The sequence below is a fragment of the Polaribacter porphyrae genome (genome assembly GCF_002954685.1).
Classification (GTDB): domain Bacteria; phylum Bacteroidota; class Bacteroidia; order Flavobacteriales; family Flavobacteriaceae; genus Polaribacter; species Polaribacter porphyrae.
Genome location: NZ_MSCN01000001.1, coordinates 3,222,961 through 3,453,646, shown reverse-complemented (window position 1 = coordinate 3,453,646; position 230,686 = coordinate 3,222,961). Strand labels below are relative to the sequence as shown.

The 230,686-nt window shown below is 29.1% G+C and carries 196 protein-coding genes, 1 tRNA gene and 2 pseudogenes (1 of these 199 cut by a window edge); 82 read left to right on the top strand and 117 right to left on the bottom strand.

Translation table 11 applies throughout. The features are described 5' to 3' along the window. From clpX to tig, 3 genes are all read right to left on the bottom strand, one after another. On the bottom strand, positions 1 to 633 hold the 5' portion of the coding sequence (clpX, locus tag BTO18_RS15455) for an ATP-dependent Clp protease ATP-binding subunit ClpX (RefSeq protein WP_105017604.1). The gene continues 603 nt to the left of window position 1, outside the view; only the first 633 of its 1,236 coding nucleotides appear in the window; its start codon is at positions 631 to 633; its stop codon lies beyond the left edge, outside the window. Between the two features lie 96 nt (positions 634 to 729). After that, positions 730 to 1,389: an ATP-dependent Clp endopeptidase proteolytic subunit ClpP gene (clpP, locus tag BTO18_RS15450; protein WP_105017091.1), complete on the bottom strand. Its 660-nt coding sequence runs from the start codon at positions 1,387 to 1,389 to the stop codon at positions 730 to 732. 158 nt (positions 1,390 to 1,547) lie between these two features. Continuing rightward, a complete protein-coding gene (gene tig / locus BTO18_RS15445; RefSeq protein WP_105017090.1) occupies positions 1,548 to 2,870 on the bottom strand; it encodes a trigger factor in 1,323 nt (440 codons plus the stop codon). 201 nt (positions 2,871 to 3,071) lie between these two features. Between tig and pyrH the strand changes: the two genes are divergently transcribed. The 6 genes from pyrH to BTO18_RS15415 all read left to right on the top strand — a co-directional run bounded on the left by pyrH (position 3,072) and on the right by BTO18_RS15415 (position 10,497). After that, a complete protein-coding gene (gene pyrH, locus BTO18_RS15440) occupies positions 3,072 to 3,782 on the top strand; it encodes a UMP kinase (protein ID WP_105017089.1) in 711 nt (236 codons plus the stop codon). 20 nt (positions 3,783 to 3,802) lie between these two features. After that, a complete protein-coding gene (gene frr / locus BTO18_RS15435) occupies positions 3,803 to 4,357 on the top strand; it encodes a ribosome recycling factor (RefSeq protein WP_105017088.1) in 555 nt (184 codons plus the stop codon). Between the two features lie 86 nt (positions 4,358 to 4,443). Next, positions 4,444 to 6,819, top strand: coding sequence for an efflux RND transporter permease subunit (locus BTO18_RS15430; protein ID WP_105017087.1), 2,376 nt, complete (start codon positions 4,444 to 4,446; stop codon positions 6,817 to 6,819). 104 nt (positions 6,820 to 6,923) lie between these two features. Next, on the top strand, positions 6,924 to 8,357 hold the full coding sequence (gene asnS, locus BTO18_RS15425) for an asparagine--tRNA ligase (RefSeq protein ID WP_105017086.1): 1,434 nt from the start codon (positions 6,924 to 6,926) through the stop codon (positions 8,355 to 8,357). 83 nt (positions 8,358 to 8,440) lie between these two features. After that, positions 8,441 to 9,898: an RNA polymerase factor sigma-54 gene (gene rpoN, locus BTO18_RS15420; RefSeq protein ID WP_105017085.1), complete on the top strand. Its 1,458-nt coding sequence runs from the start codon at positions 8,441 to 8,443 to the stop codon at positions 9,896 to 9,898. Then, on the top strand, positions 9,898 to 10,497 hold the full coding sequence (locus BTO18_RS15415) for a hypothetical protein (protein WP_105017084.1): 600 nt from the start codon (positions 9,898 to 9,900) through the stop codon (positions 10,495 to 10,497). The genes rpoN and BTO18_RS15415 overlap by 1 nt, the downstream gene beginning before the upstream one ends. Here the strand turns inward: BTO18_RS15415 and BTO18_RS15410 are convergent. The 6 genes from BTO18_RS15410 to BTO18_RS15385 form a co-directional block, all read right to left on the bottom strand. After that, complete coding sequence (locus tag BTO18_RS15410; protein WP_105017083.1) at positions 10,492 to 11,163, bottom strand: porin family protein; 672 nt, start codon at positions 11,161 to 11,163, stop codon at positions 10,492 to 10,494. The genes BTO18_RS15415 and BTO18_RS15410 overlap by 6 nt on opposite strands. Positions 11,164 to 11,274: 111 nt before the next feature. Then, entirely contained in the window at positions 11,275 to 11,742 is a 468-nt protein-coding gene (locus BTO18_RS15405) for an ExbD/TolR family protein (protein ID WP_105017082.1), read from the bottom strand. Positions 11,743 to 11,767: 25 nt separating this feature from the next. Beyond that, a complete protein-coding gene (locus BTO18_RS15400; RefSeq protein WP_105017081.1) occupies positions 11,768 to 12,412 on the bottom strand; it encodes an ExbD/TolR family protein in 645 nt (214 codons plus the stop codon). A gap of 4 nt (positions 12,413 to 12,416) precedes the next feature. Continuing rightward, entirely contained in the window at positions 12,417 to 12,884 is a 468-nt protein-coding gene (locus tag BTO18_RS15395) for a hypothetical protein (protein WP_105017080.1), read from the bottom strand. 8 nt (positions 12,885 to 12,892) lie between these two features. Further along, a complete protein-coding gene (locus tag BTO18_RS15390; RefSeq protein ID WP_105017079.1) occupies positions 12,893 to 13,621 on the bottom strand; it encodes a MotA/TolQ/ExbB proton channel family protein in 729 nt (242 codons plus the stop codon). 226 nt (positions 13,622 to 13,847) lie between these two features. Next, positions 13,848 to 14,891: an asparaginase gene (locus BTO18_RS15385; RefSeq protein ID WP_105017078.1), complete on the bottom strand. Its 1,044-nt coding sequence runs from the start codon at positions 14,889 to 14,891 to the stop codon at positions 13,848 to 13,850. A gap of 144 nt (positions 14,892 to 15,035) precedes the next feature. Between BTO18_RS15385 and BTO18_RS15380 the strand changes: the two genes are divergently transcribed. From BTO18_RS15380 to BTO18_RS15350, 7 genes are all read left to right on the top strand, one after another. Further along, complete coding sequence (locus tag BTO18_RS15380; RefSeq protein ID WP_105017077.1) at positions 15,036 to 15,734, top strand: zinc metallopeptidase; 699 nt, start codon at positions 15,036 to 15,038, stop codon at positions 15,732 to 15,734. 50 nt (positions 15,735 to 15,784) lie between these two features. Further along, entirely contained in the window at positions 15,785 to 16,147 is a 363-nt protein-coding gene (locus BTO18_RS15375; RefSeq protein ID WP_105017076.1) for a DUF2237 family protein, read from the top strand. A gap of 3 nt (positions 16,148 to 16,150) precedes the next feature. Continuing rightward, a complete protein-coding gene (locus tag BTO18_RS15370) occupies positions 16,151 to 16,573 on the top strand; it encodes a hypothetical protein (protein ID WP_105017075.1) in 423 nt (140 codons plus the stop codon). A 358-nt stretch (positions 16,574 to 16,931) separates the two neighbouring features. Then, the gene (locus BTO18_RS15365) at positions 16,932 to 19,304 is read left to right on the top strand and encodes a TonB-dependent receptor (RefSeq protein WP_105017074.1); all 2,373 of its coding nucleotides are present in this window, start codon (positions 16,932 to 16,934) and stop codon (positions 19,302 to 19,304) included. A gap of 14 nt (positions 19,305 to 19,318) precedes the next feature. Then, entirely contained in the window at positions 19,319 to 20,326 is a 1,008-nt protein-coding gene (locus BTO18_RS15360) for a sensor histidine kinase (RefSeq protein WP_105017073.1), read from the top strand. Between the two features lies 1 nt (position 20,327). Then, on the top strand, positions 20,328 to 21,191 hold the full coding sequence (locus BTO18_RS15355; RefSeq protein WP_105017072.1) for an alpha/beta fold hydrolase: 864 nt from the start codon (positions 20,328 to 20,330) through the stop codon (positions 21,189 to 21,191). Beyond that, positions 21,188 to 21,952 (top strand): LytR/AlgR family response regulator transcription factor, encoded by a 765-nt coding sequence (locus tag BTO18_RS15350; RefSeq protein ID WP_105017071.1) that lies wholly within the window; start codon positions 21,188 to 21,190, stop codon positions 21,950 to 21,952. Before BTO18_RS15355 ends, BTO18_RS15350 begins: the two co-directional genes overlap by 4 nt. Positions 21,953 to 21,963: 11 nt before the next feature. On the opposite strand, the gene BTO18_RS15345 is transcribed toward BTO18_RS15350, so the two are convergent. From BTO18_RS15345 to BTO18_RS15315, 7 genes are all read right to left on the bottom strand, one after another. After that, on the bottom strand, positions 21,964 to 23,082 hold the full coding sequence (locus BTO18_RS15345) for an ATP-binding protein (RefSeq protein ID WP_105017070.1): 1,119 nt from the start codon (positions 23,080 to 23,082) through the stop codon (positions 21,964 to 21,966). 135 nt (positions 23,083 to 23,217) lie between these two features. Further along, a complete protein-coding gene (locus BTO18_RS15340) occupies positions 23,218 to 24,303 on the bottom strand; it encodes an FAD-dependent monooxygenase (RefSeq protein WP_146106963.1) in 1,086 nt (361 codons plus the stop codon). A 46-nt stretch (positions 24,304 to 24,349) separates the two neighbouring features. Further along, positions 24,350 to 24,529, bottom strand: coding sequence for a hypothetical protein (locus tag BTO18_RS15335; RefSeq protein ID WP_105017068.1), 180 nt, complete (start codon positions 24,527 to 24,529; stop codon positions 24,350 to 24,352). Between the two features lie 2 nt (positions 24,530 to 24,531). Then, a complete protein-coding gene (lepA, locus tag BTO18_RS15330; RefSeq protein ID WP_105017067.1) occupies positions 24,532 to 26,328 on the bottom strand; it encodes a translation elongation factor 4 in 1,797 nt (598 codons plus the stop codon). Between the two features lie 109 nt (positions 26,329 to 26,437). Next, positions 26,438 to 26,713 carry an EF-hand domain-containing protein gene (locus BTO18_RS15325; RefSeq protein ID WP_105017066.1) on the bottom strand — a complete coding sequence of 92 codons (276 nt, stop codon included), beginning with the start codon at positions 26,711 to 26,713 and terminating at the stop codon, positions 26,438 to 26,440. Between the two features lie 34 nt (positions 26,714 to 26,747). Then, positions 26,748 to 27,065, bottom strand: coding sequence for an EF-hand domain-containing protein (locus tag BTO18_RS15320; RefSeq protein ID WP_105017065.1), 318 nt, complete (start codon positions 27,063 to 27,065; stop codon positions 26,748 to 26,750). Between the two features lie 143 nt (positions 27,066 to 27,208). After that, positions 27,209 to 28,303, bottom strand: a complete 1,095-nt coding sequence (locus tag BTO18_RS15315; RefSeq protein ID WP_105017064.1) for a TolB family protein — start codon at positions 28,301 to 28,303, stop codon at positions 27,209 to 27,211. A 43-nt stretch (positions 28,304 to 28,346) separates the two neighbouring features. Here BTO18_RS15315 and BTO18_RS15310 point away from each other — a divergent pair, with 43 nt between their 5' ends. The 6 genes from BTO18_RS15310 to BTO18_RS18070 all read left to right on the top strand — a co-directional run bounded on the left by BTO18_RS15310 (position 28,347) and on the right by BTO18_RS18070 (position 35,964). After that, on the top strand, positions 28,347 to 29,570 hold the full coding sequence (locus BTO18_RS15310; RefSeq protein WP_105017063.1) for a M28 family peptidase: 1,224 nt from the start codon (positions 28,347 to 28,349) through the stop codon (positions 29,568 to 29,570). A 102-nt stretch (positions 29,571 to 29,672) separates the two neighbouring features. Further along, entirely contained in the window at positions 29,673 to 29,828 is a 156-nt protein-coding gene (locus BTO18_RS17735; RefSeq protein ID WP_170063294.1) for a hypothetical protein, read from the top strand. A 10-nt stretch (positions 29,829 to 29,838) separates the two neighbouring features. Beyond that, positions 29,839 to 31,587 (top strand): tetratricopeptide repeat-containing sensor histidine kinase, encoded by a 1,749-nt coding sequence (locus BTO18_RS15305; protein ID WP_211295615.1) that lies wholly within the window; start codon positions 29,839 to 29,841, stop codon positions 31,585 to 31,587. Continuing rightward, positions 31,580 to 32,272 carry a LytR/AlgR family response regulator transcription factor gene (locus tag BTO18_RS15300; protein WP_105017061.1) on the top strand — a complete coding sequence of 231 codons (693 nt, stop codon included), beginning with the start codon at positions 31,580 to 31,582 and terminating at the stop codon, positions 32,270 to 32,272. Before BTO18_RS15305 ends, BTO18_RS15300 begins: the two co-directional genes overlap by 8 nt. Positions 32,273 to 32,494: 222 nt before the next feature. Then, complete coding sequence (locus BTO18_RS15295; protein WP_105017060.1) at positions 32,495 to 35,494, top strand: ELWxxDGT repeat protein; 3,000 nt, start codon at positions 32,495 to 32,497, stop codon at positions 35,492 to 35,494. 248 nt (positions 35,495 to 35,742) lie between these two features. Further along, positions 35,743 to 35,964, top strand: a complete 222-nt coding sequence (locus tag BTO18_RS18070; protein WP_302849157.1) for a DUF4345 domain-containing protein — start codon at positions 35,743 to 35,745, stop codon at positions 35,962 to 35,964. Between the two features lie 53 nt (positions 35,965 to 36,017). Here BTO18_RS18070 and BTO18_RS15285 read toward each other — a convergent pair whose 3' ends face one another. After that, on the bottom strand, positions 36,018 to 36,452 hold the full coding sequence (locus BTO18_RS15285; RefSeq protein WP_105017059.1) for a hypothetical protein: 435 nt from the start codon (positions 36,450 to 36,452) through the stop codon (positions 36,018 to 36,020). 27 nt (positions 36,453 to 36,479) lie between these two features. After that, the gene (locus BTO18_RS15280) at positions 36,480 to 39,200 is read right to left on the bottom strand and encodes a T9SS type A sorting domain-containing protein (protein ID WP_105017058.1); all 2,721 of its coding nucleotides are present in this window, start codon (positions 39,198 to 39,200) and stop codon (positions 36,480 to 36,482) included. Positions 39,201 to 39,331: 131 nt separating this feature from the next. Between BTO18_RS15280 and dusB the strand changes: the two genes are divergently transcribed. After that, on the top strand, positions 39,332 to 40,333 hold the full coding sequence (gene dusB, locus BTO18_RS15275) for a tRNA dihydrouridine synthase DusB (protein ID WP_105017057.1): 1,002 nt from the start codon (positions 39,332 to 39,334) through the stop codon (positions 40,331 to 40,333). Here dusB and BTO18_RS15270 read toward each other — a convergent pair whose 3' ends face one another. From BTO18_RS15270 to BTO18_RS15230, 9 genes are all read right to left on the bottom strand, one after another. Next, complete coding sequence (locus BTO18_RS15270) at positions 40,334 to 41,539, bottom strand: ABC transporter permease (protein WP_105017056.1); 1,206 nt, start codon at positions 41,537 to 41,539, stop codon at positions 40,334 to 40,336. It lies immediately after the preceding gene. A gap of 15 nt (positions 41,540 to 41,554) precedes the next feature. Further along, the gene (rbfA, locus tag BTO18_RS15265) at positions 41,555 to 41,950 is read right to left on the bottom strand and encodes a 30S ribosome-binding factor RbfA (protein ID WP_105017055.1); all 396 of its coding nucleotides are present in this window, start codon (positions 41,948 to 41,950) and stop codon (positions 41,555 to 41,557) included. 298 nt (positions 41,951 to 42,248) lie between these two features. Next, a complete protein-coding gene (locus BTO18_RS15260) occupies positions 42,249 to 42,530 on the bottom strand; it encodes a FoF1 ATP synthase subunit delta/epsilon (RefSeq protein ID WP_105017054.1) in 282 nt (93 codons plus the stop codon). A gap of 40 nt (positions 42,531 to 42,570) precedes the next feature. Continuing rightward, positions 42,571 to 44,082, bottom strand: a complete 1,512-nt coding sequence (gene atpD / locus BTO18_RS15255) for a F0F1 ATP synthase subunit beta (protein WP_105017053.1) — start codon at positions 44,080 to 44,082, stop codon at positions 42,571 to 42,573. Between the two features lie 155 nt (positions 44,083 to 44,237). Further along, on the bottom strand, positions 44,238 to 45,590 hold the full coding sequence (locus tag BTO18_RS15250) for an OmpA family protein (protein WP_105017052.1): 1,353 nt from the start codon (positions 45,588 to 45,590) through the stop codon (positions 44,238 to 44,240). 115 nt (positions 45,591 to 45,705) lie between these two features. Then, a complete protein-coding gene (gene kbl / locus BTO18_RS15245; RefSeq protein WP_105017051.1) occupies positions 45,706 to 46,899 on the bottom strand; it encodes a glycine C-acetyltransferase in 1,194 nt (397 codons plus the stop codon). Positions 46,900 to 46,947: 48 nt separating this feature from the next. Continuing rightward, positions 46,948 to 50,076 (bottom strand): UvrD-helicase domain-containing protein, encoded by a 3,129-nt coding sequence (locus BTO18_RS15240; RefSeq protein WP_105017050.1) that lies wholly within the window; start codon positions 50,074 to 50,076, stop codon positions 46,948 to 46,950. 184 nt (positions 50,077 to 50,260) lie between these two features. After that, the gene (locus tag BTO18_RS15235; RefSeq protein ID WP_105017049.1) at positions 50,261 to 51,097 is read right to left on the bottom strand and encodes a ZIP family metal transporter; all 837 of its coding nucleotides are present in this window, start codon (positions 51,095 to 51,097) and stop codon (positions 50,261 to 50,263) included. Continuing rightward, positions 51,094 to 51,750, bottom strand: coding sequence for a metal-dependent transcriptional regulator (locus tag BTO18_RS15230; RefSeq protein WP_105017048.1), 657 nt, complete (start codon positions 51,748 to 51,750; stop codon positions 51,094 to 51,096). Before BTO18_RS15230 ends, BTO18_RS15235 begins: the two co-directional genes overlap by 4 nt. A 103-nt stretch (positions 51,751 to 51,853) precedes the next feature. On the opposite strand from BTO18_RS15230, the gene BTO18_RS15225 reads away from it, so the two are divergent. Together BTO18_RS15225 and BTO18_RS15220 are read left to right on the top strand one after the other, a co-directional pair. Next, complete coding sequence (locus tag BTO18_RS15225) at positions 51,854 to 54,214, top strand: TonB-dependent receptor (RefSeq protein ID WP_105017047.1); 2,361 nt, start codon at positions 51,854 to 51,856, stop codon at positions 54,212 to 54,214. A gap of 1 nt (position 54,215) precedes the next feature. Continuing rightward, complete coding sequence (locus BTO18_RS15220) at positions 54,216 to 54,692, top strand: thioredoxin family protein (protein WP_105017046.1); 477 nt, start codon at positions 54,216 to 54,218, stop codon at positions 54,690 to 54,692. On the opposite strand, the gene BTO18_RS15215 is transcribed toward BTO18_RS15220, so the two are convergent. Then, positions 54,689 to 55,237, bottom strand: a complete 549-nt coding sequence (locus BTO18_RS15215) for a hypothetical protein (RefSeq protein WP_146106962.1) — start codon at positions 55,235 to 55,237, stop codon at positions 54,689 to 54,691. The genes BTO18_RS15220 and BTO18_RS15215 overlap by 4 nt on opposite strands. Positions 55,238 to 55,371: 134 nt before the next feature. Between BTO18_RS15215 and mfd the strand changes: the two genes are divergently transcribed. Both mfd and BTO18_RS15205 read left to right on the top strand, forming a co-directional pair. Further along, positions 55,372 to 58,776: a transcription-repair coupling factor gene (mfd, locus tag BTO18_RS15210; RefSeq protein ID WP_105017044.1), complete on the top strand. Its 3,405-nt coding sequence runs from the start codon at positions 55,372 to 55,374 to the stop codon at positions 58,774 to 58,776. A gap of 97 nt (positions 58,777 to 58,873) precedes the next feature. After that, on the top strand, positions 58,874 to 59,731 hold the full coding sequence (locus tag BTO18_RS15205; RefSeq protein WP_105017043.1) for a DMT family transporter: 858 nt from the start codon (positions 58,874 to 58,876) through the stop codon (positions 59,729 to 59,731). Between the two features lie 288 nt (positions 59,732 to 60,019). Here BTO18_RS15205 and BTO18_RS15195 read toward each other — a convergent pair whose 3' ends face one another. After that, positions 60,020 to 61,027, bottom strand: a complete 1,008-nt coding sequence (locus tag BTO18_RS15195) for a RelA/SpoT domain-containing protein (protein WP_105017041.1) — start codon at positions 61,025 to 61,027, stop codon at positions 60,020 to 60,022. A 3-nt stretch (positions 61,028 to 61,030) separates the two neighbouring features. Beyond that, the gene (locus tag BTO18_RS15190) at positions 61,031 to 62,098 is read right to left on the bottom strand and encodes a hypothetical protein (protein WP_105017040.1); all 1,068 of its coding nucleotides are present in this window, start codon (positions 62,096 to 62,098) and stop codon (positions 61,031 to 61,033) included. A 109-nt stretch (positions 62,099 to 62,207) separates the two neighbouring features. Here BTO18_RS15190 and BTO18_RS15185 point away from each other — a divergent pair, with 109 nt between their 5' ends. After that, on the top strand, positions 62,208 to 62,924 hold the full coding sequence (locus tag BTO18_RS15185) for a DUF6503 family protein (protein WP_105017039.1): 717 nt from the start codon (positions 62,208 to 62,210) through the stop codon (positions 62,922 to 62,924). Here the strand turns inward: BTO18_RS15185 and dprA are convergent. From dprA to BTO18_RS15165, 4 genes are all read right to left on the bottom strand, one after another. Further along, positions 62,917 to 64,020 (bottom strand): DNA-processing protein DprA, encoded by a 1,104-nt coding sequence (dprA, locus tag BTO18_RS15180; protein ID WP_105017038.1) that lies wholly within the window; start codon positions 64,018 to 64,020, stop codon positions 62,917 to 62,919. The two genes, BTO18_RS15185 and dprA, sit on opposite strands and share 8 nt — an antisense overlap. 54 nt (positions 64,021 to 64,074) lie before the next feature. Continuing rightward, entirely contained in the window at positions 64,075 to 65,688 is a 1,614-nt protein-coding gene (locus tag BTO18_RS15175; protein WP_170063292.1) for a T9SS type A sorting domain-containing protein, read from the bottom strand. 128 nt (positions 65,689 to 65,816) lie between these two features. Next, on the bottom strand, positions 65,817 to 66,467 hold the full coding sequence (locus BTO18_RS15170; protein ID WP_105017036.1) for a response regulator: 651 nt from the start codon (positions 66,465 to 66,467) through the stop codon (positions 65,817 to 65,819). A 42-nt stretch (positions 66,468 to 66,509) separates the two neighbouring features. Next, positions 66,510 to 69,395 carry a ligand-binding sensor domain-containing protein gene (locus BTO18_RS15165; protein WP_211295614.1) on the bottom strand — a complete coding sequence of 962 codons (2,886 nt, stop codon included), beginning with the start codon at positions 69,393 to 69,395 and terminating at the stop codon, positions 66,510 to 66,512. Between the two features lie 133 nt (positions 69,396 to 69,528). Here BTO18_RS15165 and BTO18_RS15160 point away from each other — a divergent pair, with 133 nt between their 5' ends. From BTO18_RS15160 to BTO18_RS15140, 5 genes are all read left to right on the top strand, one after another. Continuing rightward, positions 69,529 to 70,434 (top strand): HU domain-containing protein, encoded by a 906-nt coding sequence (locus BTO18_RS15160; RefSeq protein WP_105017034.1) that lies wholly within the window; start codon positions 69,529 to 69,531, stop codon positions 70,432 to 70,434. Positions 70,435 to 70,476: 42 nt separating this feature from the next. Then, positions 70,477 to 70,989, top strand: a complete 513-nt coding sequence (locus tag BTO18_RS15155; protein ID WP_105017033.1) for an acyl-CoA thioesterase — start codon at positions 70,477 to 70,479, stop codon at positions 70,987 to 70,989. A 4-nt stretch (positions 70,990 to 70,993) separates the two neighbouring features. Beyond that, positions 70,994 to 71,494, top strand: coding sequence for a mechanosensitive ion channel domain-containing protein (locus BTO18_RS15150; RefSeq protein ID WP_105017032.1), 501 nt, complete (start codon positions 70,994 to 70,996; stop codon positions 71,492 to 71,494). A gap of 151 nt (positions 71,495 to 71,645) precedes the next feature. After that, a complete protein-coding gene (locus tag BTO18_RS15145) occupies positions 71,646 to 74,516 on the top strand; it encodes an Ig-like domain-containing protein (protein WP_105017031.1) in 2,871 nt (956 codons plus the stop codon). A gap of 126 nt (positions 74,517 to 74,642) precedes the next feature. Continuing rightward, on the top strand, positions 74,643 to 76,232 hold the full coding sequence (locus BTO18_RS15140; protein ID WP_105017030.1) for a phytoene desaturase family protein: 1,590 nt from the start codon (positions 74,643 to 74,645) through the stop codon (positions 76,230 to 76,232). Here the strand turns inward: BTO18_RS15140 and BTO18_RS15135 are convergent, their stop codons facing one another. From BTO18_RS15135 to BTO18_RS15120, 4 genes are read right to left on the bottom strand one after another with little or no spacing between them, the layout of a single operon-like run. Beyond that, a complete protein-coding gene (locus tag BTO18_RS15135) occupies positions 76,233 to 77,423 on the bottom strand; it encodes a murein hydrolase activator EnvC family protein (RefSeq protein ID WP_244905144.1) in 1,191 nt (396 codons plus the stop codon). It lies immediately after the preceding gene. 44 nt (positions 77,424 to 77,467) lie between these two features. Beyond that, entirely contained in the window at positions 77,468 to 78,238 is a 771-nt protein-coding gene (gene lolB1, locus BTO18_RS15130; protein ID WP_105017028.1) for a lipoprotein insertase outer membrane protein LolB1, read from the bottom strand. A 1-nt stretch (position 78,239) separates the two neighbouring features. Beyond that, on the bottom strand, positions 78,240 to 79,220 hold the full coding sequence (locus tag BTO18_RS15125; protein ID WP_105017027.1) for a tetratricopeptide repeat protein: 981 nt from the start codon (positions 79,218 to 79,220) through the stop codon (positions 78,240 to 78,242). Then, positions 79,220 to 80,236: a sugar phosphate nucleotidyltransferase gene (locus BTO18_RS15120; RefSeq protein WP_105017026.1), complete on the bottom strand. Its 1,017-nt coding sequence runs from the start codon at positions 80,234 to 80,236 to the stop codon at positions 79,220 to 79,222. Before BTO18_RS15120 ends, BTO18_RS15125 begins: the two co-directional genes overlap by 1 nt. Before the next feature lie 292 nt (positions 80,237 to 80,528). On the opposite strand from BTO18_RS15120, the gene BTO18_RS15115 reads away from it, so the two are divergent. Beyond that, the gene (locus tag BTO18_RS15115) at positions 80,529 to 82,394 is read left to right on the top strand and encodes an ABC-F family ATP-binding cassette domain-containing protein (protein ID WP_105017025.1); all 1,866 of its coding nucleotides are present in this window, start codon (positions 80,529 to 80,531) and stop codon (positions 82,392 to 82,394) included. Here the strand turns inward: BTO18_RS15115 and BTO18_RS15110 are convergent. Further along, on the bottom strand, positions 82,391 to 83,107 hold the full coding sequence (locus BTO18_RS15110; protein WP_105017024.1) for a 3'-5' exonuclease: 717 nt from the start codon (positions 83,105 to 83,107) through the stop codon (positions 82,391 to 82,393). The two genes, BTO18_RS15115 and BTO18_RS15110, sit on opposite strands and share 4 nt — an antisense overlap. A gap of 86 nt (positions 83,108 to 83,193) precedes the next feature. Then, positions 83,194 to 85,026, bottom strand: a complete 1,833-nt coding sequence (locus BTO18_RS15105; RefSeq protein WP_105017023.1) for a T9SS type A sorting domain-containing protein — start codon at positions 85,024 to 85,026, stop codon at positions 83,194 to 83,196. A 175-nt stretch (positions 85,027 to 85,201) separates the two neighbouring features. Here BTO18_RS15105 and BTO18_RS15100 point away from each other — a divergent pair, with 175 nt between their 5' ends. Next, complete coding sequence (locus BTO18_RS15100; protein ID WP_105017022.1) at positions 85,202 to 85,900, top strand: response regulator transcription factor; 699 nt, start codon at positions 85,202 to 85,204, stop codon at positions 85,898 to 85,900. 12 nt (positions 85,901 to 85,912) lie between these two features. Then, a complete protein-coding gene (locus BTO18_RS15095) occupies positions 85,913 to 86,953 on the top strand; it encodes a sensor histidine kinase (RefSeq protein WP_105017021.1) in 1,041 nt (346 codons plus the stop codon). Between the two features lies 1 nt (position 86,954). Here the strand turns inward: BTO18_RS15095 and purD are convergent, their stop codons facing one another. The 4 genes from purD to BTO18_RS17890 all read right to left on the bottom strand — a co-directional run bounded on the left by purD (position 86,955) and on the right by BTO18_RS17890 (position 91,630). Next, the gene (gene purD / locus BTO18_RS15090) at positions 86,955 to 88,229 is read right to left on the bottom strand and encodes a phosphoribosylamine--glycine ligase (protein WP_105017020.1); all 1,275 of its coding nucleotides are present in this window, start codon (positions 88,227 to 88,229) and stop codon (positions 86,955 to 86,957) included. Between the two features lie 79 nt (positions 88,230 to 88,308). Beyond that, positions 88,309 to 89,079 (bottom strand): glycosyltransferase, encoded by a 771-nt coding sequence (locus tag BTO18_RS15085; RefSeq protein WP_226789057.1) that lies wholly within the window; start codon positions 89,077 to 89,079, stop codon positions 88,309 to 88,311. A 2-nt stretch (positions 89,080 to 89,081) separates the two neighbouring features. Then, positions 89,082 to 90,377, bottom strand: a complete 1,296-nt coding sequence (locus BTO18_RS15080) for an exopolysaccharide biosynthesis polyprenyl glycosylphosphotransferase (RefSeq protein ID WP_226789064.1) — start codon at positions 90,375 to 90,377, stop codon at positions 89,082 to 89,084. A 53-nt stretch (positions 90,378 to 90,430) separates the two neighbouring features. Continuing rightward, on the bottom strand, positions 90,431 to 91,630 hold the full coding sequence (locus BTO18_RS17890; protein ID WP_105017017.1) for an O-antigen ligase family protein: 1,200 nt from the start codon (positions 91,628 to 91,630) through the stop codon (positions 90,431 to 90,433). Positions 91,631 to 91,727: 97 nt separating this feature from the next. On the opposite strand from BTO18_RS17890, the gene BTO18_RS15070 reads away from it, so the two are divergent. Further along, positions 91,728 to 94,628 (top strand): DUF6311 domain-containing protein, encoded by a 2,901-nt coding sequence (locus tag BTO18_RS15070; RefSeq protein ID WP_105017016.1) that lies wholly within the window; start codon positions 91,728 to 91,730, stop codon positions 94,626 to 94,628. Here BTO18_RS15070 and BTO18_RS15065 read toward each other — a convergent pair. The 15 genes from BTO18_RS15065 to rnpA form a co-directional block, all read right to left on the bottom strand. Further along, on the bottom strand, positions 94,625 to 95,752 hold the full coding sequence (locus tag BTO18_RS15065) for a DUF1972 domain-containing protein (protein WP_105017015.1): 1,128 nt from the start codon (positions 95,750 to 95,752) through the stop codon (positions 94,625 to 94,627). The two genes, BTO18_RS15070 and BTO18_RS15065, sit on opposite strands and share 4 nt — an antisense overlap. 8 nt (positions 95,753 to 95,760) lie before the next feature. Continuing rightward, positions 95,761 to 96,978: a hypothetical protein gene (locus tag BTO18_RS15060; RefSeq protein ID WP_146106961.1), complete on the bottom strand. Its 1,218-nt coding sequence runs from the start codon at positions 96,976 to 96,978 to the stop codon at positions 95,761 to 95,763. Positions 96,979 to 97,007: 29 nt separating this feature from the next. Continuing rightward, a complete protein-coding gene (locus BTO18_RS15055; protein ID WP_105017013.1) occupies positions 97,008 to 98,168 on the bottom strand; it encodes a glycosyltransferase family 4 protein in 1,161 nt (386 codons plus the stop codon). Between the two features lie 3 nt (positions 98,169 to 98,171). Then, positions 98,172 to 98,846 carry an acyltransferase gene (locus BTO18_RS15050; RefSeq protein ID WP_105017012.1) on the bottom strand — a complete coding sequence of 225 codons (675 nt, stop codon included), beginning with the start codon at positions 98,844 to 98,846 and terminating at the stop codon, positions 98,172 to 98,174. Positions 98,847 to 98,851: 5 nt separating this feature from the next. Beyond that, positions 98,852 to 99,622 carry a glycosyltransferase family 2 protein gene (locus tag BTO18_RS15045; RefSeq protein ID WP_146106960.1) on the bottom strand — a complete coding sequence of 257 codons (771 nt, stop codon included), beginning with the start codon at positions 99,620 to 99,622 and terminating at the stop codon, positions 98,852 to 98,854. Positions 99,623 to 99,644: 22 nt separating this feature from the next. Then, entirely contained in the window at positions 99,645 to 100,592 is a 948-nt protein-coding gene (locus BTO18_RS15040) for a class I SAM-dependent methyltransferase (protein ID WP_105017010.1), read from the bottom strand. Positions 100,593 to 100,703: 111 nt separating this feature from the next. Beyond that, positions 100,704 to 101,417: an FkbM family methyltransferase gene (locus BTO18_RS15035; RefSeq protein ID WP_105017009.1), complete on the bottom strand. Its 714-nt coding sequence runs from the start codon at positions 101,415 to 101,417 to the stop codon at positions 100,704 to 100,706. Next, positions 101,414 to 102,706 (bottom strand): oligosaccharide flippase family protein, encoded by a 1,293-nt coding sequence (locus BTO18_RS15030; RefSeq protein ID WP_170063290.1) that lies wholly within the window; start codon positions 102,704 to 102,706, stop codon positions 101,414 to 101,416. The genes BTO18_RS15035 and BTO18_RS15030 overlap by 4 nt, the downstream gene beginning before the upstream one ends. Before the next feature lie 50 nt (positions 102,707 to 102,756). Further along, on the bottom strand, positions 102,757 to 103,296 hold the full coding sequence (rfbC, locus tag BTO18_RS15025; RefSeq protein ID WP_105017007.1) for a dTDP-4-dehydrorhamnose 3,5-epimerase: 540 nt from the start codon (positions 103,294 to 103,296) through the stop codon (positions 102,757 to 102,759). After that, positions 103,293 to 104,150 (bottom strand): glucose-1-phosphate thymidylyltransferase RfbA, encoded by an 858-nt coding sequence (rfbA, locus tag BTO18_RS15020; RefSeq protein WP_105017603.1) that lies wholly within the window; start codon positions 104,148 to 104,150, stop codon positions 103,293 to 103,295. Before rfbA ends, rfbC begins: the two co-directional genes overlap by 4 nt. Then, the gene (gene rfbB / locus BTO18_RS15015) at positions 104,147 to 105,157 is read right to left on the bottom strand and encodes a dTDP-glucose 4,6-dehydratase (protein ID WP_105017006.1); all 1,011 of its coding nucleotides are present in this window, start codon (positions 105,155 to 105,157) and stop codon (positions 104,147 to 104,149) included. The genes rfbA and rfbB overlap by 4 nt, the downstream gene beginning before the upstream one ends. Before the next feature lie 5 nt (positions 105,158 to 105,162). Then, a complete protein-coding gene (locus BTO18_RS15010) occupies positions 105,163 to 106,203 on the bottom strand; it encodes a YveK family protein (protein ID WP_105017005.1) in 1,041 nt (346 codons plus the stop codon). Positions 106,204 to 106,232: 29 nt separating this feature from the next. Further along, on the bottom strand, positions 106,233 to 107,912 hold the full coding sequence (locus tag BTO18_RS15005) for a DUF6909 family protein (protein WP_105017004.1): 1,680 nt from the start codon (positions 107,910 to 107,912) through the stop codon (positions 106,233 to 106,235). Between the two features lie 27 nt (positions 107,913 to 107,939). After that, complete coding sequence (locus BTO18_RS15000) at positions 107,940 to 109,574, bottom strand: S41 family peptidase (protein WP_105017602.1); 1,635 nt, start codon at positions 109,572 to 109,574, stop codon at positions 107,940 to 107,942. A 3-nt stretch (positions 109,575 to 109,577) separates the two neighbouring features. Beyond that, a complete protein-coding gene (gene rnpA, locus BTO18_RS14995) occupies positions 109,578 to 109,952 on the bottom strand; it encodes a ribonuclease P protein component (protein ID WP_105017003.1) in 375 nt (124 codons plus the stop codon). Between the two features lie 309 nt (positions 109,953 to 110,261). Here rnpA and BTO18_RS14990 point away from each other — a divergent pair, with 309 nt between their 5' ends. Together BTO18_RS14990 and BTO18_RS14985 are read left to right on the top strand one after the other, a co-directional pair. Beyond that, positions 110,262 to 111,440: an acyl-CoA dehydrogenase family protein gene (locus BTO18_RS14990; RefSeq protein ID WP_105017002.1), complete on the top strand. Its 1,179-nt coding sequence runs from the start codon at positions 110,262 to 110,264 to the stop codon at positions 111,438 to 111,440. 1 nt (position 111,441) lies between these two features. Then, positions 111,442 to 112,161, top strand: a complete 720-nt coding sequence (locus tag BTO18_RS14985; protein WP_105017601.1) for an SGNH/GDSL hydrolase family protein — start codon at positions 111,442 to 111,444, stop codon at positions 112,159 to 112,161. 14 nt (positions 112,162 to 112,175) lie between these two features. Here BTO18_RS14985 and BTO18_RS14980 read toward each other — a convergent pair whose 3' ends face one another. From BTO18_RS14980 to BTO18_RS14955, 6 genes and pseudogenes are all read right to left on the bottom strand, one after another. Continuing rightward, complete coding sequence (locus BTO18_RS14980) at positions 112,176 to 113,051, bottom strand: DUF6252 domain-containing protein (protein WP_105017001.1); 876 nt, start codon at positions 113,049 to 113,051, stop codon at positions 112,176 to 112,178. Between the two features lie 310 nt (positions 113,052 to 113,361). After that, complete coding sequence (locus BTO18_RS14975) at positions 113,362 to 113,952, bottom strand: methyltransferase domain-containing protein (RefSeq protein WP_105017000.1); 591 nt, start codon at positions 113,950 to 113,952, stop codon at positions 113,362 to 113,364. Then, positions 113,945 to 114,238 (bottom strand): thioredoxin, encoded by a 294-nt coding sequence (gene trxA, locus BTO18_RS14970; protein ID WP_105016999.1) that lies wholly within the window; start codon positions 114,236 to 114,238, stop codon positions 113,945 to 113,947. The genes BTO18_RS14975 and trxA overlap by 8 nt, the downstream gene beginning before the upstream one ends. Positions 114,239 to 114,241: 3 nt before the next feature. Continuing rightward, on the bottom strand, positions 114,242 to 115,705 hold the full coding sequence (locus BTO18_RS14965) for a TolC family protein (protein ID WP_226789058.1): 1,464 nt from the start codon (positions 115,703 to 115,705) through the stop codon (positions 114,242 to 114,244). Further along, a pseudogene (locus tag BTO18_RS14960) lies at positions 115,695 to 118,891 on the bottom strand (efflux RND transporter permease subunit). The gene BTO18_RS14965 and the pseudogene BTO18_RS14960 overlap by 11 nt, the downstream one beginning before the upstream one ends. A gap of 1 nt (position 118,892) precedes the next feature. Next, positions 118,893 to 120,008 carry an efflux RND transporter periplasmic adaptor subunit gene (locus BTO18_RS14955; protein ID WP_105016998.1) on the bottom strand — a complete coding sequence of 372 codons (1,116 nt, stop codon included), beginning with the start codon at positions 120,006 to 120,008 and terminating at the stop codon, positions 118,893 to 118,895. A gap of 197 nt (positions 120,009 to 120,205) precedes the next feature. On the opposite strand from BTO18_RS14955, the gene BTO18_RS14950 reads away from it, so the two are divergent. The 4 genes from BTO18_RS14950 (at position 120,206) to BTO18_RS14935 (ending at position 123,491) form a co-directional block, all read left to right on the top strand. Beyond that, positions 120,206 to 121,390, top strand: a complete 1,185-nt coding sequence (locus tag BTO18_RS14950; protein ID WP_105016997.1) for a peptidogalycan biosysnthesis protein — start codon at positions 120,206 to 120,208, stop codon at positions 121,388 to 121,390. Next, the gene (locus tag BTO18_RS14945; protein ID WP_105016996.1) at positions 121,387 to 122,253 is read left to right on the top strand and encodes an acyl-CoA thioesterase; all 867 of its coding nucleotides are present in this window, start codon (positions 121,387 to 121,389) and stop codon (positions 122,251 to 122,253) included. Before BTO18_RS14950 ends, BTO18_RS14945 begins: the two co-directional genes overlap by 4 nt. A 78-nt stretch (positions 122,254 to 122,331) precedes the next feature. Beyond that, on the top strand, positions 122,332 to 122,679 hold the full coding sequence (locus tag BTO18_RS14940) for an SdpI family protein (RefSeq protein WP_211295613.1): 348 nt from the start codon (positions 122,332 to 122,334) through the stop codon (positions 122,677 to 122,679). Beyond that, the gene (locus BTO18_RS14935) at positions 122,679 to 123,491 is read left to right on the top strand and encodes a class I SAM-dependent methyltransferase (RefSeq protein ID WP_105016994.1); all 813 of its coding nucleotides are present in this window, start codon (positions 122,679 to 122,681) and stop codon (positions 123,489 to 123,491) included. The genes BTO18_RS14940 and BTO18_RS14935 overlap by 1 nt, the downstream gene beginning before the upstream one ends. Here the strand turns inward: BTO18_RS14935 and BTO18_RS14930 are convergent. From BTO18_RS14930 to porZ, 3 genes are read right to left on the bottom strand one after another with little or no spacing between them, the layout of a single operon-like run. Then, entirely contained in the window at positions 123,481 to 125,970 is a 2,490-nt protein-coding gene (locus BTO18_RS14930) for a TonB-dependent receptor (protein ID WP_226789059.1), read from the bottom strand. The genes BTO18_RS14935 and BTO18_RS14930 overlap by 11 nt on opposite strands. Further along, complete coding sequence (recO, locus tag BTO18_RS14925; RefSeq protein ID WP_105016993.1) at positions 125,970 to 126,692, bottom strand: DNA repair protein RecO; 723 nt, start codon at positions 126,690 to 126,692, stop codon at positions 125,970 to 125,972. The genes BTO18_RS14930 and recO overlap by 1 nt, the downstream gene beginning before the upstream one ends. Next, on the bottom strand, positions 126,692 to 129,028 hold the full coding sequence (gene porZ, locus BTO18_RS14920; RefSeq protein ID WP_105017598.1) for a type IX secretion system anionic LPS delivery protein PorZ: 2,337 nt from the start codon (positions 129,026 to 129,028) through the stop codon (positions 126,692 to 126,694). The genes recO and porZ overlap by 1 nt, the downstream gene beginning before the upstream one ends. A gap of 87 nt (positions 129,029 to 129,115) precedes the next feature. On the opposite strand from porZ, the gene BTO18_RS14915 reads away from it, so the two are divergent. Next, on the top strand, positions 129,116 to 129,586 hold the full coding sequence (locus tag BTO18_RS14915) for a CYTH domain-containing protein (protein ID WP_105016992.1): 471 nt from the start codon (positions 129,116 to 129,118) through the stop codon (positions 129,584 to 129,586). A 2-nt stretch (positions 129,587 to 129,588) separates the two neighbouring features. Here BTO18_RS14915 and trhA read toward each other — a convergent pair whose 3' ends face one another. Then, positions 129,589 to 130,227, bottom strand: coding sequence for a PAQR family membrane homeostasis protein TrhA (gene trhA / locus BTO18_RS14910; RefSeq protein ID WP_105016991.1), 639 nt, complete (start codon positions 130,225 to 130,227; stop codon positions 129,589 to 129,591). After that, positions 130,199 to 130,912: a lysophospholipid acyltransferase family protein gene (locus BTO18_RS14905; RefSeq protein WP_211295612.1), complete on the bottom strand. Its 714-nt coding sequence runs from the start codon at positions 130,910 to 130,912 to the stop codon at positions 130,199 to 130,201. The genes trhA and BTO18_RS14905 overlap by 29 nt, the downstream gene beginning before the upstream one ends. Before the next feature lie 197 nt (positions 130,913 to 131,109). Here BTO18_RS14905 and trpS point away from each other — a divergent pair, with 197 nt between their 5' ends. Then, the gene (gene trpS, locus BTO18_RS14900; RefSeq protein ID WP_105016989.1) at positions 131,110 to 132,078 is read left to right on the top strand and encodes a tryptophan--tRNA ligase; all 969 of its coding nucleotides are present in this window, start codon (positions 131,110 to 131,112) and stop codon (positions 132,076 to 132,078) included. Between the two features lie 55 nt (positions 132,079 to 132,133). Here the strand turns inward: trpS and BTO18_RS14895 are convergent, their stop codons facing one another. The 5 genes from BTO18_RS14895 to BTO18_RS14875 form a co-directional block, all read right to left on the bottom strand. After that, positions 132,134 to 132,631, bottom strand: a complete 498-nt coding sequence (locus tag BTO18_RS14895; RefSeq protein WP_105016988.1) for a DUF1761 domain-containing protein — start codon at positions 132,629 to 132,631, stop codon at positions 132,134 to 132,136. A gap of 110 nt (positions 132,632 to 132,741) precedes the next feature. Then, positions 132,742 to 133,410, bottom strand: a complete 669-nt coding sequence (locus BTO18_RS14890) for a LysE family translocator (RefSeq protein WP_105016987.1) — start codon at positions 133,408 to 133,410, stop codon at positions 132,742 to 132,744. Positions 133,411 to 133,431: 21 nt separating this feature from the next. Next, on the bottom strand, positions 133,432 to 134,475 hold the full coding sequence (locus BTO18_RS14885) for a 2Fe-2S iron-sulfur cluster-binding protein (protein ID WP_105016986.1): 1,044 nt from the start codon (positions 134,473 to 134,475) through the stop codon (positions 133,432 to 133,434). Between the two features lie 107 nt (positions 134,476 to 134,582). Beyond that, complete coding sequence (locus BTO18_RS14880; protein ID WP_105016985.1) at positions 134,583 to 135,440, bottom strand: hypothetical protein; 858 nt, start codon at positions 135,438 to 135,440, stop codon at positions 134,583 to 134,585. Positions 135,441 to 135,463: 23 nt separating this feature from the next. Then, entirely contained in the window at positions 135,464 to 136,453 is a 990-nt protein-coding gene (locus BTO18_RS14875) for an aspartate-semialdehyde dehydrogenase (protein ID WP_105016984.1), read from the bottom strand. A gap of 236 nt (positions 136,454 to 136,689) precedes the next feature. On the opposite strand from BTO18_RS14875, the gene trhO reads away from it, so the two are divergent. The 11 genes from trhO to BTO18_RS14820 all read left to right on the top strand — a co-directional run bounded on the left by trhO (position 136,690) and on the right by BTO18_RS14820 (position 147,563). Beyond that, positions 136,690 to 137,721 (top strand): oxygen-dependent tRNA uridine(34) hydroxylase TrhO, encoded by a 1,032-nt coding sequence (gene trhO / locus BTO18_RS14870; protein WP_105016983.1) that lies wholly within the window; start codon positions 136,690 to 136,692, stop codon positions 137,719 to 137,721. 315 nt (positions 137,722 to 138,036) lie between these two features. After that, positions 138,037 to 139,362 (top strand): PSP1 domain-containing protein, encoded by a 1,326-nt coding sequence (locus tag BTO18_RS14865; protein ID WP_105016982.1) that lies wholly within the window; start codon positions 138,037 to 138,039, stop codon positions 139,360 to 139,362. Next, complete coding sequence (locus tag BTO18_RS14860; RefSeq protein ID WP_105016981.1) at positions 139,337 to 139,837, top strand: gliding motility lipoprotein GldH; 501 nt, start codon at positions 139,337 to 139,339, stop codon at positions 139,835 to 139,837. The genes BTO18_RS14865 and BTO18_RS14860 overlap by 26 nt, the downstream gene beginning before the upstream one ends. Before the next feature lies 1 nt (position 139,838). After that, positions 139,839 to 142,109, top strand: coding sequence for a transglycosylase domain-containing protein (locus tag BTO18_RS14855; RefSeq protein WP_105016980.1), 2,271 nt, complete (start codon positions 139,839 to 139,841; stop codon positions 142,107 to 142,109). An 11-nt stretch (positions 142,110 to 142,120) separates the two neighbouring features. Next, positions 142,121 to 142,819 carry a CoA transferase subunit A gene (locus BTO18_RS14850; RefSeq protein ID WP_105016979.1) on the top strand — a complete coding sequence of 233 codons (699 nt, stop codon included), beginning with the start codon at positions 142,121 to 142,123 and terminating at the stop codon, positions 142,817 to 142,819. Positions 142,820 to 142,824: 5 nt separating this feature from the next. Continuing rightward, positions 142,825 to 143,481: a 3-oxoacid CoA-transferase subunit B gene (locus tag BTO18_RS14845; RefSeq protein WP_105016978.1), complete on the top strand. Its 657-nt coding sequence runs from the start codon at positions 142,825 to 142,827 to the stop codon at positions 143,479 to 143,481. Further along, entirely contained in the window at positions 143,482 to 143,709 is a 228-nt protein-coding gene (locus BTO18_RS14840) for a hypothetical protein (RefSeq protein ID WP_105016977.1), read from the top strand. Positions 143,710 to 144,059: 350 nt separating this feature from the next. Beyond that, on the top strand, positions 144,060 to 144,296 hold the full coding sequence (locus tag BTO18_RS14835; protein WP_105016976.1) for a hypothetical protein: 237 nt from the start codon (positions 144,060 to 144,062) through the stop codon (positions 144,294 to 144,296). Between the two features lie 59 nt (positions 144,297 to 144,355). Then, entirely contained in the window at positions 144,356 to 145,117 is a 762-nt protein-coding gene (locus BTO18_RS14830; protein WP_105016975.1) for an exodeoxyribonuclease III, read from the top strand. Between the two features lie 3 nt (positions 145,118 to 145,120). Continuing rightward, positions 145,121 to 146,455 (top strand): lytic transglycosylase domain-containing protein, encoded by a 1,335-nt coding sequence (locus BTO18_RS14825; RefSeq protein WP_105016974.1) that lies wholly within the window; start codon positions 145,121 to 145,123, stop codon positions 146,453 to 146,455. A gap of 124 nt (positions 146,456 to 146,579) precedes the next feature. Beyond that, positions 146,580 to 147,563: a DUF4837 family protein gene (locus tag BTO18_RS14820; protein WP_105016973.1), complete on the top strand. Its 984-nt coding sequence runs from the start codon at positions 146,580 to 146,582 to the stop codon at positions 147,561 to 147,563. A gap of 59 nt (positions 147,564 to 147,622) precedes the next feature. Here BTO18_RS14820 and BTO18_RS14815 read toward each other — a convergent pair whose 3' ends face one another. The 3 genes from BTO18_RS14815 to BTO18_RS14805 form a co-directional block, all read right to left on the bottom strand. Continuing rightward, entirely contained in the window at positions 147,623 to 149,473 is a 1,851-nt protein-coding gene (locus BTO18_RS14815; protein WP_105016972.1) for a M1 family metallopeptidase, read from the bottom strand. Between the two features lie 63 nt (positions 149,474 to 149,536). Further along, the gene (locus BTO18_RS14810; RefSeq protein WP_105016971.1) at positions 149,537 to 151,249 is read right to left on the bottom strand and encodes a S8 family peptidase; all 1,713 of its coding nucleotides are present in this window, start codon (positions 151,247 to 151,249) and stop codon (positions 149,537 to 149,539) included. A 12-nt stretch (positions 151,250 to 151,261) separates the two neighbouring features. Further along, positions 151,262 to 152,104 (bottom strand): MBL fold metallo-hydrolase, encoded by an 843-nt coding sequence (locus tag BTO18_RS14805; protein ID WP_105016970.1) that lies wholly within the window; start codon positions 152,102 to 152,104, stop codon positions 151,262 to 151,264. Positions 152,105 to 152,344: 240 nt separating this feature from the next. On the opposite strand from BTO18_RS14805, the gene BTO18_RS14800 reads away from it, so the two are divergent. The 11 genes and pseudogenes from BTO18_RS14800 (at position 152,345) to BTO18_RS17720 (ending at position 165,351) form a co-directional block, all read left to right on the top strand. Further along, complete coding sequence (locus tag BTO18_RS14800; protein WP_105016969.1) at positions 152,345 to 154,105, top strand: tetratricopeptide repeat-containing sensor histidine kinase; 1,761 nt, start codon at positions 152,345 to 152,347, stop codon at positions 154,103 to 154,105. A 4-nt stretch (positions 154,106 to 154,109) separates the two neighbouring features. Further along, positions 154,110 to 154,727, top strand: a complete 618-nt coding sequence (locus tag BTO18_RS14795) for a response regulator transcription factor (protein ID WP_105016968.1) — start codon at positions 154,110 to 154,112, stop codon at positions 154,725 to 154,727. An 81-nt stretch (positions 154,728 to 154,808) separates the two neighbouring features. Further along, positions 154,809 to 154,973 (top strand): hypothetical protein, encoded by a 165-nt coding sequence (locus tag BTO18_RS17725; protein ID WP_170063289.1) that lies wholly within the window; start codon positions 154,809 to 154,811, stop codon positions 154,971 to 154,973. Positions 154,974 to 155,024: 51 nt separating this feature from the next. Next, positions 155,025 to 155,543 carry a hypothetical protein gene (locus BTO18_RS14790; protein ID WP_105016967.1) on the top strand — a complete coding sequence of 173 codons (519 nt, stop codon included), beginning with the start codon at positions 155,025 to 155,027 and terminating at the stop codon, positions 155,541 to 155,543. A gap of 113 nt (positions 155,544 to 155,656) precedes the next feature. Then, positions 155,657 to 157,180, top strand: coding sequence for a hypothetical protein (locus BTO18_RS14785; protein WP_146106958.1), 1,524 nt, complete (start codon positions 155,657 to 155,659; stop codon positions 157,178 to 157,180). Between the two features lie 140 nt (positions 157,181 to 157,320). After that, entirely contained in the window at positions 157,321 to 157,680 is a 360-nt protein-coding gene (locus BTO18_RS14780; RefSeq protein ID WP_170063287.1) for a hypothetical protein, read from the top strand. 103 nt (positions 157,681 to 157,783) lie between these two features. Beyond that, positions 157,784 to 158,037 (top strand): annotated as a pseudogene (locus tag BTO18_RS18065) (IS982 family transposase); the annotation flags it as partial. A 482-nt stretch (positions 158,038 to 158,519) separates the two neighbouring features. After that, complete coding sequence (locus BTO18_RS14775; RefSeq protein WP_170063286.1) at positions 158,520 to 160,154, top strand: FG-GAP-like repeat-containing protein; 1,635 nt, start codon at positions 158,520 to 158,522, stop codon at positions 160,152 to 160,154. Positions 160,155 to 160,293: 139 nt separating this feature from the next. Beyond that, positions 160,294 to 162,069 (top strand): T9SS type A sorting domain-containing protein, encoded by a 1,776-nt coding sequence (locus BTO18_RS14770; protein ID WP_170063285.1) that lies wholly within the window; start codon positions 160,294 to 160,296, stop codon positions 162,067 to 162,069. Positions 162,070 to 162,243: 174 nt separating this feature from the next. Continuing rightward, on the top strand, positions 162,244 to 165,180 hold the full coding sequence (locus BTO18_RS14765; RefSeq protein ID WP_105016962.1) for a T9SS type A sorting domain-containing protein: 2,937 nt from the start codon (positions 162,244 to 162,246) through the stop codon (positions 165,178 to 165,180). A 15-nt stretch (positions 165,181 to 165,195) separates the two neighbouring features. After that, on the top strand, positions 165,196 to 165,351 hold the full coding sequence (locus BTO18_RS17720) for a hypothetical protein (RefSeq protein WP_170063284.1): 156 nt from the start codon (positions 165,196 to 165,198) through the stop codon (positions 165,349 to 165,351). A 345-nt stretch (positions 165,352 to 165,696) separates the two neighbouring features. On the opposite strand, the gene pbpC is transcribed toward BTO18_RS17720, so the two are convergent. Both pbpC and BTO18_RS14755 read right to left on the bottom strand, forming a co-directional pair. Then, positions 165,697 to 168,072, bottom strand: coding sequence for a penicillin-binding protein 1C (pbpC, locus tag BTO18_RS14760; protein WP_105016961.1), 2,376 nt, complete (start codon positions 168,070 to 168,072; stop codon positions 165,697 to 165,699). A gap of 121 nt (positions 168,073 to 168,193) precedes the next feature. Further along, positions 168,194 to 173,755, bottom strand: a complete 5,562-nt coding sequence (locus BTO18_RS14755; RefSeq protein WP_105016960.1) for an alpha-2-macroglobulin family protein — start codon at positions 173,753 to 173,755, stop codon at positions 168,194 to 168,196. A gap of 359 nt (positions 173,756 to 174,114) precedes the next feature. On the opposite strand from BTO18_RS14755, the gene BTO18_RS14750 reads away from it, so the two are divergent. Genes BTO18_RS14750 through BTO18_RS14735 form a run of 4 tightly spaced genes read left to right on the top strand, consistent with a single transcriptional unit; the run spans position 174,115 to position 177,134 of the window. Beyond that, the gene (locus tag BTO18_RS14750) at positions 174,115 to 175,029 is read left to right on the top strand and encodes a carboxypeptidase-like regulatory domain-containing protein (RefSeq protein WP_105016959.1); all 915 of its coding nucleotides are present in this window, start codon (positions 174,115 to 174,117) and stop codon (positions 175,027 to 175,029) included. Beyond that, a complete protein-coding gene (locus BTO18_RS14745) occupies positions 175,016 to 175,969 on the top strand; it encodes a TonB-dependent receptor domain-containing protein (protein ID WP_105016958.1) in 954 nt (317 codons plus the stop codon). Before BTO18_RS14750 ends, BTO18_RS14745 begins: the two co-directional genes overlap by 14 nt. Next, on the top strand, positions 175,941 to 176,432 hold the full coding sequence (locus BTO18_RS14740; RefSeq protein WP_146106956.1) for an outer membrane beta-barrel protein: 492 nt from the start codon (positions 175,941 to 175,943) through the stop codon (positions 176,430 to 176,432). The genes BTO18_RS14745 and BTO18_RS14740 overlap by 29 nt, the downstream gene beginning before the upstream one ends. A gap of 18 nt (positions 176,433 to 176,450) precedes the next feature. After that, the gene (locus BTO18_RS14735) at positions 176,451 to 177,134 is read left to right on the top strand and encodes a 3-keto-alpha-glucoside-1,2-lyase-like domain-containing protein (protein ID WP_105016956.1); all 684 of its coding nucleotides are present in this window, start codon (positions 176,451 to 176,453) and stop codon (positions 177,132 to 177,134) included. 144 nt (positions 177,135 to 177,278) lie between these two features. On the opposite strand, the gene BTO18_RS14730 is transcribed toward BTO18_RS14735, so the two are convergent. From BTO18_RS14730 to BTO18_RS14710, 5 genes are all read right to left on the bottom strand, one after another. Next, positions 177,279 to 177,349 (bottom strand) — tRNA-Cys (locus tag BTO18_RS14730). A 57-nt stretch (positions 177,350 to 177,406) separates the two neighbouring features. Further along, positions 177,407 to 177,763: a dihydroneopterin aldolase gene (gene folB / locus BTO18_RS14725; RefSeq protein WP_105016955.1), complete on the bottom strand. Its 357-nt coding sequence runs from the start codon at positions 177,761 to 177,763 to the stop codon at positions 177,407 to 177,409. Continuing rightward, the gene (locus tag BTO18_RS14720) at positions 177,764 to 178,192 is read right to left on the bottom strand and encodes a DUF2452 domain-containing protein (RefSeq protein WP_105016954.1); all 429 of its coding nucleotides are present in this window, start codon (positions 178,190 to 178,192) and stop codon (positions 177,764 to 177,766) included. Positions 178,193 to 178,226: 34 nt separating this feature from the next. Continuing rightward, complete coding sequence (locus tag BTO18_RS14715; protein ID WP_105016953.1) at positions 178,227 to 178,613, bottom strand: VOC family protein; 387 nt, start codon at positions 178,611 to 178,613, stop codon at positions 178,227 to 178,229. Positions 178,614 to 178,831: 218 nt separating this feature from the next. Continuing rightward, positions 178,832 to 179,047: a zinc ribbon domain-containing protein gene (locus BTO18_RS14710; protein ID WP_105016952.1), complete on the bottom strand. Its 216-nt coding sequence runs from the start codon at positions 179,045 to 179,047 to the stop codon at positions 178,832 to 178,834. Between the two features lie 110 nt (positions 179,048 to 179,157). Here BTO18_RS14710 and BTO18_RS14705 point away from each other — a divergent pair, with 110 nt between their 5' ends. Genes BTO18_RS14705 through BTO18_RS14695 form a run of 3 tightly spaced genes read left to right on the top strand, consistent with a single transcriptional unit; the run spans position 179,158 to position 181,444 of the window. Further along, a complete protein-coding gene (locus BTO18_RS14705; RefSeq protein WP_105016951.1) occupies positions 179,158 to 180,846 on the top strand; it encodes a glutamine--tRNA ligase/YqeY domain fusion protein in 1,689 nt (562 codons plus the stop codon). Between the two features lie 44 nt (positions 180,847 to 180,890). Further along, entirely contained in the window at positions 180,891 to 181,139 is a 249-nt protein-coding gene (locus BTO18_RS14700; RefSeq protein ID WP_105016950.1) for a hypothetical protein, read from the top strand. Further along, the gene (locus tag BTO18_RS14695; protein ID WP_105016949.1) at positions 181,136 to 181,444 is read left to right on the top strand and encodes a DUF6370 family protein; all 309 of its coding nucleotides are present in this window, start codon (positions 181,136 to 181,138) and stop codon (positions 181,442 to 181,444) included. Before BTO18_RS14700 ends, BTO18_RS14695 begins: the two co-directional genes overlap by 4 nt. A gap of 1 nt (position 181,445) precedes the next feature. Here the strand turns inward: BTO18_RS14695 and BTO18_RS14690 are convergent, their stop codons facing one another. Beyond that, positions 181,446 to 184,142, bottom strand: a complete 2,697-nt coding sequence (locus tag BTO18_RS14690) for a DUF5916 domain-containing protein (RefSeq protein ID WP_105016948.1) — start codon at positions 184,140 to 184,142, stop codon at positions 181,446 to 181,448. 235 nt (positions 184,143 to 184,377) lie between these two features. On the opposite strand from BTO18_RS14690, the gene rplM reads away from it, so the two are divergent. The 4 genes from rplM (at position 184,378) to tsf (ending at position 187,162) form a co-directional block, all read left to right on the top strand. Beyond that, the gene (rplM, locus tag BTO18_RS14685; protein WP_105016947.1) at positions 184,378 to 184,833 is read left to right on the top strand and encodes a 50S ribosomal protein L13; all 456 of its coding nucleotides are present in this window, start codon (positions 184,378 to 184,380) and stop codon (positions 184,831 to 184,833) included. Beyond that, a complete protein-coding gene (gene rpsI / locus BTO18_RS14680) occupies positions 184,834 to 185,220 on the top strand; it encodes a 30S ribosomal protein S9 (protein WP_105016946.1) in 387 nt (128 codons plus the stop codon). Positions 185,221 to 185,364: 144 nt separating this feature from the next. Next, positions 185,365 to 186,147 (top strand): 30S ribosomal protein S2, encoded by a 783-nt coding sequence (gene rpsB, locus BTO18_RS14675; RefSeq protein WP_105016945.1) that lies wholly within the window; start codon positions 185,365 to 185,367, stop codon positions 186,145 to 186,147. Positions 186,148 to 186,196: 49 nt separating this feature from the next. Continuing rightward, on the top strand, positions 186,197 to 187,162 hold the full coding sequence (tsf, locus tag BTO18_RS14670; protein ID WP_105016944.1) for a translation elongation factor Ts: 966 nt from the start codon (positions 186,197 to 186,199) through the stop codon (positions 187,160 to 187,162). A 64-nt stretch (positions 187,163 to 187,226) separates the two neighbouring features. On the opposite strand, the gene BTO18_RS14665 is transcribed toward tsf, so the two are convergent. The 14 genes from BTO18_RS14665 to BTO18_RS14600 form a co-directional block, all read right to left on the bottom strand. Continuing rightward, complete coding sequence (locus tag BTO18_RS14665; RefSeq protein ID WP_226789061.1) at positions 187,227 to 187,634, bottom strand: hypothetical protein; 408 nt, start codon at positions 187,632 to 187,634, stop codon at positions 187,227 to 187,229. A gap of 142 nt (positions 187,635 to 187,776) precedes the next feature. Then, positions 187,777 to 188,046, bottom strand: a complete 270-nt coding sequence (locus BTO18_RS14660; RefSeq protein WP_105016943.1) for a heavy-metal-associated domain-containing protein — start codon at positions 188,044 to 188,046, stop codon at positions 187,777 to 187,779. After that, positions 188,027 to 188,413, bottom strand: a complete 387-nt coding sequence (locus BTO18_RS14655) for a rhodanese-like domain-containing protein (protein WP_105016942.1) — start codon at positions 188,411 to 188,413, stop codon at positions 188,027 to 188,029. Before BTO18_RS14655 ends, BTO18_RS14660 begins: the two co-directional genes overlap by 20 nt. Before the next feature lies 1 nt (position 188,414). Next, positions 188,415 to 189,821 carry an MBL fold metallo-hydrolase gene (locus BTO18_RS14650; protein ID WP_105016941.1) on the bottom strand — a complete coding sequence of 469 codons (1,407 nt, stop codon included), beginning with the start codon at positions 189,819 to 189,821 and terminating at the stop codon, positions 188,415 to 188,417. Between the two features lie 72 nt (positions 189,822 to 189,893). Beyond that, positions 189,894 to 191,621, bottom strand: coding sequence for a SulP family inorganic anion transporter (locus BTO18_RS14645; RefSeq protein WP_105016940.1), 1,728 nt, complete (start codon positions 191,619 to 191,621; stop codon positions 189,894 to 189,896). Between the two features lie 62 nt (positions 191,622 to 191,683). Continuing rightward, a complete protein-coding gene (ruvB, locus tag BTO18_RS14640) occupies positions 191,684 to 192,706 on the bottom strand; it encodes a Holliday junction branch migration DNA helicase RuvB (protein ID WP_105016939.1) in 1,023 nt (340 codons plus the stop codon). Positions 192,707 to 192,802: 96 nt separating this feature from the next. After that, entirely contained in the window at positions 192,803 to 194,584 is a 1,782-nt protein-coding gene (locus BTO18_RS14635; RefSeq protein WP_105016938.1) for a cytochrome c oxidase subunit I, read from the bottom strand. 33 nt (positions 194,585 to 194,617) lie between these two features. Further along, positions 194,618 to 195,628 carry a cytochrome c oxidase subunit II gene (locus tag BTO18_RS14630; RefSeq protein WP_105016937.1) on the bottom strand — a complete coding sequence of 337 codons (1,011 nt, stop codon included), beginning with the start codon at positions 195,626 to 195,628 and terminating at the stop codon, positions 194,618 to 194,620. 34 nt (positions 195,629 to 195,662) lie between these two features. After that, the gene (locus BTO18_RS14625) at positions 195,663 to 197,069 is read right to left on the bottom strand and encodes a quinol:cytochrome C oxidoreductase (protein ID WP_105016936.1); all 1,407 of its coding nucleotides are present in this window, start codon (positions 197,067 to 197,069) and stop codon (positions 195,663 to 195,665) included. 25 nt (positions 197,070 to 197,094) lie between these two features. Beyond that, on the bottom strand, positions 197,095 to 197,646 hold the full coding sequence (locus BTO18_RS14620) for a c-type cytochrome (protein WP_211295611.1): 552 nt from the start codon (positions 197,644 to 197,646) through the stop codon (positions 197,095 to 197,097). A gap of 10 nt (positions 197,647 to 197,656) precedes the next feature. Further along, entirely contained in the window at positions 197,657 to 198,187 is a 531-nt protein-coding gene (locus BTO18_RS14615; protein WP_105016935.1) for a DUF3341 domain-containing protein, read from the bottom strand. 2 nt (positions 198,188 to 198,189) lie between these two features. Further along, the gene (nrfD, locus tag BTO18_RS14610) at positions 198,190 to 199,656 is read right to left on the bottom strand and encodes an NrfD/PsrC family molybdoenzyme membrane anchor subunit (protein WP_105016934.1); all 1,467 of its coding nucleotides are present in this window, start codon (positions 199,654 to 199,656) and stop codon (positions 198,190 to 198,192) included. Between the two features lie 20 nt (positions 199,657 to 199,676). After that, complete coding sequence (locus BTO18_RS14605; protein WP_105016933.1) at positions 199,677 to 202,748, bottom strand: TAT-variant-translocated molybdopterin oxidoreductase; 3,072 nt, start codon at positions 202,746 to 202,748, stop codon at positions 199,677 to 199,679. Between the two features lie 72 nt (positions 202,749 to 202,820). After that, positions 202,821 to 204,122 carry a c-type cytochrome gene (locus tag BTO18_RS14600; RefSeq protein ID WP_105016932.1) on the bottom strand — a complete coding sequence of 434 codons (1,302 nt, stop codon included), beginning with the start codon at positions 204,120 to 204,122 and terminating at the stop codon, positions 202,821 to 202,823. 195 nt (positions 204,123 to 204,317) lie between these two features. Here BTO18_RS14600 and BTO18_RS14595 point away from each other — a divergent pair, with 195 nt between their 5' ends. Then, the gene (locus BTO18_RS14595) at positions 204,318 to 204,686 is read left to right on the top strand and encodes an SPOR domain-containing protein (protein WP_105016931.1); all 369 of its coding nucleotides are present in this window, start codon (positions 204,318 to 204,320) and stop codon (positions 204,684 to 204,686) included. Between the two features lie 28 nt (positions 204,687 to 204,714). On the opposite strand, the gene BTO18_RS14590 is transcribed toward BTO18_RS14595, so the two are convergent. The 8 genes from BTO18_RS14590 to BTO18_RS14555 all read right to left on the bottom strand — a co-directional run bounded on the left by BTO18_RS14590 (position 204,715) and on the right by BTO18_RS14555 (position 216,170). After that, positions 204,715 to 206,307 carry an NADP-dependent glyceraldehyde-3-phosphate dehydrogenase gene (locus BTO18_RS14590; protein ID WP_105016930.1) on the bottom strand — a complete coding sequence of 531 codons (1,593 nt, stop codon included), beginning with the start codon at positions 206,305 to 206,307 and terminating at the stop codon, positions 204,715 to 204,717. 156 nt (positions 206,308 to 206,463) lie between these two features. Continuing rightward, complete coding sequence (gene ilvA / locus BTO18_RS14585; RefSeq protein WP_105016929.1) at positions 206,464 to 207,726, bottom strand: threonine ammonia-lyase IlvA; 1,263 nt, start codon at positions 207,724 to 207,726, stop codon at positions 206,464 to 206,466. A gap of 73 nt (positions 207,727 to 207,799) precedes the next feature. Then, positions 207,800 to 209,275: a ketol-acid reductoisomerase gene (gene ilvC, locus BTO18_RS14580; protein ID WP_105016928.1), complete on the bottom strand. Its 1,476-nt coding sequence runs from the start codon at positions 209,273 to 209,275 to the stop codon at positions 207,800 to 207,802. Between the two features lie 105 nt (positions 209,276 to 209,380). Continuing rightward, positions 209,381 to 209,914: an acetolactate synthase small subunit gene (gene ilvN, locus BTO18_RS14575; RefSeq protein WP_105016927.1), complete on the bottom strand. Its 534-nt coding sequence runs from the start codon at positions 209,912 to 209,914 to the stop codon at positions 209,381 to 209,383. A gap of 88 nt (positions 209,915 to 210,002) precedes the next feature. Further along, positions 210,003 to 211,736: a biosynthetic-type acetolactate synthase large subunit gene (gene ilvB / locus BTO18_RS14570; protein ID WP_105016926.1), complete on the bottom strand. Its 1,734-nt coding sequence runs from the start codon at positions 211,734 to 211,736 to the stop codon at positions 210,003 to 210,005. 95 nt (positions 211,737 to 211,831) lie between these two features. Next, positions 211,832 to 213,508: a dihydroxy-acid dehydratase gene (gene ilvD, locus BTO18_RS14565; RefSeq protein ID WP_105016925.1), complete on the bottom strand. Its 1,677-nt coding sequence runs from the start codon at positions 213,506 to 213,508 to the stop codon at positions 211,832 to 211,834. A 352-nt stretch (positions 213,509 to 213,860) separates the two neighbouring features. Further along, positions 213,861 to 214,982, bottom strand: coding sequence for a 3-isopropylmalate dehydrogenase (leuB, locus tag BTO18_RS14560; protein ID WP_105016924.1), 1,122 nt, complete (start codon positions 214,980 to 214,982; stop codon positions 213,861 to 213,863). A 12-nt stretch (positions 214,983 to 214,994) separates the two neighbouring features. Further along, entirely contained in the window at positions 214,995 to 216,170 is a 1,176-nt protein-coding gene (locus BTO18_RS14555; protein WP_105016923.1) for a 2-isopropylmalate synthase, read from the bottom strand. A gap of 129 nt (positions 216,171 to 216,299) precedes the next feature. Between BTO18_RS14555 and BTO18_RS14550 the strand changes: the two genes are divergently transcribed. The 4 genes from BTO18_RS14550 to thrC all read left to right on the top strand — a co-directional run bounded on the left by BTO18_RS14550 (position 216,300) and on the right by thrC (position 223,052). After that, positions 216,300 to 217,862, top strand: coding sequence for a hypothetical protein (locus tag BTO18_RS14550; protein ID WP_105016922.1), 1,563 nt, complete (start codon positions 216,300 to 216,302; stop codon positions 217,860 to 217,862). 290 nt (positions 217,863 to 218,152) lie between these two features. Then, positions 218,153 to 220,588, top strand: coding sequence for a bifunctional aspartate kinase/homoserine dehydrogenase I (thrA, locus tag BTO18_RS14545; protein ID WP_105016921.1), 2,436 nt, complete (start codon positions 218,153 to 218,155; stop codon positions 220,586 to 220,588). 182 nt (positions 220,589 to 220,770) lie between these two features. Then, on the top strand, positions 220,771 to 221,691 hold the full coding sequence (locus BTO18_RS14540; RefSeq protein ID WP_105016920.1) for a homoserine kinase: 921 nt from the start codon (positions 220,771 to 220,773) through the stop codon (positions 221,689 to 221,691). Between the two features lie 77 nt (positions 221,692 to 221,768). Then, positions 221,769 to 223,052 carry a threonine synthase gene (gene thrC, locus BTO18_RS14535; protein WP_105016919.1) on the top strand — a complete coding sequence of 428 codons (1,284 nt, stop codon included), beginning with the start codon at positions 221,769 to 221,771 and terminating at the stop codon, positions 223,050 to 223,052. A 1-nt stretch (position 223,053) separates the two neighbouring features. On the opposite strand, the gene BTO18_RS14530 is transcribed toward thrC, so the two are convergent. The 7 genes from BTO18_RS14530 to BTO18_RS14500 all read right to left on the bottom strand — a co-directional run bounded on the left by BTO18_RS14530 (position 223,054) and on the right by BTO18_RS14500 (position 229,041). Further along, positions 223,054 to 223,617 carry a hypothetical protein gene (locus tag BTO18_RS14530; RefSeq protein ID WP_226789062.1) on the bottom strand — a complete coding sequence of 188 codons (564 nt, stop codon included), beginning with the start codon at positions 223,615 to 223,617 and terminating at the stop codon, positions 223,054 to 223,056. Continuing rightward, positions 223,610 to 224,107, bottom strand: a complete 498-nt coding sequence (locus BTO18_RS14525) for a hypothetical protein (protein WP_105016918.1) — start codon at positions 224,105 to 224,107, stop codon at positions 223,610 to 223,612. The genes BTO18_RS14530 and BTO18_RS14525 overlap by 8 nt, the downstream gene beginning before the upstream one ends. A gap of 12 nt (positions 224,108 to 224,119) precedes the next feature. Further along, positions 224,120 to 224,911, bottom strand: coding sequence for a TIGR04255 family protein (locus tag BTO18_RS14520; RefSeq protein WP_105016917.1), 792 nt, complete (start codon positions 224,909 to 224,911; stop codon positions 224,120 to 224,122). An 82-nt stretch (positions 224,912 to 224,993) separates the two neighbouring features. Next, positions 224,994 to 225,656, bottom strand: a complete 663-nt coding sequence (gene pdeM / locus BTO18_RS14515; protein WP_105016916.1) for a ligase-associated DNA damage response endonuclease PdeM — start codon at positions 225,654 to 225,656, stop codon at positions 224,994 to 224,996. Next, positions 225,653 to 228,097 carry a ligase-associated DNA damage response DEXH box helicase gene (locus BTO18_RS14510; RefSeq protein WP_211295610.1) on the bottom strand — a complete coding sequence of 815 codons (2,445 nt, stop codon included), beginning with the start codon at positions 228,095 to 228,097 and terminating at the stop codon, positions 225,653 to 225,655. Before BTO18_RS14510 ends, pdeM begins: the two co-directional genes overlap by 4 nt. Positions 228,098 to 228,404: 307 nt before the next feature. Further along, on the bottom strand, positions 228,405 to 228,557 hold the full coding sequence (locus tag BTO18_RS14505) for a hypothetical protein (RefSeq protein WP_211295609.1): 153 nt from the start codon (positions 228,555 to 228,557) through the stop codon (positions 228,405 to 228,407). Next, positions 228,541 to 229,041, bottom strand: a complete 501-nt coding sequence (locus BTO18_RS14500; RefSeq protein WP_105016915.1) for an RHS repeat-associated core domain-containing protein — start codon at positions 229,039 to 229,041, stop codon at positions 228,541 to 228,543. The genes BTO18_RS14505 and BTO18_RS14500 overlap by 17 nt, the downstream gene beginning before the upstream one ends. A gap of 180 nt (positions 229,042 to 229,221) precedes the next feature. Between BTO18_RS14500 and BTO18_RS14495 the strand changes: the two genes are divergently transcribed. Continuing rightward, on the top strand, positions 229,222 to 229,467 hold the full coding sequence (locus BTO18_RS14495) for an addiction module protein (protein WP_105016914.1): 246 nt from the start codon (positions 229,222 to 229,224) through the stop codon (positions 229,465 to 229,467). Further along, entirely contained in the window at positions 229,457 to 229,750 is a 294-nt protein-coding gene (locus BTO18_RS14490) for a type II toxin-antitoxin system RelE/ParE family toxin (protein ID WP_105016913.1), read from the top strand. The genes BTO18_RS14495 and BTO18_RS14490 overlap by 11 nt, the downstream gene beginning before the upstream one ends. A gap of 17 nt (positions 229,751 to 229,767) precedes the next feature. On the opposite strand, the gene BTO18_RS14485 is transcribed toward BTO18_RS14490, so the two are convergent. Together BTO18_RS14485 and BTO18_RS14480 are read right to left on the bottom strand one after the other, a co-directional pair. Next, positions 229,768 to 230,004 (bottom strand): hypothetical protein, encoded by a 237-nt coding sequence (locus BTO18_RS14485; RefSeq protein ID WP_146106955.1) that lies wholly within the window; start codon positions 230,002 to 230,004, stop codon positions 229,768 to 229,770. Between the two features lie 173 nt (positions 230,005 to 230,177). Next, entirely contained in the window at positions 230,178 to 230,528 is a 351-nt protein-coding gene (locus BTO18_RS14480) for a cyclic-phosphate processing receiver domain-containing protein (RefSeq protein WP_105016911.1), read from the bottom strand. Positions 230,529 to 230,686 lie beyond the last annotated feature (158 nt).

The window sequence follows — 230,686 nt, the reverse complement described above, 5'->3', positions numbered from 1 at the left end:
TAGTAATTTTAATAATGCTTGTTGTACTCCTTCACCAGAAACATCTCTAGTTATTGAAGGGTTATCTCCTTTTCTAGCAATTTTATCAATTTCATCAATAAAAACAATACCTCGCTGTGCTTTTTCTACATCGTAATCCGCAGCTTGTAAAAGTCGGCTTAAAATACTTTCTACATCTTCACCTACATAACCTGCTTGTGTTAAAACTGTTGCATCAACAATAGAAAAAGGTACGTTTAGCATTTTAGCAATTGTTCTTGCTACTAATGTTTTACCTGTGCCAGTCTCACCAACTAAAACGATGTTTGATTTCTCTATCTCAACATCATCATCATTATCTTCTTGTAATAACCTTTTATAGTGATTGTAAACAGCAACAGCCATAGCACGTTTTGTTTCATTTTGACCGATAATATATTGGTCAAGGAAATTTTTAATTTCTAATGGTTTCTTTAGAATTAAATCTTTAGATAAGCTATTTGACTTTGCTTCAGAAATTTCTTCTTCTACAATACCATGTGCTTGTTCAATACATTTATCGCAAATATGAGCATCCATACCTGCAATAAGCAAATCTGTTTCTGCTTTTTTTCGTCCACAAAATGAACACTCTAAATTTTCTTCTTTCGACATTTTGTTTTTACTTAAAAACGTCATAACGAGTCTACGAAGTTATCTCTCATTTAAAAAAAAAGATTGCTTCACTCTGTTCGCAATGACAGAACTAATTTACTTTCTTGCTAAAACTTCATCAATCATCCCATATGCTTTGGCTTCATCTGCTCTCATCCAATAATCTCTATCAGAATCAGTTTTTATTTTATCAAAAGTTTGTCCAGAATGATTTGAAATAATTGTATATAATTCATCTCTTAATTTAATTGTTTCTTTTATTGTAATTTCCATATCCGAAACTTGTCCTTGAGTACCACTCATAGGTTGATGAATCATAATTCTTGAATGGGGTAAAGCTGAACGTTTTCCTTCTTTACCTGCACACATTAAAACAGCTCCCATAGATGCAGCCATACCTGTACAAATTGTTGCTACATCTGGTTTAATAAATTGCATTGTATCATATATACCTAAACCAGCATATACTCCACCTCCTGGAGAGTTGATATAAATAGAAATATCTTTATTCGCATCAACACTTTCTAAAAATAACAATTGTGCTTGTATAATATTAGCTACCTGATCATTAACTCCAGTACCTAAAAAAATAATTCTATCCATCATTAAACGTGAAAAAACATCCATTTGAGTGATATTCATTTGACGCTCTTCCATAATATATGGTGTTAAGCTATTTGCTAATTGTTGGTAATATGTGCTGCTTATTCCTTTATGTTTAGTAGCGTATTTTTCGAACTCTTTTCCAAAATCCATTATCTATATTCTTTTTAATTGAATTAATATGTAAAGATAAGAACTATTCTCTTAATATTATGTTAGTTTTTTTAAACGATAAAACCTGAATTTTTTCAATTCAGGTTTTATTTTATTTTGAGAAACTAAAACAAATTCAGTAGAATAAATAGGAGTTTTTATTTGTAAACTTCTTTTATAAAATCTTCGTAAGAAACTTCTTTTGTCTTAAATTTCATATTCTCTTTAAAGAAAGTCAACAATTTTTGACTAATTAATTGAGATTGTAGTTTTTGAGCTTCATCTTTGTTTTGTAAGATTCTACCAGCAATATCATCCAATTCTTTTTCTTCTGGATTCATATTACCAAATTGAGCCATCTGTGTTCTAATAAAACCTTTAGCATAATCTACCAATTCTTGATAATCAAGTTTGATATCATTATCCTTCATAATTTTACCTTCTATTAATTGGTAACGTAGACCTTTTTCGGATTTTTCATATTCAGCTGTAGCTTCTTCTGCAGTCAGTTCTTTTTCTCCTGCAGTCTGCAACCATTTTTCTAAAAATTCTTTTGGCAAATCGAATTTTGTGTTTTCAATTAAATGCTCTTGAATTGCGTTTAATAATTGTTGATCTGCTTGTTGTTGAAATTGTTTTTCTGCGTCTTCTTTAATCTTTTCTCTTAATTCAGTTACTGTAGAAACACTTCCATCAGCAAATAATTTATCGAATAATTCTTTATCTAAATCTGCAGGTTCTGTTTTGGTTATATCTTCAACTGTTAAGATTACTTTGATATCTAAATCGTGAATTTCATCGTGAGAAACACCTAGTATATTTTGTAATTTATGGTCATCTTCGAATAATTTCTTGGTTTCTAACTCGATTACATCACCAATTTTAGCACCTATAACTTTCTTTTCGTTTTTCTTTCCTTTTAAGTCGTTAACTAAAAAAGTAGCTTTTTTATTGATTTCTTTTTCTTCGTTTACAAAAGTACCAGTAACGTTAGAATGTTCTGTTGCTTCATCTAATGAACTCATTTTTCCATAACGAGTTTGGATATTTTTAACTTCTTCATCAATTAATTTATCTGTTGCAACAATATTGTATTGTTTTACTTTGTTTTTTGCAGTTAAATCAACATTAAATTCTGGAGCAATACCCAATTCAAATTCAAAAGAAAAAGTATCTGCATCCCAATTAAAGTCTTCTTGAATTCTTGGTAATGGGTTTCCTAGAATGTCTAATTTTTCTTCTGTGATAAATTTGTTTAAAGAATCTTGTAAAAGCTTATTTACTTCATCAATCATTACAGATTTACCATATTGCTTTTTAATCATTCCCATAGGTACATGACCTTTTCTAAATCCTGGAATGTTCGCTTTTTTTCTATAATCTGTTAAAACTTCTGTAACTTTTGGTTGGTAATCATCAGCAACTATATCAACCTTTACAACTGCATTTAATGCATCTACGTTTTCTTTTGTAATATTCATCTTTTCGTTTTAAAAAAATCGACTGCAAAATTAGTTATTTTAATTGTATCCTGCAATGTGTAAATAGTTCTATTTCAGTAATTTTATTTTAGTATTGAAATTTAAAATCAAAAGAAGTTTTTCTAAAATATGTAAACCGAAAAAAATGTTTAATTTTGTGCAACTTAAAATTTCTTAACGAAATTAATTTATCCAAATAAAATGCAATACAAAAGAATTCTTTTAAAATTGAGTGGAGAAGCTTTAATGGGCGAAAGACAATATGGTATAGACCCAAAACGTCTTTCTGAATATGCAAAAGAAATTAAAGAAGTTGTAGAAAAAGGTATAGAAGTGGCTATTGTTATTGGTGGAGGAAATATTTTTAGAGGTGTTGCTGGTGCTAGTAATGGCATGGATCGTGTACAAGGAGATCATATGGGTATGTTAGCTACTTGTATAAATGGACTTGCACTACAAAGTGCTTTAGAAGATGAAAACGTTCATACAAGATTACAAACTGCACTAGAAATTAAAGAAGTAGCAGAGCCATATATTAAAAGAAAAGCTATTAGACATTTAGAAAAAGGACGTGTTGTTATTTTTGGAGCTGGAACTGGTAACCCATATTTTACAACTGATACAGCAGCTGTTTTAAGAGCCATTGAAATTAGTGCTGATGCAATTTTAAAAGGGACAAGGGTTGATGGTGTTTATAATGAAGATCCAGAGAAAAACAAAAACGCAACTAAATTTGATACTATTTCTTTTAAAGATGTGATTAATAAAGGGTTAAAAGTGATGGATATGACTGCTTTTACCTTAAGTGAAGAAAATAAATTACCAATTATTATTTTTGATATGAATAAAACTGGAAATCTGATGAAATTAGTTTCTGGAGAAAAAATTGGTACCATTGTTGATGTTTTATAGAGATTAAATACAATAATAAAATGAACGAAGAAGTTGAATTTGTTTTAGATACTGCTAAAGAAGCAATGAATGGAGCTATTGCACATTTAGAAAAAGAGTTGAAAACCATTAGAGCTGGTAAAGCTACGCCTGCTATGTTAAGTACTGTAATGGTAGATTATTATGGTTCTCAAACTCCATTAGCACAAGTTGCCAATGTTAATACACCAGATGCAAGAACATTAAGCATACAACCTTGGGAAAAAAACATGCTTCAAGAAATAGAAAAAGCAATACAAATGGCAAACCTTGGTTTTAACCCAATGAATAATGGTGATGTCATTATGATCAATGTACCACCTTTAACAGAAGAACGTAGAAGAAATTTGGCAAAACAAGCAAAAGCTGAAGCTGAAGATGCTAAAGTTGGTGTTAGAAACGATAGAAAAGAAGCCAATAATGAACTTAAAAAGCTTGATATTTCTGAAGATATGCTTAAAATAGCTGAAGATGAAGTTCAAAAATTAACAGATAGTTTTACTAAATTAATAGATGATAAACTAGCTGTTAAAGAAAAAGAAATACTAACCATATAATTAAGTAATTGAAGAGATGTTTTTTAAACATCTCTTTTTTTATAACACTATTTCAAATTATGTACATTTGCAGAAATTTTCTCTAAATGAATTTCTGGACAAAAGTAGCTGGTCTTATTTTAAGAAATCGCTATCTAGTTTTATTAGGTATCGCAATAATAACTGGCTTGCTAGCTTCACAAATGAAGTATATGAAGTTTTCATATACAGAGGCTAATTTACTTCCAGAAAATCATGAAGCTAATTTAGAGTACAACAAATTTCTTGAAATTTTTGGTGAAGAAGGTAATCTTGTAATTCTAGGTATAAAAGATTCAACCGTATTTACTCCTGCAAAATTCAATGCTTGGAATAATCTTGTAAATCAATTTGATAATTTAGATGAAATAGATTTTACATTATCTATTGCTGATATTAAAAAGTTAAAAGCTGATAGAAAAAAAAGAAAGTTTATTCTAGAGCCTCTTTATGAAAAAGCACCAAGTACAACTAAAGAAGTTTCAAAAATAAAAGAGCAACTTTTTAACAAACTCCCCTTTTACGATAATTTATTATTCAATAAAGAAACTGGTACATTACAGACTGCCATTTATATCAAAAAAAGCATTATAAATACTCCTGTAAGAAGAGATTTTATATTTAATACTTTAATACCTATTATAGATAAGTTTGAAGCTGACACAAATTTAGATGTCCGTGTTTCTGGTATGCCTTATATTAGAACATTAAACGCACAAAACATTCAAGATGAAATTGGTCTATTCGTTTTAGGTGCTTTACTCATAACTGCTGTAATTTTCTTTTTCTTTTTTAGGTCTTTTAGAGCCACTTTTATTACATTATTAGTAGTGTTAATAGGTGTTGTTTGGGCTTTTGGTTTTATTGGTTGGTTTCGGTACGAAATTACAGTTTTATCAGCTTTAATTCCACCTTTAATTATCGTAATTGGTGTGCCCAATGCTGTATTTTTAATAAATAAATATCAACAAGAAATAAAAAAACATGGCCAACAAGCAAAGGCATTACAAAGGGTAATTTCTAAAATTGGTAATGCTACTTTAATGACCAACATTACAACTGCATCTGGTTTTGCAACCTTTGTTTTTGTAAAAAGTAATTTACTACGTGAGTTTGGAATTTTAGCATCAGTAAACATCATCAGTATTTTTATACTGGCTTTACTCATTATACCAATTATTTATAGTTTTATGCCATTACCCAAAAAGAAACATTTGAGTCATCTTGAAAAAAGATGGATTGAAAATGTAGTTGATTGGATGGAAAAAACTGTAAAAAACCAAAGAATAGCCATTTATTTTGCTACTGTAATTGTTATCGTTTTAGGAATAATTGGCGTTTATAAAATTAGAGTTTCTGGGAGTTTAATTGAAGATATGCCAAAGAGTAAGGCTTTCTACAAAGACATAAAATTTTTCGAAAATGAATTTGGAGGTATTATGCCTTTAGAGATTTTAATTGATACCAAAAAAGAGAAAGGAGTCATGAAATTATCTACTTTAAAAAAGATGGATAAGATTAATGAAACTATCGAAAATTTCCCAGAATTATCTAAATCAATCTCTGCTGTAAATCTTGTTAAATATTCTAAACAAGCATATTACAAAGGGAATCCTAAATATTATCAATTACCTACAAATCAAGAAAAAAGTTATATTTTCTCTTACACAAAAAATTCTAATAGTGATGCTGGTATGCTAAAAAGCATTGTTGATTCTACTGGACGTTATGCAAGAATAACAACTTTTATGAAAGATGTGGGTTCAGATAGGATGGATGAAATTCAAGAACAATTACAAAGAGTAATTGATAAGGAATTTCCATCAGACAGATATAATGTTTCAATTACTGGCAAAGCATTGGTTTTTATAAAAGGGACTAATTATTTAATTACAAATTTAGTTTTTTCATTATCATTAGCCATTGTTTTAATTGCCCTATTTATGGCTTGGATGTTTCGTTCTCCGCCCATGATTTTAATATCATTATTACCAAATATTCTTCCTTTATTAATTACAGCTGGGTTAATGGGTTTCTTTAACATCCCTATAAAACCATCAACAATATTAGTTTTTAGTATTGCTTTTGGTATTTCTGTTGATGATACCATCCATTTTTTAGCAAAGTATCGACAAGAACTTATTACTAACAAATGGAGAATTAAACCTTCTGTTTATGCTGCTTTACGAGAAACTGGGGTAAGTATGTTTTATACCTCTATTGTACTTTTCTTCGGTTTTTTAACATTTACATTATCTAGTTTTGGTGGTACAATAGCACTTGGTGGGTTAGTTTCAGTAACTTTACTTTTAGCAATGGTTTCTAATTTATTGTTGTTACCATCTTTACTACTTACTTTTGAGAAAAAGATTGCAAACAAAAAAGTTTTTAAAGAACCAAAGATTAAAATTATTCCGCCAAAAGAAATAAAAATCAAAGAATAAATTTAAATTTTTATTCAGAACCTAACATTGCTAATTTTATTGTAAAAAGGTATATTTACAATTCAGTAAATTTTTAAGGAAAATTCAATCAAACATAATAAAATATGATAGAGAAAAATGTTGCAGAAATTTTAAATTCTGATGCACTTTTACAAGAAGTACACCTAAAAGGTTGGGTTAGAACATTTAGAAGCAATAGATTTATTGCTTTAAATGATGGTTCTACAATAAAAAATATACAATGTGTCATTGATTTTGAAAACACAGATGAAAATATTCTGAAACGAATTACAACTGGTGCATCAATATCTGTAAAAGGTATAATTGTTGAAAGCCAAGGAAGAGGACAAACTGTTGAGGTACAGGTTTCTGAAATTGAAGTTTTAGGTGATTCTAATCCAGATGAATATCCTATTCAACCCAAAAAACACAGTTTCGAGTTTTTACGTGAAAATGCGCATTTAAGAATGAGAACCAATACGTTTAGTGCTGTAATGCGAGTGCGTTCTAAACTTTCTTTTGCTGTTCATAAATATTTTCAAGAAAATGGTTTTAACTATGTAAATACACCAATCATTACAGGTTCTGATGCAGAAGGTGCAGGAGAAATGTTTAGAGTTACTTCTTTTGAAGACAACAAAGCACCAGTAACTGAAGATGGAAAAATAGATTATTCTAAAGATTTTTTTGGTAAAGAAACTAATCTTACAGTTTCTGGTCAACTAGAAGCAGAAACCTTTGCTATGTCTTTAGGCAAAGCCTATACTTTTGGACCAACTTTTAGGGCAGAAAACTCAAATACTACTCGTCATTTAGCAGAGTTTTGGATGATAGAACCAGAAGTTGCTTTTATGAATTTAGATGGTAATATGGATTTGGCTGAAGATTTTATAAAATCTGTAATCAATGATATTTTAGAAACTTGTAAAGACGATTTAGCTTTTTTAGATCAACGTTTAACACAAGAAGAAAATAGTAAACCTCAAGCACAAAGAAGTGAAATGAGTTTGCTAGAAAAACTAAAGTTTGTAGTTGATAATAATTTTAAACGTGTTTCTTACACAGAAGCTATTGATATTTTAAGAAACTCAAAACCCAATAAAAAGAAGAAATTCCAATTTCCAATCAATGAATGGGGAGCAGATCTACAGTCAGAACACGAACGCTTTTTAGTCGAAAAACATTTTAAATGTCCTGTTATTTTGTTTGATTACCCTGCAAACATTAAAGCATTTTACATGCGTTTAAATGACGATGGAAAAACAGTAAGAGCAATGGATGTTCTTTTTCCAGGAATTGGAGAAATAGTTGGAGGTTCTCAAAGAGAAGAACGTTATGAGGTTCTAGTAGAAAAGATGAAAGCTCTTGATATTCCTGAAGAAGAATTATGGTGGTATTTAGATTTACGTAAATATGGAACAGCAGAACATTCTGGTTTTGGTCTTGGTTTTGAAAGATTAGTGCAATTTGTAACAGGAATGAGTAATATTAGAGATGTAATTCCTTTTCCAAGAACACCTCAAAACGCAGAGTTCTAAAAAAATCATAAAACTTATTTTACGAATCGTCATTCCTTTAAGAATGGCGATTTTATTTTAATCGATTTCTTATATTTGTTTATATGCTAAAGCAAAGTTTACAGTACAAATTACTTCAAAAATTATCTCCACAACAAATTCAGTTGATGAAGTTAATTCAATTACCTACACAGGCTTTTGAGGAGCGTTTAAAACAAGAAATTGAAGAAAACCCTGCATTAGACACTGGTAAAGAAGAGAATGATTCTTTTGATGAAGATTTATCTAATGAATATGATGATACTGGCACAGAGAAAATAGAGGCTGAAGATATTAACATTGATGAGTATTTAAGTGATGATGAAATACCATCTTATAAAACACAAGCCAATAACTATTCAGCAGATGATGACGAAAAAAATGTGCCTTATGCTGCAGGAACTAGTTTTCATCAATCTTTAAAAAATCAGTTAAATACATTTCGTCTTAACGAAGAAGAACGTGCTATTGCAGAGTTTTTGGTTGGTAGTATAGACGATAGTGGTTACATACGTAGAGAAATAATTGATTTAGTAGATGATTTAGCATTTACTGCTAATATTTTTACAACTGAAGAAAAGGTAGTTGAAATTTTAAAAAATTTTGTACATAGACTTGATCCAATTGGTGTTGGTGCAAGAGATTTAAAAGAATGTTTAATTATTCAACTTAAGAATAAAGAAAAAACAAAAGTTAGAAGTCTTGCAATAGAAATACTAGAAACAGCTTTTGATCATTTTGTTAAAAAACACTACAAAAAATTATTAGAAAAATTTTCAATTTCAGAAGATGAGTTGAAAGAAGTAAACTCTGAAATTGGAAAATTAAACCCAAAACCAGGAAGTTCTTACGCAGGTAATAATAAAATAGCCGAACAAATTGTACCAGACTTTACAATTAAAATTTTAGATGGTGAGTTAGATTTAACTTTAAATTCTAGAAATGCTCCTCAATTACATGTTTCTAGAGAGTACAATAATATGTTAAAAGGGTATCAAGAATCTAAAACGAAAAGTAAATCTCAAAAAGATGCCGTATTTTTTATTAAACAAAAATTGGATGCAGCAAAATGGTTTATAGATGCTATAAAGCAAAGGCAACAAACACTTTTAGTAACCATGAATTCGATAATGCATCATCAGTATGATTATTTTTTAACTGGTGATGAGCGCAAGTTAAAACCTATGATTTTAAAAGATATTGCAGATCAAATAAATATGGATGTTTCAACAGTTTCAAGAGTTGCAAATAGTAAATATGTATCTACACCTTATGGTACAAAATTAATTAAAGAATTTTTTTCTGAATCTATGAAGAACGATCAAGGTGAAGATGTTTCTACCAAAGAAATAAAGAAAATATTAGAGACAGTTATTGCTGAAGAAGATAAAAAGAAACCTTTAACTGATGAAAAATTATCGAAAATTTTAAAAGAAAAAGGCTACCCAATTGCAAGAAGAACTGTTGCAAAATATCGTGAACAGTTAGATTTACCTGTAGCTCGACTACGTAAAGAGATTTAGTGAATATTAATAAGTTTATATCTACAATACTTCATCCTATAGTTATACCTACAATAGGTGTTGTTTTGTATTTTCTAGTTATCCCAAACAGATTATTAAGCTACCAGAGATTAATGGTTTTGAGTTTAGTTTTTGTTGTTACCTATCTCATTCCATTATTAATTTTAATTATTTTTAAAAAAATAAAATTGATTAAAAGTTATCATCCAGAAACTATAAAAGAACGTAAAATCCCTTTATTATTAATGTTGGTTTTATTTATTTTATTAGGCAATACTTTAAATAACATTGCAAATTTAAGAGAATTAAGTTTTTTGTTTTTTGCTACCTCTTTGGCACTTTTAATTGTTTATATTTTATTCTACTTTAAAATAAAAAGTAGTATTCACTTACTATCTTTAGGTGTTGCTGCTGGTTTTTTTTTAATATTAAGCTCGATTTATACTAAATCTTTTTTGATAATTATTATCATTTTTTTTTTACTTTCTGGTATACTCGCAAGTTCTAGGTTAAATTTAAAAGCACATAAAGTTAACGAGATTTATATCGGCTTTTTTATAGGGATACTATCACCCTTTTGTATTTACTTCATTTTATAAGATATAGAAAATAAATCCAAACTTTAAAATACTTGTATTAATATCTTCTCCACTTATAGTAGCATTATTAAAAATAGGTCTTAAACTATAAAATACATTAATATTAAACTCATCATAACCAGCTGAAAGTGTTAAGCCGTATTGAAAGTTATTATAATTACTAATATTTTTATATTTAGCCACTGTACTATTCTCCTCTACTTTAAATGTATTTGAAAAGTTATATAAGAACTTTACACCTCCATAAATTCTCCAAAAACTATATTTTCTTGCAGTTGATGTTCTCCATCTTAATTCTATAGGGAACTCTAAATTGTGAGATTTAAAGACATTACTACTACTTGGAGAGGAACTAAAAATTGTATTTCCATTGATTTCTTCTACTTTTAATTTGTGGTTAAAAAAATCAAATCCATAACCTACACCTGTAGCAATAGATATATTACCTCTTTTATTTAAGATAATGTCTTTTATGAAACCAGTTGATAAACCATAAGAAAAACCACTTCTTGTAATTGGTTGTGGTTGATTTAAAAATTGAGCATAAGAAACTGAAAGATAGAGTTGATCATCTGCATACCTATCTCCAAGTTGTAAGGAATCTTTTTGAGCATTTACAGTAAAAGTGCTTACGAGTAATAAAAAGAATAAAATTGTGTTTCTCATTTATATTATTAACTCTTATAAAGATACATTATTTCAAAGAAAAGTATATTTTAAAAAATAAAAAAGGGTAATTCAAAAATTGAATTACCCTTTTTGTAAGATATTTGTAAATTAATTGTTCGACCCTTTTTGGGTAGAATAACTAACCTTTAAAGCGTTAACATCTCTTAACTTAAGTCTTATATCTGTAATTGTACCAACATTAGACTCTTTATCAGCTTTTATAGAAGTTGTCATAAAAGGATGTAAAGCTTCTGCTATTTTATCTCTTTTACTAAAAATAAAGTTAGGCACCTGATCTGCAGTAGCTATTTTATCATTCAATTGAATTTTGTTATAACCAACTCCATCTCTATTAGGATCTTTTGATTTACCTACATAAATAGTAGATACTAAACTTTTATCTTCTAACTTCTTAATTTCAGTTGCACTAGGCAATCTCGGATTTTCAATTCTCAAATCAGTTTCTCTCATAGTTGTTGTAACCATGAAGAAAAACAATAACATGAAAACGATATCTGGTAATGAAGCTGTATTTACAGCTGGCATCCCTTTTTTCTTCTTTCTAAATTTAGACATATCGTTAAATTTTAAAGATTAATTTTTAAGATGTTGGTTCTGCATCAGAAATAATTTGAGGATATGAAACCTTGATATCTTCAACCTTTCTCTTTAACTGATCAACAAGCGATTTAGTATCAGCACTTTTCTTTGCATCTTTATATTGCTTTTCAAGCTCTTCATAACTTACACCATAACGTTCTTTAGAAAGTCTATTTCTTAACTGTGTATAAGCTCTCAACAACTCGTTTTGCACTGCAATATATGTGCCATATTCTGTTCCTCTATCACTTTGGACAGAAATAATTGCTTTATTAGGATGATCTGAAGAAGATTCACTTCTTTCGCCTTTACAATAATCGCATTTAGTACCTGGAGTTCCATCTTCACCAGGTTTTCCTAAACCTCCTCCATTATCGATAAATTCTACAGCAGCATCTTTTAAATCTTTTATCTCCATAGCTTCGTCTTCCACTAGAAGTTCATTATTTCTATTGATGTTTACCTCAAATATATTTTTCTCTTTAATTACTGGTGGTACATAATCTGGTGGTGGCTTTTCTGATAACTTTTTAGAAACACCAGAATCTACATTCATAGTGGTAGTTACTAAAAAGAAAATTAATAACAGAAAAGCAATATCTGCCATTGAACCTGCATTAATTTCTGGATTTTCTCTTCTTGCCATAGTTTTATGATTTTACTAAACCTTTTACTAAATCCCAAACAAAGAATACACTTGCTATACCCCCTAAAATTACACTGTACCATATACCAGTACCTACCCACTTATTTGTGGCAGAACCTTCTTCTCCTCCAGGTAGTACTTTTAAACCGTTTGCATCGTAAACTGCTGCACTATCCGATAAGAAATAGGCAATGGCAAGAAATACTGCTAACACTAGTAAACCTCCAAGAGTTTTCTTTAAGTTTTCTGGGTTTCTAATTAAACTCCATAAAGACAAAGCTATAGTAGCTATCACACTAATGATAAACAACCAATAGGAAAAAGAAATTAAAGGACTTACAACCGTGTTCTGCAAGTTGTTTACATTTTCTTCAATATCAACTTTATCCTCCATTAAAACTCTTATGAAAAGGAAAGCGCCTACAAGAGCTATAACAGCTATAACGATGCTTAATATTTTGTTACTTTTCATATTTGTTTTTATTTTTTATATTTAACTAGTAAATCTATTAAAGAGATAGATGCGTCTTCCATGTTGTTTACAATACCATCTATTTTTGCAACTATGTAGTTGTAAAATATTTGTAGGATAATTGCAACAATAAGACCAAATACAGTTGTTAATAAGGCTACTTTAATACCATCTGCAACTACTGCTGGCGAAATATCATTTGCAACAGCAATGTCATTAAATGCTCCAATCATACCAATTACTGTACCCATGAAACCAAGCATTGGTGCCAGTGCAATAAATAAAGATACCCAAGATACATTTTTTTCTAATTGCCCCATTTGTACACCTCCATAAGCAACTACTGCTTTTTCAGCTTCTTCAACACCTTCATCTACTCTATCTAAACCTTGGTAAAAGATAGATGCAACTGGTCCTTTTGTATTTCTACAAACTTCTTTAGCAGCTTCTACACCACCTGAACTTAAAGCGTCATCTACATTAGCTAACAATTTTTTTGTATTGGTTGTAGCCATATTTAAGTAAATAATTCTTTCGATAGCAATAGCTAAACCTAAAATTAAAGCTACTAATACAATTCCCATAAATCCTGGTCCACCATCAATAAAGTTTTGCTTTAATATTTGGTGAAACGTTGGTTCTTCAGTTGTTTTTGCTGCCTCTTGTGCAAAAGTTGATTGAATAGCTCCAAAAAACATAAATCCTATTACAGATAAGACATTTACTACTTTTTTCATCTTTGTTATAAATTAATTTTAATAGTTAACGGGTTAAAGATATAAATTTTCAGCTCAAATAAAGAAAAACTAACTTACTTTCTATCATTTTGACAGTTTAGTTTGATTAATTTTCTTTTAAGCGAGTGCCAAGTAACAAAAAATGTTAGGCATAAAAAAATTTTTTTTTAGTGATTTCTTTTTTTTCAGATTAATTTGCTAATATTTTTAAATACTTTACAATTTCTTAACTTACATTTTCAGAAATCTCTCCTCTTAACGATTTTAAAAAGTATTTTTCAAATTCATTTCTAGATAAATTTTCATTCAGCAAATACATCATTTTTGCAATTGCAGATTCTGTAGTTATGTCTTTACCACCAACTACACCAATATGCTTTAAACCTAGACTTGTTTCATAATGCCCCTGAACAACACTTCCTCCTACACACTGTGTTACGTTTACAATTCTAATTCCTTTAAAAACTGCTTTTTCTAACAATTCTAAAAACCATTTTTCTGTAGGTGCATTACCTGCACCATAAGTTTCTAGAACAACTCCTTTTAAATTTTTTATCTCTAATATGTGTTTAACGATACTTTCTGTGATTCCTGGAAATAATTTTAAAACTATTATATCTGTAACTAAATCTTTTCTTATAACTAAATCTTGTACTTCCTTTTTAGGTTGATGTAAATAGTACTCATTAAAATACAAGTTTACTCCACTTTCTGCTAAAGGCGGATAATTCATTGAGGTAAAAGCCTCAAATTGCTCTGCGTTAATTTTAGTTGTTCTATTAGCTCTGTACAATTTATACTCAAAATATAAACAGACTTCGTTTATTATAGATTTTCCATTTTTTCTTTTTGATGCTATTTCTATTGATGTTATTAAATTTTCTTTAGCATCAGTTCTTAAATCACCTATTGGTAATTGTGAGCCAGTAAATATGATAGGTTTCTGCAAATTCTCTATCATAAAACTAATAGCAGAAGAAATGTAAGACATGGTATCTGAACCTGTTAAAACAACAAAACCATCAAAATCTAGGTAGTTATTTTCTATAATTTCAACAATTTGTTTATAGTAATTGGTATTCATGTTTGATGAATCTATAGGTTCATCAAAAGAAATACTACTAATTGTACAGTTTAACTGCTCGATTTCTGGAATATTTTTGATAATTTGACTAAAATCAAATGCTTTAAGTGCATTTGTTTTGTAATCTTTAACCATTCCAATTGTACCTCCTGTATAAACAATAAGTATGTTAGGTTGTGTTGTCATTATGGCATTAATTCTTAATAAACTATTAAAATACAGACTATAAATACGTCAAAACATTATTTTTAAAGCAAAAAAAAGTTTTGGAATACTTTATGTTGTAAATTTATCAAACAAAAATGATATAATTTTAAAATACTATAAATTATGATGGGTTTTTATATTTTAATTGGTGTAATTTCTTTAGTAAGTTGGCTAGTTAGCAATACCTTAAAAAGAAAATTTGATAAATATTCTAAAGTAGGTTTAAGAAATGGATTAAGTGGTGCAGAAATAGCACAAAAAATGTTAGCAGACTATGGTATTTATGATGTAAAGGTAATTTCTACTCCTGGTAGACTAACAGATCATTACAATCCGAAAGATAAAACTGTAAATTTAAGTGAAGCTGTTTACAATCAAAGAAATGCTGCTGCTGCTGCTGTTGCTGCTCATGAAGTTGGGCATGCTGTACAACATGCAACTGCTTACGATTGGTTAACCATGCGTTCTAAATTAGTTCCTATGGTTAGTATTTCATCAAAATTTTCTCAATGGTTGGTAATTGGTGGTTTGATTTTAGGTGCTGCTTCTGGAGCTTCTGGAATTGGATTTTATATTGCTGTGGCTGGTTTAGCTATGATGGCTCTAGCTACGCTATTTAGTTTTGTGACTTTACCTGTAGAATATGATGCTAGTAATAGAGCCTTAAGATGGTTAAAAAATAAAAACATGGTTTCTCAACAAGAATTAGCTGGCTCTACAGATGCCTTAAAATGGGCTGCAAGAACGTATTTAGTTGCTGCTTTAGGTTCTTTAGCTATGTTATTATATTGGGGAATGCAGGTTCTTGGTAGTAGAGATTAACTTGATTAAATTATAACTTAAAAGCTGTTTTTTTGTTAAAAAATCAATAAATGGAATTAAATGTTTACAATAAGCCTCTTATGGCTTGTTGTTATAAACCTATTACTGGCTTTTTTAGAGATGGTTTTTGCAGAACTACTAAAGATGATTTTGGTACTCATACAGTATGTGCAGTTGTAACCAAAGATTTTTTAGATTATTCAGCTAGTAGAGGAAATGATTTAATTACACCCATTCCACAATGGAATTTTCTCGGATTAAAACCCGGAGATAAATGGTGTTTGTGTATTTCTAGATGGTTAGAAGCAGAAAATGCTGGTAAAGCTCCAAAAGTAATATTAGAAGCTACCCATATTAAATCTTTACAATACACTTCTTTAGATATTTTAAAAAAATATGAATATCAAGATTAAATTATGGAAATCTATTTTCTGTATTTAAAACAATATTCTTTACTAATAGATGCTGGTTTAGTTGTATTAATTTGGATGGTACAATTAATTATTTACCCAAGTTTTCTCTATTATAAAAAAGAAAATCTAGTTATTTGGCACAACAAATATACCTCTAGAATCGCACTTATTGTAATACCTTTAATGCTATATCAACTGGTATTTTCTTTAATGCTAATTATTTATCAGTTTAGTCTTAAAAATAGTGTTTATACTTTTTTGGTTGTATTTCTTTGGATATATACTTTTACTGTATTTGTTCCTTTACATAATAAGATTTCAAACTCTAATTACACCGAAATTACGCTACAAAAACTAGTTTTTAACAACAGGGTTAGAACCTTTTTATGGTCTTTTTTATTAGTTTTTCGATTGCTGTTGATGTAGTACAACTATTTTACACTAACCATTTTGTTATATGCTAGATTTTTTAATAGATAATAAATAATTATTTATCAGAAATAACCCGTTTCAAAAGGTTTATTTTTTTTATGTATGCTTTTAATCCAATTTTGGATAATAAAACATAGTTATTCAATAATCAAACAAATAAAAACACAAGAATCGCCTATAAATCTAGTTTATAGGCGATTTTTTATTAATGTAAGGAAACTATTTAAGAATATTTTACGTCTTAACAACATAGAGAATAAATATCTCTTTATCGGAATTTTAACCCAATTCATCAGATTCTAATTTTTTAACGCCTAATAATCAACCAATTTTGAAGTGTAAAACAAAGACAATGAAAAAAACTATCACAACCTTACTTATTATTTTTAGTAGCTTATCCATTTTTTCTCAATACAAAATCACAGGGAAAATAATTGACGAACAAAAAGAATCACTACCATTCGCAAATATTATTGTATATAAAACTGGTGACGAACAAAACCCAAAAGGAGCAGTTACAGATGACAATGGCTTTTTTAGTGTTGAAAATCTTTCAACAGGAAAATACAAAATGGAAATTTCGATGTTAGGTTTTAAGACAGAAAAAATAGCAGAATTTCAATTAAATGAAAATAAAACTTTCAATATTACTCTAAAAGAAGAAAGCCAAACTTTAAATGAAGTTGTCATAAAAAGTAAACGTCCTGTAATTAGACAAACTGCAGAAAAACTGATTGTAGATTTAGAAAAATCGGAAATGATAAACACCAATTTACAAGATGTTATGCGTAAAATACCTGGAGTGTTAGTTACCAATAATGGAATTTCTATTGCTGGTAACAGAGGAGTTAGAATATTAATCAACAATAAAACTACAGAATATATGGATGTAGAAACATTATTGCGTGATTTCCCTGCAGATAATATTGCTAAAATTGAAGTTATAGAGCAACCAGGTGCAGAATATGAAGCATCTGGTTCTGGAGCTATCATTAATATCATTTTAAAGAAAAATGTTCGTTTAGGAACTCATGGTAGTGCAACTGCTTGGGTTGGAGAAGATGAAGGTTTTGAATATGGAACTAGTTTTTCTATTGCTAGCTATAAAAACAAATTAAATTGGCAAGCTAGAGTAAACCACTCTCAACCTACTTGGAGAGATGATTTGTTTTTAGTAAGAACTGTAGGTAATGAAACGTATGACCAAGTTACCAAAGAGCCTTATGACCCAGTTAACAATACAATTTCTGGAAACTTGGATTATTATATTAATGACAAACATTCTATTGGTGTATCTGGGCGTTTAAGCACTAGAAGTTCTGAAAGAATTGCCACTAGTAAAACAATTATTTCTGATGCTAACAATACAGAAACCTTATTTTCTGAAAATAGTTTTGATAGAGATAGAACTAATTATAACATCAATCCTTATTATGAATATAAAACAGATTCAGAAAGATTGTTGTTAGATTTTAATTATATCGATTTTACAAATGATAACACAAATACTTTATATGATGTTGCTGGTAGCACAATACCTTTTACTGACAGAAGATACATACAAGATGGAACTTATAACATAAAAACCTACAGATTAGATTACTCAAAAGAATTTACAGAGAATTTTAAATTAAGTGCAGGTTCGCGTTTTGCAGATGTCACTACAGATAATGATTTACAATCTTTTATAGATGATAATAATGGAGGTTTTGATCCAGTAGATACAGAGAGTAGTAGGTTTGTAATTGATGAAACTATTCTTGCGTTCTACACAAAAATAAATGCGACTTTTGGAAAATGGTCTTTCTCTGGAGGTTTACGTTATGAAGATAGCAATACAGATGGTACATCAACCTTTATGGAAAATGGTCAAACGAAAACTGTAGTACAACCACGTCCAATTCAAAAGTTATTCCCAAGTGCAAGTATTAGTAGAAAATTTAATGATATTTTAGGGGCAAGTTTATCTTACAGTTATAGAATACAAAGGCCTGGTTATAATAGTTTGAATGCTTTTCAGCAATTTTTAGATCCGTTTTCTGCAAGTGAAGGTAACCCAAGATTAGCACCATCTTTTACAAATAACTTTCAATTCAATTTGACTTATGAAGGACAACCGTTTTTCACTATTGGATATAGCAAAACAGACGATGTTATTTTTCAGTTAATAAAACAAGACAATACTACAGCTCAAATTCGTCAGCAAGAAGTAAATGTAGAAAATAATAGCAATTGGAATTTTAGATTATTTGCTCCTTTAAGCTTTATAAAAGGGTTAGATGGTTACACAGGTATAATTGTTACCAATACAGATTATCAATCTTCAACTTTTGGGGTAGATTTAAATCAGTGGAACACCTATTGGTTTATTCAAGCTAGTTACGAATTGCCTTGGGATATTAATTTTGAAATGAGTGGAAACTATGGAACAGGAGCTTTAGAAGGTCAAATAGAAGTAGATTGGTTGGCAGAATTAGACTTTTCTTTTGGTAAAAAGTTTTTAGATGATAAATTAAAAGTAAATCTTGGTTTTAATAAAATGTTAAACAGAGGTTTTGTTGGTAATATTGATTATGGAAATGGAACAGCTGCTGTTGAAAGCAATGGTTCTAGACAAAATATTCAGTTAAGATTATCTTATAGTTTTGGTTCTAAATTTGGTAAGAAAAAATCGAGCAGAAATCAAAACAGAGACGAAGAAAACAGAATTAACTCTAATAATTAATATCTTCGTCTGTAATGAACACAAAACTAAACAAATCTGACTGGATTATATTAGCCATTGTTTTTGGTACTAATATTTTACTAAATTCATATGATTATTATAGGGAAGGTAACAAAGTAATTGAATATATCGTAGATTTTCCGACATCAACAATTTTATCTATTTTCTTAATTTTAGTTTTAATTCGAAAAATTATTCCAGAATTTTTAGTAAAAAGAAAAAAGTATTTACCTTTTTTTATATCAAGCTTACTATTGTTAATTATAGTAGGAGCTTTAGATAATGCTATTGGGAGATTAAGTGCAGGAAAGTCTTTAAGCACAATTACTAAAATTATTCCTTTTCTAATTAGAGGTTTATATAATGCTGCTGATATGGTAGGATTACCATTGGGAATTTTATTAATTAAAAAGTTTTATGAAGGTCAGCAAGAATTAGTTTTTGTGCAAAAACAACAAAAAGAAAACGAATTAAAACTGTTAAGAAGTCAACTAGATCCACATTTTTTATTTAATAATTTAAATACTTTAGACAGTTTGATAGATAGTAATCCTATAAAAGCAAAAGAATATATTAACAGACTTTCTTTAATTTATCGATATTTAATTAGAACTAAAGATTCCGAAGTTATGGAGCTTTCAGAAGAATTAGAACTTGTTAAAAATTATATTTTTTTGATTAAAACCAGATTTGGAAACGATTATGAATTTACTATTAAAGAAAATATAAATATCTCTGAAAAATTTATTCCAACAGGAGCCTTGCAGAGCTTATTAGAAAATGTTGTAAAACACAATAAATCTGATGGGCAAAAGCCTATAAAAACTTCTATTCAAGTTAATGAAGGTTGGCTAATTATAACCAATAATAAATCAAAAATAAAGGCAAAACTAGAATCTTTTGGAACAGGTTTACAGAACTTGAAATCTAGATATCGATTACTTTCTGACGAACAGATTCAGGTTCATGATATGGAAAATAAATTTGAAGTATTTATTCCTATTATTGAATTAAGTAACTAATATGAATAGTATAAATGATACTAGTAAATTAATAAAGATTAATAATATTGCTATTAACTTAAAAAAGTTTGGAATTGGTAGCCCTGTAATTTTTATTCATGGTTTCCCAACCAATAGCTATACTTGGAGAAAAATCACCAAAGAAATTGCAAAAAATAACGCTTGTTATCTTTTAGATTTACCAGGTTTAGGCAATAGTGAAATGACAAAAAATGCTAAAGTTGATAGTAAATCACAAGCAAATTATGTCTTAGAATTTATAAAAAAAGAAAACATTAAAAAATGTGCTATAATTTCTCATAATTCTGGTGCAACTGTTGCAAGAATTATTGCTATTCAAAAACCAGAATTAGTAAATAAATTAATATTGATAAATACAGAAATTCCATATCATAGGCCACCTTGGATTCCTTTTTATCAAAAAATAGGATTAATTCCTTTGGCACAAATAATTATTAGAAAAGCATTGCAATATTCTTGGTTTGTAAAATCTTCAATGGCATTTAAAGAAGCGTACTCTGATAAAAGTATGTTTAAAAATTCAGAGAATTTAGATGTTTATATAAAACCAATTATTTCATCCAAAGAAAAAACTATAAATGCTTTTAAATATTTAAAAGGGATTGATTGGAAAGTGATTGATAGTTTTAAAGAAAATCATAAAAGAATAAAGGCAAAAACGCTTTTAATTTGGGGAGAAGATGACAAAACATTCCCCATAAAAAAAGCCAGAGAAATGGTGAATCAATTTAATAAAAATTGTAAAATAATTCCAATAAAAAATGCTTCTTTACTTCCTCACGAAGAAAAAAGCGAAAAAGTTTTATCATATATTATTCCATTTTTAAAAGAAAAAATAAAATGAATATACTAATTATAGAAGACGAAATACCAGCTTATCAAAAGTTAACAAAATGTTTAGATACTTTTTTTAATATAAAAATATCACAAGATTGGGCACGTTCTATTGTTGATGCTGAAAAGCTTTTGAAAGAAAACTCATACGATTTTATTTTGTCTGATATTCAATTATTAGATGGGTTGTCTTTTGATTTATTCAATAAAATTAAAATTGATGCTCCAATCATTTTCTGTTCTGCTCATGATGAGTATTTATTTCAAGCTTTTAACACAAACGGAATTGCTTATATCTTAAAACCTTATTCTCAAGATGAATTTAACAAAGCCATTTTAAAATATCAATCATTATTTAAAAAAGGAGATTATAATCCTTTAGATAATTCTACAATTAACGTTTTAAAAACAGCATTACAGCAAGAATACAATACTTATAAAAAACGGTTTGTAATTAAAAAGGCATCAGGTATTCAATTATTGAATGCAATAGATATTTCATTAATTACAGCTTCTGGTGATTTTTGCTTGGTAAATGATAAAGACGCAAAACGTCATACGATTTCTCAAAATTTAGGGTCTATTGTACAACAATTAAACCCAAAGAAATTTTTTAAAATCAACAGAAGTGAAATTGTAAATATCGATTTTATCGAAAAAATTGAAAGTCATTTTAAAAACAGATTACTCATTTCTATCAAAAATCATAAAGAAAAAGTAATGACAAGTTCTTCTACTACGTCTGATTTTAGGAAATGGCTGGAGAGTTGAAGAGTAGTATTTTACTTATATATAAAACTTCTAAAATTACCACTATCAACAATCTCAACTTTCACATTATATGTGTTTTCAAAAGTTTTAGGTATTTTCACTTTTTGTTTCCTGTTCCATTTAAATTCAAAAGCTTTTATGCTATCGTATAAAGTTTCTATATAATCTACTTCTTGTTGTCTTGTAGTTCGCCAAAAATAAGTTTTAGCAAAAGATTTGTTGTATAAATTTGTTTTTAAACGTTCAACAATTAAAAAATTTTCCCACAACATTCCTTTATCTTGTCTCATTGCCAAAGGTTTAAAATCTTTAATTACTGCATTTCTAATACCTAAATCATAAAAATATATTTTTTGATTTCTCTTAATTTCCGTTCTTAAGTTCTTACTAAAGCTTTGCAATCTAAAAATTACATAATTATTTTCTAAAATATCAATATATGTACTTACTGTGTTTTTATCAACCCCTAATAATCTAGAAAGTTCATTGAAACTAACTTCTTGCCCAATTTGATATGCCAAAGCTTGTACCAATTTTTCTAGAGTTTCTGGTTTCTTTATATTGTGAAAAGATAAAATATCTTTATATAAATAACTATCTGCTAAATTGGTTAACAACTCAACCTCATCACCTAAATTATTTATTATATCAGGATACATTCCATATAAAATACGTTGTTCTAATTGTTGTGTAGCTTTTACAAAAGTGATGTTATCTTCGAACTCTTTCCAGGAAATAGGTAGTAAATTAAACTGAAACTTTCTACCTGTTAAGGGTTCATTAGTTAAATTTTTAAGTTCAAATGCAGATGAGCCACTTACTAAAAGTTGTACTTCTTTAAACTGGTCTGTAATAATTTTTAATGTTAAGTCAATATTTGGTATTCTTTGAGCTTCATCTATAAACACAAATTTAAAATCGCCAATAATCGATCTTAACTGCTCTGTATTTGTATTTTCTAATAGCGTTCTTATAGTTAGGTCATCTCCATCTAAAAAAAGATATGTTTTATCCTCTAATATTTTTTTTATCAAAGTTGTTTTACCAACTTGTCTAGGACCAACTAAAACAATAGCTTTACCTTTGTGATACTTTTTTTCTATTTGACGATATAATTGTCTTTTAATCATTATTTAATTCAATTCACCAAATATACGTATATTTAGTGATTTAACTCACCAAATATACGTTTTTAAAGTGAATTAATTCACCAATACTACATTTTTAAACGATGGAATTCATCAGTATTAAACAAAAAATAATTATTAATACTCTCCAGAAAGTGTTTGAACATTTTTTTTATTAGCTCTTAATTTTAGCAATATCATACCAAAATCGGTTAAAAAATCATATTTAGAAAGTGCAAAGATTCGTTTTTGAGCAATTTTAGAACGTTCGTAGTTGGATAAAAAGCGTTTTTTCCAATCTTTTTCAAAATCTAAAAGCAAGTTTAAATCATTTTTATTTAAAGCATTTATTATAGCCTTACTTGCCATAATTGCAGCTTCAAAAATAAACTTATAACCCTCACCAACAATTGGGTTTACTTGTGACACACTATCACCAACACAAACTAAATTACCCTGTATAAATTTTTGTAAAACTGGTGTTATAGGTATGCTGCCACCCTCTACTAAATCATTATCTTTATTTACTAATTTTTTAATATTTGGTAATTCTAAAATTTGGTTCAATTTCTTTTTTAAACCTTTAATCATACTTGTGTCAAATGAACCAAAACCAATAATTGCCCTTTCATTTTTTAATGGAAAAATCCAACCATAACCACCTTTATAATCTTTACCAATCATTAAATGTGCTTCATTAGAATTTCCTAAATACTTCACATTATATTCTACACCAGTTGCTAGTTCAGTGACTTTAGGGCATAAGCCAATTTTTCTACTAATTACACCTGTTGTGCCAGAGGCATCTATAAAAATTTTTCCTTTATAAATAGTTCCTTTTTTATCTACAACTGAAGTGAAATTTGCATCTATATTTTGGTTGATTTCAGTAATTTGAACATCTAATTTTATATCAACAAAATTCGTGTCTATAGAAGCAATTAATTCTTCGTGAACTTTCTTCTTGTCTAAAATGTAAGCATCTATTTCTAGGTGATCTTTAAATGTTTTTGAATGTATAACTGCTGTATCAATTTTTTGAGCAACGCAATAATCCGTAAGTTGAAATTCTTCTAAATTTATGAAGCTACCAAGTGTATTAAAAGAAAAATTTAAAAGATTTTTTTTTCGATCTAAAATTAAGGTTTTCTTTTTACTATTACCAAGCTCTCTAGCAAGCATTAAACCTGCTGTACCACCACCAACAATAACTACGTCATACATTTTATAAATGAATTAGCTTTAGTTTTTAAAGAGTAAAAAAACTAAATTATTTATCAAGCTTTCTAAAAACTGGAAACAATTTTAAAACCATACTTGCTCCTAATGCAGCTACAATACCTAAAATAAAATCAAAAAAATCAGCATATTTAAATTGTTTATCCCATAACAAAGCTAAAAAAATGCTAGCTATAAAGATTATAATTCCTAAAATCTGACTTTTTTTCATACTTAATCATTCAACTTTAAAACAGCCATAAAAGCTTCTTGTGGAATTTCTACATTACCAACTTGACGCATTCTTTTCTTTCCTTTTTTCTGCTTTTCTAAAAGTTTACGCTTTCTAGAAATGTCACCTCCATAACATTTTGCAGTTACATCTTTACGCAATGCTTTTGTAGTTTCTCTGGCAATAATTTTTGCACCAATTGCAGCCTGAATAGGAATATCAAACTGTTGACGAGGAATTAAAGTTTTTAATTTCTCAACAATCTTTTTACCAATTGTATACGCATTATCTGCGTGTAACAATGCAGAAAGTGCATCTACAGAATCTCCATTTAATAAAATATCTACTTTTACTAGCTTTGATGCTCTCATACCTATTGGATGGTAATCGAAAGAAGCATACCCTTTAGAAACTGTTTTTAATCTGTCATAAAAATCGAAAACAATTTCTGCTAATGGCATTTCAAAAATTAACTCAACTCTTTGAGTAGTTAAATAGGTCTGATTTACAATTTGCCCACGTTTTTCAATACATAAACTCATTACTTGCCCAACAAAATCTGATTTTGTAACAATTGATGCTTTTATAAACGGCTCTTCTACTCTATTTAATTTTGAAGGATCAGGTAAATCTGTTGGATTGTTTACAATTAAAACATCATCTGGTTCTTTATTGGTAAAGGCGTGATAACTTACGTTGGGAACTGTAGTAATTACTGTCATATTAAACTCACGTTCTAAACGCTCTTGAATGATTTCCATGTGTAACATTCCTAAAAATCCACATCTAAAACCAAAACCTAAAGCAGCAGAACTTTCTGGTTGAAACACCAGAGAAGCATCATTTAATTGCAGTTTTTCCATAGAATAACGCAACTCTTCATAATCTTCTGTATCTACAGGATAAATACCTGCAAAAACCATCGGTTTTACATCTTCAAAACCATCTATAGTTTCTGTAGTTGGGTTGCTTGCATCTGTAATGGTATCTCCTACTTTTACTTCTTTTGCTGTTTTAATACCTGTAATTAAATAGCCAACATCACCTGTTTTTACAGATTTTTTTACAACTTGCTCTAACTTTAAAGTACCTACTTCATCAGCAAAATACTCATTATCTGTAGCCATAAATTTTATACGTTGCCCTTTATTGATTGATCCATTAATTACTCTAAAATACGTTTCAATTCCTCTGTAAGAATTGTAAACAGAGTCAAAAATTAAGGCTTGTAATGGTGCTTCAGGATCTCCTTCTGGAGCAGGAATTCTATCGATAATAGCTTCTAAAATATTATCAACACCAAAACCAGTTTTTCCACTTGCATGGATTACTTCTTCTGGATCACAACCTAATAAATCTACAATATCATCTGTAACTTCCTCTGGGTTAGCAGAAGGTAAATCTACTTTATTTAAAACAGGAATAATTTCTAAATCGTTTTCTAAAGCTAGGTATAAGTTAGAAATTGTTTGCGCTTGAATACTTTGTGCAGCATCAACAATCAATAATGCACCTTCACAAGCTGCAATAGACCTAGAAACTTCATAGGAGAAATCTACGTGACCTGGAGTATCAATTAAATTGAGAATATAGTCTTCTCCTTCATGAACATAATCCATTTGAATTGCATGCGATTTTATGGTAATTCCACGTTCACGCTCCAAATCCATATTATCTAATAACTGATTTTGTTTTTCACGTTCAGTTACAGATCCTGTATAATCTAACAATCTATCTGCTAATGTACTTTTACCATGATCTATATGTGCAATGATGCAAAAGTTTCTAATGTTCTTCATTCGTTAAATTTGATTTCTTCAATGTTGGCAAATATACGCGATTTAAATACCCCCTCAAATAAAAAAGTACCATGAGAAATCATTGATTCCTACTTATTTATTTAAGTTGTTAATAATCTCTATTTAATTCTGCAATAGCTACTTTAAACTCTTCGTAATTAATAGTTTTATCACCAGATTTATCATAGCCTTTTAGCATTTCATTAGCTACAATACCTCTAATTAAGCCACCAACTCCTGCTGCTTTTAATAAATCTTTAATTTCAGACTTGTTTAAAGCACCATCTTTATCTTCATCAAAATTTTGAAACGCTTCTTCTGGAGTTTCAAACTGTTTTGTGATTAAAGTATGAATATCTCTTAGTATATTTTCTTTTGCTCCCATAATTTTAATTCTAATTTACTCTAAAGATAAAAAATTACTTTTTAATTCCTGATTCTTTTATCGCTTCTTGAAACTCTATCCAACTTACAAAACCATCTTTATTGGCATCAAAACTTTGCATCATAAATTCGGCTACTAAACCTCTGATTAACGAACTTACTTTTGCTTCTTTTAACAACTTTTTAAAATCAGACTTGGTTAAGTTTCCGTCTTTGTCTTCATCAAAATAATCGAAAGCTTCTCTTGGTTCAGAGAATTTGCTTCGCATCAATTTTTCGATATTAATTAAGATTTTTTCTTTTGTCCAAGCCATTTTTTTGTTTACAATTAAGATTTCTGTATAGTTTGTCATGCTATAAGCGTCTCACACAAACCAAATAATACTTTTGAGACTCTTTCAGAGTGACAAACTGTATGGAAAAACCAAATTAATCTTGCCATTCTGCAATAAACAAGTTGGTATCTCTTTTTATTTATTTCAGCCTGTCAGTCCTTTTAGTCCTGCCATTCTGCAATAAATAAGTTGGTATCTCTACCACCTCCATTATTTCTATTAGATGAAAAGGCTAACTTTTTACCATCATTAGAAAAAACAGGAAAAGCATCAAACGTTTCTCCATGTGTTACTCTTTCTAAATTTTTACCATCAATGTCTATTAAATATAAGTTGAAAGGAAAACCTCTTTCTGCTTCAAAGTTTGAAGAAAATAAGATCTTTTTTCCTGAAGGATGAAAAAATGGACTCCAATTTGCATTGCCTAAATCTGTTAATTGGCGTAAATCAGAACCATCTGCATTACAGATATACAATTCCATTTCTGTTGGTTCTACCAAACCTTCTGCTAATAAATCTTTATATGCTTTTATAGCTTCTTTGGTTTTTGGTCTTGAAGATCTGAAGATAATTTTTGTTCCATCAGGAGAGAAAAAAGCACCTCCATCATAACCTAATTCATCCGTAATTTGTTTTACATCAGAGCCATCAATATTCATGGTGTACAATTCTAAATCCCCACTTCTTGTAGAAGTAAACACTATTTTATCACCTTTAGGTGAAACTGTTGGCTCTGCATCATAGCCTTTTTCATTGGTCAATTGTTTTACAATATTCCCTTCTAAATCTGCCATAAAAATATCGAAACTATCATAAACTGGCCAGATGTATTTTCCGTTTTTACGTAAGGGAACTTCAGGGCAATTCTCATCAACCAAATGCGTAGATGCGTAAATAATGTGTTTGTTATCTGGCAGAAAATAGGCACAAGTTGTACGTCCTTTTCCTGTAGAAATCATTGGAGGCATTTTATTTTTAAAGTTCTCATCAGCATTCATTAAAAACATCTGATCACAACCCACATTCCAGTTTTTATAGTTTGATTGAAATACCAATTGCTTGTCATCAAAACTCCAATATGCTTCTGCATTATCACCTCCAAATGTTACTTGACGTAAACTTTTAAAATGTTTTTCTTCTGGGTAAATCAAAGAATCTTTGACTATTTTTTCTGTGGGTTTTGTTTCAGTTTGTTTTTTATCAGTCTTACAAGAAACCATTAAGCATATCAATACAAGTAAAGAAAGAATTCTCATTTTCTTATTTATTAATTAACTTTGCAAAAATAATATTCTCGTAATGAAAAATAGCCTAATACTTATCTTTTTCGCATTTTTAGTTTCTTGTACATCAGAAAAAAATCAAGAAAATCGAATTAAAGAAGATGTAATTTTTTTAGCTTCTGATGAGATGGAAGGAAGGCAAACAGGAACTGAAGGCGAAAAAAAAGCTGCAGGTTATATTTCAAAAAGATTTGAAGAATTGGGTTTATTAAAAAAAGGAACTAATGGCTATTTGCAATCATTCTCTTTTAAACCTAAAACAAATCCGCACGAAGAAGTAAAATTTGATGTAAATGGAGATGGTACAATTACAGGAAATAATGTCATTGGATTTTTAGATAATAAAGCTGAAAACACCATTATTATTGGTGCTCATTATGATCATTTAGGTTTTGGTGGTGAGGGCTCTTTGTATAGAGATTCTATTAAAGCCATTCATAATGGTGCAGATGATAATGCTTCTGGAATTGCTGTTATGCTTAATCTTGCAGCCAAATTAAAAGGAAAAAACACAAATAACAATTACTTGTTTATGGGCTTTTCTGGAGAAGAAATGGGGCTTTTAGGTTCTAACTATTTTGTAAAAAATCCAACCATTAACACAAAAAAAGTATCCTACATGATTAATATGGATATGGTTGGACGTATGAAAAAAGATTCTTCGTTAGCAGTTTATGGTACTGGCACTTCACCTATCTTTAAACAAGTTTTAAAATCTCATAATGACAAGTTTAAATTGATTCAGCAAGAAAGTGGAGTTGGCCCAAGTGATCATACAAGTTTTTATTTGGCTGATATTCCTGTTTTACACTTTTTTACAGGACAACATGAAGATTATCATAAACCTGGGGATGATTCTGAAAAACTGAATTATGAAGGAATGTATTTAATTTCTGAATACATTTTTAATATTATTTCTGATTTAGATGATAATGGAAAACTTGCCTTTAGAAAAACCAAAAATGAAAGTGAAAATACACCTCGTTTTAAAGTCGGCTTAGGTGTAATTCCTGATTATTTATTTGATGGTAAAGGAATGCGAATTGATGGTGTTTCTGAAGACAAACCTGCTCAAAAGGCTGGACTAAAAAAAGGTGATATTGTTGTAAAGCTGGGTGACAGTTTAGTAACAAATATGATGAGTTATATGCGAGCATTATCTGTTTTTGAAAAAGGAGATGCTACTAATGTCACTGTAAAAAGAGGAGATAAAGAAGTAGAAGCTGTAATTAAATTTTAACAAATTACACATACTTTCTTACCAATTACACACCTCTGTTTTTAAAATAGATTCATAATTTATATTTTTATAGAGAAATATTAATCTATAAAATTATTTATGATGAAAAAAACAAAATTATTTTTTATTTTAATTATTCTATTTACTGTTATTGCTTTTAGTTCTTGCACAGCATTAGATGAAGAAGTAGAAATGATTGAAACTGCAGAAACTTATGCTGCTGAAAAGACAATGAGAAGAGGTGGAATTAATGATTAGATTTGAGATTATGAGATTCGATTTAAAAATATTTTTTTTATTGTTTTTTCTCTCTTTTCAAGTTCAAGGACAAAGAAAATTAGAAACTAAATATGATTCAGTAGCTGTTAATATTGCAAGAAAATCGTACTCTTTTATAGATAAACAAAGCGATAGCGCTTTGTATTATGCAAACAAAGGTATTGAGTATTCAAAGAAAAACAATTCTCATTTAGGACAACTTTTAAATATGGAAAATAAAGCAATTTTCTATGAAGTTGTAAAAAATGAATATGAATTAGCAGCAGAAATTTATTTTGAAGCCATAAAAATTGCTGAAGAGAAAGAAAAAGGTTATTTATCTACTTTATATAATAACTTAACTATCTTGTTTACAACTGCTAAAAATTATGACAAAGCAGAATTTTACGGAAAAAAAGCCGTAGAAACTAGCATCAAAAAACTGGGGTATATGCAAGAAGAATCTGCTTTAATTAATTTAGGCATTGCTCAAAGTCTTAAAAAAGAATATAACAAGGCAAATAAAAATTTTGATAAAGCTTTATCTCTTAAAAAAGTCCCTGCTTATGAAGCTAGTGATTACTATAAAAATGTAAAAAATGACATTTACTACAGAATAGCAAAAAATTACAAGGAACAAGAAAAATACAAAAAGGCACAAGAGCTTTTTATTAAAACAATAGCTTTAGATTCTTTGAAAGGACAAAGAACGTATAGTGAAAATTATATGCAATTGATAGAAAATTCTATTTTGATGAAAGATAGAAATGTAGTCGAAAAGTATCTGCCTTTACTAAATAAAAGTATAGAAAATGAACGAAGTTTAAATAATAAAAAAGAAGCCTTTAAAACTTTAGCTTTGGTTTATAATTTTTTAGGAGAAACCAAAAAAGCCTATGAATATCAAGAAAAATTACTAGCTACTAATGATTCTTTAAATGTTAGATTAGGTAAAAAACAAATCAATGAATTAGAAACTCAATACCAAACCAAAAAGAAAGAAGAGCAAATTATTGAAGAACAAAGTAAAAGAGAACTTTGGACTTATATATCCATTTTTGCTTTTATCGTTTTAATTTTTGTGGCAGTTTTATTGTACAAAAACAGCCAAAAAAGAAAACAATTAAATGCCAATAAAATAGAACTTGAAAAACTATTGAATCAACGTAATATGTTGTTAAGAGAAACACATCATCGTGTAAAAAATAGTTTTCAAATGGTGAGTAGTTTGTTGCAATTACAAGCTCAAGGAAGTGAAGCTGAAGTTGCTGTAACTGCTTTAGATAGTGCAGTTGAACGTGTAAATTCGATGATTGTATTGCATCAACAATTGTATGCAAAAGACAATTTTCTGGGTGTTGATTTACAAACTTATATCAAAGATTTGGTTACTGAAATTAATACTTCGTATGCTGACGAGAATATTAATTTTAACACCAATATTTCCTCCATAATTGTTGATATTGATACTGCTACTTCTCTTGGTCTGTTAGTGAATGAATTGGCAACAAACTCCATAAAGTATGCTTGGAAAAATGATGAAAGTGATAAAATAATTACCATTAAACTTGAAGAAAAAGAAAACGAAATTTACTTTACCATGTTTGATAATGGAGTAACTAAAAAAACAAAATCTACTCAACAAAACTATGGTAGTGAATTGATTGAAATACTAGTAGAACGTTTAGAAGCAACTCAAAAAACATTATCTAAAAACGACTTTGGATTACACATGATTTTTAATAAACATAATGGCTAAACATCGATTTTTAATTATTGAGGATGATCCTTTTATCTCTAGAACAATTAAAAACACATTAGAAAAAAATGATGTTACTGTAGTTGGTATTGCCAAAAATTTAGAAATTGCTTTACAACTTTTAAATGAAAAAAAACCAGATTTATGTTTGGTAGACATTCAACTAAAAGGTGCTTTTGATGGAATAGTATTTGCCAAAGAATTGGATAAAATTCAGTTACCTTATTTTTATTTAACCGCACAAACTGATCCCATAACTATTTCTGAAGTAAATAATACAAAACCTCTAGGCTATTTAGTTAAACCTTTTACAAGTGCAGGTTTATGGTCTAGTATTTCTGTAGTTTGGAATAAATATCTAGCAGAAAAAGAAAGTGTTTTAGCTATTAAATCTGATGGATATTTGTATAGAATTCCTGAAAAAGATATTCTATTTTTAGAAGCTTTTGACAATTATTGCTACATACACGTTGAACCTAAAAAAATATTAGTGCCCCATACTTTAAAAAAAGTACGAAAACAACTCAAAGGAAATCACTTTTTTGTGCCTCACAGAAGTTACTGCGTAAACACCAAAAAAATTACTAATATTGGTAAAAAAACCATTCACTTAAATTCAATTGAAATTTCGTTAAGTGAAGCAAGGAGACCTCAACTTTTAGAGGTTATAAAAAATATTGATTAGATTTTTTTAATATTAATTCAATTAGTAATATCACTCAATTTCACATTTAGTGTTTTTTATCTTTAAAAAACATAATCAATTGACATTATGACTATTAAATCAATTTTATATTTCATATTTCACTAAAAAAACATCCCATTTCACTAAAGATTTTATAATCTAAAACACCATCATTTCTAATTTTGATTACGAAAAAATTACTAATTAAAATTTATAGAAATCATGCAAACAAAAAATTACATAATTCTTTATTTTTCACTTATTTCATTAATCTCAATAGGTCAAGAAATTAAACTTGTAAAAGATATTAGTACTGGTTCAGAAAATACTGGTTTTGGTTACTTTAAAGAATATAACAATAAGCTTATTTTCTATGCAAATACTACAGAATTTGGTGCTGAATTATGGATTTCTGATGGAACTGCAGATGGCACTAAATTACTTAAAGATATAAACCCAGGTAACCAAGGTTCTATAAGTACCCATGCACCAAATTTTGTTGAATTTCAAAATAAACTTTTCTTTAGAGCTTATACAGAAACACATGGTTATGAACTATGGGTTACAGATGGCACAGAAAATGGTACAAAACTTTTTGAGGATATAAATCCTGGTGAAAATGGTTCTTTTCCAAATAATTTTATTTTTATAGACAATACTAAAATGTATTTTAATGCCACAACACAAAATCATGGAGAAGAACTTTGGAGAACGGATGGCACAAATGCAGGCACTACTTTGCTATTTGACAACTATGAAGGAACAGTAAATGGATCTCCAGGAAGTAGAATAGTATATGATGGCAAAATATTTTTTAACGTTTCTAATCCTACAGAAAATGGAGTTGTTACTTCTGGCAATGAGTTAAGAAAATTAGGGAATTTCTCTTTTGATTTAGTTAAAGATATTAATTCAGGATCAGGCTCTTCAAACCCAACAAATTTTTATGAGTTTAATGGTAAATTTTATTTTAATGCAGATGATGGTACAAAAGGTACAGAATTGTGGGTTAGCAATGGTACAGAAAATGGTACAAATCTTGTAAAAGATATTTTTACTGGAAGCAGTTCTTCTCCATCTAACTTCAAGGAATATAATGGTAATTTATATTTTACAGCAAGTAGCACTGGTATTGGAAGAGAAATTTGGAAAACAGATGGTTCTGAAAATGGAACTACATTACTTAAAGATGTTAATGAAAATGGAAGCTTTAGTGTGTTTTTAGCTGAAGGAGTTGAGTATAAAAATAGGTTGTATTTCTGGGGTTCTTATGGTGGTTCTGGTATACAGCTATGGAGAACAGATGGAACAGCAAATGGTACTAAAATTGTTAAAGTTATAAATACAAATGGTAACTCTACTAGTACAGCACAATTAAAAATTTATAACGATAAGTTATATTTTGTTGCAACAAACGATGGTATTAATAATAAATTATGGGAAAGTGATGGTACAGATATTGGTACAAAAATAGTAAATACTAATGATGATATTAATTTAAAAAATAATGCAGATGGTAGTGAAGATTTAATTATAGTTAACAATAAAATGTATTTCTATGGCTTTAATGATACCTATGGAAGAGAGTTGTATGTTTTCGATGCTTTTGCTGGAAAAACGTATGTGCCAGATAATAATTTTGAACAAGCTCTCATAGATTTAGGTAAAGATGATGTATTAGATAATTATGTGATTACAGATAACATTAATACTATTACTTTTTTGAATTTAGAAAATAAAAATATTTTTGATATTACTGGTGTAGAAGATTTTTCATCATTAGAAACTTTTAATGTAAGAAATAACAACTTATCTACACTAAATATTGCTCAAAATACAAATTTAAAAGTTTTATATTGCTCAAACAACAACCTTAATTCATTAGATATTTCTAACAATATAGAATTAACACAAATTGATTTTTCAGATAATAATTTAAATACTATAGATTTTAAATTTAATTCTAAATTAGAAAGTATTACTACAAGTAGAAATAATTTATCTGCTATAGACATTACAAAACAAAAAGAACTAGATTGGTTAATTATTAATGAAAATATTATTAGTGAAATCAACTTATCTTTTAACCCAAAACTAAGAATTCTTAATGCTAAAAATAATAGACTTAATTCTGTATCAATAATAAATAATACAGTTATAGAAAGTATTAATTTAGAAGATAATGGTTTAAATGGAATTAATATTTCAGGTTCAAGTAATATAAAAACACTAAAACTTACAAATAATAATTTAACTAGTTTAGATCTTACTTCAAATAATCTATTAGAAAATTTATTAGCAAAAAATAATATTTTAGAATGTATTCAAGTTTCTAAAGTAGATAATGCTAATACAATTTGGTCAAATAATGTAGATGCGAATGTAAATTTTAGCACAGATTGTTCAGAAATTTGGACACTTAATGTAGATCCAACTATACAAACAATTTTAATGAGTATTACTGGTTTAGATGCTAATAATGATGGAAATATAACAGTTGCAGAAGCTGTTGCCTTCACTGGAACTTTAGATTTAAGTAATAAAGGAATTACTCTTATTGACGGTTTGCAGGTATTTTCAAGCATTCATACTTTAGATTTATCAGGAAACTCTATTTCAGATTTTAGTCCTTTTACAGGGTTAGTTATTGAAGCTATTAGTAAAACTTCAGGTAAAACTAAAACATATGCAGCAAGAAGTATGAATTTAGAAAATTTAATTTTAAAAAATAATAGGTTTCAAACAATAAATTTAGATGGGTTATCTAATCTAAAAATACTAGATATTAGTAATAACCAAGATTTAATAACTGTAAGTTTTAAGAATGGAAATAATTCAGTAATAACAACATTTAATTCTTCAAATACACCTAACTTATCTTGTATTTTAGTTGATAATAAAGGAGCTAACTACCTTTCTACCTGGAATAAAGATGCTGCAAATAACTTTGTAGAGAGTAAAGAGCAATGCAGATCAGAAGTTTTATCAACAGAAGAATTGTTACAGAAAGATGTAACTATTTTTCCAAATCCGGTTACTAATTTCTTAACTATAGAGAGCACAAAAGAATTTGATTTTGTGGAAATTTACAATACAATTGGTAAAAGAATTGTAAAAACAAACCAAAAAACGATTGATTTCTCTAAATACACTTCTGGTATTTATATGATGAGAATTGTGACAGAAAATAAATTACTCACAAAAAAGATTATAAAGAACTAGTTGATTAAAAATTAGTAGTTTTTTTCCAAGTCTCTTGTATAATCCAAGGGGCTTTTTTGTATTTTTAGATGTATAGATATGTTATGAAAACTTCAAAACAAGAAATTAAATCAAAAATTCATTTAGTAATTTCTGTTCTTATAGCAGTTCCTGTTTCAATTATTTACGGGTTTAATCCTTATTACAATTTGATATTTCCACAGAAACAATAGATGAGCATAATTTTTTAAAAGCTGTAATGAGTTTATATATTAGGATTCGCTATACTTTGGATTCTAGGGATTTTCAAAAACCAATATTTAAGAACAGCTTTAATAAAAAATATGATATTTATGTTAGGTTTGGGTTTTGGTAGAGTTATCAGTTTCTTTTTTGATGGTACATCTACATTTGTATATCAATTTGGTACTTTCGTAGAACTCTTTTTAGGATTTTATGGTTGTTGGATTTTAACCAAAATAAAAAGCTAAAAATGATAATTTATCAATTCTAGCTTTTATAAATGTTCATAAGATATTGATATTTACATAGGTAAATCCATATTTTCATTTTTATTTAAAGTAATCTTCATAAACCTTTTTTGTTCATTTTCTATGTAACTAATTACTGCTTCATTACCTTTAAGTTCAAAAGGAATTTTTTCTAATTTATCCTCTTTTTTTATTGGTTCTGTATCATCCATATTAGATTTTTCTAAATTCTCATTATTCTTTACAAAGGCTTGATATTTGTTCTTTCCTTGAAACTTAATTTTTGAATACTTGTTTTTAAAATAAATGCCTTCTATAGTTATGTTAGTATTCTCTTTAAAAAATAAATATACACTATAACCTGCACCACCTCCTTTTATACCAGAAGCCCAATCTTGGTAATAAGCTTTTTCAATTTCAGGAGTTGGCCTTTTCTCTATTTTATAATTATTACTTGTGCTTTTACAAGAAAATAAAATTACGCACATTATACTTATTGTTAAGATTCTCAAAACTTAATTTTTTATGAATTTAATTGAACTTCTTTTAGATTCTTTTTCAATATTTAAAATATAAACTCCAGATTTTAAATCTATAACATCTAATTTAGAATCGTTTAGAGTACCTTTTCTTATGGTTTTCCCATTAATGTCAAAAATATTAAAGCTTGCATTATTTAAATTATATAAGTCACTATTTATTCTCAATTCATTTATAGTTGGATTGGGAAAGATTGATAAACCTAAAGCGTTATTAGGTTCACTATTTACAGATAATGTTTTCACTTCTGTTTCAAACATACCATTCCCATGTGTCCCAATTAATAATTTGTTGTCTGATGGTCTATAATCTAAATCACTAACAACTGGCAAACCAATCGTATTACCTCCTTCCAAAATCCAATCAGAACTTGTTGGATCTGTTGAACTATATAAACCTCTTGCTGTACCCACAAAATAAAGTATCTGCCCATCTATTTCAGTAACTACAGCTGATCTAATAGAGTGATTATTTAAATTTCTTTCAACCTGTGTCCAAGTTGGGTTAGCACTAGTTGCATTTGTAGTCAAAAAGATGTTATCAATTCCATAGTTAGCATAAGTTGCCAAAACAATATCGGGATTCGTTGGATGAATTGCTAAACCACTAGTAACAGTGAAATTTTGTTTTGGAAAACCTGGAGGAGAAATATCTTTAGCAAGTGTGAGAGTTATACTACCTGTTTTACTTATTGGATCATCTAATTTTAAAATTGTTCCAAGATCTCCACCAATCAAAAGGTAGCTTGTTGCTGCATTGTAAGCACCTCTCGTTGCAGAAATTCTTGTAATATCTTCATTATTAATTCCCATTGGTCCTAAATCATCCCAAGTTAGAGTGGTTACATTTTGTGCATCATTTGTTTTATAAAGTTTAGTTTTACCTGCATAATACAAATTTGTTGGATTATCAGGGTCTAAATAAAAATAGGTAACAAACTGGCTACTAGAACCATCTGGTTTAATACTTCTAAAAGTTGGTTTGTTTGTTCTAATACTTCCATTTTGGCTACCATAATAAAATTGAATAGCAGTATTATTTTCAACTCTTGTTAAAGCAACTGCAACTCCATCACCACCAAAATATCTTGACATTTCAGAATTATTAGGCAAACCGATATTAGTTCCTCCAAGATTTGTTCCATTATCTTGAGCACCTCCAAATACAATATTACTTCCTGTAAATTGATCTAGTGCAACATGATAAAATTGAAATGTTAAGTAATTATTATTTAAACTTATCCAAGAAACAGTAGGCTCTGAAATATTAGTTGTCTTATGAATACCACCATCTGTACCACTAAACAATTGATTAAAATTATGTGGATTAAATAGTAATTCATGAATGTCTGCATGATGCTCATCTGTTCCAATTGCTCCTGTATAAGATGCATAAGATAAGCTGGCGTAACCTCCTATTCTTGTAAATTCTGTATCTGATACTATATTAGCAATTCTATAAGCACCTGTACCTCCAATAACTACAAAATTTTCATTGTCTGGCTTTACAGAAACTACTAAATCGTAACCACCTTGAATTGAAAAAGGATCATTTCCTGCTAAATTTCCACCTGCTTCATCAGGTAATTTAGCTGAAAAATTTGTCCAAGTATTATTTACAAGATTATATTTCCATAAATCTGCTTCTTTTTCACCTTGTTCGTTATCTTTTCCATTTTGATACAAAGCATAAATAACATTATCATTAGAAGGTGCATTTGCTAAAACAATTCTACCTGTTGCATTCCAATCAACAGGGTCTCCATTTTTTGCAATTCTTGTCCAAGAACCATTACCTGTTGGAGATGTCCAAACACCTTCTTGTGTAGAAGCATTACCTTCAAAAGATGCAAAAACTCTTCCTTGACTGTTGATTACTACATCAGTCATTAATCTACCTCCTGAAGCATTCTGCAATTCTGTATGCAAAGTTGCACCATCATATCTATATATAGTTCTATAACCAGCAACCATTAAATCTCCATTTATTGGACTAACCTCTAGTGCCATGATATAGTCAATAGTATTAAAGCTTTCTTGTGGAGAATCGGTTGCAGAAATTTGGTTCCATGTAACTCCATTATCCGTAGACTTCCAAATACCTCTACCTCTGTATGCAGAACCTAAAGTGGCTGAATTACCTGTTCTTTCTCCTGTAGCATAATACCAAATATTTTGAAAACCTAGTCTTGGGTCTTGCACTAGAGCTGTAATATTATGAATATCATCATTAGGTGATACTTTTGTCCAAGACGATCCACCATCAGTAGTTCTGAATAATCCACTGCTTACTCCTCCTGATAAAATAGTATTACTTGTAACATCAGATAAGTCAACTCTTACAGCTCTTGTTCTTCCTCCAAAATTAGAGGGTCCTCTAGAAATATATGTTCTTGTTGTAGATTTAAATAATTCCTGATTTCTTTTTAATTCTTGAGCTTTCTGTAATTCTTGAGCCTTTTCTTCTATGGGTATTTCTCCTGTAAGTGGATTTCGTTGCATTTTTAACTCATGCTCTAATCTTTTTTGAGAGAATAGTGCTTTTTCGTCAGCTGATTTTCTTTTAGAGTCCATTTCAGAATCAAATTGAACTAGTTTTATTTTCTCAACAGTTGAATCTTTTTTTAAAAGAATTACTGTTGAAAATACTGCTACCATTAATATTATAATTAAGGTATAAGTAGATATTTTTTTCATGATATTGTTTTTTTCAAATATAGTAATAAATAATTCAAATATTTAAAGTCTGGGGTTTTGTAAAATATTTAATAAAAGTAGATTTAATCTAATCTTCTTAAAAACACTAAATTTGCAAAAACTATACGATTTTGGTAAAAATAGACAATATAGAACTTCCTGATTTCCCACTTTTATTAGCACCAATGGAAGATGTTTCAGACCCTCCTTTTAGGGCTTTATGTAAAGAAAATGGTGCTGATGTAGTTTATACAGAGTTCATTTCTTCAGAAGGTTTGATTCGTGATGCAGCAAAAAGTGTGATGAAATTAGACATTTACGAAAAAGAAAGACCAGTTGGGATTCAAATTTTTGGAGCCAATTTAGATTCGATGCTGAAATCAGTCGAAATTGTTGAGAAAACAAATCCAGATATTATTGATATTAACTTTGGCTGTCCTGTAAAAAAAGTAGTTTCTAAAGGAGCAGGTGCAGGTATTCTAAAAGACATTGATTTGATGGTTAAATTAACCAAAGAAATGGTTAATCATACAAAATTACCAGTTACTGTAAAAACACGTTTAGGTTGGGATCATGATTCTATAAAAATTGTAGAAGTCGCAGAGCGTTTACAAGATGTAGGTTGTAAAGCTATCTCTATTCATGGCAGAACTAGAGCTCAAATGTATAAAGGTAACGCAGATTGGAAACCAATTGCTGCTGTAAAAAACAACCCAAGAATGTATATTCCTGTTTTTGGAAATGGAGATGTAAACTCGCCAGAAAAAGCCATAGAAATGCGAGATAAATATGGTTTAGATGGTGCTATGATTGGTAGAGCCTCTATTGGTTATCCTTGGTTTTTTAATGAAGTAAAACACTTTTTTAAAACTGGTGAATATTTACCAAAACCCAATATTGCTGAACGTGTAGAAATGGCTAGAAGACATTTACAAATGGCTATTGATTGGAAAGGCGAACGTTTAGGAGTTGTAGAAACCAGAAGACATTATACCAATTATTTTAAAGGAATTCCGCATTTTAAAGAATATCGTTTACAGATGGTTACTCAAGATAATCCTGAATTGGTTTTTAAAGCCTTTAATGAGGTTGAGGAAAAATTTGGAAATGCTATTATTCCAGAAATTAGATAGTTAATCCTTTTCAATAAAATTTCTATTTATTCTACTGCTAGCAATTTTTGCTGCTAAATATCCCAAAACCAATATAGTAAAAATTACGATAGAAAGATTTTTAAGCTTAAACTCCACAGGATAAGGTAAGTTTTGAGTTATCATGAATAAACTAAATTGTTTTTGTAAAATTACTATAATTGTGGCTAAAACTAATCCTATTATCATCCCAAAAAGGGTTAACAAGAAACCTTGATACACAAATATTTTTTTAATCTCTTCTATTGTTGACCCTAAACTTAATAATGTTTTTAAGTTTTGTTTTTTATCAATTATCATCATTAATATAGTACCAATAACATTGAACAAAGCAATAATAATTACCAAAGTAAAAATAAGATAAATCACAAAATTCTCTGTATTCAAAACTTTATAATAAACTTCATTTAACTGTTCTCTAGTTTGTACTTTTATATCGTTTCCTAATTGTTCTTGTAGTAACGTTGCAGTTTTATCTGATGTAGATTGATTAACTAATTTAAGCTCTAAACCAGTAATTTGATTTTTGGTATAGTTTAATAACTTTTCAGCTAGTTCTAAATTTACAAATACAAACTTACTCTCAAACTCCTCTGTGCCAGTATACAAACCAACCGTTTGTACATCTGCTTTGTAAAATGCATTGTTGGCATTAATAAAACCAGTACCTGGTTTTGGCACCATGATTGACAAAGGTTCTATAAAGTTATTAATTCCAAGTGATAGTTTATTTGCAATAGTTCTTCCAACGACAGCAGTATTAATATAATTTTTATCAAGCCAATTTCCTTGAAATAACGATGAGTCTATTTGTATAATCTCTGAATAATTATCTTGTACACCTTTTATATAAGCTATTTCGTTTTTATCATTATACTCTAAAAAAACTCGTTCTTCTATAACTTTGGCAAATTCCTTTATTGATAAATCTTTTTTTAATATTGAATTAATATTATCAGTATAAATAAAAGATTTTCCTTTTTTTGAGATAATTTTAATATCTGGATCTGAAGCATCTAATAAGCTATAACTAAAAGTTCTCAAGCCAGAAAAACCAGATAAGATAATAAATAAAGCTGCTGCACCTACTATTACTCCAAATGAAGCAATAATGGTAATAATATTTATGGCATTATTACTAGTTTTTGAAAATAAATATCGTTTGGCTATGTATAATGGAAAACTCAAATAGAAATTTTGAATTTATAATTTTTTACGTCTTAGCAAAATATCAGGATTTTTAATTGGGTTCTCATCTTTACCTTCTAAAGATTTGTCAATTTCTTCTAAATAATCTAAAGTATCATCACCAAAAAACAACAGTTCTGGCATTCTACGCAATTGATTACGTGTTCTTTGTGCCATTTCATGGCGAACTAACGCAGTATTTGATTGTACTCCTTTAACAATACTATCTCTTTTTTCTGAAGGAAAAATACTTAAATACACTTTTGCAACACCTAAATCTGAAGTAACATGAACTTTAGAAACAGAGATGATTACTCCTTTCATACCATCTTGAGCTGCTTTTTGCAACACATCTACCAAATCTTTTTGCAATACACCTGCAATTTTTCTTTGCCTGTTTGTTTCTTCCATATCACAAATTTACGACATTTTTAAAGAGTTAAATTTTATTTTTTTATGTAAGTTTTTAAGTTCAATCAGATTATATTTGATAATTTTAATAATGGTTCTTATGAAGATAAAACATAGGATTTCCACTAAATTTAAAGAATTAGCTATAAATTATTCTCGAGAATTACTCATTTCTTTTATTTAGGAAAAGAAATAAATCTTTTAGGTAAAATTCCAGAAAAAACTAGATCAAATTTTTAGAAAACAAAAAACTCGAAACTAAATTAGCTTCGAGTTTTTATTTTGGTTAATGTGTATGCTAATCTGCTAAAATAATAGCTTTATTATCATTTAATTCAAGAGTACCTGAATTTATAAAAAATGATACTTTACCATCATTCATTTTTATAAATTTTTCTTCAAATTTTTTGTTAATTGAAAAATTTGAACCTTCTATTTTAATATCTCCTTCTTTTAAAATTGATACTACTGGAGCATGATTATTCAACATTTGAAATTCTCCATTGATTCCTGGTACTGATACTACATCTACTTCAGATGAAAACAATATGGCTTCAGGTGTTACAATTTCTAAAAACATTTTTTTTGTTTTATGCTTTAAGCTTATCGCTTTAAGCTGTTTATGCTTCTGCTAACATTTTTTCTCCAGCATCAATTGCGTCTTGAATTGATCCTCTTAAATTAAATGCAGCCTCAGGATACTTGTCTAATTCACCATCCATAATCATATTAAATCCTTTAATAGTATCTTTAATATCAACTAAAACACCTGGTATACCAGTAAATTGTTCAGCTACGTGGAAAGGTTGAGATAAGAAACGTTGTACACGTCTTGCTCTATGAACAACTAATTTATCTTCTTCAGATAATTCTTCCATACCTAAAATTGCAATAATATCTTGTAATTCTTTATAACGTTGTAAAATTTCTTTTACTTTCTGTGCACAATCATAGTGCTCATCACCTAAAATATCAGCAGTTAAAATTCTTGAAGTAGAATCTAAAGGATCTACTGCAGGATAAATACCTAATTCTGCAATTTTACGAGATAATACTGTTGTTGCATCTAAATGCGCAAATGTTGTTGCTGGTGCAGGATCTGTTAAATCATCTGCAGGTACATAAACCGCTTGCACTGATGTAATAGAACCTTTTTTAGTCGATGTAATACGTTCTTGCATTGCACCCATTTCTGTCGCTAATGTAGGTTGGTAACCTACTGCTGAAGGCATACGTCCTAAAAGTGCAGATACTTCAGAACCTGCTTGTGTAAATCTAAATATATTGTCTACAAAGAAAAGTACATCTTTTCCTTGTGCTTCTCCTGCTCCATCTCTAAAATATTCTGCTATTGTTAAACCAGATAAGGCAACTCTTGCACGTGCTCCAGGTGGTTCATTCATTTGTCCAAAAACAAAAGTTGCTTTTGAATCTCTCATTCCAGGTTTATCTACTTTAGATAAATCCCATCCTCCTTCTTCCATAGAATGCATGAAGTCATCACCATATTTGATAATTCCAGATTCTAACATTTCACGTAGTAAATCGTTTCCTTCACGAGTTCTTTCTCCTACTCCAGCAAACACAGATAAACCACCATGTCCTTTTGCAATGTTGTTAATTAACTCTTGAATTAAAACTGTTTTACCAACTCCTGCTCCTCCAAATAATCCGATTTTACCACCTTTTGCATAAGGCTCAATTAAATCGATTACTTTGATACCAGTAAATAGAACTTCTGTAGATACTGATAAATCTTCAAATTTTGGGGCTGATCTGTGTATTGGTAGACCTTCTTTACCTTCTTTGGCAAGATTTCCTAAACCATCAATAGCATCTCCTGTTACATTAAATAATCTACCATAAATATCTGAACCTATTGGCATCTGTATAGGATTACCAGTAGCTACAACTTCTGCTCCTCTCTGAAGACCGTCAGTAGCATCCATAGAGATTGTTCTTACAGTATCTTCACCAATATGCTGTTGTACTTCTAGAACTAAAATAGACCCATCAGCTTTTTTTATTTCTAACGAATCGTAAATTTTAGGAAGCTCGTTGTTTTCTGTGTTGAATTCAACATCGATAACCGGTCCAATTATTTGAGAAACTTTACCTGTTGTTGTAGACATTTTTTTTTAATTAAATTATTATTTTGAAATGTTTTCTTTTCAGGGTGCAAAGGTACTTTTTTTGTTAATATTAAAAAAATAAAAAGTATCTAAAAAAACAAAACTTTGTTCGGTTTGAACAAAGTTTTGTGAAATTTTATATGTTAAATGGTATTTTACATATCATTTAACTTGATAACAACTCTTCTATTTTGAGCTCTACCTTCTTCAGTATCATTATCAGCTATAGGATTATCTTCTCCATATCCTTTAGTTTCTAATTTACTAGCATCCATACCTTTCTTAACTAAATATTTTTTAGCAGATTCAGCTCTTCTCTTAGATAAATATTTATTGTATGTATCATTTCCTAGACTATCTGCATGCCCTTCTATTACAAAAGTCACATTGTCAACAGAACTAATTAAGTTATATATTTTATCTAATTTTGATGCTGCATCTGAAGTAATTACTGCACTATCTAAATTAAAGTTAATGTCTTTAGTTATTTCTGGTAAACTTTCTAATGGATTAACAACCACTGGACAACCTGAATTAGAAGCAGGTCCAACTTCATTTTTACAATTGTCATCTTTATCTAAAACTCCATCTCCATCAGTATCAGGCCATGGACATCCGTTATTAGCAGAAGGTCCTGAAGTTGAAGCACATTTATCATCTTTGTCTAAAACTCCATCTCCATCTGAATCTGGACAACCTTTGTTTGCTTTAGTTCCTTTTGCGTTAGCACACATGTCATCTTTATCAGCAACTCCATCTCCATCTGCATCTGGACAACCATTCATTGCAGCTAAACCAGCAGCATTAGGACAAGCGTCATCAGAATCTTTAATACCATCACCATCAGCATCTGGACAGCCATTAAACTCTACTAAACCAGCAACATCTGGACAAGCATCATCTTTATCATAAACACCATCACCATCAGTATCTTTACCTCCAAATCTTATAACAATACCTGCTGACGTTTGTATATGGTCTTGTATTTTATTTGAAAAACCATATTTAGAACCATGTTGGTAATTAAAACCTATATTTTCATTTACCCAGATATTAAAACCAAATCCAACACCTAACATACCTTCGTTCATAGAATCTGCAGAAACATAATCACCACCTAAATATACAAATGGATCAAACCAACCAGTATCTCCAATAAGGTTATTCAAATCATATTTTGCATTTAAACCTAATGAGTAATATAAAAAATCAGAATCACCATCACTAAATTTATGAGTAATTTTATTTATTGTACCTGAAAATTGTAATGAAAATCCTTTATCTAAATACTTCTCAGCAGTGATTCTGGATACTGATGGAAGAAAGTTCCAATCACTACTACCAATGTGATCCTCTAGCTTATCTGTAAAACTTGTATTATTCAAATAAAAGTCTACAACATTTACACCAAAGCCTATTGCCCATGGATTGTTTTCATCTTGTGCGTTGACGTTACTAACTGTTACTAACGTAAACAAAGCTATCACAGCTAATTTTAATCGTTTCATTATCAAATTTTTAAATTAAAAGTTCTTTATTATAATATGCAAAAGTAAGTTGTTAAAACTTATTCACAAAGACAAATCTATAAAAAAATAACAAAATAACAAGTTTTTATTAGTTCTAAATAACATTTAATCCTCTACCAACCTTAACAAATGCACTTATAGCTTTATCTAAATGTTCTTTTTTATGAGCTGCAGAAAGCTGTACTCTTATTCTGGCTTTTTCTTTTGGAACTACTGGAAAAAAGAATCCTATAACATAAATGCCTTCTTCAAGAAGTTTGTTTGCCATAATTTGAGAAAGCTTTGCATCATAAAGCATTACAGGGACTATGGCTGCATCTGCACCCACCAAATCAAAACCTGCTTTTTCCATTTCAGTTCTAAAATAATTTGTATTCCATTCCAATTGATCTCTTAAGGTTGTATCATCAGAAATTAAATCTAATACTTTTAAAGATGCACCAACTATTGCAGGTGCTAACGAATTTGAAAATAAATAAGGACGAGAACGTTGACGTAAAATTTCAATAATTTCTTTTTTACCTGTTGTGTAACCGCCCATTGCTCCACCAAGAGCTTTTCCTAAAGTTCCTGTTACAATATCTACTCTGTCCATTACATTTTTTAACTCTACTGTACCTCTACCTGTTTTACCTATAAAACCTGTGGCATGACATTCGTCTACCATAACCAAAGCATCATATTTATCTGCCAAATCACAAATCTCATCTAACTTGGCTACTATACCATCCATAGAGAAAACACCATCAGTAACAATAATCTTAAAACGATGATTTTGTTTGTTAGCTTCAATAAGCTGCTCTTCTAAAGATTGCATATCATTATTATTGTATCGATATCTAGCAGCTTTACACAAACGCACACCATCAATAATAGAAGCATGATTTAAACTATCTGAAATAATTGCATCATCTTTGGTTAACAAAGGTTCGAAAACTCCTCCATTTGCATCAAAACAGGCTGCATACAATATAGTGTCTTCAGTTTTGTAGAATTCAGCTATTTTTTGTTCTAATTGCTTGTGAATATCTTGTGTACCACAAATAAAACGCACAGAAGACATTCCAAAACCATGAGTATCCATAGCATCTTTTGCTGCTTGTATTACTTCTGGATGATTTGATAAGCCTAAATAATTGTTCGCACAAAAGTTAATTACTTCTTCTCCTGATGAGATTTTGATAACTGCATCTTGTGAAGATGTGATAATTCTCTCTGATTTATACAAACCATCGTCTTTTATAGATTGAAGTTCTTTTTTTAAAGTATCCTTAATTTTTCCGTACATTTTTTATTGATTTAAGAATTACAAAGTTACAAAGTTTCTTTTGTTTGATTAAACTTCAACAACCTCAACTTTATCATTTATATAAATTAGTAGTTTTTTATCAACTTCAAAATTCATGAACTTTAAAACACTTTCATATTTTGATAACTGTTGATAATGTTTCTGTAGCTGGCTTCCAGTTTTATAATCAATTATGGAAACTGTATCTGCATCAGTAAAAACCAATCTATCAGGTATACTAGTTTGATTATCAATCGCTACAATTTCTCTTTCATTAAATACTGTGACTTTCTCTGAAAAATAAGTTCTCAAATCTGGATGATTTACTACATCCTTTACCAATTTTAAGATAAAAGGCAACTGCTCATCATTCAACAAACCTTGATTATAAAACTGATTTATTACTTTATCTGCATCATTTTTTGTGATTATCTTTTCAAAAATTTCATGTAACAAATTACCATAATCAATAGCTTTTCCTTGCTCTGTATTCCATAATTGAGATGAGCTTGCTAACAAAACAATATTCTGCTCTTTCCAAGGGTTAGAAATAAACTGATTGTGAATTTCTACAGCTTTGTCTTTTTGTTCTGGTGTACTTGCTCTATTCTTATTCCCAATAGCGTATTGTAAAACATCATCTTTCCAAAGATTTTCTTTTTTTAAATAATTGATAAAAATCCCTGAATAAAAGTTTAAATTTTCTTCTCCTTTTTTAGAAACTTTATATTCTGTAATAATATGTAATTGCTCTACTGCTCTGGTTAAAGCAACATATAACAAATTAAAATTATCTAACTCTAATTCTTCTCTTTGCTGATTGTAGATCTGCAAACCCCGATTATTTACTATAGATAATTCTTTGTTGTAAGAAACTAACAGTTCTTTAAATCCATCAAAATTATTAGGCAGTTTATCTAGCCAAACTTTTGGATTAATTTGCCTGTAAATTTCCACATCACAAGGAAAAATAACTACAGGGAATTCTAATCCTTTGGATTTATGAATAGTCATGATTTGAACAGCATCTGCATTTTCTGGAGCTACAATACTTAATTTCTCTTTTTTTAACTCCCAAAAATCTAAAAAATCAGTAATATCAGTTCCCTTTCTTTGTTGCTCTAAAACTACATCCAAGAAAAATTGAACATAAGCATCTGAAGAGTTTACCAAATGAAAACCTCTGATAATATTTTCTACTTTTTCGTAAAATGGAGTTTCTTGAAAATTTGAAAGATTGAAATTAATTTGATTTTGATTTAATTCTGATATAATTTCTACAATTGATTTTTTTGCATATTTTCTTATAAATTGATGTTTTGTAGCTTCTATTTGTAAGTGTTGATGTAAAAAATACAAAACTTCAAAACGAATTTCATCATCATCAGGGTTTTGAAGTGATTTTAATAAATTAATAATAAAGTTGACTTTAACACTATTTTGAAGTAGTAGTGTTTCTGACGAAACGATAGCAATATCGTTTTCTGAAAGATAATTTGCAATTACTACACCGTCTTTTTTAGTTCTTGTTAACACACAAATCTCTCCCAATAAAAAATTATTTTTTAAAGTTAAAATTTGTTCTAATACTTTTTTTGGGTAGCGTAATTTTTTTTCTGCTACATCATTTTCATCTTCTAAAAATGATAGAGAAACATAACCTCCTTTTTTTGGGTTTTCTAACTGTTTATTACCATCAATAAATAACTTTTGATACGATTTATTTTGCAGAAAATTGGCAGTATGCTGAAAAAACGAATTATTAAAACCAATAACTTCTGAATAACTCCTAAAATTGGTTTCTAAATTCTTAATTTCCTTATCAATCAAAAAAGGGTTATTTAGTTCAGAACCCAAATAGATAAACTGCTCTGCTTTGCCTCCTCTCCATCTGTAAATAGCTTGTTTACCATCTCCAACTAATAATAACTTACTATTTTCTTGTGCTAATGCGTTGTCTATTAAAGGAATTAAATTTTGCCATTGCAGAACAGAGGTGTCTTGCATTTCGTCAATAAAATAATTTTGAAAACGTTGCCCAATTCGTTCATAAATGTAAGGTGCAGGTTGCTCTTTAATATTATCTGAAATCAGCTGATTAAACTCTGCATTCAGTTGAATATTATTATCCTCTTTTATAGCAATTAATTCCTGATTAATATTGTTTAAAACAGCTAGAGGTATAATGCTTTTTAAAGCAAGTTTATGCAATAAAAATTGACTGTAGAATTGTTTAACTTGTTGATAATGTTCAATAATTTGAGGCACAATACTTTCTATTGTTTGTGCTATTGCATCTGTGGTTGATTTTGTATAATATTGATGATTCTCAATCGCTTTTTCTATAGTTTCACTTCTAGAAATAAAGCTAAAATCAACTCCTTTATTTTGAACATCTACGAAAAATTTTGGAATAGTACTTCTATTAAAATCTGAAAATTCCAAATTATTATCATTTAGTAAACTTAAAAATGATGTCCCTGTTAATTTAATAGCTTCTTTTAAGTGCTGCTGATTTTTTATCAATTTTGATTTTAAACTTGTAAAATCATCAATTTGCTTATCAGCTAAATTTCTAAAATGTTTGACATCATCTTCATTTAATAATATTTTGGCAAACTCATTCAAATCTCTAGAAATATCCCAAGATTTATCATCATCAGTTTTATCTAATGAATAATCAATTAAAATATTAGTTAATTTTTCATCTGTTCCGATTTTTGAAATCAAAACATCTACAGCCTCATTTAATATTGAAATTGCATCCATTTCCACTTCAAAATTGAGTGATAAACCCAAATCATAAGCGAAATTTTTAATGATTTTATGCGTAAAACTATCAATAGTTGTAATTGAAAAAGCAGAATAATTTTGGAGAATTGCATCTAAAATCTTTTTGCTTCGCTCTTTTATTATTGGTTTATCTAAAGAAGTTTCTTCAAGAATTTTTGGATATATTTTTGTTTCTTTTCCATTAGCAAAAGATTCTAAATTATGCAACACTCGTTCTTTCATTTCACCAGCAGCTTTGTTGGTAAATGTAATTGCCAATACTTTTTGAAATGTGAAAATATCTTCGGAAACTAAAAGAACTTTTAAATACTCTTTTACAAGCGTAAAAGTTTTTCCACTACCAGCAGAAGCATTATAAACTTGAAAAGTAGAAGGTTGTTGCACAATTTATTTTTGAAAACGAATTGTACGAATTTAAGTATTTATTAGATTATTACACAGAATTTCGCAGAGAAAAAATACATAGACTTCAAGCATCTCAAGGAGTCACTTATACAAATTGTAAAGATTCACATAATATAAATACAATAGCACTTCTTCCCTTTGGGAAGATTAAGATGAGCTTTTTTTATCCAAGTCCAACATCCAAAGACATCATTACAATAAAGCCACCAATAAAACCAAGTGTAGCAATATCCGTGTATTTATCTCTTTGTGTTTCTGGAATTACTTCTTCTACTACTACAAAAATCATTGCTCCTGCTGCAAAAGCCAATGCATAAGGTAAAATTGGGGTAAAAAATGAAACTGCTAAAGCTCCTAAAACTGCAGCAACTGGCTCTACAATTGCAGATAATTGCCCATACCAAAAACTTTTAAATCTACTTACACCTTGTCTTCTTAGAGGCATTGCCACTGCAAAACCTTCTGGAAAATTCTGAATTCCAATTCCGATTGCCAAAGAAATTGCTGCAATAATCATTTCTGTTTGCTCAACCCCAACTAAAGTTGATGCTGCTCCAAATAAAACACCTACTGCTAATCCTTCAGGAATATTATGTAAGGTAATTGCCAAAACCAACAATGTTGTTTTATGCCATTGTGTTTTTACACCTTCTTTTTCACTTTCTTTAAAGTTGATGTGTAAATGCGGTAAAATTTTATCTAAACCAAAAAGAGACAATGCTCCCAAACCGAAACCAATTGCAGCAGGAAAGACTTTTACAAAACCTTCTCCAGGACTGTTATCTATTGCTGGCGCTAATAAACTCCAAAAACTTGCAGCCACCATAACTCCGCCTGTAAAACCCAACATTCCATCTAAAACTGCTCTGTTTGCTTTTTTAAAGAAAAAAACTAATCCAGCACCTGCTGCTGTTAATCCCCAAGTAAAAAGTGATGCATATAATGCTGCTTGAATTGGATGTTCTTTACCAAAAGCAACCAATTGATCGAATGTGCTCATATTTTTTTTATATATAAGTTGTTTGCAATTTTATTAGATATTGATAATTGCTTACCTTCAATTAGAATGGATAAGGAATCATCGAAATCTTCTTTTTCTAAAACTGTTATTTTATTTCCTAAAGTGATGCCTTTTTTGTCTAAAAACCTTAAAAATTCGGAAGAAGAATCATCAACACCAATACAAACTCCACTTTCATTTTTTGATAATGTTGATAGTAAACTTTTATCAATTGTTTTTAAATTCCCATTCTTGTCAGGAATTGGATCTCCATGTGGATCGTGTGTTGGGAAACCCAACAAAGCATCTAATTGATTGATTAATTTAGGCGATTTTATATGTTCTAACTGTTCTGCAACATCGTGAACTTCATCCCATGAAAAATTTAATTTTTCTACCAAAAAAACCTCCCATAATCTGTGTTTTCGCACAATGTTAGCAGCTGTTTTTTTACCTAAATCAGTTAATTTAACACCTTTATATTTTTTATAAACCACAACTTTTTTATCGGACAATTTTTTAATCATATCAGATACAGAAGAAGCTTTGGTTTCTAGCTGTTCTGCTATGGCATTTGTACTGATGCCTTTGTCAGAATCTAATTCTAGATGATAAATGGCTTTTAAATAGTTTTCTTCAGAAAGTGTAAACATAACTCACTTTTAGTTATGCAAATATATACTTTTTATTTAAATCAAAATAAATTTTTAGACAAGTCTAAAAATTAGATTATATTTGTCGAAAATTTAATTTAAAATGAAATTATTAAACACTATTGTTGCTATTTTATTTTTAGGAGTTATTTCTTCATTTGCTCAAGTTACTATTTCAGGAAAAATAACAAATAGCAAGAATGAATCGATTCCTTTTGCATTTGTTTATGTAAAAAACAGCAACAATGGGACTACTTCAGATAGTAATGGTTTTTATCAATTGGAAAACGTTTCTGGTGAAGTTACTATTGAAGTTAGTTTTCAAGGATACAGAAGAACAAACAAAAAAGTTACTATAAATTCAAAAAAAAACATCACCCTAAATTTTGTGTTATTAGAAGACCAATTGGGTTTAGAAGAAGTTGTAGTTACAGCCACTAGAAATCGCGTTGAAAAAAGAAAAGCACCTGTTGTGGTTTCTACTATAAAACCAAGATTGTTACAAGCTACGCAATCTATTTCTACGGCAGATGGTTTAAATTATGCTCCAGGAATACGTGTAGAAAATAATTGTCAGAATTGTGGTTTTACCCAAGTTCGATTGAATGGTTTAGGTGGAGGATACACGCAAGTTCTTTTAAATAGCAAACCTGTATTTACCTCTTTAATTGGTGTTTATGGTCTGGAACAAATTCCTACAAATATTATTGAACGGATTGAAGTGGTAAGAAGTGGTGGTTCTGCTTTGTATGGTTCTAGTGCCATTGCAGGAACTGTAAATGTAATTACCAAAGATCCTATTTTAAATACGTGGGAAATTGGTTCTAACTTGGCTTTAATTGATGGAAATACTGCTGATAGAACTTTAACTTTTAACAATTCTTTGGTTGCTGATGATTTAAATAGTGGCGTTTCCTTTTTTGGGAATTATAGAAATAGAGAAGCTTTTGACGCAAATGGAGATGGATTTACAGAACTTGTTGAGTTGAAAAATACAACTGTTGGTGCAAATGCCTTTGTAAAACCATCAGAAAAAAGTAAAATTTCTTTAAACTTGGCATCCATTCAAGAATACAGAAGAGGAGGTAATAAATTAGATTTAGCTCCTCAATTCACAGATATTACAGAAGAATTGAATCACGATACATTTATTGGAGGTCTAAATTATGAAATATATAGTAAAGATGATACTCAAAAGTTTCAAATCTACACTTCGCTTTCTCATACAGATAGAGATAGTTATTATGGTGGTTTAGGTGGTGGAAGAACGCGTCAAGACAGCATAACAGCCAACAACGCTTTTGGAACTACAAAAGATTTAGCTTGGGTAAATGGATTGCAGTTTACAAAATCTTTTAAAAATAATGATGTTTTAACTGTTGGTTCAGAATTGAATCACACAAATACTAGAGACGAAATTTTAGGATATAACAGATTAATAGACCAAACTGTAAATTCTTTTGGTTTATATGCCCAATATGAATGGAAACCGTCAGAAAAATTTACAGCTTTATTAGGTGCAAGATTTGATAATGTTGCTGTTGATGGAAATTACACAATTGGTGGTATTAATAGAAATGTAGATGTGAATCAGAATGCATTATCACCCAGATTAACAGTTTCTTATCAATTTACAAACGATTTAAAATTTAGAGGTGGTTATGCAAGAGGTTTTAGAGCTTCACAGGCTTTTAATGAAGATTTACACATTTCTAGTGTTGGTGGAGAACCTAGTTTTGTCATACTTTATGATAATTTAGAAACCGAATTTTCTAACGCTTTTACAGGTTCTTTCAACTATTCTAAAAATATTAATTTATTACAGTTAGATTTCTTGGTTGAAGGATTTTATACCACTTTAGAAAATCCGTTTACCATTGTAAGTACAGGAGCAGTTTTAGCTAATGGTTCAATTTTAGAAGAAGTCAGAAATGGTTCTGGAGCAAAAGTTTACGGAACTAATTTTGAATTCGGTGTTTCTCCTAGTCCGAAATTACAGTTTCAATTAGGAGGAACACTTCAAAAAACTGCTTATGATGATTCTCAAGTAATTTTTGAGGCTGATGGTTCTGTTGCTGGGGAAACTGATATTATTATTAATGAATTTGTTCGAAATCCTGATTTCTATGGATACTTCAATACAAGTTGGTTACCCAATAAAAAATTCAATTTAGATATTACTGGAACATATACAGGCAGTATGATTGTACCTTTAGTGGTGAGTGATTCAGGTTTTTTACAATTGAATGAAGTTGATGACTTTTTTGATATCAATCTAAAATTAGAATCACATTTCGATTTTAGTGAAAACTTTATGACTACTTTTTCTGTTGGCGTTAAAAATATCTTCAATAGTTATCAAAATGACTTTTCAATAGGACCAACCAGAGATTCAGATTATGTATATGGGCCAAATGCACCTAGAACATTTTTTATAGGTTTAAAATTTGGTAAATTACACTAAAATGAAAAATAGTTTTATCATTCTCTTTTTTATGTTGATGCTATTCTCATCAAAAGTAATTGCCCAAAATAATAGTATCAATTGGATAACTTTTGAACAATTAGAAGATTCGTTAAAAGTAAAACCCAAAAAAGTATTTATTTCTTTTTATGCTGATTGGTGCAGTTATTGTAAAAAAATGGATAAAGTAACTTTTAAAAATGATGAAGTAATCAGCATTTTAAATAAAGATTATTATGCTATTAAAATGAATGCTCAAACTAAAGATACCATAACTTTTGAAAAAAGAAAATATATAAATCAACAATTGGGAAAAAGTAGAAAACCTATACACCAAATTCCTCTACTATTGGCATCAAGAAAAGATATACCTTTTTCGTTACCAGCGAATTTAGTTTTGGATAAAAATTTTAAAATTATAGGAAGATATTTTGAGTACTTATCTTCTAAAGATTTGATTTATATTTTAGAAAATTAATGATTCATGTGCCATAATCTTCTATTCATATTTCTTGATTTAAAGCTATACACTATTCCAATTGTTGGGTATAAATGAGAAAACTGACTAGTATATCTTGGATCAGAATATTTATACATCACTTGTATATTTAAACCATAATTTGGAAAAATCCAAAATGTATTACCAGCCCCTAAATTTAGTGTTGTTGTTAATTTTGTACCTTTTATAAAACTACCACCGATTAAAATATAGGGTACAACATTATCAAAAGATTTACCAAAGTCGTATTTAGCAATCCCATCAAAAGTGGTATATTTTTGATTATCTAACAAGGTTGTTCCAATTGCTCCTTCAAAAGTAATATTACTAAACATATACCTCGAAAGTGTAAATCTTGGTATTTGATCAATATAAGCACCACCTAAATTTTTCCCATCTAAATCTGAATAAATTACAGAACCAATATGTGCTCCTAAAGTCCATTTACTATCTGGGTTTTGTGCACTCATTGAGTTAGAAAATATTACAAAAAATAAACTAAAAACTAAAAACTTTACTTTCATATTTGTTTTTTTGGGGGAACTTTCTAAATATAATAACTCATATTAATACAAATATATTGTATTAAAATAGAAAAGAAAACTCTTACTACTTTTTTATTATTTAAGATAGTACATTTGCACAAATTATTTTTACGTTGAGTACCCAGAACATTGTAAATCAATATCAAAAATCTGCGTTAATATCGCAGATAATTACACAACTTCAACAAGATAAAAACCATTTTCAAATATCGAATTTGGTTGGTTCTTCGTTGTCTTTTGTTATTTCTGAAACGTTTAAAAAAGCAGATAAACCGTATCTTTTAATTTTTAATGATAAAGAAGAAGCTGCTTATTATTTAAATGATTTAGAACAACTTTTAGGAGATAAAAATGTGCTATTTTATCCTGGTTCTTACAGAAGACCTTATCAAATTGAAGAAACGGATAATGCGAATGTTTTATTGCGTTCAGAAGTTTTAAATAGGATAAATTCCAGAAAGAAACCTGCAGTAATTGTAACCTATCCAACAGCTTTATTCGAAAAAGTGGTTACTAAAAAAGAACTCGAAAAAAACACACTAAAAGTTGCAGTTGGTGAAGATTTATCACTCGATTTTGTAAATGAAGTTCTCTTTGAATACAAATTTAAACGTGTTGATTTTGTTGCAGAACCTGGAGATTTTTCTGTTCGTGGAGGAATTATAGATGTTTTTTCTTTTTCTAATGATGAGCCTTACAGAATAGAATTTTTTGGTGATGAAATTGATAGCATAAGAACTTTTGATGTAGAAACACAACTGTCTAAAGAGAAACTAAAAAAAGTTTCTATAATGCCTAATGTAGAAAATAAAACTTTACAAGAAAATAGAGAAAGCTTCCTAAAGTACATTTCCTCTAAAACTGTTGTTTTTGTAAAAAATATCAACTTGCTTACTGGAAATCTAGATAAATTCTATAAAAAAGCAGAAGATGCTTTTGAAGATTTATCAAAAGAAATTAACCATTCTAAACCTTCAGAATTATTTTGTGATGGTGCTTTTATAAAAAAGCAGTTGCACGATTTTACTCTGGTTCAGTTAAGTCCTGCTAGGTTTTCAGAACCTAGTAGGTCTAATGAAAATACCCACAAGGTTTCTGAAACCTTGCAGGACAATGAGATGCTGAAACAAGTTCAGCATGACATTGAATTCAATGTCAATCCTCAACCCTCATTTAATAAGCAATTTAACTTATTAATTGACAACCTAGAAGAGTATCACAAAGCAGGTTTTACCAATTATATCTTTTGCGCAAACGATCAGCAAGCAAAACGTTTCCACGATATTTTTGATGATGCAGACAAAGAGGTTCATTATGAAACTATCGTTTTTCCTTTGTATCAAGGTTTTGTAGATATTGAGCAAAGACTAGTTTGTTATACAGATCATCAAATTTTTGAACGTTATCATAAATTCCGATTAAAAAATGGCTACGCAAAAAAGCAAGCTATTACACTTCAAGAATTAAATAAACTAGAAATTGGCGATTATGTAACACATATGGATCATGGAATTGGAAAATTTGGTGGTTTGCAAAAAATTGATGTTCAAGGTAAAAAACAGGAAGCGATTAAATTAGTTTATGGAGAACGTGATATTTTATATGTAAGCATTCACTCACTTCACAAGATTTCTAAATTTAATGGAAAGGATGGGAAAGCTCCTAAAATATACAAATTAGGCTCTGGAGCTTGGAAAAAAATTAAACAAAAAACCAAAGCTCGAGTTAAACATATTGCTTTTAACTTGATTAAATTGTATGCCAAACGTAAACTACAAAAAGGATTTGCTTTTGGTCCAGACACGCACATGCAACATGAACTTGAAGGTAGTTTTATGTATGAAGATACTCCAGATCAATTTACTGCAACACAAGCTGTAAAAACAGATATGGAAAAAGAACAACCAATGGACAGATTGGTTTGTGGCGATGTTGGTTTTGGTAAAACAGAAGTGGCTGTAAGAGCCGCCTTTAAAGCTGTAGATAATGGCAAACAAGTCGCAATTTTAGTACCTACCACTATTCTAGCTTTTCAGCATTATAAAACTTTTACAGAACGTTTAAAAGATTTTCCTGTTACCATTGATTATTTAAACAGATTTAGAACTGCAAAACAAAAAACTGCTGCGATTAATGGTGTAAATGATGGTTCTGTAGACATTATTATTGGTACACATCAATTAACAAACCAACGAATACAATTTAAAGATTTAGGGCTTTTAATAATTGATGAAGAACAAAAATTTGGGGTCGCTGTAAAAGACAAATTAAAAACCCTAAAAGAAAATGTTGACACTTTAACATTAACTGCTACTCCAATTCCAAGAACGTTACAGTTTAGTTTAATGGCTGCTAGAGATTTATCAGTAATCAAAACACCTCCACCAAACAGACATCCAATTGAGAGTAATGTAATTCGTTTTTCTGAAGAAACCATTCGTGATGCAATTTCTTACGAAGTTTCTAGAGGTGGACAAGTTTTCTTTATTCATAATAGAATTGAGAATATTAAAGAAGTTGCTGGTTTGTTGCAAAGATTGGTTCCATCAGCAAAAATAGGAATTGGTCATGGACAAATGGAAGGTAAAAAACTAGAACAAATAATGCTCGGTTTTATGAATGGCGATTTTGATGTTTTAGTTTCTACAACTATTGTAGAAAGTGGATTGGATGTGCCAAATGCAAACACAATCTTCATTAATAATGCGAATAATTTTGGTTTAAGTGATTTACACCAAATGCGAGGAAGAGTTGGAAGAAGTAACAAAAAAGCGTTTTGTTATTTTATAACGCCACCTTATCATATGATGACTGATGATGCCAGAAAACGATTAGAAGCATTGGTTTTATTTTCTGATTTAGGTAGTGGAATTAACATTGCCATGAAAGATTTAGAAATTCGTGGTGCTGGAGATTTATTAGGTGGTGAACAAAGTGGTTTTATCAATGATATTGGTTTTGATACCTATCAAAAAATATTACAAGAAGCTATTGAAGAGCTGAAAGAAAATGAGTTTAAAGATTTATATCCAACAGATAACTCCAAACCAAAAGATTTTGTAAAAGAAGTTACTATTGATACTGATTTTGAAATTTTATTTCCTGATGATTATATCAATTCAATTACAGAAAGATTGGCTTTATACAACAAACTAGGAACTTTAAAAACAGAAGAAGAACTCAAAATTTTTGAAACTGAAATTATTGACAGGTTTGGAGAATTCCCAACACAAGTAGAAGATTTACTAGATTCTGTTAGAATAAAATGGTTGGCAAAAGAATTAGGTTTAGAAAAAATTATTCTAAAACAAAAAAGAATGTTGGGTTATTTTGTTGCTGACCAACAAAGCAAATTTTATCAAACAGAAGCTTTTTCTAGAATGTTAAAATATGTACAGCAAAATGGAAAAAGTTGTGTAATGAAAGAGAAACAAACTAAAAATGGTTTACGTTTATTAACTACATTTATCAAAATTGATTCTGTAAAAACAGCTTTGAGTATTTTGCAGAAAATATAATTTAAAACGTCTTTGCGAGGCATTAAGCAATCTGTAAACTTTAAAATAAAAGATTGCTTCAATCGTTCCTCATTCGTAATGACAGTAAAAACAAACTATGCAAAATCAACACGCAAAAAATTTATCAGTATTACTTTTAGGAACACTTTTTATAAGTACATCTGGCGTTTTAGGAAAGTACATAGCAATGCCAGCAGAAGCTATAATTATATGTCGTGCTTTTTTAGCTTCAATTTTTATTTACATTTTCTGCAAGTTTAAAAAAGTAGACTTAAGCATAAAATCTAGAAAAGATAAAATTTCTTTCTTTTTAAGTGGTTTTTTAATGGGCGCACATTGGATTACTTATTTTATCGCATTAAAGTTAAGTAACGTAGCTTTAGGAATGTTGTCTTTATATACATTTCCTATAATAACTGTTTTTTTAGAACCTTTCTTTTCAAAGCAAAAAATAAGAACAATTCATGTTTTTTTAGCCATTTTAGTATTGGTTGGAGTTTATATTTTAGTGCCAGAATTCTCTTTAGAAAACAATGAATTACAAGGAATTCTTTTCGGAATTTTATCAGCTTTTTTCTATGCTGTGAGAAATTTATTGGTAAAAGAAGAAGTAAAAAAATATAATGGTAGTATGTTAATGTTCTATCAAATGGTTGTAATTACCATTTGTTTAATTCCTGTTTTATTTTTTAGCGATTTCACAAACTTTAAAAGCCAAATACCGCTTTTAGTTTTAGTTGCTTTATTAACAACTGCAATAGGACATACATTAATGGTAAATTCTCTTAAACATTTTTCTGCAACTACCACAAGTATTATAAGTAGTGTGCAACCTATTTTTGGTATTATCATCGCCTATATTTTTGTGAATGAAGTGCCAAATTTTAATACATTTATTGGTGGTTCTTTAATTTTGATTACTGTTGTTGTGGAGAGTTTGAGGAGTAAGAAATAGTTTAATAGACACGAATTTTCTTTATGTTTCTTTTCTCGATTTTCTTTATTAAATAATTTAAAACTTTGAGACTTAATTTAGAAAAATGTTTATATTTTGAGATACCTAACAGAAGTTTTCTATGACTTTTATTAATTTTTTCTTCCTGTGCCTTTATATCCTTCTTCCATTCTTTAAACTTAATCATTTTTAGACTACTTGTCGTTTTAATACTATTGGAAACCAAAATTTCTGAATTTAAGTTGTTTATATGATCATATAAAACTGAAAGATATAGATTATAGTAATTTAAAAAGAAAAAGTTTTTTTAGATTTTACTGATTCTAAAATTAGCTCTTGTAAGATCGTAATTATATCATCTAATACACTATGCACAGTCAGTATATAATTAGAGTATGCACTACTCATATTTTTATAAGTAGGTTTGAGTAAATGGGTTAAAACTATATTTGATTCTTCATTCTGAAGATACCTCTTAAAATATTCACTTTCAGCTTTGTTGAATAATAAAAAAGAATCGATTTTAGGAATCTCATTTTTTCTTGTTTCTATTAAAAAAAATTTATGATTATACATTGCCTCCAATTCAAACCACCTATTTCTAACTTTTAGGTAGTTTCTTGTAAAGACATTACTAAGCTTTTCAAAATATTTATACTTTTTAACTATGCTTGCTACATACTCTTTATCTTCAAATTTTAAAGATTTTTTTTTTGATAATAGATATAAAAAATTTTGCAACTTTTTATCTTTTCCTTTTTCTTTCAATTCTGAATCAAAAAGTAAATCTGTTATTTCGACTAAAGTTGCCCAATTATGATCAACTCTGTTTCTAATTTGGATCTCAACTATTTTATCTTTTTTATCATCTTCAATATAGATATGTAATGATTTATATCCACTAGGTTGTGGATCATTTATGTAATCATTAGTTTTCCTTACACTAAAGTGTTTGTTTATAAGTTTTTCCAGTCTATAAACCTCTCTATCATTATCAACTATACATCTACAACCAGAAATATCCCACATTCTAGAAAATTTCTGTTTTTTATCTAGTCTTTGTAGTTTTCCAATTATAGTTTCGATTCTTTTTAATCTGTAAGTAATAATAGCATTCTTATTTACTCGCCTGCAAAGCAGTGATAAATCATTAAAAGTCTTGTTTGTAATTTCTTTAAATGATACTCTATGCTCTTGAATTTGCTTTTTAGTTTGATTTGTAACATCTGGATACTCTTTTCTTATTATATCTCCTAATCTATTTACATCTCCCTTAGTTACTAAAGTTTTTCCCATATCTCAAAACAACTCTTTATTACTAATATTTAAGTAATTACGTTTTACAAAATCTAGAATAGTCTCTAGAATTTCTCCCATATTTTTACACTCTTTAAATTTAACATCACCTACATATTGTATCAAATGTTTTTTTAGCAATTCAATATTATTAGGAAAAGAAATTGAATCTTGCTTCATACATTTTATTAAACGAGTTGTTCTTCTTGGAGAGGTTATCATTCTCTTTGCCATAAAAGAACGTTCTTCTACTTTGTATTGATTTATAGAGCTGTTCTGTAATTTTCTACCTACCATTTCTACCATCTTAAAGTTTTCTTTCATAAACTGTAAGTTGTACACTTTAAGATTTCCTTCAAAAGATTGCTGATCAAAATCTATGGCTCTTATTTTGTATACAATATGATCAAAATCGTGTGTTGGTGTAATTACATAATTGTAAGAACGCATATCTCCTAAAAGCCTTACCAAGCAACGTTCTTTAAACTTTACAAATTCTTTTGCGATTTGTGATTTTTCTGATTCTGTACATTTTGGTAAAAAATCTCTTATAAAATCATCGCCAGGAATACCTGCAATATGTTCTTCTATTAATGTGTCTTTGTAGACCAAAAAATTCATGTTATGAGGAGATAAAATATGCTCTAATTCTAAACCATAAACACGAGAGGCATCTGCTTTTTTTACATAAAAATAAATGTAATTGTCATTCAAAATATTTCTAACTTTTATACGAAATGGTTTGGAATTACCAAACGTACAATAGTCAATTGCATCAATATTTAGAAAAGGAATAATTTCTTCACTTCCATCTGAATGCAACATTGTATAGATTTTCTTTAAGCTTCTATCTATTTCTTCTCTTTCAAATTCAGAATAATAAGTTCTTACCCAAAGTGTGTCTTCATCGTTTTTATCAAAAACAGTTACAGAACCTTGAAAACGTAACAAATCGTCATAAAAAATCGGGATTTTAATGTTTCTTTTGTATCTTTTTAAATATCCATCTAACATTTCATTTATAGGGAATGTTGGTTTTTTTTTGGACATTAATTTTTTAGTAGTTGCCATTTCATGGTTGATTTTTATCAAAAATAAGGATTAAAACTCATATTACATCTTTAACAAAACTTTAAAATTGAGGTTACCATTTTTGGCTATTTTTATAAAAATTATTCTGATGAAATACTTTTCTTTTTACTTACTTTTATTAATTTTTAGTTGTTCTACCAAAACAGAAATCTTAAAAAGTGAGGAAATAATTGCAAAAAGTATTCAGAAACACGACCCAAAAAATCAGTGGAGTACTGCATCTTTTGAAGTTCATATTCAAGAACCTAGAGTTAAAAACCCTGAAAGGTTTTCTATTGTAAAACTAAATAATGAAAATGGTAGTTTTGAGTTACAAAGAAATAGGGATGCATCAATTTCCAAACATAGTATTGATGAAAATGGAATTGCAAAAACCTTGTTAGATGATAAAATTTCTACAGATAGTTTATTGATTAAAAAATATAGACTAGATCCAGAAAGAAATTTTGGGTACAAACGATTTTATCAGCTTTTATTGGGCTTACCAATGTCTTTACAAGATGAGAAAATCGCTTTAAAAGATAAAGTTGAAGAAGTTATTTTTAACGATAAAAATGCTTATAAACTTTCTGTAGAATTAGAAAAACCGATGTTTTCTAAAAACTGGAATTTGTATTTTTCTGTTGATGATTTTACACTTTTGGGTATAGAAATAATATTCCCTGATGATGCTACAAAAGGAGAAAGATTACTTTTTGATGGCGAAATAAAAATTTCAAATATAATCTCACCAAGAATGCGCCATTGGTACGAATTAGACAATACCTATTCTGGTTCTGATATTATTTTAAGAGAAGTTAAATAAGTTCAAACAACTTACCAGGCAAAGGTTTTAAAACACCTTTCATTTCCATTTGCAATAAAATGGAAGATAATTGGTAAATAGGAATATTACACTCTAAAGAAATGACATCTAATAATTGTTGTCCTTTTTGGTTTAATAAATCATAGATTTTTTGCTCGTTTTCATTCAACTCTATAAAAAGTTGTTTCTGAATGGTTTTCTTTGGGTTTTCTTTGATATCCCAATTCAATAATTTTACAATATCATCTGCAGAAGTTAATAATTCTGCTCTGTTATTTTTGATGAGGTTATTGCAACCTTTGCTATACATATCTGAAGCTCTTCCTGGCAAAGCAAACACATCTCTATCATAAGAATTGGCAATATCTGCAGTTACTAAAGAACCTCCTTTTTCTGCACTTTCTATAATAATTGTAGCTTTTGAAATACCAGCTACAATTCTGTTTCTTTTTAAAAAATTTTCACGTAAAGGCTGTTCTTCACTCCAAAATTCTGTAAAAAAGCCTCCATTTTCGTTGACTTGATTGATATATTTTTTATGGATTTTTGGGTAGATTTGTTCAAATCCGTGAGCTAAAACTGCAATAGTTTGCAAGTTGTTTTTTATGGCTGCTTTGTGTGCACAAATATCAACTCCATAAGCAAAACCACTTACAATTATTGGATTATGTTCTGCCAATTCTTCAATTAATTTGTTGCAAAAATCACGTCCATAAGAACTCATATTTCTAGTACCAACAATAGAAATAATTTTATCATTATTTAGATTGATGTTGCCACCTTTAAAGAGTAAAATTGGACTATCTATACAATTTAAAAGATTTTTTGGATAATCATCTTCTAAAAAATAAGAATATGCAATGGTATTATCTTGAATGTATTTTAATTCTGATTGAGCAAATTCAATATTTTTTTTATCAAAAAGATGTTTTAAAGCATTAGCACCTATTCCATTAATTTTCTGTAATGTAGCTGATTTTTCTTTGAATACCTGCTCAACATCGCCAACATTTACAATCAATTTTTTGGCTAAAATATCTCCAATAGCTTTAGATTTTTGCAATCTTAAAATAGCCAATAATTTTTCTTCGTTCATCTTATAACAATTGGCTACAAGATACAAAAGTTGGGGAACAAAATTTATTTTTTATTATTGAACCACTAATTTTTTATGGCTAATTTGATTCGATTTTGAGGTTATTTTTAGAATATAAACTCCTGTTTTTAAATCAGTAATATCAATTCTATTTTTTGAAAAAGTTTTTACTTTTTTCCCATTAATATCAAAAAAATCAACGCTTTTTATAGCATCAATATTAATTGTTATTTTATCTGAACTTGGGTTTGGATAAATTTGAACATCTGATAAAGAATTCTCTTTTATACTTGCAGTTGATGATATTTGAAAGTTAGCAATCCAAAAATCATTATTTCCAGTCTGTTTACTATTTTCTGTTTTATCTCCAGAGATATTAGAAATAGAACTACCAGCTAAAACATAATTATTGCTAGTATCTTTAATTATTTTTGACAACTTATCATCATCTCCTCCACCTATGGTTTTATCCCAATTAATCATTTTTGATTCTGAAATACTCATTACCCAATAATCGTAAAAACCTTTAGAATCTTCTGTTTTTTCATCTGAAATATTTGAGTTTGAATACATTCCAAGAATATAATTGTTATTCGCATCTTGTACAACAGATAATCCAAAATCAAACCTAGCTCCACCAATAGTTTTATCCCAAGAAACGTCTCCACCATTTTCAAGTTTCACAATCCAAACATCAGAAATTGAAAAATCTCCTCTTCTAGCTTCTGTTTTATCTCCACTTATTCCAGAATCTGAACTTCCAATTATTAAAAACCCACCTGTATTCGATTGAATTATATCGTTAAAAGTATCGGATTGTGCACCTCCTAAAGTTTTTTGCCATTCAATATTACCAATGGTTGTTAGTTTTAAAATCCAATAATCGCCATTTCCTTTATTTGGTTCTGTTTTATCTCCATCAGGGCCAGAAGCTGATGAGCCAGAAAAAGACTGACCTCCTAAAACATAACCTCCATCTTGTGTTTGAAATATTTTATTTACCCACCTATCAGTTTGAGAACCTCCAATCGTTTTTTGCCAATCAATAGAACCATTTGAAGCTAACTTGACAATCCAATAGTCAGAACCACCTTTTGAATCTTCAGTCTTGTTTCCTGAAATGTTAGAATTAGAATGTCCGCCTAAAATATAACCTCCATCTGAAGTTTGTGCAACAGAATGTAGTTCTTCTACTAAATCTCCTCCTAACGTTTTTTGCCATTCAATTGTTCCAGTAGCATTTAGCTTTAGAACCCAATAATCAAAACTATCATTTGCACCTATATTATCTTCAGTCTTGTCTCCTGATGCATTAGATATTGAATAACCACCCACAAAATACCCACCATCCGAAGTTTGTACAACAGCAGTACAAATATCTATACCAGATCCTCCAATTGTCTTTTCCCATTCTACAGTTCTATCCGCTTTTAATTTTACAACCCAATAATCTCTTTCTCCTTTTGAATTTTCAGTTTTATCACCAGAAATATTCGATTTTGAATCTCCAATTAAAAAATACCCACCATCAGAAGTTGTAATTACTGAAGTCATATTATCTATACCTGTACCTCCAATTGTTTTGTCCCAATTTATTTGTGCAGTTTGACCTAAATTTTTTAATGATAGCAATAGCGCAATCATAATGAATAGTAGTTTTGTTTTCATAATTATTTTAATTTTATAGAATAACATTAATATTATAACAATGGATTAGACACAAACAAAGATGAAAATATGGGACATTGAATCATATACCGTGTTTACGGTATATTGAAAAATTTAAAAAGTAAAGATTAGATTAAACCCTTTTTGAGAGCAACAGAAACCAAGTTTATTCTATTGTGTACGTGTAATTTTCTGTAAATATTTTTGGTATGTGTATCTACAGTATGTCTGCTAATTATCAATTTTTCTGCAACTGCATTTATAGTCAAACCATCTACCAAATATTTTAAAATAACCAATTCTCTGTCTGTTAATACAGATTCTGTTTTCTTTTTTGTTGATGGATTTACAAGCATTCGCATCATTTTTTTTGCAATTGGAGGAGAAATGGAAGCCCCTCCATTTAATACTTGTTTCATTCCATTTACAATTTCTGTACCTGGAGTTCTTTTTAACAAATAGCCGTCTGCACCTGCTTTTATGGCATCAAAAACGCGTTCATCATCATCAAAAATAGTAAGGATTATAATAAAAACTTCTGGGTATAATTTCTTGTAAATAGAAATGGCTTCAATGCCTGATAAACCTGGCAAACCTATATCTTGTAATATAATGTCTGGCTTTTCTTTTACGCCAAAAACTTGTATTGCTTTTTCTACAGAATCTACTGAATGCACCAAATTAAATTCGTTGTAAACATTCATTAAATCTTCTAAAGATTCTTTAAACATTACATCATCTTCTACAATCCAAACATTAAATTCTCTATTTTTTTGCATACTCAAATTAATGATTTCATTTTGATAAATTTTATACCGAGTTTACGGTATTTTAATTTGGAGTGAAACTTTGGTTCCTTTTCCTTTTTCTGATAAAAGTAGAAACTTTCCTTTTAAAATATTCGCTCTATTTTTTAGACTGATGATGCCATTTCTACTCGTTTTTATTGAGATATCAAAACCAACTCCATCATCAGTTATGTTTAACAACAGATTTTTGTTTTTAACTTTAAAAACTACATTTATATTTTGGGCATCTGCGTGTTTGGCAATGTTATTTACCACTTCTTTTACAAATAAAAACAGGTTTCTTTTTTGTGCTGCACTTAATAGTTTCTGTTTGGTAATTTGATTTAAATCGTCCTCAAAATGGATATTTTTATTTTCTAACAACTCTTTGGTAAGCGTTTTGGTTTTTAGCAAAAAATCTTCTAAAGTTTCTTTTTCAGGGTTTATTAACCACACAATATCATCTAAAGTTGCTGCTAAATTTCTTGCATTTTTAGTAATTCTTGATAGTAAATGTGGTTTTACAGTTCCGTTTTGAAATTGTTGTTCTAAAATATCACTTGTTAATGCAATTCCACTTAAACCACTTCCTACTTCATCGTGCAAATCGCTGGCAATTCTTAATTTCATTCTTTCAATTTCCAATAATCTTTTCACTCTGTAATAATATGCTGTGTAAATGATGCCAATAATCGTAAGAAAAACCAATATTTGAAACCATACTGTTTTCCAGAATGGAGGGAGAATTTCTATAGATAATTCTGCTCCCTTTGTATTCCAAACCCCATCATTATTGGCTGCAATTACTTTAAAACTGTATTTACCTGGAGGTAATTGTGTGTACCTAGAAAAACGATTTCCTTTATCTTCTACCCAATTTACATCTCTGCCCACAAGTTGATATTTGTATTTATTTTGAGTAGAATTGGTATAATTCAAAGCTACATACTCTAACGAAATTGTATTTTGATTGTAAGGCAAAACAACCTTTTTTTCTTTTCTGTGATTGAAGGTAAATGTAGAATCTGGAGTAATAATTTCTAATTTGGTAATATGTGTTTTAGGAACAACTGTATTCTGTTTAATTTCTGATGGATTAAAATAAGTAAGCCCTTTTACTCCTCCAAACCACAATTGGTTATCATTTGTTTTGGTTTTAGAACGTCTATTAAATTCTGTATTTAAAACGCCCTCTTCTTTAGTGAAAAAATCAGCATAATTGGTTTTTAAATTGTAACTCATCAAACCTTTGTCTGTACCCATCCAAAGTCTGTTGAAATTGTCTTTTTGGATACTAAAAATGATGTTTTTTGTGATATTTGATTGCCCTACTTCCAAAGATTTTACATCCACAATATACAAACCTTCATTTGTACCCAACCAAATTTTATCATCAACCAAAATCATATCCCAGATTGTCGGATTTATAATTTCTTTTACTCCATTTTTATGTTGATAAATAGGCTTTATTTCATCTGTATTTTCATCATATAAAAACAGACCTTTACCTTCAGTTGCAATAAAAATTAGGTGCTTAACCGCTAATATTTTTTGAACACTAGACTCTATAACAATATCTACTTTTGATAAAACTGCCTTAATTCCATTCTCTTTTTTAGAAACTTTGTGAATACCTGTATGTGAAGCAACCCACATAAAATCATCATTCAAATCAAATAAATTGAACGAATTATTATAAAAATCTTTTCCTTTAGAAAGTGGAATGTTTCTACTTTTCTTGGTATTGGGATTGTAGCAAATTAATCCTGAATCACTTGCTAACCATAAGGCATAAGGATTTTGTTTTACCTTTTTTATATCCCAAATAAATAAATTTTCCTTTGAAAAAGTAAGCTTCTCAAAAGTTTTAGCTTTTAATGAATATTTGTAAATCGCTTTTCCAAATTCATTTATATACAAATGATTTTTATCTGATGATAAACCCATAATAATATCATCAGCATTTTTATTAATTTGTAAATGTTGAAACGATTTTTTATAATAATCGATATGAAAAACACCTCCTATTGTTCCAATCCAAAGATTTCCAATATCATCTTTATAAATGCTTCTTACTTGTTGATTTAAAGTGGTTACATTTTCCGTTAATTTTACTTTGGTTAGTTCTTTTGTATCAATTTTATATTTAAAAAGACCTTGATTAGAACCAATTAAAAGTGTGTTTACATCAACTTCTAATAATTTATTTGGTTTTGCATTATTAGGTAATTCTGGAATAATGAGGTATTCTTTTTCACTTGAATAATTGGCTTTTGGCAACCATAATTTATGGGTAAAATTCCCAAAATAAATCTGTTTTCTAACGCCTAAATTTTGATGTAAATTATTGAATTTTAAATTATTTATTGAAGAATAATCCAAACTTCCATTAGTAGAAGAAACCCAAACTTTTTCTTGGTTTGATGTCATACTATAACTACTCTCACTATTATTCAAAAAATGATATTCCTTTTTCTCGATATCAAAAAAACCAATTGAACCTAGGGTATTAAACCAAATTTTATTACTCCCAATTAACTCCAACTCTTTAATATCCAAATCTTTAGTCGGATTTTTGAAATTTTGAAAAGTCTCTGTAATTTCATCAAAAAGACTAATTCCTTTTTTAGTAGCAATCCATAGATTTCCTTTTTTATCCTTTAAAATATTTCTGCAAACATTAGAAGCAATTGAAGTGCTGTCTTGAGAATTATGATGAAACTTTTGAAAAGAATAACCATCATATCTATTCAATCCATTTTCGGTTGCAAACCATAGAAAACCTTTATCATCTTTTTGAATATCGTAAACAATGTTGTTAGACAAACCATCTTCAATATTCAAAAGTCTTGTAGATTGTGCATTTTGAACTTGAATTATCAGAAAAAAAATAAAAATATGAATTACATTTTTATGCATTACTTTGATTTTCAATCGTATAAAATCTATCTTTTTACAGAATGATTTTCTATTCTTAAAAGTAGACAAAAATTGTGAATAAATTCTCCACAAATCTTTAGTATGGTATGCCATTTTTTCTATTTTTGTTAATATGATTTTAGCCAACTACATAAACGATTTACTTTATAGATATGATTGCGTAATTGTGCCAGATTTTGGTGGTTTTGTAACCAACAAAAAAGGCGCAATTTTAAATGAAAGCACGCATACTTTTTATCCACCCTCAAAACAAATTACTTTTAATAGTCATTTGAAAGTAAGTGATGGTTTATTGGCAAATTATATTGCCTCATCAGAAAATATTTCTTTCGAAAAGGCTTCTACTGCTATCAGTTTGTCTGTAATTAAATGGCAAAACGAAATCCAAAGAAAACCTTTGGTTATTGGCAATATTGGTGTTTTGACTTTGAATGAAAATCGTCAAATAACTTTTGAACCAAATCATAAAGTAAATTATTTATCTGAATCTTTTGGTTTGGCTAATGTTGAATCTTCATTAATCACTAGAAAAGAAACGATAGTAAAACCTTTAATTCCTGTTTTAGAAAAAGAGCCTAAAAAAGGGATTCCTGCATTTATAAAGTATGCTGCAACTGCTGCTATTTTATTAACTTTAGGTTTTGCAGGCAACGATGCATATCAAAACAACAAACAAAAAACGCTTTTAGCAAACCAAGAAAAAGCTTTAGAGAAAAAAATTCAAGCAGCTACTTTTGTTATTTCTAATCCTTTACCAACTATCGAGTTGAATGTTACTCAAAAAGTAGCCAAATCTTTTCATGTAGTTGCTGGTGCTTTTCAATTTAAAGAAAATGCAGAGAAGAAAGTAAAACAGTTGAAAAAAATGGGTTACGATGCTAGCATTTTAGGCGTTAACAAATGGGGCTTAACTGAAGTTACATTTGCAAGTTATGCAGATAAAAACGATGCAATAAACAACTTATATAGAATCCAAAAAACGGTTTCTAAAGATGCTTGGTTATTGGTTAAAAAGTAATATTAATCCAAGTCTATTCTTATCTTTGCAGAAATTTAAACAATGGAAGCAAAAACATCTGCAGCATCTTTAACTGTACTTACTGATTTAGTTTTACCTGGAGACACTAACTATTTAGACAATCTTTTTGGTGGAGAATTATTAGCAAGAATGGACAGAGCCTGCAGTATTGCTGCAAGACGTCATTCTAGTAGAATTGTGGTTACAGCTTCTGTAAACCATGTTGCTTTTAATAAATCTGTACCTGTTGGAAGTGTAGTTACTTTAGAAGCAAAAGTTTCTAGAGCGTTTAAATCTTCTATGGAAATTTATGTTGATGTTTGGATAGAAGACAGACAATCTGGACAAAGAACTAAAGTAAATGAAGGGATTTATACCTTTGTTGCTGTAGATGAAACTGGGAAACCTGTTCAAATTCCGCAAATAATTCCTGAAACAGATTTAGAAAAAGAACGTTTCGAAGGAGCTTTAAGACGGAAACAGTTGAGTCTAGTTTTAGCAGGAAAAATGCAACCTAATGAAGCTACTGAACTAAAGGCTCTATTTAAATCTTAAAATTATGTTAGAATTTTTAAATGATTTTAAAATTGTAGGTTCGCTAGTTGTTCTTTTACTAGGAACTCTAGTTAGAATACTGGTTTCTAAATCTTTACGAAATATTCGTATAAAATTTGGTTTTCAAAGAGCTAGGGTTGTTATTTTAAATAAAATAATTACTATTTTAATTTACTGTACTGTAATTGTAATCATTGCTTTTATTTGGGGTGTAGATGAAAAACAATTACTCATTTACATTTCATCATTTTTAACCATTTTAGGAATTGCTTTTTTTGCTCAATGGTCTTTACTTTCAAATATTACTGCTGGTTTAATTCTTTATATTAATTACCCAGTAAAAATAGGAGATACTATTACCATTTTAGAAAAAGATAATAATACAACTGGCGAAATTATAGATATTGGTGCTTTTTTCATCACACTAAAAACACCTGATAGCACTATGATTACTGTACCTAACTCTATAGTACTTCAAAAAAATATTAGCTATAAAACAAAATAATATAAGCTTATTAATTTAATATAATACAGGTAAAATTTTTAAATATTCTTTTAAATCTGTTATTTTTTACTAAATTTGTGAAAAATTTATCGTTATAGATAATTAATTTTATCTAAATTTTAATCAAAAATTAACCCTTAAAATCCCCCTAATGATTAAAACAACTACTTTCGTATCTGTTAGTAAGGTATCATCCAGTAATCTTTTATTATATTTCTTTTTAATAATATTCCTTACTTCAAATGTACTAGCGCAATCAAACTCAATTACTTATTTTGAAGATTTTAATGATGTAGGATATCCTACTAATCTACCAAATGGAGCTTATTGGACTTATCATAATGAAATTTACCCATCTCAAGATGCTTGGAATAAATTTATTCCTGGAGATGGTAATGCTTATTTAACTGTAGATGCAGATATTAATAATGATACAGATTGGATTCATCCCTTCCAAACTTTAGAATTTGGAGGCGTAGGAGAAAACCATCGTCTTGAAGTTCGAATGAAAGGAGCTGTTGTAGATGGTGGTTTAGTAGGCTTTCTTTTTACATATAATCAAGAAGGATCAATATTTAATGAAGTAGATATAGAAGTTGTAGCCAATGATTCTGCTACTCCTAATCATGAAACACTACCTGAAAATGGTGGTTGGACAGATGCTAGGTTTAATACTTGGAGAAATGCAAATGAGAGGAACAACAAACCGTTTACAGGAACTAAAAAACCAGTGGTAAATAATCTTAATGAGAAAATTTCACTAATTGACGACCAATTTCATACCTACACCATAGATTGGAGAGAAGATAAAATTGATTTTTTTATAGATGGTATTCTTCAAGAAACAATTACCACTAATGTTGCAACTGGTTGGTCTGAAGTTATTATAGGTTTTAGACAATTGCCTTGGGCTGGTAATTTTAATTGGAGTGGAACCCATACTATGATTATTGATTATTTAAAAATTGAGCCTCTAGAAAAGGTTTTATTTGCAACAGATGATTCTTTCACAATTGTTGAAGACATTACTACTAATTTAGATGTTTTAATTAATGATTCATCTAATACAACTATAATTTCTTTTGATGCATTTACCACACAAGGGTTTCCTGTAAGCAATAATTCTAACGTATTGACTTATAATCCCTCTAGAGGTTTTATAGGGCAAGATAACTTTACATACACTATAGAAGATACAAATGGTTCACAAAAAACAGCAACTGTAAATTTAACAGTAGAAAAATATATACCTCCATTAGATGCTGCCAATGACGCTATTACTGTTGTTCCTAACAGTTTTGATAATATAATAGACATAACTGCTAATGATAGTTATGGTCCTAATGGTGAGAATCCTACACATCCTATAACACTTCCAGGTGGAAAAATAGTTACTGCTACAAATATTGGTGGAGCTATTAGTGTAGTGAATGGCAAGATAAACTACTCTCCTCCTTCTGGATTTACTGGAATCGATACTTTTCAATACACAATTACTGATGGAAATGGGTTTGCTGATACTGCAATAGTGACCATAACTATTGGAGGTAGCCTACCTGCAAATGCAGTGGATGATACATTTTCTGTAAATGTAGATACTGCTTCTCAATTAGATGTATTAGCCAATGATTCTGCTGGCACAACTATAATTACTTTTGATACCAATAGCACACAAGGATTCACAGTTTCTGCAAACTCTTCTTTAATTACATATACTCCTGCAAATGGTTTTGTAGGTCAAGACAACTTTAGTTATACTATTCAAGATACTAATGGCAATCAATCTACAGCAAATGTTACAATAAATGTTAAAGAAGAAATTGTAGCAAGTGAACCTCTTAATGCTGTGAATGATGCTGTAATAATAGATCCTAATAGTGTTAATATCCCTATTGATGTTACTAATAACGATAGTTTTGGTGAAAATGGCGAAAGTACAACACATCCATTAACTCTCACAAATGGTAAAATGTCAACTGCAAGTACTAATGGTGGTGCAATAGCTGTAGTGAATGGTAAAATTAATTATTCAACTCCTTCTGGGTTTACTGGAATCGATACTTTTCAATACACAATTACTGATGGAAATGGGTTTGCTGATACTGCAATAGTGACCATAACTGTTGGAGGTAGCCTACCTGCTAATGCAGTGGATGATACATTCTCTGTAAATGTAGATACTGCTTCTCAATTAGATGTATTAACTAATGATTCTGCTGGCACAACTATAACTGATTTTGATACCAATAGCACACAAGGATTCACAGTTTCTGCAAACTCTTCTTTAATTACGTATACTCCTGCATATGGTTTTGTAGGTCAAGACAACTTTAGTTATACTATTCAAGATACTAATGGCAATCAATCTACAGCAAATGTTACAATAAATGTTAAAGAAGAAATTGTAGCAAGTGGACCTCTTAATGCTGTGAATGATGCTGTAATAATAGATCCTAATAGTGTTAATATCCCTATTGATGTTACTAATAACGATAGTTTTGGTGAAAATGGCGAAAGTGCAACACATCCATTAACTCTCACAAATGGTAAAATGTCAACTGCAAGTACTAATGGTGGTGCAATTGCAGTAGTGAATGGTAAAATTAATTATTCAACTCCTTCTGGGTTTACTGGAATCGATACTTTTCAATACACAATTACTGATGGAAATGGGTTTGCTGATACTGCAATAGTGACCATAACTGTTGGAGATAATGCTTCAAAAACATCTTCTTTTGGTGCTCTTAAAACAAATGAATTTTCTGTGCTAGAAAATAGCTATATAGTACATCCAAACCCATCTGAAGGTTATTTAAAAAATACTTTATTAAGTTCAGTAAAAACAGTTGCTAAACTTGTACTTTATAATGTAACAGGTAAAGTTGTTTATAGTTCTCCAATAGAAATTAAAATAGGAAAGAATGAGTTTGATTTAAACTTAAATCTTAAACCAGGAATTGTGTTTATGAAAATTACTAGTCTAGAAATGAACTTTGGAACAAAAAAATTAATTTTTAAATAAAAGATAATTTATCTAAAATATGAAGAGGTACATATAATATTATATATACCTCTTCATATTTTTTAGTAATGTTAGAGTAAAAAATTTACATTGTATATTAGCAAATAGGCTTTTACAATTCACTTTATGATTCAATCTTACAAGAAAAATCCTGCTTTAGCAGAAAAATACGACACTATAATTATTGGTTCTGGAATGGGAAGTCTAACTTCTGCTGCTATTTTAGCTAAAGAAGGCCAAAAAGTGTTGGTTTTAGAACGTCATTATATTGCTGGCGGATTTACACACATTTTTAAACGTAAGGGTTTTGAGTGGGATGTTGGTATTCATTATATTGGTGAAGTGCAGAGAGAAACTTCTGTAATTCGTAAACTTTTCGATTATATTTCTGATGGCAAATTAGAATGGGCAGATATGGGTGAAGTCTATGACAAAATTGTTATTGGCGACAAAGAATACGATTTTGTTAAAGGTGTTCAGAACTTTAAAGATAAAATGCTTTCTTATTTCCCTGACGAAAAAAAAGCAATTTATAATTATGTCAATTTGGTTTTTACTGCTATTAAAACAAGTCAGAAATTTTATATGGATAAAGCAATGCATCCTTTAATCAGTAAGTTTTTTGGAAGCAAAATGCGAAATCCTTTTTATAAATTTTCTGATAAAACTACTTATGAAGTATTGTCTGGATTAACAGATAATGAAGAATTAATAAAAGTGCTTTCTGGGCAATATGGAGATTATGGTTTGCCACCAAAAGAAAGCAGTTTTGTAATGCACGCTGCTGTTGCAAGACATTATTTTGCTGGAGGAAGCTTTCCTGTTGGTGGTTCATCAGAAATTGCAAAAACCGTTGATAAAGTTATCGAAAAAGCTGGTGGAACTATTCTAATTAGTGCAGAAGTAGACGAGATTCTCATCAATAAAAATAAAGCTATTGGTGTAAAAATGAAGGATGGGAAAAGCTTTTATGCCAAAAATATTATTTCTGGAGCAGGAATTATGACTACTTACCATAAATTGCTACCTCAAAATATAGTTGAAAAACACAAGTTAAAAACTCAATTACAAACCGTAAAAAGATCTGTTTCTCACGCGTGTTTATATATTGGTTTAGAGGGTTCACCAGAAGATTTAAATTTGCCAAAAACCAATTATTGGATTTACCCAGATAAAATAGATCATGATACTGCTGTAAATAATTATTTAAATGATTTAGATGCTGATTTTCCTGTGGTTTATATTTCATTTCCTTCTGCTAAAGATCCTGATTGGAGTAACAGGTATCCAGGAAAAAGCACGATAGATATTATTACGTTATTGCCTTACGAAGGTTTTAAAACTTGGAATGGCACCAAATGGATGAAACGTGGTGAAGAGTATAATGCTGTAAAAGAAAAAATAGCACAAAGACTTTTAAATGTTTTGTACAAACACGTACCACAAGCCAAAGGTAAAATTGAACACTATGAACTTTCTACACCTTTAACTACGCAACATTTTATCAATTATGATGAAGGAGAAATTTATGGTTTAGACCATACTCCAAAACGTTTTAGACAACAATTTTTAAAACCAAGAACCAAGATTAAGAATTTATTTTTAACAGGGCAAGATGTAGTTACTGCTGGAATTGCTGCTGCTCTATTTTCTGGAGTTATTACAACTGTTGCAATGACCAAAAAAAATATTATTAAAAAGGTAATGAAGAAGTAGCTATCTTTTGGCTAGCCAAGATTTAGGGTTTAACCGTTTTGTATTTTTAAACAATACAAAAATTAAAGTAGTTTTATTTTTGACTTTATCTGTAAAAATTTTTCCAATTTTTTGACCAGTAACAATTTTATCCCCTTTTTTAACATAAGCGTTTTCTAAATGATTATAAGATGTAATATAATTACCATGTCTAACCATTACATTTTTTGTTTTTCCAGAACCAATTAAAACATTTAAAACTTCTCCATCAAAAATAGCAGTTGCATCACTCCCTTTAGAGGTTGTAAAATGCATCCCTGGGCTATTTATAGTTATTCCTGGAAAAATAGGATGTGGTTGAACCCCATATCTTCTGGTAATAATACTCTCTTCTACTGGCCAAGGTAAATTACCTTTATTCTTCTCAAACTTCGAAGCCAAGATTTTAGCTTCAGGGCTCAAAATAAATTCATTCTTTTTTGTAGTTTTTGGTGCTGATTTAAACTTCTTTTTTGTTGCTCTATTTGCTTTAGCAATTTCAGCTTTTATCAACTTATCAATCTTGGCTGCAATTCTTTTTTCCTCTTTAACATTTTTTCGTAAGTCTCTTTTATATTTACTTTCCTTCTTTTTTATTTTAGAAATTAAATCTTCTTGATTTTTTTTATCAGCCTCAATTTCTTTTTTCTGACCTTCTTCTGATAAAATTAAAATATCTTTTTCTTTTTTTTGTAGTACTAGAGAATCTTTAACTTTTTCTATCACTTTAGCTTGCAAAACAATTTCTTCTCCTTGTTTTTTTCTAAAGGATCTATATTGCTTCATATATTCTAAACGCTTGTAAGCTTGATAAAAATTTTGTGAGGAAAGTAAAAACATCGTTCTACTCTGTTGTGATTTGCTTTTGTAAGATTTGTAAATCATGTCAGCATAATCTGCTTTTAAAGCTGATAAATTTTTGTTTAGTTTATCAATTTTTCTCTCGTTATTTTTTATTTGGTTAGCTAGTAGTTTGGCTTCTAAATTAATAGTATTTATCAATTTATTTCTTACTTCAATTTTTTTATTAATATCTTTTAAAGCCTCAAAAGCATTTTTCTCATTTTTTTGTTCGGCAAATAATAATCTATTTAATCTGCTTATTTGAGATTTGTACTCTTTTCGTTGTTTTTCTAACTCTTTTTTAGATTGATTATAGCTAGGAAAACTCACCAAAAGAAGTAAGATAAAAACCGTATGATATTTTATAGGATGCACTAAAATTTTACTTTTTTATAACCACTAGGTATATTAAAAGACATCTTAACATCAGTATTAAACTGTACTGATTTATATACCAAATCTATTGCAGTAATAGATTTACTATTTTTAGCTTTAATATTAACAGCAGTCGGAAAAACAACATCTTCTATTAAATTATAATTAGGATACTCAATATCTAAACGTAAATTTTTTTCTATATTAACAATAGCTTGGTTATCTAATTTAAAATGAGAAGGGTTAATAGTAAAAAAAATATCAAACAATGCTGCCTGTTTTTCGGGAGATAAAACGTAACTGTTGTTTACAATTTCTACTTCTTGTTTTTCTTCTTTAACATTTAATAGAGATTGCCCTAAAAATAAGTTTTGAAGTTGCTCAAAATTAATTTCTACACCTAATAATTGTTTTATCATAGAAAAGTCTCCTTCAAAATAATTTTTAAATAAAGACGAATAATAGCGTACAGAAGTTGGTGTAATTTCTGCTTTAAAAACAGTAATTAATTTTGAACCTTTTAACCAAATAACCTCATCTTTCTTTATTTTCATACTTACAGACAAGTTCTGATTGGTTTTACCGTTATTAAAATTTACCCTTAATTTTGCGTCTAAAGTTTCTTTATCAAAATTTGCTGCAATATGCTTTTTAGCCACTTTTTTTGCAGATATACTTTTTGCAATAGCATTTGCATCTATCATATTTTTTTTTGTTTTACATGAAGCAAATAAAAACACTAGTAAAAAAATATACTGGTAAGATTTCATCTTAAATTTTTAGTTTTTTAGCTTTTAATTGATACTTTTTTTCTTCATTACTGTTTCCTAAACCTTTATGAGCTTTAGCCATTTGCTTATAAAAATCTGCTTCCATTTTATCTTCTATCACAAAGTCAATTCCATTCTCTAAAATAGATAACGCTTTTTTATAGTTTTTCTGATAATTTAATGTTTTTCCATGTACAAAATACACAAAAGGTTGTGCAGGAAACAATGTAATACCTTGCTCACTGTACTTTAATAAAACAGCATTTTCTTTAGATATTTTTAAAATTTTTTCTAGTGTAGTGTATTTTTTTTCGCGTTCAAAATCATCAATTAAATCTGTAATATTTTGTATTTTTTTTGTTGATTTTTTAGCGACTTTTCTGTTTTCTAAACTACGCTTTATATTTTTTAAATTAGCATCTAAAACACCATCTTTAGCTAATGAATTTAGTAGAGAAATAGCCTTTTCATAATCTCTATTGTATAAATAAAGTTTTACTAAAAAACCTCTTTCTTTTGGATTAATAGCAATAATTTTTTGTTGTATTTCTATAGCGTTTGACAAGTTATTATCCTTTTGATATACTTTAACCAAATGCTTTAACATCCAAATATTATTACTATCTTTTTTTAGGGCTCTATCTATATATTCTTTAGCAAGTAGTTTATTATTTAATGATAAATAATTTTTAGAAAATTCAAAAAATACAGATGCATCATTAGGTAAAATTTGATTACAGTTTTCAAGATTTTCAATTGCTTTTTGATGATTGCCAATCGCTTTTTGAGAAAGAGCTTTAAAGAAAAATTGCTGAAACTTTAATTCAGCTTCTTCTGTTAAATCTTTTTTTGCAGGAATACTATCTTGTGAAAAAGTCTTTAGAGATAAAAGAATATAAAATAAAGAGAAAAGAGCCAATCTATATATTATAAACTGTCTCTTTTCTATTAGTTCTATTTTATTTACTCTAATCAAAAACATTATGTCAATTCTGAATAATCTCCAATACTAACAGATGTAAACTCTCCATTATATTTTGCATGATTACCAATCATAGCATTATCTAAAGTAGCATTATAAATTTTAACATCCTTTTGAATTAACGAATTTGTAATTGTTGAATTTTCTACACTACTATTTTTGCCAATAGAAACATAAGGTCCTATTTTAGTGTTTTTTAATACTACATTTTTACCTATAAAACAAGGTTGAATAATTTCTGAATTGTCTAAAACAACATCATCAGCAACTAAATTATTACCAGCTTCATGTTCAAATTTAAGAGTTTGTTTATTGGTATCTACAGTTGGGTCTTTCTTACCACAATCCATCCATGCATTTACCTTACCAGGTACAAATTTTGCCCCTTGTTGTTTCAGCGATTCCAAAACATTTGTAAGCTGATATTCGTTGTTTTCTTTTAAGTTATTATCGATTAAATATTGAATTTCACTCAATAATTTATCACCATCTTTAAAATAATAAATACCTATAATGGCTAAATCAGAAACAAATTTCTTTGGTTTTTCAACAAAATCAGTAATAATTCCATCTTCTAATTTTACTACTCCAAAAGCACTTGGGTTTTCTACTTTACTTACCCAAATTGCACCATCAGCTTTGGTATTTAATGTGAAATCTGCTTTAAATAAAGTATCTGCATATGCAACAACACATGGCCCACCCAAAGATTCTTTAGCGCAATATATAGCATGTGCAGTACCTAAAGCATCTTTTTGAATATAAACAGAGCCTTTAGCCCCTAATTTTTCAGCAATTTTTAATAATTTATCTCTTGTATCAGAAGGAAATCCTTTCGCAGTTGTACCAACTACAAAAGCAATTTCATCAATTTTTTCATCAATTACAGAAGCAATATCTTCTACTAAACGTTGTACAATTGGTTTACCTGCAATAACAGTTAAGGGTTTAGGAACAGTTAACGTGTGAGGTCTTAAGCGAGAACCTATTCCAGCCATAGGGACAATAATTTTCATATAAAAAATTTCTAAATTAATTCAATTGCAAGATACTATTAATTAAGTAATCGTAAAATAGTTTTTTCTAATTATAAAAACCCCATTTATGGGGGTATAAAACCCCATTTATGGGGTTTTGAAATTCCCCCATTTATGGGTATTGACAAGCATATATATTTCCCTTAATTTTACACCAGATATAAAATATAAAAATATTATAGTCCCCCAGAAGTCATTTTATTTATAAATGAATTAAGACCCAAGTTAATCTTGGGTTTTTTTGTTTCTTTGCAATTGTAAAATTTTATAAGTGAATTATCTTTCTGTAGAAAACATCTCAAAATCTTATGGTGAGCGTATTTTGTTTCAAGACATTTCTTTTGGGATAAATAAGGATCAAAAAATTGCATTTGTTGCTAAAAACGGAAGTGGAAAAACATCCATCTTAAACATCATTGCTGGTTTAGATGTAGCTGATTCTGGTCAAATTGTGAGTAGAAAAGACATTTCTATTGCTTATTTGGCTCAAAAAGATGATTTGGATACGAATTTAACTATTGAAGAAACCATATTTGCTACTGATAATAAAATTTTGTCTGTTATCAAAAATTATGAAAAAGCGCTAGAAAACCCTGATGATGCAGATGCGTACCAAAATGCTTTTGAATTAATGGAACAATATAATGCTTGGGATTTTGAAACTCAATACAAACAAATCTTATCTAAACTTAAACTTGATGATTTAAATCAAAAAATAGCATCTCTTTCAGGTGGGCAGAAAAAACGTCTTTCTTTAGCAATAGTATTAATTAGCAAACCAGATTTATTAATTCTTGATGAGCCAACTAATCATCTAGATTTAGAAATGATTGAATGGCTAGAAGCTTTCTTTGCCAAAGAAAAAATAACACTTTTCATGGTAACACATGATCGTTATTTTTTAGAAAGGGTTTGTAATGAAATTTTAGAACTTGATGAAGGAAAAATCTACAAATACAAAGGTAATTACTCTTATTATCTTCAAAATAAAGAAGAAAGATTAGCACTAGAAGCTACAAATTTAAGTAAAGCTAAAAGCTTATTTAAAAAAGAATTGGATTGGATGCGAAAGCAACCCAAAGCTAGAACTACAAAATCTAAATCTAGAATTGATGACTTTTTTGAAATTAAGAAAAAAGCACACCAAAGAAGAAAAGACCATAAAGTTCAACTTGAGATAAATATGGAACGTTTAGGTAGTAAGATTCTAGAACTACATAAGCTTCAAAAGTCTTTTGATGATATAGTTATTTTAGATGGATTTGATTATGTTTTTAAAAGAGGGGAACGTATAGGGATTATTGGTAAAAATGGTAGTGGAAAATCATCTTTTTTAAATATTATTACACAAAAAATTCCTGTTGATGGAGGTAAAGTAGTGATTGGTGAGACCATTAAATTTGGCTATTATACTCAAAAAGGAATCGAAATTAAAGAAGGGCAAAAAGTAATTGAGGTGGTTAAAGATTTTGGTGAATTTATACCTTTAACAAAAGGTAGAAAAATTTCTGCTGCTCAATTATTAGAACGTTTTTTATTTGATAAGAAAAAACAATACGATTTTGTTGAAAAACTCTCTGGTGGTGAACAAAAACGATTGTATTTATGTGCTGTTTTAATTCAAAATCCTAATTTTTTAATATTAGATGAACCGACTAATGATTTGGATGTTGTTACTTTAAATGTTTTAGAAAGTTTTTTATTAGATTATCCTGGAAATTTATTGGTCGTTTCTCATGATCGCTATTTTATGGATAAAATTGTGGATTCTCTTTTTGTGTTTAGAGGCAATGGAATTGTAGAAAATTTTCCTGGTAATTATTCTGATTTTAGAGCTTATGAAAATTCTAACCCCTATGAAGAGGAAACCAAAGAAGTAACAATAAATAAAGAGAAAGAAGAAAAAAAGATCACAAAAACAGCTTTATCTTACAACGAAAAAAGAGAATTCGGTGCTTTAGAAGTTGAAATTGAAAGATTACAAAATCAAAAAAGCAGAATTGAGCAGCAGTTTGTAAATGTAGAAATACCAGAAGAAGATATTCAAAAAAAATCTGAAGAACTACAAAACATTATTAATATGCTTGAGCAAAAAGAAGAACGTTGGTTAGAGCTTTCTATGAAAATGGAAGATTAAACTTTTATGATATTTTCATCTTTTATTAAACCTTCATTATTAAAACGTAGCAATATTTGAGCAACTGCAATCGTATCTTTCTCACAATAATTTACTATTCGTTCTATGTTTTTTTCTTCATAATATACTTTAGCCACTTCACTCCCATCAATGTCATCTTTTGGGGAAGGAATTCCTAGAATTGACGTTAATAATTTTAAGGAAGTATAATGCTTGTAGTCTCCAAATTTCCATAACTCTAGAGTATCTAAATGAGGAACTTCCCAAGGCTTTTTACCAAATAGATTTAGTTTTTTTGGCAATTCTATTTGATTGATAATCATTCTCCTTGCAATGAAAGGAAAATCGAATTCTTTACCATTATGAGCACATAAAACATGATTTCTTTTAGAAAAATGATTATCTAATAACACTTTAAAATCTTTGAGAAGTTGTTGTTCATTATCTCCAAAAAAAGACTTTACCCTAAATTTTCTTTCTTCATCTACATCAGTAAAAAAACCAACAGAAATACATATAATTTTACCAAATTCTGCCCAAATTCCTGCGCTGCCATAAAATTCATCTGCAGTATATTCTTCTTTCCTTTGGTATTTTGTTTTTGCTTCAAAAAGTTGTTGTTTTTCTATAGATAAATTTCCCCAATCTTTTTCTTGAGGTACAGTTTCGATATCTAAAAAGAGTATGGACGTTAATTTTAATTTGAGATTCATAGCACTACTTTTTCTTTTGATAAATATAGTAAAAAGAAAAAGCTCTGAAAAATCAGAGCTTTTATATATCTATTAAATAGTTTAATTTATTCAATTACTAATTTAGAAGTTGCTGTTTTGGTACCTTCAGTAACTTTTAAAATATATAATCCTGATGCTATTTCAGAAACATCAACATCTGATTTAGTACCAGAAACATTTGTAGAAAAAACTCTTTTTCCTAAAACATTAAATATTGATACTTGTTTTGTATCTGAACTTAAACTAGAAATTGTAAAAGTATTGTTTGTTACAGGATTTGGATATGTTGCAAAACCTTCAATTGTATTATTTTTTACACCTAAAACCAGCCCTGCTAAATTTATTGGAAGTATTCGAACTTCCCCATCAAATTCTGCTCCAAAAGCAGTCATATCAACAGTTCCACTTGGTATTGCTGTACCTATGTAATCAGCTTCTGAAAATGATGTTCTAAAAATAACTGTTGAATTTCCTGAAGTTAGTGTATATTTTGTTGAAGAAACAAAGTTTTGACCAACATCATTATTATCAAAAGACAAATCTTCAATTTTAATAAGTTCTGACTCATAATCTTTATAGTTTGCAACATAATTAGCTAATGTAACAACTTCTGGTGTAATTGCATTTCCTGTTGATGTTGCAGCCCCAGTATCTACGTCTGGCACCAACTGTAAAACGCCTCCAAAAGAGCCCAATCTTCCTTTTAAACCAGTAATACCATCATAAGTAGTGTAAGTAGTTGTGATAGTACCTGCTGTATCATCAATTAACATACCACCAGTTGCATCCTGTATATATTTTTGATTTCTATTACTCCTTGCATAAGTTAAAATTACCTCATTCCCTAGATCATAATATTCACCTTCTGTACCTGCTCTTAATGCAGCTAAATTAGCTACTTGATTATAGACAGCTACACTAAAAGAAACACTAGATTCAACTTTAGGATTTAAAGAGGCACCTGAATTATCTACTAATTCTGCAGTTGCTGTATAGCTTCTACCAGCCACAACAGTTATTGGGCTTGGTGTAGCTGTAAAAAAGTTAGCAACTTCTGTAGCTTGACCAGTTTCTTCTAGGGTTGTTTTTATATAACCATCTCCAGAATTATCAGTCATACCAGAACCATTATCTTTTGAAAGCGTAAAATTAGCAAGACTAAAATTTACAGGAACTTCTGTAGTAGATGGATTAAAAACTTGATTTGCTGTGATGCCTCCAATAGATAATGATGGTTCTGCTACAAAACCATCAATAATTCTAATATTATCAATTGCTATATCTTCATCACCAGCATCAAAATTTTCAAAAACAATCCTAACGTCTGCTAGTAATCCAGAGTTCATACTTGCTGTAAATTCTGTGAAATTTTCTGTTAATGCTTTACCATCTCCTATCCCATCAAAATCACTATCAATCATTGGTTTAGAAACATTTGAGCCACTGGTAGCATTTCCTGAAACTTGTAAAATCTTTGTGAAATTTCCTGAATTATCAATATCTATTTCAACAAAAAAATTTGTATTACCATCCCAATCAAAGTTAGAATCACTTGGTTGATCTTCTGCTAATAAAATTGCAAATGTTAAGTTTGTGTAGGTAGATATATCAATATCATCAAAAGTTAATGTTTGTATTTTCATTGAACATGGTGATCCATCTGTATCCATAGCTGCAAAAATATAGTCACCATCTTGACCAGAAACGTTATATGATGATCCTAACTCTGTGCCATCATTCTTTGCTCTGGTAAAAAAATCAAAACCATCATTACAAGTTTCGGATGCTGTTCCTGAATTTCCAGTTTCAAAAGATTCTTGAAAAACTGTTGTTTGGCTTAAACCAGTAAATGTGTAGCATAAGGTAAACAATAAAGTAAATAAGTAATTTTTTTTCATATTTGATTTGATTTAAATTAAGTTATAAATTTAAAAAATTATATTAAGTAGTTAGTATTTGGTGTAATTATATTACTGTTAAGTTATAAACAACTATGAAAACAATTTACTAACAATTAATACACGTTATCATAACATATTAATTCTTATTTTTGAGTTTTAGATTTCTTTAATTATGAACAAAAATGATATTAAAATTTTATTGGTAGATGATGAGCCAGATATTCTAGAAATTATTGGTTACAACTTAAGGAATGAAGGGTATCAAATTTTTACAGCTAAAAATGGTAACGAAGCTATTAAAATGGCTAAAAAAAATATTCCACATTTAATTTTACTAGACATAATGATGCCAGAAATGGATGGCATTGAAGCTTGTGAAAAAATAAGAAAAATAAAATCTTTAGAAAATATAATTATTGCATTTTTAACTGCAAGAGGTGAGGATTACTCTCAAGTAGCAGGTTTTGAGGCTGGTGCAGACGATTATATTACCAAACCTATAAAACCGAAAGTGCTAATTAGTAAAATAAAATCACTTTTAAGAAGATTAAAATCTGAAAGCAATGATAATGAAAAATCATTAACAATAGGAGACATTGTAATTGACAGAGATGAATATGTTGTTTACAAAGCTGGTAAAAAAATATCTCTACCCAGAAAAGAGTTTGAACTCTTTTCATTATTAACCTCTAAACCTGGTAAAGTATTTAAAAGAGAAGTAATTTTAGATACAGTTTGGGGAAATGAAGTGGTTGTTGGTGGAAGAACTATTGATGTTCATATTAGAAAATTAAGAGAAAAAATTGGTGATAATCACTTCAAAACTGTTAAAGGTGTTGGTTACAAATTTGTAACAGAGATTGAGAACTAACTTATTTATTATTTGAAACTAAAAAAAACATATTCTTATGCACTTTGGTCTGCAATTTATTTAACATTACTTTCTGTTATAATAGCATCAATTTCTTATTTTATTATTAGTAAACACCTTGGTATAAGCACAATTATAGTTTCAATATTTGTACTTTTTATTATTTCTTTTTTTATAATTCAGTACAGAGCAGAACACTTTATTTACAGGCGTTTAAAAAAAATATATGATGAAGTATCAATATTAGACACTAACGATTTAACAAAAGAAACTGCAACTACAGATATAGAAGAACTTTCTAAAAGTATGCAAGATTTTGTTGATGGTAAACGTTCAGAAATTAAAAGTTTAACAGAGAGAGATTCTTTTAGAAGAGATTTTTTAGGAAATGTAGCTCATGAACTTAAAACACCTCTCTTCACAGTTCAGGGTTATATTTTAACCTTATTAGAAGGAGCTGTGAACGACAAACAAATACGAACTAAATATTTAGACAGAGCTAACAAGGGAGTGGAAAGATTGGTTGCAGTAATTAAAGATTTGGACATGATTGCTAAATTAGAAAATGAAGGAACTAAACTAAATGTAGAGGTTTTTAATATTTTAGAATTGATACAAAATGTGTTTGATTTGTTTGAAATGAAAGCAAAAAAAAGAAATATTTCTTTAACTTTTGATAGAATTTACGAATTTCCGGTCTTTGTTAAAGCAGATATTGAAAAAATAGAACAAGTACTTATCAATCTTGTTGTAAATTCTATTAAGTATGGTAACCCTAATGGATCTACTATTGTTGGTGTTGAAGACTACAATGATAAAAAATTTATTCTAAAAGTTACAGATAATGGTGAGGGCATAAAACCAGAACATTTGCCAAGACTGTTTGAACGCTTTTATAGAGTTGACCAAAGTAGATCTAGAGAACAAGGTGGTTCTGGTTTGGGACTATCAATAGTTAAACATATTATCGAAGCTCATAACGAAAATATATACTTAAAAAGTTCTTATAGTGAAGGTTCTGAATTTTCTTTTACTTTAGAAAAAGCAAAATAAATTAAACCAAGTCAAAACCAATATCTGTCCTAAAATCCATTTTATCAAAATGAATTTTACTAATGTTATTATAACTTTTTGCCAAAGCTTCTTCTATAGTATTTCCAAAAGAAGTTACAGCCATTACTCTACCTCCATTAGTAATTACTTTACCCTCTTTAATAATAGTACCTGCATGAAAAATAATTGAATCTGAAACATTATTAAAACCTAAAATCTCTTTTCCTTTTTGATATGTTTCTGGGTATCCACCAGAAACTAACATTACAGTTGTTGCAGTTTTATTAGTAACAGAAAATGATTTTTCATTTAGATTTTGATTTGCGACTCCTTCAAATAATTCTAGCAAATCAGACTCGATTCTAGGCAAAACGACTTCAGTTTCAGGATCTCCCATTCTTACATTATACTCTACTACTGAAGGATTTCCATTATCATTCATTAGCCCTATAAAAATAAAACCTCTATAATCAATTCCATCATTTTGCAAACCCTTAATAGTTGGTTTTACTACTAATTCTTCCACTTTATTTAAGAATTCTTCGTTAGCAAATGGCACAGGAGAAATTGCACCCATTCCACCAGTATTTAATCCAGTATCTCCTTCCCCAATTCTTTTGTAATCTTTAGCAGATGGTAAAATTTTATAGTTTTTTCCATCAGTTAATACAAAAACAGATAATTCTATTCCTTTTAAAAACTCTTCTATTACTACTGTTGATGAAGCTTCTCCAAACTTTTGATTAGAGACCATTTCTGTTAATTCTGTTTTAGCTTCTTCTAAATTATCCAAAATTAAAACTCCTTTCCCAGCAGCTAAACCATCAGCTTTTAAAACATAAGGAGGTTTTAAAGTCTCTAAAAACTGATATCCTTCTTCTAAATTATCTTTAGTAAAAGATTGATATCTTGCTGTTGGAATGTTATGCTTTTGCATAAATTGTTTTGAAAAATCTTTACTGCCTTCTAACAAAGCTCCATCTTTTTTGGGTCCAATTACTGAAATATTTTTCAAATCATTGTCGGCCAAAAAGAAATCGTGAATACCATTTACTAAAGGTGCTTCTGTACCAACTACAACCATATTAATATCATTCTCTAAAACAATATTCTTTACTGCTACAAAATCAGTAGGATTAATATTAATATTTTTAGCAATTTTATCTGTGCCAGCATTTCCAGGAGCTACAAAAAGTTGGTTTATTTTTTTACTTTCTAATAGTTTTAATGCAAAAGCGTGTTCTCTACCTCCAGAACCTAAAATAAGTATATTCATTTTATTTGTGTTGTTGTGGTTGTAAATATATTTTAATTTTATTTGGATAATTTATTAAAAAATAATGGATTTTTATTAGTTAAAATCCCCATTTAAGAAAATATTTTATAGCTGATGAGGTATGTCTAAAAAATAATTTAAGGCTTTTTGATGAACCTTGCTTTAGAACATGTATAATTTCTTCCTGTGGATAATATAATTTTTTCTTCCCTATTTTATCAATTTTTTTACATATATCTATATCTTCCATATATAAAAAATAGCGTTCATCAAATCCTCCTAAATTAACAAAATCTTCGGTTTTGTATAGGTGAAAACAACCCGTAATATATTCTGGGAAAAAAGGTTTAGTTAAATCTTTATCTTGATATTGTCCTTTTTGTATTGTTTTTTTAAAAAGTGGAGCTAAAAAGTTAAATCTTCTAGCTATTAATTCTGAAATTGATGGATACCTCCTACAAGAGTATTGGTGTTTTTCATTAGGAAACAATACTTTCGGAGCAATAACACATACATTATCTTTTTTATTTAACTCATATATTAATTTAGGAATAACTTTTGGCTTAAAACTCACATCTGGGTTCAAAATTAAATGATAATCTGATTTTCTATTTATTCTATAAATTACTCTGTTGTGAGCAGAACCAAATCCAATATTATCTTCAACTGGAATATATTCTATATTTTTTTCTACTAATACATACTGATAAAATTTATCTGAAGTATTATCAATTAAAAAAAGTTTCTTATTAGGTAGAGGTATATTAAGAAAACTATCAACTGTTTTATGTAAATAAGCAAGATTTTCTTTATACAATACTATAGATCCAGTAATTACAATATTTTCCATAATTAATATGCTTTTTCTTCTTTTTTAAATACATTAAAAAATGTCTGTATAATAATCTTTATATCAAGAAAAAAAGACCAGTTTTCAATATAAAATATATCTAATCTTACTCTATTATCAATATCTGATTTCTTTATTACCTCTCCTCTATAACCGCTTATTTGAGCCAAACCTGTTATACCTGGTTTTACTGAATTTCTAATCAAATAATTATCTACCTCTTTTGTATATTTTTTTGTTTGAATATTAATATGTGGTCTTGGGCCTACAACACTCATATCTCCAAACAAAACATTTATAAATTGTGGAAGTTCATCCAAACTAGTTTTTCTTAAAAAAGCACCAACTTTAGTAATTCTTTTATCATTTTTAGTAGCAGAGATTAAATCTGCTTGGCTATTTGTCCTCATAGATCTTAACTTGTAACAATAAAATTGTTCACTATTTAATCCATCTCTTTTTTGTTTAAAAAACAATGGACCTCTTGAATCTATACGAATGATTATCCATAAGATTGGTATCATCCAAGATAATACAAAAATGCATATTAATAATGAGAAAAAAACATCAAACGCCCTTTTGATTATATGAGTTTCAATTTTTTCAAAAGGTAAATGTTTAGGTTTTAAAATAGGCATTGTTCCATAATATTCTAAAACTAAATCTTTGCTATAAATTGCTTTACTCTCTGGTAGTAACCTATACTCTAAACTGTTTTTCCTAGCAAATTCTCTAATTTTAAGCAATTGATTTGTGTTTAATCTAGATGGGTTACAATACAACTCATCAATATTATTTTTAACTATATACTCAAAACTTTCATCTATCTTTCCTAGATAATATTCTGAATTATAGATTTTATCAGAAAAAAAGCCAAAAAATCGATACCCTAAATCATTCTTATTATGAAAAAGTGTTTCTAATTTTTTCGCTGAATTCGACTCACCAAAAAAAATAATATTTCTATAATTTTTGCCTTCTGTTCTATATATTTTAAGAAGAAAAAAAATCAAAAATTTAAAGAATGTTATTACACTTAAAATTGAAATAAAAATTACAAATTGATTGTTAATAACCAGCCCTTCTTTAAAAATACTAAAATAGCTTAAATAGGCTAGCGAAAAAACAAAAAACTGTGATAAGGAAAGTGATACTAATTTAATAATGTGAGTGTACCTATATACATTATAAAATTTTGTATAATATGCTATAAATAACCAAAAAATAGAGATATACGTTAGAAAAGAAAAATTAAAATACTCTTTATCTGAAATAATATATATTATACCATTGATCAACAGTAAATCTATAACTACTGTCAAAGGCTTAATAAGTATTGATCTTTTTTGTTTCAAGTACTAATTCTTTTTGTCTTTATTAGTAGTAACGTTGTAGTTATGAAAAAAATCATTCCTCTCTGTCTCCATAAAAAAGACTCGGTAAAACATACTGCTAATATTATAATTATAAAGCATAGTAAAAAATAATCTTTATAAATAATTGCATTTCTAATAATTAAAAATAAAAGAATTAATACAATACTAAAACCAATTAAGCCAAGTTCAGCAAAAGTTTGTATATATTGATTATGATAGTTATAACCAAAAAAACCAGGATATAAGTTATACTCTTTATATTTATTATTTAAACTTTTTTGAGAGTTATTTAGTCCAAACCCGAGTAAGAGCTTTTCATTTTCTTTTAAAATTTCAAAAAAGACTTTAGTTTGAAAAGCACGTAGTCCAGAACCTGTCCAAAGATATACATGCCCAAAATCTTTTTTACTTAAAACTTCTTCTATTTTTGTTTTTTCAAATTCAATTTTAACTCTTTTAGAGAGATTAGACATAGCCATTAGAAAAAATAATGAAATACCTAATACTAAAAGTAATCTTTGAAATTTAACTTTCTCGTATTTCAATTTACCAACAAAGAAAAATAATACTATTAGAAAAGTAATAAAAATTATTATTTTTGAGGATAGTAGAATCAAAAATATACCTAATAGAAGAAAAATTATTTTATCAAGTTTACTTTTATTTTTTTTGTGTATTAAAAAACATATGACAAAACTTGTATAAGCAGATAAATAAATTGCGTTTAATTCCTTAAAATTATTACTCAATTTATGGTAAAACAAATAGGATATATCGGAGTTTTTTAAAGATTTTATAAGACCTAATACCAAACAATATATTGCAAAAAGCACTAAAGATTTTAAAAAAAAACAAATTATTTTATGCTTATCAACTTTAATATCAGAATTAAAAATAAAAGACAATGGAATCACTAGATAAGATAAAAACCTTATTAGTGCTTCTTTTGTATTTTCAATATCAGTAGTCCAAATTAAAGATAGAAAACTAAAAACATAAAGAGTAATTAACAATATTGGTATTATACTTAATTTAACTTTATTTTTTTTAAATAAAACTCTATAAAGTGTAAACACAAAAAGAAAAATTACTGCAGTACTATTTATAGCAAACCCAATTGGTAGTGTTACCAAAATTAAAATAAGAATTACACTAAAAATATCTTTATCTTTCATTAAATAGTTTAGAAGTTTTAAGAATAAAGTAAATTCAAAAGTAACTATATTAACTAAATTATATTCTATATTTGTTACCTTTCTTACTATCTATAAAATGTCAAAAAAAACATTAAACAATACTTCATATAAACTTTGCATTGTTATACCTTGTTATAATGAAGGAGATTTTTTTTTACATAAAAGATATAAATTATTCCTACAAAATTATAAAGACACTCTAATTTGTTTTGTAAATGATGGATCTTCAGACAATACAGATGAGTGTATTTTATCTTTAAAAGATAAATTTCCAGAAAATGTTTCTATTGTAAATCATAAAGTAAATTCAGGAAAAGCTCAGGCTGTTAAAACTGGAATGAATTATTGTAATTCAAATTTTGATTTTGAAAAAATAGCTTATCTAGATGCTGATTTAGCAGTTTCTCTAGAAGAGTGTTATTCTTTATCTTTTTTTATTGATAAAGAAGTAGAATTTGTTTTTGGCTCAAGAATATTAAGAATTGGAGCTACGATTATAAGAAAAACATACAGACATTATATTGGAAGAATAATTGCTACATTAATTTCTTATATTTTATCTTTAAAAGTATATGATACTCAATGTGGCTGTAAAATATTTAAGAAAGAAGTATCAGAAGCAGTTTTTATAAAACCTTTTATATCTAAATGGCTTTTTGATGTTGAAATATTTTTTAGAATACTTGAAATCTATGGCAAGAAATTAGCTCTCCAAAAAATGCTTGAAATTCCTTTAGAAAAATGGATAGATAGAGGAGATTCTAAAGTTCAATTTTCATATTTTTTTAAGTTATGGTTAGATTTATTAAACATCAAAAAACAATATTCTAAAAAAAACAATCAAAAAAAATCTTATTTTTCATTAAAACCTTCTTGGGTAACAATTGTTTCAATTATTATAGCAACTACTGCATTTCATGTTTGTTATGGTCTTGAAATTATTATTCCAACAAACATTAGTTGGCTTTTATCTGCTTATCATGATTGGGGTCAACATTACTTGGGTTGGGCATTTTTTAGAGATGCGCCTTGGACTTTTCCTCTTGGAGAAATGACTAATTATTATTATCCTGTAGGAACAAATGTAGGTTTTACAGATTCAATACCCCTACTTGCACTTTTACTAAAGCCTTTTTCAAGTATTTTACCTAATGATTTTCAGTATTTAGGTTTCTTTATGTATACTGCATTTGTACTTGGTGCCATATATACTCTTAAAATATTAAAGTTATTTAATATTAATAAAATTATAGGCCTAATCGCAGTAATTTTTATCATTACTAGTCCTTTGTTTATTTTTAGAGGAATGCACCCTGCATTAACGGCTCATTGGTTAATATTAGCTTCAATCTATTATTATCTAGTACCTTCTAGTAATAAAAATAATGCTGTAAAAAATAATTGGAAACAATTAACTCTTTTTTTCTTGAGTACTACTATTCATCCTTATTTAGCAGCTATGATTTTTGGATTTTGTATTATTCTTCCTATAAAGAATTTTTATTATGAAAAATCAATCAACAGAAAAAAATTAATTGTATTCCCTATTTTATCGCTGACTTCTGGTTTATTTTTCTGGTTTATTTTAGGATTAATAGGTTTTGGCAAAAGCACTGGAAGTTCTGCTGGTAATTACTATGGAGAAAATACTTTTAATTTAAATAGTTTTTTTAACTCTTTTACTTATTATTCAAATTTCTTCTCTGGTTTACCAAAAATTTCTGATGGTCAACATGAAGGGTTTAGTTATCTTGGTTTAGGAATGATGGTAATTTCTTTAATATCTGTAATTTACTTCATATTTTTATTAATAAAGAAAAAACTAAATACAAAAAAACAGCACTTACCTCTATTTATATTAGTCATTCTTATGCTTCTATTTTCTATAAGTAATATTGTAACACTTGGAGATAAAGTATTGTTTGAAGTACCTATACCTTCTATCATTAAAAAGTTAGGTAGTATTTTTAGAGGAACTGGACGTTTTTGCTGGCCTTTTTACTACTCATTTACACTTTTTTCAATAGTATTATTTTCTAAACTACCAATAAAAAATAGCTTTAAAATATCTTTACTTTCAATTCTAATTGTTGTCCAACTTTGTGATATTGAAAATATTCTTACTTCTAGAAACCTTAATTATGGAACTTATAAAACAAAATTAAATGATGAAAAGTGGGTTAAAGTTTTCAGTAATTTTGATAAAATTATAACATATCCTCCATTTGAAAAAACACTATCTTATACCTTTGATTATCAAGATTTAATGTATTTAGCTGATAAAGTAAAAAAACCTATAACTACTGGTTATGTAGCTAGATCAAAACCTATTCATAAATACACAGATTCATTAAACAGAATGATTAATAAGCCTAATTTTTTTGATAATAATACATCTTTAATTGTAACTACATCTAAACACTTGGAAGTTTTTCAATTACCATTAATTCAAAAAAAAGCTAGCCTCTATAAAATTGATAACTTTTATCTGATTTTTTCTAAAAAAAAAGATAAAAATCTACTATTTACAAAAAATAATGATATTAATATAGATTCAATATTATCAAGAATAAATAAGTCAGTTGAACTAAAGTCTAAAAACTATATTGAGATTGACAACTCACACCTAGAAAACAAAAATGAAGTTCGTTTTGGAATAGATGAAATTGTTAAAAACGATAATTCATTAAAAATCAGAGGTTGGGCATTTGATTATACTGCTGATAGCAATTTAAATGATTCAATTTTCATCTCTCTTTCGAACGAAAAAAAATCTTACTTATTTAAGACAGATTTAACTTTTAGACCAGATGTTACAAAATATTTTAAAAGAATAAATATAGACTCATGTGGCTTTAATAGTCTATTATTTTTAAAAAATATTCCTTATGATAGCTATAAGATTGGCTTTGTTATCAAAAACAAAGAAATTGTTGCTCACAAAAAAATTTCTGATAGTATACAAATTAATCCTTAATCAATATAAATTTTACTTATGCTTTTTTTATTAATACATTGATAAAAAAAAGTGAAATATTGATTATTAATTACCTCAACATTAAATTCTTCAAAAATTTTTAATTTATTATTTGTAATTTTTAAACTTTCTTTTGTCTGTAGTATGTCTTTTTCATTTATATAAAAAGCCACATCTTCTGGTGTATAAAAATAATATGCATTTTCTTTCAATACAGCTTTATTAAAAATATTATTATGCGCCACAATCAAATTACCAGAACCCATTGCTTCTAATAAAGAAGGGTTAGTACCTCCTACAGAATGACCATGAAAATATAAATTACAGAAATATCTAAGTGTATTTAAAGCATTAAGATCATAAATACTACCTAAAAAAATAATGTTTTTATTATCTTGATATTTATTTTTAATCTTCTTTCCAAAATTATTTTTAGTATAATCTCCTACAACCAAAAAAGACATTTTAGTATTACTTAAAATTACACCATCTAATATTGTTTCAATATTGTTTTCTGGTTCTATTCTAGCAATAAGCATATGGTATAAGCGTTTTTCTACTTTATATTTACTAAGTAAACTTTCATTCATTTCTTTCACAATATTGCTTCCATAAGCAATGAATTTTGAATTTTTTTTATATTTTTTATCAATATAATTTTTAATTCCTATTGAATCTGAAATAAGATAATCACTCTTTTTTGCAGCTAAAGATTCTGCAAATTTCAAAAATTGTTTTACAAAAAATGAATATTTACTTCTTTTCCATTCTAAACCATCCATATTTGTAATTATAAGTGGTTTTTTAGGAAAAAGAAAAGACCATATAGAACTACTTGTATAACCTAATTGAAGAATAATATCTAACTGTCTTTTTTTAGAATCAAGTATGCAATTCAAATCATAAATAAACTGACCAATAGTACCTGTTCTATGCTCTGGATCGTTACAATGTATAATATTTACTCCTTCAAAAATATTGTCTTGATAAGGATGATTAGATGAATTGTATACATAAACTTCACAGTTTTTTTTAACTAAAAAAACGGCTAAATGTTCTGCAAATTGCTCAAAACCTCCATAATGATTTGGTATACCCCTTGTACCAATTATTCCTATTCTCATTCTAATTTTTAGATTTTTTTAATTGCATTAGATTTTAAATATAAAAATATACCCAAAAATAGTGCAATTTCTTCATCTGGATTGTATAATCCAACTATAATCAGCGAGGAAAATATTAGATATACAGCAGTAGCAGAAACAAGATTTCTAAATGTTCTTACTTTAATTGATTTTGTTTTAATATAACTTTGATAATATAAAAAAAATAAAAAATATAAATACGTTAAAAGCCCTAAAATACCTGTTTTATAGAGTATGTAAACATAACCATTATGCAGTATTGGAATGTACCTAATATTACCTTCTTTACTGAGTGGAGCTGGAAATTTTAAATCAACTAAAGCACCAAAACCTTTTCCATTTATATAGGTAGAAGGTTTTTCGTTAAGACCCTGTATTGCACAGTAAGCCTCATAAGCTCTCCAGTGATCCCAAAGTTGAGCATGATTCTTTAAATTTAGTTTTGGAGAAAATATTTCACTTGGGGCTACTTTTAATTTATATAAGAAAGTCTCTAAAGTACCCCCTTTTCTACTAATATTTGCGTTGAATAAATATATATAAAGAGAGCTAAAAAAGATAATAAGTAATGTTAAATACTTCAACCCTTTTTTATTTAATTTTAAATAGTTTAAAAAACCTAATATCAGAAATAATAACCCCAGAAACATAGTTCTAGAGAAATATAAAATAAATGAAATTGATAGAATAAATAGTAATGAGTTGGTTTTTGATTTACTGAATAATTTGAAATATGTTATTCTCCTTGACAATATTAATAATGCAATAGCAAATATGATAACAATATTAGAAAGACCATTTGTGTTTCTAATACTTGAAACACTAAGATTTGAATAATCAGTAAAAATTATTGTGTGACTAATATGATATACAGCATAAAAAACACCTAAATATATTATTGTTTTAAAAATAGTTTTCCAATCTACAATACTTCTAGCTACAAAATATCCTGTAAGTATTAAAATAACTGGTTTAGAAAAATATATTAAATCTCGAATTAAATCATAAGTATCTGGTTTATTAAAAACTGCCGTAAAAACACCAATTACAATTAGTAGGATAGGAAGAAATAATAATTCAAAGTCTTGTTTAAAAAACTTTCCTTTGTTTATTAAAATTAAAAAAAAAGCAAAAAGAGATAAAATAATAGTATTAACCTCAATAGAAGAAATTACCCTTTGTGCAAAAAAAGATAAAATAAGCAATATGACCCATAAATTTTTCTTTGAAACTCTCAAAATGAATAATATAAATCTTTAAATTTAACGATGTAGCTATTTAAAGAAAAAATTGACTTTGCTCTTTTTTCTCCTTCTTCACCAAAACTATTCATTAAATTTTTATTTTTAATAATGGTATCTAATAATTTTTTTAAATCACTAACGTCATTTGGTTTAAATAAAAATCCGGTTTTATTATCTAAAACTATTTCTTTTAATCCTCCATGATTTGCAGCTATGACTGCTTTTCTTGATAACATTCCTTCAAGAGCAACTAATCCAAAAGGTTCAGGATCTGTAGTAGGTACTGCAACAATATCTAAACAGTCATAATATTTCCAAATATCTTTTTGAAAATCAATTATTTTAACAATGTTTGATAGATTTCTTTTTTTAATTTCTTCATTTAAATGATCTAATAAAAATTTTTGTTCAACAGTAGTTGACCCAATGAACAATAAATAAATATTTTCTAAATGTTCTTTTTTTAGTTTTTCAAAGGTCTCTAGTAATAAAAATTGCCCTTTATGTTTATTTATTCTTCCAACTAAACCTATAATAATAGACGAATCGTTAATTAAATCGAATAATCGTTCTCTAATTAACTTTCTTTCTTTTGGTTTTAAAAAAGATTTGTTTCTTTCTAATCCATTATGAATTACTAAAGACTTTTTATTTAGTTTAGGATTAATCTTCAACATTTGATTTTGTGAAGCAATTGAATTAAACACAACTTTATCAGAAAAAATATTTACTAAATAAGGATATACTTTTGCAACAATCTTTGGGTGTTTGATAATTTCATGAACATGCCAAATATGCTTTATTTTATGTTTTCTACTATAAAAAGCTCCAAGAAATACTGCTAATGTATTAGAATGAATAATATCTATTTTATGATTTCCTAATACTTTTTTTAAATTTCGAACAGATTTAAAAATATGAAAAGGAAGTTTAAGAATTCCTGATATCGTAAATAATTGTCTAGATATTTTTACAACAGGAGAGATAAAATATTCAATATCTATTTTTTTTAATTCTTCAACCAGTGGGCCATTTTCTGGAATGATGACTATTGGTTTCATTTCTTCTTTGACAGCATTTACTAAATATAAAAGTGTTTTGTCTGAACCATATAAATCTGCAGATTGATGAATAAAGAGTATTGTTCTCATTTTCTACAAATATTTAATAATTTTTGCTGGTACACCACCTATTACAACATTATCTGGAAACACTCCTTTTACTACAGCTCCAGCAGCAACTACAGAATTATTACCAATTTTACAACCATCTAAAAATGTTGCTTTTGCACCTACCCATAAATTATTACCCAATATTATTCCTTCTGATGTAACACCTTGCTCTCTTATCTTCTTGTTATGATTTTTAAAGTTATGATTTTCTGAATGAAAACTTATATACGAACCCATAATCACATCTTCTCCTATTATTATACCTCCAGAGGCTCCAAATTCAGTAAACCTTCCAACTCCACTATTATCTCCAATTTTTAATCCTTTACCCATTTTGGACATATGACTTGTGCATGAAACACTAGAAAATGCTCCTATTTTTACATTATTTCCAAGTTTAACACCGTTAATTGCATAACCATCGATAAAGCAACTATTTTCAATGGTCACATTGCTTCCAAAATGTATGTTTTTTTTATTTAAAAAAACAACTTTTTTCCCAACAAAAACTTTCTTCCTTAATTTTATAAAACCTTTTAGTAACATAGAAACCCTGTTTACCAAAGAGTAAATTAATAAAGAGTTAGGTATTTTATCATCGAGAGTATAATTTTTTCCTCTTTTTTTTAGTTGATTCTGGTAGAATTCTTTTATCATATAATTTATTGTGAAATCATTTTTTTTACTCTAGAAAGATAGTATTTAATAATACTAATATAAAAATCTAAAAAAGCAGTTCTTTTATTTATAGCTGCTACATAAATTCTAGCTTTTCTTACTTCTTTAAAAGCCTTTATTACATTTTTATTACTAATTCCACCATCTTTCATTAAAGCTGTAAATTCATCAAAAAATAATGTTTTTAAATTATGTTTTGCTCTTAAAAGCATTTCATAGTCTCCAGCAATCTTATAATTTTCATTAAAAATACCATATTTACTAAAATAATTTTTATTATGAAAAGACCCAACATGAGCAATTTTCATTTGTCTTTTAAAATCATTCCACTTCCACCTATCAGATACAACAAAAATTTCTTTATTATCTTTCATCAATTTTACTTTAGAATGGATAAAATCTATATCTCTATTTCGTATTGCTAAATTTGCATACTTCTTTAATACACCTTCTAAATATATATCATCTGAACCTAGAAAAGAAATCCAACTACCTGATGCAAGTTTTAACCCTTTATTCCAAGCATTGTAAATTCCTGTATCATTTTCGCTTATCCAATAATAAGGTATCTTTTTTTGGCTAAAAATAGATTCATATTTTTTAATAATTTGTAATGTTTTATCATTTGATTTTCCATCAATAAGAATGTATTCAAAATTTGTGTAATTTTGATTTAATAAAGATTCAATAGTTTCCTCTAATGTTAATTCACTATTAAAAGTTGCAGTTATAATACTTAATAACGGAATATTCATTACATTAAAATATAACAGAGGATTAATTTTTAACAATGTAAAAAGACCCAGGTTCTCTATCTTTTGTTAATCTAGGGCATTTTAACAAAATTTCATCAAAATAATTATTTTTTAGAAAGTTAACAGCTCCTATTATTCTCCAACTTTCATTATTACACAAGAAGGCTTCTAATAAATATTGTTCGTTCCAAAGTTTATACTCTTTAAAAACCCATTCGTCTAGATAATCTCTTGGAGTAAATATATCGTGTACATGAACAATAACTCCTTTATTAAGTATGGGTAGTATTTCTAAAAATTCATACAATACATCTCCTTGAGGTTTTATTATATGAGAAGAATCTATAAATAAAATATCATTTTTATCTAAAGCCTTAAAAAAGTTGATATTTATATTTTCTACTTTATCTCTTATAATTTTTATTCCTAATTTCTCAAGCCATGGCATTTCATAAGGTTCTATACAAGTGTGCAAACAAGTATAATTTGGATTTTCTTGTTGGTTTTTTAAAATAGCTTTTCGAGCCATTTTAGTTGAATGACCAGAACCAATCTCAATAATTTTATTTGGTTTTTTATGTCTTATTATATTATACCAATATTCAGCATCTCCAGAACAAAAAGAACCATTCTTAAAATGAAAAGTTAACTCATTTTCATAATTAGTGGGAACATTTTTAAATTCTTGAGAGTAATTGAAAGAATTTAAAAGTTTTAATTGTTCATCTACATTAAAGTTAATAGCTGGTAAATCTCTAGCTTGTTCTAATGGCTTTTTAAGATCTTTTTTGTGTAAAAAAGGGTCATAATAATGGTCAATTATTGGTAATACCCCTATATTAAGTAGAATTCTCCTAGAATATTTAAATTTATGAAGCCCTATTTTTCTCAAAAATTTTAATAAGAAAGCAGAAAAAACTACAAACGGTAGTAATATTAAATCTAAAATTTTACCAGCTATAATGAGCATTATATATTTTTAAATGTTATAAAAAAAAAGTAAATAAAAATCTAAAAATTTAATTACTAATATTTCTAAATTATCTTTCTATGTAATAACGTAAGAAGTATAAAGATAAGTTTATTTTCTAAAAAAAACACCATCAACTTGTAATAGCTTCCCTGTTTTTGAGTTGTAAAATCCGTTTTCTAAACTATGCAAAGAAAACCCTAAAGACTCAATATAAACTAACATTTCTGAGAATAAAGTTTCATTTTGATACAATTCTTCTATAGACATTTCTATTTGTATTCCTTTTATTTTTCGTAAAGTATTTTCTGCTCCTTCTAATACGTTTTTTTCAAAACCTTGCACATCAATTTTTAGTAAAACTGAATCTTGATCATCTACTACTTCATCAAAAATAGTATCTAGCTTTTTTATAATCACTTTTTCTGTTGAAACCACTTTAGATTCTGGAGCACTTTTTACATGATTTGGCATTATTTTTAATAAAGAAGTACTGTATGTATTTTCAGAAATATTAATATCTAACTCTACATCTTTATTTCCAAGTCCAAAATTAAAAGCTTCCCAATTTGTTTTCTTTGAAGAGTTTTTTAGTAATTTTTTATAAATACTTGGTACTGGTTCAAATGATAATATTTTTCCAGAAAAACCTAAATCAAATATTTGTTGGGCATATTGTCCACTATTTGCACCAACATCAAGAATTTTGTTTATTCCATTTGTTTTTATGAGTAGTATTCTTCTTCTAAAATCTTCTCTTGGATAAATCTTTAAATCTAGTTTTAAGGGATTTAATACTGCTCTAATAACTTGAATTAATTTCATTTACTTTTTAACAATTTATAGGTTTGGAAAGGTAGTATTAATGCTATACTTATAAGGCTACATATAGTTCCCAAAACAACACCACTATTACCTAAATTTAAATTTTGTACAAAATAATAAGATAAAGGAATGTTTATAATTGCTCCAAAAACATATAACCACATTTGTAGTTTTATAACACCTATTGCATTTAAAAATTGAGTGTAAATAACGCTATAAACTCTTATTAATACAAAAATTGATGTAAAAAAAATCAATTCTTTTGAAATATCTAAATTTCTTTGTAGCCATACTTTTATAAAATAATCTGAAAATAAAAATAGTAATAATACTATTAAACAAAAAGGTACAAAAAGGTAATTTAACCTTTTTATTGTTTTCTTAATCCAGATAAAATCATTTTTTTTATATGCATCAGTATAAAGAGCCCAAAAGGGATCTTGAAAAATTACAGATAGCGTTATTAATAACGTAAATAACTTATAAACCACATCATAACTTGTTACCTCTTCAGGACCTAAAGAATTGCTTATTATTAAATTATCTGTTGATAAAATAACAATTAATGAAAGTTGTATAATGAAAAAATTTATACTTAAACCCATTAGCTCCTTCACTTTACTTTTTTTAAAATCTGATAAAGAAGGAATTAAGTCTGGATTTTCTTTAAAAAAAAGTGTAGTGAAAACTAGCGCTATTAAAATGTTTGAGATACCATATACTAAAGCTATAAATAAAAGATTACTTGGGAAATAATATAATAGGCAAACTACAGAACTAAAAATTATAATTTGACAAAGTAGCATTGACAACTCTATTTTTGCTGCCTCATGCTTTGCGTAAAAGAAAGATTTGTAAAGGTTTAAAACAAAACCTATTGTAATCATTATTACAGTTAGTGAAAAAATTAACTTTAATTCTGAATTCTCTAAGCTTGTATTTAAAAAGGTTTTTAGATTTAAAAAAAAAGTTGCTAATCCTAATAAAAAAAATATGATTAATGAAGTTGAAGCTACAATTACATATGATGTTGCTATATATGATTTTGATAATTGGAGATCATTTACACTTATAGCACTTGCCAACTTCGTTTTCAAACCATTTCCTATACCTCCATCCATAGAAAAGACAATATTAACAACAGAAAATATAGTTACCCATATACCATATTTTTCTTCTTCTAAATAATTTAGTATTAGAGGTATGTTAACAAATACAATACCAATATTAATAGTCTTATATATAAGTCCTAAAGAAATATTTTTAAAAAGTATTTTATTTCTGTCCACTAATATATCAGGTTTTTACAGTTATAAAGCAAAATTTTTATTTAAAGAGATTAGAGCAACATCTCAAATAGTGGTAACTCTTTATCTTTATCAGATAAAATAATATCATCATCAATCTTCCAATCAATATTCAAATCTTTGTCATTGTAAATTACACCATATTCGAAGTCTTTATTATAATAATTATCACATTTATAAGCAAAAATTGTATTGTCTTCTATAGTAGAAAAACCATGTAAAAATCCTTTGGGTACAAATAATTGTGTGTTATTTTCTTCTGATAATTCTATAGAGAAATATTTGCCATAAGTTAAAGAACCCTTTCTTACATCTACAGCAACATCTAGCACTCTACCTTTTATAACTCGCACCAATTTTGCTTGAGCATAAGGTTCTCTTTGCATATGCAGAGCTCTTATTACCCCTTTTTTAGAAAATGATTGATTGTCTTGTACAAAATTTATTTTTTGACCAATCGCTTTTTCAAATTTTTGATGATTAAAACTCTCAAAAAAACAACCTCTATTGTCTTTATAAATTAATGGCTCTATTATAAAACAACCTTTTAAAAAAGTTTCGGTTACCTTCATAAAATATTTATTGTGTTTTTTCCATAACCACTTTTTAAGAGTGGTTGCAATTTTCTTTGTAATTCTTCTTTAGTAATAAACCCAGCCCTATAAGCTGTTTCTTCAATAGCACCCACTTTTAATCCTTGACGCTCTTCAATTACTTGTACAAATTGACTCGCCTGCATTAAAGAATCAAATGTACCAGTGTCTAACCAAGCTGTTCCTCTGTCTAAAATACTTACTTGAAGTTTATTTTCTTGTAAATAGGCTTTATTAATATCCGTAATTTCTAATTCTCCTCTTTTACTTGGTTGTATTTTTTTAGCTTTTTTAATAACAGTATTATCATAAAAATAGATTCCTGGAATTGCAAAATTAGATTTTGGTTGCGTTGGTTTTTCTTCAATAGAAATTACTTTTTGATACTCATCAAACTCAACTACTCCATATCTTTCTGGATCGTTTACGTGATATGCATAAACTATTCCTCCTATCGGGTTTGTATTTTTTTTGAGTAATTTTGATAAGCCTGAACCATAAAAAATATTATCGCCTAAAATTAAAGCAACTTTATCATCTCTAATAAAACTCTCTCCAATTAAAAATGCTTCTGCTAGACCATTTGGATTTTCTTGAACAGCGTATTCGAACTTACATCCGATTTGACAACCATTCCCTAATAGGTTTTGAAACAAAGGTAAATCCCTTGATGTAGAAATAATAAGAATTTCATTAATACCTGCAGAGATTAAAGTTGATAAAGGATAATAAATCATGGGTTTGTCATAGACAGGCATTAATTGCTTACTTACTGAAATGGTAAGTGGATGTAATCTTGTTCCTGAGCCTCCAGCTAAAACTATTCCTTTCATAAATCTATTTTTTTTAAATACCAATTAATAGTTTTTCGGATTCCTGTTTCAAAATTTTCTGAAGCTTTCCAACTTAATTCACTTTCTATTTTTGAAGCATCTATTGCATATCTAAAATCATGACCTGATCTATCTTTTACAAAATTAATTTGAGATGCATAAGGTGTTTCTTGAGGAAGAATTTCATCTAAAATCTCGCAAATTTTATTTGCTATATACAAATTGTTTCTTTCATTTTTACCTCCTATATTATAAGTTTCCCCTGATACACCTTCTTTAAAAGCTAATTCTATACCTTTACAATGATCTAGAACATATAACCAGTCTCTTATATTTTTCCCATCTCCATAGATAGGGATGTTTTCTCCATACAATGCTTTTCTTATAATGGTTGGTATTAATTTTTCATCATGCTGATGTGGACCATAATTATTTGAACAATTTGTAGTAACTACATTCAATCCATAGGTATGATAATAACTCCTTACCAAGAAATCAGAAGATGCTTTTGAGGCACTATAAGGACTATTAGGAGAATAAGCGGTCTTTTCAGTGAATAAACCTTCCTTTCCTAAAGTTCCATAAACCTCATCTGTTGAAATATGCAAAAACCTAGCATTTTTAAATTCTTTTTTAATCTTAAAACTTTTATCTAACCAATATTGTTTTGCTACATCAAGTAAATTGAATGTTCCAAAAATATTTGTTTTTACAAAAGTGTCAGGGTTTTTAATGGAATTATCTACATGAGATTCAGCAGCAAAGTGAATTATTCCTTGAAAATCGTATTTTTTGAATAGTTTTTCTAATAATTCTCTATCACAAATGTCTCCTTTGTAAAAAGAATATCTTTCGTTATTTTCGACACCTTCTAGATAGGCTATATCCCCAGCATAAGTGAGTAAATCCAAATTAACAATATTATAGTTTATATTATTGTTTAAAAAATGAATAATAAAATTAGAGCCTATAAAACCTGCTCCTCCAGTAATAAGAATATTTTTCATCCTTATTATTTATTGTAGTTGTCTAAAAACTTATTTAACTTTACTAATAATAAAAATGCAATCATTAATCCAGCGCTTAATAAGGCTAATAAGAAGGCATAATTTTTTGTTACTCCTTGTATTTTTTTTCCTACGGGCGAAAATTCTGAGATAATATTAATCACTTCATATTTTTCAGATTTATCTTCAGCAATTCTTTTTAAATCATTGTTTATCTTTCTATTAGTTTCAAATAACTCCAATTCTTTAGTTGTTCTTTTTTCTCCTCCTAAGTCTATATTTGTTCCATTAGATAGTTTCTTTGCCTCATCTAGCATTACCTGCATATATACATTTCTTAAAGAATCTAGTTGACTTAAGTTTTGACGATACAATGAATCTGTTCGATTTAAGTTCTCATTAGTCAATTCTTTTAATCTACTAAAATATTTGTTATTTACAATTGATGAAATAATAACATCATCAAGTTTATCAAAAACATCATTTTTTTCAGCTTCTACTATAATTCTATGAATTTTATAGTCAAATTCTGTAAATGAGTTTTTGAAGTCTTCATATTCATAACTTCTAATGGTAAGTGTATCAATCTCAAGAATTAATTCATCGTAGGCAACTATAATATCATTATCTAATTTGACAGGACCAATTTTAAAACTTTTTAATGAAGAGGCATAAGCTGAATCTAGATTAAATACTCTTTGTAAACCTAAAATATCTCTTTGTTTTACTAAATCATTATAAAAATTTACGTTATCGTATAATTGTCTAGTGCTTTTGAAATTCGGTTCTACTAACAATTCAGATTCGTAAGTTGTAGGTTTTGTTGTTTCTAAAAAAATACCTGCAACCAATCCCACTAAACCTGCTATTACTATTTTTATAGCATTGCTTTTTAGAAATATAAGGATTAATATAAAAAAGTCAAAAATACTTTTAAAAATACTTCCAATAAAATTGAAAAAATTAGTAAATCCTTTACCTATTATCTTAAACAGAGACCCTAAATCTACCTCTTCTTCGTTATTATTCTGTTGGTTTGTTGACATTTTTATCTTTGATTATAAATCAATATTATTTAAAAAATTTGTTCTAGTATTCTTTGAGTTATAGCATAAGTAGGTGTTACACCTGTCATTCCTAATCCTCCTGAAGCTAGAGTTGCTCCTGTTTCTAATGGATTATCAGACGCATAATATGCATAACGCACTTTTACATCTTCAGAAATATTACCTCTAATTTTTGATGCAGATTGTATCGCTTTCTGATAATGAGCACCTTCCATTTCTAAACCTATTACATTCCAAGTAGAATCATGGAAAAATTTTAATAATTCTTTATTTTGTAAAGAGGTTCCTAAAACTGAAACCATACTTCCATCAAAAACTTGCACCCCAAAACCTTCTAAATCTTCTTTTGATAATTCATTTTTAAAAGGGTAATTATCGGCTGTACCTTCAAAAATATGTGCATTTGGTATCATTATATCTCCTTTACCTCCTTCTAGAATTCCGGCTTTACCCATTATTGAAACTGACTTTACATCTATATGTATGGTTTCATTATTTGCTTTATAAGGCTTCAATAATTCATCCATAGTTTCATAAGCCTGCTCACCGAAAGCATAATCCATAACTAAAATTACTGGATTTTCTTCAAAAGAGTTCTTCTTTTGAAACGTTGAAAATTCCCAATTTATTTTATCGGTATCTATTATTTGTACATTTATATTTGTACCTGATGTATCTTTAACATAAATAAGTCCATTTTCTGAAGCATAACTTTTTACTTTTTTCTGTAATGGTTTACTATCAGCATTACTTAATAATTGAAATAATTCAAATCCCTCATTTTCATCTGCTTCTTTTTGTAATGCACCTTTTGCATAGATAGAATTTAGTACACTATGCATATTTGCACTAATTATATGAATGGGTCTTTGTAAAAGGTTGTATTTATCTAAAATATTCTTAATGTCATTAGCCCATATTTCTCCATAAATATGATGTCCAATTTCTTCTATTAAAACTGAACTAAACGTAATAGTTCTTTTATTGCCACTTATCTCTTCATTTATTGCTAATTTGCCTAGCCAATATATTAAATTAAAAAATCTATGAGGTTTTTCTTCAGATTCGAAAATCTTATAGATATTTACCACCTCATCAAAAGTTCTACCTAAAATATTACCTAAATGCACTAAAAGCACCTCTTTTTGTTGTTCAGATATTTTTTTCTGATGAATAACAATATCTTCTAACAGCTTCCATTCACGAGTAAAATCTTCTCCATCATTTAATGTTACTCTTTCTTGTATTTTGTGAGATTCAATAAATAGGAATGTTAAATGAGTAAGAATATCATAGATTTCAGATCTACCTCTTGTAATTTCGATATTCATTTGATCTTTATCAATTCTATAGCAGTTTCTTCTTCTTTTTGGAGGAATTATAGGCGTAAAATGAGAGTTTTTATAGCCTTCATCTGCGGTTAGATTAATAAATTGGCATTCTTCTATACCTTCAGGAAGACGCTCTATAACATATACCAAACCATCAAGTTCTGTTCTGTCTTCTGCAATAGAACCATATATTTCTGGTCTTAATAATAAAAGTGATTTTCGTAAAGTTTCACCAGAAACACCCATAGGTTTATAAAAACCTCTACTAAATAAATGACGCATAGAAATGTATAATTTTTCTATGGCATTTGTAGATTCTTGAGCTCTTGTTCTTTCTATATTCTTACCTTGTTGCATGTAGATTTTTGAAAAGCAAATATAAAATTATTTACCTGATAATATACTTAAATATTTATCTTGATTATTCAATAAACTCAAGGCCTCTTTTATTGCTCTATCAGTACTTAAATTATTTTTGTATGTACCTTCTTTGTAATTATACCTTGATAAGATTTCATCTTCAATTTTTTCACTAATTATATCCTTATTTTTAATGATACTTCCTATCTTCTCTTCAAATAAAATATCTTTAATCTTTTCGTATTCTTTAGTAATATTAGTATTGTCTGCTTTATCGTATGCTTCTTTAAATAATCGTTCTTGTTTTGTTACAAAAGTGGTGTCTTTTTTTAAATATTTTAAAAATTCTTTAAAATTAGAATTTGTAAATTCAAATTTTTCTGCATCTGCTAAATTTTGATTTTTATAATAAAAATTGGTTGTAAAATTAAATATAGCTTTTGAGTTCAATAATACTTTTGTTTCTTCAGTTTTTTCAGAAACATTTAACTTCACGTCAGGTAAAATTCCACCTCCATCAAAAACTATTCTTCCATTTTGAGTTTTAAATTCATTAACTCCAGCATCAGAAAATTTAGGTACTTTGCCAGTTTTATTATCTCTATTTGTATAATCTAGCTCTTGTATACATCTTCCACTTGGTGTGTAGTATTTAGAAATTGTCAACTTTAACTGCGTTCCATAAGTCAATGCTTTTTGACGTTGAACCAGTCCTTTCCCAAAAGAGCGTTCTCCTAAAATTATAGCTCTATCATAATCTTGTAAAGCACCACTAACAATTTCTGATGCTGATGCAGAACTGCCATTAATTAAAACTACAATTGGTATTTCTAAATCTAAAGGTTTATTTGTACTTTTATAGCTATTACTCCACTTTTTTATTTTTGCTTTTGTAGATACAATCGTTTTTCCTTTAGGTAAAAAAAAGTTAGAAATTCTTATTGACTCCATCAAAGAACCTCCTAGATTATTACGTAAATCGAAAACCAGTTTCTTCATTCCCGCTTTTTTTAGTTTTCTAAATGCTTTTTTTACTTCTGACGATGCCTTATTATTGAATCGAGTTAAAGTGATATAACCTGTTTCTTCATCAATCATTTCTGCAAAAGGTACAGGGTTTACAACAACTTTTTCACGAGTCAATTCTTTGTTAATGATACTTCCTTGGCGTTCAATAGTAATAGAAACTTTACTATTAGGAGTGCCTTTAAGCATCATAGATAGTTGATCTCTCTGCATATTTTTTATAGATTGCCCATCAACTTTAATAATAAGATCACCAGCTTTTAATTTCGCTTTATCTGCTGAAAAACCTTTATAAATCTCTCTAATTTGAATACCTTCTTTTGTATAGTATACAGAGATTCCTAAACCTCCATATTCTCCTTCTCTTCTAATTCTTGCATCTTCTACATCTTGTTCATTGTAAAAATTTGTATAAGGATCTAAAGTTTTGAGTGTATTTTTAATTGCTTTGTCTGTTAAATCTGCAGGGTTTATTTCATCTACATAATACATATTTAGCTCTTTAAAAAGAGAGTTATAAATCTCTATCTGTTTGGCAACTTCAAAAAAATTAGATTTATATGAATAGGATAAAAAAGCAAACCCTATGATTAAAATTAGAAATCCTTTTTTATTGATTTTAATGTTTCTCATCATTTAATTTTTTATTTTAGAAATAAATAATTCTAATAATTTGTTCATTTTACTGTACAGCTCTTTGTAAGATAATTCTTCTCTACCAATATACGAAATCATAAAAACATGAGGTTGCTCTAAATTACTATAAACCATTTCTTTTTGCAAACGATAACACTCACGCATTACTCTCTTAATACGATTTCTATCTACTGCTCTTTTAAAGTTTCTTTTTGGAACCGAAAAACCTGCTTGAGCAGGGAATTCTGAAGTATGACTTTTTTGAAGATACACTAATCTAAAAGGAAAAGTTTTCACTGATTTTCCTTCTTTATATAAACTCTCAATGAGTTTTCTGCTCTTTAGCCTTTCGTTTTTACCCAGAGTAAACTTCATAAAACAAATGTAGGGAACTTACTTTTTACTAAAGTAACTAACTAAAAAATTCTTATTATTTTAAACAATACTTTATTGTAAAATTTTTCACTTATTCTCCAAACAAGTAAATATTTATAAAGTTACATCATTAATAAGTAGTTAAAGCAACCATTTAGGGTAGTTTTAACAACAAATTATTAAGAAAGATATTTCTATATAGTATTTTTAGAAAGTTATTTTAAAATAATCAAAAAGTATAATATATTGTTTTAATTTAAACAATTATATTTAATTTTGTTTTAATTTAAACTTTAAGTTTTAAAATTTATGAAACCAGATTTATTCCAAGCTCCTGATTATTATAATATTGATGATTTATTAACCGATGAACATAAGTTAGTTCGTGAAGCTGCAAGAGATTGGGTAAAACGTGATGTTTCTCCAATTATTGAAGAATATGCTCAAAAAGCAGAATTTCCAACCCAAATTGTTTCTGGTTTAGCAGAAATTGGTGCTTTTGGTCCATATATTCCTGAACAATATGGAGGTGCTGGTTTAGATCAAATTTCTTATGGTTTGATAATGCAAGAAATAGAACGTGGAGATTCTGGAGTACGTTCCACAGCTTCTGTGCAATCTTCTTTAGTAATGTATCCAATTTTCACCTATGGAAATGAAGCACAACGTAAAAAATATTTGCCAAAATTGGCTTCTGGAGAATGGATGGGAAGTTTTGGTTTAACAGAGCCAAATCATGGGTCTAATCCTGGAGGAATGGAAACTAACTTTAGAGATATGGGCAATCATTATTTACTGAATGGTGCCAAAATGTGGATTTCTAATGCACCTTTTTGTAATGTTGCTGTGGTTTGGGCAAAAAATGAAGAAGGTAGAATTCATGGTTTAATTGTAGAACGTGGAATGGAAGGCTTTTCTACACCAGAAACGCATAATAAATGGTCTTTACGTGCTTCATCAACTGGAGAATTAATCTTTGATAATGTAAAAGTGCCTAAAGAAAATTTATTACCTAACAAATCTGGTTTAGGTGCACCTTTAGGTTGTTTAGATTCTGCCAGATATGGAATTTCTTGGGGTGCAATTGGTGCTGCAATGGATTGTTATGACACAGCCTTACGTTATTCTAAAGAACGTGAACAGTTTGGCAGACCAATTGGTCAATTTCAATTACAACAAAAAAAATTAGCTGAAATGATTACTGAAATCACCAAGGCTCAATTATTGGCTTGGAGATTGGGTAATTTAAAAAATGAAGGCAAAGCTACTTCTGCACAAATTTCTATGGCAAAACGTAATAATGTAGAAATGGCATTAAAAATAGCCAGAGAGTCTAGGCAAATATTGGGTGGAATGGGTATTTCTGGTGAATATTCTATTATGCGTCATATGATGAATTTAGAAAGCGTAATAACTTATGAAGGCACACATGACATTCATTTACTCATTACAGGTTTAGATGTTACTGGACTTAATGCTTTTAAATAGCATGAAGTATTTCTGGATTTACTTTTTAACATTTCTATCCTTACTATCTTGTGGAACTTCAAATGAAATAGTACAAGAAATAACTAAAGACGAAACTATAGATATTGTAAACCCACAAAACCCTATTAAAATTCTATCATTAGGTGATAGTTATACTATAGGGCAAAATGTGTGTGATAACTGTAAATTTCCCAGTCAACTTAAAGATTCAATTATCAAAAAGACTGGTAATCAAGAAATTTATTTAAAAGTAATTGCAAAAACAGGATGGACAACCACGAACTTAATTAAAGCTATTGATGATGAAAATTTAAATTCTGATTATAATATAGTTACTCTTTTGATTGGAGTTAATAATCAATATCAACATAAAGATTTTTCAATTTACGAAAGAGAATTTCCAGAATTGGTAAATACTGCAATTTCTAAAGTTAATAATAGAAGTGACCGATTAATAGTTTTGTCAATACCAGATTATGCATTTACTCCTTTTGGTAATGGAAATACAGAAATTTCTGAAGATATTAACAGGTACAATACTTTTGCCGAAAATTTTTGTGCACAAAATAATATCACATATCTAAATATTACTGATATTACCAGACAAGGTTTAGCAAATACAAATTTAGTTGCAAACGATGGTTTACATCCTTCTGAAAAAGCTTACACTAAATTTGTAGAAAGACTTTTACCATTAGCTTTAGAGAAGCTTAACCTCTAATAATGGTAAAATTATCAATAAGACACATTAAAACTACCTTCTGTAATAGAAAAATTTGGAGTTGAACTTGTTGCAGGACTTGCATCAAACTGAAAAGTACCAGAAATTAATCTTGCAATTTTATTATGTGATGTAATTCTGATTTTGCCATCAGCTAAATAAATAGCACTTCCCACATTATATTGTCCTGTTGGGTATGTTTGACTTATAAAACTGCCAAAATCATATTCCCCAACATCAATATCAGATTCTAAATTAATACTAATAGTTTCTGATAAACTTTTATTAGCATTAATTAAAATTAGCTCTTTACTACCAACAGTAACTAAATTAGTAAAAAGGCTTTCTTCTTGATACTCAATACCATCAACTTTAGCAGAGAAATTATCATCTGAAATAGATGTTATACTTTGAGGTATATTTACAAAAGTACCTTGTGTAAAAGCTCTCGAACTTCCAGTTGAAATATTATTTCCGATAAAATTGAAAGTTCCAGAAACTGTATTATTTATTAAATCAATATCAGTAAATACAATTGTGCCTCTACTTGATGTTTGATTACTTGTAGACCAAACATTAGCAGAAACAGGGTTGTTTTCAATAAAAGAGGCGACTGTATTTGTGCCTTGAAAACTAAAATTACCAACATCAAAATTATCTACCTTTAATGTAAAAATTTCGTTTGTATTTGGTTTTATGGCATTTATAAAAATATTGTTACCATCTCTAACGAAACTTGCTTCTTGAGTTGAATATAATTGACCATCAATAATTACTTCAAAAGTACCTTTAGTGATAGTAGGTGTTGGGAAAAAAATACCATTTTCTTCACACGATGTAAATGTGAAAAACAAATAAATGATAAAAAATAAACAAAAAGTATTCTTCATAACTTATACCTAAACAACAAAAGTAAAGATTTATTATTTTATGACTTATAAAAACGAACTGTATATTCTTATTTTATGAAGCTGTATTCAATAAAATTTTTGGACATCTTTTACAATTGATGCCCTTTCTTTTGTACTTATTACAGCATTTGTTTTTTGGTTTTATACAATAAGAAGAACAAATTGAATCGCAAATTGATTCATTTTCAAATTTATTTAATGGTTTCTTCTCTGTATAAAAAACAATCATTTTGTAGTTTTATACTGCAAAGATAATTGTTTATTTAGAATAAATAAAAATAATTAATTGTTAAAATTTAATCAATTGTATAAACAACTCTTTTCCTTCTCTACTTTTTATTGAGTTGTAACATTTTTCGAAAGTTTTTATATAAAAAAGGTCTTTAAAATATGTTAAATACTCTTTTTTAGAACCTCCAAAAGGTGGACGATTATCATACAAAGGCACATTAAACAACAAACCAACCAATTTTCCTTTTGGTTTTAACAATTGATGCATTTTTAATGCATATTTTGTCCTCAAATTTGGATTGATTGCACAGAAAAAAGTTTGCTCAATTATCAAGTCAAAAGTAGTATTTATATCAAAAAAATTGCCTAAAATTAATTGTGATTTGGGGAAATCTGGAATTCTTTTACCAATATTTTCTAAAGCAGTTTTTGATAAATCATTCACAAAAATATTTGTAAACCCTTTGTTGAATAGATATTCAGCCTCATAAGAATTTCCTCCTCCAGGAATTAAGATTTTTAGATCTTTGTTTTTAAGTTGATTAAAATAATTTTTTAATGGTGGAGAAACTTCGCCTAAATCCCAACCAATATCGTTGTTTAGATATCTATCATCCCAAGCTTTATCTGATAAGTCTAAATTAAGCATTTGAAATTTTTTGTTTTAACTCATTTTTGGTTAATAAACCTGCTTGTTTCCAAACTTGTTTTCCGTTTTTGAAAAGCATAAAAGTAGGTACACCTCTCACTTGAAATTTTGTAGCGAAAGCTTTATTTTTATCAACATCTATTTTTATGATTGAAACTGCTTCTCCCAATTCGTCTTTTACTTGCTTTAAAATAGGACTCATTGTTTGGCAAGGGCCACACCAAGTTGCAAAAAAGTCAACTAAAACTGGCTTATCTTTATTGATAATTTCATCAAAACTGCTCATTTCTTAAAACTTTACATTCATAATATCTCCACTCAATTGTAGTAATTGTAATTCTATCAATTTAGCATCAAACTTGGCATTATTTAGAGCTGTTTTTGCATTGATTAAGTTAATTTGTGCCTGACGAAACTCTACAGAAGTTATCTGCCCCAATTTAAAACGCTCTTGAGTTCTATCAAAATTATTTTGGTTGCTTACCACATTTTGTTTTTGTGCTGTTAATACAAACAATTGATTGTTATAGTTTTCCCAAGTATTTTTCAGATTATTCTCTATATTAACTTTTTGCTGTTCTAATAATATCTGCTGATTTTCCAACGCAATTTTAGAATTGGCTACTCTAGTTTTTGTTGCTCCACCATCAAAAATATTCCAAGTTAGATTTAAACCAGCATTTAAACCATCAGAAGTAATTAATTTTGCCCCAAAAGGATTGATTAAGTTTTCATTTTCTGTTCTATTAAAACCATAAGAAGCATTAAAACCTAAAGTTGGTAAAAAGTTGGCTTTATTTACTTTTATATTGAATTCACTAATCGCAATATTTTTTTCATTTTGTTTTAATAATGCATTATTTTTTAGTGTTTTTGTTTTTAAATCACTAAAAATCATCATTTTATTATAATCGACATTGGTTTCAACATCATAATTTACGTCTTCTTTACTACCTAAAATTACATTTAAACCACGCTTTGCATTGCTCAATAATTGTTTTGCGTTTATTAAAGTAATGCTATCATTATTTACATCCACTTGTGCATTCAAAAAATCTAATTTGGTAGATTGCCCATAATCATATTGATATTTTGCACGTTTTAAACGTCTTTTAGAAATGTTTAAAGCTTCTTGTAAATTATTTGTATTTTCTGACAAACGAGCAATCTGAAAATAGGTTGTAAATAACTGTAAATAGGTATTTTCAATAGTTTCTCTAGCTTGTAATGCTGTTAAATTATAGGTTTCTTTTAGTTGTTTATAATTGTATTTTCTACCTAAACCATCAAAAATTGTATAGTTAATTCCAATACTTACATTGTATGTTTTGGATATTATTCCATCTCCAGAAATCTCTCTATCATTGCCTGTATCTCTATCTGTAAATGTTAAACTTTGGTTATTTCTTCTATAATCTGCACCAGAAGTTAAAGTTGCAGTCGGCAAAGCATTTCTGTTATAAATACTTGTGTTGTTTTCTGCAATTTCTAGATTATTATTGGCTATTTTAATTCCAAAATTATTTTCTAAAGTAATTTCTAGAGCCTCTTTTTTAGTTAGGATTTTTTGAGAAAATCCACTGAAAGAAATCAATACGATTAATAAAAATATTGCTGATGATTTTGAAAAAGGAAGGATTTTATTGTAAAAATCAACGGTTCTCAATACAAAAAATTCTTCCTCTTTCGTTACAGAATTTTCCACTCGAACTGACATTTTAGATAAAAATTTATACATTGTATTAAAGTTCATTTTCATCATATTTAGAATCTATTACTGCCCTTTCTACTTCTTCTTTGGTAATTTCATTTCCTGTAATTAACCATTTTATTTTGACCTTAAACCAATTGGAGGTTGATAACAATAATGGTAAAACAATCAACGTTAATAAGGTTGCAATTGCAATTCCGTACGCAATGGAAATTGCCATCGGAATTAGAAATTGTGCTTGCCTACTTTTTCAAATATTAAAGGTGCTAAACCTGCAACTGTGGTTAATGAGGTTAAGAAAATCGCCCTAAAACGTGACTGACCTGCTGCAATTAATGCGTCATCATATTTGATACCTTCTTTTAGAAAGTTATTGAACTTACCAATGAGAACCAAGCCATCATTTACCATAATTCCAATGAGCGCAATAATTCCTAAAAAGGATAAAATACCAATGGCAAAATCGTGAATAAAGTGTCCCCAAACTACACCAATCATACTAAAAGGAATTAGAATAATTAACAAAATGGGTTGTGAATAAGATCGGAATGTAAATGCAATTACAATATAAATCAACCCTAAAATTATAATACTTACACCACCAACAGAATCTGTTGTTTTTTTACGCTCTCTATTTTGACCTTCATAAATAGGTGTTACAGAACTGTATTTTGATAAAATTTCTGGCATTATATTTTCTCTAATATCTGTCAAAATTTCTGTTGCACTTCCTTTTAATTCTTTTAAATCTGCTGTGATTTGAATTTCGCGCTTTCCTTCTAAATGATTGATAGCAATATCTCCTCTTTCAATGGTATAATTGGCAATTTCAGAAAACGGAATTCGAGTTCCATTTGGAGCAATAATTCGCATATCATCTAAATCTTTAATAGAAGATCTGTTTTTTTTATCATATCTAACCCAAACTTTAATTTCATCTTGCCCTCGCTGAAAACGCTGTGCTTGGAAACCAAAAAAACCATAACGAACCTGCTGCATTATCGATTGTAAATTCAAACCTAATAAATAGGCATTGTCTTTTAGTTTAATGCGCACTTCTTTAATTCCAGCAGGATCGTTATCTGCAACATCTTTTAAAAGTGGGTTGTTCTCTAGATTTCGTTTTAGTTCTTGTTTTACAGCCTTTAGCTCATCAATATTATTTCCTAACAATGAAACTGCAACTGGGCTACCTCCAAAATTTCCTCCAGAACCAAAAACCAAACTTTCTACACCATAAATTTTACTTACTTTTTGACGAATTGAATTCGTGATTTCTGGTGATGAAAAATCTCGTGCTTCACCAGGCAAAAGGTTTACAGTTAAAGTTGCATTTGCACTGCCAGGACCAACTCTTTTTAGTACATTTTCTACAACTTGTAAATTATCTGTTTGTTTTTTGGTGTAATCATCATTTACCAACCATACTTTTTCTTCTATGGATGAAATGATAGAATCTGTAATAAATTCATTGGTTCCTTGTGGCATTGTTAGATTTATCTGAACTCTATCACTTGCAATTCTTGGAAAAAAAGCAGTTCTTACAACTCCCCCATCAACTGCCATTCTACTAAATATTAAAACAGCAACAAAAATTGAGAAAACAAAAAATTTATTCTTTAGTGAAAACGTTAAAAAAGGCACATAGTATTTATCTCTAAATTTGGATAAACCTTTATCTGCAGCCTTATTTATTTTTCTAAAAAAATTATTAAAGCCACTTCCTTTCTTTTCATATCCTTCTTCTAATTTCTTTCTATCTAAAGCTTTAGAATGCGCAATATGTGCTGGTAAAATAATTAAGGCTTCTACCAAAGAAACCGTTAATGTTAATAGTACAATTGTAGAGACTTCTCCAAAGAAACTTCCAATTCTACCATCCACAAAAAAGAAAGTAGAAAATGCAATAATCGTAGTTAAAATTGCTGATATAATTGGTGGAATCACTTCCATAGTTCCATCAATAGCCGCTTGAATTTTCGATTTTCCTAAATCGTAATAATGATGATAAATATTTTCTCCGATTACGATGCCATCATCAACCAAAATACCAATAACGATAATCATTCCAAAAAGGGATAATACATTAATGGTTACATCAAATTGAGCCGCAAACATAAACATCCCCAAAAACGCAATTGGCAAGCCAAAAGCAACCCAAAAAGCCAGTCTTATATTGAGGAATAATGCTAGAAATATCAATACTAAAATGATTCCTGAAAGTCCGTTTTTAAATAGCAACGCAGTTCTTTCATTTAGAGTTGTACTTCTATCACTTGTAACAGCTAACTGAACGTTTTGTTGTTTTTGATTGTACTCGTAAATGTAGTCTTTGATTTCATCAGCAGAAGAAATTAAATCTTCATTATTGGTATTACTCACTGTAATATCTATGGCTAAATTACCATTGTAAAATAAACGATCTGGGTTTTCTGACCAAGTATCAGTGACTTTTGCAATGTCTTTTAAGCGGATAATATTTCCGTTTTGAGTTGTTCTTACAATAATATTTTGCAATTCTACTCCATAATAAGAACGGTTGCTAGCTCTAATTAAATAATCTTCTTCAGCCGTTTTTATATTACCTCCAGTTATCAAAAGGTTCGAATTTCTAACAGCATTCGCAACTTCTGTAAATGATAAATTATAGGCTCTTAAATCATTTTCACGAACAGCAATTTCTATTTCTTCATCAGGGAAACCAGACAGCACAACTTGAGAAATGCCCTCAATTCCACGAATATCATTTTCGATATTTCTAGCATATTGTTTTAAAGATTTTAGTGATACATTTTTACCACTAACCGTAAAACTTATTGTAGGTCTTATACTTTCTACTTTTGCAACAACAGGTGGTTCCATTCCTGATGGAAATGAAGGAACTCTATCTACAGCATTTTTTACATCAGACAAAACAATATCTATATTTTTGCCTTTTTCTACCTCTACATTTACAACTGCAGTATTTTCTCTAGACACAGATGTAACTCTTTCTACACCTACAATTCCTTTTAAATTATCTTCAATTTTTAGTACAACACCCTCCTCCATTTCTGCTGGAGAAGCTCCAGGATACGTCAAATTTATTCTGATGAGTTGTGAATCTACCAAAGGAAAAAAGGAAGATTTCATACTCAAAGCACCTATGATACCAAAGGCAAAAAAAGCAATGACTACCACATTTACTGCCACAGGAAATTTGATGAAATAACTTATGATTTTTTTCATCTTATTTCTTTTTGTTGATCTTTACAATCATTCCATCAAAAGCACCAGGCAAAGGTTGGGATAAGATTTTAGCATCATTTTGCAAACCTTTTATAATCACTTTTTCAGCACCAAAATATACTGGATTTACAGTTTTAAGAGTTAAGATACTATCTTTTTCTACAACATAAACAGCTTCATTATCTACTAATAATTTTCTTGAAATTTCTATGGCATTTGATTCTGATTTTGCCTTTAAGTTTGCTTCTAGAAACATCCCTTCTTTTAAATCTGAATGTCTTACTTGAATATATGCATTTATCGTTTGTGATATTTGATCTATTTTTCCATTTACTCTTACAACTTTTCCTGTGTAATTTTTAGATTTGTTAAGATTTGTTAACTCAACTTGGTTACCTACTTTAAGTAAATCTGCAAACTCTGAACTTAAAGAAACTTCTAATTCATAAACACTTGTGTTTATAAATTCACCTAATTTCTGATTTGGTCTTACTAAAGTGCCAGATGTAACCAAAGCTTCTGTTAACACTCCAGAAAAAGGGGCTCTAATTTGATGCTTATTCAGACGAACTTCTAAATTTTTGATGTTATAATAAGCTGTTAAAATACCTCGTCCAGAAACAAAATACTTCTCTTTATCTGATGAAAATTTTGGGAGTTTTGGTATAGGTTTGTTAATGTTAAAACTTTGTAAGTAGCTTTCCCATTTCTTAAATTCATTTTTATAATCTAAACGAACATCAGGTAAAATAGACGTAATTAAATTGTATAAATTACTTTTTTGCGATTTTAAACTAGCATTAAATTCGTCACTGTTAATACTTAATAAAGTTTCTCCTTTATAATATTTTGTGCCAGGTTTAAATGACTTTTTAGTAGTATTTAATACCCCTTGTACTTCAGAAAACAAATCAATCTTGTTTTTTGCTGTTAAATTTCCATTCGCATTAAGTATAATAGGAATATTTGTGTTGTTTACATTCTCAACGAAAACAGTTTTTATAATTTTTTTAAATCTTGGTTTAGGTTTTTGGTTTTTTTCGATTAAATAATTTCCTAAAAAAACAGAACCAGTAACAAACAAAACCCCTAAAATGGCAAGTATTATTTTCCTCATGATTGGTTGATTAATATGGGCAACAATCCATATATTATAGTTTTACAAAGATACTTTTTTGACAATGAAACCTTTAAAAACTAATAACTCTACTGTGTTAAAGAAAAGTTATAATTATAGATTTTGAAATGAAAATTTTTAAACTGATTTATTTTTAAGAACTTTGTAATATCAAAAAACTCAATCTTTAGATTCATTTGAATTGTTTCTCAAAAACAAAAAACGCCCTTTTTTTTTCTTCTGTTGATGAAATTTCAGTAGATATTTGGCAGTCTTTAAACTGTGAAAAGAACAAATATTTTAACAGGAACTTTTTAAAATCTATAGAAAAGAATCATCCTGAAATCACTTTTTTTTACATTGTTTTAGTTAATGAAAACCAAATCCCCAAAGCATTAGCATCTGTTCAAATAATAGATTTTTATATAGATACAGTTACAAATACTTTTGAATTTTTTATAAGACAAATTAAAAATATTGCCAGAAAAATAAATGCTTTTCCTAATAAAAAGCCTTTGCAATTATTAATTTGCGGAAACACATTTGTAAGTGGTGAGCATGGTATTTTTATAAAAGAAAATTATAATAAAAAAATAGTTGTAAAAGAGATTGCCAAAGCTATTTTACATTTGGTAAGAACCAAAAAGGAATTAAAAATTGATGCATTTTTGTTAAAAGATTTTGTAAATGAGTCTTTATTTATTACAGATGAAGTAAAGGATTATAATTATCATCCTTTTTCTGTAGAACCAAATATGCTGCTAAAAGTTGATGAAAATTGGAGTAGTTTTGATGATTATATGGCTTCAATGAAAACCAAATTTCGTGTAAAAGCAAAAAAAGCTTATCAATTAAGTAAAGATTTAAAAACTGAAGATATCACTGAACAAAATATAGTTGATTTTTTGCCAGAAATAACTTCTTTATATCAAAAAGTGGCTTCTAATGCAGCTTTTAATTTGGGAAATTTCAATTTAGAAACCTACAAAGATTTTAAAGAAAATTTCAAAGAAAATTATATTTTAAAAACCTTTTCTTTAGATGGAAAAATTGTAGGTTTTTTATCTGGAATTATCAATAATAATATATTAGATGCTCATTTTGTAGGTATAGATTATCAATTAAATAGAGAATATGCTATTTATCAAAGAATGCTTTATAATTATATAGAAATTGCGATAGACAATAAACTAAAAATCATCAATTTTGGAAGAACTGCCAGCGAAATTAAAAGTTCTGTTGGAGCAGAACCTCAAGATTTGACTATGTATTTACGACATAAAAAAAGTATTACAAACAAAATATTAAAGTTATTTTTGCAAAGGGTACAGCCTACTCCTTTTCAACAAAAATTTCCATTCAAAACTAAAACCTCTAAATGAAAACTACCAAAGCATTGATTGACTTATTAGACTTAAAACCAATAGAAAAAAATGTATTTTCTGGAGAAAGTGTAACTATTGGAAGTAAAATAGTTTTTGGTGGGCAAGTATTAGCACAAGCAGTTAATTCGGCATACAGAACTGTGCAAGATGATAGATTTATACATTCATTACATTCTTATTTTTTAGAAGCTGGAGATTTAGAAATCCCAATTGAATATAATGTTGCTGAAATGAGAAATGGTGGTAGTTTTTCTACAAGAAGAGTTACTGCAAGCCAAAAAGGAAAAACCATTTTTATTTTGGCGGCTTCGTTTCATAAAAAAGAAAACGGTTTTGAGCATCAAACTGAAATGAATACTAATATAAAACAGCCTGAAGAATTATTAAGTTGGACAGATATGGTTGAAAAATTTGGTTCTTTTTTGCCCAAAGGAATCAAATCTTTTTTAAGTATAGAACGCCCAATTGATTTTAAACCTGTACATGTTCCTAACCCTACAAAACCAGAGAACAGACCTGCAAAAGAAGAAATTTGGTTTAAGCTAAAAGGAGATATTCCTAAAATGGATTTACCTCTAAAGCATCAAATTTTAACTTATATTTCTGATTATAATGTGTTGAATGCAGCTTTTAATCCGAATGCAGAAAACCACAGTTTTGCAAATACAATGACTGCCAGTTTAGATCATTCTATGTGGTTTTTTAGAGATTTTGAGTTTGACGATTGGATGCTTTTTTCTGCAGAATCTCCAAATACTTATGGTGCTAGAGGTTTGGTAAAAGGAAATATTTTTACAAGAGATGGAAAATTAGTAGCATCTTTTGCACAAGAAGGATTGATGAGACCTGTTGTAAAGTAGGCAGTATTTTAGTCTTCAGTTGGCAATAGCAGTTTTCAATAAAAAGTTGGAAGTTTGAGATTTAAAAAATAAAAAATTATGGATTCATTTATATATGTATTAACTACTAATGGTGTGGTATTTTTAATTAGTATTATTTTTTGGAAATTTCCACCAAAAAAAGTAAATAATATCTATGGTTATAGAACACCTAAAGCAATGCAAAATCAGCAAATATGGGATTTTGCAAACAGTACTTTTAATCAAGCTTTTTTAAAGTATAGTGGATTCTCATTTTTAGCGGCATTGTTGCTAGCTAACATTACCAAGGGCGAATTGACTTGGCAACCTATGGTTTTAGTAGCATTATCTATTTTAGTTTCTATTATAAAAACAGAACGTGCATTGTCTGATAATTTTTCTGACGAAGGGAAAAGAAAAAAGTAATGAAAAAGATTATAATAAAAAAACTAATTTCAAAAGTTGGACTTCTTTCAATAGTTGAACAAGTTAACTTTTACAGGCAAAAAATTATCCACAGAAAAAGTAATCGCCTTTTCAAAGAAAAAAATCCAAATGTGATTTTACCTCCAGATTTTTATCTTTACGAGACTTTTAGTTTGAATTATGATAAGTTTTACACTAATGGAAAACCTACTGCAGAATGGTTGATAAATCATATATCTGAATTCAAAAAAATCGAAAATCTATCCATCTTAGATTGGGGCTGTGGAACTGGAAGAGTTATTAGACATTTGCCTAATATTTTAGAACATAGCAACTTAATTTTTGGAACTGATTATAACAAAAAATATGTAAAATGGTGTTCAGAAAATTTGAATGGAATTCAATTTAAACTCAATGATTTAAAACCTCCTTTAGATTTTGAAAATAATTCTATGGATGTAATTTATGGAATATCCATTTTTACACATTTATCAGAAAGATTGCATTTTTCTTGGATGAAAGAATTGACTAGAGTTCTAAAAAATAAAGGGATTTTATTTTTAACAACTCACGGAAACGTGCATTCTTTTAAACTTTTAGATGAAGAAAAGACAGCTTACAATTCTGGAAAATTAGTAATTCATAACTATAAAAAAGAAGGGAATCGTCTATTTGCTTCTTACCAATCACCCAAATTTTTTAAAGATTTATGTGCAAGAAATAATCTAGAAATCTTAAAACACATCCCTGGTGCTATTAGAAATAATCAACCTCAACAAGATGTCTGGATTTTAAAATTAACTAGAAACTAGCCATCAAAGAAACCGATAAATTTCTTCCTGGAGAAGAAACTCCTGAAGCAAACTCTATATAGTGTTCATCTAAAATATTATCTAATCTTGCTTGTACAGAAAAATTGTCACTCACAATATATCTTCCATTTACACCAAAAGTAATCCAGCTTGGAGAACCATAGAACTTATCAATATCATTGATTGCATTTGCATCAACAATTGGTGTCAATTCATGATTGTCTATACCTTCAGTAAAGTTAAAATCTTCAATATTTTTTTTTGCATTAAAACGAACTATCGAACCTAATTCGATTTTATCCTTTTTATAATTCATTTCAAACTGTCCAAATAAAGGGGGAATTGAAGACATTGGTTCTTTTGTATCATAAGTGCTACCTTTTGTGTAGGTAATAAAACCTGATGTATTAATCGTTTTTGATATTTTACCTAAATAATTTATTGTGTACCCCAAAATATAGGCTTGCCCTTTATTTTGGTTATTTACAGCATTTCCAAATTCTCCATCAAACTGCACTTGTTTGATACTTCCATCTGGATTAAACACAAAATCTCTCTGAATATAATTATCCAATAAAGTGTAATAAAAATTACCACCAACTCTAAATCGTCTTTTATTAAAATATTTCTGAATGCCAATTTCAGCATTATAAGCAAATTCTGGAGAAACATCAATATTTGGAATGGTAACATTACCTGCTTTTTCTCTAACTCTACCAACATCATCTATATTAGGAGAACGAAAACCTGAAGATAAAACTCCATTCAATTGCCAGTTTCTATTTGGCTTATATACGTAACCTAAAGTTGCTGTAATTGCAGAGTTATTTCTACTTAAGGTTTTATCTTGAAAGGTTAAAAAAGTTTCATCTATCCAAGTTGCATTTTTATTGGTGTTTGTAAAACGAATCCCAGAGTTCAAAGTAGATTTTTTATTCAAATCTTGTCTGTAACCCACATAAATTGCTGTTGTTAAAAAATTACTCCCTCCATCTGGATAGCGTGATTGTACTTTAAATTCATTGGAAAAACCACTAATTTCTCCATTGAAAATATTTAAAGTTTTTCCAAAAGAATTTGAATTTACATCATTATACGCAAATTCAAAACCATAAGAAAGTGTTCTTGTTTTATCTGCTACAAGTGCTACAGCAAAATCTCCATTTATACTAAAAATATTTACAGTTTCTTCTCTATAAGACCTATCTAAACTCCCAAATTTTCTTTGAATTCTACTTTCTTTTATATTTTGATAAGCTGTGGTTATTGTTCCATTTTCTAACCATTTTTTATCAGGATGCAAAAGAATTTGAGAAGAAATTAATAGTCGTTCTTGAGGACCATAATACCATTCAGCAAATTTTAAAGATGCATCGTCTGTTAAGTCTGTAAGTTCTGTAAGTCTATCAAATCTTGGAATATCTGATGAAGTTGAATATTGTAGATTGATTTTTAAATCTGTATTTTTTGATAATGGAATAAAGAATTTTTGCAATACATCAGTTTGATTAAAACCTGTATTTCTCAATAAATTTGGATCACTGTTTAAGGTTGGGTTAGGATTGTAATTTCCATTTACATTTTCTGAATAATAAAATACTTTTCCCCAATCAGAAAAACCATGATTTCTATTTTCTCCAGCTTGTAAAGCTCCAAAATCTGAATACGAAATACTGGTAAATGATGCCCAGTTTTTAAAACTTAATTCAGCAGAAACGTTTGTGGTTATTTCTTGGTTTACTGTTGAAAATCTTGAGAAAAAATTACTGGTTACTCTCTTTTCTTGAGATAATTTTGGTGTTTTTGTATAATAGTGAATTACTCCACCCAAAGCATCAGATCCATAAATAACAGATGATGGACCAAAAACAACTTCTGTTTTTTCAAGTAAATTTGGTGATAATGTAATTGAGTTTTGTAAATGTCCTTTTCTGTAAATAGCATTATTCATTCGAACTCCATCAACGACCAATAAAACTCGGTTAGATTCCATTCCACGAATTACAGGACTACCTCCACCAAATTGTGATTTCTGAACTTTAATTCCAGGAATAGTGGCTAATAAATCTGCAGAAGTTTGTGGCGAAACTTTTTGAATATCTTTCTTTGAAATTACTGCAATCTGTTCTGCAATTCGTTTTGTTTTTTCTGCTCTTTTAAAAGCAGAAATAACAACTTCATCCAATTCTTCTGACTCTTTGGTTAGATATACTAGAAGCTTTTTATTTTTTAAAGCTGATTTTTGTATTCTATAATATGCATAAGATAAATGTGAAAAAATGATAATGTCTTTATCATCAAAAGCTGAAATATCTACAAAACCTTGGTTGTTTGATGTTAGACTTATGGTATTATCTTCGTTAAAAACGGTAACATTTCTAACAATTTTACCAGTTTCTTTGTCTAAAACTTTTACTTTTTGAGCATAAGAAATTTTACTCACTAAAAAAATAATTATAAAAACGAAGTACTTCATCATCAACTAAATACGGTTTCTAAAACTTGTAAAGATTTTGGATTTCTAAAACTGCCCAAATGTAATTTAAAATATTGGATAATTATTTGTAAAACCAACTGTCTTTCTTTTTTACTGTAAGACACACTTTCTATTATATCAAAATTTATGCCTAACAGTTTTTTTAGTTGATAAAATTCATTTTTGTGAATTACGTTTTTATTATGGATTTCATCAGAAAAATTTCCTTCCAATAGATTAAATCCAAGTCTTTCTTTTTGAGATAAATCTGGGTAAAAACCCAAAAACCCTGTTAGGTTTAATAAAAATAATAAATGAAAATTTGCCACATTAGAATGAAGATCTAACCATAAAAAAGCGGTTTCTATATATTGAAACAATGCTTTATTTTGCTCTTCTTCTTGGATGACATTTGATAATATTTCTGACAAAAAAAGGACTACAGACTGCTTTACAACATCTAAATAAATCGTTTTATATGGTTGTACAACTTTTACTTCTTTAATGGAATTTAAATTGTTTTTTGAATTGTGATTTGCTACAATTTGTAGTTGTGTAAGAGGCTGAAAATAGGCAGCTTTAATTCCTCCCTTTTTAGATTTTAAAATTCCACGAATCAAGTAACTTTTTAAACCTTCTTCTTCTGTATAGCATTTTACAATTAAACTGGTATCACCAAATTTTAACGAGCTTAAAACGATAGCTTTTGTAGTAATAAGTGGCATTAATTTACAATTGCAATTTTTGCAGTAGCAGTTTCTGATGCATCATCATTAGATAATAATACAATATAAATTCCAGAAGCTACGCTTTTACCTGCCAAATTTTTCTTGTTCCAAACTACTTTTCCTCCTTGCACTTCTTGACCTTCTATAACATTGGTTTCATAAACTAAATGCCCAGCAACATCTAAAATTTTTACATTTGTACCTCTTGGCAAACTTGTTCCATTTCTACCATTTATAGTTATAGTTTCATGATTTTTTAAAGCAGGATTTGGATAAGCATAAACTTCTCCAAGAGTTTCTCCAAAAGGAGCTACATTACTATTGTATGCTACAATGCCTTTGTCTGTGGCAAAATATACTTTACCTGAACTATTGTCTATAGCAATTTTAGAAATTTTATTTGATGGTAAAGGAGAGTTTTGTTTGCTAAAGTTTGCAAGTGTAGTTAGCCCATTAGGGTTTGTATATAAAACACCTCCATTATCTGTACCAAACCATTTGTTTTCTGCACCATCTATTACAATAGAATTTATAGTTTGATCACCTAACAATCTGTCTCCAAAACCAGCTTCATTTCCATTAATTACAACAGGATTCGCATTAGGTGTATCATCATCAAACACTCCAGAAGCATTATTGTAAACAACCATTCCAGACTGTGTTCCTAACCAAACTCTGTTATTACTATCAATAGCTATAGCTCTCACGTTTACATCTGGGAGGTTTCCAAGATTTGGAGTAGAAATAAATGCTTTTCTTCTATCTCCATTTTCATTATAAATATAGACTCCATTTCTTCTAGTGGCAATCCAAACAGTATTATTTCTATCTATTGTAATTATATTTGTTTCTTGATTTTTATTGGTTTGTAAATCACCCAAATCAAAACTAGACCATGTTCCTGAAGCTGAAAATTTTTTCAACTTTCTAGAAGCCAAAGCATCTGCTAACCATAAATTTCCTTCATTATCGAATACTGATCCACTAATTCTAGTAGTTATTGAATTCGCATCATTTGGAAGAAAATCTTCTAATGGACTATTTCTTGAGTGATAAAAATTTTTAATCTCATCATTTTCTACTTCTAATAAACCACCTCCAGAAAAAATATTTCCATTACTCGTTTGTGCAAAAGAACTTATAAAAACTCTATTTTCTTTTTCAACATCTATAGTTATATCTACTAAATCTAATATTGGTGTACTGTTTGAAAACTTTTTATTAATCCATTTTTCTCCATTATAATGACTAAATCCTTTTCTATTTCCTGCTGGCACATATGAAGATGCATCATAACCCCCATATACTACCCATAAATCGTTATTATTAACAGCAATAGAAAAAACATCATTAAATAAAGGTCCTTCAGGATGAATTTCTTGATAGGTATTTAATTGACTAGTTGTTGTTTTTAAAATTCCTAACTCTTTTGAAGCAAGAAATACTGTACTATTTTCAAAAAAAGCATTAGAAAGTGTAAAACTAAAATCTGGAGTGTTTAAAAAAATAAAAACTTGATTGTTGTTTTCATCTAAAACAAATGCACTTCTATTTAAAGTAATTGTTAAATTAGAACTAGAAGCTTTTGTGTTTACAATATTTTCTGCAAAATTTCTGATAATTTTTAAACTCCCATTTTCTATTTCAAACAAGTTACTTCCTTCTGTTGTATAAACTCTATTATCGAATAAAGATAGATTTGGAAAATTTCGATTTGGAAATTGCTGTTCCCAACTTTTAAAATCTACGAGTAAATTACTATTTACATCAGCTAAAAAAATTCCATCTTCTGTTGCTGCGTAAATTTTATTATTAAAAACTAAAGTTTCATTTATAGATAATGATGTAGATTGGTTTCCTATGAAAAAAGTATCTCCAAATTCTAATCTTTCAATATTATACTCTACAATAGCAAATGGGGTAGATAGATATAGTGTATTTCCAAATTCAGAAATATGATTTATTCTTTTTTCACCAGATTGATTAAAGTTTACAATATCAGAAGAAATTGTAATAGTACCATCTTCATCGATAACTTCTACCAAACCATTTTCGTAACCAATAACTACCCTTTTAAATGTTTTATTATAAAAAATAGAAGATGTAGTTTCTCCTGATAAACCTTGTACTGAAGATATTTTTTTTATTTCTAAAGTAGTGTCATTATAAGTAAAGACAGCATTATCTGCTAAAGCATAAATTACATCATCAACTTTTATAATGTCTTTTACGTTATTGTAAGAATAAAAATCTTCCCAAGAATCGCTATAATCTGTTTGAGAAAACCCAACTAAAGAAATTAAAAAAAAGAAAAGGAAAATTGTTTTTTTCATTACCATAATTATCGATCAAAGATATTTAAATATTACCTAAATTAACGGTAAAAACGTCTATATTAGTACAAATTACAATGCCTTTTTATGAGTTTAGAAATTGAACGTAAATTTTTGGTTAAAAATAACGATTTTAAGCAAGAAGCTTATCAGCAAAAAAGAATGCAACAAGGCTACTTAAATTCAAACAAAAAAAGAACCGTACGTATTAGAACTACTGATGAAAAAGCTTTTATCACTATTAAAGGAAAATCAAATAAAAGCGGTACAACTCGTTTTGAATGGGAAAAAGAAATTAGTTTAGAAGAAGCTGAAAAACTACTCTTACTTTGTGAATCTTCAATTATTGACAAAACAAGATTCTATATAAAAAAAGGAAAGCATATTTTTGAAGTTGATGAATTCTATGGAGATAACAATGGGTTAATTATTGCTGAAGTTGAATTAAGCAGTGAAAATGAAACATTTGAAAAACCTAATTGGATAGGAAAAGAAGTTACTGGGAATCAGCAATATTACAATTCTTATTTAAGCAAAAAACCTTATAAGAATTGGTGATTTTATAAATTGTAAATTGCTAAAAAATGACTTAAAGTGCCTAACAATACAAAAACATGGAAAATAGCATGATTATATGGCATTTTTTGAATCATATATAATATTGCTCCAACTGAATAAAAAATACCTCCTGCAATTAAAAACTGTAATCCTTCTTTCGATAAACTATTCATTAAAGGTTTTATAAAAAATAGTACTTGCCAACCCATAAGTAAATACATAATTGTTGATATTTTTTCAAATTTACCCGTAAAAAAAAGTTTTAAAATAATTCCTATTAACGCAAAAACCCAAACAAATAAAAACATGTACCAACCCAAGTCAGAGTCTAAAGCTACTAAACAAAAAGGTGAATAACTACCAGCTATCAAAACATAGATTGCTGCATGATCAAAAATATTTAACTTTCTTCTTCTCTTTGGGTTCTTTTCTGCATGATAAAATGTAGAAGCTGTATATAAAATAATCATACTCAACCCATAGATAATAAAACTTATTGGTTTCCAAAAATTGTCAAAACCTGTAGATTTAAAGATTAAAAAAGGAAATGCAACAACACTCAACACCAACCCAAACCCATGGGAAATGACGTTAAGTTTTTCTTCTAATTTACTATATTGGTGATTTAAACTCTCGCTCATTATTGGGTCTGTTTGTATCTTTCATATACTTTTCATCATTAATTAAATCATTATAAATAACGTTAAAAGTTTGTTGCCTTAATTTTGGTAAATCGCTTTGTTGTAAACCTTTTGTTTCTATAAATTTATGTTGATGAATTCTAAAAACTCCAGGACCTCCTTTAAAAAAATCCCATGAAAATAATCGTTTTCCATCATAATAAATTTGAGGTACTATCGGAATTTCATATTCAATAGCCAAGCTAAAAGCACCATTTTTAAATGGTGCTAAAACTACGTTTTCTGTTGGCACTAATCCTTCAGGGAAAATCGCCATACTTACTCCATTTTGTAATCTTCTTTTTGCCAATTCGTATACTCTTTTTCTACTTTTATAGCTACTTCTATCTACCATAATCACTACTCTTTTATAGAAAAAACCAAAAATGGGAATCTTTACAAATTCTTGTTTCCCCACAAAAACGATTGGATTTTTACTCATAGCAATCAACACAAAAGGATCCATTAAAGATGCATGATTTGGACAAAACATATAGCTTTTATTTCGATCTGTTTTTTCATCATAAGTAATCTCCATTCTAAAACCCATTCCATAAATTAAAATTTTAGACCATATTCTTACCAGTTTCCAAAATGCAGCATAATAACTTTCTTTAGAGGTTAATACCAATAGAAATGGCACCATTAAAATTATGGTCACAAATAGTAGAATGTAAAACCAAATTCGCCAAATCAGTAAAAAGGGTATTCTCAAAAATTTCATATACACCAAAAATACTAATATTCTTTTGTTTGGTGATTTTTCTTATCAAAACCTTATTTTTGTCATTTCAGATGAATTAATTATAACATTCATCTGTAAATTATGATAAACTTAATTTAATGTCAAGAATTTTAACAGGGGTACAAAGTACAGGTACTCCACACTTGGGAAATCTTTTAGGTGCTATTTTACCAGCTATAAAAATGGCAAATGACCCTGAAAATGAAGCTTTTTTGTTTATTGCTGATATGCATTCTTTAACGCAAATTAAAGATGGTAGTCAATTAAGAGAAAATACATACAGTACAGCAGCTACATGGTTGGCCTGTGGTCTAGACATCAATAAAACTGTTTTTTATAGACAAAGTGATATACCCCAAGTAACTGAATTATCTTGGTATTTGAGTTGCTTTTTCCCTTACCAACGTTTAACATTAGCACATAGTTTTAAAGACAAAGCAGATAGGTTAGCTGACGTAAATTCTGGTTTATTTACGTATCCTATGTTAATGGCTGCTGACATTTTATTGTATGATGCAGAAATAGTTCCTGTGGGTAAAGATCAATTACAACACCTAGAAATGACACGTGATGTAGCCAATCGATTAAATAATATTGTAGGTGATACTTTAATTGCTCCAAAGGCAAAAATTCAAGAACACACAAAATTAGTTCCTGGTATTGATGGTGAAAAGATGAGTAAATCTAGAGATAATATCATCAATATTTTTTTACCTGATAAGAAGTTGAGAAAACAAATAATGGGTATTAAAACTGATAGTACTCCTCTCGAAGAGCCAAAAAATCCTGATACTGATAACGTTTTTGCTTTGTATAAATTATTAGCTTCTGATGCTCAAATTGTTGAGATAAGAGCTAATTACGAAGCTGGGAATTATGGTTATGGCCATGCAAAACAAGCTCTTTACGAGTTGATTATTGATAAATTCTCTGATGTTAGAGAACGTTACAATCATTTTATGGAAAATAAAAATGAGATTGATGATGCTTTAAAAATTGGTGCAGAAAAAGCAACTCTAGTAGCTAATGATGTTTTAAAACGAGTACGTGCAAAAATTGGATATTAAACTAAAAAAATCTCGTTTAAAACGAAATTTTTTTAGTTTAATAAAGCCAATAATACTATAACCATTGGCAAATAATTCCGCCCATGAGTGCTAAAGTAACAATCCAATAACCAGCATTTATAGCTATATATTTAAAAGATTTTTTTTCAAACATTGCAATAATTGATAACACTGGAAGCACAAAAAATAGTCCTGACATTACACCATGAATTACACCATGTTGAAAAGTTCTAAAACGATCTCCATAAGTGCCGACAAAGTTTTTAAAATATTCAAATGCAGTGCCTGATTCTTCATTAAAACCAGGTTCATTAATTAAGGTTTGGAAAACTCCCATTTGATGAATTACAATAAACTGTAAAAAGAAAGCAACTAATACACTAAAAATATAACTTAAGATAAATACTTTAGCCATATTTTGTCCTTCTAAAGATTCTTTAGTAAATCCCATTTCGTTCATCCATGCATTACCAAATAAAGGTCCATACCAGACAAATCCTATTAGCATTGGAACAATAGCAGCAATAAATAAGATATAGAAATTCATTTCCATGATAAAAAAAGTTTTTGGTTAAGCACCAAATATAGGAAATATGTTTTTAAAAGTGAATACTAATTGATCCTAGAAGAAACATACAAGTCTCTGAATATCAATATTATTAATTAAGAAATAAATTGATTAATTTTTTCATTTGGGATAAAACCTTTTAGCATTAAAAAGACTCCACAAATAATTAAAATAATACCCATAATTCTTTTTATTCTGTAAATAACCATTGGAGTCAATTTATCTTTTAGCTGTTTTGCTAAAAAAATTTTACCTAAATCTGTAATAAAATAACCAATAATTATAGTAGTAAAATACCAAAAAATAGCATTTTGATTCATGTCTAAAGAAGGGCTAATTACTAACACTGTTCCTAGCCAAAAAGCCAACACTCCAACATTAATAAAATTTAGAAAAAAGCCTTTTAAAAAAAGTTTTAAATAATTGTTTTTTACAATGGGTACTTCTATTTGTTTTGCAGATTCTAATGCTTCTTTTTTATTTTCTTTATCAAAATAGGTAATTAGTCCATAGATGATAAGCACTAAACCACCAGTAAAAAAAAGTCTAGGATCATCTTTTATCTTCTCAAGTAAAGTTCTACTACCATAATAAGCAATAATAATGAAGGTAATATCTCCTAAAACCACTCCTATATCAAAAACAATTGCTGCTCTAGCTCCTCTTAAAATACTAGTTTGTATTAACATAAAAAAAACAGGACCAATCATGAATGCCATGAAAAAGCCAATAAGCAATGCGTTTTTGAAATCGTAGATATCCATATTTACACAAAAATACGGATTTTAAACATCATCAAAATCAATTGCTATTTTAGCAGTGGTTGGGTGTGCTTGGCAAGTTAAAATAAAACCTTCTTCAACTTCGCTATCTGTAAGAATCGAGTTCTTAACCATCACAGCTTTACCTTCAGTAACTTTTGCTAAACAAGAACTACACACTCCTCCCTGACAAGAATAAGGTGGGTCTAATTCGTTACGTAAAGTCGCAGCTAAAATATCATCAGTCTGTGTCATCGTAAATGTGGTTTCTTCATCATCTAGCAACACTGTTATTTCTGTTGTTCCTTCTTGTATTTCATCCACAGCATCTTCATCAATTGAAGCTGTAAATAATTCAAAGTGAATATTTTTATCAGTAAAACCAGTTTCTTTTAACGTGTCAGAAACTGTATGTATCATTTCTTCTGGACCACATAAAAAAGCAGCATCAAAAGAAATGTCTTTGTATTTATTTTTGATAAAAAAATTTGTAAACGGTTTATCAATTCTTCCAAACAACATGTTTTCTTGACGCTCTCTACTACATACAAATTCTAAATTGAAATTTTTATATCTTGAATCTAATGCTAATAACTCATCATAAAAAATAGTATCTGCCACAGATTTATTACCATAAATTAACGTAAATGTAGCAGATGGCTCTGTTTCTAAAACAGTTTTTACCATTGATAAAATAGATGTAATTCCACTACCTGCTGCAAAACCAACATAGTTCTTATTAGCTTTAGGATTCAATAAAAATCTACCTTCAGGAGCTGAAATTTCGATTTCATCTCCTACTTTTAAATCTGATGTTGCATATACTGAAAACGTACCATTTTCAACAGCTTTTATAGCAACTCTCAATTCCCCACTTTTAGGAGTTGAGCAGATTGAGTATGCTCTTCTAACTTCTTCTTCTCTAATTTTTTTTTGAAGTGTGATATATTGTCCAGAGGTAAAATTAAACTCTGATTTTAAATGTTCAGGAATATCAAACACAACAGAAACCGCAAATGCGGTTTCTTGTTTTATTTCTTTTATATATACTTTATGAAATTTAGTCATTTTATAAATTTTATCTAGATTATTTTAGATTAAAAACTAGCTCTTCAATTTGTTTTATAGAAACTTATTACAAAGAGTATTTATTATGCAAATTTACCAATTAGTTATTAACTTTTAAGCTCTTTGGCTGTTAATCCTTTTTGAATATGTATGTAAGCTAATGATAATAACAATATAAAAACAGAAGTTATAGCACCTAAAAATACATCATAATAAGATTCCATAGTTAAAGATATTCTTATTAGGATAGTTGCTAAAACATATGCTGAATATCTAAAAACTCTGTAAAAATTTATTGTATATCTTAAAGCTACTAAAACAATAATAATATCTGTAAAAATTAAAACTGTATAAAAAGTATCAAAAGAGTGTAAATATTTACCTGTTTTAAATAAAAAATAAATGTCATTTGCACCAATTAAGAAAAATGATAGCAGTAAAAATAACGCAAGTATCTTTTTTATTCTAACAAACTGAAGTTGGTTTACAAAAGTTTCTGAAAGTCTAATTTTCCTGTTTAATCTTTGTGTTATCCCCATTACTATAAATATAAAAAGAGCACCAAAAGAATAGGTAATCATCTTATAAATAACAGTTTTTGAGTCTTCCCAAACTAAAAATTCATCTAAATGACTAAATTCTTTAAAAGCATTTCTCAAAAAAATCAGAGACAGCAGTTCAAATTGTTTACCTAAAGAAATTGAAACCGATTTTGGTAAAATAAATATTAAGCTTAATAGTTCTAAAATTAAGATGATAGTAAAAGCAACTTCAATTGCAAAAAAAGGATGTATAAATAGCATGTTAAATCTACCTACATCAATAAAGTTAAAATAAACTAGAAGTGAAATTATACTACATATAATAAAAGCAATAACTAAAAAATTACTTATTCTTTTTAGAATATTAGGTTTTTCCCAAAATAATACCTGCTTATCAAATATCCTTGTTATTTTTTTTAACATAGAAAATAATTAATTAACTTTCGTTAAATTAATTTATTGCAAATTAAATATTCAGCTATTTGAACTGTGTTTGTTGCAGCACCTTTTCGCAAGTTATCAGAAACAATCCACAAATTTAAGGTATTTTCTTGAGATTCATCACGTCTAATTCTACCTACAAAAACTTCATCTTTATTGTGAGCATTTATTGGCATAGGATACAAGTTGTTAGCTAAATCATCTTGTACAATAACTCCTGGAGTTTCACTTAAAATAGTGCGAACTTCTGCTACATCAAAATCATTATGAAATTGAACATTTACAGCTTCTGAATGCCCACCTGCAGTTGGTATACGAACTGCAGTTGCAGTCACTGAAAAAGAATCATCTCTTAAAATTTTCTTTGGTTCTTTAACCAGTTTCATTTCTTCTTTAGTATATCCATTTTCCATAAAGATATCACAATGAGGTAAAGCATTTCTACCAATTTTATGAGGGTAAGCCATTTCACCTTCAATACCAGCTTCTTCATTATCTAATTGCTGTACAGCTTTAACTCCAGTACCTGATACAGATTGATACGTAGAAATTACCACACGCTTCATTTTATATTTTGCATGTAAAGGTGCTAATGCCATTACCAACTGAATTGTAGAACAATTAGGGTTTGCAATAATTTTATCATCTGCAGTCAAAACATCGCCATTAATTTCAGGAACTACTAATTTTTTAGTTGGATCCATTCTCCAAGCAGAAGAATTATCTATAACAGTTGTACCAACTTCTGCAAATTTTGGTGCCCATTCTAAAGAAGTATCTCCACCAGCAGAAAATAATGCCACATCAGGTTTTAAGTTAACAGCGTCTTCTAAAGTAACGACTGTATAACTATTTCCTTTATATGATAATTGTTTGCCTGCAGATCTTGCAGAAGCCACAGGAATTAATTCTGTGATTGGTAAATTACGTTCTTCTAAAACTTTTAACATTACTGTGCCAACCATTCCTGTTGCACCAACTACTGCTATTTTCATTTGTTTCTATTTTATTAACACTGCAAAGATGATAACAAATAAAATTATGACCATCATTTTAATAATTATTTACCAATATATTTTGAATTGTTTAATTTCTAACAACTTGATGTAATTTTAAATATTGTATCGAATTCATCTTTAAAAAATCAATAATATCTTACACTTTTTTTTAGCTTTGCAGAAATATTTGTTTCATAGACCCAAAATTTGGTTCTGCTTAAAATTAGTATAGCATGCAACTGTACAATACATTAAGCGCAAAAGAACGCGCTGCTTTAATAGATGAAGCTGGTAAAGACAGAATTACCATTTCTTTTTATCAATATCACAATATAAAAAACCCTCAAATCTTTAGGGATAAATTGTTTTTAGAATGGAATGCACTTGATGTTCTTGGCAGAACTTATGTTTCTTACGAGGGTATTAATGCTCAAATTTCTGTGCCTTCTGAAAACTTTTTTGCTTTAAAAGAGCAATTAGATAATATTGTTTTTTTAAAAGGAATTCGATTAAATGTTGCTATTGAACATGACAACAAATCGTTTTTAAAGCTTAAAGTAAAAGTTAGAAACAAAATTGTTGCAGATGGTTTAAATGATGAAACTTTTGATGTTACAAACAAAGGTGTGCATTTAAATGCAAAGGAATTCAACGAAATGTTGGCAAACCCTGATACTGTTTGTGTGGATATGCGTAATCATTATGAAAGCGAAATTGGTCATTTTAACGGTGCTATAACACCAGATGTAGATACGTTTAGAGATTCTTTAGATATTATTGAAGCCGATTTAAAAAACAACAAAGAAGACAAAAATTTGTTGATGTATTGTACAGGAGGTATTCGTTGTGAAAAAGCTTCAGCTTATTACAAACACAAAGGTTTTAAAAATGTTTTTCAACTTGAAGGAGGAATCATTGAATATACTCGTCAAGTAAAAGAAAAAGGTATTGAAAATAAATTTATTGGTAAAAACTTTGTGTTCGATCATAGACGTGCAGAAAAAATCACAGATGATGTAATTGCCAATTGTCATCAATGTGGAAAACCTTGTGATATGCACACCAATTGTGCAAATGAAGCTTGTCATTTATTATTTATACAATGTGATGAATGTTCTTCAACAATGGAAAATACTTGCTCTACAGAATGTCAAGATATTATCCAGCTTTCTTTCGAAGAACAAAAAGAACTTAGAAAAGGAAAAGGGAATAGCAATAAAATTTTCAAAAAAGGACGTTCTGAAAAGTTGAAATTTAAAAAATAAATCATTCAAAATAAATTTTAAAAACTCTAGACTAAAGTTTTCTTTCAGATTCTAATTCAATCCTAACGAATTCTAAAAATAAGGTTATTATAATAAAATTTCTACTTACATTTAATTTATAATAAGTAACAAACAGTTTATGAATTTTTAAATAAAACCTATTTTTTCATTCTTTAAGAATGTGTATATTTACCTGTTAAGCAATAAAATCAATTTTTATTGTAACTATTTGATAATCATTTTAAATAAAAACTTTAGTGTTGCTTTAATTTGTAACTACAAGCTACAGTATAACAACTAAAGTCTCAATAATATATGGCATGTGGAAGTTGTGGTACATCAGAAAATGGAGTACCTAGAGGTTGTAAAAGTAATGGAAATTGTGGCACAGGAACTTGTGGTAGTGGAAGCGAAAAACTAGCTGTTTTTGACTGGCTCTCGAACATGACATTGCCAAGTGGACAAGAACGATTCAATATTTTTGAAGTTCGTTTTAAAAATGGTCGTAAGCATTTTTATAAAAATGTAGATAATTTACCCATTTCTATGGGAGATATTTTAGCTGTGGAGGGCAACCCAGGTCATGATATTGGAACAGTATCATTAGCAGGAGAACTAGTAAAAGTTCAAATGAAAAAGAGAAAAATTACTGCTGATAGTGAAGATATTAAAAAAATATACAGAAAAGCTACTCAAAAAGATATTGACATTTGGCAAACTGCAAGAGCAAAAGAAACTGAAACCCAAAGAAGAGGAAGAGAAATTTTAGGACGTTTAGGTCTAAAAATGAAGCTTTCTGATGTAGAATATCAAGGGGATGGAAATAAAGCAACTTTTTATTATACAGCAGAAGCAAGAGTAGACTTTAGACAATTGATTAGAGATTTAGCAAGTGCTTTTTCTATTCGAGTAGAAATGAAACAAGTAGGTGCAAGACAAGAAGCAGCAAGATTGGGTGGAGTTGGTTCTTGTGGACGAGAACTATGCTGTTCTACTTGGCTCACAGATTTTAGAAAAGTAACTACCTCTGCTGCTCGTTATCAGCAATTGTCTTTAAATCCGTTAAAACTAGCTGGGCAATGTGGTAAGCTTAAATGTTGTTTAAATTTTGAGCTAGACACCTATTTAGATGCTTTAAAACCGTTTCCAAAACAAGATGTAGTTTTAAAAACTGAAAAAGGAGATGCAGTTTTTGTAAAGATGGATATTTTTAAAAAACATCTTTGGTACACCTATAAAGAAGAACGTTTTAAATGGTATAGACTTACGCTAGAACAAGTTTTAGAGATTGTTGATTTAAATAAAAATAACGAGAAATCTATTTCGTTAGAAGAATATGAATCTGATATTGAAATACCATTAAAAGTAGATTTTGAAGATGCAGCTGGGCAAGATAGTTTAACACGTTTCGACGCTCCAAAAAAGAGCAAAAGAAAACGTAATAATAGAAACAAAAGAAATCGAAAACCAGTTGAAGCACAGGTAAGTGCAACAACAGCAAAAAAGCAACAAAACAGAAAGCCAAAAAATAAAAATAACCAACAAAACCAACCAACAAATACGACTAAAAAACCTAGAAGAAACAACAGAAATAGAAATAACAACAGACAAAAAAATGGAAATAATTCTGAAGAAAAATAATATTTTTCTACTTTCTACTTTGTTATTATGTTTTTTTTCTTGTAATGATAGTCTAGTGTTCACAAAATATAAAACACTAGAAAAATCAAGTTGGGAGGCACATAAAAAGGTTAATTTTGAGATTGATATTAATGATACTATTGCTGCAAATAATGTTTTTATTAACTTAAGAAATAATAAAGATTATCAGTTTAGCAATATTTATTTGATTACAGAAATGACTTTCCCAGATGAAACTATAATCATAGATACGTTACAATACGAAATGGCAAATGAAAAAGGGGAATTTTTAGGAAGAGGATTAACAGATATTAAGGAAAATAAACTCTTTTACAAAGAACATAAAATATTTCCACAATCTGGTAAGTATCAAATAAATGTTAGACATGCTATGAGAAAAAATGGAAGTATTGATCCTATTCCTTTTTTAGAAGGAATTCAAGATGTTGGGTTAAGTATAGAAAAAGTAAAATAAAATGACAAAAAAGAAAAAAAGCAACTACAGAAAATATCTTATTTGGTTTTGGACCATAGTTTTAGGTGGTTTTTTAACAGTGTGTTTATTATTTTTTACAGCATCAATAGGAGGTTTTGGAGCATTACCAACTTTTGAAGAATTAGAAAATCCACAGACTAATTTAGCAACTGAAGTAATATCCGCAGATGGTATTACCATAGGTAAATATGCAGCAGAAAACAGAACACCTGTTAAATTTAAAGAACTCCCCAAAAATTTAGTAAATGCATTAGTAGCAACTGAAGATGAACGATATTTTAATCATTCAGGGATAGATTTTAAAGGTACAGCAAGAGCTGTATTAAAACCTGGAAGTGGAGGAGCAAGTACCATTACACAACAACTTGCTAAAATGTTGTTTACAGGTAAAGCCTCTAGAAATATTTTTGTGAGAATAGGGCAAAAAATGAAAGAATGGGTAGTAGCTGTAAAACTAGAAAGTCAATACACAAAGCAAGAAATTATTGCGATGTACTTAAATAAATATGATTTTTTAAATTTAGCAGTTGGCATTCGTTCTGCTGCTAGAATTTATTTTGGTAAAGAACCTATAGATTTAGAGATTCATGAATCTGCAATGTTAGTAGGTATGCTAAAAAACTCATCTTATTTTAACCCTTTAAGAAGAGAGCAAAAAGTAAAACAACGAAGAAACGTAGTTTTATTACAAATGACAAAAAATAATTATATTTCTGAAGATAAAAAGAAAGAATTGCAAAGATTACCTCTAGATTTAAATTACACACCAGAAAGTCATGATGAAGGTTATGCTACTTATTTTAGAACTCATTTACAGAAAGTAATGCGCAAATGGGTGCAAGATAACCCTAAACCAAATGGTGAAGAATATGATATTTTTAGAGATGGATTAAAAATTTATGTAACTATAGATTCTAGAATGCAAAAGTATGCTGAAGATGCAGTTTCAGAACACATGGCTAACTTACAAACCTATTTCTTTAAAGAACAAAAAAGAAATAAAACTGCACCTTTTTATGATTTAGAAAAAGATGAAATTGCAAGAAGTTACGATAGGGCAAGAAGAAATTCTGATAGATATAAACGATTAAAAGCAGGTGGAAAATCTAAAGAAGAAATCAATAAAATTTTTAAGACAAAGACTAAAATGAAAATCTTTTCTTGGAAAGGAGATATAGATACTATTATGTCTCCAAATGATTCTATTAGATATTACAAACACTTTTTACGTTCTGGTTTAGTTTCTATAGAACCGCAAACAGGTCACATAAAAGCTTGGGTAGGTGGCATTAACAACAAACATTTTAAGTATGATGCAGTTGCTCAACAAAAAAGACAAGTAGGTTCTACTTTTAAGCCTTTTGTATATGCAACTGCCATTAATCAATTAAGAAAATCTCCTTGCGATTTATACCCAAATACTCCATACACAATACCAAAAGGAAAATATGGAATTCCAGAACCTTGGACACCAAAAAATTCAAATGATAAATATGGTGGCATGCTTTCTTTAAAAGATGCATTGGCAACATCAACCAATGTTGTAACAGCAAAATTAATTGATCAAGTAGCCCCAATAAATGTGGTACGTTTAGCAGAAGCAGCTGGTATTGAAACTAAAATTCAAGCAAACCCTTCAATTGCATTAGGTGCTGTTGATTTATCACTATTAGAAATGGTAAGTGCATATAGTACTTTTGCCAATAAAGGTTTGCGTGTAAAGCCAATGATTATTACAAGAATTGAAGATAAAAACGGAACCGTTTTAAAAGATTTTGTACCAGAAACTCAAGAAGTTTTAAGTGAAGAATCTGCCTATGTAATTTTAAACTTATTACAAGGTGTTGCTGATTCTGGATCAGGGATTCGTTTACGTGCCAAATGGACTTCTGGTGGTAAAGCTGTTACAGGTTTTCCTTATGAATTTACAAATGAAATTGCTGGTAAAACTGGTACAACACAAAATCAATCTGATGGGTGGTTTATGGGAATTGTACCTAATTTAGCAACAGGAGTTTGGACAGGTGGTGAAGATAGAGCTACCCATTTTGCTGGTATTACAAAAGGACAAGGTGCAACCATGTCTTTACCTTCTTGGGCTTTATTTATGAAAAAATGTTATGCTGATAAATCACTAAACATTAGTATGGAAAAATTCGAAAAGCCAGAAAATTTATCAATAAATATAAATTGCGTTGAAAAAACTGATGAAGATAAAAATGTAATTGAAGATGATGAAACTAATTTTTAATCGCTACTAAAATGATTAATAAAAAAGTAAACAATGTAAAAGAAGCTCTAGTTGGAGTAGAAAGTGAAATGACATTTATGCTTGGTGGATTTGGTTTGTGTGGTATCCCAGAAAATGCCATAGCAGAACTTGTAAAGCTAGGTGTTACAAATGTAACTTGTATTTCTAACAATGCTGGTGTTGATGATTTTGGTCTTGGATTACTCTTACAAAACAAGCAAATAAAAAAAATGATTTCTTCTTATGTTGGTGAGAATGATGAATTTGAAAGACAAATGTTATCAGGTGAACTAGAAGTTGAACTAACTCCACAAGGAACTTTAGCCGAAAAATGCAGAGCAGCTCAAGCTGGTTTTCCTGCATTTTATACACCTGCTGGTTATGGTACAGAAGTAGCTGAAGGTAAAGAAAATAGAGAATTTAATGGAAAAATGTATGTGTTAGAGCCTGCATTTAATGCCGATTTTGCTTTTGTAAAAGCTTGGAAAGGAGATGCTGCTGGTAACTTAATTTTTAAAGGAACTGCACGAAATTTTAATGCAAATATGTGTGGTGCCGCAAAAATCACTGTTGCTGAAGTTGAAGAATTAGTTCCTGTTGGAGAATTAGACCCAAATAATATTCATATTCCAGGGATATTTGTTCAGCGTATTTTTCAAGGAGAAAATTATGAGAAAAGAATTGAGCAAAGAACTGTAAGACAAAAATAATAGCTATGACTTTAGATAAAAATGGGATTGCAAAACGTATTGCTAAAGAAGTCAAAGATGGTTACTATGTAAATTTAGGAATTGGTATTCCTACTTTAGTAGCAAACTTTGTAAGAGATGATATAGAAGTTGAGTTCCAATCTGAAAATGGAGTTTTAGGTATGGGACCATTCCCTTTTGAAGGTGATGAAGATGCAGATATTATAAATGCAGGGAAACAAACCATAACTACAATGCCTGGAGCTAGTTTCTTTGATTCAGCTACAAGCTTTGGTATGATTCGTGGCAAACATGTACACTTAACCATTCTAGGAGCCATGGAAGTTGCTGAAAACGGAGATATTGCCAACTGGAAAATTCCAGGAAAAATGGTAAAAGGAATGGGTGGTGCTATGGATTTAGTAGCATCTGCAGATAATATAATTGTAGCGATGATGCATACTAACAAACGAGGAGAAAGTAAGCTACTTAAAAAATGTTCCTTGCCCTTAACAGGAGTTGGCTGTGTTACAAAAGTAGTAACTAATTTAGCAGTTTTAGAAGTAAAAGACAATACTTTTCATTTATTAGAAAGAGCTCCTGGAGTATCTGTAGAAGAAATTCAAAAAGCAACAGAAGGTACTTTAGTTGTTAATGGAGAAATTCCTGAAATGATATTGTAAGTGAACTATTTAGCAAGAAGACCTTTTCTAGTAATCTTTCTTTTTACTTTAATTTTAATAGCAATATTAGATTTAGTTTTTAATGTAAATAATATTTTCATAAGAAATGGATTAGCAGTAGCTCTAGCTGTTTTCTTATCTCCAAGAAAAAAGAAAATTGAAACACAAACAGGAACAAAAACTCAAATTACTTGGATTTTTTTAAAAGAATCAATCATTATAGATTAGATGAAAATTACTAATAAATCTATAAAATTTCTTATCATTTCTTGATGGGTTAATATTAACTGTATTAGTGGAGTTTGTTATTTATCAAATAAGTAAAGAGTTTTTTTCAAGCAAAGAAAAATATCCAGATGGAATAATTTTAGGAGAGATATTAGTAGAATTCAAATTATTAAATTTATCTTAAAATATTGAAAAACAGACCTATACTTTCTAATTATTTCTTTGATATTAATAATTTTTTTTAAATTTGTATGACTATATAACCAAACATATCAAATCAAAAATATTTCAATAATGAAATAGACCCCTTTTTTTTAGACTTGAATTTTAACATTTAAAATCTAATTAAAATGAGCATTATTAAAAATTACTACTTTCTTATTTTCCCTTCTTTGGTGATTCTTTTTATGTATAGTTTAGATAAAATCCTTAACTTAAATGAACTGTGGATAAAATTACTTATCGCTATCCCAATTGCTTACCTTCTTTCTCCTAGAATTAAAATTATAAAAAAGAGGTATGGCAAAGAAAAACGATTAAGCTGGTTATTTTCTAAAAAGATAATTTATATTAAACTTAAAGAATAATATTTACTTATTTTTGGCTTACAGTTACTTTTTCTTTAAGAAGAAACTAAAAGCTACACATGAAAATAATATCCTATAACGTAAACGGAATTAGAGCAGCACTAAAAAAAGGGTTTTTAGATTGGTTACAGGCTGCAAATCCTGATGTAATTTGTATTCAAGAAACCAAAGCTCATAAAGAGCAACTAGATGTTACTTTATTTGAAGATGCTGGTTATCCATATCACTATTGGTTTTCCGCACAAAAAAAAGGCTACTCTTCAGTAGCTATTTTTTGTAAGGAAAAACCAAATCATATTGAATATGGTACAGGTATAGAAACAATGGATTTTGAAGGGAGAAACCTGCGTGTAGATTTTGATGAAGTATCAATTATGAGCCTCTATTTACCTTCTGGTACTAATTTAGATCGATTGAATTTCAAACTTAATTATATGGATGAATTTCAAGAATACATCAATAATCTAAAAAAAGAGATTCCTAATTTAATTATTTGTGGAGATTATAACATTTGTCATGAAGAAATTGACATCCATAACCCTAAAATGAAAGGTGTTTCAGGTTTTTTACCTGAAGAAAGAACCTGGATTGGTAAATTTATTGAAAGTGGTTTTATTGATAGTTTTAGATATTTAAACCAAGACATTCAGCAATTTTCTTGGTGGAGTTATAGAGCCAATGCAAGAGCAAATAACAAAGGTTGGCGATTAGATTATGCTATGGTTTCAGCATCTTTAAAGGATAAAATTTCAAGAGCTTACATTTTACCGGAAGCAAAGCATTCAGACCACTGCCCAATTGCTTTAGAATTAGATATTTAATTCATGAAAAAAATCATATTTCTACTTTTTATCAGCTTTTCTGTAGTTTCTCAAGAAAAAATTGACACAATTATTCAACCTAAAAGAGACACTATTTTTATAGCAAAAGATTCTATTAAAACACCAATCAAAAAAGAATTTTTCACTGATAACGACCTAAAAAAAATTGATAGTTTATTGGTTGAAGAAAAATTTAATTCTGCTTTAATAGATACCCTAGAATATGTTATTGATGATAAAGATATTATTGGTAATACCAACAGAGTTTTAACTACAGATTTACTAAAAACTAGACTCACAAAATTAAATAAAAACACTCCTTTTAATTTGGCTTTTAATCCTGCTTTAGAAAAAGTAATTAACAGTTATTTGCTATACAGAAGAAAGTATTATCCAGCATTAATGGCAAAAGCTAAATATTACTTCCCAATGTTTGAGCAGTATTTAGATCAATTTGATATTCCTCTAGAAATGAAATATCTAGCTATTGTAGAATCTGCATTAAAACCCAGAGCAAGATCTCGAGTTGGAGCATCTGGTTTATGGCAATTTATGTATGGCACAGGAAAACAGTTCGATTTAAAAGTGAGTTCTTATGTTGATGAAAGATACAATCCTGAAAAAGCAACAATTGCCGCTTGTAAATATTTAAGTCAGTTGTATAAAATTTTTGGTGATTGGGACTTGGCTTTGGCAGCCTACAACTCTGGACCAGGAAACGTATCAAAAGCAATAAAACGTTCTGGAGGTTATAAAAACTATTGGAATATTAGACCTTATTTACCCAGAGAAACAGCAGGTTATGTACCTGCCTTTTATGCTACAATGTATATTTTTGAACATGCAAATGAACATCAAATTTATTCTAAATTACCCAAGTTTTTCAACTTTCAGACAGATACAGTTCATATAAAAAGAACCATTTCTTTTGACCAAATTTCTGAAATGATTAACCTAGATGATAATGTTTTATCGTTTTTGAATCCTTCTTATAAATTAGATATTATCCCTTATATTAAAGAAAGGAATTATGCATTACGATTACCATCAAACAAAATTATTGAGTTTTTAGATAAAGAAAAACAGATCTATGCTTTGGCTGATGCTGATGATGCTAAAAGAGAAAAGCCTTTACCTAAATACTTTGAAATGGACAAACGTATACGATACAAAGTAAAAAATGGAGATTATTTAGGTAAAATAGCCAATAAATTTGGCGTTAGAATTAGTAGTATAAAACGCTGGAATCGTCTAAAAAGTAGTCGTTTAAAAATTGGACAACGATTGTATATTTTCCCAAAAAGGATTCCTGTTTCTAGTAGAAAATCTAGTAAATAACTTTTTAATTTTTCTTTTAAAAAGAAGTTTCTAATTTTATATTGCTAAATTTAAAAATTGGAACAATCTTTGGTAAGGTTAAACTTTACATTTAAAACACAAAATTATTTAAAAAACTAAACTGATGAAAAAACTACTTTCTATTGTTATAATTACCATCTTATTTTATGCTTGTGTAGGTAATGATAAAATTATTTTAAAAGAATCTATTGGTAAGATAAATAAAGTAATGGTGGTTGCTAAAATTAGTGATTGGACAGGAGATATTGGCCAAGAAATTAGAAACTCTTTTGGTGAGCTTATGGTTGGTTTACCTCAACCAGAATCAATTTTGTCTGTTTCTCAAGTTGCTCCAACAGGCTTTAGCTCTATGATGAAAGCAAGTAGAAATATTTTAGTTATTACAGAAGGTGAAAAAGAAAACTTTTTAGTAAAAAGAAATGTGTATGCCCAACCACAAACAGTATTATACATACAAGGAAAAGATGATGAAACTATTATTAAAATTTTAAAAGAAAGAAAACAAGAGATAAGAAGGATATTTCTAGATTCTGATATTAAATTTACGCAAAACATCTTTGCTAAAGAAAAGTTGGATGATAGTAAATTTGCAACACTTCGAAATTTAGGAGTTTCACTTACAATTCCAGAAAAGTTTAGAACAGTAAAAGACACGCTTAACTTTTTATGGTTGCGTAACCATTTAACAAGTGGAATTGCAAAAACAGGTAGTAATAATATTTTGGTGTATTCGTTCCCTATAGAAGATGAAACCACAATAGCAGACAGTATTGTTTCTGTAAGAAATAAAATTGGTAAAATGCACATACCAGGTTCAGATCCAGAAAAAATGCACATGATTACAGAAAAGGCATACACTCCTTTTACTTTTGATGCAATAATAGATGGTAAAAAAGCTTATGAAACTCGTGGAAAATGGGAAGTAAAAAACGACTTTATGGCTGGCCCTTTTTTAAATTATACTATTCTAGACAAAAAGAATAACAGAATTGTAGTTGTAGAAGGTTTTACGTATGCACCTTCTGTAAATAAAAGAGCGTTTCTTTTTGAGCTGGAGGCTATTGCAAAGTCTATAAAAATTGATTAAACATTATAAAAGTGTTGAGTATTTCTAACCCAACACTTTTATTTTTAGTTTAAATTTTACTATTCCACTTTAAATATATTATTCTCCAATTTAATATCTGCCATTAATCCACTTTTATCAATAATAACAGATTTTATAGGTTTAGCAACTTCAAAAGAATAAGTAGGGTGTGCCCAAGTCCAATCTTCTAAAATTTTAGTTGCTGTTGGCTTTTCTCCCCTCATCATTCGTAAAGGAATGTTGTAGCTTTGCTTACTTCCATCAGTAAACTCAACCTCAACATCTATAGGCATTGGCATTTTACCAATTCTTTCTAAAGTAATGGTTTTATCGTTTACAGATTTTACTCCATAATCTATAGTATGGGTTGTTTGTGTCCACTCATTTAAATACCAATCTAAATGAATACCAGATACTTTTTCCATAGTACGTTTAATATCATTTGGTGTTGGGTGCTTAAAACTAAAATCATCAAAATACTTTTTTAACCCTTTTGCTACATTATCTTTTCCAATAATGTATTCTAATTGACTTAAAAAGATGGCTCCTTTAGAATAGCTTCCTGTACCATAAGCCCAGTTTGTATGATACCTGTCTGCATGTGTAGAAAGTGGCTCTTCAAAACCTCTAGTTACTAATGCTCTATATCCTCTATAAGAACCTGCATTTGGGTTTGCTCTATTTCTATTCATTATTTCGTTTGATGCATAATTAGAGATATAAGTTGTAAACCCTTCATCCATCCAAGGATGTAAACTCTCATTAGAAGCTAATAAAAACTGAAACCATGTATGTGCCATTTCGTGGGCAGTTACACCAAATAAGCTACCAAAACTTCTTTTTCCTGTAACTAAAGTTGACATTGCATATTCCATACCTCCATCTCCACCTTGTATTACAGAATATTGTTTGTATGGGTATTGCCCTACATTTTCGCTAAAATAGGTCATTAATTCAGCAGTTTTGGGTTGTAAGTCTTTCCAGTTTTTTAAATATTTTGCATCTAATGTTTTCTTATATAAAAAATGTAAATCAATACCATTTTCCATTGTTAAAACATCATGATTATATTCAGAATCTGCTGCCCACATAAAATCATGTACATTAGGTGCTTTAAAATGCCAAGTCAATTTATCACCTTTAGGTAAGTTTAGTGGTTTACTCTTATCTTGATAATTATGCCCTACTTCTTGAGGGTTTTGTAAATATCCAGAACCACCAACTACATAGTTTTTATCAATATGAAGTGTTACATCAAAATCTCCCCAAACTCCGTGAAATTCTCTTGCAATGTAAGGTGGTGTATGCCATCCTTGAAAATCATATTCTGCCATTTTAGGATACCATTGACTCATAGATAAAGCAACTCCTTCTTTACTATTTCTTCCAGATCTACGAATTTGAATTGGTACTTGTGCATCAAAATTCATATCAAAAATTACACTTTCTCCAGATTTTATAGGTTTGTTTAAGGTAACTTCTAAAATAGTACCAACTGTTTCGAAATTTACTGTAACACCATCTTGTTGTAAAGAATTTACTTTTATGTAACCAATTTCATTTGGTTTTAATTTACCAATCCTATCCCCAATTTTACCACTTGGATCTTTAATATTTAAAGAACGAACATCCATTTGAGAACCTGGCTGAAATGCATTAAAATACAAATGATAAAACACTTTATTTAAATCATCAGGAGAATTGTTGGTATATACCAGCTTTTGTTTTCCTTTATATTGATAGTTGTTTACATTCATATCAATATCCATAGTATAATCTACATGCTGTTGCCAATAATAGTTGTTTGATGATTTTGACGCTGATTCTTTCTGTTTATACTGAACATCTTTTGTTTGTGCACAAGACACAATCATGATAACCGACAATAGTAAAAAAAGTATTTTTTTCATTTGTTGAATTTTAATTTTGATAAAAATAATAAATCATTGATGATTTATTCTACTAATAATTTTCTATTTTTTGTTTGATAGGTAGTCTGCCAATTGCAATGCATTATATGCATTCACAACCCTACCAGAAACTGATAACTCTGAAAAAGGAACCATTTTCCCTTCTGGATTTTTTTCATTTTGTGAACCTGGTTTTATTACCTCAAAATTGATTTTTACTCCAGAGTTCATCAAAATATACTTTACCTCTTTTGCTGATAAATTTGGATAGTAAGAACGAATTAAAGCAGCAACTCCACTTGTTGCTGGTGCAGCCATAGAAGTTCCACTTTGTGGTTCATATTCGTCTTTTGGTATTGTTGAATAAATATCTACACCTGGTGCAAAAACATCAACATTTATTTTACCATAGTTGGTAAAATCTGCTGGCAATTTTTCATTATAGTGCAAACTACTAGCACCAATAGTAATTACATTGTCTGTGAATTCAGTGATTAAATCTTTAGAATCTGAAGGAAAACTCTTTCTAACATCTATATTTTTACCATCATTTCCAGCAGCATTTACTATTAGTACGTCTTTTTCAGCAGCATATTTTAATGCTTCATACACCCAAGCTGCATTTGGTGAAAATCGTTTCCCAAAACTAGTATTAATAATTTTTGCTCCATTATCAACTGCGTATCTAATGCCTAAAGCTACATCTTTATCATGCTCATCTCCATCAGGTACAATTCTTACTGCCATAATTTTAACATTATTAGTTACACCAACAGCACCTTTATTATTATTTCTGTTTGCAGCTACAATACCAGCAACATGTGTTCCGTGCATTTCTAAATCTTTGCTACCTATTACATTATTATTCCCGTAAAATTTATCATTGACATCATATAAATCATCTCCTAGATTTTGACGAACATTTAAATCGAAATCATAACCTTTCATTGCTTTTTCTAAATATTCTTTATACTCCACAACATTTTTTTTGTATTCAACCAATTCTGCTTCTGTACCTCCTTGATTTAAGATGTTCTTTACGTTATTTACCAACATAACATCTTGTAATTTTGTTGGTTTTAACTTCTCTAAAACAGCTACAGTTAATGTATCTTTTTTTGCTATTTTTTTAACAGCATCGAAAGCATCTTGAACTCGTTTAAGGTTCTCTAAAGTTTGTTGCATTTGTTGCATTTCTGTCTTCTTCTCTACAATAGTAGCTTTGTATTCTTTATCTAATTTAAGATATTCTTGATAAGCCTCTTTATCAGCTTCAGTAATTTCTGACGCTTTTTTACCATCAAACTTTAACCTGCCTTTTTTTACCAATCTTGTAATTTCTAGCTGATCTGCATTAACAATATCACCTTTAGCATTACCAAGAAAATTCCAACCATGAATATCATCTATATACCCATTTTTATCATCATCTTTGTTATTTCCTTTTATTTCATTTTTGTTTGTCCAGAGTAGATTTTTTAAATCTTCGTGCTCAATATCAACTCCTGAATCTGCAATAGCCACAACAACTGGCTTCCCTTTTTTGCCTTCTAAAAATTTATAGGCTTTTGCCAAACTAATACCAGCTATAGAATCTGTGGTAATGTCTAGATGATGCCATGTTTTTAAGGCTTCGTCAGATAGTGCAATTTTTTTTGCAGGAGTTGCTATAATATTTTCAAAAGTTGGTGGATTTACAGCAACTTTAGTAGCACCACATCCTGATAATATAATACTAGTAATAGCAACAAAAATACTCGTCTTTAAATTCTTCATAATTGTTCTTCTCTAATTAAATACTTCAGAAAATTTGTGTGTTGTGTTTAAACGAACTCCTTTTTCAGTATGCTTTAACGTACAAAGTTCGTTGTAAGCATCATGTTCTAAAAATAGGTAGAAATTTTTATTTGCAGCTTCATTTAAAAAGGCTGCTTTTTCTTTGATTGTTAGCAATGGTCTTGTATCATAACCCATAACATAAGGCAAAGGAATGTGCCCAACAGTTGGTAACAAATCTGCCATAAAAACTATTGTTTTACCTTGATAATTGATTTTTGGTAACATTTGTTTTTCTGTATGACCATCCATAAACAAAACATCAAAACCTATTTGATCTTTATAATTTCTATGGATAAATTCCAGTTGCCCACTTTCTTTTATTGGGTTAATATTTTCCTTTAAAAACGATGCTTTTTCTCTTGGATTTGGTTCTGTTGCCCATTTCCAATGTTTATCATTACTCCAAACTTTTGCATTTTTAAATGCAGGAACTAACAAACCATTTTCATTTCTTTGGATTACACCTCCACAATGATCAAAATGCAAATGTGTTAGAAAAATATCGGTAATATCATCTCTGTGAAAACCATATTTTTTTAGAGACATATCCAAAGAAAAATCACCAAACAAATAATAGTAACTGTAAAATTTATCGGATTGTTTGTTGCCTAAACCTGTGTCTATCAAAATCAAACGATTCCCATCTTCAATAAGCATACAACGCATACTCATTTCAATCATATTTTTACTGTCTGCAGGATTTGTTTTTTGCCAAATCGATTTTGGTACAACACCAAACATTGCACCTCCATCTAATTTAAAATTACCAGTTTCTATGGGATATATTTTCATCTAAAAAAGAATCTAATGGTTAGAAATTCAAAAGTTTACAAATATGTTAAAAATATGATGATTTTACGTTAAGAAAAATGTAAAGATGTTTACTTTTAGTAAAGTATAATTCAAAAAAATCACTTTTTTATATGTCCTGTACTTATACATTATATTGTATAAGATAGTCCTACTCATTTTAGGTAGTAATTTGGTATAGAAAATTATTACCTTTATTATTAGAAAGATTCATTATTAGAAATGAAAAGAATTATTTTAATCTTATACTCAATTTGCCCTCTATTAATTCTATCACAAGAGCATCTACTTGAATTTGAAAAGCTTGATAAAAAAATAGTAAAGAAAATTCTATCAAACAAAAAAGATGGAATTGATTTATTATTTGATTCAATTAAAAAAATCAGAATTCCTGAAAAGCAAGATTCTTTAAATGCGCGAATAAATCATCTATCTGGAAGCCATTTTTATGACATAGGGAAATATGATAATGCAATGAAATTATGGATTGATGCAGTAAAAAGTTACGAAATAATAAACGATTCTTTAGCAATATCAAAACTTTATAACAATATGAGTCTGATATTAAATAATGCAGGAAAATATAAAGAATCTCTAGATTTAAAAAAGAAAGCATTAAATTTTTGTCCAGAATCTTTAAATGCAAGGTGGAATACGATATTGCTTCATAATATTGGCTATACTTACTACTATTTAAAAGAGATTGATAGTTCATATAAATATGTTAATTTATCATATTACAAGGCAACAAAATTAAAAGATAGTGTTGGCATTGGAACAGCTATAAATACCCTATCAGAAAGTTATCTTCATAAAAAAGACTATAACAATGCTTTAATTTATGCAGATAGTTTACAAAATACTTACAAAAAATATGTTAGCCAATTTGTTTATGAAAATTCTCTTTATTTTTCCTCAATAGCTTACTATAATAAAGGGAAATACAAAAAAGCTTTGCAAAAAGCACAACAAAGTTTAGGGCTAATTTTAAAAAATGGAATGCTTATTAATGCCGCAGAAAATTATGAACTAATCAGTAAAATTTATCAAAAACAAGGGAAATCTAAAAAGGCACTTGAAGCTTTAATTAAAGCTAAAAAATTTAATGATAGTATTTTTAATATTAATCAACAAAAAACTGTATTAGATTTAGAAAAAAAATACGAAACAGAAAAAAAAGAAAAAGAGAATTTAATTTTAAAACAAGAATCTTCAAAGAAAGACTTGACAATTTCTAATAAAAATAATTACATTCTCTTTGGGAGTCTTGTTTTTCTTTTTGTGATTGTACTATTAATCTTATACCAATTAAAAAAGTTTAAGAAAAAGAACAATGATTTAAAAAAATCAATATTAAAAAGGCAAAAATTAGAGAAAGAACTAGAAAAAGTAAGAGAAAATATAGCTCAAGATTTTCACGATGGAATGGGTAACAAATTGGCTAGAATTAATGTTTTGGCAGATTATCTTATTAGAAATAATACTATAAATTTAGAGAAGTTAAAATCTGCATTGAAAGGTATAAAAGAAGATTCTGATATACTATTTAAAGAAACTAGAGATTTTATGTTTTCTTTAAATACCAAAAGTGATTATTTAGAAGAAGTAGTCACTTACATTTCTGATTTTGGAGAAGATTTTTTTAAGGCTTTTGAAATTGATTTTTTTATCGAAAAAAATATTGATAAAAACTGCAAACTACCTTATTATTGGAACAGACAAATTATTCTAATTTTTAAAGAAGCTATGACTAATGTAGCCAAACATTCAGAAGCAACAGAAACATACTTCATTATTATTCAATACTATAACAAATTAACAATGGCTTTAAAAGATAATGGGAAAGGGTTTGATGTTGATAAACTTGATAAAAAAAATGGACTAAAAAATATGAAACATAGAGCGAACAAAATTGGAGCAGAAATCTTTTTTGATAATAAAAATGATTTTTTTGAAGTACGTTTTGAAGCCACAATAAGATAAAACTATGATAAATGTAATAATTATTGAAGATAATGAACCTTTGAACGATATTTTTAGTCAAATTATTCAATCGTCTAAAAAGTACAATCTTGTAGGTGCTTATTTGTCTTGTGAAGACGCTCTTCAATATTTAAAAGACGATATGCCAGAGATTGTTTTAATGGATATTGAACTGCCAGGAATGAATGGAATAAAAGGTACCAAAGAAATCAAAAAAAAGTTACCCAATACAAAAGTGATGATGGTTACTGTATATGAGAATTCTAAAAATGTTTTTGATGCACTTTGTGCAGGAGCAACTGGTTATCTTACAAAAAATGCAAATTCAGAAAAACTTATTGAAGCTTTGAATGAATTACAAAATGGTGGTGCACCTATGAGCATCAATATTGCAAAAATGGTAGTTGAATCTTTTAAGAAAGCTCCAGATACTATTTTAACGGAAAGAGAAACTCAAGTGATTACTATGCTATCATTAGGCAACAGCTACAAAACTATTGCACTAAATTTAGAAATCAGTATCAACACTATTAAATATCATATTAAAAATATATATGACAAACTACAAGTTCATACAAAAGAAGAAGCGATAAGAGAAGCTTCTAAAAGAAAACTAATTTAATTACTACTACCCATAATAGGTAGTTCTACCTATTAAATTATAAAATACTTTTGATACTATAATACTTTAAATACAAATATTATGGTATCAATTTTAATGACACTTTATGCATTACTTAATTTAAATACTGCTCAAATTGAAGCAGTAGAATCTAAAAAAAATATTGATAAAGAAGAGTTATCAAGACTTTATGAAACTGGTGATGATATTAGAGTAGAAATACAATCTATACGTTCTAACTTTTAATTCAATACTAATGTGGTACTAGGTTTTTTTAGTCCATTTATTTTTATAATGATGTTAGAAAATATGATCACTTTTTATAGAAACTCGGGGTTTTCTGTAACAGAAATTTCAGCAACCAGTTTTTTAGCTAAAAAAACAGGTAGTAATTTTATCTTCTTAAAATATACAGATTACTATTTTGTAACACTGGAAGAAAATTTATCTATCGAGAAGATTAATAAATGCCACAAAAAATCTAAAGAAAATGCTAATAAAGACTTCAAGTTACCCAAAGCATTAAGATTTTCTGTACCAAATATAAATTCAGTTTTTATAACTGAAAACAATATTTCCAAAGAGGTAATTTCTTGTGTAAGAAAACGAAATATTGATATTGTTGGTGGACAACAAGAATCAATATTTATTCTTGATAAATCTAATTACCAATTACACTCTGCAGGAAAAGAGCTCAGCCACGTTTCAGGTAGAGCAAAATTAATTTGGGGTAACAAAAAAGAATTTACATCCCTAAATGGGCGAAATAGATCTTTTTATTTAATGGATAAGCTTACTCAAGAAATATTTTCATAAATCAATACAAAACAAATCATACTATAATGAAATACATAACGAAAATATGCTTGTTCCTTTTAATGATTATGGTTCAGGGAATTCATTCACAAAATAAAGTAACATACAATAAAATGGAAAGAGACTACCAGCGTATACTTAAAACACTCAATAAAGCTGTTCAAATAAAAAATAATGGAGGTGTTATTGATATTGATAGAGTTGTTACAAAATTAAAAAAAATAAAAACAAAAGATTCTAGTTTTGATACAAGTGAAGCAGATAAAATAGTAGCTTCTTTTAATGCAAATACTTTTGACTATGAGTCTTGGAGAAAATTAAGTAGCACTATTTCAACTTACTCAAAAGATAGAGGTCTCAACGTGTTTTTGGATGACAGATTGCTTAAAGATGCTAAAAAAATAAACCTCAAAGAAATACAATCCATTTTAGAAAAAAAGAAAAACGAAGGAGAATTAGATTTTCAGAGCAAGACAATAGATAAAGTTATTAGTGAGTTTCCAGAATATTTGAAAAGTGGCGGTATTTTCGATTTATTTATGACACAATTAGATCAAACTGTAGCAAGGTCAGGAAGTAGTAATCCAATGGTTACGACTAAAAAGGCTAAAAAATTAAAACAAAGAGCTGAAGCATTGTATGCATTTGTAGGTCTTGATAATACAGATGTTAAAGCAATTATTAAGGCTATTGATAAAGTAATCGATAGTTCTCAATCAGAGATGTCTAGTGCTATTACTGGCGCTTTCCATAAAGAAAACTTGGGTAAAGTGGTATTATCTTCCAAACCATTAAAAATAGGCTCTGAAAACATATCAGATATTAAAAGAGTATTTAAAACGGGAGAACCAATTTATGGTACTGTTTACTTTGGTAGAACTTTAAAAGACCTCTTTAAGACAGCTAACTTTACAAAAAACGGTGTTACCAATTTTAACTTAAGATTTTTTAAAGAAAATGGGTATCCTTTGTTAGGTCAAGCTGAAAAATGGGAAATAGATAGTTATGCTTTCCATGATGATATTACTGTACATCGAAACAATTTAGGGCAAAGTTATATTCAGTTTATTTTATTGCCTAAATCTCCTTCAGAACTAACTCAATATGCAAAAGTACATAATTATACACCCGTTATTTTTATGAGAGCATTAGCATCTTTACCAGCTAGAGAAGTGAAGTTAAAAATGAAGTTTGATCATGTTGATTATAGTGGTTTTAATCAAGAATTTGAAACTGAATTTAAAATTGATTTATCACAAGGAAAAGGACCAGATTTCTATGAAAAAGAACAAAATAAGCTTATTGACAAGTATATAGAAGATAATGAATTACCTAGTGCTGGAATAAATAATACATCACTTGAACAACAAATGATGGCTCATATGAACAGTAAAGGATGGCAAGAAACTTTTGTAGACGCCATTATTGAGCAAAGAGATTGGACAATTGAATATGAATTAGGGAAACCAGTGAGAAAAATAATAAATGCTTTTATGGTTGCTAAACATCCAGATGGTTATTGTTTTTATCATAATTATGGTTTTGAATCAAGACCCACAGGAAGTGGATGGAGCTCACCTCAATATAGATCTAGTGGTTCAAGAACACGTATTTTATGTAGTAAAATAAAACATTAGTTATGAAAAATTTAAAATTTGTTATAGTCTTTTGTCTCAGTCTTGTAGTAACTTCATGTTCAGGACAATCTAAAAACGATGTGTTAAACGGTCTATACTGTAATAAGTCTGGGCAACTTATTTATTTCAATAACGGAGATATGCATTTTTATAAATCAACATTCTTGCCTGTGTTTCAAAAACAAGAAAAAGAGACCTACACGTATAAAGATAAAAAAGTGATATACAAGTATGATGATATCACATTGAACCACGAGAATGATAAAGTAGTATTATTAAATCACCGAGGAAGAGATTATAAACGAATGAATACCATAGGTGATATTATTAATATGAAAAACCTTGGTTTAGATAAGATACACAAACGCATTAATAAAACTAATAGTTTAAGTATGGAAACTTTAAAAGAAATTATTAAAAAAACAAACTATTTAAAACATACTAATATTATTGTTAACAAAGTATCTATAGATGATTTAATTAATCTGTTGTGCATTTAGGCAATATTAATTTTAATAACCTATTGTGCATTATGATTTAAAAAGGAAAAGTTGTTCATTTCACTGAAAATCAGTATATTGATTTAACCACAAATCATTTATAATGAACAACTTAATGGCAAATTACGAAAGAATATTGGAAGTTTTAAGAAAAATATAAAAAGAACAACTCTTGCCTTATCAAAAGAGAACACCAAAAATGAGTGATTTAGAACTCATAAGTTTGACTTTAACTTCAGAATTTATGAGTATTGATAGCGAAAATGATTTATTCAGAAAACTTCCAACAGCAATATCTAAAAAATAGAACGTAGTGTTTATAACCGCAGAAAAAGAAATTTAGTAAATCAATATGAGTTCGATATAACTTTTCTAATTATTATAGGTTATTTAATTGACAATTAGATTATTGTCATTTCGAATGAAACGTAGTGGAGTTGAGAAATCTCAAATTTAGTATAAGGTTTCTCCATTTCAGTCGAAATGACAACAATCTCATATAACAAAATTCTTATCTAACTAATTAACAGTATTTTTTAAGTCGAACTCACGTTATTTAGGATTAGAGCATAACTATTTCCCAATTAAAAACGGAAAAATTGACTCTTCAAAATTTGGTTGGGATAATGTTGCTAAAGACTGGGAAAAATGGATTTTAGAAAATTAATTCTAATATAATTCAATTTTACTACCCATTTTAGGTACTACAGTAGATGAATTTTTACATCATATTTGATAATTGATACTATTCAAAACATAACACAATTATGATAAAAAATTACAATTTACTTTTCTTATTAAGTTTTCTACTGATTGCATTTAAAAGTTATAGTACTGAGATGCAACCAAAAATTACGATATCTGGTCCAACTTCTGTTACAGAAGGTGTTGGTACTATAGACATTACTATAACAAGCGACATTATATCTTCACAAGATATTAGAGTGGGTTTTTCTTTACCTGGAACAGCTATTTATGCCGTAGATTATACTTCTCAAGGATTATTTGTTACAATACCAGCAGGTGATACGTCTGCCTCTAAAACATTTACAATAGTTGATGATAATATCTACGAATGTACAGAATACATAGATTTTGAAATATTTTCAGTACAAAATGGTGAAGAAGATGGTACGCAAGTAGTTACAACTGAAATATTAGACAATGATAGTAGTGTTACACATATCAATTTTACCAAAAGTACTCAAGCACTACCTTCATCATTAAGTATTCAATTTGGTGAATTTGATGAAAACTCAGGTTTAGATTTCGTTTTAGCAAAAGCAGGAACAACTGGTGCAGAAGTATATACTAACAATGGTTCAGGTACTTTTGCTGTGGCATTTACTACTCCTACTTCAGGAAATATTTCAACAAGAAGTGTTGTTGTCGGCGATTTTAATAATTCAGGCGTTAAAGAAGATTTTATTATTAATAGCACAAGTGTTAATAATCCAGGTGCTCCTTGGATTAATGATAATAATGGTGCATTTACAGAAATAACAAATACTCCTTTCACATTATCTTTTGCTACTTATGGATTGCAAGTTTTTGATTTTGATAAAAATGGTGTTGATGATTTGGTTAATGTAAGCAATCAAAGTATGAGAGTTTTTATAAATAACTATTTTTCAAATAATAATACTGTAAATTTTGATTTTCTACAGAGTGTCCAAGATAGTGCATTTAGTGTACATATAGCAGATATGGATAATGATGGAATAGAAGATTTTATTATCGTGAAAGATAGTGATAATCCTAAAATCTATAAAGGGTTAGGCTCAAGAAACTTTGTAACAAACCCTATAGTTTTTGGTAGAAATGAAACAGCATTTCATATAGACGTTGCAGAAATTACAGGTGATAATTATCCAGAAATCTTAATATCAAGAATTGGAACAAATTCAGAAATAGCCTTGTATACAACAAGCGATGGTCTTTCATATACTGAACTAAATATCTTGCCTAATGTATCTTTAGTAAACCAAGCTAAATTTGCTGATCTTGATAAAGATGGTGATTTTGATATTGTTTTGGCAAGAATGTCTGAAAACCTTATTTTAGAAAATATAAACAACACAAGTTTTCAAGAATCACCTGTACCTTTTTGTAGTAACGCTACATCATTAGCTATTGGTGATATTGATAATGATGGAGATGTAGATATCATTTTTGCAAGAGAAATAGGAAAAAATAGTGAAATATGGGTTAATGAATCTCAAACACTTTCTACAGAAGACATCAACATTCAAAATAATATTATACTTTTTCCAAATCCAGCAAAAACTACATTTCAACTTTCAAGTAGTTTACATTCAATTAAAAAAGTGACAGTTTATTCTTTATTAGGAGGTAAAGTTGCAGAGTTTATAAATAGTAATAACTATAACATTTCTAACTTATCAAAGGGTATTTATAATTTAGAGATTATTACAGAAAAGGGTAAAGGATTCAAAAAACTCATTGTAGAGTAGTTAAATGTTATAAATTTAGTTATTTAGAGTCATGCATAAGTATTTATTCATGGGTCTTTTTAATTCTTGCACTACCCATTTTAGGTAGTACAAGAGATGTTATATTTTTTCAAATTTGTATAGAATAAAAATGTATAAAATGAAAAAAAATTACCTTACTCTACTGTTGCTTTGTACAATTAGCGTACTTAATCTTAATAGTCAAGAACTTATTGCAAATATGCGTTCAGGTGCTCTAGATGGTATAAATGGAGACACAGCAGATATGATAGAATTTAATGGGAAGCTATTATTCACAGCTCATCTAGGAGATGGAAAAGCTTATGAATTGGTGGAGTACGATCCCATAACAGGAATAGTAACAAATTTAACAGATATAGATCCTGGATCAGATGATAGTTTCCCTAACTATAAAGTAGTTCTAAACAATACACTATTTTTCGTCGCTGATGCAGAAGAGACCGGCTCTGGACCAATATCTTTTACAGAACTATATAGTTATAATTCAGATGGTACATTGACTAAAATACCAAGTAATGGTTTTTCAAACAATACTAATAATGCTAATACAGATATCAATCCAAAAAATCTAACATTATATAATGGAAACATTTATTTTTCTGCACAAAAATCTGATGTAAAAGTTGAAGTTCAATTACTAAAAATGCCAAGTAATGGTAATTATTCAGAAGTTGTAATTTCTGGGGCTTATGTAAGAGGTGGTTTCGAAAACCACCCTGAACCAGCAAGCTTTGAAGTTACAAATAATAAATTGTTTTTTTCTGCAAATGTTTCAAACTCAGAAAGAGGATTGTTTTTTTATGATGATACCAACAACACTTCTGGCAGAATAGGAACTCACAGCTACCCACCTTATGTAAAAGCAAATGGAACAGATTTATTTTATCTTGCTCAAGGAACCTATTGGAAATATGACACAACTTCTGGAACTTCCTCCCCAAATATATTTGCTACCAATGCACCAATACCAAAAACAAAACCGGTAACTCATAGTGGAAAAATGTATTATAGAAGCGAGTTCACAAGTCCATTTTCAAGTAATGATTTAGTGATTTACGACATCGCAACAGATACCCATACAAGAGTAAGAATAAATTCAACAGTAGATAGTAATGTTTCTCATTTTGAAAAATATGGAGGTAAAATTTTCTTTGCAGCAGAAGATGATAACGCTGGTAAGGAGTTACACATGTATGATCCCATTTCAGAAAAATACACCTTGGTATCTAACATTCGTTTAGGATCATCAGGTAGTTTTCCTTCATCATATTATATTTTTCAAAACAGAATGTACTTTGCTGCTACTTCTCAATCAGAAGGAAGAGAATTATGGGTAATGGAAGGTACTAATATAGCCCCTAAAATAAAAGCTTTTATTGGTAATCAAACTTATGTTCAAGATGCGAATGGGATTGCAACTTTTAATCTTTTGGATTATTTTAAAGAAGATTTTGAGGATGGCGCTAATATTTCTTTTTCTTCGTCTTCTGGAAGTCCTAACCTTGTAACAACAAGTGTACAAGGAAATACGCTAACTATTAACTATACGCTTAATGTAGGAGTAAGTGCAATTAATGTTACTTCTACTGATTCTGGTGGTAAATCTATTTCTCAAGAATTTGATGTCATTATTGAAAGTGCAACTGCAAGTATTGATGATGTTATTAGTAAATCTTTTAACCTTTATCCAAACCCAACTAAAACTAGTTTCAAGTTAGAAAGTAATAATTACAACATTAAGAAAGTTGCTATTTTTAATATACTAGGAGCTAAAGTTACCTCTTTTTCTAATGCTTTAGAAAGTTACAATGTGTCAAACTTAACAAGAGGTATTTATCAAGTAGTGGTAGCTACAGAAAGAGGAAAGGGAATTAAAAAACTCGTAATAGAATAGGCTATATAAAAGAAAAATTGTTAAATGTATTTTGTCTAAAAATATAAAATAGCCGAAAAACTACAACTTAAAAACGTCAGATATATCTGACGTTTTCTGTTTTCACTACCCTTTTTAGGTAGTACAACCTGCACTTTTATCCTTTTATTTTGATATAAATTAAAATTTTAAAAAATGAAAAAAATTACACTTATTTTATTTACTATTTTGAGTACTATTCAAGTAGTAAATTCTCAAGAAATAGTAGTTGATGTTAACTCAGGAAGTGACGATGGAGTATCAGGATTTTTAACTCCTTACAATAACAAATTGTATTTTACAGGAGCTAATAGTAGTGATGGAATAGAGTTAATAAGCTACGACCCAGCTTTATCTTCTAACAATATCTCTTCAATAAATATAAATACAAATAATTCAAGTTTACCACAAAAAAAAGTTGTTTATAACGGAAAATTATTCTTTTCTGCAACTGAAGCATCAGGACAGTTAAGAAGTTTATTTTCTTATGATGGCACAAATTTAGTAAATATAAATGCATCATTAGCTACTCAAAGAGATGCATCAGATTTAACAGTAGTTAATAATAAATTGTATTTCTCTGCCAGATATAATGCTGGGGGAACAGCTAGAGATTATTTTTATGTATATAATGATGTTACAGTAACTACTCCAACAATTACTTTAGTAAATATAAATGGTCAGCCAAATACTTCTTCAGGAAGTTTTAATCCAAGAAATTTGGTTGTCGTTGGTAATTTAATTTATTTTATTGCTGAACACGCAACAGACGGTACAAGAGTATTCTACTATAATACAAACTCTGGAGTTTCAGGCCATGTCACAAACATTTCCTCTCCTGAATATCTATTTGCTTATGGTAACAATATCTATTTAAATGGTATTTTAAGTACAAACGTAGAACTTTTAAAAATAGAAACTCTTAACAGTAATACAGTTAGTGTTTTACCTAACAATCCTACTTTGTTTGAAAGTAATAATATTGTTGGTCATCAAAATATTTTATATTATAGAACAGATAATGGTTCTTCAACTAACGGTTTAGGATTGTATAATATTGATAATAATAATTACACTTTCAAAAATACAGTACCTAACAATTCACAAGTAAATAGCCTTATTAAATATGCTGGTAAAATATATTTTAGAGCTTTCTTTTCTGATGCTCGCCTTGAGTTTGCAGAATATAATCCAACAACTAATGTTTTAAGAGGTTTTGACACAAATGATGGTACAGGAGAGGGTTCTTTTTCTGAACCAGTTATTTTTAACAATGAACTGTATTTTATAGCTACAAATGCTACAAATGGTGACGAATTATATAAATTTAATGGGACAGCAACTGTAGATATTGAAACGTTAGATACTGAATTTATAGGTAGCGACTCTAACTGGTCTTTATTACCAAATTGGACTAATGGAATACCAAATATTAATAATAACGCAGTAATACCAGATGGTAAAGACGTTACTAGTAATATTAGTAATATGGAAACAAACAGATTGGTGGTTGAAAATGGTGGTTCATTAAAGCTACAATCTAATGCCAATCTTAACATAACAAAAGGTTTAACAAATAGTGGTACAATAACTCTTGAAAATACTTCAAAGATTAATGTTGGTGGAAATGCTTTGATAAATAGTACAAGCTCTTTTTCTGCTAAACAAAATAGTTTATTGAATATAACAGGAGATTTAACAAATAATGGTAGTTTGAGCATAGAATCAAATGCTACAAGCAGTAGTTCATTAATTATTGGCGGAAGTTATTCAGGAGGTAGTTTAACATATAAAAGATATGTCACTGACGATTGGCATCTCATAGCACCACCAACACCTGCAAATCTTGGAGTATTTATTGGTGCTACTCCTTTAGCTACAGGAACTGTTGATGTAAATCATGTAGGATTGGCTGAATATAATAATACTATAGCTGGAGGTTGGGATTATCATACAAATAGTACAACTGGTAGTTTTATAGCAATGAAAGGATATGCTGTAAAAAGAGCTACAGCTGGTACAGTTGATTTTGTGGGAAGTTTCAGACAGGCTTCAACTTTACCTATCTCTTTAAATAGAGGTTCACTATCCGATTGGAATTTGGTTGGAAATCCATACACATCTTTTTTGGCAGGTAATACTAATGCAAATACAACAAATAATCTATTGACAAAAAACAGTTCTGAATTAGACCCCAATTTTGTTTCTCTTTATTTTTGGGATCCAACAATTGGTATGAATGGTGAGTATGTGGTTGTAAACCAAATGTCAAATGCACAATACGTTGCTCCTGGACAAGGCTTTTTTGTTAAAATTAAAACTAGTGGAGGAAACTTCACTTTTGAAGAAAGCATGCAAAGCCATCAAACAGGTAATATTTTTTATAAGAATAGTTCAACAACTCCAGAAATAGATATAATTATTGCTTCAGCTAATGATTCTAAAAAAACAAGTATAAAATATTCATCAACTTCTACTAAAGGACTAGATCCAGGGTTTGATGCAGGTCAGTTTAATGGAGTACAAACTTCAAACCCTCTAAACTTATACACTCAATTAGTAGATAATAACCAAGGAACTAATTTTGCTTTACAGGCTCTTCCTGAAGATTATGAAAATATTGTTATTCCTATTGGTCTAAAAGCAGAGGCAAATTCAGAAATTACATTTACACTTAATCATAATAATTTACCTACAGGTTTAAAAGTGTTTCTTGAAGATAAAGAACTAAATACCATGACAAGATTAGATGAAGGAAATAGCGAATATAAAATTACTCCAACAACTAATTTAGATGGTATTGGTAGGTTTTATCTTCATACTTCTTACAAATCTGTTTTAAACATAAAAGAAAATTCTTTAAGCAATGTAAGTATTTTTAATAATGATAGAGTTTTAAATATTTCTGGACTTAATGAAAAAGTGGATTTACAGATTTTTGATTTGCTTGGAAAACAAACTTTTACATTGAATAATGAAAATGTAAATAATTCCATTCAAATCAATATTCCAAGTTCTATAAATACGGGTATTTATATTGTAAAATTGAAAACCAAAAATGGAACTTTGGATAAAAAAATTATTTTAGAATAAAAGAAAATAGAATTGATGAAAAATAATGATAAAATCACAAGAAAACAAGCTGTCAAAAAGATTGGGAACTATGGAAAATATGTTGCTTTAACTGCATTAGGAACTTATTTGATATTAAACCCACAAAAAGCACAAGCATCAAGTCCAGAAGCACCTGGTACAGGCTTCTAGTTTTCCTCAACTATAATTTTAATCCATACAAATTAGGGGGAATTTGTTATGCTTAAAAGCGATTGTAGTTTAAGCACGAGTTAGGGCTCGTGCTTTTTTTATTTTTTGAGAAAATTTTACTAGTTAACGTGAGTTCGATATAACTTTTCTAATTATTATAGGTTATTTAATTGACAATTATATTATTGTAATTTCGAATGAAACGTAGTAGAGTTGATAAATCTCAAATTTAGTATAAGATTTCTCCATTTCAGTCAAAATGACAACAATCTCATATAACAAAATTCTTATCTAACTAATTAACAGTATTTTTTAAGTCGAACTTATGTTAGTTAAGTGAAAAAACTACTCTCTTATTATTACTTTTTGCCAGATCTCATTCCCAAAATTATCGACAACTGTAAATCTAAAATTACCAACTTTTGGTTCAATTGCAAATTGATGATTTTCTTTTGTAGTTCCTAAAAATTGAGTATTTGCATACCAAAATAAAGTTGCTTCAGAATTTGAATGTGCTACTTTTAGAATAAGTTCGTTTTGTTTTCCATCAAAATCTTTGGGTAAAAAAATGGTGCTTTTTTCTGTGGGATAAATAAACTTCATTGAATTTTTATTTTCTCCTAAACAATCATTTCTAAATTTTGGTAACGATTTATAAAACGGATTTTGTTTTTTGTAATAATATTCTTGTAAAGGAGGTAAAATAAACCACGATTTTTGTTTGATGTTCTCTAAACTTTCACAGGAAGTATTTACTTGATAATTTTCTAATGCATCAACATTTAGCAAAATATGAAAAGGGCAAGGCTTGGTTTTTAACCCTGAATTTTGCATAAATTCCAACTTTTTTTCTTCACAAATTTCAGTAGCTCTGTATCCACTTTTTGTACAAATTTCTATTTGTGTCATTTCATCAAAAGGTTTTGAAAACCACTCTGAATTGGGTAATTTATCAAAAACATCAAATAAAATAGGAGCAGCAGTTTGCACACCTACCAAACCTGGTCTTCCTTCACCATCTGCATTACCTACCCAAACCCCAACTACATAATCTTTAGTTACTCCAATACTCCAAGCATCTCTAAAGCCAAAACTGGTTCCTGTTTTCCAAGCAATTTGTTTCGTTGAATCAAAAAACTCCCAATTTTCTTCAGAATTAGGTCTATTTACTTCTTTTAAACTTTCAAAAGTTAAATAAATTGAAGCTGCATCAAAAATGATTTTTTCTGATGATTTTTGTCCAAAATCGATTTTTGGACCTTCATAAAAAGTAGGTTCAGTAAATTCATTTGTAAAATATCTACTTGAGTTTTCAGAAAAATGATTTACAGTAGATGCCATTGATGCATAGCTTTTGCATAAATCCCATAAATTACTTTCAGCACCACCCAAAGCAATAGTTAATCCATAATAATTTGGACTTTTTTTGATGTCTTTTAATTGAAGTTGTTTTAAATAATAATGAAATTTTTCTAATCCAAAGCTTTGTAACATTCTAACAGCTGGCACATTTAAAGATTTAGACAAGGCAAGTTTTGCTGATATTGCTCCTGAATATTTTTTATCAAAATTTTCTGGTTGATAACTACCATAATTGGTAGGTATATCTGCAACCAAAGTATTGGGCAACAATTCTCCACTATCTAACATTGCAGCATATAAAAAGGGTTTTAAAATACTACCTGTACTTCTAGCTTTTGTAATAATATCTACATCTTTTTGATGTTTTGTTGATGTTGGTGCATTCCCTACATAACTCAACACTCGTCTCGTTTTTACATCCAGTACCAAAACAGCTATATTATGAATCCCGTTTTTGGAAAGCTGATTGTAATGGTTTTTTACAATGCCATTAGTTTGAATTTGCAACCTCTTATCTATAGTCGTTTTTACAAATTCTCCTTTTTTTTCTTTGTTTACTTTTTGCAATAAATGAGGAGCAATTTGAGGTAATGGATATGGTTTTTTTGGTAAATCTTCTAAAATTGATAAATTATAAGTGAGTGAATCAATGATATTTTTATTCAGTATTTTTTTTAACAATCGATTTCTCTTTACCCATAATTTTTGTTGATTTTTTCCTGGATATATCAATTTTGGTGCATTTGGCAAAACCGCTAAAGTAGCTGCTTCAGCCCATGACAAATCTGACGCTTTTCGATTAAAAAAACGCCAAGAAGCTGCATCTAAACCCACTACATTTCCTCCAAAAGGGGCATTACTGCTCCAAAAAGCCAATATTTCTTCTTTACTAGCTCTAAATTCTAATCTAGATGCTAAAATGAGTTCTTTAAATTTTTCAAAATAGGTTCTTGGTCTGTCATTTCTACTCAAACGCATTACTTGTTGCGTAATTGTGCTACCTCCTCTCACTACTTTTCCTGCTTTTATATTTTGTCTTAAAGCATTGAAAATAGATACTGGATTAAATCCTGGATGTTTATAAAAATGTTCATCTTCAAACTGAATTAAACAGGTTTTAAATTTCTCTGGAACACTATCATTATGAGGAAAACGCCATTGACCATCATCAGCAATTAAAGCACCCAACAACTCGCCTTTATTACTTGTAATTACGGTTGATGTTGGCTTTGTGAAAAGTTCTTTAGGTAAACAAAATGCATAAAAAATCAACAAGACAACAAAGAATATAGTTTTCTTTTTATGTTTTAATATGTAGTTTTTGATTTTCACTTTTGATATTTTAAGCCAGTTTGTCATTTCGACTTTATGGAGAAATCTCTAAAACTTCTTATTGAGATTTCTAGACTTCATTTCATTTCGCTCGAAATGACAATCTTCATTTTTTATGATGTGATTCTGAAGCAAGTTCGGAATGACGTTACTTTACAACTTTAATCCACTTTCCTTTAGTTCTAACAAAATAATCATTATCATACATTGCTTCAACCTGAACTCCTGGCAAATAGTAATCACCTAAATATGCCGCATTTAGTAACACCGAAAAAGTTTTTGTTTCACTTTTATTTTGGTGATAATTCAAATCAAAATAGAAGTTTACACGATCATCTTTAATATCTGTATATCTTGCTGTACTTTTTGCTGTTGTCCCAAAATCGGTGAATCTTGTATTTACAATTTCCCATCCAGAAGGAAAAATTTGTGTTAAAGCAATATCTTTTACAGTTTCATTTTTTGGATTACTCACTGTTATTTTAGCCACGAAATCTTGTCCTTGTTTCAATTGATTTACATCAATCTTACTCCCTTTTAAATCCACATAATTTAAAGCAAAACTCAAACCTCTGCGTTCTGAAATTTCATCACCTAAAGGCAATTTTCCAGAATTAATAATTCTTGCAAAAACAACATTGTTCTGCTGGTTTTGAATCGTGATTGTATTTGTTCCTTTTTGGATGGTTAAAGTTCTTTGAATCATCGCACTTGACGTTTTTAAACGTTCTGTTTTGCCATCATTTGTAAACTTAATATCAATAGCCTTTCCACCGTTTTTAACTACCATTTTACCAATAGCCAACAAACTATATGCTGTAGTTTGTGTACTCATCCAACTATTACTAGATAACTTTTTAGCAATACTTTTAGCAATATCTTTTGCATTTTGATTATTCAAAAGTAACATTGTTTCTAAAGCCATTGCTTTATTTCGAGTTACAGAACCATAATTGTAATATTGGTATTCAGAAAAATTAAGCGTCGCTTTCGCCATAATTTCTGCAGCAGCTTCATTCTGACCAACCAAAGCATAAGCGGCTGCTAATCTCCATTTTGCGTCATTACTTAATTTTTTGAACTCTCTTAATCTGTTCATTGCAGATAAATCTGGACTACCAGCGAAAGCCAAAGTGTATAACCTGTAAGCTTGTTCTAAATCTGATGTGTACCTATTGTATTTTTGTCTCCAATTTCTAGCTGCTTGCTTCTGATATTTTATAAAATTACTTTTAAAAGTCAATGGCAATACAAAACCTTTTTGTTCAGCTTCTAACATAAAATGGCCTGCATAAGTTGTTCCCCAATCACTTATGTAGTTTTCTCCTAACCAATAACTTAAACCACCATTTGCTTTTTGAAAATTACCCAAACGTTTGATTCCTTTTTCAATATTAGATTGAATTTCACGTTTCTTTTTTGAGGTTAAATCAAAAATATCATTCATAAATAATTGTGGAAAAACACTAGACGTAGTTTGTTCTACACAGCCATGTGGATATTGAATTAAATACTCTAATCGTCCTGTAAAATTAATAGCAGGAATTGTAGAAAACTCGATCTTTGCACCATTAGAACCTGCTACACCAAACGTATTAAACGTAATATCTTTTGACTGATTTCCTTGTATAGTTTTATCAATAATTTTATTGGTTATTGGGTTTGGGTTTGAAATATCTAACTCTACTTTATAGGTTGACTTCTCTCCATTTCCAGTTGCAATAACTTCGACAGTGTTAAATCCGTTTGCTTTTAGAACATCCAGTTCAAAATACAACATTTTTTCATCTGGTTTTTCAAAACTGATGCTTTGAGTGGCATTACCAACAACCTGAATTCCACTTGAAGCTTTTACTTGAACAGCCACATTTTTCACTTTTTTATCCATTGCAAAAAGCGTAACAGGTAAAATAACTTTTTCTTTTGGCACTAACTTTCTTGGTAAAGTTGCCAAAACCATTAAAGGTTTTTGCACAGGTGTTGTTTCTTGAGCATTGCCAAAAGCTTCTGTTTTTATATCTCCAGCAACTACCATTGTTCTTACTGAACCTATATAATTAGGCAAAGTGATTTTATGAGATTTTGTTGTTCCTTTATCTAAAGTAAAAGGTCCAAAAAACTTGACAACTGGCTTAAATCTGTTGGCTTTTCTGTTTTTCCCTTTTGCTAAACTTCCATCACCACCAATTGCAAAAACTTGATCTATACTACCTGAATATGCACCCATAACATCATCAAAAATGTCCCAAGTTTTAACACCTAAAGCCTCTCTTGCATAAAAAGTATTGTAAGCATTTGGTGTTTTAAATCTTGTTAAATCTAACAATCCATCCTCTACAACAGCCAAAGTATAGGTCATTGCTTTGTTATTCTTTTCTGAAACTTTTACTGTAAATCCCTTTTCAGGTGCCAGCACTTTTGGCATTTTAATTTCTGGTGATAATCTTGTTGATGCATTTTCGACAAAAATTGGAACCACACCAAATAAACGAATTGGCAAATCGTTTTCTGTGATTTGATGAGGCTGTAATAATGAAATATTCACATATACATTTGGCGTCATTTCTTTTGTAATCGGGATTTCTACGGATGTTTTTCCTTTTTGAGTTTGCACCCATTTGGTTTGTAACACTTTTGTTCCGTTTTCAATACTTATTAAAGCGTGTCCATTTGAACCTGAAGGGAAAGTAATTTTTGCAGTTTCACCAACATTATATTTTTCTTTATCTGCAGCAAAAACTAACATTTTTGCAGCTTCTTTATTTCCTGAATCAGCATTTTGCCACCAATTTTTATAAAAATAAGCTGTTCTACCTGTTGCGTGTCCACTTTTTTTATCGATTACTCTTATTAAAAATCGTCCTCTATTTCTATCTGGAATATTTAAATTGAACGTTGCTTTCCCTTCTGAATTGGTTTTTAATTGAATCTTTTTAAACGGTTTATGATAAGTACTTGATGTATATTTTGATAAATTATCTGAAGATGAACTCCACCACCAACGCCATTGAATTTGATAAACTTCAACTTCAATTTCATCTCTTTGTACTGGTTTTCCATTTTCATCAACAGAAACCACAGAAAACTCTTGATTATCATCTGTAAAAAATGAGCCATATCTATTACCTTCTGGAGATTGTAAGCCTACAAAAGTTGAAAATGGAGCGTATTTTTTAGAAAAAGCATCAATAGAAAAATCTCCACCATTTTCAAAAGCTCTCACTAAAAACTGAACATTTAACATTCCTGGAGCGTTTTTTCCCACTTTTAAATCACTACTAATTTTAGCGAAACCATTTTCATCAACCTTACCTTCAAATACATTAATTTCTTCAGAAGCGTAACTTCTTGAGGGATCAGAAAACACATAATTCTTGTAGCTTTCAAAACTATAATTTGATGAAGAAACTTTGGCTTTAATCTCTGCTTTTAAGTTTTTTGCAGGCGTTCCATGTAACCATTTTACATCTAAAGTTCCATTAATTGGTTTTTTGCTCGACAAGATTTCATCATCAAAATCAATTTTAATTTTTAAACGATTTGGTTTTACAGTTTCAATTTTTAAATTCTTGTAGAATTTTGCACCACCAACAGCAACTTTTGCTGAATAGTTTCCTGTTAACGCTTCTGTATTTGTCTTAAAAGTGAACTTATAAAAATTGTTCACATTTTGTATAGTCACTTTCTTATAAACGAGTTTACCTCTTGGATTGGTAACTTCTAATTTTACAGGATGATTTTTAGGCAATTTATTATCAGCATCATTTAATATAAAAGATAAATGCAATGTATCTCCAGGTCTCCAAACACCACGTTCTCCATAAATATATCCTTTTAACCCTTTTTGAGTTTCGCTTCCAGAAACATCAAACTTACTCAAAGACAAAGAATTACCATCAAACAAACGAATATAACCTTTGTTATTTCCTTTAGACACGATTGCAAATGCTACATTTTTATCAGATTTAACAGTAACAAACCCTTCTGAATTTGTAATGCCATTTGCAATTTCTGATTGCTGATAATTGTATAGTTTTACTGTAGCATTCAACTCTGGATTTGTGGTTAAAATATTTGTAATCGCAAAGAAATAGGTATTGTCCTCTCCTTTTTTAGCTATAATTCCCAGATTTGAAGCCAACACATTTTGAGCGATCATTCTGTTTGAAGAATAGTAAGCATCATTACAAGGATTGTCTCTTTCTCGCCAATTATAACTATAATTTTTATAACTATACAATTTATTATCCCAATAGAGTTCTTCACGTACTTCTTGGTCTTCAACTTCACTGTAGTCATCATATTCTTCATAATCTTCCTCATAATATTTCTCTTCTTCTGACGAAGTTTCTGTATTGTCATTATCTCCACAAGTATAAAATGTTTGATTTTTGGTATAGCTTAATTCCACTCTATAAATTGCTCCAGGTTCAGCAGCCATCATTTTAGAAATATCTACACTGTAGGCTTTCCAATTTTGTGTATTATTTTCTTTCTTGTCGATTAAAGTTATCGTTTGCTTTGCAACTCTTCTACCTACTCTCTTAATATCGTATTCGTTATCGCTATTAATCCTATTTTCTTGCAAAAATTGTAACACGTTATCTTCATAAATCTTGATAATTCTTACATCTACTTTACGAACATTGATCGCCTCAAAATTGAATTTTAAATCTTTAGAATTTGGTAAAATAGTTCCGTTTGAAATTGCTCTGATTTGAGGTTTTTTCTGCTCGAAAGTAATGGCTTCATTAAAAGCCGACTTCAATTTATAGTTACTTGAATTCTTAATTCCTTCAAAAACCGAAACCAAAATACTTCCTTGAAAACTCTCATTTGAAAAAACTTTTAATTGATTTCCGTTTACAATAAATCTTGGCGACTTAACACCTTTTAAACTGACTAAACCATTGAAATTTTGTTGTTTTTTTAGAGGGTCAGAAAAGTTTATTGAAATGAATTTTTCAGCGGTATTACTTATACCAATGCTTAATACCTTAAAATTATTTTTACCTGGAATCGTAATCTCATTCTCACCTTCGTTATCCGAATTTATAGCTTTTCCACTCCAAGTTACTTTCAATTTAGAATCTTCAACAAAACGTTGAATGCTATCAATTTTAAACTCAAATACTTTGGATGTTGTGTTAGCTTCATTCCAAACAATATTTTTTGATAGCCCTTCTTGAGTTGCTTTTATAAGCTGTTTTACATCATTTATATTGATGACATCCGCAGATTTCACTATTCCTTCTAAATATTGATAATCTTTAGAATAGGATTGTAAAACATTGGTTTCAATCTTAAAATTAGGAGTAATAGTTTTAAATTGAAATGTATAATTTTCATAACCTTTTTGAATATTTTTATAAATATCTTTCAATTTTACAGTGATAGCATATTCTGTATCTGGTTGTAATCTGTCATCAGGAATAAAAACAAAAGCGTGTTTGTTAATTGTTTTTATCGTTCCGTTTACAAATGGTTTTATAAATAAAATTTCTGCAGAAATTTCCTGATTAGTTTCCCAACCTTCCACTTCTTTGGCTAAATTAACCTCAATATTTTGACTGATAGAAACCTCACCAGAAGTTGTATAACTAATGTATTCTTTAAATTTGTAAATGTTATCTGTTTTAATTTTCTCCTTTTTACAAGAAGAAATTAATAAAAAAATAACGAAAGCTGAAAGGATGTATTTGGTTTTCATAGTTGTGATTTTAATAGCACAACTCAAAAATACACATTAAAGTATCGCAAATTTAAACAAATGAGAATTCGTAATGATGTAATTAGAATTTGGTTAACTTAAAATCGATACATCTTAAGATTTGTAGTGTAATTTAAAAAGCTATATCGAACTCACGTTAATTATGTAAAATTACACAGTTTTTCAAACACAAGAAGATTTTATGGAAAATAGAGATACTCAAATGGATTTTTGCATTGAAATACGTTAGTAAGTAGTTTGTGTAAAACTATCGTTTACAGAAAAAATACAAACGTTCACAGAGTTTACTTTAATAAAAAAGAAGAAAAATACATATTTGTTAAAATTATCAGCAGATTATGAAAACTTACATTTCTCTTCTTTTTATTTTCATCTGTTCTTTATCTTTTGGTCAGAAAAAGATAATAAAAGGTAAAGTTTTAGACAGTGTTACAAAAGTACAAATACCATATGCTATAATAACCATTTTTAATGCTGATAAAATTATTGATGGAACTTCTACAGACAAATTTGGCGATTTTTCAATCCAATTGAATACACAAGCCACACATTTAAAAATTAGTTTTATTGGTTATGATTTATCTACTATAAACCTAAATAATTTCACTTTTATAGAGGCTAACATTTTTTACTTAAAACCAGCATTAAATGCTTTAGATGAGGTGATTATAAATGCAGAGCAAAGTACAACTAGTTTAAAAATAGATCGAAAAATAATAAATATTGGTGCAGATTTACAACAAGCTGGAGCCACTGCTTTAGAGGCTTTTGATCAAGTCGCAGAAATTCAAACAGATTTAGGTACTGGCACACTTTCTTTAAGAGGAAGTGGTAATGTAAGGCTTTTAATTAACGGAAAACCTTCTGGTTTAAATCCTACAGAATTGTTAGAGCAATTGCCAGCTTCGTCTATTTTAAGAGTAGAAATTATTACATCTCCATCAGCAAAAAATTTAGCAGACGGTTTGTCTGGAATTATTAATGTGATTCTAAAAAAGAATAGCTTAAATGGTTTAAATGTGAATATTAATGGAGGTTTTGGCACGAAGCGTTATAATTATGGTTTGAACGGAAATTACAGTTTAGGCTTTATAAATTTTAGATGGAATTTATCTCAAGCTGGGCGAAAAATGGACAGCAAACAGACTATTTTTCAAAGATATACCAATGGAAACACTCGAGATTTTTTTGCACCACATGATTTTAATGGATTGGTAAAAACCATAAGTACTGGCATAGATTTTTTTTATTGATAAAACTAATACACTTTCTGTTGATCTTGATTACACAGACGATTTTCATAGTTTTTACAACAATACTTTTTATACTAATGTGACTAATAATTCTGATTTTATTTATACTAGAAATTCATTTCATGATCATAAAACAGTAAATTACACGTTAAATTACAGACGGAATTTTAAAAATAAAAATCACTATATAGAGGTTGATTATCAGTATTCTGATAACGATAATTTTTTACCAGCTAAAGATTTTGAAGATGCTATTTTTTTGTTTGAAGAAGAAAGAATTAACAAAAATAAGTTAAATGCATTGGCTCTAGATTATGCTTTACATTTAAACGATAAATTAAAATTAGAAACAGGTTTTGCTTGGAATGCTAGAAATTTAGAAAGTGCTTATTTTTTAAAAAACACTCAAAATCAAGAAAGTTTAGACACTTTTATATATGATGAAAATCTGCTTGGCGTGTATGCTTTGTCAACTTTAAATTTTAATAAACTGAACCTCCAAATTGGTTTAAGATATGAGAGTTTAAAATCAAAATCTGAAAATCTTACTTCACTAGAAACAACCAATTTAACTTTTTCAAACTTTTTTCCATCTATACATGCATCTTATACTCCAGATGAAAATCAGACTATAAATATTGGTTTTAGTAGAAGAATTTCTAGACCAAATTTTAGGCATATCAATCCTTTTCAAGCAAGGAATCAATATTTTGAGTGGATTGCAAACCCAAGTTTACAGCCAGAATTTAGTAATAATTTAGAAACCAATTATCAATTAAATAAAGGGGTATTTAATTTTTCTACGTCATTTTTTTATAGATATAGAGCAGATGTCATAGAAAGGTTACAAGAGATTGATAATAATGGTGTTTTAAAAATAAGTTTTGATAATATTGGTGAAAAACATTCGTATGGAATTGAAGCTTCTGTCGGTTATTAAGTCTAGTAATTTTTGGAACAGTCAATTGTCTGCAAATTATTATCACACTTCATTAAATCAAGATATTTTTGTGGTTTGGGACGAGTTGTATTCATCAAACTTAATTTTTAAAAATACCATTGAAATTTTAAAAAATTTAAGTACAGATGTTACATTTAGACAAAATTTTAAAACACAAAATACTTTTACTTTTATAAAACCAAGAAACAGAGTTGATATAGCAATGAGACTAAAATTATTAGAAAATAGATTAAATGTAAGTTTACGAATTATAGATCTTTTAGATAATAATTTGATGTTTAGAGAAACAGTTACGCAAAATGTAATTCAAAATGAAAAATGGCGATTTCAGTCGCAAACATTTGGTTATTTGTTTAGTTTAAGTTACAAATTATTTCAAAATAAATCAAAAAATAGAAACCGAAAAGATAGAAATTATCAATTTGGGGGTACAACAGATTAATCAATTTAAACCAATATCATGAAAAAAAGAAATCAAATTATTTTAATGTTACTCTTTAGTATTTCAACTGCAAGTTTTTGTCAAAAAAAAGTAGAAAAAATTAATGCACAAGAATTAAACAAATGGCAAACTTTTGACAAAGGCAAAAAAACCATAAAAGGCAATGAAATTATTATAGAGGAAACAGAAGGTTCTAATGGTTATTTTTTAATCAGCCCTAAAATTTATGACAAAGATTTTACCTTAAATTACAAAGTAAAAGCTATGTCTGAATCTACAGTTTTGATTACGCTGTTTTCAGTTTTACAAAATACAGCTAGTACTATTTTTACTTTACCAAAAGAAAATGCAACTCCAAGACAAGTTTGGGATTGGAGAAGTAGTATGAAACATTATAACCTTACTATTAATAACAAATCTCATAGAAATAAACCATTTTTCTTTAAAAATAATTCAAAATTATCTAAAGGTTTTAATGAACGTTTAGCCAACAATATTATGGAAGTTGGTAAATGGTATACTGTAGAAATTGGAAAGAAAAATAACAGAATTTGGTTCAAATTAAATGATAAACTTTATTACGACATACAAGACTGTAATCCTTTAAAAAAAGGAAGAATAATTTTTAGAATTAGTGGTACTAATGGAGATAAAGTTATTTTTGCAAAAGCGTCTTTTAAAGACGTTGTAATTTCTTATTAGGTGTTTTGATTTCATCGCTCTGATTTAGTTGCATAATTTAAAAAAATATAGATTAAAGTATCGCAAATTTAAACAAATGAGAATCTATAATGATTTGTTTAGAATTTGATAAAAAAAGCTTCAATATAAATATTGAAGCTTTTGAGGTGTCGAGCGGATTCGAACCGCTGTAGATGGTGTTGCAGACCACTGCCTAGCCACTCGGCCACGACACCTTTTATAAGGATTGCAAATTTACATAAATTTACAAGTATTACAAGTATTTTTTAAGCTTATCGTTTTTTTGTTAAAATGATAACTACTTCTTCTACGTTTCCACCAATTGGTGGATTAATTTTTGAAACAGAAACTGTCGCTTTTTTTATCATTTTTAATTCTTCAAAAAAACGGTTTAATATGCGTTGTGCAACTTCTTCTAACAGTTTAGAGCGAATTGCCATTTCTTCTTTAACAATGTGATTTAAATGAACATAATCTACTGTATCTGATAAATCGTCAGTTTTTACAGATTTTTTTAAATCTGCTTTTACTTTGACATCAACTCTGTACCAAGAACCTATTTTTGCTTCTTCTTCTAAACAGCCATGATTAGCATAAATTTTAATGTTATTTACTTTTATGATACCCATTTATTCTTCTAGATTTGAATTTGATTCAATTTTTTCCCACATTTTGTCAGAATTCAATCTGAATGATCCTAAATATTCGAAATTGCATTGTTCTGGAGCGATAATTGATAAAAATGACTCTTTTTTTCTATTATTATATAAATGATAGCTTTCGCCTATATTGGGTTCAAAACTAAATTTAGCATTATATACCAAATCATTATATTGAAACTTTTCCATTAAAGCTTCATATTCTTTCTTTACTTCTTCAAACTTCGTTTTTAATTTTTTGTTTACTCTATGAATTCCATCGTTTTTCCATCCTGCAGTATTTAGTGGCTTTATTACAGGTGAACTTGCAGATGTTCCATAAGGTTTTAAAGCTGCATCATATTGCTGACTTTCTTCATTAAAAACAACTAAATCTGGTTTTTTTTTATCATTCTTCATTAACTACAAATTTACTTAAAAACTCTTTTTGTTTTTATTGAATTGCATTATTAACCTCAATCCAATAACCATCCAAATCTTGAAAATAAAACTGCTCAACACCATCTTTTCGAACATAATCCTTTTTAATGGTATTTGTCCAATCTGAATATTCAATTTCTAAATGAACAAGATGTTTTACAAATTCTTCTAAATTTGAGGTAGACAAAGCAAAATGAACTGCTTTATTTGTTATTACTTCTAAATTTGGACGTGGAATAAGATGTAATTGCCTGCCTTCTCCTAAAGATAACCATCTTGTTTTAGAATTGGATGCTGTGTTCTCAATTTCTTCAAATTGAAAAACCTTTTGATAAAATTCAATAGATGCATCCACATTTTTAACAGAAAGTGCTATGTGATTTAATAAAAAAGGAGCCATATTTAATTTTAACATTGCAAAAATACGACAATAAATAAGTATTAAAAATAGCTTTTTGAAAACTTTAACTGACAAATACGCTTGCGTTAGCGATTGCAGTGGCATCCTTTTTTTGTGTCAGTTCGAGTAATTTTTCTGATGAAAGAAGAAAAATTATATCGAGAACACACTAAAAAAGATAAAACGAAAAGCGCGACCTGAAAGGAAACGCTCTAAAATTAATTCGTAAAAAAGTCAAAAACGTTGCTAATAGCACTAGTTTTTGTTTTATAAAACTCTGTATAGGTACAGCGTTCGCAAGTTACACTTGTAAATTTTTGATTTTGGATATCGAAAATTTTTGATAATGTACCACCTGTTGCTCTCATTTGTCCTAATTTATAAGTTTTATTATTACATTTTGGACAGGTGTAATTTCTAATTTGGTCACTCATAAGGATTAGTTTTATTTATTAGATGTTGAATTTACAGAATTGTTACAAAGACATTAATGCTATCAAGTATTTTGTTTAATTTTGTTGCTTAATTTTCTTAAATTATTAGGATGTCTGAAGAAAGAGAATCTTTAAACTTTATAGAGCATATTATAGAAGATGATTTGGCAAATGGAATGCCAAAAAAACATTTACGTTTTCGTTTTCCTCCTGAACCTAATGGATATTTACACATTGGGCATACTAAAGCTATTGGTATTAGTTTTGGATTGGGGCAAAAATACAATGCGCCTGTTAATTTACGTTTTGATGATACAAATCCTGCAAAAGAAGAGCAAGAATATGTAGATGCCATTAAACGTGATATTAAATGGCTTGGGTATATTTGGGCAAACGAATGTTATTCTTCAGACTATTTCCAACAATTATATGATTGGGCAGTTTTATTGATTAAAGATGGCAAAGCCTATGTAGATTCTCAAACATCTGAAGAAATGCGTGTCCAAAAAGGCACCCCAACTGAAGTAGGAACTAATAGTCCTTACAGAGATAGAAGTGTTGAAGAAAACTTGGAATTATTTCTAGGGATGAAAGACGGAAAGTTCAAAGAGGGTGAACATGTTTTACGTGCAAAGATTGATATGGGAGATGACAATATGTTGATGCGTGATCCTTTGATGTACAGAATTCTATACAAACATCATCATAGAACTGGTAACGATTGGTGCATTTACCCAATGTACGATTGGACACATGGAGAAAGTGATTATATTGAACAAATTTCACATTCTTTGTGTTCTTTAGAATTTAAACCTCACAGAAAATTATACAATTGGTTTAGAGATAATGTTTATGAATATAGCTCATCAATATTACCTTTACCACCAAAACAACGTGAGTTTTCTCGTTTGAATTTGAGTTACACCATAATGAGTAAGCGTAAACTCTTAAAATTAGTTGAAGAGGGTATTGTTTCTGGTTGGGATGACCCAAGAATGCCAACAATTTCTGGTTTACGCAGACGTGGTTACACACCTGCAGCTATTAGAAGTTTTGTGGAAACTGTTGGAGTTTCTAAACGTGAAAATGTTATTGATGTTGCACTTTTAGAATTTAAAATTCGTGAGGATTTAAATAAAACTGCTCCAAGAGTTATGGGGGTTTTAGATCCTGTAAAAGTGGTAATTACCAATTATCCTGAAGGAGAAGAAGAAATTTTAGAGGCTAGTTATAATGATTATGAAGATGGTTTTGGTTCTAGAGCTGTCCCTTTTTCTAGAGAGATTTATATAGAAAGAGAAGATTTTAGAGAAGAAGCCAATAAGAAGTTTTTCCGATTAAAATTAGGAAAAGAAGTTCGTTTAAAAAACGCTTACTTTATTACTGCTAATAGTTGTACAAAAGATAAAAATGGAACTATTACTGAAATTCAATGTACTTATGACCCATTAACAAAATCTGGAAGTGGAACCCCTGAAAGTATGCGTAAAGTAAAAGGAACTTTGCATTGGGTTTCTGTAAAACACGCTGTAAAAGCTGAAGTGAGAGCTTATGATAGATTATTTTTAGATGAAGCACCTGATGCCCATAAAGACAAAGATTATATGGAGTTTTTGAATCCTAATTCTTTAGAAGTGATTGATGCTTTTGTAGAACCTAGTCTGCAGTCTGCAAAGATTGGAGAGCGTTTTCAATTTCAACGTCTTGGATATTTTAATGTTGATGATGATTCAACTTCTGAAAAATTAGTTTTCAATAAAACTGTTGGATTACGTGATTCTTGGGGTGGAGGAAAATAGTTTTCAGTTGCCAGTTTTAGTGAACAGTAAGTAAATGTGTTATTATGGATTTTAGTAGTAAATCAACAAGTGAGTTAAAAGAGACTTTAAGAATGTTAAAAATTGTTGCTTACTCCTTGACTACTATTGTTTTTTTACTTCTTGCTATTACCATTTATGGATTGCTTTTTAAAGAGAATAGTAAGACATTTCTTGCCTTATTAGTTGTTGGTCTTTCTTGTAGTGCTATTTTACCTTTGCAGTTTTCATCACTAAAAAAAATAAAAGACGAAATAAAATCTAGAGAACAATGAATCTAAAAAATTTAACTTTTTTAAGCCTTTTTATAGTTGCGATTTCTTGTAAATCTAAAGATGAAATCAATCAAACTGTAGAAATTTCTTGTGGGCAATGTCAATTTAATTTAGAAGGTGATGGTTGTAGTTTAGCTGTTAAAATTGATGACAAAGCTTATTTTGTAGAGGGTTTTGGAATTGATGATTTTGGTGATGCTCATGATGAAAACTCTGGTTTTTGCAACGTAATTCGTAAAGGAGAAATTACTGGTACAATTGAAAATGGTAAGTTTTTGGCTTCTTCAATAAAGTTGCAAGATTAAACTATCTTCTAAAACGATAAGTAAACTTTACTAAAAAAGTATCGTTTGCTGGTGCTCTGAATACTTGATCTGAAACACTATCAATTAAATCATTATTTACATCTGCACTCCCTACAGAACCTCTAGACCATACTAAAAACAACTCTGAACCTGGTATATATTCCCACCTAGCCACCAAGTTAGTTTGTAGTTGAACAAATGAAAAATCTGGGTTCCTTACAACATAATCTAATCTTCCGTCAGTATTTTCATCAATCAAAAAACCACCACTAGAAAAACTATCTGTTAAATCTCCATCTCCATTTACATCAAAATTTATTGAAGATTCATTTAAAGGTTTTACAAAAGATTGTTGATTGTTATCATATACAGCAATTCTATCATCTATAGTATTTGCAGTTGGGTTTATAACTCTATTTAAATCTGAAAATCTTCCTTTAGATATAAAAGGTTGTCCATAAAATTGTAAGGAAATATCTGGTGTAAAACTGTAATTTAAACGTAAAGTAGTTGTTAATGTTTTATTTTGAATTCTACCCAAAATATATCTAGCATTAGAACCAAAACTTTTTTCATTAACATATTGAGTTCTATCATATAAATTGGCATACTCAATATTTAGAGACATACTTAAAGCATCTGTAGGTTGATAGTTTGTACGTATAACAAAACGATCTCTGCCTACAACATTTTCTTGAGTATGTCTATTAGAATACCCTAAAGTAAAACTAAATAATTTACTTCTATCTGACCCAAAAAATAGATAGGCAAAAGCAGTGTTTGGTCTTCTAAATCTTGGTCCTCCTCTTAAATAAAAATTGTCATAAAAGTTGGTGCTAATTCCATATCCTCCTTCTGTCCACCAATTATTTATCCAACTAATTTCTCCATTAAATTCAAAACGAAGTCTATTTAAATTACCCCCAAAATCATAAAAAGTAGATTGCTCAAATCTTGCTCTAATATTTCTATAAGTTTCAGTTGGTATTTGCCACAAGTGGGTTAAGTTTCCAAATTGAATAATCTCATCTGTTCTTCTTAAAAATCCAACATCGTTCAATTCTAACTCTGGAGATCTCCAGATAATTCCTCCATTATATCGCCAATTTCCACCTCCATTTTTCCCCATTTCAAATCTCCCTCCAGTACCTGTTAATGAGGTTTTATTTAAATCTACAGAAACATGAATGGCATCAGTTCTTTGAAAATTATGACGAAGCGTTTGTTGAGTTGCTGTGATTGCTTCTTTACTTCCTAAAACATGACTAAAAATTACATTACCATCTATATAATATTCTCTGTTTTTCCAATTGTGTTGAAAATCGATTCCACCTGAATAAGCAGCTTTATGTAATTCGTTAAAGTTACCATCTAAATGTCTATTTGTAGCTGTAAAAATTCCACCAATAAACGAATTTCTTTCATTAAAATCTTTTTGAATTCTTGTCACAAAATAGTTAGTAAGTGGTTCTACGATTTCTTCTCTAGTGCTACCATCAGTTTGACGTATTTCAGCAAACTCGTTACCAGTAACACTTTCTAAAACCCCAATAGACCAGCCATCTCTAGTTTTACCAGAGAACTTTGCTGCTCCTAAAATTCTTGAATTTTGCGGTTCATCAGCAAACTCTCCTGCAGCCAAATTTGCAGTTCTATGTGGGTTTCTACCTATTCTTCTACTATAGAAAAGATTATCGCTTCCGTTTGCAAATTCATAATCGAATATATTACTGTTTTCTACAAAGAATGGACGTTGTTCTCTAAAAAATATTTGAAAACCATCTAAAGCAATAGCTCCTGGATCAGCTTCTACTTGCCCAAAATCTGGATTTACAGTTAAGTCTAATGTTAAATCATTAGTAATTCCTATTTTAGCATCTAAACCAGCATTAAGCTTAAAATCACTTCCATCTCTATATGGATTACCAGTTTCAGCTGGATATTTATCATATTGTAAAACTGTAAATGGTTGAATTTCTAATTGTTTTTGAGGAACTAAATCTCTTAACCCATGTAATTCTCCTGCTTCACTGATAAAACCTGCTTGATTATTCGGAATCCTTTGCCAAAGAGAACGTTCTTGCAATCTAAAAATAGTTCTATTTACATTAAAACCCCAAATTTGTTCTTTTGCTTTACCAAAACGTAACTGACTAAAAGGAATCTTCATTTCTGCTGTCCAACCTTTATCGTCAACTTTTGCGTTAGTATACCAAATTGGATTCCAACTATCATCCCAATTATCTCCATTTTGTGAGGCAAACTCCTCTCCTTTTACTCCAGCTGCAGTAGTTGTAAAAACAAAAGCTGTTCTTTTATCATGATAACTGTCAATAATTACATTTACTCTATCTCCCTGAAAACCATCTCTTCTGCTTAATCGTTGTTGAATTAACTCTGGTTCATCATCAAAAGCTCTAATTGCGATGTATAAATATTTTGAATCATACATTACCTTAAACATTGTTTGATAAGCTGGGGATGTACCTTCATCTGGGTCTTTTTCAGTAAAATCTGATGACCATTCTACAGCGTTCCAACCCTCATTATCTTTAACATAACCATCAATTACAGGGGTTTTTGTTAGTTTTTTTGTTGTATAAATTCTTTGAGGAACTTTAATACTATCTATAGATTGACTTTTTATAGTTAGCGTAAAAAATAAAAATATAGAGATTAAGAAAAAAGGAATTCTCATTACAAACAATTGGTTAGATTTTTAGTAATTGCATTAGCAGCAATTTTCTTTTGCAAAAATAGTTTTCTATTTTCTTAAGTTTATGTTAATAATATCTAAAAGAAAAATAGGCTTAAAATTGATGGAAATAAATCTAACTCACTATTTGTCAAACCAATAAAAAGCGGTACATTTGCACTCCTTTTTTAAGGAAAAGTAATATTATTAACAGATAACAAAGACTAAAAGTGTAATTATGAACACATTAAGTTACAAAACAGTATCAGCAAACGCAGCTACCGTAAACAAGGAGTGGGTTTTAGTTGATGCAGACGGGCAAACGTTGGGTCGTCTAGCTTCTAAAATAGCCAAGCTAATTAGAGGTAAATACAAACCAAACTATACTCCTCACGTAGATTGTGGAGACAACGTGGTTGTAATCAACGCAGAAAAAATTAACCTAACTGGTAAGAAATGGACTGATAAATCTTATATCAGACATACAGGTTATCCAGGTGGTCAAAGATCGTTAACTGCATCAGAAATGTTCGATAAAGATCCTACAAGATTAATCGAAAAAGCAGTAAAAGGGATGTTACCTAAAAATAAATTAGGTAGTGCTTTATACAGAAACTTGTATGTTTATGCAGGTGCTGAACACAAACAACAGGGTCAAGAACCTAAAGCTATTAACCTTAACGATTATAAATAAATGGATATAGTTCACAAAATCGGTAGAAGAAAAACTGCTGTTGCACGTATTTATCTTTCTGAAGGAAAAGGTACTATTACAGTTAACAAAAAAGATTATAAAAGTTACTTTACAACAGGAACTTTACAATATAAAGTACAACAACCATTAATGTTAACAGAAAACTTAACGTCCTATGACATTAAAGTGAATGTTTATGGTGGTGGTATTACAGGGCAAGCAGAAGCAATTCGTTTAGCAATTACTAGAGCATTAGTTTCTATAAACGAAGAGCATAGAACTGTCTTAAAACCTGAAGGTTTATTAACACGTGATCCAAGAATGGTTGAGCGTAAGAAATTCGGTCAGAAGAAAGCACGTAAGAAATTCCAGTTCTCTAAACGTTAATTATATGCTGAACTTTTTTCAGCAACAATTCACATTAAGAGACTGTTATCAAATAGTAATAACAGTTTAGTATCTAAATGATTAAGACTCTAAAGACTACTTAATTATTGATTTAAAAAACAGAAAGTAAACACATTTTAAAAAATGGCAAATATAAACATACAAGAATTATTGGATAGTGGTGTACATTTTGGACACTTAACTAGAAAGTGGAATCCAAATATGGCTCCATATATCTATACAGAAAGAAATGGTGTACACATTATTGATTTGTATAAAACAGCAGCTAAAATAGAAGAGACTTCTGCAGCTTTAAAAAAGATTGCAAACTCTGGTCGTAAAATTTTATTTGTTGCTACAAAAAAACAAGCAAAAGATATTGTTGCAGATAAAGCAAAAGCAGTAAACATGCCTTACATCACAGAAAGATGGCCTGGTGGTATGTTAACAAACTTTGTTACTATTAGAAAAGCTGTAAAGAAAATGGCTTCTATTGATAGAATTAAGACTGATGGGTCTTTTGATGCTTTATCTAAAAGAGAAAAATTACAAATAAACCGTCAACGTGAAAAATTAGAAAAGAATTTAGGTTCTATTTCTGATATGACTCGTTTACCTGGTGCATTATTTGTAATCGACATTAAAAAAGAACACATTGCTGTAGCAGAAGCTCAAAAATTAAATATTCCAATTTTTGCAATGGTAGATACAAACTCTGACCCAAGACAGGTAGATTTTGTTATCCCTGCAAATGATGATGCTTCTAAATCTATAGACAAAGTATTAGGTTTTGTTACTGATGCTATTGCTGAAGGTTTATCTGAAAGAAAAGCAGATAAAGAAAAAGCAAAAGAAGCTAAAGAAGATCCAAAAAAAGAAGCTCCTAAAGCTGAAGCTGTAGAAACTGCAACTGAAGAAAAAAAATAATTTTAATACATAATATAGAAACAAAAGTTTTTTAAAAACTATTAAGAAAATGACAAAAATTAGTGCTGCTGACGTAAAAAAATTAAGAGACTCAACTGGAGCTGGAATGATGGACTGTAAAAAGGCATTAGTAGAAGCGGAAGGTGATTTTGACAAAGCTATTGATATTTTACGTAAAAAAGGACAGAAAATTGCTGCTAAAAGAGCTGATAGAGAATCTACAGAAGGTGTTGCAGTAACCAGAATTAATGAAGCAAAAACAGAAGGTGTTGCTATTGTATTAGCTTGCGAAACTGATTTTGTTGGTAAGAACGAAAAATTTGTTGCTTTAGGTGGTCAATTTGCAGATATTGCGTTAAACTTTAATACTAAAGAAGAGTTTTTAGCTGCTGATTTTGGTGGTATGACTGTTGCTGATAAACTAGTTGAACAAACTGGTGTTATTGGTGAAAAGTTAGAGATTACTGCTTTTGAAAGAGTTGAAGCTGCTTATGTTGGAGCTTACACTCACATTGGTAAAATTGCAGCTTTAGTTGGTTTATCTGCTGTTGTAGATAATGCTGAAGTATTAGCAAAAGATGTTGCAATGCAAGTTGCATCTATGGGAGCTACAACTTTATCTTATAAAGATTTTGACCCTGCTTATGTAGCTGCTGAAACAGAAGCTAGAATTGCAGTTATCGAAAAAGATAACATTGAGTTAGGTAGATTAGGTAAAACTTTAAAAAATGTACCTCAATTTATTTCTATGTCTCAATTATCTGATGAAGTGTTAGCAAAAGCTGAAGCTGACGCAAAAGCTCAATTAGCTACAGAAGGAAAACCAGAAAAAATTTGGGATAGAATTTTACCTGGGAAAATGGAAAGATTTATTGCTGATAACACTACATTAGATATGGAACAATGTTTATTGGATCAGACTTTTATTAAGGATGAAAAGAAAAATGTTGCTCAATATGTATCCACTTATGGTGATGTTGAGGTTTCTTCTTTTAAAAGAGTTACTTTAGGATAATTTTTATTCTAAAACTTAAATACTTATAACCACGCAAATTGCGTGGTTTTTTTTATGTTACAAACTAAAAAAAGCTAAAACCAATACCTAAAGAGATACTATCTAATCTATTTTTTTCAAAGCCAATGATTCCTTTTCTATGAAAATCTAGCCTAATAATAGTATTCCATCTTTCTTCACCAGCAATTTGAGTACCAATTCCAAAACCATAATAATTTCCATCTGGATAGTTATCAGAAATTCGCCACATTTTACCATAACTTATCTCTGTAAAAAAAGTATCATCTTCATTTTCTGTAATATTAAATCGAAAACTACCATAAGTTGGAACTGCACTTGTAGCATAATTCCAATGATAATCGAAACCGCCATTAAAACTTAAAGCTACTCTTCTTTTAAATTCATACCCAAAACCAACTCTAAAAAAAATTGCTGTGGGTATTATTAATGATTCATCATCATCTGTAGTCAATGTATAGTTTTCATTTATTGCAAATGTTAGGCTTGATGTTCCTGTAAAAAAAGGTCTTCCTAGTTTTTCTTAAGAGATATTAACATAAGATGTTAATACAACTACTAGTAATAATAACTTTTTCATTTTTCGGTTTTTTCAATTATATATCAATTCTACCAACTGCACAACTTACAAAGGATTTTGCTTTATGTGCTATTGTATTTTTATCTCCAACTTCTGGATAACCTAATTTAGATAATTTCTCTTTTATAGAGCGTAAATCACTATTTTTTGAAGTTATTGCTACAGTTGATGTTTCAACATTAATATCAATATTTTCTACACCTTCAATATTTAATAATCCTTTTTTTATGGTATTTGCACAACCACCACACTTTAAATTTTCTATTTTAATTTCTGTTTGTTTCATTGTTATTTTCTTTTTTCCATTTTGTATAGCCTCCTAAAACATTTATCACAGTAAAACCTTTTTCTTCTAATATTTTACAGGCTTTTCCACTTCTATTCCCACTTCTACAATACAGGTAAACTGGTTTGCTTTTATTAATTAATTTTAAAGTTTTTACAGTAAAATTATAATCTAAATAATTAGCAAATCTAGCTGATTTTATAAAGCCTTGCTGAACTTCTTCTGGTGTTCTTACATCTAATAACTGAACTTTTTCTTTACTCAATAATTCTTTTAATTGAGTAGTAGTTATTGTTGCTGTTTTTTCTTGTGGACTAAAATTCGCAAAACAGAAAGCTAATACTACTATATAAAAATACTTTTTCATTCTATTTAAAATTTGAAGAACAAACTTGATCTGTTCTATTTATATTAGTATTTTTTATAGCTCCATAACCACCAGCAACATCTATTACATTATGAAAACCCCTCGCTTTTAAGATTGATGCAGCTATTACAGATCTATAACCTCCTGCACAATGGACGTAAAAATCTTCTTTTTTTGGAAATTCAGTAATATAATCATTCAAAAAATCTAAAGGAGTACTAGTTGCTACTTTAATATGTTCGCTTGTATACTCTCCAGGTTTTCTAACATCAAAAACTAATGCATCTCCCTTAATTTTTTCTTCTAAAAAGTCAGCAGAAACAGACTCTAATGTATCTATTTCTTTATTTGAATTTTGCCAAGAACCAAAACTACCTTCTAAAAAACCTAATACATTGTCAAAACCAACTCTTGATAGTCTTGTAATAGTATCTTCTTCTTTACCAACTGGTGTAACTAACAAAATAGGTTGTTTTATGTCTTTTACCAAAGCACCTACCCAAGGTGCAAAAGTACCTCCTAAACCAATAAAAATCGACTGTGGAATAAATCCTTTTATAAATTCTGATTGATGTCGTACATCTAAAATTAAAGCATCAGTTTCGTTAGCAATAACCTCAAACTCTTTTACAGATAGTGGTTTTGCACTTATTTTTATAACTTCATCTACATCTTTGTATCCTTCTTTATTTAGTTTAACATTCAATGGAAAATAAGCAGGAGGTGGTAACAAGCCATCTGTTACTTCTTTGATAAATTCTTCTTTAGTCATATCTACTCTTAATGCATAATTGGTTTCTTTTTGATTACCAATTGTACCTACAGTTTCTTTACTTAAATTTTTACCACATGCTGAACCAGCTCCATGAGCAGGATAAACAATGACATTATCTTCTAATGGCATAATTTTGTTTCGTAAACTATCAAATAAAAAACCTGCTAAATCTTTTTCTGTAATAGCTCCTTTTTGTGCTAAATCTGGTCTACCAACATCACCTAAAAACAACGTATCTCCACTAAAAAGAGCATGGTTTTTACCATTTTTATCTTTTAGCAAATAACAAGTGCTTTCCATTGTATGTCCAGGAGTATGTAGAGCAGTGATTGTGATATCTCCTAATTTAAATACCTGATTATCTTCAGCAATTACAGCATCGAAAGTAGTTTTTGCTGTAGGGCCATAAACTATTTTTGCTCCTGTTTTTTCTGCTAATGTTACATGACCACTTACAAAATCCGCATGAAAATGAGTTTCAAAAATGTATTTTATTTTTGCGTCATTTTGAGTTGCTCTACCTATATAATCTTGTACTTCTCTTAATGGGTCTATGATAGCAACTTCACCATCACTTTCTATATAATATGCTCCTTGTGCTAAACAACCTGTATAAATTTGTTCTATTATCATTTTATATTCTTTTTTATCAAAAAACAAAATAACATGAGTTATTCATTCTTTTTAATGATTTTTATCAGTTTATTATTTATATGCTTGGTGAATGTACTTTGCATATTTTTCTTGGTGCTTTCTATCTCCTGTTTTGTAAAATTTTACTGCTTGATTTACCCTCATAAAAAAATGATTGATATCAATAATTTGTAAGATTCCGCTTCTAAATAAATCATCTCTAACTGGTCCTTTTACGCCTGCAAAATAAAATTTTACCTTTTTCTTTTTATAGAATTTTATTCGTTCTTTTAAAATTTCTACACCTGTACTATCTACTCTATTGATGCTTTCTGCGTCTAAAACTATTAACCTTAAATCATCACCTTTCTTATCTGCTAAATCATCTAGTTTTTCTCTAAAGTAACTTGAATTGGCATAAAATAATTGTGCATCAAAACGAAAAACTAGAATATCATTTTCTATAATTACTTCTTCAAATCTATTTTTATTTCGATAAAAGTTAGAATCTGGTACTTTACCTAATTCTGTAACATAGGGTCTTGAGGTTCTAAAAATCAACACAATTAAAGATAAGCCTACACCAACAATTATTCCATATTCTATCCCGAAAATTAAGGTTGATATGAATGTAGCTAACATCAACCAAAAATCAAGTTTATTGGCTTTCCATAAAAATGATGCTTCTTTAAAGTTTATTAACCCAAATACAGCTACAATGATAATTGCTGCTAAAACTGTTTTGGGTAAATGGTAAAATAATGGTGTTAAAAATAATAGAGTTAAAATTACCATAATTACAGAAATCAGGGCTGCCATTCCTGTTCTACCTCCACTTTCTTGATTGATAGCTGATCTTGAAAAACTTGATGTTGATGGATATGCTTTAAATAATGAGCCTACAATATTACTTAATCCTAAAGCTATTAATTCTTGATTGGGTCTAATTCTATATTCGTCTTGTTTTGCTTCTAACGATTTACCAATAGAAATCGTTTCTAAATAACCAACCATTACTAATGTTAATGCTATTGGCAGTAATTCTCTTATTTGATCTAAATCGAATGTAGGTAAGGCAAATTTTGGTAATCCTGAAGGAATATCTTTAACAATAGCAACATCATTAAAGCTGTTTCCAAAATACTTCATAATTAAAATACCAAGAATTACTACTATTAATGCATTTGGAATTTTTTTGTTGATTCTTCTAAAAATGATGATGACAACTACTGAAATTAAACCAATTTTTGTGGTGTGATTGTTATAATCTGTTATCTGCAACCATATATCCTCTAAAACATATTGTATCTGATCGCTTTGCACAAAATCTACTCCAAATAAATTTCTGAATTGATTTAGACCAATAATCAATGCAACTGCTGACGTAAACCCGGTAATTACAGGTTTAGACAAGAAATTAACGATAAAGCCTAAACTGAATATTCCTAAAATAAATTGAATAGTTCCAACCATTAACGCTAATAAAATAGCAATTGCTATATAACTTTCTGAACCAGCTAAAGCCAATGTAGAAACTCCTGTTGCAACAATTAAAGAATCCATAGCAACTGGGCCAATTGCAACCTGTCTTGAAGACCCAAAAATAGCATACATAATTTGTGGTACTAATGCACAATACAAACCATAAATAGGTGGTAAACCTGCAATTAAAGCGTAGGCAATACCTTGTGGAATTAAAATAATACCAACTGTTATACCTGCAACTAAATCTCCTTTAAATAGCGATGTATTATAGTTGGGTAACCACTCTAATATTGGTAATACTTTTTTTATGTTCATTTATTTTTTGCTTTATGCCATTTACCTTTTGCTGTTTACCAAAAGTTAACTGCTTATAGCTTTTAAAATAGTTCTCCTTGATTTCTACCTTTTGTTTTTCCTAAATGCTTATAAGCCAATTCTGTGACTTCTCTACCTCTTGGAGTTCGCATAATAAATCCTTGTTGAATTAAAAAAGGTTCGTATACTTCTTCAATCGTTTCTGTATTTTCAGAAACTGCTGTTGCAATTGTACTAATTCCTACAGGACCTCCTTTGAATTTATCGATTATGGTCTCTAAAATTTTGTTATCCATTTCATCTAAACCATGTGCATCAACATTTAATGCTTTTAAAGCATATTTTGCAATTTGTATTGTTATTGTTCCATCTCCTTTAATTTGCGCAAAATCTCGAACTCTTCTTAATAAAGCGTTTGCAATTCTTGGTGTCCCTCTACTTCTTCCAGCAATTTCAATTGCAGCTTCCATAGAAATTGGGACTCCTAAAATATTAGAACTTCTTTGAATAATTGTAGTTAATAATTCTGTGGAATAATAATGTAATCGACTGCTAATTCCAAAACGAGCTCTCATTGGTGCTGTTAATAAGCCAGAACGAGTTGTTGCACCTATTAAAGTAAAAGGCTCTAAATTGATTTGAACTGTTCTTGCATTTGGACCAGATTCAATCATAATATCAATCTTGTAATCTTCCATAGCAGAATACAAATACTCTTCTACAATTGGGCTTAATCTATGTATTTCATCAATAAATAAAACATCACGTTCATCTAAATTGGTAAGTAAACCAGCTAAATCTCCAGGTTTGTCTAAAACTGGACCAGAAGTTACTTTTATACCAACTTGTAATTCATTTGCTAAAATGTGTGCAAGTGTTGTTTTACCTAATCCTGGAGGTCCGTGAAACAGAGTATGATCTAATGCTTCTCCTCTTTGGTTAGCTGCTTCAACAAATATTTTTAAATTTTCAAGAGCTTGATCTTGCCCAGTAAAATCATCAAAAGATAATGGTCTTAACTTCTTTTCAACATCTAATTCTTCATTAGAATAATTGGTGCTTTCTGGATTTAGATGTTCGTTCATATAAACAAAGATAAAAAGAAAAAGTAGTCTGTGTAAATCAAAAAATCCTTTCCAAATTTGGAAAGGATTTTATCTTATTATTTTATAATTTCATTGTTATGAAGGCTCTTCACCATCTAACAAAGGTGTTGTTTGTAAAACAAAATCTTGACCATGTAAATAATCACTATCATCATCATTAGGATCTACACGTTTACTATAATCATAAGCCCATCTGTGTACTTCAGGTATTTTTCCTGGCCAGTTTCCATGAATGTGTTCTACAGGAGTTGTCCACTCAATAGTATTTGAATTCCATGGGTTTTGTGTTGCTTTTCTTCCTCTGTAAATAGAAATAAAGAAGTTAGCTAAAAATATAATTTGTGCTAAACCACCTACTAAAGCAAATATGGTGATTACAACATTTACATCTGCTAAATCATCAAACATTGGAAAAGCTGTATTAGAATAGTATCTTCTTGGTAAACCTGCTAAACCAATAAAATGCATTGGCCAAAATACTCCGTAAGCACAAACAATAGTTATCCAAAAATGCCAATACCCTAGTGTTTTGTTCATCATTCTTCCATACATTTTAGGAAACCAATGATAAATACCTGCATACATTCCAAAAATAGCTGAAACACCCATTACTAAATGGAAGTGAGCAACTACAAAATAAGTATCGTGTATTGCAATATCTAAAGCTGAATCTCCTAAAACCAATCCTGTTAAACCACCTGTTACAAATGTAGAAACCAATCCTATTGAAAATAACATTGCTGGATTCAATTGGAGGTTTCCTTTCCACAAAGTGGTGATATAGTTAAATGCTTTCACAGCAGAAGGAATTGCAATTAATAATGTTGTGAATGTAAATACTGACCCTAAAAACGGATTCATCCCAGAGATAAACATGTGATGCCCCCATACAATTGTAGATAAGAATGCAATTGCCATAATTGACATTACCATCGCTCTATACCCAAAAATCGGTTTTCTAGAATGTGTTGATATAATTTCTGATGTTATACCTAATGCTGGTAGTAATACAATATATACTTCTGGGTGACCTAAAAACCAAAATAGGTGTTCAAACAATACTGGTGATCCTCCTTGATAATGTAAAACTTCTCCTGATATAAATATATCTGATAGGTAAAATGATGTACCAAAACTTCTATCAAATATTAATAACAAAGCAGCAGATAATAAAACTGGAAAAGAAACCACACCAATAATTGCAGTAATAAAGAAAGCCCACATTGTTAGAGGCAATCTTGTCATTTTCATTCCTTTTGTTCTTAAATTGAAAATGGTAACAATATAGTTTAACGAACCAATTAAAGATGATGCAATAAAGATAGCCATTGAAACTAACCATAATGTCATACCTGTTCCAGAACCTGGTATTGCCTGTGGCAATGCAGATAATGGAGGATAAATTGTCCATCCTGCAGATGCTGGTCCAGCTTCAACAAATAAAGAAATAACCATTACTACTGATGATATAAAAAATAACCAGTAAGAGATCATGTTCAGAAATCCTGAAGCCATATCTCTAGCTCCTATTTGCAATGGAATTAATAAATTTGAAAAAGTACCACTTAACCCTGCTGTTAATACAAAAAATACCATTATTGTACCATGTATGGTAACCAATGCCAGATACATATCAGGATTCATAACCCCATCTGTTTGATGTGGTCCTAAAAATGCCTCTATAATTGAAAATGATTTTTCTGGCCAAGCTAATTGTAAACGGAATAACATAGACATAAACACACCTATGATACCCATAAACATACCTGTTATTAGAAACTGTTTAGAGATCATCTTATGATCTTGGCTAAATATATATTTTGTTACAAATGTTTCTTTATGATGATGTTCTGACATAATCTTATTTTATTTGTAGTGTATTATAATTTTTTATTCTTTTATTACTGATGCTAAAGTTGGTTGTTTCGCAATCCACTTGTCATATTCTTCTTGCTCTACAACAGTAATTTTCATCTGCATGTTATAATGAGAAGCTCCACAGATTTTATTACATAACAGTAGGTAGTCAAATTCGTAAAGTTCTTCTCCTTTAGCTGCTCTTACTTTATTTATTCTCTTGGTTTTGGCTCTAACTTCAGATTGTTGTCTCATTTCTTCTGTTGTGTATTTTGGAGTAAATCCAAATTCAGTAACCATACCTGGTACACAATTCATTTGAGCTCTAAAGTGGGGCATATAAGCTGAATGTAATACATCTTGAGAACGGAATTTAAAATGTATTTTTCTTCCTTTAGGCAAATATAATTCTGTTACTTGAATATCATCTTGAGAGTTTTTATCTGACATATCAACTCCCATTGTATTTATTCCTTTAATGTAATTTACATTACCTAGACCTAAAGTTTTATCTTCTCCTGCATAGCGTGCATCCCACCTAAACTGTTGAGAATATACTTCTATCACAATCGGATCTTCTAATTCAGATAAATCCATTACATTATTCCACTGCCATAAACCATAGCCAATTAGCCCTACAAGAACAATAGCAGGAGTAACTGTCCATATTAATTCTAATTGATGGCTATCTGCATAAAATTTTGCTTTGTTATTTTTATTTCCTCTATATTTAAATGTAAAATAGAAAATTAAAAACTGCATTATAAACTGAACAATACCTATTAACCAAAATGTAATGTTAAATAATCTATCATCATGTTCTCCTTCTATTGAAGCAGATTCAGGAAGCATAACTACGTTAAGAGCTATTAAACAATAAATCATTATAGCATAAAAGAATACCATAAAATAAATTGCATATTTACCCTGCTTGGCGTTGTCTTTATCATTTGCAATATCACCTCTAAAATTTAAAATTCTAGTAATCTGCCAAAAACTTACACCTATTGCAACACCTATAAAAATATAAAATAGAGCTAGCATATATCTTTTCTTATTTGTTTAAATCTTTTCTTAATTAATGATGATCTTCTGAACCTTCTCCTCTGTGTTCAATATTATAATAGTGAAAATGCTCACTCTCTTCTAAAAATGGATTTCCTTTTGGTACTGGACTCGCTTTTTCGAAAGCACTAAAAACTGTATAAATAAAAATTCCTAAAAAGAATAACAATCCTCCTAATTCAGGCAAACCAAATGCTCCTTGACCACCAACTGTACCTGGCATTACCATAACATAAATATCTATGTAATGACCACCTAGAATTACCAAACCTCCAATAATCACAAACCAAGGGATACTTTTAAAATCACTATTAATTAATAATAATATTGGGAATACAAAGTTCATTACTAACATTGATAAAAATGGTAATTTGTATTCATTAAATCTTGCTGCAAAATAGGTAGTTTCTTCTGGAATATTTGCATACCAGATTAACATGAATTGAGCAAACCATAAGTATGTCCAGAATACAGAAAAGCCGAACATAAATTTTGCTAAATCATGTATATGACTATCATTTACACCTGGTAAAGCCCCTTTAGAACGTAAATAGATTGTTACAAAAGCAATTACTGTTAAAGCACTTACCAATAAACTTGCTAAAACGTACCAGCCAAATAATGTAGAGAACCAGTGAGGATCTAATCCCATAATCCAATCCCAAGACATCATAGTTTCAGTTAGCATAAATACAACCAGAAATATAACTGATGCATTGTAGTTTTTCTTATAGGTTTTATAACCATCGTTAGCAGTATCTTCTGCTATTGAATTCTTTCTTATAAACCATCTGTACGCATTCCAAAGTAACAAATAAACTATACCTCTAATTGTCCATCCAGGAATATTAATCCACCAAGATTTGCCATCAACTATGGCATCATAATTATCACTTGTAGGATCAAAAGTACCCTCTGCCATCCATGAAAACATATGATTCCAATGGAATACTGATGCAGATAAAATTACCAATACCATGATGATAGAAGTTGGTACTAAATTCGCAGTAATGGCTTCCATGACTCTAAATAAAACAACAGACCAACCAGATTGTGCTACTCTTTGAGCCGCATAAAATGCTAAAACAAGTAAAGAAATTCCTAAAAAGAAGAATAAAGCAACGTAAAATGCAGACCAAGGTCTATTTTTTAATTGATGATATACATGCTCTGCATGCTTATCAGTTGAATTAGCATCATGACCATGTACTTCTTTGTTTGCATGTTTTTGTTCATGATTATCTTTATTATCATGATTAGCAGTATCATGACTATCTCCATGTGAAGCTTGATGTGCCATCATTTCTTTAGCTTCTTCTAAAGAACTTGGCGCACTTAAAAAGCCATAACCAATACCTAATGCACCTACAACAATAAGTATAAGTGATGCTATTTTTAATTTACTTGAGAATTGATACATATCTTTCGTATTCTTCTTTTTGTAATTATTTTACTAAATCTGAACGTAATTTTTCAACGTAATGTGCAATCTGCCAACGTTCTTTGTACGTTAATTGAGATGAGTGTGAACCCATTAAATTTTTACCATGCATAATCACATGATAAATTGTACCCGAGTTTATATCTCTATCTGCATAACTTGGTATTCCTAAAAACTTTTCAGTTACTGCTAGGTGTCCTTTACCATCTCCTTTTTTTCCATGACAAGAAGTACAGTAAATCGTGTACATTGCCTTACCATTTTCTAAATTTTCTTCTGTTGCTTCTAAAGGATTTTTTAATTCAGCTTTAGATTTTTCATAACCATCTGGTGTATCAGGAATATCATAAGCTGGATGACCACCTCTAGGAATAGTACCTGCAACAGGTTTACTATTTACAGGTTTATTATTTAAACCATCTGCATCATCTACATCATAAGGTACAGATACATACATATCTGGCATGTACTGTAACTGACGCTTTCTTTTATCATTACAAGAAGAAATAACACTTGCAAAGATTACTAAAACGATAATTAATTTTAAATTTTTCATTATCTATTTATTAGTGCTTATCTACTACATTAATTTCTACAGCCCCTGTTTTAGTAAGTAGAGTCGTTAATTCTTCTACTGCACTTTCTTTTACAGGAATCTCCATTAAAAAATGGTCATCTGTAGTTCTAGGATCTGGATTTTCTGCCTCTTTAAATGGCCATATTCTACTTCTCATATAAAAAGTAATTACCATTAAGTGTGCTGCAAAAAACACTGTCAATTCAAATAGAATTGGTACAAAAGCTGGCATATTTTCAATCCAAGAAAAACTTGGTTTCCCTCCAATATCTTGTGGCCAATCTTGAATCATCATATAATTTGTCATCCAAATTGCTATAGACAAACCAGTAATACCATACATAAAAGCAGTAATCGCTAATCTTGTAGGTGCAATTCCCATAGCTTTGTCTAAACCGTGTACAGGAAAGGGACAAAATACTTCTTCTATATGATGATGTTCTTCTTTAACCGCTTTTACAGCATCTAAAAGCACTTCGTCATCATTATATAATGCATGTATAACTTTAGATGATTCCATATTTATTTTTTATCTTTTTTGTCAGTAGAATCTACTTCAATAATTTTCTTTTCTGCTAAAACTACAGTTGGTTTAGTAGGTATTCCTTGTTCCCTTCTCTTTTTATAACCTTCACCAGAAGATTTTAAAATAGTTTTCATTTCTGCAATTGGAATTACTGGAAAAGTTCTTGCATACAATAAGAATAACACAAAGAAGAAACCTATCGTTCCAATAAATATTCCAACATCTACAAATGTAGGTTCAAAACGCCACCAAGTTGAAGGTAAATGACCTTTACTTAAAACAATTGCAATAATATCAAAACGTTCGAACCACATACCTATATTTATAACAATCGATATAATGAAAGACCAAATAAAACTTCTTCTAATCTTCTTAATCCAAAGTAATTGTGGAGTAAATATGTTACATATTAGTAAAGACCAAAATGCCCATCCATAAGGACCAGTTTCAGCTCCTATAGACAAATACGTATAATATTCGTAAGGCGAACCTGTGTACCAAGCTATAAAGAATTCTGTTGCATACGCTACTGCTACAATTCCACCAGTTAATATAATTACAATATTCATATATTCAATATGCATACGTGTAATGTAAGCTTCCATATTGGTTACTTTTCTCATTATTCCTAATAAGGTTTGTACCATTGCAAATCCTGAAAAAATTGCCCCTGCTACAAAATAAGGAGGGAATATTGTAGAGTGCCAACCTGGATTGATAGATGTAGCAAAGTCAAAAGATACAATTGTATGTACAGAAAGTACTAATGGTGTTGCTAAACCTGCTAATACCAAAGATACTTCTTCGAAACGTTGCCAATCTTTAGCTCTTCCACTCCAACCAAAACTAACTAAAGCATAAATTTTCTTTTGAAATGGTTTAACTGCTCTATCTCTTATGGTTGCAAAGTCTGGTAACAAACCTGTCCACCAAAATACTAGTGATACAGATAAGTACGTAGAAATTGCAAATACGTCCCAAAGTAATGGAGAATTAAAGTTTACCCATAAAGAACCAAATTGATTTGGAATTGGTAGTACCCAGTATCCATTCCAAGGACGCCCCATGTGAATAATTGGAAACAATCCTGCTTGAAAAACCGCAAAAATTGTCATGGCTTCAGCAGAACGGTTAATTGCCATTCTCCACTTTTGACGGAATAATAAAAGTACTGCCGAGATTAATGTCCCTGCATGACCAATACCTACCCACCATACAAAGTTAGTAATATCCCAAGCCCAACCAATGTTCTTGCTTAATCCCCAAACTCCAATACCAGTTCCTACTGTGTAAAAGATACATCCAAATCCCCAAAGCATTGCTGCTAAAGAAATATAAAATGCCATGTACCAATTCTTATTTGCTTTACCTTCTATTGGCCTAGCAATGTCTTCGGTAATATCGTGATAACTTTTATCACCTAATACTAAAGGTTCCCTTATGGGTGCTTCGTAATGAGACATATTTTATATCTTAAATTTAATTACGCTTCGTTTGTATTTTTAATTTTTACTTGATAGATTACATTTGGTTTTGTCTGTAAGTAATCTAATACATTATAAGCTCTTTTATCTTCAACTAACGCTGTAACTTTATCTTCTTTATTGTTAATATCACCAAAAACTAAAGCTCCAGTTGTACAAGCTGATGAACAAGCTGTTTCAAATTCATCTGTATTTACAGCTCTTCCTTCTCTTTTTGCTTTTAATATTGTTGCTTGTGTCATTTGAATACACATAGAGCATTTTTCCATAACTCCTCTAGAACGTACAGTAACATCTGGATTTAATACCATTTTACCATATTCGTTGTTCATATTAAAGTCAAACTCTTCATTATTTGCATAATTGAACCAATTAAACCTACGAACTCTATAAGGACAGTTGTTTGCACAATATCTTGTACCCACACATCTGTTGTATGCCATTTGGTTTTGACCTTGACGTCCATGAGAGGTTGCTGCTACTGGACATACAGTCTCACATGGAGCATGGTTACAATGTTGACACATCATTGGTTGGAAAGTAACTTCAGGATTTTCAGCTTCAGTTTCTAAAGCTTTATACATATCTCCTCTTCCTAAACCTAACTCTTTAGCATCTTCTCTTGTTTCTACTTCTGATGAGTAATATCTATCAATACGCAACCAGTGCATATCTCTACCTACTCTTACTTCTTTTTTACCAACAACAGGAACATTATTTTCTGCATGACAAGCAATCACACAAGCACCACAACCTGTACAAGAAGTTAAATCTATTGATAAGTTAAAGTGATGCCCCATATCTCTGTTATGTTCATCCCAAATATCAATAGTATTTGCTTCTACTTCTTGGTGATCATATGATACATAAGCTGGCTTATTCCATCCATGGTGATGATCTTTTGGAGCTACTGTATTATATTCCTTTAGAGAAGCTACTTTTAAAATATCATGACGCCCTGCAATTGTTTTTTGTACTTGAGTACAAGCAAACTCGTGAGTTCCAGAAACTTTTTCTATTGAAACATTATATTGAATATTGTTCATGTTTGCATATAAAGGATATGCATTAACACCAACTTGCATTTCTTCTTTTAATCCGAAAGTTTTTCCAAAACCTAATGCTAAACCAATAGAACCTTTTGCTTGCCCTGGTTGAATCATTACAGGAACAACTACTTCTTGACCATTAACAGAAACTTTTGCATAATCTCCATTAATAGCTCCATTATCTTTTACTGGATTAGAAAAATCTAATTCTTTAGCATCAGCCATAGAAATTGTCAAATAATTATCCCAAGAAGCTCTCGTTATTGGATCAGGAAATTCTTGTAACCAAGGGTTATTTGCTTGTTTACCATCACCTAAACCAGTTTTGGTATATAAATTCAATTCAAAAGCTGAAGCTTTGGTTGCTCTTACTAATTGAGATGCAACATTTGCTATTAATACTGATTCTTGTGTTTCAGTATTAGTTTCAATTGTAGCGTTTGTAATTTCTTTTTTATAAAAACCGTTATGTAAAGCTGTATTCCAAGAACCACCATTTAAAACAGTATTGGTAGCATAAGTTTTTAAATATTCATAGTAATCAGTTGAATTTCCTGTTAAGTTTAACAGTACATCTTGAAACTGACGTGTATTAAATAATGGCTGAATAGTTGGTTGTGCTAAACCATAAGTAACTTCATCAAATTGTGTATCTCCCCAAGATTCTAAAAAGTGTGGAGTTGGTAATGCATATTCCATAGCATCAACACTAGCATTATTATCTGTTGACAACGCTACTTTTAAACTCACTTTTTTTAATCCTTCTGAAAAATCAGCTGTATTTGGTAAGGTATAAACTGGATCTATGTTGTAAGTTAATAAACCACCAACTTTACCAGCTTTCATATCTTTTACCAACTGTATTACTTCTGCATCATTTCCTTGACGAATATTTAAAGTATTATCGGTATCTATAATTTCGCTATTTAAAGCTTTATTAATTGCTAATGCTACTAATTGAGAATTTTTATCATTCAAACCTGTTAAAACAACACCTTTAGAACCCGCTTTTTTGAGTTCAGTTGCTAGTTTCTTGATTTCAGCATCTACAGGTGTAACTTTAGAAGAAACACTTTCTCCTGTGATTGCTTTATATAAATTTAATAAAGCATAAACTTGATTTGAAGGCTTTACAACAACTCTTTTATCTGAATTTGCTCCAGTTAAAGACATGTTACTCTCAAACTGAACATGGTAAGACATGTTGCCAGTTTCTGGTTTTCTACCATTGATGTAAGATTTTTCAAAACCACCATGGAAATCACCCAAGAAATCAGCACCAAAAGAAACTATTGTTTTCGCTTTATCTAAATGATAATTTGGCAACGCACGTTTACCATGCATTGCTTGCATTGCTTCTAATACTCCGTTTTCTGAAACAGCATCATAAATTACATGCTTTACATTTGGATATGCAGAGACAAACTCTTCAATAATTTTATGTGTAGAGGGGCTTGCTAAAGTTCCTGTAAGTAATACAACAGGCTTGTTTGCATTTTTTAGAGAAACTAATGCTTTTTTAATTTCATCTTCAGCTTGATTCCAACCAATAACTTCATTATTCTTTGTTGGCTCCTTTAAACGTAAATTTTCGTCGTATAAAGATAAAACAGCTGCTTGTACTCTCGCACTTGTAGTACCATTCGCCTCTTTATTTGGCATGATTTGAATTGGACGTCCTTCTCTTGTTTTTACTAAAATATTAGCAAAATCATAACCATCTGCCATAGAAGAAGCATACCAATCTGCAACACCAGGAATAGTATCATTTGGCTTTACAACATAAGGAATAGACTTTTTAACAGGTCCTTCACATGCAGCTAGGGAAGCTGCTGCAGTTGTAAATCCAACATATTTCAAGAAATCTCTACGAGTAGTAGAAGAATTTTCTAATGTTTCTTTATCTCCTAAAAACTTATCTGTAGCTATCTCTTCTACAAATTCGTTTTTACTTAACGTTTCAACAATAGGACTATCTTTTAGTTCCTCAACACTTTTCCAGTATTTTTTGTTTGAAGCCATTTATATTAGTTATTAGTAGTTAATTGTTGCTTTTTAGCTGTTACTAAAAAAACAACACCACAATTCTTCATTTTAATAGTGACATTTACCACACTCTAAACCTCCTAGCTGAGCTATAGTAACTTTATCTACATTATATTTTTTAGCCAATTCTTTATGAATTTTATCATAATAATCGTTGCCTTTTAAATCTACATTTGTTTCTCTATGACAATTGATACACCAACCCATTGTTAATGGTGAGTACTGACGCATTTCATCCATTTCTTCAACTGGTCCATGACATTTTTGACATTTTAAACCTGCTACTGTAACGTGTTGTGAGTGGTTAAAATACGCAAAATCTGGCAAGTTGTGAATTCTAATCCACTTTATTGGCTGTGTTTCTCCAGTATATTCTAAAGTTTCAGGATTCCAACCAGCAGCTTTATAGATTTTTGCTATTTCTTTATCTAATTCTGCCTTACCATAAGTCATTCCATCCCACTCAACTTTTGTACCTTCTGCAACTTCTGCTATATTTTTATGACAATTCATACAGACATTCACAGACGGAATACCTGAATGCTTGCTGTGTTTTGCAGATGAGTGGCAATATTGACACTCAATTTTATTTTCTCCTGCATGAATTTTGTGTGAAAATGCAATTGGTTGTAATGGCGTATATCCTTCATCAACACCTACTTTAAATATTATTCCAAAAACAACATAAGCTCCTATCAATAATAGAAATATTGTAGACGATACTTTTAAAAATGTATTTCTTTTGATTCCCTCCCAGAGTTCATGTAAATCTCTTTTAAGATTAGAAGTTGTTTCTGGTGAGGTATTTCCTTTTAATTCGTTTACTTGTTTTAATAAACTTGCAATCATTAAGAAAGCAACTACAATTGCTCCAGCTAAAAACCATATAATCCATTTTGGAGTATTATCTCCTCCATCAGGATTTGAAGGCGGAATAGGTCCAACAACCTTTTTTTCTAACTCTCCAACAGTGGTATAATATAAAATATCATCAATTTGCTGGTCACTTAATTGTGGAAAGGCAGACATTACTGAACCATTGTATTCTTCGAAAATAGCAATAGCATCCCTATCACCAGAGGCTCTTAATTCTGCATTATTTTTTATCCAAGCTTTTAACCAATCGTTTTCTCTTCTTTGTTCTATACCACCAAGAGCAGGACCAATTAACTTTTTATCAAGTTTATGACATGAAGCACATAGAGACTTAAATATTTTTCTTCCTTCTTTTTGACGTGCTTCATCCACTTCTTGTGAAGTAGTTGATAAGCTGAATGCAAAAAACAGAATGAATGTAAAACTCTTTAGAAGTACTTTAGCAAGTTTACTGTGTAAGGCTACACTTTTCATATTTACAAACTATTTTTAGTATTGTGTATAAAATAGCTCAAAAAACGGTTTTTGAACAGTTGCACAAAAGTACTACATATTGCTAAATTTTTAAAAGCTATTAGAATGTTAAATACTAATTTATAACAATTCTAAATAACATTTTATTCAATATTAATATGATGCTAGTCGTTATTTTTGTACAAACAAATTTTTATGATTTTTAAGAACAGAGTATATTTAGTAGTTGTTTTTTGTTTAACTTTTTCGTTTGGATTTTTTGCGCAAAGTAAAACAAATAGTAGTCCTGAAATTAAAAAGTTAATTACAAAAAAAAGAAATTTTAATAGAAAGTATGGCTATGGTTACAGAATTCAAATTTATTATGGAAATGAAACTAAAGCTAGAAGCTTGCAAAAGAAGTTTAAAGTTAATTATCCAAATGTATACACTAAATTAGATTATGAACAACCTTATTGGAAAATAAAAGTTGGTAATTACAAAACAAAACTAGAAGCTGACAAAGCCAAATTAGAATATTCAGAAAAATTTTCTGGTTTAATTGTTATTCCTTTGGGAAAATAAAAAAGAGCGACAAAATTGTCGCTCTTTTTTATAAAATATAATCAGTACTTATAAAATTCGATGCTTTTTTATCTAGTAATTCCTGTAATATGGCATTGTTGTATGCTGTGTCTTTAGAAGCAACAAAAGTTCTAATTGAAAATGAACGTAAAGCATCATGTACACTTAATGTTGCTACAGCAGAATCTTTTCTACCTGTAAACGGATACACATCTGGCCCTCTTTGAGCAGCACTATTTAAGTTTACTCTACAAACCAAGTTTACCAAAGTATCAATTAAAGGTGCTAACGTTTTAACTTCGCTACCAAAAACACTTACTTGTTGTCCATAATTCGATTCAGCCATGTCATCTAAAGGTTCTTGAATATTTTTAAAAGAAACAATAGGGATTACTGGCCCAAATTGTTCTTCTTTATAAACACGCATCTCTTTAGAAACTGGATATAAAACTGCTGGATAAATATAATTATCTGTAGTTTCTCCTCCTTTTTTATTGATAATTTTCGCACCTTTTTTAGTGGCATCATCTATCAATTCTTGAATATAAGCAGGTTTTCCTGGTTCTGGTAAAGGTGTTAATTTTACAGAATCTTCCCAAGGATTACCAAATTTTAAAGCATCTACTCTTTCTGCAAAACGTTTGTTAAATTTATCTACAATATGTTCGTGAACGTACAATACTTTTAAAGCTGTACATCTTTGTCCGTTAAAAGAAGTAGATCCTGTAATACATTCGTTAATGGCTAAATCTAAATCTGCATCTGGTAAGACAATTCCTGGATTTTTAGCTTCTAAACCTAACACCAAACGTAATCTATTTTTATATGGATGATTTGCCTGAATTGCATTTGCTGATTTACTATTTCCAATTAATGCTAATACATCAACCTTACCAGTTTTCATAATTGGAGTTGCTAAAACACGACCTCTACCATAGATGATATTTACAACACCTTCTGGAAAACTATTCTGAAAAGCTTCCATTAATGGAGATAATAATAAAACTCCGTGTTTTGCAGGTTTGAAAACAGTTGTATTTCCCATAATTAAGGCAGGAATCAACAAAGCAAAAGTTTCATTTAAAGGATAATTATAAGGTCCTAAACACAAAACAACTCCAAGAGGACCTCTTCTTATGTGTGCGTGAACTCCACTATTTTTTTCAAATTTAGCAGAATCACGATCCATTTGTTTGTAGTCCTCAATTGTATCATAAATATACTCTACAGTTCTATCAAATTCTTTTTCGGAATCTGGTAAAGATTTTCCTATTTCCCACATCAACAGTTTTACAACCTCACCTCTTTTGGTTTTCATTTGCTCTGCAAACTCTTCCATACACGAAATCCTATCTGCAACACGCATTGTAGGCCATAAACCCTGACCTTTATCATAGGCTCTATAAGCAGCATTTAAAGCTTCTAATGCTTCATTTTCTGTTAGGTTAGGAACTGTACCTAATAAAGTTGGTTCATATTCTTCAGTAGAAGAAATTGTAGAATATACTTCTGCCATTTCTCCTTTCCATTCTTTTAACTCACCACCAACTAAATATGTATTTTGGCTAACTAAAGACGAAATCTTATACTCGTTTGGTATTTCTTTAAATTTAGTTTTCATAATCATAAATTATACAATTACTCTATAAATTGAGTAGATTATTATTTTAATCAAATTTAGTTAATTTTATAATGACAACTATCCTTTGCTGTCTTAAAAAGCGAAAAGCTTTTCGATATTTACTATTATTGGATATATTAAGGATTTTGTGTATTTCTACACCAAAAATTGAAACAAATCTGGCTTGTCATTTAAATAGTCGCCAAAGAAATTATTTTCTTTCATTCTTTGGATTAAAGGCACTAAATCTTTAGATGATTTTAATTGTAAACCTACAACAGCAGCTCCATTTGTTCTGTTACTTTTTTTGGTGTACTCAAAATGTGTTATATCATCATTTGGCCCTAAAATCTCTGCTACAAATTCTTTTAAAGCTCCAGCTCTTTGTGGAAATTTTACAATGAAATAATGTTTCAAGTTTGCAAATAACAACGCTCTTTCTTTAATTTCTGCTGTTCTTGTGATGTCATTATTACTTCCACTTACAATACAAACTATGTTTTTACCCTTGATTTCGTCAGCAAAAAAGTCTAAAGCAGCAATACTTAAAGCACCTGCAGGTTCTACCACAATTGCATCTTTGTTGTATAAATCTAAAATAGTCTGACAAATTTTTCCTTCTGGAACAGTTATAACTTTGTGTAAGTTTTGTTGACAAATTTCAAAATTCAAATCGCCCACTTTTTTTACAGCTGCACCATCTACAAAAGGATCAATTTTAACTAAAGCTGTATTTTTTTTATTATTAATGGATGTTAACATTGATGGAGCTCCTTCTGGTTCAACACCAATAATTTTTGTTTCTGGTGATAGATATTTAAAAACGGATGACAAACCAGCTGATATTCCTCCACCTCCTATTGGCACGAAAACGTAATCAATTTTTTCTAATGCTTGTTCTAGAATCTCTAAACCAACTGTAGCTTGTCCTTCAATAACTTTTTTATCATCAAAAGGATGAATAAAAGTTTTGGTTTTTGTATCACATTCTTGTTTTGCAGCATTAAAAGCGTCATCAAAAGTATCGCCTTCAATAACAATTTCAATAAACTCTTCTCCAAACATTTTTACTTGTTCAATCTTTTGATTTGGAGTTGGAGATGGCATAAAAATCGTTCCTTTTATCTGCAATAATTTACAAGATAAAGCAACACCTTGTGCGTGATTTCCTGCACTTGCACAAACAATTCCTCGTTGTTTTTCATCAGCATTCAGAGAAGACATTTTATTATAAGCACCTCTAATTTTATAAGAACGTACCACTTGTAAATCTTCTCTTTTAAAGAAAATATTAGCATTAAACTGTTTAGAAAGATTCCTGTTTTTACTCAAAGGTGTTTTAGAAACTACTTCTTTTAAATTCTTGGCAGCTTCTTTTACGTTCTCTAAATTTGGAAAATAGATTGGGTTTGTAGGCATCGTTCAAATGTAAAAAAGAAACCTGTCAAACTCTTAAATCTGACAGGTTTTTTGTTAAAAAATTGGGGGATATTTATACTGATTTTATAACTTTCATTGCTGTCATAGAGGCTCTTAATTGCTCTCCTACAATTTCCACAGGATGATTTCTAATAATCTTGTTAATTCTAATCAATTCTTGGTTATCAACTCCATTTTCTGAACTAAATGGTTTACCAATTACGTTTGTAGAAATGGTTTTCATAAAATCCGTTAATAACGGCTTACAAGCGTGATCGAATAAATAACAACCATATTCAGCTGTATCAGAAATTACACGATTCATTTCTGCCAACTTCATTCTTGCAATTGTGTTTGCAATTAATGGTGTTTCGTGTAAAGATTCGTAATAAGCAGATGCATCTATAATTCCAGATTCTGTCATTGCTTCAAAAGCCAATTCTACTCCTGCTCTTACAAAAGCAACTAATAAAGTTCCGTGATCAAAATATTCTTGTTCTGGAATTTCATCCGAAGTTATTTCTTGTTTTTCGAAAGCAGTTTCACCAGTTGCAGCTCGCCATGTTAATAGGTTTATATCGTCATTTTCCCAATCTTCCATCATCGTTTTAGAGAAATGACCAGTCATAATATCATCCATATGTTTTTGAAATAATGGACGCATAATGTCTTTTAACTCTTCTGATAATCGAAATGCTTCCACTTTTGCAGGATTAGACAATCTGTCCATCATATTCGTGATTCCTCCGTGTTTTAAAGCTTCAGTAGTCGTTTCCCAACCATATTGAATTAATTTTGCTGCATAACCAGCGTCTATACCTTCTGCAACCATTTTATCAAAAGATAAAATTGCACCAGTTTGTAACAAACCACATAAAATAGTTTGCTCTCCCATTAAATCTGACTTTACTTCTGCCACAAAAGAAGATTCTAAAACTCCTGCTGTATGACCTCCTGTTGCAACAGCGTATGCTTTTGCTTGTGCCCAACCTTTTCCTTCTGGATCGTTTTCTGGATGAACAGCTGTTAATGTTGGTACTCCAAAACCTCTTTTAAATTCTTCACGAACTTCAGATCCTGGCGATTTTGGTGCCACCATAATTACAGTTAAATCTTTTCTAATTTGCATTCCTTCTTCAACAATATTAAAACCGTGAGAATAAGATAAAGTTGCTCCTTTTTTCATCAATGGCATCACAGCATTCACAACATTTGTGTGTTGTTTATCTGGTGTTAAATTAATTATCAAATCTGCAGTTGGTAACATTTCTTCATAAGTACCTACTGCAAAATCGTTAGAAGTTGCATTGATGTATGATTGTCTTTTTTGATCTATTGCTGCTTGTCTTAAAGTATAAGAAATATCTAAACCAGAATCTCTCATATTTAAACCTTGATTTAAACCTTGTGCTCCACAGCCCACAATAACAATTTTCTTTCCTTTTAAAGCGTTTACTCCGTCTTCAAATTCTGAAGCATCCATAAAACGACATTGTCCTAATTGCTCTAATTTTTGTCTTAATGTTAATGTGTTAAAATAATTTGACATTTTTTTTGTTTTAATTTTTAACGAGAGAAAAGAACAAAAAGAAAAGAACAAAGACTTAAAAAAATCTTTATTCTGAATTCTATTTTCTCTTTTCTTACATTTTTTTTAGTTGTTGTATGTTTGTAATAATGATGATATTTTCATCTCTTCTTTAGTAACTGCAATTAAGCCAGAACGTGTGTACTGCATAATTCCAAATGGACTTAATTTATTATACAATGCTACAATTTCTTCTTTTTTACCAGATTTTTCAAGAACAAAGAATTCTTTGTTAACGGTTACAATTCTAGCATTGCTTTCTTTAATGATGTTCTGAATTTGACGTTCTTCAAATAATAATTCTGATTTAATTTTAAACAAGCCAGCAATTTGATAAATAATATCATCTAAACTGTGATAATATGCTTTAATTACCTCTACTTGTTTTTCTATCTGACCAATAATTTTTTTGATGTTTACTTCATTCATATTTACGACAATGGTAAATTTAGAAACGCCTTCAATTTCTGAAGGTGAAGTATTTAAACTCTCTATATTGATATGTCTTCTTTGGAAAATTGCTGAAATTCTATTCAACAATCCAATATTATTTTCAGTATAAATTGATACTGAATACAATTGTTTTTCTTCTGCACTCATACTCGTAAGTTCAAGGTTTAAAGTTTAAAGTTTTAAAGTTCTCACTCAACTCTTTAATCTTTGTTCTTTATTCTTTATTCTTTATTCTTTATTCTAAACGTATATCTGAAACGCTTGCTCCTGAAGGAATCATTGGGAAAACATTGTCTTCTTTTTCTACGCAAACTTCCAAGAAATAAGCCTCTTTACTTTCCATCATTTCTTTTACAGCTGGTGCTAATTCTTCTCGTTTTGTAACTTTTTTGGCTTTTATATAATACCCTTCTGCTATTGCTACAAAATTAGGATTTACCATTTCTGTTGATGCATAACGTTTGTCAAAAAACAACTGTTGCCATTGACGAACCATTCCTAAAAAATCGTTGTTTAAAACCACTACTTTTACAGCTGCTTTTTGCTGAAAAATTGTACCTAATTCCTGAATTGTCATTTGGTAACCACCATCACCAGAAATAGAAACTACTTCACGCTCTGGAGCTGCCATTTTTGCACCAATTGCTGCTGGCAGACCAAAGCCCATTGTTCCTAATCCACCTGAAGTAATATTACTTTTAGAGACATTAAAATCTGCATATCTACAAGCTACCATTTGGTGTTGCCCAACATCAGTTACAATTGCTGCTTCACCTTTACTTTGAATATTGATTTCTTTCAAAACTTCACCCATTGTTAAACCTTCTTTGGTTGGATGAATATCATTCTTGATAACTTTGTCGTATTCAATTTGATATAGGTCTTTGAACTTTTGATGCCAATCTGCATGAGAATTATCATTCAATAATGGCAATAATAAGTCTAAACTTGTTTTGGCATCACCTAAAACAGCTACATCTGTTTTTACGTTTTTATCAACCTCTGCAGGATCTATTTCAAAGTGAATTACTTTTGCTTGTTTTGCATAAGTATTTAAACTCCCTGTTACGCGATCGTCAAAACGCATACCAATAGCAATTAAAACATCACAGTCGTTTGTTAAAATATTTGGAGCATAATTTCCGTGCATACCTACCATACCTACATTTAAAGGATGTGAAGTAGGAATAGCAGAAGCACCTAAAATAGTCCATGCAGCTGGGATTCCTGCTTTTTCTATAACAGCTTTCAACTGCTCTTCTGCTTCACTTAAAATAACACCTTGTCCCCAAACAATTAATGGCTTTTTAGCGGCATTAATCAATTTTGCTGCTTCCTCAACTTTGGCAATATCAGTTGCTGGAACAGGATTGTAGCTTCTTACTTGTGTGCATTTTTCATAAGAAAAATCGAACTCATCAAACTGAGCATCTTTAGTAATATCAACTAAAACAGGCCCTGGTCTACCACTTTTAGCAATGTAAAATGCTTTTGCAATTGCTTCAGGAATTTGTGATGCCTTTGTTACTTGGCAATTCCATTTGGTAACTGGTGTAGAAATACCAACAATATCTGTTTCTTGAAATGCATCTGAACCCAATAAGTGAGAAGGTACTTGACCTGTAATACACACCATTGGTGTAGAATCTATTTGTGCATCTGCAATACCTGTAATTAAGTTGGTTGCCCCTGGTCCAGAAGTAGCCATAGCCACACCTACTTTACCAGAAATTCTTGCATATCCTTGAGCAGAATGCGTTGCACCTTGTTCGTGTCTTGTTAATACGTGATGAATTTTATCTTGATATTTATATAACTCGTCATAAACTGGCATAATTGCTCCTCCTGGATATCCATACAAAATATCTACACCTTCTTCAATTAAACATCTTACAATTGCTTCGCTACCAGAAATACGCTCTGTTTTTTTAGCCTTTGTTTCTTTTTGATTTATGGTTTGTGTTTCCATATTTTTTCTTTTTAGATTAGAGAAAAAAGACACAAGAACAAAGACTTAACAATCTCTCTCTTTTCTTTTCTTCTTTATTCCTTTATCTATATTTTTTACAAATCAGTAACACATCCTTTAGATGCTGATGCTACATATTTTGCATATTTATATAAAATTCCCTTTTTATGTTTTGGCTCTGGAGCTACCCATTTCGCTCTTCTTTGTGCCAACTCTTCTTCAGAAATTAATACATTAATAGAATTATCTTCTGCACTAATTCTGATTTTATCTCCAGTTTCAATCAATCCTATTGCGCCTCCTGATTGTGCTTCTGGTGTAATATGCCCTACCACAAAACCATGAGTTCCTCCAGAAAAACGTCCATCAGTAATTAATGCAACTGATTTACCTAAACCTGCTCCCATAATCAACGAAGTTGGCTTTAACATTTCTGGCATTCCTGGACCTCCCTTTGGGCCTACATATCTAATGACGACTACATCTCCTTTTTCTACTTCTCCATTAGAAATTCCTGTATTTGCGGCTTGCTCACCATCATAAACCACAGCTTTCCCCTCAAACAACAAACCTTCATTTCCTGAAATTTTTGCTACAGCACCTTCTTCTGCAAGATTACCATATAAGATTTGTAAGTTTCCTGAAGATTTTAATGCTTTATCAGTTGGAAAAACAACATCCTGCTCTTCAAATTCCATAGCTTCTATATCAGCTAAATTTTCAGCTAAAGTTTTACCAGTAACAGTCATACAATCGCCATACAAATACCCATTATCTAATAAATATTTCATAATTGCTGGTGTTCCTCCTACTCCATGAACATCTTCCATCAAGTATTTTCCTGAAGGCTTTAAATCTGCAATTAAAGGAGTTCTGTCTGAAACTCTTTGGAAGTCTTCTAGAGTAAAATCAATATCTGCTGCATGTGCAATTGCTAAAAAGTGTAATACAGCATTTGTAGAACCTCCTAATGCATTTACTAGAGCAATTGCATTTTCGATTGATTTTTTAGAAATAATATCTAAAGGTTTTAAATCTTTTTCTAAAAGATTTTTAATAGCTCTAGCATGTCTTTCTGACTCTGATAATTTATTAGGATTTTCAGCAGGAATAGATGAATTGTAAGGTAATGCAAACCCCATACATTCTATTGCTGATGCCATTGTATTTGCTGTATACATACCTCCACAAGCACCAGCTCCTGGAATGGCTCTTTTTATAATTTCTCGATATTCATCTTCTTCTATTTCACCAGCTACTTTTTGACCTAAAGCTTCAAAAGCAGACACAATATTTAATTTTCTTCCTTTGTAATTTCCTGATGCAATTGTACCCCCATACATCATTATTGATGGACGATTTAAACGTAGCATAGATATTACTGCTCCTGGCATATTTTTATCACAACCAACAATTGCAATTAATCCATCATAACTTTGAGCATTCATCACAGTTTCAATTGAGTCTGCAATAATATCTCTTGAAACTAAAGAGTAGTTCATACCAGAAGTACCCATAGAAATCCCATCAGAAACTCCAATAGTATTAAATCCTAAACCAACCATATCAGCAATTTTACACTCGACTTTGACCTCATCTTTCAATCTATTTAAGTGCATATTACATGGATTACCATCATAACCAGTACTTGCAATTCCTATTTGCGCTTTTTGCATATCTTCATCAGAAAAACCAACTGCATACAACATTGCTTGTGAAGCTGGTTGAGACTCATCTTGTGTTAATCTTTGGCTGTGTTTATTTAATTTCATCTACTGTTTTCTACTTTTTATTAACAAAACTAACAGGTTTCTTTATTTTTATTGCATAAAACTCAATGTCTCTTTTTAATTTCAAGTCATAAAAAAAACATTTAATTATTTGTTTTTTAGATATTTAACCTTTTTCTATTATGATATTCAATACTTAAAATAAATGCAATAAAAAAACCTTCTATTTTACAAGAAGGTTCAATTTAAATTTTATGTATAAATATCACTTCTTTATCAACTCGTTATAATTACGATGACAATAATAATTGAAATGATATTTGATATTTGTTTTTTCATATTCTTTTCAAATATTTGAAAAAAGATTTATTTATCCTAATGAAAATTTATCTTTTTAAATAATAGTACTCTGACCCATGTGAATATTCTTGAAATTCATATTACTATCATCTTGATTTGTAATATAATCTGCTATAAAATCACCCACTTTTGAGGTTGTGGTAGATTTTTGAGTTTTACGTTTAATGTCTTTTGTTGTAATGCCTAATGCTATAGATTTTTCTACAGCTCTTTCAATAGCATCTGCTTCTTCTTCTAAACCAAGGTGTTCTAATAACATTGCTGCAGATAAAATTGAAGCTAGAGGGTTTGCTATATTTTTACCTTTTGCTAGAGGATATGAACCATGAATAGGTTCAAAAAGTGCATTATTTTTACCTATTGATGAAGAAGCTAACAAACCTATTGAGCCTGAAATGACACTTGCTTCATCAGAAATAATATCTCCAAATAGATTTTCTGTGAGAATAACATCAAACTGTTTAGGATCTAAAATTAGTTTCATTGCAGCGTTATCTACAAACATAAACTCTACTTCTACATCACTATACTCTTTAGCAATTTCTATAACTGTTCTCCTCCATAAACGAGAAGTTTCCAAAACATTAGCCTTATCAACTAAAGTAACTTTCTTTTTTCTATTTTTTGCTGCTTTAAAAGCCAAATGTGTTACTCTAGAAATTTCATCAACAGTGTATACACTTGCATCATAGGCAGATTTTTCATCATCGCTTATTTTTTTTTCTCCAAAATAAATTCCGCCTGTTAATTCTCTAAAAATGATAAAATCTGTACCTTTTATAACTTCTCTTTTTAAAGGTGAATTATAGATTAAATTATCATAGGCTTTTACTGGTTTAATTTTGCAAAATAAGTCAAGTTCTTGTCTTAATTTTAACAAACCTTGTTCTGGTCTTACTTTAGCACTAGGATCATTATCATATTTGGCATTACCAACAGCACCGAATAAAATAGCATCAGCATTTTTACAAATTTCAATAGTTTTTTTTGGTAAAGGGTTCCCATCTATACTCATTGCAGATGCTCCTAATTGAGCTTCTTTATAAAGAAAAATATGGTCATAAGCTTCTGCAACAGCATCTAATGCTTTTTTAGCTTGTTCTACTACTTCAGGACCAATTCCATCTCCAGGAATAACAGCAATGTTAAATTTCATAACGGATAAATTTTATGCTATAGCTATTTTTGAAGTTTTGTTTACTTCTTTCATTATTATATGAATATCGTTGTCTTTAACTTCTTTTTGCTTATCTGCAGTATTTAAAAATTCTTTGTAAGCTTCATCTAATTGAATCTTGGTTAATTCATAACCGATTTTTTTTGCTCTGTAAGCTAAAGCAGCTCTACCACTTCTTGCTGTTAAAACAATTGCACTTTCTGTGACACCAACTTCTTCAGGATCCATGATTTCATAAGTTTCTCTATTCTTTATCACTCCATCTTGATGAATACCAGAACTATGAGCAAATGCATTTGCACCAACAATTGCTTTATTTGGTTGAACTGGCATTCCCATACTTTCACGAACCATAATACTTGTATCATATAACAACTTTGTGTTAATACTCGTTTCAAGATTTAAATATGGATGTTGCTTTAGAATCATAACCACTTCTTCAAGTGCTGTATTACCAGCTCTTTCTCCAATTCCATTTATTGTACATTCTATTTGACGTGCACCATTGATTACTCCTGCAATAGAGTTTGCTGTTGCCATACCTAAATCGTTATGACAATGACAAGATAATATTGCTTTATCAATTCCTTTTACGTTTTCTTTTAGGTATTTCATTTTTGCTCCATATTCTTCTGGCAAACAATAGCCTGTAGTATCTGGAATATTTAAAACTGTTGCCCCAGCTTTAATAACTTCTTCACAAACCTTAGCTAGAAAATCATTATCTGTTCTTCCTGCATCTTCAGCATAAAACTCTACATCTTGTACAAAAGATTTCGCATATTTTACAGCATTTACAGCTCTTTCTATTACTTTATCTCTTGTAGAATTAAATTTGAATTTAATATGAGAATCACTAGTTCCTATACCAGTGTGTATTCTAGGAAAATTAGCATATTTTAAAGCATCAGCAGCTACTTTTATATCATTCTCCACAGCTCTAGTTAAGCCACAGACAGTTGCATTTTTTACAATTTTTGCAATTTCTGTTACTGATATAAAATCACCTGGGCTTGAAACAGGAAAACCAGCCTCTATAACATTTACCCCCAACACATCTAATCTTTCTGCAATAACTAGTTTCTGTTTTGTATCTAATTTGCAACCAGGAACTTGTTCTCCATCTCTTAAAGTTGTGTCAAAAATTTGAACTTGATTATCTTGCATAATTTTATAAATTACCTCATTTAATAATCAAATATATTTAAGTGGATTAAAATTAATAGTTACTTTTACAGTTCTATACGATTTCTATAATCATGTGCAAATACTTAATATTTTAATTATCAAGTTTTTATGCCTAAAAATGTTACATCAGCCAGTAATCAAAATGATGCACTTTTTGTCTTAATTAAGTCTTTGACAAAATCTGAAAAGCGTCAATTTAATCTTTATGTAGGTAGGTTAGAAGGTAATGTTGATGCAAAATTTTTCTCTTTATTTAAATTTTTAGAGAAATTAAAAGTTTATGATGAGAAAGTAATTATTAAAAGCGGTATTGTTTCTAAACAGCAATTATCAAACTTAAAAGCACATTTATACAAGCAAATATTAATTAGTTTACGCTTAAATCCTGCTCATAAAAATATCCGGATTCAAATTAGAGAGCAACTCGATTTTGCCACTGTTTTGTACCAAAAAGGACTCTATAAACAAAGTTTAAAATTATTAGATAAAGCTAAAAATTCAGCACTAGATAATGAGGAAAAGAATATTGCTTATGAAATTGTAGAACTTGAAAAAGTAATTGAAACACAGTATATTACTAGAAGTTTAAGTAATAGAGCTGATCAATTATCTATACAAGCAAAAACCTTAAGTCAACAAAATGTTACTGCTAGTAAACTATCTAATTTATCATTGCAATTGTATAGTCATTTATTACAAAATGGGTATGTAAAAAATAATGAAGAATTAGAATTTATCAATCGTTATTTTTACAGCAAATTGCCAAAATATGATTTTGAAAATTTTGGGTTCCGTGAAAAATTATGGTTGTATAAGTCACATTTATGGTTTAGTTTTTTAACCCAAGATTTTCTGCAGAGCTATAAGTATGCAAGTAAATGGTTAGATTTATTTAAAGAAGATAAAAAGTATATAAATCAACATCCTGTTTTTTATTTAAAAGGGAAAAATTACTTGTTAGAAGCTTCGTTTTTTGTAAAAAAAGCAAGTACTTTTAAAGAAGAACTGACGCTTTTTGAAGACGAAGTTGAGCAAAAAATAATCCCTTCTAATACAAATACTGATATTTTAATCTTTCAGTACTTATATTCCAATAAATTACACCTTCATTTTTTAGAAGCTACATTTGAAAAAGGTGAATATTTGGTTGAAATTATCAATAAAAAAATTGAGCAATATAGAAATAGACTTGACAATCATTACATAGTAATGTTATATTATAAAATTGCTTGTTTATACTTTGGTATGGGTAAAAATGAGGAATGTATATTTTATTTACAGAAAATAATTAAGTCTAAAAATCTTGGTTCTGCTGAAGATTTACAATGTTTTGCACGAATTTTAAATTTAATTGCTCATTATGAGTGTGGTTTAGATTACGATTTAGAAAGACAGTTTTTAGATACTTATAAATTTTTACTTAAGATGGAAAATTTACAAGAAGTACAAAAGGTATTCTTAAATTCTATTAAAAATTTAAGTGACATTTTTCCTCACGAAATAAAAAATGAATTTAAAAAAATTCATGCTGAATTAAAGAAATATGAAAATCACCCTTATGAAAAACGAGCATTTTTATATTTAGATATCCTTTCTTGGTTAGAAAGTAAAATACAAAATAAGCCAATTGCTTTAATTATTAAAGAAAAATCAAATTATATCAATAAATAATGAATTTTCAAAAATAGAAAAGCAATATTTTTAAAATATTCATATAAATCAACTGTAAAGAGTAAAAAAAAGCTCAAAAAAATTGAATTAAAAAATATAACTTTTACTTTTGAGTCGTGATTATATTACGAATACACATACAAACACGCAACACTCCATTGGTTAGTTTATCTACAACTAACACTACAACAACCCTTTAAGGGTTATTTTCATATACATATCGTTCAGGTTATCTATTGTTTTGAAAAACAATCACAAAATAAAATATATCAATATTTATCATTAAAAAAATGAAAGTATTAAAATTCGGCGGTTCATCTGTCGCAAATTCAAAAAACATAAAACAAGTTTTAAGCATAATAGCTAAAACATCTCAACATCAAAAAGTTGTAGTAGTAGTTTCTGCCTTTGGTAAAACAACAAATAATCTATTATCAGGTGCTAATAATGCATTGCAAGACATTGAATCTGCAAAAGAAATACTTGATAAAATTAAAGAGCTACATTTTCAAGTTATTGATGATTTAATCATAAAAAAGAAAAAGGAAGTTTCTGAAAATGTAGAATATTTATTCAGCAAATTACTATCTATTTATGATGGCATCTTCTTACTTAAAGAGTTATCTAACAAAACACTAGCTAAAATCTCAAGTTTTGGAGAAAGATTATCATCTTATATTATTGCAAATGCAGCAAATGAAAATTTAGACGCAATTCACAAAGAAAGTAGAGATTTAATAATTACAAATGATGATTATTTAAATGCTCAAGTAAATTTTGAAATTACCAATAAAAAAATTGATGATTTTTTCAATGATAATTCACATCAGATTACACTTTTAGGAGGATTTATATCCTCAAATAAAATTAATGAAACTACAACATTAGGTAGAGGTGGTTCTGATTATTCTGCTGCGATTTATGCTGCTGCTTTAAATGCGGACGAATTACAAATTTGGACTGATGTAAGTGGAATGTTTACAGCCAACCCAAGAGAGGTAAAACAAGCATTTGCAATTCCAGAAATTTCTTATGAAGAAGCTATGGAACTTTCTCATTTTGGAGCAAAAGTTCTATATCCACCAACAATACAACCTTCTTTAAGAAAGGAAATTCCAATACGAATTAAAAACACTTTTGAACCAGAGAATAAAGGAACTTTAATTTCTAAAAACCCTAAAAATATAAATGAAGTAAAAGGGATTTCACATATAGAAAATATAAGTTTAATTACTTTAGAAGGTGGTGGAATGATTGGTATTCCTGGTTTTTCAAAAAGACTTTTTGAAACTTTATCATCAGCAAAAATTAATGTTGTATTCATTACACAAGCTTCTTCTGAACATTCAATTTGTGTAGGAATTTATGAAAACGATGCCCAGAAAGCAAAATTATTGTTAGATGAAACATTTAGCATAGAAATCAACAGAAAAAAAATAAAACCTATTATTGTTGAAAATGATTTAGCAATTATTGCAGTTGTTGGAGAAAGCATGAAAAACTACCAAGGTTTAAGTGGACAAATGTTTAGTGCACTAGGTAAAAACAATGTTAATGTTAGAGCCATTGCACAAGGTTCTTCAGAAAAAAATATTTCTGCTGTTATCAATAAAAGTGATGCAAAAAAAGCTTTAAATACATTGCATGAACAATTTTTTGAAGAAAATATAAAGCAAATTAATCTTTTTGTAACAGGTGTTGGTAATGTTGGCGAACGCTTTTTAGCGCAATTAAATCAACAGAAAAAACATTTAAAAAAGAATTTAAAACTAAATATTCGTGTAATTGGTTTATCAAATTCTAGAAAAATGGTGTTTGATGAAAAAGGAATTGATTTAAAAAACTGGAAAGAACTTTTAGCAAATGGAGAACCAACAAGTTTAGAAAAGTTTTTTAACAGAACAAAACAATGCAATTTAAGAAATAGCATTTTTGTTGATAATACTGCAAACCAAGCAGTTTCTGAAGTGTATGAAAGTTATTTAAGACAAAGTATTGGTGTGGTTACTTGCAATAAAATTGCTTGTGCTTCTCAATTAGAAAATTACAAAACGCTTAAAGCTGTTTCTAGGAAATACAATGCACCATTTTTATTTGAAACCAATGTTGGTGCAGGTTTACCAATTATAGACACCTTGAAAAATTTAATCAATTCTGGTGACAGCGTGCATAAAATTCAGGCTGTTTTATCTGGAAGTTTGAATTTTGTATTCAATAATTTTGATAAAAATTCAACGTTTCATGATGTAGTTTTACAAGCGCAAAAAGAAGGATATACAGAACCAGATCCAAAAATTGATTTAAGTGGTGTAGATGTTGCCAGAAAAATTTTAATTCTTGCCAGAGAAAGTGGTTACGATTTAGAGTTAGATGACATTGCTAAAAATGCGTTTTTACCAGAAGAAAGTTTAAATACTGCTAATAATGATGATTTTTATGGGTCTTTAACCAAAAATGAAGCACATTTTCAGCAAATTTTTGCAGCAGCAAATGATAAAAATTGTCGCTTAAAATATGTCGCAGAATTTGCAAACGGAAAAGCAAATGTTGGTTTGCAACACATTCCTGCAGATCATCCTTTTTATAATTTAGAAGGAAGTGATAATATTGTCTTATTTTTCACAGATAGATACCCAGAAAATCCTTTAATTATAAAAGGTGCTGGAGCTGGTGCAGATGTTACTGCTTCTGGTATTTTTGCTGATATTATTAGAACTACTAAATAAGTATTCAGTTTGTAGTCTTCAGTCTCAAGTAGGCAGTCTTCAGTAAAAAAACTGACTATAAATTAAAAGATTAAGAACTATGACCTGTAAATTACAAACTAAAAAAGTTGGTAGTATTCAGTTGGCAGTATTAAGCAACAAACTGACTGCAGACTGAAGACTATTGACTGTAAACTGAAAAAATGGATTATTTAAAAATATTTTCTCCTGCAACTGTTGCCAATGTTTCCTGCGGATTCGATTCTATGGGTTTTGCTGTAGATGCAATTGGTGATGAAATGACATTCACAAAAACCGCAGAAAAAGGAGTAAAAATAACGAGTATTACTGGTGCAGATTTAACGTATGATGTTGATAAAAACGCAGCAAGTGCTGTTGTAAAAAAAATATTATTAGAAGCAAATGCCAATTTCGGAATTGAATTAACCATCCACAAAGGGTTTTCTCCTGGAAGTGGTTTGGGAAGTTCTGCTGCAAGTGCTGCAGGTGCTGCTTTTGGTGTAAATCAGTTTTTAGAAAATAAATATTCTGAATTAGAACTCACTAAATTTGCGATGTTTGGCGAAGAAGTTGCTTGTGGAACTCCAATTGCCGACAATGTTGCAGCAGCAATTTATGGAGGTTTCGTTTTGGTAAGAAGTTACGAACCTTTAGATATTATAAAACTCCCAGTTCCAGAAAAATTGAGAGTGGTAGCAATTCACCCTCAAATTGAAGTAAAAACCAAAGATGCCAGAGAAGTTTTACCAAAAGAAATTCCATTAAAAAACGCCATTACTCAATGGGCAAATGTTGGCGGTTTAATCAGCGGATTGTATACAAATAATTACGAATTAATAAGTAATTCTTTGGTTGATTTGGTTGCAGAACCAGCTCGTAAATCTTTAATTCCGTTTTTTAACAAAGTAAAAGAAAGTGCTGTTAATGCTGGAGCTTTAGGCGCAGGAATTAGCGGTTCTGGCCCAACCATTTTCGCTTTGTGTGAAGGTGATGAAATTGCAGAAAAAGTACACAAAGCTATTAATGAAGCGTATAAAAATACTGGAATTGATTTTGAAATCTTTATCTCAAAAGTGAATTCAGCAGGAATGAAAATATTATAAATTGTCTCCTCGAGCGCAGTCGAGAGGTTATATTTAGGTCTCGACTGCGCTCGACCTGACAAACAAAACTAAACAGAATGAACTACTACAGTTTACATCATAAATCGCCAAAAACAACTTTTAAAAATGCAGTTGTACAAGGTTTGGCAAAAGACAGAGGAATTTATTTTCCAGAAACAATTACGCCACTTTCAAAAGATTTTATTGAAAATATTGAAAAGTATTCCAATCAAGAAATTGCTTTTGAAGTGATTAAACAATTTGTGGGTGATGAAATTCCAACGCAGAAATTAAAAGAAATTATCGAAGAAACGGTTTCTTTCGATTTTCCTTTGGTAAATATTGACGATAATATTGCTTCTTTAGAATTATTTCACGGACCAACAATGGCTTTTAAAGATGTTGGTGCCAAATTTATGGCACAATGTTTAGAGTATTTTAACCAAGGAAATAAAAAGGAAGTCACAGTTTTAGTAGCAACTTCTGGAGATACTGGAGGCGCAGTTGCTAATGGATTTTTAGGTGCAAAAGGTGTGAATGTGGTTATTTTATATCCATCAGGAAAAGTAAGCGATATTCAAGAAAAACAACTAACCACTTTAGGTCAGAATATTACAGCTTTAGAAGTAGATGGTGTTTTTGATGATTGTCAAGAAATGGTGAAAACCGCTTTTTTAGATGAAGAGATAACAAAGACTTTAACCTCTGCAAATTCAATAAATGTAGCTCGTTGGTTACCACAAATGTTCTATTTTTTCTTTACTTATAAAGAATTAAAAAAGCTGAATAAAGAATTGGTTTTTTCTGTTCCAAGTGGAAATTTTGGGAATATTTGTGCAGGAATTATGGCTCAAAAATTAGGTTTACCTATTAAACATTTTGTAGCATCTACAAATGTAAATGATACTGTACCTAATTATTTACAAAGCGGAGCTTACACACCAAAAAAATCAAAAGCTACTATTTCTAATGCAATGGATGTTGGGAACCCAAGTAATTTTATTAGAATTCTGGAATTATATAATAATGACTTTGAAACAATAAAAAAGCATTTTTCTTCTTATAGTTTTACAGATGATGAAACTCGCGAAAAGATGAAAGCAATTTATAAAGATTCTGGTTATGTTGCAGATCCTCATGGAGCAGTAGGTTATTTAGGATTGGAAAAATATGGTTTAAAAGAAAACGAATTTGGGGTGTTTTTAGAAACTGCACATCCTGTAAAATTTTTAGATATTGTAGAAAGCACATTACCTGTTAAGGTTGAAATTCCAGTACAAATTAAAAAAGTAATAGACAAGGAGAAAGTAGCAACTAAAATTAGTTGTTATGATGATTTAAGGAAGTTTTTAGTAATTTAGATTAGTTACAATTTTCAAATAAAATCCCTTCATAATCATTACTTTCTAAATTTTTATCGATTAATAAAGTACAAAATTGTAAAAATTTTCTTGTAAATGACCTTATTGCTGTATTTGGTTTTTCCTCGTTGATTTGAGCTGGATTTAAATATATTAAGTCAGAATGCGCTGGATTACCAGGACTATTAACAAATACTTTTGAATTATTTGGTAGATATTCAAAATTTTCATTCAAGGGTGTATGTTTCAATATAGCTTCAAAATCTGGTCTACTATATTTTATGTAATTTGATTTAACATTTTCAAAATCCTGTTTAGAAAACAATAAAAACCCACAATATACTCTATCAGGAATCATTGAAGCAAATTCCTTGCATTTGTTTTCATTACAATATCTTGTTCTCTGTAGAGAAACCCCACCTTTATTAGGCATTAAAATTTCTCTATTATTTAAGTCGGAAATTTCAGAAGAAATAATTTTTCTTTTAAAATGTTTTGTAAATAGATAATGTACTAATTTTTCTGAACTTTCAATATTATTTGGGATTAAAATATCGTTACTCAAAAAATTTATTTAAGTCAGTTAATAAGTCCTTGTTTAATTCGTCAATTTTCAAAGCATCAACTTGTTTTATGTCAACTCCTTTTTTTTCTATAAAATAACCAAACTCTTTTTTACCTATCTCAAGTGAAAAAATTTCACTATTTGACTTTTCTATATCAAAAACAATAGTACCATAAGAAGAAGTATAAATTGATTTTAAATCAATTTGATCTACTATGGATGAGCTCAAGTTATCTAAAAATTTTGTACTATTATTTATCGTGTTTAAACTTAAATTTACTTCATAAGAATTATTCAAAGCAAAAGATTCTATATATTTTTTTATTAAATCTAGTTTATATTCATAATTATTTACAAAAAAATAAGTTTTCTTTAAATCTAAAAATTCTTCGTTTGTATTATTGAAATAATTATCATTTTGATTGATTAAATCAATCTTTTCTATTTCTGGATTTAATCCTGATAAAGCTGCAATTGTTAAAATATCCATAGCTATTTGGTTTTATGATAATCCTATTAGTTCCTGACATTCTTTTGTAAGAATATCTTTGAGAGCTCTTTTATTTTCATCATGTGCAATATCAAATAAATTAATAAACTCCTCATTAGAGAAAATATTCTTAAAGAGTTTCAATTCACTTAACCTAATTGCATATTGATGATCAATGACAATTTTTTTAACGTCATTATTAAAAGAAATTTCTATTTTATCTTCATAATTGTTCTCATTTTCTGTCCCTTTTGAAATCATTATAATTGTCCCATTTTTAGATGATAAAAATTTTTTATTAAGCAATTGAGATTCCTCATCCTTCATAAAAATAGACTCAACTTTTATATCAGTATTTTTATCAGACCAATTAAACTCATCTCTATAATTTAAGCTTATAGCATTTACATAAAAATCCACTTCACTAGACATAGTATATAAATCACTTTTAAAGCTATTTTTAAAGTTTTCCCATCTAGTGTATTTTCTAGTTTCAAAAGATACAACAGACATACTATTAGATGTGTTTTGTAACTTGAAAACATCTTTTATTGCTCCAGACTTATCATATCCTTCGAATACAAAACCTTCTATATCTTCTTCTTTAATCTCTACTGAATTCATAGATAAAATAAAATTCCTAGGTTTTATTAAAGATTTTTTAGCATATTTATTGAAACCCTTTAGTGGTATAACTTTATTATAAACATCTTGAGGTTTTAAAAATTTTTGAGGCGAAAAGATAGTAGCAACTACTCTATTTATAGAATGTATACCAGATATCGGTTTTAACTTATCTAACATTAAGAAACGTAAGTTTTTTTACAAAAATATATATTATTCAATAAATTTAGCGAAAATTTATACATAAAATGTATATTTTTTGTTAAACCTCAAAAAAACCATCTTCAGTAAAACAATAGTTAGTACAATTTTTTGGACAATCTTTGGTATTTAATCCTGTGAATAAGCTAAATGCTGGTAAAATTAATTGACTTTCTGTAACTTGAAAACAAGGCAACTTTATACGTTGTTTTCCTTTACCTTTAATGGAAACTCCTGGATGTGTATGTCCAGAAATGGTAAATGCATTTTTATCTGTTTTTTTAAAATCGTGAACAAATTTTAAGCTATAAATTTGTAAATCTTTGTGAAATACTTCTATTCCAAAATCCTCATAAACAATCGTTTTTAAACGATCATGGTTGCCCTTTATCAATTTAATTTTAAGATTGTTAAACTGCGTTAACCAATCTTTAAATTCATCTAAATCGCTATTATAAGATGCGTGAAATAAATCACCAACAACAATAAGTTCATTCGCTTTAAAATGATGAATTAATTCTAGTAATCTTTCCAAATCTTTGGCTAAAATAGAAGAAGGAATAGGAATACCACTCTTTTGAAAGTGGGCAGATTTCCCTATATGTAAATCACTTAAAATCAAGCTACTTTGAGATTTCCAAAAAATAACACGTTGATTGGTTAACTCTAAAACCTCATTATTACATAAAATTTTGTGAGTTACAATCTTACTATTTTGGGTCATTTTAAAGCTCGTTTTTGAATGCGTTCTATTCGTTTGCTTAAATCTTCATTACTCATGGTTCCTCGCAAACTATCTACTTTTAGAGGAAAGCTCAAAGGTGTAAAATTCTTCGCTCTTTTCAAAATGATTTTACTTTTCGAAATTCGTTTAAAAGCACTTTGTAAACGTACTTTTTCTAATTCGTAATCGAAAACTTCATTGTAAGCTTGTTTCAACAATAAATTATTGGGTTCGTGGTCGTTTAAAACTCTAAAAATTAATCCTGATGAAGACTGTAAACTCTTATTCGTTTTTCTATTTCCTGGTTGTGTTTGAATGACCAAACCTGCAACTACAGCAATGTCTCTAAATTTTCGAGACGCCATTTCGCTCGCATTTATACTTACAGTTACATCTTGAATTAAATTTTCTTTCGAGAATATTTCAGTAATATTTTCTTCGTTTAAAGGAATTTCTTGATCGCTTAACAACTCAAAACCATAATCATTTTGTGCAATTGTAAAGGTCCTTTTTGCAATTTTACTAATTCTATATGCAATTAAAGAAGCCATTATTTCGTGTACTAATCTTCCTTCAAAAGGATACGCAAATAAATGAAAACCTTCTTTAGTTTCTATCAACTCAACTAAAAATTCATCGTGTTTTGGAATGTGAGAATTGGCTTCTTGTCTTTTTAATAAAGGATGCAAAAATTTCAATTCTTTTTCTCTATTATTTGGCGTTAAAGCATCATTTAACTTTAATCTTAAAAAATGTGTTAAATAAGAAGTTAAAGGCAACCTACCACCCATCCAGCTTGGGGTAATCGCTTTTTTCTTTTTGCTTCTTTTTACCAAAACAGTCATGTCTTTTATTTGTTTCATCTCTAAAACCCTTCCTCCTAAAATAAAAGCATCACCCTTTTTTAATTTTGAGATAAAATATTCTTCCACCATTCCAATATATCCACCAGAAAAAAACTTTACAAATAGCATTACTTCACTTACAATTACACCAATATTCATTCTGTGCATCATGGCTATTCGTCTACTTTTTACTCGGTAAAATCCGTCTTCATCTAACACCACTTTATGAAATTCTTCATAGGCTTTTAACGTATTTCCACCTTGTGTAATAAAATGGATACACCAATCGAATTCTTCTTTGGTTAAATAATGAAAAGCGTGAATTTCCTTCACAAGTTCGTATGTTTCATCCGCTTTAAAACCTTCGCCAACTGCCAATGTTACTAGAAACTGAACCAAAACATCATAGGTTAACACATAAGGTTGTCTTGCTTCAATTACGTTTTGTTTTACGGCTTCTTTTACTGCTGAAACCTCAATTAATTGTAAAGAATGCGTAGGAACTGCGTACATTTTTGAAGTTTCAAAAGGCGAATGCCCACTTCTTCCTGCTCTTTGCATGAAACGTGCAATTCCTTTGGCAGAACCAATTTGAATGACACAATCTACAGGTTTAAAATCGACTCCTAAATCTAAAGACGATGTACAAACTACTGCTTTTAATAATCCGTTTGAAATGGCTTCTTCAATAAAATTACGTTGCACTTTATCAATAGAACCATGATGGATAGCAATTTGACCAATTAAATCGGGTTCTTCTTCTATTAAAATTTGATACCATAATTCACTTTGATTTCGCGTGTTTGTAAAAATTAAAGTCGTCGTATTTTCATAAATAATCGGAATTATTTTAGAACTCATTTGTTTACCTAAATGTCCTGCCCAAGACAATTCTTCCACTTCATCTGGCAACAAAGAAATAATATCAATTTTCTTCTTCTCTTTTGCACGAATCATTGTGGTTTTTACATCATAAGGAATTAACACATTTTTGGCTTCTTCCAAATTTCCAATCGTTGCAGAAATTCCCCAAATACGTGTTTTTGGTGATAAATTTCTAATTCTTGCAATGGCTAATTCTGTAATTACACCACGTTTTGAGCCTAGTAATTCGTGCCATTCATCTACAGCAATACAGTTTACATTTTTAAACCAACGTGAATTTCTTTTTTGAGAAAATAACAGGTGAAGTGTTTCTGGAGTTGTTAATATAACGTCTGGCATATTACGTTCTTGACGTCTTCTATCTTTGGTTGGTGTATCTCCATTTCTAACCTCAACTGTCCAATCTAAACCAATTTCCTCAACAGCAGTGTTCATAGCTTTTGCCAAATCTTTTGCCAAAGAACGCAAAGGACTTACCCAAATTAATTTTAACCCTTTTTTGTAGTTTTTTTGATTGTTAAAATAATCAATTACAACCGCTAAAAAAACAGAAAACGTTTTCCCAAAACCTGTTGGAGCAACTACCATTCCACTAAAATTATTATGGTAGCGTTCCCAAGTTTGGGTTTGAAAACTAAATGGCGTTTGGTTTTTTTCTGCCATCCAATTTTCTATGATTTTGTAGCCTTGTGTTTGTTTGAAGTTGCTCAAAATTAGTTGTTAGTTGTTGGTTTTTGGTTTCTTGTAATGTCTTTTTTGCAAAGTCATAAAGACACAAAACTGGGTGTTTTGTTTATTTATTTAATGTTTGTTTTTCGGTTTGAGTATCATTTAACTTTAAAAATTACCTGATTCGAGGACAAAATTAAGAATATTTAATTTGGTTTTTACGAGAAATTCTAATTAGCTCCTCTCCTACTCTACTATGAAACCGTTTTGTTCTGAATTTCAAATATTTACACCTCTTTTGGGTCCTTCTTAAACATCGAAGCAGTAGAATATTTGGTTTAACAATTTATTAATCTTTAATGACTTCAATCAATTTTTTATCTTGGTCAATTTCCCAAACATTAAAAACTCCATCACCATCAAAATCTGTAACAGCAATGGCTTTAGCCTTAAAAGAATTGTTTGTTACCTGTATTATTTCATACTCATAATAGGATAACAATAACTATCTTCTTTGCATATTGTTGAACGGGATTACTTTCATTTAAAATATTATCATAAGTATTAACTATCCTACCAACTTTATATACATTACTAGCTGCTTTTTTATAATCATCAACACTACTGCTACCTGTAGAGTTCCCATCTCCATCATAATGATGAACTCGACCATCATTTGGTGTTTTATTCCAAATATCATTAATATAGGAGGTTGCATCTGCGCCAGAGGGGTCTGCCCAATAAACTGGATTATTGTCAAATGCTGTATATGTACTCATTGAATGATGTGTTACAGGGTCAATGGAAGTAAATCTACCAATAGATGCGTCATACTGTCTGAAGTCCATCTCGTGAAGATTCAACCCTAAAGATTCTTCTAATTCAATACCATTATATCCGAACTTCTGCGCAACGCTGTTTCCATTGGAACTGGTAACATTATTGTATCCGCGATGTTTCAAACCAAAGGGATAGTAACTACCCATCTTTTTTGAGGGCTTTTACTCTTTTTTACCAGTTCCTCACACTTTCACTAGAGGCTATTTCAATGAACTTCTATTACAATACTAAAATAATTCTTTGTGTTTTATTGACCTAATATTTTTACTTAAAAAACATTGTTTGGAACGATTTATGTATATTTGTATATGTAAGCTTAAAAAAATATGGGAGCATTAGAATTAAGAAATAAACTGACAGAGCAATTTAATTTATTCATACAAGATGATTCAAAACTTGTAGCTTTAGATGGTATTTTTGATGCTATGAATGTAGTCGATTCTCCTTCTTTAGTTTCAGAAGAACATTACAAAATCGTTGAAGAACGTCGTCGTAAATATCATTCAGGAGAAACTAAAGGTTCTTCATGGGAGGAAGTAAAACAAAGCTTGAAAAGTAAATATGGCTTCTAAATTAATCATTGAACTTGAAGCTCAAAAAGAAATTTCTGAAGCAATAGAATGGTATGAATCCAAACAAGTTGGATTGGGAGAAGATTTTTTCAACTATTTAGATGGTTATTTTAAAACCCTAAAAAATGGAAAAGCTGCTTTTGAAATAAAAAGAAAACCAGTTTTTCGAGAACTTCCTTTAAAAAGATTTCCTTATATAATAATTTACGAAAAGTACAAAGACCAGATTATCGTATATTCTGTCTTCAATACATTTCAAGATCCTTTTAAAAAGAATAAATAATAGATTTTAATATCATATTATTTAAAATACCCTGGATTTTCTACAACAAATTTATCCGTAATTCTTATAATTTCTTTACCTTGAATAAAAAACGAATATTCATCAAGATAATCTTCCTCTTCATTAAATTCTTCTTCGACATATCTTAAGTCATCCATTTCTCTTGATACCTCAACAACAAGTTCAGTTACATCATTTTTTATCTGAATAGAATCAAATAAAATGTAATATTCATCTTTAGAATATTCCGACAAATGCTTTCCTTCTATTTCGAATAGTTTACCCCTGCTATTTATAAAAAGCACCAGTTTAGGACACTACCAGGATATCCATTACTGAATATCCTTTTTTACTATAATTAATGTGTTAACTTTTTGTTTTAAAATATTTAATGTTTTAAAAATTTATTATCAACTAATCTACACCATTACTCATAATTACTATTGCTTTTCAAATATTCTATATAATTATTTAAAAGTGATTTTATCTGTATTGATGCTACTGGATTCGCTGAGTGAACTTTGAAATTAAGATTAATTAAATCTAATTTACTTTTATAAACCAACCATTTGGCACAATCGTAACCATCCTTTAACAATTTATTTTTAGAATCAATCCCTAAATCATTATCAAAACTAATAAAACTTGGTGAACCATTTATTTCTATGTGTTTTTTGAATTCATTAAAACTTCTAACAGTTATAAAACCTTTTCTGAATGAATTTTTATATATCATATCAACATTTCTAATGTCATCTAAAAATAATTTATAACTCATTACTTAATTTAAAATATGTTTTTAAGGATTTTAACAAAAGAGAATGCAAGTCATCTCCATCAAATCTAATCTGTTCTTTATTAATATCAGATGGGTACGAAATAATTATGGTAATCATATTTTCATTTCTCTGTCCATCAAATTTAATAAATACTAAA

Excerpts from the sequence above, each read along its gene's own strand:
- BTO18_RS14785 (WP_146106958.1), top strand. The coding sequence starts at position 155,657 with ATGGAAAGAGACTACCAGCGTATACTTAAAACACTCAATAAAGCTGTT.
- BTO18_RS14985 (WP_105017601.1), top strand. The coding sequence starts at position 111,442 with ATGAAGTATTTCTGGATTTACTTTTTAACATTTCTATCCTTACTATCT.
- BTO18_RS15340 (WP_146106963.1), bottom strand. The coding sequence starts at position 24,303 with ATGTATGACGTAGTTATTGTTGGTGGTGGTACAGCAGGTTTAATGCTT.
- BTO18_RS15285 (WP_105017059.1), bottom strand. The coding sequence starts at position 36,452 with ATGTGCGTAATTTTATTTTCTTGTAAAAGCACAAGTAATAATTATAAA.
- thrC (WP_105016919.1), top strand. The coding sequence starts at position 221,769 with ATGAACTACTACAGTTTACATCATAAATCGCCAAAAACAACTTTTAAA.
- clpP (WP_105017091.1), bottom strand. The coding sequence starts at position 1,389 with ATGGATTTTGGAAAAGAGTTCGAAAAATACGCTACTAAACATAAAGGA.
- BTO18_RS14880 (WP_105016985.1), bottom strand. The coding sequence starts at position 135,440 with ATGTTAAAAAAAATAACAAGGATATTTGATAAGCAGGTATTATTTTGG.
- BTO18_RS15380 (WP_105017077.1), top strand. The coding sequence starts at position 15,036 with ATGATGGGTTTTTATATTTTAATTGGTGTAATTTCTTTAGTAAGTTGG.
- BTO18_RS15220 (WP_105017046.1), top strand. The coding sequence starts at position 54,216 with ATGAAAAATAGTTTTATCATTCTCTTTTTTATGTTGATGCTATTCTCA.
- rfbB (WP_105017006.1), bottom strand. The coding sequence starts at position 105,157 with ATGAAAAATATTCTTATTACTGGAGGAGCAGGTTTTATAGGCTCTAAT.
- BTO18_RS14650 (WP_105016941.1), bottom strand. The coding sequence starts at position 189,821 with ATGATAATAGAACAAATTTATACAGGTTGTTTAGCACAAGGAGCATAT.
- dprA (WP_105017038.1), bottom strand. The coding sequence starts at position 64,020 with ATGAACGAAGAAAAATTATTGGCTATTTTAAGATTGCAAAAATCTAAA.
- BTO18_RS14790 (WP_105016967.1), top strand. The coding sequence starts at position 155,025 with ATGTTAGAAAATATGATCACTTTTTATAGAAACTCGGGGTTTTCTGTA.
- trhA (WP_105016991.1), bottom strand. The coding sequence starts at position 130,227 with ATGAGCGAGAGTTTAAATCACCAATATAGTAAATTAGAAGAAAAACTT.
- BTO18_RS14865 (WP_105016982.1), top strand. The coding sequence starts at position 138,037 with ATGGCATGTGGAAGTTGTGGTACATCAGAAAATGGAGTACCTAGAGGT.
- BTO18_RS15325 (WP_105017066.1), bottom strand. The coding sequence starts at position 26,713 with ATGGGAGCAAAAGAAAATATACTAAGAGATATTCATACTTTAATCACA.
- BTO18_RS14495 (WP_105016914.1), top strand. The coding sequence starts at position 229,222 with ATGGGAGCATTAGAATTAAGAAATAAACTGACAGAGCAATTTAATTTA.
- BTO18_RS15150 (WP_105017032.1), top strand. The coding sequence starts at position 70,994 with ATGTTAGAATTTTTAAATGATTTTAAAATTGTAGGTTCGCTAGTTGTT.
- rbfA (WP_105017055.1), bottom strand. The coding sequence starts at position 41,950 with ATGGAAGAAACAAACAGGCAAAGAAAAATTGCAGGTGTATTGCAAAAA.
- BTO18_RS14835 (WP_105016976.1), top strand. The coding sequence starts at position 144,060 with ATGAGCATTATTAAAAATTACTACTTTCTTATTTTCCCTTCTTTGGTG.
- BTO18_RS14775 (WP_170063286.1), top strand. The coding sequence starts at position 158,520 with ATGCAACCAAAAATTACGATATCTGGTCCAACTTCTGTTACAGAAGGT.
- rpsB (WP_105016945.1), top strand. The coding sequence starts at position 185,365 with ATGGCAAATATAAACATACAAGAATTATTGGATAGTGGTGTACATTTT.
- BTO18_RS14625 (WP_105016936.1), bottom strand. The coding sequence starts at position 197,069 with ATGTATCAATTCTCAAGTAAATTAAAAATAGCATCACTTATACTTATT.
- purD (WP_105017020.1), bottom strand. The coding sequence starts at position 88,229 with ATGAATATACTTATTTTAGGTTCTGGAGGTAGAGAACACGCTTTTGCA.
- porZ (WP_105017598.1), bottom strand. The coding sequence starts at position 129,028 with ATGAAAAAAACAATTTTCCTTTTCTTTTTTTTAATTTCTTTAGTTGGG.
- BTO18_RS14770 (WP_170063285.1), top strand. The coding sequence starts at position 160,294 with ATGAAAAAAAATTACCTTACTCTACTGTTGCTTTGTACAATTAGCGTA.
- BTO18_RS15365 (WP_105017074.1), top strand. The coding sequence starts at position 16,932 with ATGAAAAAAACTATCACAACCTTACTTATTATTTTTAGTAGCTTATCC.
- rfbA (WP_105017603.1), bottom strand. The coding sequence starts at position 104,150 with ATGAAAGGAATAGTTTTAGCTGGAGGCTCAGGAACAAGATTACATCCA.
- BTO18_RS15100 (WP_105017022.1), top strand. The coding sequence starts at position 85,202 with ATGAACAAAAATGATATTAAAATTTTATTGGTAGATGATGAGCCAGAT.
- BTO18_RS14755 (WP_105016960.1), bottom strand. The coding sequence starts at position 173,755 with ATGAAAACCAAATACATCCTTTCAGCTTTCGTTATTTTTTTATTAATT.
- BTO18_RS14945 (WP_105016996.1), top strand. The coding sequence starts at position 121,387 with ATGAAAACTACCAAAGCATTGATTGACTTATTAGACTTAAAACCAATA.
- BTO18_RS15045 (WP_146106960.1), bottom strand. The coding sequence starts at position 99,622 with ATGAATATTCCGTTATTAAGTATTATAACTGCAACTTTTAATAGTGAA.
- BTO18_RS15105 (WP_105017023.1), bottom strand. The coding sequence starts at position 85,026 with ATGAAAAAAAATTACTTATTTACTTTATTGTTTACCTTATGCTACACA.
- ruvB (WP_105016939.1), bottom strand. The coding sequence starts at position 192,706 with ATGAACGAACATCTAAATCCAGAAAGCACCAATTATTCTAATGAAGAA.
- BTO18_RS15335 (WP_105017068.1), bottom strand. The coding sequence starts at position 24,529 with ATGAAAAAAAGTCAGATTTTAGGAATTATAATCTTTATAGCTAGCATT.
- BTO18_RS15050 (WP_105017012.1), bottom strand. The coding sequence starts at position 98,846 with ATGATAAAAGAATTCTACCAGAATCAACTAAAAAAAAGAGGAAAAAAT.
- BTO18_RS14980 (WP_105017001.1), bottom strand. The coding sequence starts at position 113,051 with ATGAAGAATACTTTTTGTTTATTTTTTATCATTTATTTGTTTTTCACA.
- BTO18_RS15405 (WP_105017082.1), bottom strand. The coding sequence starts at position 11,742 with ATGTCTAAATTTAGAAAGAAGAAAAAAGGGATGCCAGCTGTAAATACA.
- ilvA (WP_105016929.1), bottom strand. The coding sequence starts at position 207,726 with ATGCCTACAAACCCAATCTATTTTCCAAATTTAGAGAACGTAAAAGAA.
- BTO18_RS15160 (WP_105017034.1), top strand. The coding sequence starts at position 69,529 with ATGATTTTAGCCAACTACATAAACGATTTACTTTATAGATATGATTGC.
- BTO18_RS14915 (WP_105016992.1), top strand. The coding sequence starts at position 129,116 with ATGAGTTTAGAAATTGAACGTAAATTTTTGGTTAAAAATAACGATTTT.
- BTO18_RS15110 (WP_105017024.1), bottom strand. The coding sequence starts at position 83,107 with ATGAATCTCAAATTAAAATTAACGTCCATACTCTTTTTAGATATCGAA.
- thrA (WP_105016921.1), top strand. The coding sequence starts at position 218,153 with ATGAAAGTATTAAAATTCGGCGGTTCATCTGTCGCAAATTCAAAAAAC.
- BTO18_RS15250 (WP_105017052.1), bottom strand. The coding sequence starts at position 45,590 with ATGAAACGATTAAAATTAGCTGTGATAGCTTTGTTTACGTTAGTAACA.
- BTO18_RS15065 (WP_105017015.1), bottom strand. The coding sequence starts at position 95,752 with ATGAGAATAGGAATAATTGGTACAAGGGGTATACCAAATCATTATGGA.
- asnS (WP_105017086.1), top strand. The coding sequence starts at position 6,924 with ATGATAGAGAAAAATGTTGCAGAAATTTTAAATTCTGATGCACTTTTA.
- BTO18_RS14525 (WP_105016918.1), bottom strand. The coding sequence starts at position 224,107 with ATGGATATTTTAACAATTGCAGCTTTATCAGGATTAAATCCAGAAATA.
- BTO18_RS15195 (WP_105017041.1), bottom strand. The coding sequence starts at position 61,027 with ATGGGAAAAACTTTAGTAACTAAGGGAGATGTAAATAGATTAGGAGAT.
- BTO18_RS14655 (WP_105016942.1), bottom strand. The coding sequence starts at position 188,413 with ATGAAAAAGTATTTTTATATAGTAGTATTAGCTTTCTGTTTTGCGAAT.
- BTO18_RS15315 (WP_105017064.1), bottom strand. The coding sequence starts at position 28,303 with ATGAGAATTCTTTCTTTACTTGTATTGATATGCTTAATGGTTTCTTGT.
- BTO18_RS14705 (WP_105016951.1), top strand. The coding sequence starts at position 179,158 with ATGTCTGAAGAAAGAGAATCTTTAAACTTTATAGAGCATATTATAGAA.
- BTO18_RS14855 (WP_105016980.1), top strand. The coding sequence starts at position 139,839 with ATGACAAAAAAGAAAAAAAGCAACTACAGAAAATATCTTATTTGGTTT.
- BTO18_RS14600 (WP_105016932.1), bottom strand. The coding sequence starts at position 204,122 with ATGAAAAGTGTAGCCTTACACAGTAAACTTGCTAAAGTACTTCTAAAG.
- BTO18_RS14810 (WP_105016971.1), bottom strand. The coding sequence starts at position 151,249 with ATGAAGAATTTAAAGACGAGTATTTTTGTTGCTATTACTAGTATTATA.
- pdeM (WP_105016916.1), bottom strand. The coding sequence starts at position 225,656 with ATGACCCAAAATAGTAAGATTGTAACTCACAAAATTTTATGTAATAAT.
- BTO18_RS15235 (WP_105017049.1), bottom strand. The coding sequence starts at position 51,097 with ATGAGCACATTCGATCAATTGGTTGCTTTTGGTAAAGAACATCCAATT.
- BTO18_RS15085 (WP_226789057.1), bottom strand. The coding sequence starts at position 89,079 with ATGGAAAATATTGTAATTACTGGATCTATAGTATTGTATAAAGAAAAT.
- BTO18_RS14700 (WP_105016950.1), top strand. The coding sequence starts at position 180,891 with ATGGATTTTAGTAGTAAATCAACAAGTGAGTTAAAAGAGACTTTAAGA.
- BTO18_RS15155 (WP_105017033.1), top strand. The coding sequence starts at position 70,477 with ATGGAAGCAAAAACATCTGCAGCATCTTTAACTGTACTTACTGATTTA.
- BTO18_RS15125 (WP_105017027.1), bottom strand. The coding sequence starts at position 79,220 with ATGTTTTTGATTAGAGTAAATAAAATAGAACTAATAGAAAAGAGACAG.
- BTO18_RS15410 (WP_105017083.1), bottom strand. The coding sequence starts at position 11,163 with ATGAGAAACACAATTTTATTCTTTTTATTACTCGTAAGCACTTTTACT.
- BTO18_RS15295 (WP_105017060.1), top strand. The coding sequence starts at position 32,495 with ATGCAAACAAAAAATTACATAATTCTTTATTTTTCACTTATTTCATTA.
- pbpC (WP_105016961.1), bottom strand. The coding sequence starts at position 168,072 with ATGACAAACTGGCTTAAAATATCAAAAGTGAAAATCAAAAACTACATA.
- BTO18_RS14940 (WP_211295613.1), top strand. The coding sequence starts at position 122,332 with ATGGATTCATTTATATATGTATTAACTACTAATGGTGTGGTATTTTTA.
- BTO18_RS15320 (WP_105017065.1), bottom strand. The coding sequence starts at position 27,065 with ATGACAAACTATACAGAAATCTTAATTGTAAACAAAAAAATGGCTTGG.
- BTO18_RS17720 (WP_170063284.1), top strand. The coding sequence starts at position 165,196 with ATGAAAAATAATGATAAAATCACAAGAAAACAAGCTGTCAAAAAGATT.
- BTO18_RS15230 (WP_105017048.1), bottom strand. The coding sequence starts at position 51,750 with ATGTTTACACTTTCTGAAGAAAACTATTTAAAAGCCATTTATCATCTA.
- BTO18_RS15185 (WP_105017039.1), top strand. The coding sequence starts at position 62,208 with ATGAAATACTTTTCTTTTTACTTACTTTTATTAATTTTTAGTTGTTCT.
- BTO18_RS15360 (WP_105017073.1), top strand. The coding sequence starts at position 19,319 with ATGAACACAAAACTAAACAAATCTGACTGGATTATATTAGCCATTGTT.
- ilvC (WP_105016928.1), bottom strand. The coding sequence starts at position 209,275 with ATGTCAAATTATTTTAACACATTAACATTAAGACAAAAATTAGAGCAA.
- BTO18_RS15400 (WP_105017081.1), bottom strand. The coding sequence starts at position 12,412 with ATGGCAAGAAGAGAAAATCCAGAAATTAATGCAGGTTCAATGGCAGAT.
- ilvB (WP_105016926.1), bottom strand. The coding sequence starts at position 211,736 with ATGGAAACACAAACCATAAATCAAAAAGAAACAAAGGCTAAAAAAACA.
- ilvN (WP_105016927.1), bottom strand. The coding sequence starts at position 209,914 with ATGAGTGCAGAAGAAAAACAATTGTATTCAGTATCAATTTATACTGAA.
- BTO18_RS14695 (WP_105016949.1), top strand. The coding sequence starts at position 181,136 with ATGAATCTAAAAAATTTAACTTTTTTAAGCCTTTTTATAGTTGCGATT.
- BTO18_RS14645 (WP_105016940.1), bottom strand. The coding sequence starts at position 191,621 with ATGAACATAAAAAAAGTATTACCAATATTAGAGTGGTTACCCAACTAT.
- rnpA (WP_105017003.1), bottom strand. The coding sequence starts at position 109,952 with ATGAAGTTTACTCTGGGTAAAAACGAAAGGCTAAAGAGCAGAAAACTC.
- BTO18_RS15070 (WP_105017016.1), top strand. The coding sequence starts at position 91,728 with ATGTCAAAAAAAACATTAAACAATACTTCATATAAACTTTGCATTGTT.
- BTO18_RS15390 (WP_105017079.1), bottom strand. The coding sequence starts at position 13,621 with ATGAAAAAAGTAGTAAATGTCTTATCTGTAATAGGATTTATGTTTTTT.
- BTO18_RS15215 (WP_146106962.1), bottom strand. The coding sequence starts at position 55,237 with ATGAAAGTAAAGTTTTTAGTTTTTAGTTTATTTTTTGTAATATTTTCT.
- folB (WP_105016955.1), bottom strand. The coding sequence starts at position 177,763 with ATGGGTATCATAAAAGTAAATAACATTAAAATTTATGCTAATCATGGC.
- BTO18_RS14805 (WP_105016970.1), bottom strand. The coding sequence starts at position 152,104 with ATGAAAATATATCCCATAGAAACTGGTAATTTTAAATTAGATGGAGGT.
- BTO18_RS14800 (WP_105016969.1), top strand. The coding sequence starts at position 152,345 with ATGAAAAGAATTATTTTAATCTTATACTCAATTTGCCCTCTATTAATT.
- BTO18_RS14620 (WP_211295611.1), bottom strand. The coding sequence starts at position 197,646 with ATGAAAAATTTAAAATTAATTATCGTTTTAGTAATCTTTGCAAGTGTT.
- ilvD (WP_105016925.1), bottom strand. The coding sequence starts at position 213,508 with ATGAAATTAAATAAACACAGCCAAAGATTAACACAAGATGAGTCTCAA.
- BTO18_RS15170 (WP_105017036.1), bottom strand. The coding sequence starts at position 66,467 with ATGCAAAAAAATAGAGAATTTAATGTTTGGATTGTAGAAGATGATGTA.
- BTO18_RS14820 (WP_105016973.1), top strand. The coding sequence starts at position 146,580 with ATGAAAAAACTACTTTCTATTGTTATAATTACCATCTTATTTTATGCT.
- BTO18_RS14875 (WP_105016984.1), bottom strand. The coding sequence starts at position 136,453 with ATGAAAATAGCAGTAGTTGGTGCAACAGGAATGGTTGGCACAGTAATG.
- lolB1 (WP_105017028.1), bottom strand. The coding sequence starts at position 78,238 with ATGAAATCTTACCAGTATATTTTTTTACTAGTGTTTTTATTTGCTTCA.
- BTO18_RS14555 (WP_105016923.1), bottom strand. The coding sequence starts at position 216,170 with ATGCAAGATAATCAAGTTCAAATTTTTGACACAACTTTAAGAGATGGA.
- trpS (WP_105016989.1), top strand. The coding sequence starts at position 131,110 with ATGTCAAGAATTTTAACAGGGGTACAAAGTACAGGTACTCCACACTTG.
- BTO18_RS14845 (WP_105016978.1), top strand. The coding sequence starts at position 142,825 with ATGACTTTAGATAAAAATGGGATTGCAAAACGTATTGCTAAAGAAGTC.
- atpD (WP_105017053.1), bottom strand. The coding sequence starts at position 44,082 with ATGTCTACAACAACAGGTAAAGTTTCTCAAATAATTGGACCGGTTATC.
- BTO18_RS14660 (WP_105016943.1), bottom strand. The coding sequence starts at position 188,046 with ATGAAACAAACAGAAATTAAAATAGAAAATTTAAAGTGTGGTGGTTGT.
- BTO18_RS15225 (WP_105017047.1), top strand. The coding sequence starts at position 51,854 with ATGAAATTATTAAACACTATTGTTGCTATTTTATTTTTAGGAGTTATT.
- BTO18_RS15145 (WP_105017031.1), top strand. The coding sequence starts at position 71,646 with ATGATTAAAACAACTACTTTCGTATCTGTTAGTAAGGTATCATCCAGT.
- BTO18_RS14715 (WP_105016953.1), bottom strand. The coding sequence starts at position 178,613 with ATGGCTCCTTTTTTATTAAATCACATAGCACTTTCTGTTAAAAATGTG.
- rpoN (WP_105017085.1), top strand. The coding sequence starts at position 8,441 with ATGCTAAAGCAAAGTTTACAGTACAAATTACTTCAAAAATTATCTCCA.
- tsf (WP_105016944.1), top strand. The coding sequence starts at position 186,197 with ATGACAAAAATTAGTGCTGCTGACGTAAAAAAATTAAGAGACTCAACT.
- lepA (WP_105017067.1), bottom strand. The coding sequence starts at position 26,328 with ATGAAGAACATTAGAAACTTTTGCATCATTGCACATATAGATCATGGT.
- BTO18_RS15260 (WP_105017054.1), bottom strand. The coding sequence starts at position 42,530 with ATGTTTTTAGAAATTGTAACACCTGAAGCCATATTGTTTTCATCTGAA.
- BTO18_RS14590 (WP_105016930.1), bottom strand. The coding sequence starts at position 206,307 with ATGAAAACTAAATTTAAAGAAATACCAAACGAGTATAAGATTTCGTCT.
- BTO18_RS14765 (WP_105016962.1), top strand. The coding sequence starts at position 162,244 with ATGAAAAAAATTACACTTATTTTATTTACTATTTTGAGTACTATTCAA.
- nrfD (WP_105016934.1), bottom strand. The coding sequence starts at position 199,656 with ATGTCTCATTACGAAGCACCCATAAGGGAACCTTTAGTATTAGGTGAT.
- trxA (WP_105016999.1), bottom strand. The coding sequence starts at position 114,238 with ATGAGCAGTTTTGATGAAATTATCAATAAAGATAAGCCAGTTTTAGTT.
- BTO18_RS14990 (WP_105017002.1), top strand. The coding sequence starts at position 110,262 with ATGAAACCAGATTTATTCCAAGCTCCTGATTATTATAATATTGATGAT.
- BTO18_RS15395 (WP_105017080.1), bottom strand. The coding sequence starts at position 12,884 with ATGAAAAGTAACAAAATATTAAGCATCGTTATAGCTGTTATAGCTCTT.
- BTO18_RS14850 (WP_105016979.1), top strand. The coding sequence starts at position 142,121 with ATGATTAATAAAAAAGTAAACAATGTAAAAGAAGCTCTAGTTGGAGTA.
- frr (WP_105017088.1), top strand. The coding sequence starts at position 3,803 with ATGAACGAAGAAGTTGAATTTGTTTTAGATACTGCTAAAGAAGCAATG.
- BTO18_RS14720 (WP_105016954.1), bottom strand. The coding sequence starts at position 178,192 with ATGAAGAATGATAAAAAAAAACCAGATTTAGTTGTTTTTAATGAAGAA.
- BTO18_RS14905 (WP_211295612.1), bottom strand. The coding sequence starts at position 130,912 with ATGGTGCCATTTCTATTGGTATTAACCTCTAAAGAAAGTTATTATGCT.
- rpsI (WP_105016946.1), top strand. The coding sequence starts at position 184,834 with ATGGATATAGTTCACAAAATCGGTAGAAGAAAAACTGCTGTTGCACGT.
- BTO18_RS14500 (WP_105016915.1), bottom strand. The coding sequence starts at position 229,041 with ATGGGTAGTTACTATCCCTTTGGTTTGAAACATCGCGGATACAATAAT.
- BTO18_RS14795 (WP_105016968.1), top strand. The coding sequence starts at position 154,110 with ATGATAAATGTAATAATTATTGAAGATAATGAACCTTTGAACGATATT.
- BTO18_RS15310 (WP_105017063.1), top strand. The coding sequence starts at position 28,347 with ATGAAAAATAGCCTAATACTTATCTTTTTCGCATTTTTAGTTTCTTGT.
- BTO18_RS14595 (WP_105016931.1), top strand. The coding sequence starts at position 204,318 with ATGATTTTTAAGAACAGAGTATATTTAGTAGTTGTTTTTTGTTTAACT.
- BTO18_RS15205 (WP_105017043.1), top strand. The coding sequence starts at position 58,874 with ATGCAAAATCAACACGCAAAAAATTTATCAGTATTACTTTTAGGAACA.
- BTO18_RS15140 (WP_105017030.1), top strand. The coding sequence starts at position 74,643 with ATGATTCAATCTTACAAGAAAAATCCTGCTTTAGCAGAAAAATACGAC.
- BTO18_RS15000 (WP_105017602.1), bottom strand. The coding sequence starts at position 109,574 with ATGAGAAACATTAAAATCAATAAAAAAGGATTTCTAATTTTAATCATA.
- recO (WP_105016993.1), bottom strand. The coding sequence starts at position 126,692 with ATGCCACTTATTACTACAAAAGCTATCGTTTTAAGCTCGTTAAAATTT.
- BTO18_RS15120 (WP_105017026.1), bottom strand. The coding sequence starts at position 80,236 with ATGAAAATTATTGTCCCTATGGCTGGAATAGGTTCTCGCTTAAGACCT.
- BTO18_RS15375 (WP_105017076.1), top strand. The coding sequence starts at position 15,785 with ATGGAATTAAATGTTTACAATAAGCCTCTTATGGCTTGTTGTTATAAA.
- BTO18_RS15305 (WP_211295615.1), top strand. The coding sequence starts at position 29,839 with ATGAGATTCGATTTAAAAATATTTTTTTTATTGTTTTTTCTCTCTTTT.
- BTO18_RS14710 (WP_105016952.1), bottom strand. The coding sequence starts at position 179,047 with ATGAGTGACCAAATTAGAAATTACACCTGTCCAAAATGTAATAATAAA.
- BTO18_RS14890 (WP_105016987.1), bottom strand. The coding sequence starts at position 133,410 with ATGGATATCTACGATTTCAAAAACGCATTGCTTATTGGCTTTTTCATG.
- BTO18_RS14605 (WP_105016933.1), bottom strand. The coding sequence starts at position 202,748 with ATGGCTTCAAACAAAAAATACTGGAAAAGTGTTGAGGAACTAAAAGAT.
- BTO18_RS14540 (WP_105016920.1), top strand. The coding sequence starts at position 220,771 with ATGGATTATTTAAAAATATTTTCTCCTGCAACTGTTGCCAATGTTTCC.
- pyrH (WP_105017089.1), top strand. The coding sequence starts at position 3,072 with ATGCAATACAAAAGAATTCTTTTAAAATTGAGTGGAGAAGCTTTAATG.
- BTO18_RS14895 (WP_105016988.1), bottom strand. The coding sequence starts at position 132,631 with ATGGAAATGAATTTCTATATCTTATTTATTGCTGCTATTGTTCCAATG.
- BTO18_RS15370 (WP_105017075.1), top strand. The coding sequence starts at position 16,151 with ATGGAAATCTATTTTCTGTATTTAAAACAATATTCTTTACTAATAGAT.
- BTO18_RS15280 (WP_105017058.1), bottom strand. The coding sequence starts at position 39,200 with ATGAAAAAAATATCTACTTATACCTTAATTATAATATTAATGGTAGCA.
- BTO18_RS15055 (WP_105017013.1), bottom strand. The coding sequence starts at position 98,168 with ATGAGAACAATACTCTTTATTCATCAATCTGCAGATTTATATGGTTCA.
- BTO18_RS15385 (WP_105017078.1), bottom strand. The coding sequence starts at position 14,891 with ATGACAACACAACCTAACATACTTATTGTTTATACAGGAGGTACAATT.
- BTO18_RS17735 (WP_170063294.1), top strand. The coding sequence starts at position 29,673 with ATGAAAAAAACAAAATTATTTTTTATTTTAATTATTCTATTTACTGTT.
- BTO18_RS14490 (WP_105016913.1), top strand. The coding sequence starts at position 229,457 with ATGGCTTCTAAATTAATCATTGAACTTGAAGCTCAAAAAGAAATTTCT.
- BTO18_RS15345 (WP_105017070.1), bottom strand. The coding sequence starts at position 23,082 with ATGATTAAAAGACAATTATATCGTCAAATAGAAAAAAAGTATCACAAA.
- BTO18_RS15430 (WP_105017087.1), top strand. The coding sequence starts at position 4,444 with ATGAATTTCTGGACAAAAGTAGCTGGTCTTATTTTAAGAAATCGCTAT.
- BTO18_RS14740 (WP_146106956.1), top strand. The coding sequence starts at position 175,941 with ATGGAATTGAAGCTTCTGTCGGTTATTAAGTCTAGTAATTTTTGGAAC.
- BTO18_RS14690 (WP_105016948.1), bottom strand. The coding sequence starts at position 184,142 with ATGAGAATTCCTTTTTTCTTAATCTCTATATTTTTATTTTTTACGCTA.
- BTO18_RS14635 (WP_105016938.1), bottom strand. The coding sequence starts at position 194,584 with ATGTCAGAACATCATCATAAAGAAACATTTGTAACAAAATATATATTT.
- BTO18_RS14830 (WP_105016975.1), top strand. The coding sequence starts at position 144,356 with ATGAAAATAATATCCTATAACGTAAACGGAATTAGAGCAGCACTAAAA.
- BTO18_RS14860 (WP_105016981.1), top strand. The coding sequence starts at position 139,337 with ATGGAAATAATTCTGAAGAAAAATAATATTTTTCTACTTTCTACTTTG.
- BTO18_RS15165 (WP_211295614.1), bottom strand. The coding sequence starts at position 69,395 with ATGCATAAAAATGTAATTCATATTTTTATTTTTTTTCTGATAATTCAA.
- BTO18_RS14935 (WP_105016994.1), top strand. The coding sequence starts at position 122,679 with ATGAAAAAGATTATAATAAAAAAACTAATTTCAAAAGTTGGACTTCTT.
- BTO18_RS14480 (WP_105016911.1), bottom strand. The coding sequence starts at position 230,528 with ATGAGTTATAAATTATTTTTAGATGACATTAGAAATGTTGATATGATA.
- BTO18_RS14520 (WP_105016917.1), bottom strand. The coding sequence starts at position 224,911 with ATGTTAGATAAGTTAAAACCGATATCTGGTATACATTCTATAAATAGA.
- BTO18_RS15035 (WP_105017009.1), bottom strand. The coding sequence starts at position 101,417 with ATGAAATTAATTCAAGTTATTAGAGCAGTATTAAATCCCTTAAAACTA.
- BTO18_RS15300 (WP_105017061.1), top strand. The coding sequence starts at position 31,580 with ATGGCTAAACATCGATTTTTAATTATTGAGGATGATCCTTTTATCTCT.
- BTO18_RS15010 (WP_105017005.1), bottom strand. The coding sequence starts at position 106,203 with ATGTCAACAAACCAACAGAATAATAACGAAGAAGAGGTAGATTTAGGG.
- BTO18_RS14825 (WP_105016974.1), top strand. The coding sequence starts at position 145,121 with ATGAAAAAAATCATATTTCTACTTTTTATCAGCTTTTCTGTAGTTTCT.
- BTO18_RS14615 (WP_105016935.1), bottom strand. The coding sequence starts at position 198,187 with ATGGAATCATCTAAAGTTATACATGCATTATATAATGATGACGAAGTG.
- BTO18_RS15355 (WP_105017072.1), top strand. The coding sequence starts at position 20,328 with ATGAATAGTATAAATGATACTAGTAAATTAATAAAGATTAATAATATT.
- BTO18_RS14750 (WP_105016959.1), top strand. The coding sequence starts at position 174,115 with ATGAAAACTTACATTTCTCTTCTTTTTATTTTCATCTGTTCTTTATCT.
- BTO18_RS14930 (WP_226789059.1), bottom strand. The coding sequence starts at position 125,970 with ATGATGAAGTACTTCGTTTTTATAATTATTTTTTTAGTGAGTAAAATT.
- BTO18_RS14955 (WP_105016998.1), bottom strand. The coding sequence starts at position 120,008 with ATGAGGAAAATAATACTTGCCATTTTAGGGGTTTTGTTTGTTACTGGT.
- BTO18_RS14630 (WP_105016937.1), bottom strand. The coding sequence starts at position 195,628 with ATGCTAGCTCTATTTTATATTTTTATAGGTGTTGCAATAGGTGTAAGT.
- BTO18_RS15350 (WP_105017071.1), top strand. The coding sequence starts at position 21,188 with ATGAATATACTAATTATAGAAGACGAAATACCAGCTTATCAAAAGTTA.
- BTO18_RS15175 (WP_170063292.1), bottom strand. The coding sequence starts at position 65,688 with ATGAAAACAAAACTACTATTCATTATGATTGCGCTATTGCTATCATTA.
- BTO18_RS14965 (WP_226789058.1), bottom strand. The coding sequence starts at position 115,705 with ATGAACTTTAATACAATGTATAAATTTTTATCTAAAATGTCAGTTCGA.
- BTO18_RS14550 (WP_105016922.1), top strand. The coding sequence starts at position 216,300 with ATGCCTAAAAATGTTACATCAGCCAGTAATCAAAATGATGCACTTTTT.
- BTO18_RS14815 (WP_105016972.1), bottom strand. The coding sequence starts at position 149,473 with ATGAAAAAAATACTTTTTTTACTATTGTCGGTTATCATGATTGTGTCT.
- tig (WP_105017090.1), bottom strand. The coding sequence starts at position 2,870 with ATGAATATTACAAAAGAAAACGTAGATGCATTAAATGCAGTTGTAAAG.
- BTO18_RS14735 (WP_105016956.1), top strand. The coding sequence starts at position 176,451 with ATGAAAAAAAGAAATCAAATTATTTTAATGTTACTCTTTAGTATTTCA.
- BTO18_RS15040 (WP_105017010.1), bottom strand. The coding sequence starts at position 100,592 with ATGCTCATTATAGCTGGTAAAATTTTAGATTTAATATTACTACCGTTT.
- BTO18_RS17890 (WP_105017017.1), bottom strand. The coding sequence starts at position 91,630 with ATGAAAGATAAAGATATTTTTAGTGTAATTCTTATTTTAATTTTGGTA.
- rplM (WP_105016947.1), top strand. The coding sequence starts at position 184,378 with ATGAACACATTAAGTTACAAAACAGTATCAGCAAACGCAGCTACCGTA.
- BTO18_RS14780 (WP_170063287.1), top strand. The coding sequence starts at position 157,321 with ATGCATTTTTATAAATCAACATTCTTGCCTGTGTTTCAAAAACAAGAA.
- BTO18_RS15005 (WP_105017004.1), bottom strand. The coding sequence starts at position 107,912 with ATGCAACAAGGTAAGAATATAGAAAGAACAAGAGCTCAAGAATCTACA.
- BTO18_RS17725 (WP_170063289.1), top strand. The coding sequence starts at position 154,809 with ATGGTATCAATTTTAATGACACTTTATGCATTACTTAATTTAAATACT.
- rfbC (WP_105017007.1), bottom strand. The coding sequence starts at position 103,296 with ATGAAGGTAACCGAAACTTTTTTAAAAGGTTGTTTTATAATAGAGCCA.
- leuB (WP_105016924.1), bottom strand. The coding sequence starts at position 214,982 with ATGAAATTTAACATTGCTGTTATTCCTGGAGATGGAATTGGTCCTGAA.
- BTO18_RS15190 (WP_105017040.1), bottom strand. The coding sequence starts at position 62,098 with ATGGCAACTACTAAAAAATTAATGTCCAAAAAAAAACCAACATTCCCT.
- trhO (WP_105016983.1), top strand. The coding sequence starts at position 136,690 with ATGCAACTGTACAATACATTAAGCGCAAAAGAACGCGCTGCTTTAATA.
- BTO18_RS14885 (WP_105016986.1), bottom strand. The coding sequence starts at position 134,475 with ATGACTAAATTTCATAAAGTATATATAAAAGAAATAAAACAAGAAACC.
- BTO18_RS14975 (WP_105017000.1), bottom strand. The coding sequence starts at position 113,952 with ATGCTTAATTTAGACTTATCAGATAAAGCTTGGGATGATAGATATCTA.
- kbl (WP_105017051.1), bottom strand. The coding sequence starts at position 46,899 with ATGTACGGAAAAATTAAGGATACTTTAAAAAAAGAACTTCAATCTATA.